The sequence below is a fragment of the Roseobacter sp. FCG-D35 genome, assembly GCF_033436665.1.
Taxonomy (GTDB): Bacteria; Pseudomonadota; Alphaproteobacteria; order Rhodobacterales; family Rhodobacteraceae; genus JAWQFO01.
On record NZ_JAWQFO010000002.1, the window covers coordinates 619,032 to 844,355 of the forward strand.

The 225,324-nt window shown below is 65.0% G+C and carries 218 protein-coding genes, 3 tRNA genes and 2 pseudogenes (2 of these 223 running past the window's edge); 88 read left to right on the forward strand and 135 right to left on the reverse strand.

Annotation, left to right across the window (positions count from 1 at the left end; all coding sequences use genetic code 11):
* The 4 genes from gluQRS to R5H30_RS07165 form a co-directional block, all read right to left on the reverse strand.
* A protein-coding gene (gene gluQRS / locus R5H30_RS07150; protein ID WP_318327417.1) for a tRNA glutamyl-Q(34) synthetase GluQRS crosses the window boundary here: on the reverse strand, positions 1–399 show its 5' portion. Its footprint begins 474 nt before the window's first position; the window shows 399 of its 873 coding nt (coding positions 1–399); its start codon is at positions 397–399; its stop codon lies beyond the left edge, outside the window.
* Positions 396–1,010 (reverse strand): class I SAM-dependent DNA methyltransferase, encoded by a 615-nt coding sequence (locus R5H30_RS07155; protein WP_318327418.1) that lies wholly within the window; start codon positions 1,008–1,010, stop codon positions 396–398. Before R5H30_RS07155 ends, gluQRS begins: the two co-directional genes overlap by 4 nt.
* A gap of 39 nt (positions 1,011–1,049) precedes the next feature.
* Positions 1,050–2,411, reverse strand: coding sequence for a methylenetetrahydrofolate--tRNA-(uracil(54)-C(5))-methyltransferase (FADH(2)-oxidizing) TrmFO (gene trmFO, locus R5H30_RS07160; protein ID WP_318327419.1), 1,362 nt, complete (start codon positions 2,409–2,411; stop codon positions 1,050–1,052).
* A gap of 248 nt (positions 2,412–2,659) precedes the next feature.
* On the reverse strand, positions 2,660–3,445 hold the full coding sequence (locus R5H30_RS07165) for an enoyl-CoA hydratase (RefSeq protein WP_318327421.1): 786 nt from the start codon (positions 3,443–3,445) through the stop codon (positions 2,660–2,662).
* A 58-nt stretch (positions 3,446–3,503) separates the two neighbouring features.
* Between R5H30_RS07165 and R5H30_RS07170 the strand changes: the two genes are divergently transcribed.
* Positions 3,504–3,932 carry a PaaI family thioesterase gene (locus R5H30_RS07170; RefSeq protein ID WP_318327422.1) on the forward strand — a complete coding sequence of 143 codons (429 nt, stop codon included), beginning with the start codon at positions 3,504–3,506 and terminating at the stop codon, positions 3,930–3,932.
* Between the two features lie 55 nt (positions 3,933–3,987).
* Here R5H30_RS07170 and R5H30_RS07175 read toward each other — a convergent pair whose 3' ends face one another.
* A complete protein-coding gene (locus tag R5H30_RS07175) occupies positions 3,988–4,221 on the reverse strand; it encodes a DUF1127 domain-containing protein (RefSeq protein ID WP_318327423.1) in 234 nt (77 codons plus the stop codon).
* 93 nt (positions 4,222–4,314) lie between these two features.
* Between R5H30_RS07175 and R5H30_RS07180 the strand changes: the two genes are divergently transcribed.
* From R5H30_RS07180 to R5H30_RS07195, 4 genes are all read left to right on the forward strand, one after another.
* Positions 4,315–5,709, forward strand: a complete 1,395-nt coding sequence (locus R5H30_RS07180) for an aminotransferase-like domain-containing protein (RefSeq protein ID WP_318327424.1) — start codon at positions 4,315–4,317, stop codon at positions 5,707–5,709.
* Between the two features lie 161 nt (positions 5,710–5,870).
* Positions 5,871–6,332: a 50S ribosomal protein L13 gene (rplM, locus tag R5H30_RS07185; protein WP_318327425.1), complete on the forward strand. Its 462-nt coding sequence runs from the start codon at positions 5,871–5,873 to the stop codon at positions 6,330–6,332.
* Positions 6,333–6,334: 2 nt separating this feature from the next.
* On the forward strand, positions 6,335–6,829 hold the full coding sequence (gene rpsI, locus R5H30_RS07190; RefSeq protein WP_318327426.1) for a 30S ribosomal protein S9: 495 nt from the start codon (positions 6,335–6,337) through the stop codon (positions 6,827–6,829).
* Between the two features lie 130 nt (positions 6,830–6,959).
* Positions 6,960–8,306 carry an MBL fold metallo-hydrolase gene (locus R5H30_RS07195; RefSeq protein WP_318327427.1) on the forward strand — a complete coding sequence of 449 codons (1,347 nt, stop codon included), beginning with the start codon at positions 6,960–6,962 and terminating at the stop codon, positions 8,304–8,306.
* Positions 8,307–8,346: 40 nt separating this feature from the next.
* On the opposite strand, the gene R5H30_RS07200 is transcribed toward R5H30_RS07195, so the two are convergent.
* Genes R5H30_RS07200 through metA form a run of 4 tightly spaced genes read right to left on the reverse strand, consistent with a single transcriptional unit; the run spans position 8,347 to position 11,758 of the window.
* Entirely contained in the window at positions 8,347–8,964 is a 618-nt protein-coding gene (locus tag R5H30_RS07200) for a TetR/AcrR family transcriptional regulator (protein WP_318327428.1), read from the reverse strand.
* Complete coding sequence (ppk2, locus tag R5H30_RS07205; RefSeq protein WP_318327430.1) at positions 8,957–9,826, reverse strand: polyphosphate kinase 2; 870 nt, start codon at positions 9,824–9,826, stop codon at positions 8,957–8,959. The genes R5H30_RS07200 and ppk2 (R5H30_RS07205) overlap by 8 nt, the downstream gene beginning before the upstream one ends.
* A gap of 51 nt (positions 9,827–9,877) precedes the next feature.
* Complete coding sequence (locus R5H30_RS07210; protein WP_318327432.1) at positions 9,878–10,834, reverse strand: alpha/beta fold hydrolase; 957 nt, start codon at positions 10,832–10,834, stop codon at positions 9,878–9,880.
* A gap of 6 nt (positions 10,835–10,840) precedes the next feature.
* The gene (gene metA, locus R5H30_RS07215; protein WP_318327433.1) at positions 10,841–11,758 is read right to left on the reverse strand and encodes a homoserine O-acetyltransferase MetA; all 918 of its coding nucleotides are present in this window, start codon (positions 11,756–11,758) and stop codon (positions 10,841–10,843) included.
* A gap of 151 nt (positions 11,759–11,909) precedes the next feature.
* Here metA and R5H30_RS07220 point away from each other — a divergent pair, with 151 nt between their 5' ends.
* Entirely contained in the window at positions 11,910–12,563 is a 654-nt protein-coding gene (locus R5H30_RS07220) for a hypothetical protein (protein ID WP_318327436.1), read from the forward strand.
* A 2-nt stretch (positions 12,564–12,565) separates the two neighbouring features.
* Here R5H30_RS07220 and R5H30_RS07225 read toward each other — a convergent pair whose 3' ends face one another.
* The 5 genes from R5H30_RS07225 to guaA form a co-directional block, all read right to left on the reverse strand.
* Entirely contained in the window at positions 12,566–13,414 is an 849-nt protein-coding gene (locus R5H30_RS07225; RefSeq protein WP_318327437.1) for an ATPase, read from the reverse strand.
* Between the two features lie 40 nt (positions 13,415–13,454).
* The gene (locus tag R5H30_RS07230) at positions 13,455–14,390 is read right to left on the reverse strand and encodes a DMT family transporter (RefSeq protein WP_318327438.1); all 936 of its coding nucleotides are present in this window, start codon (positions 14,388–14,390) and stop codon (positions 13,455–13,457) included.
* A 142-nt stretch (positions 14,391–14,532) separates the two neighbouring features.
* The gene (locus R5H30_RS07235) at positions 14,533–15,633 is read right to left on the reverse strand and encodes an OmpP1/FadL family transporter (protein ID WP_318327439.1); all 1,101 of its coding nucleotides are present in this window, start codon (positions 15,631–15,633) and stop codon (positions 14,533–14,535) included.
* A gap of 139 nt (positions 15,634–15,772) precedes the next feature.
* The gene (locus tag R5H30_RS07240) at positions 15,773–16,717 is read right to left on the reverse strand and encodes a DMT family transporter (RefSeq protein ID WP_318327440.1); all 945 of its coding nucleotides are present in this window, start codon (positions 16,715–16,717) and stop codon (positions 15,773–15,775) included.
* A 40-nt stretch (positions 16,718–16,757) separates the two neighbouring features.
* The gene (guaA, locus tag R5H30_RS07245) at positions 16,758–18,320 is read right to left on the reverse strand and encodes a glutamine-hydrolyzing GMP synthase (protein ID WP_318327441.1); all 1,563 of its coding nucleotides are present in this window, start codon (positions 18,318–18,320) and stop codon (positions 16,758–16,760) included.
* A gap of 167 nt (positions 18,321–18,487) precedes the next feature.
* Between guaA and R5H30_RS07250 the strand changes: the two genes are divergently transcribed.
* Complete coding sequence (locus tag R5H30_RS07250; RefSeq protein ID WP_318327442.1) at positions 18,488–20,026, forward strand: trimethylamine methyltransferase family protein; 1,539 nt, start codon at positions 18,488–18,490, stop codon at positions 20,024–20,026.
* Between the two features lie 10 nt (positions 20,027–20,036).
* On the opposite strand, the gene R5H30_RS07255 is transcribed toward R5H30_RS07250, so the two are convergent.
* Positions 20,037–20,327 (reverse strand): DUF6477 family protein, encoded by a 291-nt coding sequence (locus R5H30_RS07255; protein WP_318327444.1) that lies wholly within the window; start codon positions 20,325–20,327, stop codon positions 20,037–20,039.
* Positions 20,328–20,566: 239 nt separating this feature from the next.
* Here R5H30_RS07255 and R5H30_RS07260 point away from each other — a divergent pair, with 239 nt between their 5' ends.
* Positions 20,567–21,721, forward strand: coding sequence for a DUF6456 domain-containing protein (locus R5H30_RS07260; protein WP_318327445.1), 1,155 nt, complete (start codon positions 20,567–20,569; stop codon positions 21,719–21,721).
* A 7-nt stretch (positions 21,722–21,728) separates the two neighbouring features.
* Here the strand turns inward: R5H30_RS07260 and R5H30_RS07265 are convergent, their stop codons facing one another.
* Together R5H30_RS07265 and R5H30_RS07270 are read right to left on the reverse strand one after the other, a co-directional pair.
* Positions 21,729–23,960: a xanthine dehydrogenase family protein molybdopterin-binding subunit gene (locus R5H30_RS07265; RefSeq protein ID WP_318327446.1), complete on the reverse strand. Its 2,232-nt coding sequence runs from the start codon at positions 23,958–23,960 to the stop codon at positions 21,729–21,731.
* Position 23,961: 1 nt separating this feature from the next.
* On the reverse strand, positions 23,962–24,423 hold the full coding sequence (locus R5H30_RS07270; protein ID WP_318327447.1) for a (2Fe-2S)-binding protein: 462 nt from the start codon (positions 24,421–24,423) through the stop codon (positions 23,962–23,964).
* 216 nt (positions 24,424–24,639) lie between these two features.
* Between R5H30_RS07270 and R5H30_RS07275 the strand changes: the two genes are divergently transcribed.
* Together R5H30_RS07275 and lipA are read left to right on the forward strand one after the other, a co-directional pair.
* Complete coding sequence (locus R5H30_RS07275) at positions 24,640–25,131, forward strand: fasciclin domain-containing protein (protein WP_318327449.1); 492 nt, start codon at positions 24,640–24,642, stop codon at positions 25,129–25,131.
* A gap of 304 nt (positions 25,132–25,435) precedes the next feature.
* Positions 25,436–26,386: a lipoyl synthase gene (gene lipA, locus R5H30_RS07280; RefSeq protein WP_318327450.1), complete on the forward strand. Its 951-nt coding sequence runs from the start codon at positions 25,436–25,438 to the stop codon at positions 26,384–26,386.
* On the opposite strand, the gene R5H30_RS07285 is transcribed toward lipA, so the two are convergent.
* From R5H30_RS07285 to hpt, 3 genes are all read right to left on the reverse strand, one after another.
* Complete coding sequence (locus R5H30_RS07285; RefSeq protein WP_318327735.1) at positions 26,387–27,292, reverse strand: c-type cytochrome; 906 nt, start codon at positions 27,290–27,292, stop codon at positions 26,387–26,389.
* Between the two features lie 12 nt (positions 27,293–27,304).
* Entirely contained in the window at positions 27,305–27,781 is a 477-nt protein-coding gene (locus tag R5H30_RS07290) for a c-type cytochrome (protein WP_318327451.1), read from the reverse strand.
* Between the two features lie 106 nt (positions 27,782–27,887).
* Positions 27,888–28,424, reverse strand: a complete 537-nt coding sequence (gene hpt, locus R5H30_RS07295; RefSeq protein ID WP_318327452.1) for a hypoxanthine phosphoribosyltransferase — start codon at positions 28,422–28,424, stop codon at positions 27,888–27,890.
* A gap of 68 nt (positions 28,425–28,492) precedes the next feature.
* Here hpt and R5H30_RS07300 point away from each other — a divergent pair, with 68 nt between their 5' ends.
* Positions 28,493–28,948 (forward strand): type II toxin-antitoxin system RatA family toxin, encoded by a 456-nt coding sequence (locus tag R5H30_RS07300; protein ID WP_318327453.1) that lies wholly within the window; start codon positions 28,493–28,495, stop codon positions 28,946–28,948.
* A gap of 44 nt (positions 28,949–28,992) precedes the next feature.
* Here R5H30_RS07300 and R5H30_RS07305 read toward each other — a convergent pair whose 3' ends face one another.
* The 3 genes from R5H30_RS07305 to R5H30_RS07315 are packed head-to-tail and all read right to left on the reverse strand — an operon-like array spanning position 28,993 to position 31,095.
* Positions 28,993–29,469: a CinA family protein gene (locus R5H30_RS07305; RefSeq protein ID WP_318327454.1), complete on the reverse strand. Its 477-nt coding sequence runs from the start codon at positions 29,467–29,469 to the stop codon at positions 28,993–28,995.
* 1 nt (position 29,470) lies between these two features.
* Positions 29,471–29,962, reverse strand: a complete 492-nt coding sequence (locus R5H30_RS07310) for a phosphatidylglycerophosphatase A family protein (protein WP_318327455.1) — start codon at positions 29,960–29,962, stop codon at positions 29,471–29,473.
* Positions 29,959–31,095, reverse strand: a complete 1,137-nt coding sequence (locus R5H30_RS07315; RefSeq protein WP_318327456.1) for a bifunctional 2-C-methyl-D-erythritol 4-phosphate cytidylyltransferase/2-C-methyl-D-erythritol 2,4-cyclodiphosphate synthase — start codon at positions 31,093–31,095, stop codon at positions 29,959–29,961. Before R5H30_RS07315 ends, R5H30_RS07310 begins: the two co-directional genes overlap by 4 nt.
* Before the next feature lie 180 nt (positions 31,096–31,275).
* Here R5H30_RS07315 and dusB point away from each other — a divergent pair, with 180 nt between their 5' ends.
* From dusB to ntrX, 5 genes are all read left to right on the forward strand, one after another.
* Positions 31,276–32,259 carry a tRNA dihydrouridine synthase DusB gene (gene dusB / locus R5H30_RS07320; protein WP_412105110.1) on the forward strand — a complete coding sequence of 328 codons (984 nt, stop codon included), beginning with the start codon at positions 31,276–31,278 and terminating at the stop codon, positions 32,257–32,259.
* Entirely contained in the window at positions 32,256–33,347 is a 1,092-nt protein-coding gene (locus R5H30_RS07325) for a two-component system sensor histidine kinase NtrB (RefSeq protein ID WP_318327460.1), read from the forward strand. The genes dusB and R5H30_RS07325 overlap by 4 nt, the downstream gene beginning before the upstream one ends.
* Before the next feature lie 2 nt (positions 33,348–33,349).
* The gene (locus tag R5H30_RS07330; RefSeq protein ID WP_318327461.1) at positions 33,350–34,714 is read left to right on the forward strand and encodes a response regulator; all 1,365 of its coding nucleotides are present in this window, start codon (positions 33,350–33,352) and stop codon (positions 34,712–34,714) included.
* 123 nt (positions 34,715–34,837) lie between these two features.
* The gene (locus tag R5H30_RS07335) at positions 34,838–37,069 is read left to right on the forward strand and encodes a sensor histidine kinase NtrY-like (RefSeq protein ID WP_318327737.1); all 2,232 of its coding nucleotides are present in this window, start codon (positions 34,838–34,840) and stop codon (positions 37,067–37,069) included.
* Entirely contained in the window at positions 37,066–38,481 is a 1,416-nt protein-coding gene (gene ntrX, locus R5H30_RS07340) for a nitrogen assimilation response regulator NtrX (protein ID WP_318327462.1), read from the forward strand. The genes R5H30_RS07335 and ntrX overlap by 4 nt, the downstream gene beginning before the upstream one ends.
* 12 nt (positions 38,482–38,493) lie before the next feature.
* Here ntrX and R5H30_RS07345 read toward each other — a convergent pair whose 3' ends face one another.
* Complete coding sequence (locus R5H30_RS07345) at positions 38,494–38,973, reverse strand: hypothetical protein (protein ID WP_318327463.1); 480 nt, start codon at positions 38,971–38,973, stop codon at positions 38,494–38,496.
* A 102-nt stretch (positions 38,974–39,075) separates the two neighbouring features.
* Between R5H30_RS07345 and trkA the strand changes: the two genes are divergently transcribed.
* From trkA to R5H30_RS07370, 5 genes are all read left to right on the forward strand, one after another.
* Positions 39,076–40,452, forward strand: coding sequence for a Trk system potassium transporter TrkA (gene trkA, locus R5H30_RS07350; protein ID WP_318327464.1), 1,377 nt, complete (start codon positions 39,076–39,078; stop codon positions 40,450–40,452).
* A 4-nt stretch (positions 40,453–40,456) separates the two neighbouring features.
* On the forward strand, positions 40,457–42,013 hold the full coding sequence (locus R5H30_RS07355) for a TrkH family potassium uptake protein (protein ID WP_318327465.1): 1,557 nt from the start codon (positions 40,457–40,459) through the stop codon (positions 42,011–42,013).
* Positions 42,014–42,141: 128 nt separating this feature from the next.
* The gene (hfq, locus tag R5H30_RS07360; protein ID WP_318327466.1) at positions 42,142–42,381 is read left to right on the forward strand and encodes an RNA chaperone Hfq; all 240 of its coding nucleotides are present in this window, start codon (positions 42,142–42,144) and stop codon (positions 42,379–42,381) included.
* A complete protein-coding gene (gene hflX / locus R5H30_RS07365; RefSeq protein ID WP_318327467.1) occupies positions 42,378–43,676 on the forward strand; it encodes a GTPase HflX in 1,299 nt (432 codons plus the stop codon). Before hfq ends, hflX begins: the two co-directional genes overlap by 4 nt.
* A gap of 63 nt (positions 43,677–43,739) precedes the next feature.
* Positions 43,740–44,141, forward strand: coding sequence for a DUF2177 family protein (locus R5H30_RS07370; RefSeq protein ID WP_318327468.1), 402 nt, complete (start codon positions 43,740–43,742; stop codon positions 44,139–44,141).
* A gap of 4 nt (positions 44,142–44,145) precedes the next feature.
* On the opposite strand, the gene R5H30_RS07375 is transcribed toward R5H30_RS07370, so the two are convergent.
* From R5H30_RS07375 to hemB, 4 genes are all read right to left on the reverse strand, one after another.
* Positions 44,146–44,709 (reverse strand): pseudouridine synthase, encoded by a 564-nt coding sequence (locus R5H30_RS07375; protein ID WP_318327469.1) that lies wholly within the window; start codon positions 44,707–44,709, stop codon positions 44,146–44,148.
* Positions 44,710–44,713: 4 nt separating this feature from the next.
* Positions 44,714–47,182: a penicillin acylase family protein gene (locus tag R5H30_RS07380; RefSeq protein ID WP_318327470.1), complete on the reverse strand. Its 2,469-nt coding sequence runs from the start codon at positions 47,180–47,182 to the stop codon at positions 44,714–44,716.
* Positions 47,183–47,386: 204 nt separating this feature from the next.
* Entirely contained in the window at positions 47,387–47,953 is a 567-nt protein-coding gene (locus R5H30_RS07385; protein ID WP_318327471.1) for a lipid-binding SYLF domain-containing protein, read from the reverse strand.
* 107 nt (positions 47,954–48,060) lie between these two features.
* On the reverse strand, positions 48,061–49,065 hold the full coding sequence (gene hemB / locus R5H30_RS07390) for a porphobilinogen synthase (RefSeq protein ID WP_318327472.1): 1,005 nt from the start codon (positions 49,063–49,065) through the stop codon (positions 48,061–48,063).
* Positions 49,066–49,184: 119 nt separating this feature from the next.
* Here hemB and R5H30_RS07395 point away from each other — a divergent pair, with 119 nt between their 5' ends.
* Together R5H30_RS07395 and mfd are read left to right on the forward strand one after the other, a co-directional pair.
* Positions 49,185–49,712 carry a component of SufBCD complex gene (locus R5H30_RS07395; protein ID WP_318327473.1) on the forward strand — a complete coding sequence of 176 codons (528 nt, stop codon included), beginning with the start codon at positions 49,185–49,187 and terminating at the stop codon, positions 49,710–49,712.
* Between the two features lie 33 nt (positions 49,713–49,745).
* Positions 49,746–53,207 carry a transcription-repair coupling factor gene (mfd, locus tag R5H30_RS07400; RefSeq protein ID WP_318327474.1) on the forward strand — a complete coding sequence of 1,154 codons (3,462 nt, stop codon included), beginning with the start codon at positions 49,746–49,748 and terminating at the stop codon, positions 53,205–53,207.
* Between the two features lie 3 nt (positions 53,208–53,210).
* Here the strand turns inward: mfd and R5H30_RS07405 are convergent, their stop codons facing one another.
* From R5H30_RS07405 to R5H30_RS07420, 4 genes are all read right to left on the reverse strand, one after another.
* On the reverse strand, positions 53,211–54,404 hold the full coding sequence (locus R5H30_RS07405; RefSeq protein ID WP_318327477.1) for a multidrug effflux MFS transporter: 1,194 nt from the start codon (positions 54,402–54,404) through the stop codon (positions 53,211–53,213).
* A gap of 148 nt (positions 54,405–54,552) precedes the next feature.
* Positions 54,553–54,984 carry a nucleotidyl transferase family protein gene (locus tag R5H30_RS07410; protein ID WP_318327479.1) on the reverse strand — a complete coding sequence of 144 codons (432 nt, stop codon included), beginning with the start codon at positions 54,982–54,984 and terminating at the stop codon, positions 54,553–54,555.
* 178 nt (positions 54,985–55,162) lie between these two features.
* Positions 55,163–55,813 (reverse strand): DsbA family oxidoreductase, encoded by a 651-nt coding sequence (locus tag R5H30_RS07415; RefSeq protein WP_318327482.1) that lies wholly within the window; start codon positions 55,811–55,813, stop codon positions 55,163–55,165.
* Entirely contained in the window at positions 55,810–57,324 is a 1,515-nt protein-coding gene (locus R5H30_RS07420) for a class I adenylate-forming enzyme family protein (RefSeq protein WP_318327485.1), read from the reverse strand. The genes R5H30_RS07415 and R5H30_RS07420 overlap by 4 nt, the downstream gene beginning before the upstream one ends.
* 66 nt (positions 57,325–57,390) lie before the next feature.
* On the opposite strand from R5H30_RS07420, the gene R5H30_RS07425 reads away from it, so the two are divergent.
* Entirely contained in the window at positions 57,391–58,014 is a 624-nt protein-coding gene (locus R5H30_RS07425) for a helix-turn-helix domain-containing protein (protein ID WP_318327486.1), read from the forward strand.
* A gap of 20 nt (positions 58,015–58,034) precedes the next feature.
* Here the strand turns inward: R5H30_RS07425 and R5H30_RS07430 are convergent, their stop codons facing one another.
* From R5H30_RS07430 to R5H30_RS07445, 4 genes are all read right to left on the reverse strand, one after another.
* Positions 58,035–59,315, reverse strand: coding sequence for a TRAP transporter large permease (locus R5H30_RS07430; RefSeq protein WP_318327487.1), 1,281 nt, complete (start codon positions 59,313–59,315; stop codon positions 58,035–58,037).
* Positions 59,316–59,317: 2 nt separating this feature from the next.
* Complete coding sequence (locus R5H30_RS07435; protein ID WP_318327488.1) at positions 59,318–59,848, reverse strand: TRAP transporter small permease; 531 nt, start codon at positions 59,846–59,848, stop codon at positions 59,318–59,320.
* Between the two features lie 66 nt (positions 59,849–59,914).
* Positions 59,915–60,901: a TRAP transporter substrate-binding protein gene (locus R5H30_RS07440; protein ID WP_318327489.1), complete on the reverse strand. Its 987-nt coding sequence runs from the start codon at positions 60,899–60,901 to the stop codon at positions 59,915–59,917.
* 121 nt (positions 60,902–61,022) lie between these two features.
* Positions 61,023–61,715 carry a GntR family transcriptional regulator gene (locus R5H30_RS07445; RefSeq protein WP_318327490.1) on the reverse strand — a complete coding sequence of 231 codons (693 nt, stop codon included), beginning with the start codon at positions 61,713–61,715 and terminating at the stop codon, positions 61,023–61,025.
* Positions 61,716–61,885: 170 nt separating this feature from the next.
* Here R5H30_RS07445 and R5H30_RS07450 point away from each other — a divergent pair, with 170 nt between their 5' ends.
* Positions 61,886–62,629 carry an SDR family NAD(P)-dependent oxidoreductase gene (locus R5H30_RS07450; RefSeq protein ID WP_318327491.1) on the forward strand — a complete coding sequence of 248 codons (744 nt, stop codon included), beginning with the start codon at positions 61,886–61,888 and terminating at the stop codon, positions 62,627–62,629.
* 84 nt (positions 62,630–62,713) lie between these two features.
* Here R5H30_RS07450 and R5H30_RS07455 read toward each other — a convergent pair whose 3' ends face one another.
* The gene (locus R5H30_RS07455; protein ID WP_412105111.1) at positions 62,714–64,531 is read right to left on the reverse strand and encodes an extracellular solute-binding protein; all 1,818 of its coding nucleotides are present in this window, start codon (positions 64,529–64,531) and stop codon (positions 62,714–62,716) included.
* Between the two features lie 281 nt (positions 64,532–64,812).
* On the opposite strand from R5H30_RS07455, the gene R5H30_RS07460 reads away from it, so the two are divergent.
* Both R5H30_RS07460 and R5H30_RS07465 read left to right on the forward strand, forming a co-directional pair.
* Entirely contained in the window at positions 64,813–65,586 is a 774-nt protein-coding gene (locus R5H30_RS07460) for a 3-hydroxybutyrate dehydrogenase (RefSeq protein ID WP_318327740.1), read from the forward strand.
* Positions 65,583–66,620, forward strand: a complete 1,038-nt coding sequence (locus R5H30_RS07465) for a patatin-like phospholipase family protein (RefSeq protein ID WP_318327492.1) — start codon at positions 65,583–65,585, stop codon at positions 66,618–66,620. The genes R5H30_RS07460 and R5H30_RS07465 overlap by 4 nt, the downstream gene beginning before the upstream one ends.
* Position 66,621: 1 nt before the next feature.
* On the opposite strand, the gene R5H30_RS07470 is transcribed toward R5H30_RS07465, so the two are convergent.
* The 4 genes from R5H30_RS07470 to R5H30_RS07485 form a co-directional block, all read right to left on the reverse strand.
* The gene (locus tag R5H30_RS07470) at positions 66,622–67,401 is read right to left on the reverse strand and encodes a DUF502 domain-containing protein (protein WP_318327493.1); all 780 of its coding nucleotides are present in this window, start codon (positions 67,399–67,401) and stop codon (positions 66,622–66,624) included.
* 89 nt (positions 67,402–67,490) lie between these two features.
* Complete coding sequence (locus tag R5H30_RS07475) at positions 67,491–68,408, reverse strand: pseudouridine-5'-phosphate glycosidase (RefSeq protein ID WP_318327494.1); 918 nt, start codon at positions 68,406–68,408, stop codon at positions 67,491–67,493.
* Complete coding sequence (locus tag R5H30_RS07480) at positions 68,405–69,298, reverse strand: PfkB family carbohydrate kinase (protein ID WP_318327495.1); 894 nt, start codon at positions 69,296–69,298, stop codon at positions 68,405–68,407. The genes R5H30_RS07475 and R5H30_RS07480 overlap by 4 nt, the downstream gene beginning before the upstream one ends.
* Before the next feature lie 61 nt (positions 69,299–69,359).
* Entirely contained in the window at positions 69,360–69,980 is a 621-nt protein-coding gene (locus R5H30_RS07485) for a thiamine phosphate synthase (RefSeq protein ID WP_318327496.1), read from the reverse strand.
* Between the two features lie 122 nt (positions 69,981–70,102).
* Between R5H30_RS07485 and R5H30_RS07490 the strand changes: the two genes are divergently transcribed.
* From R5H30_RS07490 to R5H30_RS07500, 3 genes are all read left to right on the forward strand, one after another.
* Positions 70,103–70,852 (forward strand): RNA methyltransferase, encoded by a 750-nt coding sequence (locus R5H30_RS07490; protein ID WP_318327497.1) that lies wholly within the window; start codon positions 70,103–70,105, stop codon positions 70,850–70,852.
* Between the two features lie 69 nt (positions 70,853–70,921).
* Positions 70,922–72,070, forward strand: coding sequence for a heme A synthase (gene ctaA / locus R5H30_RS07495; RefSeq protein WP_318327498.1), 1,149 nt, complete (start codon positions 70,922–70,924; stop codon positions 72,068–72,070).
* A gap of 4 nt (positions 72,071–72,074) precedes the next feature.
* Positions 72,075–73,550, forward strand: coding sequence for a carboxypeptidase M32 (locus R5H30_RS07500; RefSeq protein WP_318327499.1), 1,476 nt, complete (start codon positions 72,075–72,077; stop codon positions 73,548–73,550).
* A gap of 90 nt (positions 73,551–73,640) precedes the next feature.
* Here the strand turns inward: R5H30_RS07500 and gyrA are convergent, their stop codons facing one another.
* Entirely contained in the window at positions 73,641–76,451 is a 2,811-nt protein-coding gene (gene gyrA / locus R5H30_RS07505; RefSeq protein ID WP_318327501.1) for a DNA gyrase subunit A, read from the reverse strand.
* A gap of 192 nt (positions 76,452–76,643) precedes the next feature.
* Between gyrA and R5H30_RS07510 the strand changes: the two genes are divergently transcribed.
* Positions 76,644–76,913 carry an usg protein gene (locus R5H30_RS07510; RefSeq protein ID WP_318327502.1) on the forward strand — a complete coding sequence of 90 codons (270 nt, stop codon included), beginning with the start codon at positions 76,644–76,646 and terminating at the stop codon, positions 76,911–76,913.
* Positions 76,914–77,005: 92 nt separating this feature from the next.
* Here R5H30_RS07510 and R5H30_RS07515 read toward each other — a convergent pair whose 3' ends face one another.
* Complete coding sequence (locus R5H30_RS07515) at positions 77,006–77,971, reverse strand: radical SAM protein (RefSeq protein ID WP_318327504.1); 966 nt, start codon at positions 77,969–77,971, stop codon at positions 77,006–77,008.
* Positions 77,972–78,170: 199 nt separating this feature from the next.
* On the opposite strand from R5H30_RS07515, the gene zwf reads away from it, so the two are divergent.
* The 3 genes from zwf to pgi are packed head-to-tail and all read left to right on the forward strand — an operon-like array spanning position 78,171 to position 81,900.
* Positions 78,171–79,643 carry a glucose-6-phosphate dehydrogenase gene (gene zwf, locus R5H30_RS07520; protein WP_318327506.1) on the forward strand — a complete coding sequence of 491 codons (1,473 nt, stop codon included), beginning with the start codon at positions 78,171–78,173 and terminating at the stop codon, positions 79,641–79,643.
* Positions 79,640–80,311, forward strand: a complete 672-nt coding sequence (gene pgl, locus R5H30_RS07525) for a 6-phosphogluconolactonase (RefSeq protein WP_318327518.1) — start codon at positions 79,640–79,642, stop codon at positions 80,309–80,311. The genes zwf and pgl overlap by 4 nt, the downstream gene beginning before the upstream one ends.
* Complete coding sequence (gene pgi / locus R5H30_RS07530; protein ID WP_318327741.1) at positions 80,308–81,900, forward strand: glucose-6-phosphate isomerase; 1,593 nt, start codon at positions 80,308–80,310, stop codon at positions 81,898–81,900. The genes pgl and pgi overlap by 4 nt, the downstream gene beginning before the upstream one ends.
* 12 nt (positions 81,901–81,912) lie before the next feature.
* Here pgi and R5H30_RS07535 read toward each other — a convergent pair whose 3' ends face one another.
* Entirely contained in the window at positions 81,913–82,395 is a 483-nt protein-coding gene (locus tag R5H30_RS07535) for an acyl-CoA thioesterase (RefSeq protein ID WP_318327520.1), read from the reverse strand.
* Between the two features lie 134 nt (positions 82,396–82,529).
* Between R5H30_RS07535 and R5H30_RS07540 the strand changes: the two genes are divergently transcribed.
* Complete coding sequence (locus R5H30_RS07540; RefSeq protein WP_318327523.1) at positions 82,530–84,152, forward strand: long-chain fatty acid--CoA ligase; 1,623 nt, start codon at positions 82,530–82,532, stop codon at positions 84,150–84,152.
* A 30-nt stretch (positions 84,153–84,182) separates the two neighbouring features.
* On the opposite strand, the gene R5H30_RS07545 is transcribed toward R5H30_RS07540, so the two are convergent.
* The 4 genes from R5H30_RS07545 to R5H30_RS07560 form a co-directional block, all read right to left on the reverse strand.
* A tRNA-Gly gene (locus R5H30_RS07545) sits at positions 84,183–84,256 on the reverse strand.
* 77 nt (positions 84,257–84,333) lie between these two features.
* Complete coding sequence (locus R5H30_RS07550; protein WP_318327525.1) at positions 84,334–85,605, reverse strand: glycerate kinase type-2 family protein; 1,272 nt, start codon at positions 85,603–85,605, stop codon at positions 84,334–84,336.
* Between the two features lie 90 nt (positions 85,606–85,695).
* Positions 85,696–86,547, reverse strand: coding sequence for a class I SAM-dependent methyltransferase (locus R5H30_RS07555; RefSeq protein ID WP_318327527.1), 852 nt, complete (start codon positions 86,545–86,547; stop codon positions 85,696–85,698).
* Between the two features lie 75 nt (positions 86,548–86,622).
* Positions 86,623–88,656 (reverse strand): ASKHA domain-containing protein, encoded by a 2,034-nt coding sequence (locus R5H30_RS07560; RefSeq protein ID WP_318327529.1) that lies wholly within the window; start codon positions 88,654–88,656, stop codon positions 86,623–86,625.
* A gap of 296 nt (positions 88,657–88,952) precedes the next feature.
* Between R5H30_RS07560 and guaB the strand changes: the two genes are divergently transcribed.
* The 7 genes from guaB to R5H30_RS07595 all read left to right on the forward strand — a co-directional run bounded on the left by guaB (position 88,953) and on the right by R5H30_RS07595 (position 99,497).
* Positions 88,953–90,401: an IMP dehydrogenase gene (gene guaB / locus R5H30_RS07565; RefSeq protein ID WP_318327742.1), complete on the forward strand. Its 1,449-nt coding sequence runs from the start codon at positions 88,953–88,955 to the stop codon at positions 90,399–90,401.
* A gap of 37 nt (positions 90,402–90,438) precedes the next feature.
* Entirely contained in the window at positions 90,439–91,596 is a 1,158-nt protein-coding gene (locus R5H30_RS07570) for an RsmB/NOP family class I SAM-dependent RNA methyltransferase (protein WP_318327531.1), read from the forward strand.
* A 120-nt stretch (positions 91,597–91,716) separates the two neighbouring features.
* On the forward strand, positions 91,717–94,002 hold the full coding sequence (locus tag R5H30_RS07575; RefSeq protein WP_318327533.1) for a hybrid sensor histidine kinase/response regulator: 2,286 nt from the start codon (positions 91,717–91,719) through the stop codon (positions 94,000–94,002).
* A 693-nt stretch (positions 94,003–94,695) separates the two neighbouring features.
* On the forward strand, positions 94,696–95,772 hold the full coding sequence (gene recA / locus R5H30_RS07580; protein ID WP_318327535.1) for a recombinase RecA: 1,077 nt from the start codon (positions 94,696–94,698) through the stop codon (positions 95,770–95,772).
* 186 nt (positions 95,773–95,958) lie between these two features.
* The gene (gene alaS, locus R5H30_RS07585) at positions 95,959–98,613 is read left to right on the forward strand and encodes an alanine--tRNA ligase (RefSeq protein ID WP_318327536.1); all 2,655 of its coding nucleotides are present in this window, start codon (positions 95,959–95,961) and stop codon (positions 98,611–98,613) included.
* Between the two features lie 3 nt (positions 98,614–98,616).
* Positions 98,617–98,904 (forward strand): DUF1330 domain-containing protein, encoded by a 288-nt coding sequence (locus R5H30_RS07590; protein ID WP_318327537.1) that lies wholly within the window; start codon positions 98,617–98,619, stop codon positions 98,902–98,904.
* 44 nt (positions 98,905–98,948) lie between these two features.
* The gene (locus tag R5H30_RS07595) at positions 98,949–99,497 is read left to right on the forward strand and encodes a histidine phosphatase family protein (protein WP_318327539.1); all 549 of its coding nucleotides are present in this window, start codon (positions 98,949–98,951) and stop codon (positions 99,495–99,497) included.
* 3 nt (positions 99,498–99,500) lie between these two features.
* On the opposite strand, the gene typA is transcribed toward R5H30_RS07595, so the two are convergent.
* The 3 genes from typA to R5H30_RS07610 form a co-directional block, all read right to left on the reverse strand.
* Entirely contained in the window at positions 99,501–101,318 is a 1,818-nt protein-coding gene (gene typA, locus R5H30_RS07600; protein WP_318327541.1) for a translational GTPase TypA, read from the reverse strand.
* 97 nt (positions 101,319–101,415) lie between these two features.
* Positions 101,416–101,745: an SMR family transporter gene (locus tag R5H30_RS07605; RefSeq protein WP_318327543.1), complete on the reverse strand. Its 330-nt coding sequence runs from the start codon at positions 101,743–101,745 to the stop codon at positions 101,416–101,418.
* A gap of 12 nt (positions 101,746–101,757) precedes the next feature.
* Entirely contained in the window at positions 101,758–102,216 is a 459-nt protein-coding gene (locus R5H30_RS07610; protein WP_318327545.1) for an Lrp/AsnC family transcriptional regulator, read from the reverse strand.
* Between the two features lie 118 nt (positions 102,217–102,334).
* On the opposite strand from R5H30_RS07610, the gene R5H30_RS07615 reads away from it, so the two are divergent.
* On the forward strand, positions 102,335–102,538 hold the full coding sequence (locus tag R5H30_RS07615) for a DUF6356 family protein (RefSeq protein ID WP_318327548.1): 204 nt from the start codon (positions 102,335–102,337) through the stop codon (positions 102,536–102,538).
* Positions 102,539–102,610: 72 nt separating this feature from the next.
* Here the strand turns inward: R5H30_RS07615 and R5H30_RS07620 are convergent, their stop codons facing one another.
* A complete protein-coding gene (locus R5H30_RS07620; RefSeq protein ID WP_318327550.1) occupies positions 102,611–103,825 on the reverse strand; it encodes an NADP-dependent isocitrate dehydrogenase in 1,215 nt (404 codons plus the stop codon).
* A 184-nt stretch (positions 103,826–104,009) separates the two neighbouring features.
* Between R5H30_RS07620 and R5H30_RS07625 the strand changes: the two genes are divergently transcribed.
* Positions 104,010–104,735 (forward strand): alpha/beta fold hydrolase, encoded by a 726-nt coding sequence (locus R5H30_RS07625; RefSeq protein WP_318327551.1) that lies wholly within the window; start codon positions 104,010–104,012, stop codon positions 104,733–104,735.
* 3 nt (positions 104,736–104,738) lie between these two features.
* On the opposite strand, the gene R5H30_RS07630 is transcribed toward R5H30_RS07625, so the two are convergent.
* Genes R5H30_RS07630 through R5H30_RS07640 form a run of 3 tightly spaced genes read right to left on the reverse strand, consistent with a single transcriptional unit; the run spans position 104,739 to position 106,205 of the window.
* The gene (locus tag R5H30_RS07630) at positions 104,739–105,326 is read right to left on the reverse strand and encodes an HD domain-containing protein (protein WP_318327552.1); all 588 of its coding nucleotides are present in this window, start codon (positions 105,324–105,326) and stop codon (positions 104,739–104,741) included.
* Positions 105,323–105,550: a hypothetical protein gene (locus tag R5H30_RS07635; RefSeq protein ID WP_318327554.1), complete on the reverse strand. Its 228-nt coding sequence runs from the start codon at positions 105,548–105,550 to the stop codon at positions 105,323–105,325. The genes R5H30_RS07630 and R5H30_RS07635 overlap by 4 nt, the downstream gene beginning before the upstream one ends.
* Before the next feature lie 4 nt (positions 105,551–105,554).
* Entirely contained in the window at positions 105,555–106,205 is a 651-nt protein-coding gene (locus tag R5H30_RS07640; RefSeq protein ID WP_318327556.1) for an alpha/beta hydrolase, read from the reverse strand.
* Between the two features lie 178 nt (positions 106,206–106,383).
* Here R5H30_RS07640 and iscR point away from each other — a divergent pair, with 178 nt between their 5' ends.
* From iscR to R5H30_RS07690, 10 genes are all read left to right on the forward strand, one after another.
* Positions 106,384–106,845, forward strand: a complete 462-nt coding sequence (iscR, locus tag R5H30_RS07645; RefSeq protein WP_318327558.1) for a Fe-S cluster assembly transcriptional regulator IscR — start codon at positions 106,384–106,386, stop codon at positions 106,843–106,845.
* Positions 106,846–106,847: 2 nt separating this feature from the next.
* On the forward strand, positions 106,848–107,891 hold the full coding sequence (locus R5H30_RS07650) for a cysteine desulfurase family protein (protein ID WP_318327560.1): 1,044 nt from the start codon (positions 106,848–106,850) through the stop codon (positions 107,889–107,891).
* 15 nt (positions 107,892–107,906) lie between these two features.
* Entirely contained in the window at positions 107,907–109,445 is a 1,539-nt protein-coding gene (gene sufB / locus R5H30_RS07655) for a Fe-S cluster assembly protein SufB (RefSeq protein WP_318327561.1), read from the forward strand.
* A 70-nt stretch (positions 109,446–109,515) separates the two neighbouring features.
* Positions 109,516–109,836: a heavy metal-binding domain-containing protein gene (locus R5H30_RS07660; protein WP_318327562.1), complete on the forward strand. Its 321-nt coding sequence runs from the start codon at positions 109,516–109,518 to the stop codon at positions 109,834–109,836.
* A gap of 76 nt (positions 109,837–109,912) precedes the next feature.
* Positions 109,913–110,668, forward strand: a complete 756-nt coding sequence (sufC, locus tag R5H30_RS07665; protein WP_318327563.1) for a Fe-S cluster assembly ATPase SufC — start codon at positions 109,913–109,915, stop codon at positions 110,666–110,668.
* Positions 110,668–111,948: a Fe-S cluster assembly protein SufD gene (gene sufD, locus R5H30_RS07670; protein ID WP_318327564.1), complete on the forward strand. Its 1,281-nt coding sequence runs from the start codon at positions 110,668–110,670 to the stop codon at positions 111,946–111,948. The genes sufC and sufD overlap by 1 nt, the downstream gene beginning before the upstream one ends.
* A complete protein-coding gene (locus R5H30_RS07675) occupies positions 111,948–112,436 on the forward strand; it encodes a YIP1 family protein (RefSeq protein ID WP_318327565.1) in 489 nt (162 codons plus the stop codon). Before sufD ends, R5H30_RS07675 begins: the two co-directional genes overlap by 1 nt.
* A complete protein-coding gene (locus tag R5H30_RS07680) occupies positions 112,433–113,029 on the forward strand; it encodes a YIP1 family protein (RefSeq protein ID WP_318327566.1) in 597 nt (198 codons plus the stop codon). Before R5H30_RS07675 ends, R5H30_RS07680 begins: the two co-directional genes overlap by 4 nt.
* Positions 113,022–114,242 (forward strand): cysteine desulfurase, encoded by a 1,221-nt coding sequence (locus tag R5H30_RS07685; protein ID WP_318327567.1) that lies wholly within the window; start codon positions 113,022–113,024, stop codon positions 114,240–114,242. The genes R5H30_RS07680 and R5H30_RS07685 overlap by 8 nt, the downstream gene beginning before the upstream one ends.
* A 600-nt stretch (positions 114,243–114,842) precedes the next feature.
* Positions 114,843–114,919 (forward strand) — tRNA-Arg (locus tag R5H30_RS07690).
* 315 nt (positions 114,920–115,234) lie between these two features.
* Here R5H30_RS07690 and R5H30_RS07695 read toward each other — a convergent pair.
* Positions 115,235–115,945: an IS6 family transposase gene (locus R5H30_RS07695; protein ID WP_318327568.1), complete on the reverse strand. Its 711-nt coding sequence runs from the start codon at positions 115,943–115,945 to the stop codon at positions 115,235–115,237.
* Between the two features lie 127 nt (positions 115,946–116,072).
* Between R5H30_RS07695 and R5H30_RS21760 the strand changes: the two genes are divergently transcribed.
* Positions 116,073–116,150 carry a hypothetical protein gene (locus tag R5H30_RS21760; RefSeq protein ID WP_412105115.1) on the forward strand — a complete coding sequence of 26 codons (78 nt, stop codon included), beginning with the start codon at positions 116,073–116,075 and terminating at the stop codon, positions 116,148–116,150.
* Here the strand turns inward: R5H30_RS21760 and R5H30_RS07700 are convergent.
* The 3 genes and pseudogenes from R5H30_RS07700 to R5H30_RS07705 all read right to left on the reverse strand — a co-directional run.
* Positions 116,148–116,456, reverse strand: a pseudogene (locus tag R5H30_RS07700) (DDE-type integrase/transposase/recombinase); the annotation flags it as partial. The gene R5H30_RS21760 and the pseudogene R5H30_RS07700 sit on opposite strands and share 3 nt — an antisense overlap.
* Before the next feature lie 310 nt (positions 116,457–116,766).
* Positions 116,767–117,618, reverse strand: coding sequence for a helix-turn-helix domain-containing protein (locus tag R5H30_RS21765; protein WP_412105116.1), 852 nt, complete (start codon positions 117,616–117,618; stop codon positions 116,767–116,769).
* 259 nt (positions 117,619–117,877) lie between these two features.
* A complete protein-coding gene (locus R5H30_RS07705) occupies positions 117,878–118,096 on the reverse strand; it encodes a hypothetical protein (RefSeq protein WP_318327569.1) in 219 nt (72 codons plus the stop codon).
* Between R5H30_RS07705 and R5H30_RS21770 the strand changes: the two genes are divergently transcribed.
* Positions 118,070–118,618, forward strand: a complete 549-nt coding sequence (locus R5H30_RS21770; protein WP_412105117.1) for a sensor histidine kinase — start codon at positions 118,070–118,072, stop codon at positions 118,616–118,618. The genes R5H30_RS07705 and R5H30_RS21770 overlap by 27 nt on opposite strands.
* Before the next feature lie 112 nt (positions 118,619–118,730).
* Here R5H30_RS21770 and R5H30_RS07715 read toward each other — a convergent pair whose 3' ends face one another.
* The gene (locus R5H30_RS07715) at positions 118,731–119,078 is read right to left on the reverse strand and encodes a hypothetical protein (RefSeq protein ID WP_318327571.1); all 348 of its coding nucleotides are present in this window, start codon (positions 119,076–119,078) and stop codon (positions 118,731–118,733) included.
* On the opposite strand from R5H30_RS07715, the gene R5H30_RS21775 reads away from it, so the two are divergent.
* From R5H30_RS21775 to R5H30_RS07750, 8 genes are all read left to right on the forward strand, one after another.
* A complete protein-coding gene (locus R5H30_RS21775; protein ID WP_412105118.1) occupies positions 118,962–119,507 on the forward strand; it encodes an ATP-binding protein in 546 nt (181 codons plus the stop codon). The two genes, R5H30_RS07715 and R5H30_RS21775, sit on opposite strands and share 117 nt — an antisense overlap.
* Positions 119,504–119,953, forward strand: a complete 450-nt coding sequence (locus R5H30_RS07720; RefSeq protein ID WP_318327572.1) for a ferritin-like domain-containing protein — start codon at positions 119,504–119,506, stop codon at positions 119,951–119,953. Before R5H30_RS21775 ends, R5H30_RS07720 begins: the two co-directional genes overlap by 4 nt.
* Before the next feature lie 152 nt (positions 119,954–120,105).
* A complete protein-coding gene (locus R5H30_RS07725) occupies positions 120,106–121,020 on the forward strand; it encodes a helix-turn-helix domain-containing protein (protein WP_318327573.1) in 915 nt (304 codons plus the stop codon).
* A complete protein-coding gene (locus R5H30_RS07730; protein ID WP_318327574.1) occupies positions 121,017–121,937 on the forward strand; it encodes an AraC family transcriptional regulator in 921 nt (306 codons plus the stop codon). Before R5H30_RS07725 ends, R5H30_RS07730 begins: the two co-directional genes overlap by 4 nt.
* On the forward strand, positions 121,937–122,854 hold the full coding sequence (locus R5H30_RS07735; RefSeq protein ID WP_318327575.1) for a helix-turn-helix domain-containing protein: 918 nt from the start codon (positions 121,937–121,939) through the stop codon (positions 122,852–122,854). Before R5H30_RS07730 ends, R5H30_RS07735 begins: the two co-directional genes overlap by 1 nt.
* Complete coding sequence (locus tag R5H30_RS07740; RefSeq protein WP_318327576.1) at positions 122,854–123,771, forward strand: helix-turn-helix domain-containing protein; 918 nt, start codon at positions 122,854–122,856, stop codon at positions 123,769–123,771. Before R5H30_RS07735 ends, R5H30_RS07740 begins: the two co-directional genes overlap by 1 nt.
* Complete coding sequence (locus tag R5H30_RS07745; protein ID WP_318327577.1) at positions 123,747–124,673, forward strand: helix-turn-helix domain-containing protein; 927 nt, start codon at positions 123,747–123,749, stop codon at positions 124,671–124,673. The genes R5H30_RS07740 and R5H30_RS07745 overlap by 25 nt, the downstream gene beginning before the upstream one ends.
* Positions 124,670–124,843 (forward strand): hypothetical protein, encoded by a 174-nt coding sequence (locus R5H30_RS07750; RefSeq protein WP_318327748.1) that lies wholly within the window; start codon positions 124,670–124,672, stop codon positions 124,841–124,843. Before R5H30_RS07745 ends, R5H30_RS07750 begins: the two co-directional genes overlap by 4 nt.
* 414 nt (positions 124,844–125,257) lie before the next feature.
* On the opposite strand, the gene R5H30_RS07755 is transcribed toward R5H30_RS07750, so the two are convergent.
* The 11 genes from R5H30_RS07755 to R5H30_RS07805 form a co-directional block, all read right to left on the reverse strand.
* Positions 125,258–126,422, reverse strand: a protein-coding gene (locus tag R5H30_RS07755; RefSeq protein WP_412105112.1) for an IS3 family transposase whose coding sequence is annotated in 2 segments (ribosomal slippage) — positions 125,258–126,170 and positions 126,169–126,422 — 1,167 coding nt in all. Because the reading frame shifts where the segments join, the coding sequence is not laid out codon by codon here.
* Positions 126,423–126,593: 171 nt separating this feature from the next.
* Positions 126,594–127,478: a glycine betaine ABC transporter substrate-binding protein gene (locus R5H30_RS07760; protein ID WP_318327580.1), complete on the reverse strand. Its 885-nt coding sequence runs from the start codon at positions 127,476–127,478 to the stop codon at positions 126,594–126,596.
* A 46-nt stretch (positions 127,479–127,524) separates the two neighbouring features.
* Positions 127,525–128,139 carry a cytochrome b gene (locus R5H30_RS07765; protein WP_318327581.1) on the reverse strand — a complete coding sequence of 205 codons (615 nt, stop codon included), beginning with the start codon at positions 128,137–128,139 and terminating at the stop codon, positions 127,525–127,527.
* 18 nt (positions 128,140–128,157) lie between these two features.
* Positions 128,158–129,546, reverse strand: coding sequence for an alginate export family protein (locus R5H30_RS07770; protein ID WP_318327582.1), 1,389 nt, complete (start codon positions 129,544–129,546; stop codon positions 128,158–128,160).
* A gap of 13 nt (positions 129,547–129,559) precedes the next feature.
* Positions 129,560–129,973 (reverse strand): DoxX family protein, encoded by a 414-nt coding sequence (locus R5H30_RS07775; RefSeq protein WP_318327584.1) that lies wholly within the window; start codon positions 129,971–129,973, stop codon positions 129,560–129,562.
* On the reverse strand, positions 129,973–130,143 hold the full coding sequence (locus tag R5H30_RS07780; RefSeq protein WP_318327585.1) for a DUF1427 family protein: 171 nt from the start codon (positions 130,141–130,143) through the stop codon (positions 129,973–129,975). The genes R5H30_RS07775 and R5H30_RS07780 overlap by 1 nt, the downstream gene beginning before the upstream one ends.
* Complete coding sequence (locus R5H30_RS07785; RefSeq protein ID WP_318327587.1) at positions 130,140–130,352, reverse strand: DUF1427 family protein; 213 nt, start codon at positions 130,350–130,352, stop codon at positions 130,140–130,142. The genes R5H30_RS07780 and R5H30_RS07785 overlap by 4 nt, the downstream gene beginning before the upstream one ends.
* The gene (locus R5H30_RS07790) at positions 130,349–131,974 is read right to left on the reverse strand and encodes an MFS transporter (protein ID WP_318327589.1); all 1,626 of its coding nucleotides are present in this window, start codon (positions 131,972–131,974) and stop codon (positions 130,349–130,351) included. The genes R5H30_RS07785 and R5H30_RS07790 overlap by 4 nt, the downstream gene beginning before the upstream one ends.
* 33 nt (positions 131,975–132,007) lie before the next feature.
* Positions 132,008–132,307, reverse strand: coding sequence for a GNAT family N-acetyltransferase (locus R5H30_RS07795; protein ID WP_318327592.1), 300 nt, complete (start codon positions 132,305–132,307; stop codon positions 132,008–132,010).
* Between the two features lie 2 nt (positions 132,308–132,309).
* A complete protein-coding gene (locus R5H30_RS07800) occupies positions 132,310–134,187 on the reverse strand; it encodes an amidohydrolase (protein ID WP_318327594.1) in 1,878 nt (625 codons plus the stop codon).
* Positions 134,188–134,349: 162 nt separating this feature from the next.
* Positions 134,350–135,048, reverse strand: a complete 699-nt coding sequence (locus R5H30_RS07805) for a hydrolase (protein WP_318327596.1) — start codon at positions 135,046–135,048, stop codon at positions 134,350–134,352.
* Between the two features lie 220 nt (positions 135,049–135,268).
* Between R5H30_RS07805 and R5H30_RS07810 the strand changes: the two genes are divergently transcribed.
* Positions 135,269–135,544, forward strand: coding sequence for a hypothetical protein (locus R5H30_RS07810; protein ID WP_318327598.1), 276 nt, complete (start codon positions 135,269–135,271; stop codon positions 135,542–135,544).
* Between the two features lie 409 nt (positions 135,545–135,953).
* Here R5H30_RS07810 and R5H30_RS07815 read toward each other — a convergent pair whose 3' ends face one another.
* The 6 genes from R5H30_RS07815 to R5H30_RS07840 form a co-directional block, all read right to left on the reverse strand.
* On the reverse strand, positions 135,954–136,592 hold the full coding sequence (locus tag R5H30_RS07815; RefSeq protein WP_318327600.1) for an isochorismatase family protein: 639 nt from the start codon (positions 136,590–136,592) through the stop codon (positions 135,954–135,956).
* A 77-nt stretch (positions 136,593–136,669) separates the two neighbouring features.
* Positions 136,670–137,266 (reverse strand): isochorismatase family protein, encoded by a 597-nt coding sequence (locus R5H30_RS07820; protein ID WP_318327601.1) that lies wholly within the window; start codon positions 137,264–137,266, stop codon positions 136,670–136,672.
* A gap of 13 nt (positions 137,267–137,279) precedes the next feature.
* On the reverse strand, positions 137,280–138,224 hold the full coding sequence (locus R5H30_RS07825) for a flavodoxin family protein (RefSeq protein WP_318327602.1): 945 nt from the start codon (positions 138,222–138,224) through the stop codon (positions 137,280–137,282).
* A gap of 120 nt (positions 138,225–138,344) precedes the next feature.
* A complete protein-coding gene (locus R5H30_RS07830; RefSeq protein WP_318327604.1) occupies positions 138,345–138,662 on the reverse strand; it encodes an antibiotic biosynthesis monooxygenase family protein in 318 nt (105 codons plus the stop codon).
* Complete coding sequence (locus R5H30_RS07835; protein WP_318327606.1) at positions 138,659–139,621, reverse strand: helix-turn-helix transcriptional regulator; 963 nt, start codon at positions 139,619–139,621, stop codon at positions 138,659–138,661. Before R5H30_RS07835 ends, R5H30_RS07830 begins: the two co-directional genes overlap by 4 nt.
* Before the next feature lie 84 nt (positions 139,622–139,705).
* A complete protein-coding gene (locus tag R5H30_RS07840; RefSeq protein WP_318327607.1) occupies positions 139,706–140,794 on the reverse strand; it encodes an NAD-dependent epimerase/dehydratase family protein in 1,089 nt (362 codons plus the stop codon).
* A gap of 302 nt (positions 140,795–141,096) precedes the next feature.
* Here R5H30_RS07840 and R5H30_RS07845 point away from each other — a divergent pair, with 302 nt between their 5' ends.
* The gene (locus R5H30_RS07845; protein WP_318327608.1) at positions 141,097–142,008 is read left to right on the forward strand and encodes a LysR family transcriptional regulator; all 912 of its coding nucleotides are present in this window, start codon (positions 141,097–141,099) and stop codon (positions 142,006–142,008) included.
* Here R5H30_RS07845 and R5H30_RS07850 read toward each other — a convergent pair.
* The 13 genes from R5H30_RS07850 to R5H30_RS07910 form a co-directional block, all read right to left on the reverse strand.
* Positions 141,962–142,207 (reverse strand): DUF2274 domain-containing protein, encoded by a 246-nt coding sequence (locus R5H30_RS07850; RefSeq protein ID WP_318327609.1) that lies wholly within the window; start codon positions 142,205–142,207, stop codon positions 141,962–141,964. The genes R5H30_RS07845 and R5H30_RS07850 overlap by 47 nt on opposite strands.
* Positions 142,204–143,442, reverse strand: coding sequence for a TrbI/VirB10 family protein (locus R5H30_RS07855; RefSeq protein ID WP_507028650.1), 1,239 nt, complete (start codon positions 143,440–143,442; stop codon positions 142,204–142,206). Before R5H30_RS07855 ends, R5H30_RS07850 begins: the two co-directional genes overlap by 4 nt.
* A 5-nt stretch (positions 143,443–143,447) precedes the next feature.
* Positions 143,448–144,476 carry a P-type conjugative transfer protein TrbG gene (gene trbG, locus R5H30_RS07860; protein WP_318327611.1) on the reverse strand — a complete coding sequence of 343 codons (1,029 nt, stop codon included), beginning with the start codon at positions 144,474–144,476 and terminating at the stop codon, positions 143,448–143,450.
* Positions 144,477–144,484: 8 nt separating this feature from the next.
* Complete coding sequence (gene trbF / locus R5H30_RS07865) at positions 144,485–145,174, reverse strand: conjugal transfer protein TrbF (RefSeq protein ID WP_318327613.1); 690 nt, start codon at positions 145,172–145,174, stop codon at positions 144,485–144,487.
* On the reverse strand, positions 145,171–146,460 hold the full coding sequence (gene trbL / locus R5H30_RS07870; RefSeq protein ID WP_318327614.1) for a P-type conjugative transfer protein TrbL: 1,290 nt from the start codon (positions 146,458–146,460) through the stop codon (positions 145,171–145,173). The genes trbF and trbL overlap by 4 nt, the downstream gene beginning before the upstream one ends.
* Positions 146,461–146,463: 3 nt before the next feature.
* Positions 146,464–146,718, reverse strand: coding sequence for a putative entry exclusion protein TrbK-alt (gene trbK-alt, locus R5H30_RS07875; protein WP_318327616.1), 255 nt, complete (start codon positions 146,716–146,718; stop codon positions 146,464–146,466).
* A gap of 25 nt (positions 146,719–146,743) precedes the next feature.
* Entirely contained in the window at positions 146,744–147,517 is a 774-nt protein-coding gene (gene trbJ / locus R5H30_RS07880) for a P-type conjugative transfer protein TrbJ (RefSeq protein ID WP_318327617.1), read from the reverse strand.
* A complete protein-coding gene (gene trbE / locus R5H30_RS07885; RefSeq protein WP_318327618.1) occupies positions 147,501–150,002 on the reverse strand; it encodes a conjugal transfer protein TrbE in 2,502 nt (833 codons plus the stop codon). Before trbE ends, trbJ begins: the two co-directional genes overlap by 17 nt.
* Before the next feature lie 4 nt (positions 150,003–150,006).
* Complete coding sequence (locus R5H30_RS07890) at positions 150,007–150,273, reverse strand: VirB3 family type IV secretion system protein (protein WP_318327619.1); 267 nt, start codon at positions 150,271–150,273, stop codon at positions 150,007–150,009.
* A complete protein-coding gene (locus R5H30_RS07895) occupies positions 150,273–150,563 on the reverse strand; it encodes a TrbC/VirB2 family type IV secretion system protein (protein ID WP_412105119.1) in 291 nt (96 codons plus the stop codon). The genes R5H30_RS07890 and R5H30_RS07895 overlap by 1 nt, the downstream gene beginning before the upstream one ends.
* A gap of 38 nt (positions 150,564–150,601) precedes the next feature.
* The gene (gene trbB, locus R5H30_RS07900; protein ID WP_318327744.1) at positions 150,602–151,537 is read right to left on the reverse strand and encodes a P-type conjugative transfer ATPase TrbB; all 936 of its coding nucleotides are present in this window, start codon (positions 151,535–151,537) and stop codon (positions 150,602–150,604) included.
* A 318-nt stretch (positions 151,538–151,855) separates the two neighbouring features.
* On the reverse strand, positions 151,856–152,653 hold the full coding sequence (locus R5H30_RS07905) for an alpha/beta fold hydrolase (RefSeq protein WP_318327621.1): 798 nt from the start codon (positions 152,651–152,653) through the stop codon (positions 151,856–151,858).
* A 9-nt stretch (positions 152,654–152,662) separates the two neighbouring features.
* Positions 152,663–153,535 (reverse strand): NADP-dependent oxidoreductase, encoded by an 873-nt coding sequence (locus R5H30_RS07910; RefSeq protein WP_318327623.1) that lies wholly within the window; start codon positions 153,533–153,535, stop codon positions 152,663–152,665.
* A gap of 113 nt (positions 153,536–153,648) precedes the next feature.
* Here R5H30_RS07910 and R5H30_RS07915 point away from each other — a divergent pair, with 113 nt between their 5' ends.
* Entirely contained in the window at positions 153,649–154,044 is a 396-nt protein-coding gene (locus tag R5H30_RS07915) for a winged helix-turn-helix transcriptional regulator (RefSeq protein ID WP_318327624.1), read from the forward strand.
* A gap of 3 nt (positions 154,045–154,047) precedes the next feature.
* On the opposite strand, the gene R5H30_RS07920 is transcribed toward R5H30_RS07915, so the two are convergent.
* From R5H30_RS07920 to R5H30_RS07955, 8 genes are all read right to left on the reverse strand, one after another.
* Positions 154,048–154,455 (reverse strand): ribbon-helix-helix domain-containing protein, encoded by a 408-nt coding sequence (locus R5H30_RS07920; protein ID WP_318327625.1) that lies wholly within the window; start codon positions 154,453–154,455, stop codon positions 154,048–154,050.
* A 40-nt stretch (positions 154,456–154,495) separates the two neighbouring features.
* Complete coding sequence (locus R5H30_RS07925; RefSeq protein ID WP_318327626.1) at positions 154,496–156,502, reverse strand: conjugal transfer protein TraG; 2,007 nt, start codon at positions 156,500–156,502, stop codon at positions 154,496–154,498.
* 13 nt (positions 156,503–156,515) lie between these two features.
* A complete protein-coding gene (locus R5H30_RS07930) occupies positions 156,516–158,267 on the reverse strand; it encodes a relaxase/mobilization nuclease domain-containing protein (protein WP_318327627.1) in 1,752 nt (583 codons plus the stop codon).
* Between the two features lie 241 nt (positions 158,268–158,508).
* Positions 158,509–159,258 carry a lytic transglycosylase domain-containing protein gene (locus tag R5H30_RS07935; protein ID WP_318327628.1) on the reverse strand — a complete coding sequence of 250 codons (750 nt, stop codon included), beginning with the start codon at positions 159,256–159,258 and terminating at the stop codon, positions 158,509–158,511.
* Between the two features lie 3 nt (positions 159,259–159,261).
* Entirely contained in the window at positions 159,262–159,774 is a 513-nt protein-coding gene (locus tag R5H30_RS07940; protein ID WP_318327629.1) for a S26 family signal peptidase, read from the reverse strand.
* Positions 159,771–160,235 carry a DUF2840 domain-containing protein gene (locus R5H30_RS07945; protein WP_318327630.1) on the reverse strand — a complete coding sequence of 155 codons (465 nt, stop codon included), beginning with the start codon at positions 160,233–160,235 and terminating at the stop codon, positions 159,771–159,773. Before R5H30_RS07945 ends, R5H30_RS07940 begins: the two co-directional genes overlap by 4 nt.
* A complete protein-coding gene (locus R5H30_RS07950; RefSeq protein ID WP_318327631.1) occupies positions 160,232–160,516 on the reverse strand; it encodes a helix-turn-helix transcriptional regulator in 285 nt (94 codons plus the stop codon). Before R5H30_RS07950 ends, R5H30_RS07945 begins: the two co-directional genes overlap by 4 nt.
* A 268-nt stretch (positions 160,517–160,784) precedes the next feature.
* Positions 160,785–161,693: a LysR family transcriptional regulator gene (locus tag R5H30_RS07955; RefSeq protein ID WP_318327632.1), complete on the reverse strand. Its 909-nt coding sequence runs from the start codon at positions 161,691–161,693 to the stop codon at positions 160,785–160,787.
* Between the two features lie 115 nt (positions 161,694–161,808).
* Here R5H30_RS07955 and R5H30_RS07960 point away from each other — a divergent pair, with 115 nt between their 5' ends.
* Positions 161,809–162,762 carry an SDR family oxidoreductase gene (locus R5H30_RS07960; RefSeq protein ID WP_318327633.1) on the forward strand — a complete coding sequence of 318 codons (954 nt, stop codon included), beginning with the start codon at positions 161,809–161,811 and terminating at the stop codon, positions 162,760–162,762.
* A gap of 194 nt (positions 162,763–162,956) precedes the next feature.
* Here the strand turns inward: R5H30_RS07960 and R5H30_RS07965 are convergent, their stop codons facing one another.
* The 3 genes and pseudogenes from R5H30_RS07965 to R5H30_RS07970 all read right to left on the reverse strand — a co-directional run bounded on the left by R5H30_RS07965 (position 162,957) and on the right by R5H30_RS07970 (position 164,090).
* Positions 162,957–163,511, reverse strand: a complete 555-nt coding sequence (locus tag R5H30_RS07965; RefSeq protein WP_318327634.1) for a DUF2285 domain-containing protein — start codon at positions 163,509–163,511, stop codon at positions 162,957–162,959.
* Positions 163,512–163,524: 13 nt separating this feature from the next.
* Positions 163,525–163,794: pseudogene (locus R5H30_RS21780) on the reverse strand (transcriptional regulator domain-containing protein); the annotation flags it as partial.
* 20 nt (positions 163,795–163,814) lie between these two features.
* On the reverse strand, positions 163,815–164,090 hold the full coding sequence (locus R5H30_RS07970) for a DNA -binding domain-containing protein (protein ID WP_318327635.1): 276 nt from the start codon (positions 164,088–164,090) through the stop codon (positions 163,815–163,817).
* A gap of 148 nt (positions 164,091–164,238) precedes the next feature.
* On the opposite strand from R5H30_RS07970, the gene R5H30_RS07975 reads away from it, so the two are divergent.
* Positions 164,239–164,457 carry a helix-turn-helix domain-containing protein gene (locus R5H30_RS07975; RefSeq protein ID WP_318327636.1) on the forward strand — a complete coding sequence of 73 codons (219 nt, stop codon included), beginning with the start codon at positions 164,239–164,241 and terminating at the stop codon, positions 164,455–164,457.
* Between the two features lie 54 nt (positions 164,458–164,511).
* On the opposite strand, the gene R5H30_RS07980 is transcribed toward R5H30_RS07975, so the two are convergent.
* The 8 genes from R5H30_RS07980 to R5H30_RS08015 all read right to left on the reverse strand — a co-directional run bounded on the left by R5H30_RS07980 (position 164,512) and on the right by R5H30_RS08015 (position 172,912).
* Complete coding sequence (locus tag R5H30_RS07980) at positions 164,512–164,841, reverse strand: DUF736 domain-containing protein (RefSeq protein ID WP_318327637.1); 330 nt, start codon at positions 164,839–164,841, stop codon at positions 164,512–164,514.
* Between the two features lie 567 nt (positions 164,842–165,408).
* The gene (locus R5H30_RS07985; protein ID WP_318327638.1) at positions 165,409–165,876 is read right to left on the reverse strand and encodes a hypothetical protein; all 468 of its coding nucleotides are present in this window, start codon (positions 165,874–165,876) and stop codon (positions 165,409–165,411) included.
* Positions 165,877–166,000: 124 nt separating this feature from the next.
* Positions 166,001–166,930: a DUF2493 domain-containing protein gene (locus tag R5H30_RS07990; protein ID WP_318327639.1), complete on the reverse strand. Its 930-nt coding sequence runs from the start codon at positions 166,928–166,930 to the stop codon at positions 166,001–166,003.
* 373 nt (positions 166,931–167,303) lie between these two features.
* A complete protein-coding gene (locus tag R5H30_RS07995) occupies positions 167,304–168,350 on the reverse strand; it encodes a DUF7146 domain-containing protein (RefSeq protein WP_318327640.1) in 1,047 nt (348 codons plus the stop codon).
* Positions 168,351–168,550: 200 nt separating this feature from the next.
* A complete protein-coding gene (locus R5H30_RS08000; protein ID WP_318327641.1) occupies positions 168,551–170,605 on the reverse strand; it encodes a ParB/RepB/Spo0J family partition protein in 2,055 nt (684 codons plus the stop codon).
* Between the two features lie 173 nt (positions 170,606–170,778).
* Positions 170,779–171,246 (reverse strand): GNAT family N-acetyltransferase, encoded by a 468-nt coding sequence (locus R5H30_RS08005; protein ID WP_318327642.1) that lies wholly within the window; start codon positions 171,244–171,246, stop codon positions 170,779–170,781.
* Between the two features lie 13 nt (positions 171,247–171,259).
* Positions 171,260–171,517 carry a YjhX family toxin gene (locus R5H30_RS08010; RefSeq protein WP_318327643.1) on the reverse strand — a complete coding sequence of 86 codons (258 nt, stop codon included), beginning with the start codon at positions 171,515–171,517 and terminating at the stop codon, positions 171,260–171,262.
* Between the two features lie 201 nt (positions 171,518–171,718).
* Positions 171,719–172,912 (reverse strand): DUF932 domain-containing protein, encoded by a 1,194-nt coding sequence (locus R5H30_RS08015; protein ID WP_318327644.1) that lies wholly within the window; start codon positions 172,910–172,912, stop codon positions 171,719–171,721.
* A gap of 799 nt (positions 172,913–173,711) precedes the next feature.
* Between R5H30_RS08015 and R5H30_RS08020 the strand changes: the two genes are divergently transcribed.
* From R5H30_RS08020 to R5H30_RS08060, 9 genes are all read left to right on the forward strand, one after another.
* The gene (locus R5H30_RS08020; protein WP_318327645.1) at positions 173,712–174,329 is read left to right on the forward strand and encodes a type IV toxin-antitoxin system AbiEi family antitoxin domain-containing protein; all 618 of its coding nucleotides are present in this window, start codon (positions 173,712–173,714) and stop codon (positions 174,327–174,329) included.
* Between the two features lie 75 nt (positions 174,330–174,404).
* A complete protein-coding gene (locus tag R5H30_RS08025; RefSeq protein ID WP_318327646.1) occupies positions 174,405–176,228 on the forward strand; it encodes an ATP-dependent nuclease in 1,824 nt (607 codons plus the stop codon).
* The gene (locus R5H30_RS08030; RefSeq protein ID WP_318327648.1) at positions 176,225–177,964 is read left to right on the forward strand and encodes a UvrD-helicase domain-containing protein; all 1,740 of its coding nucleotides are present in this window, start codon (positions 176,225–176,227) and stop codon (positions 177,962–177,964) included. The genes R5H30_RS08025 and R5H30_RS08030 overlap by 4 nt, the downstream gene beginning before the upstream one ends.
* Before the next feature lie 316 nt (positions 177,965–178,280).
* Positions 178,281–178,739, forward strand: a complete 459-nt coding sequence (locus tag R5H30_RS08035) for a helix-turn-helix domain-containing protein (protein WP_318327649.1) — start codon at positions 178,281–178,283, stop codon at positions 178,737–178,739.
* Between the two features lie 3 nt (positions 178,740–178,742).
* Positions 178,743–179,312 (forward strand): VapC50 family PIN domain-containing toxin, encoded by a 570-nt coding sequence (locus R5H30_RS08040; protein ID WP_318327650.1) that lies wholly within the window; start codon positions 178,743–178,745, stop codon positions 179,310–179,312.
* A gap of 126 nt (positions 179,313–179,438) precedes the next feature.
* Entirely contained in the window at positions 179,439–180,773 is a 1,335-nt protein-coding gene (locus R5H30_RS08045; protein ID WP_318327651.1) for an ImmA/IrrE family metallo-endopeptidase, read from the forward strand.
* Complete coding sequence (locus R5H30_RS08050; protein WP_318327652.1) at positions 180,774–182,405, forward strand: adenylosuccinate synthetase; 1,632 nt, start codon at positions 180,774–180,776, stop codon at positions 182,403–182,405.
* Positions 182,402–183,070 (forward strand): DUF7002 family protein, encoded by a 669-nt coding sequence (locus tag R5H30_RS08055; RefSeq protein WP_318327653.1) that lies wholly within the window; start codon positions 182,402–182,404, stop codon positions 183,068–183,070. Before R5H30_RS08050 ends, R5H30_RS08055 begins: the two co-directional genes overlap by 4 nt.
* Positions 183,071–183,108: 38 nt before the next feature.
* Entirely contained in the window at positions 183,109–184,233 is a 1,125-nt protein-coding gene (locus R5H30_RS08060; RefSeq protein ID WP_318327654.1) for a M48 family metalloprotease, read from the forward strand.
* A gap of 215 nt (positions 184,234–184,448) precedes the next feature.
* Here the strand turns inward: R5H30_RS08060 and R5H30_RS08065 are convergent, their stop codons facing one another.
* The 10 genes from R5H30_RS08065 to R5H30_RS08110 all read right to left on the reverse strand — a co-directional run bounded on the left by R5H30_RS08065 (position 184,449) and on the right by R5H30_RS08110 (position 197,832).
* A complete protein-coding gene (locus R5H30_RS08065) occupies positions 184,449–185,771 on the reverse strand; it encodes a tyrosine-type recombinase/integrase (protein WP_318327656.1) in 1,323 nt (440 codons plus the stop codon).
* Between the two features lie 405 nt (positions 185,772–186,176).
* Complete coding sequence (locus R5H30_RS08070) at positions 186,177–187,220, reverse strand: glycosyltransferase family 4 protein (protein ID WP_318327657.1); 1,044 nt, start codon at positions 187,218–187,220, stop codon at positions 186,177–186,179.
* Positions 187,217–188,821 carry an ABC transporter permease gene (locus tag R5H30_RS08075; RefSeq protein ID WP_318327658.1) on the reverse strand — a complete coding sequence of 535 codons (1,605 nt, stop codon included), beginning with the start codon at positions 188,819–188,821 and terminating at the stop codon, positions 187,217–187,219. Before R5H30_RS08075 ends, R5H30_RS08070 begins: the two co-directional genes overlap by 4 nt.
* Positions 188,818–189,615, reverse strand: coding sequence for an ABC transporter ATP-binding protein (locus tag R5H30_RS08080; protein WP_318327659.1), 798 nt, complete (start codon positions 189,613–189,615; stop codon positions 188,818–188,820). The genes R5H30_RS08075 and R5H30_RS08080 overlap by 4 nt, the downstream gene beginning before the upstream one ends.
* A complete protein-coding gene (locus R5H30_RS08085; protein ID WP_318327660.1) occupies positions 189,605–190,594 on the reverse strand; it encodes an ABC transporter substrate-binding protein in 990 nt (329 codons plus the stop codon). Before R5H30_RS08085 ends, R5H30_RS08080 begins: the two co-directional genes overlap by 11 nt.
* Positions 190,595–190,682: 88 nt before the next feature.
* A complete protein-coding gene (locus R5H30_RS08090) occupies positions 190,683–191,270 on the reverse strand; it encodes a YceI family protein (protein WP_318327662.1) in 588 nt (195 codons plus the stop codon).
* 11 nt (positions 191,271–191,281) lie between these two features.
* Positions 191,282–193,036, reverse strand: a complete 1,755-nt coding sequence (gene mdoH, locus R5H30_RS08095; RefSeq protein WP_318327745.1) for a glucans biosynthesis glucosyltransferase MdoH — start codon at positions 193,034–193,036, stop codon at positions 191,282–191,284.
* Positions 193,037–193,253: 217 nt separating this feature from the next.
* Entirely contained in the window at positions 193,254–193,415 is a 162-nt protein-coding gene (locus tag R5H30_RS08100) for a hypothetical protein (protein WP_318327663.1), read from the reverse strand.
* Positions 193,416–193,553: 138 nt separating this feature from the next.
* Complete coding sequence (locus R5H30_RS08105; RefSeq protein ID WP_318327664.1) at positions 193,554–194,609, reverse strand: YeeE/YedE family protein; 1,056 nt, start codon at positions 194,607–194,609, stop codon at positions 193,554–193,556.
* A 124-nt stretch (positions 194,610–194,733) separates the two neighbouring features.
* Complete coding sequence (locus tag R5H30_RS08110) at positions 194,734–197,832, reverse strand: transporter substrate-binding domain-containing protein (RefSeq protein WP_318327665.1); 3,099 nt, start codon at positions 197,830–197,832, stop codon at positions 194,734–194,736.
* 371 nt (positions 197,833–198,203) lie between these two features.
* On the opposite strand from R5H30_RS08110, the gene ppk2 (R5H30_RS08115) reads away from it, so the two are divergent.
* The 3 genes from ppk2 (R5H30_RS08115) to R5H30_RS08125 all read left to right on the forward strand — a co-directional run bounded on the left by ppk2 (R5H30_RS08115) (position 198,204) and on the right by R5H30_RS08125 (position 201,062).
* The gene (gene ppk2, locus R5H30_RS08115; protein ID WP_318327666.1) at positions 198,204–199,127 is read left to right on the forward strand and encodes a polyphosphate kinase 2; all 924 of its coding nucleotides are present in this window, start codon (positions 198,204–198,206) and stop codon (positions 199,125–199,127) included.
* Between the two features lie 178 nt (positions 199,128–199,305).
* Positions 199,306–200,103, forward strand: coding sequence for a hypothetical protein (locus tag R5H30_RS08120; protein ID WP_318327667.1), 798 nt, complete (start codon positions 199,306–199,308; stop codon positions 200,101–200,103).
* 68 nt (positions 200,104–200,171) lie between these two features.
* On the forward strand, positions 200,172–201,062 hold the full coding sequence (locus R5H30_RS08125; protein WP_318327668.1) for a substrate-binding domain-containing protein: 891 nt from the start codon (positions 200,172–200,174) through the stop codon (positions 201,060–201,062).
* Positions 201,063–201,070: 8 nt separating this feature from the next.
* On the opposite strand, the gene R5H30_RS08130 is transcribed toward R5H30_RS08125, so the two are convergent.
* The 3 genes from R5H30_RS08130 to R5H30_RS08140 are packed head-to-tail and all read right to left on the reverse strand — an operon-like array spanning position 201,071 to position 203,395.
* The gene (locus R5H30_RS08130) at positions 201,071–201,892 is read right to left on the reverse strand and encodes an ABC transporter substrate-binding protein (protein WP_412105121.1); all 822 of its coding nucleotides are present in this window, start codon (positions 201,890–201,892) and stop codon (positions 201,071–201,073) included.
* 32 nt (positions 201,893–201,924) lie between these two features.
* Complete coding sequence (locus tag R5H30_RS08135) at positions 201,925–202,692, reverse strand: ATP-binding cassette domain-containing protein (RefSeq protein ID WP_318327670.1); 768 nt, start codon at positions 202,690–202,692, stop codon at positions 201,925–201,927.
* Positions 202,685–203,395: an ABC transporter permease gene (locus tag R5H30_RS08140; protein ID WP_318327671.1), complete on the reverse strand. Its 711-nt coding sequence runs from the start codon at positions 203,393–203,395 to the stop codon at positions 202,685–202,687. Before R5H30_RS08140 ends, R5H30_RS08135 begins: the two co-directional genes overlap by 8 nt.
* A gap of 148 nt (positions 203,396–203,543) precedes the next feature.
* On the opposite strand from R5H30_RS08140, the gene tsaA reads away from it, so the two are divergent.
* The gene (gene tsaA / locus R5H30_RS08145; RefSeq protein ID WP_318327673.1) at positions 203,544–204,026 is read left to right on the forward strand and encodes a tRNA (N6-threonylcarbamoyladenosine(37)-N6)-methyltransferase TrmO; all 483 of its coding nucleotides are present in this window, start codon (positions 203,544–203,546) and stop codon (positions 204,024–204,026) included.
* Between the two features lie 9 nt (positions 204,027–204,035).
* Here tsaA and R5H30_RS08150 read toward each other — a convergent pair whose 3' ends face one another.
* The gene (locus R5H30_RS08150) at positions 204,036–204,383 is read right to left on the reverse strand and encodes a response regulator (RefSeq protein WP_318327674.1); all 348 of its coding nucleotides are present in this window, start codon (positions 204,381–204,383) and stop codon (positions 204,036–204,038) included.
* Between the two features lie 188 nt (positions 204,384–204,571).
* Positions 204,572–205,498 (reverse strand): LysR substrate-binding domain-containing protein, encoded by a 927-nt coding sequence (locus tag R5H30_RS08155; protein ID WP_318327675.1) that lies wholly within the window; start codon positions 205,496–205,498, stop codon positions 204,572–204,574.
* A gap of 256 nt (positions 205,499–205,754) precedes the next feature.
* Between R5H30_RS08155 and katG the strand changes: the two genes are divergently transcribed.
* Positions 205,755–207,950, forward strand: a complete 2,196-nt coding sequence (gene katG / locus R5H30_RS08160) for a catalase/peroxidase HPI (RefSeq protein ID WP_318327676.1) — start codon at positions 205,755–205,757, stop codon at positions 207,948–207,950.
* 135 nt (positions 207,951–208,085) lie between these two features.
* On the opposite strand, the gene R5H30_RS08165 is transcribed toward katG, so the two are convergent.
* From R5H30_RS08165 to R5H30_RS08185, 5 genes are all read right to left on the reverse strand, one after another.
* On the reverse strand, positions 208,086–210,062 hold the full coding sequence (locus tag R5H30_RS08165) for a multiheme c-type cytochrome (protein ID WP_318327678.1): 1,977 nt from the start codon (positions 210,060–210,062) through the stop codon (positions 208,086–208,088).
* Positions 210,063–210,244: 182 nt separating this feature from the next.
* Positions 210,245–211,270, reverse strand: coding sequence for an extracellular solute-binding protein (locus R5H30_RS08170; protein WP_318327679.1), 1,026 nt, complete (start codon positions 211,268–211,270; stop codon positions 210,245–210,247).
* Between the two features lie 31 nt (positions 211,271–211,301).
* Positions 211,302–212,105 (reverse strand): ABC transporter permease, encoded by an 804-nt coding sequence (locus R5H30_RS08175; protein WP_318327680.1) that lies wholly within the window; start codon positions 212,103–212,105, stop codon positions 211,302–211,304.
* Positions 212,098–213,018: an ABC transporter permease gene (locus R5H30_RS08180; protein ID WP_318327682.1), complete on the reverse strand. Its 921-nt coding sequence runs from the start codon at positions 213,016–213,018 to the stop codon at positions 212,098–212,100. The genes R5H30_RS08175 and R5H30_RS08180 overlap by 8 nt, the downstream gene beginning before the upstream one ends.
* The gene (locus tag R5H30_RS08185) at positions 213,015–214,082 is read right to left on the reverse strand and encodes an ABC transporter ATP-binding protein (RefSeq protein ID WP_318327683.1); all 1,068 of its coding nucleotides are present in this window, start codon (positions 214,080–214,082) and stop codon (positions 213,015–213,017) included. The genes R5H30_RS08180 and R5H30_RS08185 overlap by 4 nt, the downstream gene beginning before the upstream one ends.
* 178 nt (positions 214,083–214,260) lie before the next feature.
* Here R5H30_RS08185 and R5H30_RS08190 point away from each other — a divergent pair, with 178 nt between their 5' ends.
* Positions 214,261–215,043 carry a carbon-nitrogen hydrolase family protein gene (locus tag R5H30_RS08190; RefSeq protein ID WP_318327684.1) on the forward strand — a complete coding sequence of 261 codons (783 nt, stop codon included), beginning with the start codon at positions 214,261–214,263 and terminating at the stop codon, positions 215,041–215,043.
* Between the two features lie 426 nt (positions 215,044–215,469).
* Here the strand turns inward: R5H30_RS08190 and R5H30_RS08195 are convergent, their stop codons facing one another.
* The 6 genes from R5H30_RS08195 to urtA form a co-directional block, all read right to left on the reverse strand.
* Positions 215,470–216,165 (reverse strand): DUF1045 domain-containing protein, encoded by a 696-nt coding sequence (locus tag R5H30_RS08195; RefSeq protein WP_318327685.1) that lies wholly within the window; start codon positions 216,163–216,165, stop codon positions 215,470–215,472.
* 80 nt (positions 216,166–216,245) lie between these two features.
* Positions 216,246–216,941 (reverse strand): urea ABC transporter ATP-binding subunit UrtE, encoded by a 696-nt coding sequence (gene urtE, locus R5H30_RS08200; protein ID WP_318327686.1) that lies wholly within the window; start codon positions 216,939–216,941, stop codon positions 216,246–216,248.
* A gap of 1 nt (position 216,942) precedes the next feature.
* Positions 216,943–217,680: an urea ABC transporter ATP-binding protein UrtD gene (gene urtD / locus R5H30_RS08205; RefSeq protein WP_318327687.1), complete on the reverse strand. Its 738-nt coding sequence runs from the start codon at positions 217,678–217,680 to the stop codon at positions 216,943–216,945.
* On the reverse strand, positions 217,677–218,909 hold the full coding sequence (gene urtC, locus R5H30_RS08210) for an urea ABC transporter permease subunit UrtC (protein ID WP_318327688.1): 1,233 nt from the start codon (positions 218,907–218,909) through the stop codon (positions 217,677–217,679). Before urtC ends, urtD begins: the two co-directional genes overlap by 4 nt.
* 83 nt (positions 218,910–218,992) lie before the next feature.
* Positions 218,993–220,933 (reverse strand): urea ABC transporter permease subunit UrtB, encoded by a 1,941-nt coding sequence (gene urtB / locus R5H30_RS08215; RefSeq protein WP_318327689.1) that lies wholly within the window; start codon positions 220,931–220,933, stop codon positions 218,993–218,995.
* Between the two features lie 73 nt (positions 220,934–221,006).
* Positions 221,007–222,284: an urea ABC transporter substrate-binding protein gene (gene urtA / locus R5H30_RS08220; protein ID WP_318327746.1), complete on the reverse strand. Its 1,278-nt coding sequence runs from the start codon at positions 222,282–222,284 to the stop codon at positions 221,007–221,009.
* A gap of 469 nt (positions 222,285–222,753) precedes the next feature.
* On the opposite strand from urtA, the gene cheB reads away from it, so the two are divergent.
* The 4 genes from cheB to R5H30_RS08240 all read left to right on the forward strand — a co-directional run.
* Positions 222,754–223,875: a chemotaxis-specific protein-glutamate methyltransferase CheB gene (cheB, locus tag R5H30_RS08225; protein ID WP_318327690.1), complete on the forward strand. Its 1,122-nt coding sequence runs from the start codon at positions 222,754–222,756 to the stop codon at positions 223,873–223,875.
* Entirely contained in the window at positions 223,872–224,390 is a 519-nt protein-coding gene (locus R5H30_RS08230) for a chemotaxis protein CheD (protein WP_318327691.1), read from the forward strand. Before cheB ends, R5H30_RS08230 begins: the two co-directional genes overlap by 4 nt.
* Before the next feature lie 98 nt (positions 224,391–224,488).
* A tRNA-Thr gene (locus R5H30_RS08235) sits at positions 224,489–224,564 on the forward strand.
* Positions 224,565–225,039: 475 nt separating this feature from the next.
* Positions 225,040–225,324: the start of a choice-of-anchor D domain-containing protein gene (locus R5H30_RS08240; RefSeq protein ID WP_318327692.1), read on the forward strand. The gene runs 1,122 nt beyond the window's last position; the window shows 285 of its 1,407 coding nt (coding positions 1–285); the start codon lies at positions 225,040–225,042; its stop codon lies off the right edge, out of view.

The following is a 225,324-nucleotide window of genomic DNA, read 5'->3' on the forward strand; positions in this document are numbered from 1 at the left end:
GTCGCGGCAGGTGCCGGGATAGACGATCCCGTCCGGCCCGGTCACCGGATCGCCGCCCTCCTGCGGGGCAGAGGCCGCGGCCCGCACGTCGCGCCGCGAACAGCTGCAGGCAAAGAGCAGCCCCTGCTGCCAGAGCGGCTCGAGCGCCGCGCGGTACTGGTCCAGCCGTTCGGACTGGCGCATCACCGGCTCGGGCCAGTCGAGGCCGAGCCAGCGCAGGTCGTCGAAGATCTGCGCTTCCCATTCGGTCCGGGCGCGGCCTTTGTCTATATCCTCGATCCGAAGCAAGAACCTGCCGCCCTGCGCCCGAGCAAGATCGAAGGCCAGCAGCGCCGAATAGGCATGCCCGAGGTGCAGCGGGCCGGTCGGGGACGGGGCGAAACGGGTGGTGAAGGTCAACTCTTGCGCAGCACGTAGACCGTGGATTTCAGGTCGATCCCAGGCAGGTGGGCGCCATGTTCGCTGAACAGGCAGCGCGCCGCACCGCAGTCGAGCCATTCGTTCATACGTCCCGTGATGGACCGGTCGGCAAGCGCGTGATCGTTGAAGGACAGGACGAACAACCCGCCGCGCGGCAATCCATGCATAATTTCGTCGAAGACCGTTGGCGGGGCCGCGCCGGCACCGATCACGCCGATGGCGGCCACGGCGGAATAGTTCGCGGCCTTCGCGGCTAGCCCGCCATCACCTTCGATGACCGAAAGGTCGCGGTAGACGCCCTTGGCGCGGGCCTGTGCGATCATGTCCTCGGAGATGTCGACACCGTCGATGGTGCGGAACCCTTCGCGGGCAAGCGCCTCGCCCGAAAGCCCCGTCCCGCATCCGAAGTCGAGGACCGGAAGCGTCAGGTCGTCCGAGAACTGCCCGAGCGCCGACGCGCAGCGCGCCGGGGTGGCGTAGCCCTGCTCGACAACCTCGTCCTCGTAGGTTTCCGACCACGCGTCGTAAAGATCGCGGGTCTCGTCCTGCGTGCGGGCTTGGTAGGCTTTCGCGAGAAACCCTGGCGACATGCTCCTCCCTCCTATGGCGATGGAGGGGCAGGATAGCCTCTAGGCTCGGGCGGCGTCCAGTGCCGCGCCCGCAAGCCAGCCGGTCCAGTCGGCTTTGGCCCGGTCAGTGTAGGCCTTGTAGCGGTCCTTGCGCCCGCGACGTCCGCCCTTGAGCCCGGCGACGGGCGGGAAGAGCCCGAAGTTCACGTTCATCGGCTGGAAGGTCTTGGCCTCGGCGCCTCCGGTGATGTGTGTGACAAGCGCGCCGGTGGCCGTGGTGGGCGGCGGCGCATCCAGCGGTCGCCCGGTCAATTCCGCAGCGGCCATCCGCCCGGCGAGCAGTCCCATCGCCGCTGATTCCACATAGCCCTCGACCCCGGTGATCTGGCCGGCAAAGCGGATATGCGGCGCCGACCGCAGTCGCAGTTGCGCGTCGATCAGGGTCGGAGAGTTCAGAAAGGTGTTGCGGTGGATCCCGCCGAGGCGCGCGAAACCGGCGTTTTCGAGGCCGGGAATGCGTCTGAAAACATCCGTTTGCGCGCCGTACTTCATCTTCGTCTGGAAGCCCACGATATTGTAGAGCGTTCCCAGCGCGTTGTCGCGGCGCAACTGCACAACGGCATGGGGCTTGACTTCCGGCTGGTGCGGATTGGTCAGTCCGATCGGTTTCATCGGCCCGAAACGCAGCGTCTCGCGGCCGCGCTCGGCCATGACCTCAATCGGCAGGCAGCCATCGAAGTAGCCGGCGGTCTCGCCTTGGTGGAACTCGGTCTTGTCGGCGGCAAGCAGCGCGTCGATGAAGGCTTCGTACTGGTCGCGGTCCATCGGACAGTTGAGATAGGCGGTGCGTTCCTCCTCGGTCTCGCCCTTGTCGTAGCGTGACTGCATCCAGGCCTTCGACATGTCGATGCTGTCGAAATAGACGATCGGCGCAATGGCGTCGAAAAAGGCCAGCGCGTCGGCGCCGGTCTCGGCGGCGATGGCCTGGCCGAGCGCGGAAGAGGTCAGCGGACCGGTGGCGATGATCCAGTGTCCGTCGCGGGGCAGTCCGGTGATCTCGCCCGCCTCGACGCGCACGTTGGGATGCGCGCGCAACCTGTCGGTGACGGTCTGGGCGAAGGGGTCGCGGTCCACCGCCAGCGCGCCGCCCGCAGGCAGGCGGTGACGGTCGGCACAGTCCATGATCAGCCCGCCGGCCTGGCGCATCTCCCAGTGCAGAAGGCCCACGGCATTCTGCTCGTTGTCGTCGGACCGGAAGGAGTTCGAGCACACCATCTCGCCCAACAGGCCTGTCTGGTGCGCGAAGGTGCCGACGCCGGGGCGCATCTCGTGCAGCACGACGCGGAGGCCCGCGTTCGCGGCCTGCCAGGCGGCCTCGGACCCGGCCATGCCGCCGCCGACGATGTGAAGTTCGGGTGTCATGAGCGGCATGTAGGGCAGGGCGCGTCATGGCGCAACTGCAACTGACTTTCGGGGCGCCGCGGCAGGCAGTGCGGGCCGGTGAGAGAGAACCTTCCCTGGAGGGACCTTCCGCCGCCGACGCCCCGAAGTCCTGGGTCATTCGTCTGCCCTAAAACTGCCATGTTTCGGCCAGATTTGGTAGATGCTCCGCACGAAACGGTGGGGGTGCGTATTGGAAACAATGGGAGCCCCGATCGCGCGCGGGCTTGTCACTGACGCCAGGTCGGGTCGCGTTTTTCGAGAAAGGCGGCGATGCCCTCTTCCGTGTCGCGATCGAGCATGTTCTCGACCATGACGCGGCCGGTGTAAGCGTACGCATCTTCGATGCTCATCTGCGCCTGCCCGTAGAAGGCGCGCTTGCCGGTGCGCACCGCGCTGCCGAGTTTGCCGGCGATGGTTTCGGCGAGTCCGCGAACCTCGGTTTCCAGCGCATCCACGGGGCAGGACCGGTTGATCAGGCCAAGTGCCGTGGCTTCGGACGTTTCAACGAAGCGGCCCGTGGTCAGCATCTCGAAGGCCGCCTTGCGCGGCACATTGCGGGTCAGCGCCACCATCGGAGTCGAACAGAAGAGGCCGATGTTGACCCCGTTCACGCCGAACCGCGTGCCTTCAGCGGCCAGCGCGAGATCGCAAGTCGCGACAAGCTGGCAACCCGCGGCGGTGGCGATTCCATGCACCTGCGCGATCACCGGCTGCGGTATCGACTGGATCGTCTGCATCACCCGCGCGCATCGGTCGAAGAGATCCTTGAAGGCCGCTGCGCCGCCATCCTCGGCCTGGCGCGCCGCGGTCATTTCCTTCAGGTCGTGCCCTGCGCAGAAGGCCTTGCCCGCTCCCGACAGGATCACCACGCGGATGTCTGGCGTGGCGGCAATCTCATCGAGCGATGTCTGCAAGGCGTCCAGCATCGCGTCCGACAGCGCGTTCAGCCGCTCCGGCGCGTTCATCCGCAGGTGCGCGACCGGGCCGCTGTCGTGACGTTCCAGAATTGCCATCTTGCCCTCCACCGCCAGTCGAGGCCAACACTAGGCCGGAAGCCGAGCGAGGAAAAGCATGGGTCTGCAGATGGACGTGGCGGCGCTGACCGCCTTCATGAAAGAGGCCTTCGAGCAGGTGGCCGAGGATTTTGTCGTCGAACGTGTCGCCGAGGGCGAGATCGCGGTGCGCCTGAAGACCGGTTACAGGCACCTGCGTCCCGGAGGGACGGTGTCCGGCCCGTCGATGTTCGCACTGGCGGACGTGTCGGCCTATCTGGTGACGCTGGCGATGATCGGTCCGAAGGCCCTGGCCGTGACGACCAACTGCTCGATCGACTTCATGCGCAAGCCCGCCGCAGGCGTGGACCTCGTGGCCGAGGCGCGGCTTTTGAAACTGGGCAAGCAGCTGTCTGTGACCGACGTGCTGATCCATTCCGAAGGTGGCGACAAACCTGTGGCGCGGGCGAGCCTGACCTACGCCCTGCCGCCGGCGCACGTGCGCTGAAAAAAGTGGCCGGGACGAAGCCCGGCCAACAGGATGCGCGTCGCCACGGGGATGGTCAGACGCGCCAGAACGATTTTGCCGCCTCGTCGCGGGCCTGATCCGGGGTCAGTCCGACATCGCGCAACTGCCAGGCGGTCAACTGTGCCAGCGCCTGGCGCGACCGGCGCCGGGTTTCCCATTTCGACAGGACGACCGCGAGCTTGATCGCGACCACCGCAACGACGGGCATCGTGCGCGTCTGCGAAAGGTAGGTCAGCGTCTCGGGGGCAAGGGTCATGGCCTGTGTCATCGGAAATCTCCTCAATGTATTGACACGAAGTTCAGGTGACGGTACGGAATAACGATACAAAGTTGATGTCGGAATGGCTACGGAAACATTGTTATGGATACAATCTTCCCCGATAACCTCGGTGACGCCCGCGGACCGAAGTACCGGACCGTCGCGTCCTGCATCCGCACCGCTATTGCCGACGGGACCCTGCAGGCCGGGGACCGGCTTCCCCCGGTCAGGGATCTGGCCTGGCGGTTGAAGATCACGCCGGGCACCGTGGCCCGGGCCTACACCGTTTTGACCGACGAGGGGTTGTTGAATGCCGAGGTCGGGCGCGGAACCTATGTCGCCGAGCCGAAGACCGACCGCGATGACGACGTCTGGGGCCGGCTGACCGAGCCGCAGGACGCCGAAATGGTCAGCCTGTTCAGCCCGCGGCTTCCCGACATGGGGCAGGTGGCCTTGATGCGCCGGGCGCTGGCCGGCGTGGCCGAAAGCCCGCCGCTCGATTTTCTCAACTACCCGACGCGCGATGCCTACCGCCCCGTGCGGCAGGCCGTCGTCGACTGGCTGGCAGTCCGTCCGCTTGGACCCGTCAGCGAGGACGAGATCGTTCTGTCCCACGGGGGTCAGAATGCGATTTCGCTGGTTCTGCAAGCCGTCCTGCGCGGCCCGCGGCCGATGGTGCTGGTCGAGGACCTGACCTATGCCGGTTTTCGGCGCGCAGCCGAGACCCTGCGCGCCGACGTGCAGGGCGTCGCGATGGACGAGGCGGGCGTTCTGCCGGAGGCGCTCGACGCCGCGATCCGCGCGTCCGAAGCGCAGGTCTTCTGCACCTCGCCCGACGTGCACAACCCGACCGGCCTTTGCACGCCGATCGAGCGCCGCAAGGAACTGGCCGAGGTTTGCCGCAGGCATGGCGTGCAGATCCTCGAGGACGATTGCTATTGCGTGGGCCAAGCCCGCGCTCCGCACTACCGCATGCTGCTGCCGGGGCAGTCCTGGTATGTCTCCTCGCTGTCGAAAAGCCTGACCCCGGCGCTGCGCTTCGGTTATGCCATCGCGCCTGCCGAACGGGCCGCCGACCTGCGCCGTGTCTCCGAACACGGGTTCTTCGGTCTCGCCCGGCCGCTGGCCGACATCGCGCATCGGCTGCTCGCCGATCCCGAAAGTCGCGCCATCTGCGACCGCGTTCGCGAGCGCATCGGCGAATATGTCGAGGTGGCGGTCAACGTCCTTGGCGGTTTCGACCTGACCTGGAGCCGGGATGTGTCGTTCCTGTGGCTGCGTCTGCCCTCGGGCTGGCGCGCGGCGGCCTTCTGCCGGGCTGCTGAGGGGCAGGGGGTGCAGATCCGCTCGGCGGATGAATTCGCCCTGCGCGACGGGCGCGCACCGCACGCGGTGCGCATCGCGATAAACGGCCAGGTCTCGCTGCGCTCCTTCGAGGCGGCGATGCAGCGCCTGCGGTCCCTGCTGGACAACCCACCCGAACAAATTATGGTCTGAAGGATTGGGGTAAAATGATACCTATTTATCAACTATATGATTTCGCTATGAAAATACGGACAAGTCGCGCTTGACCCGGCCGTCGGGTTCTTTATAACCCGCGCATCGCATTCGAGGTCTCCGCCCGCGGACGGCCTGCAACACCAAACGGGGAACCGTCCATGAAAACCTATTCTGCAACTCCCGCAGATATCGACAAGAAGTGGATCCTGATCGACGCCGAGGGTGTCGTTCTGGGTCGCCTCGCGTCGATCGTCGCCATGCGTCTGCGTGGCAAGCACAAGGCCACCTTCACGCCGCATATGGACATGGGTGACAACGTGATCGTCATCAATGCCGACAAGATCCAGCTGACCGGCAAGAAGCGCCAAGAGAACCACTACTGGCACACCGGGCATCCGGGCGGCATCAAGTCGCGCACCAAGGAGCAGATCCTCGAGGGCGCGCATCCCGAGCGCGTGGTGACGCTGGCCGTCAAGCGCATGCTGCCGGGCAACCGCCTCAGCCGCCAGGTGATGACCAACCTGCGCGTCTACGCAGGCGCCGACCATCCCCACGAGGCGCAGAGCCCCGAAGTTCTGGACGTCAAGTCCATGAACGCCAAGAACACCCGGAGTGCATGAGCATGGCTGATCAGATCAACACCCTCGAAGACCTCGACCAGGTCACCGCAGGTACCGAAGCCGAAGTCGTCGTCGAAGAAGCGATCTCGCGCGAGCCCGTCCGCGACGAACTGGGCCGCTCCTACGCCACGGGCAAGCGCAAGGACGCCGTCGCCCGCGTCTGGATCAAGCCGGGCTCCGGCAAGGTCACCGTGAACGGCAAGGCGATGAACGAGTACTTCGCCCGTCCCGTGCTGCAGATGATCCTGCGCCAGCCCTTCACCGTGTCGGGCACCGAGGACCAGTTCGACGTGGTCGCGACCGTCAAGGGCGGCGGCCTGTCGGGCCAGGCCGGCGCGGTCAAGCACGGCGTCTCGAAGGCGCTGCAGCTTTACGATCCCTCGCTGCGTGCGGCGCTGAAGGCGGCAGGCTTCCTGACCCGCGACAGCCGCGTCGTCGAGCGCAAGAAGTACGGCAAGGCCAAGGCGCGCAAGAGCTTCCAGTTCTCCAAGCGCTGACGCCTGTCGCAAGATTTCGGAAGGGCCGGGGATTTCCCCGGCCCTTTTTCGTTGGGACATCTGCGTCAGGGCGGCCTTGAGGCCCGGCGCGCGCCATGGGACAAGGCGGGCGGGCAAGGAAAGGTGTGCCATGCAGGGCCTCGAGACCGAAATCGAATTCGTCAATCACGCCTCGGTGCTGGTCTCGGGGCAGGGCGTCGGTCTGCTGTGCGACCCATGGTATTCGGGAGACGCCTTTCACAAGGGCTGGAATCTCTTGTGGGAGAACGACCCCGCTGACATCGAGGCCCTGCTCGAGCGCACCACCCACCTGTGGCTGTCGCATGAGCACCCCGATCATTTTTCCGTCGCTTTTTTCAAGCGTTACGGTGAACTCCTCAAGCGGCGCGGCATTCGCCTCCTGTTCCAGACCACCGACGACAAGCGGGTAAAGAGCTTTCTCGACAAGTCCGGCTTCGAGGTGAAGGAACTGCCCTTCGACCGCGAGGTCGAGGTGGCGCCGGGCTTCGGCGTGACCTGCCTCAAGGACGGGTTCTACGACAGCGGGCTGCTGATCCGGTCGGGCGAGGATAAGATCCTGAACCTCAACGACTGCGAGGTGACGACCGCGCCGCGGGCGCGCGAGGTGCACCGCGTGACCGGCGATGTCGACGTGCTTCTGACGCAGTTCAGCTTCGCGGCCTGGAAAGGCGGCGAGGAGAACCGGGGCTGGCGCGAGGAGGCGGCGCGCGAGAAGCTGCAGACGATGAAAATGCAGATCGAAACCTTTCATCCGCGTCTCGTGGTGCCCTTCGCGAGTTTTGTCTACTTCTCAAACCGGCGGAACGTCTATCTCAACGACGCGGTGAACACGCCCGCGGGGGTGCTCGAGGAGATGACCGGAGAGGATGCGCAGATCGTCGTGATGCAGCCTTACGACCGGCTTGGCGGCCCGAGCGAGCGCCTCGACGAGGCGGCGGCTCTGGCGTTCTGGGGCGAACGCTATGCAACCCTGTCCGAGGCGCCGCTGAATGATTTCGCGGGCACCGATATGGCGGCGTTGCAGGCGGGTTTTGAGACGTACAAGGCGCGGGTCATGCGCAACAACAGCCCCGGGCTGATGCGCGCGGTGCGCAAGCTGAGCCCCGTCAAGGCGTTCCAGCCCGTGGTCGTCGAACTCGACGACCTCGCAGAGCGCGTGGTCGTGGATCTTTTCGAGGACAACCTCGCGACGACATCGGAGACGCCACACCTGCGGATGAACTCCGAGTCGCTGCTTTTCATCTTCAACAACACCTTCGGCTACGACACGCTGACGGTTAACGGCTGCTTCGAAGAAGCTCAGCCGGGCGGATTTGTTCACGCCACCAAGACGCTGGCCATCGAGAACCTTAACAACCTCGGCATTCATTTCACGCCGGCAACGCTGTTCAACGCGCGGATCATCAAGCTGTGCGCAACCCGGCTGATCCGCGTCGCGCGCAAGCTGGAAGCCTGACTCAGCTAACGTTTACGGGCCTTTGCGAGGCGCAGTGCGGCTACTTGTCGGCGCCGATCAGACCCAGCCCGCGCAGGTAGATACCGATCCCGGTTTCCAGCAACTCGTCCGCCGGGAAGGGTGAGGCGCGTCCGGGCGAGTTGCGCGCGAAAAGCTCCACCACGCCGTGGCTGAGCGCCCAGATATGGGCCGAGAACATCGCAGCCGGCGGCCGCTTGCCCTCGGGAATGTGCTGGGACAGATCGCGCGCGGCCTTCTCCAGCACCGCGTTGGCCCGCCCCGCCACAGCTGCCAGTTCCGGCGTGCGGTTCACCGAGATGCCGCTTTCGAACATGGCGATGTAATGGCCCGGATGCTCGCGCGCGAAGGCGAGGTAGGCGCGGCCCGTGGCCTCGAAAGCCGACAGCGCCGAGGGCTGGCCGGACTGGTAGGCGTAATCCATCAGGTCGGCGAAGATCTCGTAGCCCTGCAGGGCGATCTCGGCGATCAGGTCCTCGCGCCCCTCGAAATGCCGGTAGACCGCCGCCGGGGTCACGCCGGCCTGCTTTGCAGCCTCCGACAGCGTAAAACCGGTGGGGCCCTTGGTCTCGATCAGTTCCAATGCGGCGTCGACGAGCGCCTGGCGCAGGTTGCCGTGATGGTACCCGCGTTTAGGCATTCCAGATGTCCGGCCCGCCACAGATCTCGGGATCGATCTTGCCGATCGCCTTCTTGTCGCGCCCGTCATAGTCGATGCCCAGAAGCACGCTGCGGATCGCGTTGAGCCGCGCGCGTTTCTTGTCGTCCGAACGCACCACCGTCCAGGGCGCCATCGCCGAGTGACTGCGGGTCAGCGTGTCCTCGATCGCGGCGGTGTAGTCGTCCCATTTCGACAGCCCCTTCACGTCGATCTCGCTGAGCTTCCACTGCTTCAGCGGATCGCTTTCGCGCGCCAGCATCCGGCGCAGCTGCTCACCGCGCCCGACATTGAGCCAGAACTTGAAGAGATGGATGCCGTCGGAGACCAGCATCTGCTCGAACGGGATCACCTGGCGGAAGAAATGCTCGCGCTGTTCGTCGGTGCAGAAGCCGAACACCGGCTCGACCACACCGCGATTGTACCAACTGCGATCGAAAAACACGATCTCGCCGCCCGAGGGCAGGTGTTCGACGTAGCGCTGGAAATACCATTGCGAGGCTTCGGTGTCCGAGGGTTTGGACAGCGCCACGATCCGCGCGCCGCGCGGGTTCAGGTTCTCGGTAAAGCGTTCGATGGTGCCGCCCTTGCCTGCGGTATCGCGGCCCTCGAAGATGCAGGCGATCCGCGCGCCGGTCTTTCGGGCCCAGTTCTGCAGTTTCCCGAGTTCGATCTGGAGCGGATAAAGCTCCTTTTCGTAGGCCTTGCCCTTCATCTCCTCGTCGTAGGGGTAGCTGTTGGGCAGGATATCGTCCTTGTCGGCACGCTTGATCGCCTGCCGGATGTCCTTGGGCGCGTCGTTCTCGAAAAATGCGCTGATCGCGCCGTCGAAAGGCAGATCCATCGGAGCCTCCGCTTGCGGCTGTTTCGCTTGCAATATGGGATGTTAACCCGATTAACGCAAACCGGATCGGCGGGCCGCGCGGTCTACGGCGTCCACGACCGGCTGCGGGGCAACATGGTGCGGCATGTGGCCGATGCCCTGAAGCCGGGTCAGCCGGGCTCCGGGGATCTCGGTTACCAGGCGTTCGGAGTGGATCCGCGCCGGAACCACTTCATCCGCGGTCCCGTGCACGATCTCGACCGGCAGGTTGAGACCGGGATAGCGCGCCGACATCTCGACGATGTAGGGGCGCAGGTTGCCGACCTGCTGCGCGTTTGCGCGCATCGACGCGCGCCGGAGACTCATGTCCGGTCCGACATGCGCGAGGTATCCCGCGGGCACCGCTTGCGGTTCGAAGATGCCGGCGGTGACGTCTTCGATCACCGATTGCGGGGCGGTCGCGGTGAGAACAGGGATCACCACCGCGCCGCCGACAGCGGTCTTGTTCACCTCGTAAAGCGTGCCCAACCCGCCGGGCCAGGGTTCGGAGACGGCCGAGACCAGCACCAACGCCGCGGCATTGTCAGGATGATCGAGCGCCCAGGCAAGCGCCACGGCACCGCCGTAGGAATGGCCGAGCACGATCGGCTTCTCGGCGCCCAACTGTGCGGCGGCGGCCTGCAGCAGGCGCGCCTGCACCGCGGGCGATTCCGCGCGGGTGTTGAAGGCACCTCCGTAGCCGTCGGGCCGGTCGCTCCAGCCCATGCCGGGCCTGTCCAGAAGGATCACCCGGTAGCGGTCGGTCAGGCGCTGGGCGAAGGAAAAGCTCATGTCCCGCAGCGAGCCCGAGGCCCCGTGGATCAGCACCAGGTCCGGCCCCTGACCCATCACCCGGGCATGGATGCGCGTACCGTCGACCTCGACGAACTGGCCCGAGGGCGGGTAGGCGGCCTCGGCCCGGTCCTCCCGCACCTGTGCGCAGCCCTGAAGAAGGGCGATGGCGGCGGCGAAGAGGAGGGCGACCCACATCATTGCCTAGGTTCCGATCGTGTCGAGATCGAAGGGCGTGGTCTGGTAGATCTGGTTGATCCAGTTGCCGTAGAGCAGATGCGCATGGCTGCGCCAGCGGTTGAGCGGCATCCGCGCGGGGTCGTTCTCCGGATAGTAGTTGTGCGGCACTTCGATCGGCGAGCCCGAGGCGACGTCGCGGTCATACTCCTGCTTCAGCGTGTCGCTGTCGTATTCGAAGTGGTTGAAAATGTAGAGCGCCCGGTGCGCGGCATCCTCGACCAGGCAGGGCCCGACCTCGTCGCTGCCGAGCAGGGTGGTGAGTGCGGACACGTTGTCGATCTCGTCCTGGCGCATCTCAGTCCAGCGCGACACCGGGATCACGCAATCGTCGGAGAAGCCGCGGAGGTACGGCGAGGCCGGTTGCAGGTTGGCGTGCCGGAAGCAGCCGAAGGCCTTTTCCGTCAGCATGTGTTTCTTCACCCCGTGAAAATGGCTGATCATCGCCATGCCGCCCCAGCAGACACCGAAGGTCGAATGCACGTTGCTCTGGGTCCAGTCGATCACCTGCACAAGCTCGTCCCAGTAGGTGACGTCGTGGAATTCGAGATGTTCGATCGGTGCGCCGGTGATGATGAGCCCGTCGAACTTCTCGTCGCGCACCTCTTCGAAGGGGCGGTAGAAGCTTTCCATGTGCTCGGCGGCCGTATTCTTGGTCTGATGCTCGGACATGCGGATCAGGCTCAGCTCGATCTGCAACGGGGTCGCCCCGATCAAGCGCGCGAACTGGTTCTCGGTCTGGATCTTCTTCGGCATCAGGTTGAGTAGTCCGATGCGCAGCGGACGGATGTCCTGCCGCGCGGCCGCGTCTTCGTCCATGACCATGACGCCTTCGTGCCGGAGCACGTCGTAGGCGGGCAGTTGGGCGGGGATCTTGATGGGCATGGGACGGTCCGTCGAAGTTGCGAACCGACTAGATAGACCCTGCCTTGCCCTCTGCCAAGGGCAGGCGGTGGCCCGGGTGTGCGCGGCCCGGTTTGATTTCGCGCCGAAGCGTGAGATGCTGGTGCGGTCACAAGGACTCGAGGAGGCCGCGATGCGCTGGTTGATTGTCGCGCTGGTGATGCTGGCAGGCGCTGCCCGGGCGCAGGACGACCCGATGGCACAGCAGCGCTGCGTCTGGAGGTGCCTCGCGGCGTCGCCCGGCAACGAAAGCCCCGAATATCATCAGTGCGTCGCGCGCGAGTGTTCCGTGCCGCCACAGGGGGATGGCGGTGCGCAGGCGCAGACGGCGTCGCCCGCAGCCCCCGCGGGCGATGCGATCGCTCAAGCCAACCAGAAGAAAGTGCGCAAGGGAAAGAAGGGTAAGCGGCTCGAGGACTGGACCCATGCGCTGGCCACGGACGGAGAACGCTACTTCGCGGGCGCCGAGGCCAAACAGCCCGGGCGCAGCTTCTATTACATCTGCACCGAGACGGGTCAGAGCTATTACGCGATCTTCGGCCTGACCATCGCCGGCGCAGAGCTGAGCCTGATGATCGATACGGTCGAATACGTCATCCCTTTCGACTGGGTCGATGGCGAATACCGGGTGTCACTGCCGCCCGGCGACACGTTCATGCAGGCGCTGCGCGCCGAGGCGCGCAAGAGGCTGCGAATCCGGGACGCCGCGGGCGAAAACCTCGTGACGGTAACGCTGCGCGGGTCGACCGAGGCCATCGACGCCGCGGTCGCGGCCTGCGCGGGCTGAACTCAGAGCTTATCGGCGACCAGATCGACGAAGTCCCGCGGCGTGTCGAGGGCCGCAACCTCGTCGGCTGTGACGGTGATGCCCCAGCGGGCCATCGCCTCGTAGCGCGGCTGACGGTGCGCCAGCGCCCGGGCATAGGTGAAGCGGATGAACTGGTCCGGATCGACCTTGTCCGGGGCAACCGCGTGTTCGCGCAGGAATTCGTCCCAGACCTGCGAGAGAAACTCCGGCTGGTAGGCCATCGGTTTCGGCGCGCGGTCGAAGCGGCGGATCAGCTCTTCGGTATGGTCGGCATCGCCCTTGATCCAGATCGGCAGGGCGGAGTCGGAGAGCGCGCGCAACAGCGGGTCGTCGTCATCGTCGGGGGTGACCCATTCGCAGATCGAGCCGCCGGTGTCGCAGATGAAATGCGGATAGCCGTAAAGCCGCTGGGCGCGGGCCGCGAAATGGGCGGTGTCGCGCAGCGCGGCGACCTCGGCGGCGCGGAACTGCTCTTGCCGCGCGCGGTATTCGTCGATCGGCAAGCCGCCCTTCGCGGGATCGCCCGGCTTGCCGAGCCAGGTCGCGACGGGCGCAAGGTTGGCGAAGGTGATGTTTGAGCCGATGTAGATGCTGTCGGACAGCAACAGGTCGCGCAGGAAGGGCACCTTCATCGCCTCGGCCTTGGCATTGTCGGTGATCGCCTCGCCGAGGTAGCGCGTGCCGATGCGGTAATCGATGGAATAGTGGAACCAGTCGCCACCCCCGCGCAGCAGGTTCGACAGGTGGGTCTTGCCGAGTCCCGACATGCCATAGACCAGCACGGACTTGTGCGGCGCGTCGCGCCACGCGCTGGCGGATGGATAGAGCATGCGCTGTCGGTCCCGGACCTGCCTCGTCGTTCGACCTGTCCTAGCCGCGCGGCGGAACCCGGTCAATCGCCGCGCTGCGGCGGCGCCCGAGGATGCGTCCGTCGAGCACCGCCAGGCCCGCACCCAGAAGCGCGAAGCCGGCATAGGCGCGCGGGTGCAGTGTCTCGCCGAGCACAAGCGCACCGAGCAGGATCGCGAAAGGGGCGATCAGCAGGGTGACGAGCAACAGGTTGCCGCTGCCGGCCATCGCCAGCACGCGATAATAGAGCATATAGGCGCCGGCGGTTGCGATCAGCGCGTAATAGGCGATGGCGGTCAGCGTCGCGGGGGCGAGCGACAAGCTCAGCGGACCCTCCAGTCCCCAGGCCAACGGCACGCTCAAGGCCGCCGAACAGGTCAGCATCCCGGTCGAGGCGGCCAGCGGCGAGAGGCCCGACAGGCGGCGGCGCGCCCAGACACCGGCCAGCGCGTAGGACACGGTGCCGGCCAGCACGGCAAGCTGCGCGGTGCTGCGCAGATTCAGGTCCGCGAGGTTCGCAAGGCCGATCACGGTGACCACGCCGGCAAAGCCCAGTCCCACGCCGGCGCCCTTGCGCAGAGTGAGGCGCTCGTCGGCCAGAAAGATCGCGGCGGCGACGACCCCGAAGATCGCCGTAGCGGCGTTCAGGATCGAGGTGAGGCCGGTCTCGATGTATTGCTGTCCCCAAGCCATCAGGGTGAAGGGAATGGCGTTGTTGAGCAGCCCCATGACGGCAAGTGCGGCCCATGTCTCCGGATCGCGCGGCATTGCGGTGCGTGTGACAAGAACCACGCCCCAGAGCAACAGCATCGCCCAGAACGTGCGATGTGCGACAACGCTGAGAGGGCCGATCTCGTTCAGGGCGACGCGGATCGCCAGAAACGACGCGCCCCAGATCATCGCAAGCAGCGTGATTTCGGCCCAGGCCCGGGGCGATATGGATTTCTGCGGCGCCATCCGGGCGGTTCTATCCCGGCTTCGGGGGCGAGGCGACCCGGATGTTGCGCATATGGGTGGGGTCGGATCGGGACCCAACGCTGACGAAAAAGGGCCGGCGCATCGGCGCCGGCCCTTTCTGCATTTGACAGACGTGCGTGCGTCAGAAGGTGTAGCCGACCTTCACGCCGAAGCCGATGGCATCGTTACCGTCGAAGGTGCCAGCCGGTTCGACAGCGCCTGCGCGTGTCTCCGTATCGCCGATCCAGCTGTAGCGGACACCGGAGGTGATCTTCATGTTGCCTTCGGTATAGACCGCCGAGAGGCCGACGCTCGTCATCCCGTCGGTGGGCCCGAGGTTGGTGAAGAAGCCGCCGTTCTGCTCTTCATACCCCACGGACGCCGCGACCGACCAGTTGTCGTTGATGCGGCGCCCGACGCCCAGCGACCACGTGTAGACGTCGTCGTTGTAGCTGACCAGCGATCCACCCGTCAGGGTCTGGTAGTCGGCCGGCGTGATGTCGAAATCCGACCAGTCGGCCCAGCGGACGCCGCCGAACAGCAGCGTGTCCTCGGCGATGCCGGTCTGGAACTCGAGGTTCACCGATTGCGGCGTGTCGACCTCGGTGACCGAGGTGTTCGGCCCGCCGAGCACCAGCGAGCTTTCGGTGGTGTCGAGCTTGTGAGTGATCTCGGAATTGTAGGTCAGCGAGATGCGCAGCGCGATATCGGGCCGCTCGTAGGCGACACCGGCAAGATAGCCGACGCCCCAGTCGCGGTCGCCTTCGCCGGTGTAGCCCGCGACGAACGGGATGTTCGACTTGGCTTCCAGCGACTGCGCGCGGATACCGCCGTAGAAGCTGACGTTCGATGGCATCTTGTAGCGCAGGATCCCGGTGAGGGCGTGGCTGTCCAGCTCGGCGGTCGAGCCCTGGGCGAAGTAGCCCGTGCCGCCCGGATAGTCGACGTCGGCGCCGAAGGGCTGGTCGTAGATCAGCGCGTAGGACCACTGGTCATTGATGTCGGCCTTGTAAGCCGCGCCGAACTGCAGGTAGGACGGCGCCATGTCGCCGGACTCGCCGCCGCCCAGCAGCACCGATCCGGTGCCCGAGACGTCGGGGTTGATGCTGCCGAGGCTGAATTCGACATAGCGCCCTTCCTCGAACAGGACGGCCACGGATTGACCGGACCGGTCGATGGCGCCGGCATGGGCCGCGGTCGCTCCGAACGCGAGTGCGGCTGCGCTGGTGTACAAGGATTTCATCGATAGTGCCTCCCAAAAAACGCGGTACGATCCCGCTTCTCACGGCCGGATCGGCTGGGCGATAAAGCGGAAGCGGTCCGGTGGCGTCAACGTGTGACGCCACGGCACGAATTCTAAGTGACCCAACGGCGCAATGCCGTCAACGGGCGCGCGTCTCGCGCCAGATATTGAGATAGTTCCCGCCGAAGATGATCGCGGCCCCCAGGAAAACCAGCGGGTCGAGCGGTTCGGCGTAAAGCAGCATTGCGATGATCGCGATGGCAGGAAGTCGGATGAAATCCATCGGCATGACGACCGTGGCCGGCGCGATCGACAGCGCCGTGGTCAGGCAGTAATGCGCGACGAGCCCGGCGACGGCGATGATGATGACCCAGGGCAGGGCAGAAGTTCCGGGCAGCGCGATGTTTCCGTCATACCCCGACGCGATCAGTCCGAAGACAAGCTGCGTCGCGGTGAGGTACACCATGATGCAGGTGATCGACTGGGTCCGGGTCAAGCGTTTCGTCAGGATCGCGGTGGTGGCGAAGAAGATCGCGCAAGAGGCCGCCGCCGCGATCCCGAGGTTGAGCCCGGCGGGATCGGGCCGGGCGACGATCAGGATGCCGACGAATCCCATCACGGCGGCAAAGGCGCGGGTCCGGGTCAGCCGTTCGCCGAGAAAGATCGGTGACAGCACGATGACCCAGAGCGGCGAGGTGAACTCGAGCGCGAAGACCTGCGCCAGCGGGATGACGGTCACCGCGTAGAACCACAGGTTCTGCCCGGTGAAATGCGCGATGTTCCGGGCAATCTGCGTGCCGAACGAGCGAGTGTTGACCTGGTGCAGCGTCCCGGCGACCCCGGCGACGACCAGCACGATGAAAAGGCCGATCAGGCTGCGGTAGGTCATGATCTCGAAAGTGTCGAGTTCGCCCGCGAGCTCGCGACCCGCCACCGCCATCGAGCTGAACGAGGCGATCGAGCCGAGCATCCAGAGCGCGGCGCGCAGCGTTTGTGCAGGCGTCGCTTCCTGCGGAACGTCAGGGGCCGCCGCCGTGCGCAGCGTCGCGGTTCCGGCGGTCCGCTCCGGCGTGGTCCCGGTCATCGCCAATGCCCGACGCGGCGGTGGTGCGTCAGGGCACGACTCACTCCCATTCGATCGTGCCCGGCGGCTTCGAGGTGATGTCGTAGGTCACGCGGTTGATTCCAGGTACCTCGTTGATGATCCGCGTCGCCGTTTCGCCGAGAAACTCGTGGCTGAACGGGTAGTAATCCGCGGTCATGCCGTCCACGGAGGTCACCGCGCGCAAGGCGCAGGCGTAATCGTAGGTCCGGTGATCGCCCATCACGCCCACCGTGCGCACCGGCAGGATCGCCGCGAAGGCCTGCCAGATCTCGTCGTAGAGACCGTGGCGGCGAATCTGGTCGATGTAGACGGCATCCGCCTCGCGCAGGATGTCGAGCTTTTCGCGGGTGATCTCTCCGGGGCAGCGGATGGCAAGGCCCGGACCGGGGAAGGGGTGGCGCCCGATGAAGCTGGGCGGCAGACCCAGCTCGCGCCCCAAGGCGCGGACCTCGTCCTTGAAGAGCTCGCGCAGCGGTTCAACGAGGCTGAGGCCCATCTTCTCTGGCAGGCCGCCGACGTTGTGATGCGACTTGATGGTGACCGAAGGGCCGCCCGAAAAGCTGACGCTTTCGATCACGTCGGGGTAGAGCGTGCCCTGGGCGAGGAACTTGACCCCGTCGATCTCGTCGGCGTGCTTCTGGAACACGTCGATGAAGAGCCGGCCGATGATCTTGCGCTTGGTCTCGGGGTCCGAGACGCCTTCGAGTTCGCCGAGGAACAGATCGGCCTCGTCGGCGTGGATCAATGGCAGGTTGTAGTGCTCGCGGAACATGGTCACGACCTCGTCGGCCTCGTTCTTCCGCAGCAGCCCATGATCGACGAAGACGCAGGTGAGCTGGTCGCCGATCGCCTCGTGCAGAAGGATCGCCGCGACCGAGCTGTCGACGCCGCCCGACAGAGCGCAGATCACCTTTTCCGAGCCGACCTGCTCGCGGATGCGCGCGATGGCCTCCTCGCGGTAGGCGCCCATCGTCCAGTCGCCCTTGAAGCCCGCGATCCGCACGAAATTCTCGTAGAGCCGGGCGCCGTTCGGCGTGTGATGCACCTCGGGGTGGAACTGGACGGCATAGAAATGCCGGTTCACGTCGGCGGTGACGGCAAAAGGCGCGTTGGGCGAGGTGCCGTAGACCTCGAACCCCGGCGCGATCTTGGAAACGTGGTCGCCGTGGCTCATCCAGACCTGTTCGCGGTCGGTCTCGAACCACCCTTCCAGCAGATCGAGTTTCGTGCCGCCCGGGGTCACGTAGGCGCGTCCGAACTCGGCGGTGCCCTTGCCGCGTTCGACATGGCCGCCGAGGCAATGCATCATCACTTGCTGGCCGTAACAGATGCCCAGGATCGGCACGCCCAGCTCGAAGACCGAAGCGGGCGGCATCGGCGCACCTTCGGCGAAGACCGAGGCCGGCCCGCCGGAGAAGATCACCGCCTTGGGCGCGAAGGCCTTCAGGAAGTCGTCGGTGACGGCGTTGAACGGGTGGATCTCGCAATAGACGTTGAGCTCGCGCAGGCGCCGCGCGATGAGCTGCGTCACCTGGCTGCCGAAATCGAGGATCAGAAGGCGGTCGTGATCAGACGTGTCCATGCAGGCTGATTAGGCAAGCGCGCAGCGGGTGGCAAGTGGTGTTGCCGCATGGCCGGCAAGGGCGTCGCGGAGGCATGTCGCTTTTTTCCCTGCATCGCCGCAATAGACGAGAAGCGGGTGCGACGAATGGAGTAGGCAGCACGAAACATTCGACATCGGGGACACACATGGCGGAAGCGGCAAGACGGACACGGGGCGGCGGCGGTGCCGCGCGCAGGGCCGAGCGCAGCGCGGTGTCCTTCGAGACCGCGAAATTCATCGAGCGGCGAATCCCCGACTTCGAAGTCCTGTCCGAAGAGGCGCTGGAGATCATCGAGGCCAATGCCGAACTGGTGCTCGAGGAGATCGGCGTCAATTTCCCGGAGAACCCGAAGGCTCTGGAGCGCTGGCGCGAGGCCGGGGCGGATGTGCAGGGCGACCGGGTGCGCATTCCGCGCGGTCTGGCCCGCAAGCTCTGCGCAACCGCGCCCTCCTCCTACACCCAACACGCGCGCAACCCCGAGCGCAACGTCGTCGTCGGCGGCCGAAACCTCGTCCTCGCCCCGGTCTATGGTCCGCCCTTCGTGCGCGATGCCGACGGCGGGCGACGCTACGCGACGATGGAGGATTTCCGGAATTTCGTGAAGCTCGGCTACATGTCGAAATGGCTGCACCACTCCGGCGGCACGGTCTGCGAGCCGACGGACGTGCCGGTGAACAAGCGCCACCTTGACATGCTGCACGCGCACATGACGCTCAGCGACAAGCCGTTCATGGGCTCGGTCACCGAACCCAGCCGGGCACAGGATTCGGTGGACATGTGCAAGGTACTTTTCGGCGCGGAGTTCGTTGCCGAGAACACGGTGATGACCTCGCTGATCAACATCAATTCGCCGATGACCTTCGACGACGTGATGATGGGCGCGCTCGAGGTTTATGCCGCGAACAATCAGGCCTGCATCATCTCGCCCTTCATCGTCGGCGGCGCGATGGCCCCGGTGTCGGTCGCCGGCACGCTGACCCAGGTTCTGGCTGAAGTGCTCGCAGGTATCGCCTATTCGCAGCTGATCCGCAAAGGCGCGCCGGTGATCTTCGGCGCTTTCGTCACCTCGATCGACATGAACTCCGGTGCGCCGACCTTCGGCACGCCCGAGGCGTCGCACATCACCTACGGCGCAGGTCAGCTCGCGCGGCGCATGGGCCTGCCGTTCCGCTCGGCTGGGTCGTTCTGCGGCTCGAAGCTGCCGGACGCGCAGGCCGCCTACGAGACCTCGAACAGCCTCAACATGGGGCTGCTGTCGGGCGTGAACTTCATGCTGCACGCCTGCGGTTGGCTCGAGGGCGGGCTGGTGTCTTCTTACGAAAAATTCGTGATGGATGCCGACCAGCTCGGCACGCTGCATCACCTCGCAAAGGGTATCGAGATCGACGAGACCGCGCAGGCGCTGGACGCGATCCGCGAGGTCGGGCCGGGCGGGCATTACCTCGGCTGCGCGCACACCCAGGCGAACTTCAAGAGCGCGTTCTGGAAAAGTGACCTGCTCGACTACAAGCCGTTCGAGACCTGGCAGGACGAGGGTGCGCGCGACACGCAGGCGCTGGCCAGCCTTCGGGTCGCCAAGCTGCTGGCCGACTACCGCCAGCCGGCGCTCGATCCCGCGGTTGGCGAGGCGCTTGACGCCTTCGTCGCCAAGCGCAAGTCCGATATGCCCGACGCCTTCGCCTGACCGAGAGGTGTCAGGCGGCCTGCGACGCCCGCAGGATGCGCGCCTCGGCCACCATTGCGATCAGCACGTCGACGTGGCGCACGAGGCTGTAGCCGGTGTCGCCGGACAGGCGCTGGGCGTTCAGTTCGGCTTCCAGTTCCATCAGCTTCAGCAGTGCCGACCCGTGCCGGGGCAGCTGCCCGTATCCGATCAGGCGCGGCAGATGGACTGACCGCCGGTAATCCTCGGCGCCGATCCGGGCGGCCCGCATCAGCAGCGGCGGGCGACGGAGGGCGTGCAGCATCGAGAGCAGGTCTTGCATGTCGTGTCCTTGTCCAGTCAGGCGCAGCCGGCAGCCGCGTCGGGTGACACAATATGGACCAGGCAAGGATGGTGTTGCGCGTCGCGGGTATCCCGAGACCGCAGGTTTAAACTCTATTTATCCTTTTAAACCAATGATTGCATTTGTCGAAAATCTTAATCATCGGGTAACCAGTGCATCTTTAGGTTGTGTGGATAATCACGGGGATAAGCCCTGCCGACTGACGAGTGCCGGGACGGATGACACATTCATTTACACAGGCTGGTCCGCGCGAAGCGCGCAGTGCCAACGGATTGCCGGACTGGGTTCCGGCGGCGGCGCGGATATACCTCGCGCACACCGAGGCAGGCCTGTCGATCCGGGCATTGGCGCGCAGCGCGGGGTGCCACGCCTCGACCGTGCTTCGCCAGATCCGAAGGGTCGAGACCCGGCGCGACGATCCGCTTGTGGACGCGGCGCTGCGCACTCTGGGCGCGCACATCGACAGGCCAGGGACAAGACGCCAAGCTGAGAAGGACGCAACACGCATGAGTATGGAACCGCGCCCGACACCGAAGGCCCCTGGTGGGGATGTTTCCGAAGCCACACTGCTGGCCGAGGCGGGCCGGGTGCTGCGGCGCCTGTGCGAAACCGGGGCGGTGCTTGCCGTTGCTGCCGACATGGAAAAGGCGGTCATCGTGCGCGAGGGACCCGGCGGAACCACGCGTACCGGTGTGGTCGAGCGTGCGACGGCCGAGGCGCTTGCGCTCAAGGACTGGATCACCGCGCAGACCGCTGGCCGGATTACGCGCTACACCGTCACCCCTGCGGGGCGCGCAGCCCTCGAGGACATGCTGGCCGAGGAGTCCGGAACTGCCGTGCCCGGTTTTGCCGACGCCCAGGCGACCTTCGTCGACCGCAATGCATGGGCTGATCGCGGAAACGGCGACGAGGGTCGAACGCGCCGCGCCCGCTACAACCTTTCGGAAAGCCCGCTGACGGCCCTGGCAAGACGCCGCGACAAGGACGGCGCGCCGTTTCTCGACGACGCCTTCGTGCGCGCGGGCGAACGGCTGCGCGAGGATTTCGAGCTGGCGCAGATGGGCCCGCGGGTGGCGCAGAATTGGGAGAGCTTTCTCACCGGTGGCGTCCGTCCGACGCAGCCCGGCGCCGCCGGTGGCGGGCGTGGGCCCGAGGCGGCGGCGGCCCGTGTCGCGGCTGCGCTCGACGATCTCGGTCCGGGTCTTGCGGACGTCGCGCTGCGCTGCTGCTGCTATCTCGAAGGTCTCGAGACGGCGGAAAAACGCATGGGCTGGTCGGCTCGGTCGGGCAAGATCGTGCTGCGCATCGCGCTGATGCGGCTCAAGCGGCATTATGACGAGACCCTCGGCCCCGGCGGACCGCTGATCGGCTGACCGCAACCTAAACGAATTCAACGAACTTTCCGAAGGGCATCTCGCGCAGGCGCCTGCCCGTGGCGGCAAAGATCGCATTGGCCAGTGCCGGCGGGGCGGGGGGCACCGGTGGCTCGCCGATCCCACGCACATTCGGATTGTTCGACAGCGTCCGAACATGGACGCGTGGCGCCTGGTGCATCCGCATGCCCGCGCCGTCGTGATAGTTCGTCTGCTGTGGAATCCCGTCAGTATAGGTGATCTCGGAATTGATCGCGTGACCGAGCCCCCAGATCACGCCGCCCTGGATCTGGTTTTCGATGTTGACCGGATCGACAATTGTTCCGGGATCGACCGCGACCCAGACATCGTCGATCCGGACCCCGGCGTCGGTTACCGTCACGTCCACGATCTCGGCCACCGGCACGCCGAAGCTTTCCACAAGCGCGACGCCCCGCCCGCGCCCTTCACCGATCGAAGGACCGTCCCAGCCGGCATCGGCGGCGACCGCTTCCAGAACCCCGCGCGCCACCGGGTCGGTCACGAAGCGCAGACGTTCCTCTACCGGATCGGCCCCGGCGGCGTGAATGAGCTCGTCGACCAGGCTTTCGAGGAAGAACCCGCCGAAGGACGCTCCGACCGAGCGCCACGAGGAGACCGGCGCAAGACCCGGCACCGCGTAGCCGCGCACCCGGAAATTCTCGATGCCGTAGGGCGCATTGAAGATCCCCGCGACGATCTGCGAATCGGGTCCCGAAGGCGGCAGGCCGGCGCGCGCGCCCTGCGAGGCCATGACCGGGGCCGCCGCGACGTCGATGTCGACCGAGGTGATGCGACCATCGGCAACGACACCGCGTCCGCGCGCCAGAGCGATGTGGCGTGGAAAGTCCTGCGCGAAATCCTCCTCGCGCGTGTAGGTCAGCTTGACCGGCGTGCCGCGCATCCCGTTCGCGATTTCGGCGCAGAGCCGGACGTTCTCGAACTCGAGCCGATGCCCGAAGCTGCCGCCCGACGTCTGGTTGTGCAGGATCACGTCCTCTGCGTCATGGCCGGTGATCCCGGCGACGATGCTTTGCAGAAAGCGTGGCATCTGGCTGCCGGTCCAGACCTCGACGCCGTCATCGGTAACGCGCATGATTGCGTTGAGCGGTTCGAGCGGTTGGTGCGCGACATAGGGCGCGCGATACTCGGCGGTCAGCGTGTCCCCCGCGGCGGCGACATCGCCATCCTCGCGCCAGACGGCATCGAGCAGGTCGGGCTCGAACCCCGCCTCGAGCGCCGCCCAATGCTGCGCCTGTTCAGCCGGATAGGGCGACGGACCCCAGTCGCAGTCGATGGCAGCGATGGCCCGGAACGCGTGCCAGGTGCCTGTTGCGGTCACGGCGACACCGTTGGTGACCTCGTGAACGCCAAGAACCCCGGGCAGGTCACGCGCGGCGCTGGCATCGAAGCCTTTCAGCGGCCCGCGGCGCGGGTTCACGCGCACCGCGGCATGGACCATGCCGTCGATCTCGAGGTCGATGCCGTAAGTCTGGGTGCCGGTCGACTTTGCCATGACGTCGGCGCGCAAGGTCGGTTTTCCGACCATGCGCCATTCGGACGGGTCGCGCAGGGTGACGTCTGTCACCGGGTCGATCCGGGCCGCGCGTGCGGCGAGGCTGGTGTAGGGCAGCGCGCTACCGTCGGGCAGCAGGACCCGGCCCGCCGACGTCCGCAGGTCGGCGACCGGCACGCCGGTCTCGGCACTTGCCGCCGCCTTCAGCGTCTCGCGGGCGACGGCGCCGGCTTTGCGCAGCTTGTCGAAACTGTCGGCGGTCGAGGTCGAGCCGCCGGTGCCCTGCACGCCCATGAGTTTGATCGCGGCCGACAGCGCCGTGGTCAGCGCGGCGGCGGGCAACGGCGTGACCGCGGCCAGAGCGTCGGCGCCCTCGGCGGCGAAGGCGGTGTTGTAATAGGCCGGGGCAGGCGGTCCGTAGGCGGTGTCGAACTGGCCGGGTTCGAGGTCCATCTCCTCGGCAATCAGCAAGGCCTGCATGTGGGTGACACCCTGTCCGATGTCGTGGTGCGGGGTGATGAGGGTAATACCCTCACTGTCGATCCGGACCCAGGGGTTGAAGCTCGCCGCACCCTCGCGGAGCCCTTGGGTCAGCGGATTCTCGTGCGGACGCGCGACGTGGTAGGCGCCGAAGGCGACGCCGCCGGCCACGGCGGCCGAGCCGATCAGGAAGGCGCGGCGGGCGATGGTGCGGGCGCGTCCCATCTCAGGTCTCCCCAATCGTTCTTGCCGCGGCGTGGATCGCCGCACGGATGCGGGGGTAGGTGCCACAGCGACAGAGGTTGCCCGACATGGCCGCGTCGATCTGTGCATCGTTGGGCGCCGGCAGGGTGTCGAGCAGGTGCGCCGCTTGCATGATCTGGCCTGACTGGCAGTAGCCGCATTGCGCGACCTGATGGTCGATCCAGGCGCATTGCACCGGATGCGGCGCATCGGGCGACCCGAGACCCTCGATGGTGACGACCATGCTGCCATCCGCGGCGCCGGCGGGGGTCACGCAGGACCGCACCGCCCGTCCGTCGAGATGCACCGTGCAGGCGCCGCACTGGGCGACGCCGCAACCGTATTTCGTGCCCTTGAGCCCGAGCACGTCGCGCAGCACCCACAAGAGCGGCATGTCGTCCTCGACCTCGATGTCCCTTGGCGTGCCGTTCACCGTCAGTTTCATGCTGCGTCCCCGTCGCTGCGCCCCGAAAAGTCTGGCTGTCGCCTTGTACCACACGCGCGGCGACAATCGCGCTCCGATTCGCGCCGCCGGGACCGCTGCCGTGGCGTCAGATCGCCCGGCGCGCAGGGTGCCGCCGCCGGCTCGCGCGAAACGAAAGTGATCCGGGCGCCAGCTGTCGGCGTAGTTGACCTGCACAATGACTGGAAAGGAAGTCCCATGAACCGCAGATCGCTCTTTCGCTCCGCCGCCGCTGCCGGCGCCCTCGCCCTTGTCGCGGGCTGCTCCGCAGGTGTGACGGGAGGCGGGGATATCGTCGACGTCGCGTCCTCCAACGACGATTTCTCGACCCTCGTCGCCGCGGTGAGCGCCGCCGACCTCGCCGAGACGCTGCAGGGCGACGGTCCGTTCACGGTTTTCGCCCCGACGAACGAGGCCTTTGCGGCGCTGCCGGCCGGAACGGTCGATTCCCTTCTGCTGCCGGAGAACAAGGCGCAGCTGGTCGAGGTCCTGACCTACCACGTGGCCCCGGGATACTACCCGGCAAGCGCGCTCGCCGGCGCGCAGGGCGGCGTGCCGACGGTGCAGGGCGGGACGCTGCGCGTCGACGGCACCAATGGCGTGAAGGTCGGCAACGCCAATGTCATTACGCCCGACGTGGCGGCCTCGAACGGCGTGATCCACGCCATCGACCGGGTGCTGCTGCCCTGATCGGGACTGTTTTCCCCAGCGATGGTCGCGTCCGAGCGGCCATCGCCAGCGGTCGGGCGGAAGCGTCCGGCCGTTTTTTTGTCATCCGGACGCCGCGAGTGCGCGCTGATGCAGTTGCTTCGGGACCGGCACCGAGTGGGGGGCGCTGCCCCCGTCGCGGCGCTGCCGCGACTCCCCCGGGATATTTCTCAACCAGAGAGGCGGCAGGGTCGCGCCCGGAACAGGTCGGCCTTGCGCCGGTGCGGCTTCAATCCCGGTGCGCATGTGCTAGAAGGGGGCGCGAGCAATTCCGGAAGGCCCCGACATGCGTGATCTGAAAATTCCCGCCCAACGACATCCGGAAAAGGCCCGGCGGCCGGACAACGTCCAGCCGAAGAAGCCGGACTGGATCCGGGTCAAGGCGCCGGGCGGCAAGGGCTATGCCGACACCGCGCGGATCATGCGCGAGAACCGCTTGGTCACGGTCTGCGAGGAAGCCGGCTGCCCCAACGTCGGCGAGTGCTGGAGCCAGGGACACGCCACGATGATGATCATGGGCGAGATCTGCACCCGGGGCTGCACCTTCTGCAACGTGGCCACCGGACGGCCCGATGCGCTCGACGTCTTCGAACCGGGGCGCGTGGCGGACGCGGTTCAGAAGCTGGGGCTCAATCACGTGGTGATCACCTCGGTCGATCGCGATGACGTCGACGACGGGGGCGCGGACCATTTCGCGCAGACCATCCGCGCCGTCCGGCATCGCTCACCCGCTACGACGATCGAGATCCTGACGCCGGATTTCATCAAGTGCGCACCCGAGGCGCTGGAGACGGTGGTCGCGGCCAAGCCGGACGTTTTCAACCACAATCTCGAGACCGTGCCGGGGCTTTACCCGGAAGTGCGCCCGGGCGCGCGCTATTTCCATTCCCTGCGGCTCCTGCAACGGGTCAAGGAACTCGACCCGTCGATGTTTACCAAGTCGGGGATCATGGTGGGTCTCGGCGAGGACCGTCAGTCGGTGACGCAGGTCATGGACGACATGCGCGCGGCGGATGTCGATTTCCTGACCATCGGGCAGTACCTGCAGCCGACGCCCAAGCATCACCGGGTCGATCGGTTCGTGCATCCCGACGAATTCGCGTCCTACGAAAAGGCGGCCTATGGCAAGGGGTTCCTGATGGTCTCGGCCACGCCGCTGACGCGGTCCTCCTACCACGCGGGTGACGACTTCGCGCGCCTGCGCTCGGCACGGCAGCGCCGGTTGGGGCTGGCCTGATCAGTCCGCGCTGTCGGGCGAGACGGCCGGCAGCTTGAGGACGTAGGCCGCAAGCGCCTGCCGGTCGCTTTCGGGCAGTTGCGCGAGATTGCGGACCACGGCGGCCATCTCGCCGCCGGCGGTGTCGTACTCCGGGGTGAAGCCGCTTGTGAAGTAGTAGACGAGATCGCTTTCGGACCAGTCGAGCGCGCCGGGCGTGATGTTGGGGATCCGACCCTTGCCGGACGGGTTGGGTGCGCCGCCGAGCCAGCGCGTACGATCAAGACCGCCCAGTGCGTTGCGAGGCGTGTGACATTCGCCGCAATGGGCCAAAGCCTCGGCGATGTAGCGCCCGCGCTCTTCGGCCTCGGTGAGGTCGCCGGCGAGAACGTAGTCGTCGTCCATGTAGAGCGTCTTCCAGAGTCCGAGGCCGCGCCGGATCGAGAACGGAAAGCCCACGTCATGCGATTTGCTGGCCGTGTCCGAGGCGGGCAGGGTCTGCAGGTAGGCCCAGAGATCGGCCACGTCTTCAGGCGCGGCATGGGCGTAGGCGGTGTAGGGGAAGGCCGGGTAGTAATGCGCGCCTTGCGGAGAGACGCCGCGGGTTAGGGCGCGCGCGAAGTCCTCGAAGGACCAAGCGCCGATCCCGGCCACCGCGTCGGGCGAGATGTTCGGGGCATAGAAAGTGCCGAAATCGCTCGGAAAGGCCAGACCGCCGGCGAGCACGACTTCGGCGTCCTCCTCCGCATCCGGGGCGGCGTGGCAGGACGCGCACCCGCCGGCCGCGAAGATCTGCGCGCCGTTTTCGGGATCGGGCGCGTGGCCGGCGGCATAACCCTCAGGCAGTGACGCCGGCCAGGTGAGCACCCACCCGACGCCCGCCGCGACAAGGGCCGCGGCGAGGATGAGCCCTCCGATAGTCTTCAGCACGGGGTGCGCTTACTTGTCCTTCGGACCGCGATAGGTTTCATGACAATCCCCGCAGGACTTGCCGACGGGCCCCATGGCGCCGCGCAGGGTTTCGAGATCGGTGCCGGCAGCTTCGACGAGGGTCGCAGTCGCCTCGCGCATGCTGTCGAATCCGGCCTTGAAGCCGTCCATGTCGGACCAGATCTCGGCCTTGGACCGGCTGGTCTTGGCCGCGCCCTGTTCGGTGCCCTCTGGCCAGAGCGCCACCACGTCAAGCATGGCCATTGCGTGCATGTTCTGCGCCGCAGACGCCGCGAGCGCGGCATCGTATTCGACCTCGCCCTTGGCCATGCCGCCGAGGATTCCCATGGCGAACCCGTTGACGTGCATCAGGTGGTTGCGCGCCTTCACCGACGGCGGCGCCTTGTCCTGGGCCGAGGCGATGCCGGCGGCGCCAATGGCTGCGGCGATCAAGGCTGCGGTTGCAAGCGCGGGGGTTCTTGGCATGGATGGCTCCTGTCGGTCGATGATAAGGGTGACGTCAGGGTAACCGATGCCGCGCGCAGTGGGAATAAACTTGGCGTGTTCACCGAAACGGTGCTCGGTCGCCCGATCAGGGAAAGCGGACCTTGCCGATGAACGGCAGGTTCCGGTTGCGCTGGGCATAATCGATCCCGTAGCCGACGACGAATTCGTCCGGGATCTCGAAGCCGGTCCAGTCGGCGCGGAAATCGACCTCACGGCGGCTCGGCTTGTCGAGCAGGGCGATGGATTTCAGGCGTTTCGGTGCCCGGCTCTGCAGCAGGCGGGTGACATGCGCGAGCGTGTGGCCGGTATCGACGATGTCCTCGACCACCAGTACGTCGCGGCCTTCGATGGCGCCGCGCAGGTCCTTGAGGATGCGCACCTCGCGGCTGCTTTCCATCGCGTCGCCATAGCTCGAGGCCTCGAGAAAGTCGACCTCGATCGGCAGGTCGAGTTCGCGCACCAGATCGGCGATGAAGACGAAGCTGCCGCGCAGGAGCCCTACCACGACCAGCTTGTCGGTGTCGGCGAACTCGGTCGCGATCTCGCGGCAGAGCGCCTCGATGCGCGCGGCGATCGCCTTGGCCGAGATCATTTCGTCGATGGCATAGGGTTTTTCGGCCATGGGTTTCGCCTTGCACTCCGGGGTCTGGTGTTGAACATGAGGGCTAACCAGACGGACATGACAAATCAATGCCAACCCATTCCGAGACCCGGACACTCCCTTACACCGCCGAACAGATGTATGACCTCGTGGCCGACGTCGAGTCCTACCCGGAGTTCCTTCCGTGGTGTGCGGCGGCGCGCATCGTGTCGCGTGAAAGCGAGGCGGACAAGGAGGTGCTGAAGGCGGATCTGGTGATCAGTTTCAAGGTCTTCCGTGAGAAGTTCACCAGCCGCGTGGAACTGGACGAGGCCCACCGGCGCATCGATACCGAATATCTCGACGGGCCGTTCCGCTACATGCGCTCGAACTGGGAATTCGCCGATACCGAGGCGGGCTGCGAGGTAAAATTCTTCGTCGATTTCGCCTTCCGCAACCTGATCCTGCAGCGGCTGATCGGCGTGGTCTTCAACGAGGCGATGCAGCGCATCGTGCGGGCCTTCGAAGCACGCGCCGCGGCGCTTTACGGCACCGGCGCGGCCTGAACTTTCTTGCCTCCGGCGGGGATATTTCCGAACCAGAGAGGGCGTCAGGTCTCGTCACGCAAGGCGTCGAAGAGAAGCTGCAAGGCGTGATCGCGGGCGGCGACGCGGACGCCCGCGCGCCCGAGCGGCCCGAAGTCGACGGTTTCCGTCCGCACGGGGCCTGCGCCGGCGAGGCCGAAGCAGACGCGGCCCTCCGGCTTGTGCTCCGACCCGCCGGGCCCCGCGATGCCGGTGATGGAAACGGCGAGCCGCGCGTGGGACCAATCGAGCGCACCCTGCGCCATCTCGGCGGCGACCTCTTCGGACACTGCGCCGACGGCATCTAGCGTGTCCTGCCGCACGCCGAGCATGTCGGTCTTGGCCGCGTTGGAATAGGTTACGAAGCCACGCTCGACGACCTGCGAGGCGCCGGCGATGTCGGTCAGTGCGGCGGCCACCATGCCTCCGGTGCAGCTTTCCGCCGTGGCGATCGTGACGCCCTGTTTCGTCGCTTTTTCAATGACCTGGGTGGCGAGGCTCATGTCATCCGACCCCGTGGTAGAGACCGGCGAGAATGACAACGAAGAGCGCCGCGATGACGCCGGCGAAGACATCGTCGAGCATGGTTCCCAACGCATCGCCGCGCCGGTCGGCCCATCCGACCGGGCCGGGTTTCCAGATGTCGAAGAGCCGGAATAGCACGAAGGCGGCGATCCAGCCTGGCCACATGACGAGGATGTCGAGGGCCATGGTCCAGGCGGCCCAGGAGAGCGGCAGCAGCGCGATCCACTGGCCGATCACTTCGTCGACGACGATCTCCGAGGGATCGTGATCGACGCTGCCTGCAGTCATCTTGGCGGTGGCCCACCAGCCCTTGAAAAAACCGATGACGATGCCCGCGAGCAGCAGCGGGAAGCCGCCGAGTACATGCAGCAGCCAGGCCCAGGGCAAGGCGACAAGCGAGCCCCATGTGCCGGGGGCAGGGCGCACGTATCCGACGCCGAGCACGGTGCCGATCAGGGTCGCGATCCTCATGCCCGCACCAGCGTCGCTGTGGCGATGCAGGCGATGCCTTCGCCGCGTCCGGTGAAGCCGAGCCGTTCGGACGTGGTCGCCTTTACCGAGATGCGATCCTCGTCGACACCGGCGATACGCGCCAGTTCCGCGCGCATCGCCGGGGCGTGGGGGCCGATCTTGGGCTGCTCGCAGATCAGGGTGCAGTCGATGTTGGCGATCGCGAACCCGTCGCTGCGCGCCATGTCGGCGGCATGGCGCAGGAAGTGCGCGCTGGCGGCGCCTTTCCATTGTGGGTCGGAGGGCGGGAAGTGCTGGCCGATGTCGCCCTTGGCCTGCGCGCCGTAAAGCGCGTCGGTCACCGCATGCATGCCGACATCGGCATCCGAATGGCCGACGAGACCCCTGTCATGGGTGACGCGGATGCCGCAGAGGGTAACGTGATCGCCCGGTCCGAAGGCATGCACGTCGAAGCCGTTGCCGAGTCTCACGTCCATGCCTGTCTCCAGAATGCGGGCCGCGCGGGCAAAATCGGCGGCGGTGGTGATCTTGAGATTGTCGGGATGCCCCTCGACGATGGCGACCTCGAGCCCCGCGGCGCGCGCCACGGCGACGTCGTCCGCTGCCGGCGCGTCGAAAGCAGCATGGGCCGCGACGATGGCCTCGAAGTGAAATCCCTGCGGGGTTTGCGCCCGGAACAGGCCGGTGCGATCCTTGGTTCCGGTCACCCGGCCCTCGGCGCCGGTCCAGAGCGCATCGCTGACCACGATCGCGGGGGCGGCGCCGGGCGCGGTGTCGAGCGCGGCGATCACCCGGTCGATGGTAGCTGCGTCGATGCAGGGCCGCGCGACGTCGTGGATCAGGACGCGCGAGGTGTCCGACCCCTGCAGTGCGTCAAGGCCCGCGCGGACCGAAGCGGCGCGGTCGGCGCCGCCCGCGACGACGTCGATGCCCTGAGCGGCAAAGGGTTCGGCCCGGTCCCGGTCCTCGGGATGCACGACGAGCACGACACGCGCGACTGCCGGATGGTCCCGGAAGGCAGCGACGCTGCGGGCGGCGACGCTGCGCCCGGCAAGCATGCGCCACTGCTTCGGCAGGCCGGCACCGGCCCGGGTGCCCCGCCCGGCGGCGACGATCACGGCGGCGATGCTCATGTTTGTCCTCTCGACTGGTCGGGCCTTATCTATGGCGTCGCGCGCGGGGAGGCAATCACCCGGTACTTCTGCCTGTTTTTTCAGCAACGCGCCTGGGTCTTGGGGCCGTGACAGCCTTGCGACATTGAGGTAATCCCCGCAGCGAATTACACGAAGATGGTCTGCACAAGGATTAGGCACGTGATCGGCACAGCGCCGTCCCTCGACATCGATACACCCGTACTGCTCGCGCCGATGGCCGGAATCACCGATCTGCCGTTTCGCGCACTGGTTGCGCGCTTTGGCGCGGGACTTGTGATCTCGGAGATGGTGGCGAGCCAGGACATGCTCAATGCGCGCCCCGGCACGCGCGAAAAGGCCGAGCTGGGTCTCGGTGTCGCGGGTACGGCGGTGCAACTTGCCGGGCGGGAGGCGCGGCCGATGGCCGAGGCGGCGCGGATGGTCGCGGACATGGGTGCGCGTGTCATCGACATCAACATGGGCTGCCCGGCGAAAAAGGTGACCCAGGGCTATTCCGGATCCGCACTGATGCGCGACCCCGACCATGCGCTGCGCCTGATCGAGGCGGTGGTCGGCGCGGTCGAGGTGCCGGTGACGCTGAAGACCCGGCTGGGCTGGGACGACACGTGTTTGAACGCCGCCGAGATCGCGCGCCGCGCCGAGGCCGCCGGCATCGCGATGGTGACGATCCACGGGCGCACGCGCTGCCAGTTCTACAAGGGACAGGCGGACTGGGCGGCGATCCGGACGGTGCGCGAAGCGGTGTCTATCCCGGTCATCGCCAACGGGGACATCCGTGACCCCGCAAGTGCCGGCCGGGCGCTGGCGCTCTCCGGCGCACATGGCGTCATGGTCGGGCGCGGCGCGCAGGGCCGACCCTGGCTTCTGGCCGAGATCGCGCATGCGCTGCACGGCACGCCCGCACCCGAGGTCCCGCAGGGCGCGGGTTTCGCCGATATGGTGCTGGAGCACTACGAGGCCATCCTGGGCTTTTACGGCACCGAACTGGGCCTGCGCACTGCGCGCAAGCATCTTGGCTGGTACATGGACACGGCCGGCACCCCGGGTGATCTGCGCCGCGCGGTGCTGACCGCCGGAACGCCGCGAGAGGTGTCGGCCCTTATCCGCCATGCGTGCGCGGCACCCACGCGGGCGGCGGCATGAGCGTTGCGGACCGGGATCTTTGGTCGAGCCTGCCGGTCCCGGCGGTGATCATCGCGCCGGACGACGGCATCGTCGACATCAACTCCGCTGCGGAAGGCTTCCTGAACGCGTCAGCCCGCAGCGTGAAAGGCGTGCCCGTCTGGGACCTGATCGCCGTCAACGATCCGCTCGAGCGCGCTTTCGAGCGCGCCCGCGAGACCGGCACGCCGCTTTTCGTCAATGATGTCGATATCGGCAGCGGTCAGCGTGCACCGATGCAGTCGGATCTTCAGGTCGCCCCGCTTGTCGGGCGCGAGGGCCATATGATCCTGATGATCTCGCCGCGCGAGCTGGCCGGGCGGATGACCCAGAACAACTCGGTCAAGGCGGCGGCCAAATCGGCGATCGGCATGGCCGAGATGCTGGCGCATGAAATCAAGAACCCTCTGGCGGGAATCACCGGGGCGGCGCAACTTCTGAGCATGAACCTCGATGCCGCCGACCTCGAGCTCACCGATCTGATCGTCGCCGAGAGCCGGCGCATCGTCAAACTGCTCGAGCAGGTCGAGCAGTTCGGCAACCTCACGCTGCCGGATTTCCGGCCCGTCAACATTCACGACGTGCTCGACCGGGCCCGGCGCTCGGCCCTGCTGGGTTTTGGAGCGCACATGAAGATCGTCGAGGATTACGACCCCTCGCTGCCGCTGGCGCATGGCGATCCCGACCAGTTGCTGCAGGTGGTGCTGAACTTGCTCAAAAATGCCTCGGAGGCGGCCGGGCAGACCCAGGGAACGATCCGGCTGCACACCTACTACGAACACTCGTTCCGGCTGCGCCGCGCGGACGGGTCGGGCCAGTCCCTGCCGCTTCAGATCGAGATCATCGACGACGGCCCGGGCCTGCCCGAGAGCATCCGCAGCGACGTCTTCGAGCCCTTCGTTTCGGGCCGCGAGAACGGCACCGGGCTTGGCCTCGCACTGGTCAGCAAGATCATCTCGGATCACGGCGGCTGGATCTCGGTCAGTTCCGTGCCCGGTCGCACCATTTTCAAGATTTCACTGGCGCGCGCCCCGAAAGACGCGACGCTTCACCTGGCAGAGGAGAGCTGAGCATGGATGGAACGGTATTGGTCGCGGACGATGATCGCACCATACGCACGGTCCTGACCCAGGCCCTGACCCGCGCCGGCTGCAAGGTCCATGCAACCTCGAGCCTGACGACGCTGATGCGATGGGTGGCCGAGGGCAAGGGCGACGTGGTGATCTCGGACGTGGTGATGCCGGACGGGAACGGGCTCGAGATGTTGCCCAAGATCAGCCAGGACCGGCCCGGCCTGCCGGTGATCGTGATCTCGGCCCAGAACACCATCATGACCGCCATCCAGGCCGCCGAGGCGGAGGCCTACGACTACCTGCCGAAACCCTTCGACCTGCCGGACCTGATGAAGCGCACGGCGCGCGCGCTGGAACAGCGCCAGACCATGCGCAAGTCGGCCCCGGTCGAGGAGGAACGCCCCGACGATCTGCCGCTGGTCGGGCGGACGCCGGTCATGCAGTCGCTCTACCGGGTGGTGGCGCGGGTGATGAATACGGACCTGCCGGTGCTGATCTGGGGCGAATCCGGCACCGGAAAGTCGCTGATCGCGCGCGCCCTGCACGATTTTTCCGACCGGCGCACGCTGCCCTTCATCACCGCCACCAGCGGTGACCTGCAGGAGCTGGAAGGGCCGGCGCGGCTGTTGGCGCGGGTCAAGGGCGGCACGCTGCTGATCGACGAGATCGCCGATGTTCCGGCCGATTTGCAGGCCCGCATCGTGCGCATGATGGACACGCCGGGCGAATACACGCCGCGGTTTCTGGCCACCAGCCAGTCCGACCTTACCGCCGCGATGAAGTCGGGCAAGATGCGCAAGGATCTCTACTACCGGCTCAGTGGCGCGACGTTGACCGTGCCGGCTCTGCGCGAGCGCGTCGACGACATCCCGCTGCTGGCCGAACATTTCCTGGCGCGGGCCGAGGCGGCGGGCGGGTCCCAGCGTCGCCTGTCGAAGGAAGCGGCGGAGATCTTCCGCACCTACAGCTGGCCCGGCAACGTCCGCCAGCTTGAAAACGCGATCCGCCGGCTCGGGCTGACCAGCCGCGCGCCCGAGATCACCGGCTCGGAGGTCGAGCAGGTGCTGGGCGCCCAGCCCGATCTCGAACCGATGCGTGCCGCCGGCGACACCGAGAAGCTCGGCGCAAGCGTCGAACGGCACCTGCGGCGTTATTTCGACCTGCACGGCAACATGCTGCCACCCGCCGGGCTTTACGCGCGCATCCTGCGCGAAGTCGAGGCACCGCTGATCGAGATCGCACTCGAGGCCACGGGCGGAAACCAGGCGAAATGCGCCGATCTTCTGGGAATCAACCGCAATACGCTCAGAAAGAAGATCACCGACCTCGATATAGAGGTGACACGGCGCCGCAAGTTGATGTAAAACCGCAACATAACCGTGGCCATCGGGGGACACCCCGTTGAGGACCACACCATAAGGCGGTTGGCGCCGCACGGCGCCACATCAGGATGAGGTAGACGGGTGGTCACCCGGACACGCAGTTCGCTGGCGTCCAAGCTGGGCTATTTGCATCGCATCAAGCGTGTCCGCAAGACGGCCTCGCTTGGGCTGGTCGTGCTCGGCCCGGTTCTGGCGCTGCTCACCTACACGATCCTCGGACCGCTGGGGCAGGTCGCCAACACGCTCAGCCTGCGCCTCATCCTGCTGGCCGACCTGGTCTACATCCTTGTGGTGGCGGCGCTGGTGCTGGTTCAGGTCGGACGCCTGATCGCCGCGCGACGTGCCAAATCTGCGGGATCGCGGCTGCACCTGCGCCTGACGGTCGTGTTCGCACTTCTGGCGCTGATCCCCACGGTTACGGTCGCGGTCTTTGCCGGTCTTACGGTGAACGTCGGGCTCGAAGGCTGGTTCTCGGACCGGGTGCGCAGCGTGGTGGGCTCGTCTCTGGCCGCCGCCGAGGCCTACGAGGCCGAAGAGCGCAGCGCGCTGGCGCAGGACACGATGACGCTCGCGCGCAGCATCGACCAGGCGCGGCGTGGCGGGATCAGTGCGCCGGACACCGAGGTGCTGGGCGAGGGGCAGCGCCAGATCCAGCGCGGGTTGCGCGAGGCCTACCTGATCGACGGGACCGGACAGATCCGGGCACGCGGCGACCGGTCCTACCTGTTCGATTTCGAGGAGCCGACGCGCGAGCAGATTTCCATGGCGGACGCCGAAGAGGTCGTCGTCATCGAGGACTGGCCGAACAACGAGTACCGCGCGCTGACCCGGCTCCGCTCTTATCCCGACCGATTGCTTTACGTCAGCCGCGAGGTGGACGGCGAAATCCTGTCGCTTCTCGACGAGACCCAGGAAACGGTCCGGCTCTACCAGCAACTCGAAAGCGAGCGCGGTCGTCTGCTGTTCGAATTCGGACTGCTCTACATCGGCTTCGCGCTGATCCTGATCCTCGCGGCGATCTGGCTGGGGCTTTGGTTTGCCGAACGCCTGTCGGGTCCGGTGGGCCGTCTGACCGGGGCGGCGCAACGAGTCGGTGCGGGCGATCTCGACGTGCAGGTGCGCGAGGAGGACGGCGACGACGAGATCGCGATGCTGGGGCGCTACTTCAACCAGATGACACGGCAGCTCAAGGGCCAGCGCGAGACCCTGATGGACAACACGCGGCAGATCGAGCGCCGCCGCCGGCTGTTCGATTCCGTGCTGAGCTCGGTGACCTCGGGTGTCGTTGGGCTCGACCCCGAGGGCCGCGTGACCTTCGTGAACCGCTCGGCCGAACGGCTGCTGGACTGGACCGATGATCAGCAATCGCTGGCGCTGGCGCATGCGGTGCCGGAATTCGGCCCGCTCTTCGAGACGCTGGTCGCAGGACAGAACGAGGTCGCGCAGGGCGAGATCAAGGTGTCGCGTCAGCGCCGGCTCGAACATCTGCTGGTGCGCATGGCGACCCGGCGCAGCGAGGACGGGCGGCTCGAAGGCTACGTGGTCGCCTTCGACGACGTGACCGATCTGGTCTCGGCGCAGCGCATGGCCGCCTGGGGCGACGTGGCGCGGCGGATCGCGCACGAGATCAAGAACCCGCTGACGCCGATCCAGCTGTCGGCCGAACGCATCAAGCGCAAGTTCGCGCCGCGGCTCGAGGGTGAGGATGCCGCGTCGCTGGAGCAGATGACTGGCGTGATCGTGCGCCAGACCGGAGATTTGCGCCGCATCGTCGACGAGTTCTCGAAATTCGCCCGGATGCCGGAACCCGAACGCAAGGCGGTGGACCTTGCAGAACTGGTCGCAGAAGCGGTCCTGATGCAGCAGTCCGGCCAGCCCGGCGTGAAAATCGGAGCCAGTCTGCCCGAGGGGCCGGTGCTGGCCGAGCTCGACGCGACGATGATCCACCAGGCGTTGACGAACCTGATAAAGAACGCCGGGGAAGCCATTGAAACGTTGTTTAAAAAAAGCGCTCCGGATGGGCATGAGCCGGAAATCCGCGTGGCGATGACTGTCGACGAGGACAGGGCCCGCATCGCAGTTTCGGACAATGGCATCGGCCTGCCCGAAGACCGCGCGCGGCTTTTCGAGCCTTACGTGACCACCCGCAGCGAAGGGACCGGCCTCGGCCTGCCCATCGTCAAGAAGATTATCGAGGAACACGGCGGCAGCCTGACCCTCGAAGACGCCGAACCGTTCGGGACGGCGTCGCATTTCGGGGCAATGGCAGTCATCGTGCTGCCGACGAGCAGCGCCCCCACAGAAACCACTCCGGAACTGGAAGGGACAACATCATGAGTGACATTCTGATCGTCGACGACGAGCGGGACATCCGCGAACTGATTTCCGACATTCTGCAGGACGAGGGCTTCGCCACCCGGCTCGCCGGCAACTCGGACGAGGCGATGGCAGCGATCAACGGCGAGGCGCCGGCGCTGATCATCCTCGACATCTGGCTCAAGGACAGCCGGATGGACGGGATCGACATCCTCAAGACGGTCAAGCGCGACAACCCGGACGTGCCGGTGGTGATCATCTCGGGCCACGGCAACATCGAGATCGCGGTCGCGGCGATCAAGCAGGGTGCCTACGACTTCATCGAGAAGCCTTTCAACATCGACCAGCTTCTCGTGGTCATCCGGCGCGCCATGGAAACCGCGCGCCTGCGCCGCGAGAACACCAGCCTGCGCCGCAAGGACAGCTCGCCCAGCGAGATGATCGGCGCCTCACCGACCTTCCGCGCCCTGATCGGCCAGCTCGAAAAGGTCACAAAATCGAACGGTCGGGTGATGCTGACGGGGCCCGCAGGGGCCGGCAAGGAGGTGGCCGCGCGCTACATCCATGCGCATTCCAACCGCGCCAACGCGCCGTTCGTCACGGTGAACTGCGCCGGCGTGGCCCCGGACAGCATGGAAGAGGTGCTCTTCGGGCGCGAGACCCCGGCGCGCGGAGTCGAACCCGGCCTTCTGGAACAGGCGCACGGCGGGGTGATCTACTTCGACGAAGTGGCCGACATGCCGATCGGGACGCAAAGCAAGATCCTGCGCGTGCTCGTCGATCAGCAGTTCACGCGCGTCGGCGGGACAGACAAGGTGCGGGTCGACCTGCGGGTGATCTCAAGCACCAACCGCGACCTCGAGGAGGCGATCCGCGCCGAGACCTTCCGACAGGAGCTGTATCACCGCCTCAACGTGGTGCCGATCGCCGTGCCCTCGCTGGCCGACCGGCGCGAGGACATCCCGCTGCTGGCCCAACACTTCATCACGGAGATGAACGCAGCACAGGGCCTGCCGATGCGCGAGCTCTCCGAGGACGCGGTGGCGCTGCTTCAGACGATGGTCTGGCCGGGCAACGTGCGCCAGTTGAAGAACCTCGTCGAGCGCGTGCTGATCCTCGGTGACGGCACCGGCCCGATCGAAGCGCGCGAACTGCCCGGCGACGAGGACGGCGGCGGCGAACAGGGCCGGGTGGTGCTGTCGGGCACGCTGGCCGCGCTACCGCTGCGCGAGGCGCGCGAAGCCTTCGAGCGCGAGTACCTGCTGACCCAGATCAACCGGTTCGGAGGCAACATCTCGCGCACCGCGAACTTCGTCGGCATGGAGCGTTCGGCGCTGCATCGCAAGCTCAAGTCGCTTGGCGTCGTCACCTCGGCCAAGTCGGGGACGCGGGTCGCCCATGTCGACCAGGAAGAAAGCGAAGCCGTCGGCTGACCCGCGCAGCGGTCAGGCGCCGGGGGTGACGATCTGCCAGCGCCCGCCGCCGCGCCGGATCGCACAGCTGCCCTGGCGCAGCGGCGGCAGGCGCGTAGTGCTGGCGGGCGCCACCGATTGTGCCACGCCGGGCGCGCAGTCGGGCAGGGTGACGCGGGAATAGCCCTGCTCGGCCATGCAGAGCGTCTCGGCCCGTTCGCGCAGCCCGCGGTTGACATCGACGGTGTAGACGTCGCCCGGGATCCAGTAGCCGCCGTAGACCCGGCAATCGCCGCGGTCGTTGCAGGACCGGCGCCCGGGCACATAGTAGGGGGCTTCGCGGCGGATCTGGTTGGAGGGCGGAACCTGTTGCAATGCCTTGATTTCACAGTTCGTCTGGTCGGTGGCGAGACGCGAGACCTCGACGCCCTCGCGGTAGTATGTCGTGAGCGGAGCGCAGGCGGTCAGCAGCGCGACAAGGGCGGGTACGGCAACGACGAACACAGGTCTCATGGGCTGTAAACTAGCCAAAAATCGCGTCCGGACAATTGAATTGACCGCCTCTGGGCCTTCTGCCATTCAAGGCCAACCAGGGGACGGCACGGGAACTTCTTCATGAAGGTCATCATTTGCGGCGCGGGTCAGGTGGGATGGCAGATCGCCCGCCACCTGTCAGGCGAACGCAACGACGTGACCGTGGTGGACAGCAACCCCGACCTCGTGCGTCGCGCCACCGACTCGCTCGACGTGCAGGGGATCGCGGGGTTTGCGAGCTACCCGGACGTGCTGCAACGCGCCGGCGCGCGCGATGCCGACATGATCATCGCAGCGACCCATTCCGACGAGGTCAACATGGTGACCTGCCAGGTCGCGCATTCGGTCTTCGGGATCAGCCGCAAGATTGCGCGGCTGCGCAGCCAGTCCTACCTCGACGCGATTTATTCCGACCTCTACCGGCGCGATCACATGCCGATCGACGTGGTGATCAGCCCCGAGCGCGAGGTGGCGGCGGCCGCTCTGCAACGGCTTGCGGCCCCGGCGGCGTTCGACACCGAGGTCTTCATGGACGGGCAGTCGCACCTGCTGGGCATCTCCATCGCCGAGGACTGCCCGATCGTTAACACGCCGCTGCGCCAGCTCACGGACCTGTTCTCGACCCTGCGCGCGACGGTTGTCGGTGTGCGCCGCGAGGGGACGCTGTTTGCGCCCGAGGCCGAGGACCAGCTTTTCGTCGGCGATGACTGCTATGTCTTCAGCCATGTCGAGGACATCAACCGCACGCTCGAGATCTTCGGCAAGAAGATCTCGAAACAGGAGCGCGTGGTGCTGGTGGGCGGCGGCAATGTCGGGCTTGCGGTCGCGCATTCGCTGGAAGGCCGGGCGCAGCGGGTGCGCACCAAGGTGATCGAACGCAGCCGCGAATGTGCCGAACGCGCCGCCGAGTCGCTGGAGCGCACCATCGTGCTCCACGGCGACGGTCTGGATGCCGCTCTGCTGGCCGAGGCGGGCATCTCACGGGCGGACGCCATGCTGTCGGTGACCGACGACGACAAGGTCAACATGCTGGCCTGCGTGCGCGCCAAGGCCGAAGGGTGTCCCTATGTCGTGGCACTGATCAACGACCCGACGCTGGTACCGCTGATGACGCCGCTGGGCATCGACGCCTATATCAACCCGCGCGCGACCACAGTCAGTTCGATCCTGCGCCACATCCGGCACGGGCGCGTGCGCGCGGTCTATTCGATCGGCGACGCGGAGGCCGAGGTGATCGAGGCCGAGGTGCTGTCGACTTCGCCGATGGCCGGCAAGCGGATTTCCGAGATCGACTTCCCGGAAGGCGTGCTGGTCGGCGCCGTGCGCAAGGGCGACAAGGTGGTGCGCCCCCTGGGCAAGATGCGGATCGACGAGGGCGACGTGATCGCGCTTTTCGCGCTGGCCGAGGACGTACCGGAGGTGGAGCGCCTGATGCAGGTCTCCATCGACTTCTTCTGACGCGATGGCGCGGCGCGGACACACGCTGACCCGGCCGGCAGGCTTCGCCCAGAGCTTGCGGGACCTGCCGCTCTTTCTGCTGATCCTCGGGATCGCCTCGGCCTCGATGCTGGTGCCGGCGGTCTACGGCGGCGTGGCGCGCGATCTCGAGGCGGCGCGGGCGTTCTTCTATACCGGCCTCCTGGGCTTGGTGGTCTTCCTGCTGGTGGCCATTGCCTATTCCGGCCGCCGCCCACGCCACGGTGCGTTGGGACCGGTCGTCTCGCTAAGCGCGACCTTCGTCGTTCTGCCGGTCGTGCTGGCCATGCCGTTCCACGAGGGCGCGCAGACGACCACCTTTCTCAACGCCTATCTCGAGATGGTCTCGGCCCTGACCACGACCGGGGCGACGGTTTTCGACGACCCCGGGCGTCTGCCGAACACGCTGCACCTCTGGCGCGCCCTTGTCGGATGGATGGGCGGCCTGCTGATGTGGATTGCGGCCTCGGCGATCCTTGCGCCGCTGAACCTCGGCGGGTTCGAGGTCACCGCGCAGGCCGAACCGGGCAGCAAGGAGACGCTGTTCCACTTCGTCGAACGCGCCGACCCGCGCGCGCGGCTGCTGCGGTCGGTCGGTGCGCTGCTGCCGATCTACCTCGTCCTGACGGTCATCCTGTGGGTGCTGCTCTACATCGGCGGCGACCGGTCCTTCGTGGCGCTTTGCCACGCGATGTCGGTGATGGCGACGTCGGGCATTTCGCCGGTCGGCGGCATGACCGGCAGCACCTCGGGCATCCCGGGCGAGATGGTGATGTTCCTCTTCATGCTTTTTGCCCTGTCGCGCCTGACCTTCTCGAGCGACACGGTCACGGCGACCCAAGGGGGGCTCGGCACTGATCCCGAGTTCCGCATCGGTCTGCTGATCGTCTTCGGCGTGCCGCTGGTGCTTTTCCTGCGCCACTTCATCGGCGCTTTCGAGGTCTCGACCGAAGAGAACCTCGGCCAGGCGTTGCAGGCGCTCTGGGGCTCGGTCTTCACGGTGATGTCCTTCCTGACCACGACCGGGTTCGCCAGCGAGCACTGGGTGCAGTCGCAAAGCTGGTCGGGGCTTGCCACGCCGGGGTTGATCCTGCTCGGGCTGTCGGTGATCGGCGGCGGGGTCGCGACGACGGCGGGCGGCGTCAAGCTCTTGCGGGTCTTCGCGCTTTATCTCAATGGCCGGCGCGAGATGGAGCGCCTGATCCATCCCAACTCGGTCAGCGGGGCCGGGATCGTCGAGCGTCGCGTGCAGCGCGATGGCGCCTTCATTGCCTGGATCTTCTTCATGCTCTTCGCGCTGACGCTGACGCTGATCACGGTGACGCTGGCGATCCTCGGCGTGTCTTTCGAAAACGCTCTGGTGATGAGCATCGCGGGGCTGTCCACGACCGGTCCGCTGATCGAGATGGCGGCGGATGCACCGATCCGCCTGGGCGAGCTGTCGGCATCGGCCAAGATCGTGTTCTGCGCCGCGATGGTGCTGGGCCGTCTCGAAACGCTTGCGGTGATCGCCCTGCTGACGCCGAACCTGTGGCGCAACTAGTGGCTTGTGCGCCATAAGTCCGATGCGGACGGTTTTTTGGGGTGGAATCTCCGTCGGGCCGTCTACATAATCGGGTCCGAGGGAGAGGTCCGGTCCGCGGATACCTGAAATTAAAGGCAACAAGAACAATGGCGTCTGACAGACAGAACCTTCAGGATGCGTTCCTGAATCACGTTCGAAAGACAAAAGTTCCGGTCACGATATTTCTGATCAACGGCGTGAAGCTTCAGGGCGTGATCACCTGGTTCGACAACTTCTGCGTGCTGCTGCGCAGGGACGGGCAGTCGCAGCTCGTCTACAAGCACGCGATCTCGACGATCATGCCCAGCCAGCCGATCAGTCTCTACGAGGGCGAAGACACTACTTGAGCCGTCAGCCCTTCCAGATCGACGAGACGGACGGACCCCGGACGACTCGTGCCTGGGTCTTGCATCCGGACATCAAATCTGGCCCCGCCGATCGCCATGCCGGTCTGGCGCTGGAAGAGGCCGTGGCGCTTGCCCGTGCGCTACCCGAGATCGAGGTCGTCGGGGCCGATACCGTTTCGCTCAAGACCGTGCGTGCCGGAATGCTGTTTGGCTCGGGCAAGATAGACGAACTCGGTCGCGTTTTCGAAGACAATGAGATCGAGCTGGTGCTGGTCGACGGGCCGGTCAGCCCGGTCCAGCAGCGCAACCTCGAGAAAGCCTGGAAGGTGAAGCTGCTCGACCGCACCGGTCTGATCCTCGAGATCTTTTCGGACCGCGCCGCGACCCGCGAGGGCGTGCTGCAGGTCGAGATGGCGGCGTTGTCCTACCAACGCACGCGGCTGGTGCGGGCCTGGACCCACCTTGAACGGCAGCGCGGCGGGCTCGGCTTCGTCGGCGGCCCCGGCGAAACCCAGATCGAGGCAGACCGCCGGGCCATCGACGAACAGCTTGTCCGGCTGCGCCGCCAGCTCGACAAGGTGGTCAAGACGCGCAGCCTGCACCGGGCGGCGCGGGCAAAGGTGCCATACCCGATCGTGGCGCTGGTGGGCTACACCAACGCCGGAAAGTCGACGCTTTTCAACCGGCTGACCGGGGCCGAGGTGATGGCCAAGGACATGCTTTTCGCCACGCTCGACCCGACGATGCGGCGTCTCGAGCTGCCCGAGGGGCCGGAGGTGATCCTGTCCGATACCGTGGGTTTCATCTCGGACCTGCCGACCGAACTGGTCGCGGCCTTCCGCGCAACGCTCGAAGAGGTCCTGGCGGCCGACATCGTCTGCCATGTCCGCGACATCTCGCACCCCGAGACCGAGGAGCAGGCGGGCGACGTCCGCGAAATCCTCGCCTCGCTCGGGGTGGAAGATGAGCGGCCGACCTTCGAGGTCTGGAACAAGGTCGACCTCGTGGGGCCGGACGCGGCCGAGGCGCTGCGGGCCCGGGCTGCCCGTGACGGCGACATCTTCACCATCTCTGCGATCACCGGGGAAGGGGTCGACGATCTGCTGGCGGCCGTCACCGACCGCCTGCAGGGCGTGCGCCACCGGGCCGAGCTGCGCCTCGGATTCGCCGACGGCAAGAAACGCGCCTGGCTCTTCGATCGCGATGTTGTGGAGGAGGAGCGCCAGACCGAGGACGGGTTCGACATCAGGGTGCGCTGGACGGTGCAGCAGGCGGAACAGTTCGCACGTCTTTGAACCGATCCGGGCCAAAAGGCGTATCTCTCTGAAAGCCCGGCCGGCGACATCTGGAGAGACCCCATGACCCTCATTCTGCTATATGCCCTGACGCTGGCGCTGTTTCTCGGCCTCGACGTGCTCGGCCTGACCTATGTCGTCAAGCCGATCTTCGAGCGTGATATCGGTGACATGCTTCTTGACAGCCCGCGCTACGGACCGGCGCTGATCTTCTATGCCTTCTACGTCGCGGCGCTGCTGGTCTTCGTTTCCTGGCCGGCGATCCAGGGCGACTGGCCGCTGGGACGGGTGTTCTGGATGGCCGGACTGATCGGCGCGATGGCCTACGGCACCTACGAGTTCACCAACCTCGCGACCTTGAAGGGCTGGTCCTGGCGCATGGTCCTGACCGACCTGACCTGGGGATCGCTGTTGACGGCAACCTCGGCCACGCTGGGCGTCTGGTTGACCCGCGTGACGCTCTGACGGCTCAGGGGCCCGTCACCGCGGCGAAGCGCCAGCTACCAGGGGTCAGGCGGTTCAGTTTCCAGTCGCCGATTTGCACGCGGATCAGGCGCAGGCAAGGCAGGCCGACATGGGCTGTCATGCGCCGGACCTGCCGGTTGCGGCCCTCGCGGATGGTGATCTGCAGCCAGGCATCGGGCACGGTCTTGCGGTACCGCACCGGTGGGTCGCGCGGCCAGAGCCAGTCGGGTGCGGGGATCGCCTCGATCTGCGCCGGTCGGGTCGGCCCGTCCTTCAGCGTCACGCCCCGGCGCAGGGCGGCGAGCGCGGCGTCATCCGGCGTGCCTTCGACCTGCACGACATAGGTCTTGGCGCGCTTGTGACGCGGGTCGGCGATCTGCGCCTGAAGCCGTCCGTCATCGGTCAGCACCATCAGGCCCTCGCTGTCGCGGTCGAGCCGTCCCGCGGGATAAAACCCTTTTTCGTCGATGAACCCCGACAAGGTCGGGCGCGGCGAGCCCTCGGTGCCTTTGTCGGTGAACTGCGACAGAACCCCGAAAGGCTTGTTGAAGAGGATCACGCGGGCCACGCGCTCAGCCCTCCGGCGGGCGGATCACCGTGACGCCGACGGCGGCGGCGCGCGCGAGCCCCTCGTCGAGCGACATCGGGATGTACTCGCCCCGCCGCCACAGCTGGGCGAGGTCGTCATAGTGCCGGGACAGCGGGTGGCCGGACTGGCCAGTCGAGGTGACAAAAACCGAGCTGTTGGGATCGGCAAAGTCGTAGACGCCGCGATAGCCCGCGCCGTGCACGTTGTGGAACGGGTCGGGCAGGCTGCCCTTTGTGAGACCGCGCTGCAGGGTGAAGTCACCGCCGCTGGTCGATTGCTGGATGTTGACGAAATAGCGCAGGACCGGCACCTCGCCGAGGACCGGATGATTGTGCGTGGCCTGGTGCGCGTCGCCCCAGCGCAGCCCTTCGAGGTTGTCGCCCCAAGTCTCGCCGATCCAGATCAGCGCGTCGTCCAATGCCAGGCGCGCAAGCTCTGCGCAGGTTTCGACCGGGGCCGATTGCAGCACGTCGCACCAGACCGAGGCGCCGTCCACGTCACGGAAAGCGCGTTCGATGAACAGAGGCTCGACGTGGGTGAACTCGGTAGCGAGCAGCCCCAGTTCGTCCTGCATCATGCGCGCCTGAAGGCTGCGCAGCCAGGCGGCATAGATCAGCGGCTCCGGCAAATGCTCGTTCATCTCGCCCGACCAGCTTGCAAGAAGGGTCAGCGCACGCTGGCGCTGGCGTTCGGGCGTGCCTTCGGGTGCCGCCTCGCCGGTGAACCACAGCTCCTTGCCGATGAGCGGCAGCAGCGAGCGCGCAGCGAAGCTGACGGTGTCCAGCTGGGCCTCGATGAAGCTGTCGCGGGTGTGAACCTGACGCGACTGCATCAGGCGCTGCCAGCGCTGGATGCGCTCGGTGTCGCCCCAGAGGAAAGACACGTGGTCGGGGAACGGCCGATCCACGGTCTTGTTGTTGGTGTTGCCGACGATGCCACCCGCGGGCGAGACAAACTCGGGATTGGTGTCATAGGGCATTCGGCCCTGCCAGCGGTTGGCTGCGATCCAGCCCGGGGTGGGCATGCGCCCCTCGCTCTGGTGGCGGGCGTCGCGGCGCGGGATCACGCCGATGGTCTTCATCGCGATCGTCTCGCGGTCGACCAGCATCAGGTTCTGCGCCGGGGCGATGAAGGTCTCGCCCGCCACGATGGCCTCTTCGACGGACCGCGCTTCCATCAGCTGCAGCGCGGACTGCATCGACGTGTCCTTGGCGCTCAGCACGGTCCAGGACAGGGCGGCGACATGGCCCGGCGGGGTGATCGCGCCGATGTTGTAATGGGTGCCGGGCAGCACGGGGCCGTTGTCGGTCCAGCGCAGCGTGACCGTCACCGGCGTTTCGTCCTTGATGTGGATGATCGAGCCGCGGGTGCGGAACGGCTTGAAGCCCGTAGGGGTGCGGTATTCCTCGGGGTTGTCGGGGTTCAGCTCCTCGATGCGCAGGTCCTGGTCGTCGACATAAGCCGAGGTCAGTCCCCAGCCGAGACGCGCGCTGCGGCCCGTCAGCACCAGCGGCATGCCCGGGATGGTACCGCCGATCACGCCGCCCGATTGCAACTGAAGCCGGGCGAGATACCAGATCGCAGGAGCGGTGAAGCCCAGATGCGGATCGTTGGCGAGCAACGTGCCGCCAGCGGCCGAGCGCGAGGGCGCAGCGGCCCAGGCGTTGGAGGCGTTGGAAAAGGCGGCGGGACGGAACGGCGACAGCGGGTGCGCGTCGAGCGGGATCGACGCGGCGTGGCGCGGCGCCTGCGGGAAAAGCGCTGCATACTCCGGCAGGGCCGCGACACCGGTGCCGGGGGCGTCAGGCAGGATGTCGACGATGCGCTCGGGGTCGGGCAGGGCGAGCGACACACGCGCGCGGCGAACCTCGGCGTCGAGATGGGCCGAAAGCTGCAGCCCCATGACCTTGACGATGGCCAGCGAATCCGCCGGGCGCCAGGGCGCCACCGGGTTGTCGAAGATGAACATCTCGGGCGCGCCACGCCCAAGCGCCTCGGTGTTGATCTGCTCGAGACGCGCGTTCACCCCGGCGGCATAAGCCTCGAGCACGGCGATGGTGCGCGCATCCTGCGCGTCGACCGAGGCCACGGCGAGGTTGTAGACGTCGAGCCGGCGCAGCAGCTTGTCGAGGTTGAGCGTGCGGGGCCCGAAGACCTCCGACAGCCGGCCCTGCGCCGTGCGCCGCAACATGGTCATCTGCCAGAGCCGGTCCTGTGCATGCGCAAAGCCGAGGGCGAAGAAAACGTCGGCGTCATTGTCGCCGAAGATGTGCGGCACGTTGGCGTTGTCGCGAACGATCTCGACCGGCGCCGATACATGCGGGACGATCAGCGTGGCGTCGTAATCGGGCAGGGAGCGCGAGGCGAGGTAATAGACAGCGACGACGCCGGCGACGATCAGAAGGACCATCAGGCCCGCGAAGCGCAGCAGCCATTTGAACACCAGACCCAAACCGGTCTCCTCAGCAGATCGCGCCCTCCCGAGGGGCTTCCGGGCCTCGACTGTTAGGCAGAGGATCGGGGCATTGCAAGGTCAAGCGCAGCGTCCGGCAGATGTCACGACGCACGTCAAGGTTCGCAACCGGACCACGCCTGCGAGCGCCGCACGAGTTCGAGGGAACCGGCCCCGCGCGGCACTCCATCCCCAGGGGTCGTGTCAGGGGATGATCCGGGTGTATTTGGTGCCCTGCAGCGTCGCCCCGGCCTTGATCCCGGCACGCCCGAAGACCGCGGCGAGCACGGGGGCAAGTGCAGTGGTGGTGTCGGCGCTGAGCCCGTCGCCCTTGTCCGAGATCACGTACTCGAGATCGCCGCCGGCCGCCCATCCCGGCGAGCGCCGGAAGTCGGTCAGTGCGTCTTCGGTCATGAAGAACAGCACATGCGCATATTGCTGCGCGCCGATCTGCAGGCCGCCACTGACCTGCGTGGCCGAATAGTAGTCCACCGTCACCCCGCCGACCCTCAGGGCGCCGCGCCCGTAGGCGCCGCCGAGGCCGAAGCCCGCCTCGGTGACCAGCGGCATGACCAGCATGCCGTTGGCCTTGTCGGCAAGGCTCTGGGTATTGGGATAGCGCCGGTACATCTCGGCCAGCGCGGAATCCACGCGCGCGTCGATCATCGCCGCGCCGCTGCCGCCGACCCCGTTGCCGCAGGCGGCGGTCACGCTCACACCTGCCAGAGCGCCGAAGGTGAAGAAGCGCCTTGAAACGAACGTCTTGTCCATAATTCTGCCTGTCTGTAATTGCTCGAATGCCGGTTTGTCCCGACTTGGGCGCGACAATACGCCCATTGTGTGCCGCTGTCACCCTCAAGCGCTGCCTTCCGCGGGGTTCAGGCGGGTTTCGACAGAAGCCGGGCGGCCGCGGGGGCGAAATAGGTCAGGATGCCGTCGCAGCCGGACCGCTTGAAGGCCATCAGGCTTTCCATCATCACCCGGTCGCCGTCGATCCAGCCGTTCTGCGCCGCGGCCTGGATCATCGCGTATTCGCCCGAGACCTGGTAGGCAAAGGTCGGCGCGCCGAAGCTCTCCTTCACGCGCCGGCAGATGTCGAGGTAGGCTAAGCCGGGCTTGATCATGACCATGTCGGCCCCCTCGCGCAGGTCGCGCGCGATCAGGCGCAGCGCCTCGTCCGAGTTTCCGGGATCCATCTGGTAGGTCTTCTTGTCGCCCGTGAGCGCCGCTGAGGCGCCCACCGCGTCGCGGAATGGGCCATAGAAGGCCGAGGCATACTTGGCGGCGTAGCTCAGGATCATCACGTTGTGGTGCCCGGCGTTTTCGAGCGCCGCGCGCATCGCACCAATGCGCCCGTCCATCATGTCCGACGGCCCGATGATGTCGGCCCCGGCTTCGGCCTGGGCCAGCGTCATCCTGACCAGCGCCTCGACCGTGCGGTCGTTGACGATCTCGCCATCCTCGACGAACCCGTCATGGCCGTTGATGTTGTATGTGTCGAGCGCCACGTCGGTCATCACCGCGATCTCCGGCACCGCCGCCTTGATCGCCCGGATCGCCCGGTTGGCGTGGTTCTCCGGATCCCAGGCTCCGGCGCAATCCTCGGTCCGTTCCTCGAGCGCGGTATAGGGAAAGATGCAGATCGCGCGGATACCGAGATCGGCCGCCTCGCGCGCCGCCTCGACGACCCGGTCGACCGAGCGCCGCATCACGCCCGGCATCGACGGCACCGGCTCTTCGATCCCCGCGCCGGAGCGCACGAAGACCGGCCAGATGAAGTCGTCGACGCTCAGCGTGCTTTCGCGGACAAGCGCGCGGATCGCCGGGCTCTGGCGCGCGCGCCGGAAGCGGGTGAGGGGAAAGTCGGCCTGGCTGGGAAGCATCGTTTCGGTCCGTCGATGGTAAGGCTTCTGATTGCCACGTAACTTTCCGCAAGCCAAGGGTAGGAATTGGCGAAAGCCGAGGCTATGAGAAGGACAAGAACAACGCAAAAGCGCGATCCTTGGACTGGCACCAGACTCTCTTCGAACTGATCGACATGCGCTCGTTCTCGAACCTGTGGTTCTGGATCGCGCTGGCGGTGATGTGGTCGACGGCCAGCCATTGGGTGCTCGGCGTGCCCTTCGACATGATCCAGCGTGCCGGACGCAAAGGCGGTCAGGCCGAGGCCGACCTCGAGGATCTCGTGCGGATCAACACCAACCGGATGCTCTACATCGGCGAGGTTTCGGGGCTGTGGCTGCTCGGTCTTGGGTCGTTCCTGCTGACCATGCTCGCCGTGCTCGGGTTCTTCTATGACGTCGAGATCGCGCAGGCGGTGTTCCTGCTGTTCCTGCCGATGTCGCTGGTCGGGCTCATGTCGATGCGCACCGCGAGGCTGTTGCGCGCCGAGGACGCGCACGGCGCGCAACTGCGCCGCCGCCTCGTGCGGCATCGTTTTTTCGTTCAGGTCATCGGCATGATCTCGATCTTCGTGACCGCAATGTGGGGCATGCTGCAGAATCTTAGCATCGGCGCCCTGCACGGTTGACACCGCGGTCGCGAAGGCCAAATGAAGCGGCCCATGGCTGATCCTGCACATATCACGCTTTCGGGCGCGCCCGAGGGGTTCGATGCGCGCCTGCTGATCGAGGAGCTGGAGAAATCCAGCGCCCCGGTGCTGCATGTCGCAAGGGACGACAAGCGGCTGGCGGCGATGCGCGCGGCGTTGCGCCATTACGCCCCGGAACTGCCGGTCGTGGTCTTCCCGGCCTGGGATTGCCTGCCCTATGACCGCGTGTCGCCCAATGCCGACATTTCGGCGCAGCGCATGGCGACGTTGGCCGGGCTGGTGCACGGGATGCCCGAGCGCTTCGCGCTGCTGACCACGCTCAATGCCGCGACCCAGCGCGTGCCAGCCCGGGCGGTACTGCGCGACGCGGCCTTCTCGGCGCGGGTCGGCGCGCGGATTGACGAAGGCGGGTTGCGCGACTTCCTTGTGAGGATGGGCTTCGTGCAGAGCCCGACGGTGACCGAGCCGGGCGATTACGCCGTGCGCGGCGGGATCATCGACATCTACCCGCCGGGCGACCTCGGTCCGGTTCGGCTCGATCTGTTCGGTGACGTGCTCGACGGCGCGCGCCGTTTCGATCCGGCGACGCAGCGCACCACCGAGAAGCTCGACGTGGTCGAGCTTGCCCCGGTCTCGGAGGTGATCCTCGACGAGGCGGCGATCACCCGGTTCCGGCAGAATTACCGGATCGAGTTCGGGGCCGCCGGCACCGACGATCCGCTCTACGAAGCGATCAGCGCTGGGCGCAAGCACCAGGGCGCCGAGCACTGGCTGCCGTTCTTCCACGCAGAACTCGAGACCCTGTTCGACTACATGCCAAAAGCCACGGTCATGCTGGACGACCAGCTGACGCCGACGCGGCTGGCGCGCTGGGACAGCATTGCAGACCAGTACGAGACCCGGCGCCTGGCGATGGCGGACCGGTCGCGCATGGACAGCGTCTACAAGCCCTGTCCGCCGACACCCTTCTACCTCGACGACGACGCCTGGAAGGCCGAGACGGCCAAACGGCGCGTCATCCAGTTCGCTGCCCTGCCGCAGCCGACCGGACCCGGCGTGCTGGACGCGGGCGGGCGCATCGGTCGCAACTTCGCGCCCGAGCGTCAGCAGGAATCGCTGAGCCTCTTCGGGGCGCTCGCCGAGCACATCGGCAAGCGGCTGGAACGCGGGCCGGTGGTCATCGCCTCCTACTCGGAAGGCGCGCGCGAGCGCCTGACCGGGCTGATCGAGGACGAGAGCCGGTTCGAGGCGATCCCGATCCCGGATGCGCGCAGCGTCGGCAAGCGTGGGCTGCACCTGGCCGTCTGGGCCCTGGAACACGGGTTCGAGGCGCCGGGGCTCACGGTCATCTCCGAACAGGACGTGCTGGGCGACCGGTTGATCCGCGCGCCCAAGCGCAAGCGCCGGGCCGAGAACTTCCTGACGGAAACCCAGTCGCTCAGCCCTGGCGATCTGATCGTGCACGTCGATCACGGTATCGGGCGCTACCAGGGCATGGAGGTGATCACCGCCGCAGGGGCCGCGCACGAGTGCCTGTCGCTGGAATATGCCGAGGGCGCAAAGCTCTACCTGCCGGTCGAGAACATCGAGCTGCTGTCGAAATACGGGCACGAGGAGGGCCTGCTCGACCGTCTCGGCGGCGGGGCGTGGCAGGCCAAGAAGGCCAAGCTCAAGGAGCGCATCCGCGAGATGGCCGAACGGCTGATCCGCGTCGCCGCAGAACGCGCGTTGCGCAAGGCGCCGGTGCTCGAGCCGCCGCCGGGCATGTGGGACGCCTTCTCCGCGCGTTTTCCCTATCAGGAGACCGACGATCAGCTGAGCGCGATCTCGGACGTGATCGAGGACATGACCTCGGGCCAGCCGATGGACCGGCTGATCTGCGGCGACGTGGGTTTCGGCAAGACCGAGGTCGCGATGCGCGCCGCCTTCGTGGCGGCGATGTCCGGCGTGCAGGTTGCCGTGATCGCGCCAACCACGCTGCTGGCGCGCCAGCACTACAAAAGCTTTGCCGAACGCTTCCGCGGTTTCCCCATCGAGGTGCGTCCGCTCAGCCGCTTCGTTTCGGCCCGTGACGCCAACATCACCCGCGACATGATGGCCAAGGGGACGGTGGACATCGTGATCGGCACCCATGCGCTGCTGGCGAAAGGCGTGCGGTTCAAGAACCTCGGATTGCTGGTGATCGACGAGGAGCAGCATTTCGGTGTCGCCCACAAGGAGCGGCTCAAGCAGCTGCGCTCGGACGTGCATGTGCTGACGCTGACCGCCACGCCGATCCCGCGCACGCTGCAGTTGTCGCTGACCGGCGTGCGCGACCTCAGCATCATCGGCACGCCGCCTGTCGACCGTCTGGCGATCCGCACCTATGTGAGCGAATTCGACAGCGTGACGCTGCGCGAGGCACTGCTGCGCGAGCATTACCGCGGCGGGCAGAGCTTCTTTGTCGTGCCGCGCATATCCGACCTGCCGGAGATCGAGGAGTTCCTGAAGGCGCAACTGCCCGAGCTCAGCTATGTCGTGGCGCACGGGCAGATGGCGGCGGGCGAGCTCGACGGGCGGATGAACGCCTTCTACGACGGCAAGTTCGACGTTCTGCTGGCTACCACCATCGTCGAATCCGGTCTCGACATTCCGACCGCGAACACGATGGTCGTGCATCGCGCCGACATGTTCGGTCTGGCCCAACTCTACCAGATCCGCGGCCGGGTGGGACGCTCGAAAACCCGCGCCTACGCCTACCTGACCACCAAGCCGCGCGCCCGGCTCACGCCCGCCGCCGAGAAGCGCCTGCGGGTGCTGTCGAGCCTCGACGCGTTGGGCGCAGGCTTCACGCTGGCCAGCCAGGACCTCGACATCCGGGGGGCCGGTAACCTGCTGGGCGAGGAACAGTCCGGCCAGATGCGGGACGTGGGTTTTGAACTCTACCAGTCGATGCTGGAAGAGGCGATCGCCAAGATCCGGGCGGGCGAGATGGAGGGGCTTTCGGAGGCCGACGACCAGTGGGCGCCGCAGATCAACCTCGGCGTGCCGGTGCTGATCCCCGAAGACTACGTGCCCGATCTCGACGTGCGTCTGGGTCTCTACCGGCGCCTCAGCAGCCTGACCACCAAGGTCGAGCTCGAGGGTTTCGCCGCCGAGCTGATCGACCGTTTCGGCAAGCTGCCGCGCGAGGTCAATACGCTGATGCTGGTGGTGCGGATCAAGGCGATGTGCAAGCGCGCCGGCATCGCAAAGCTCGACGGCGGGCCTAAGGGCGCCACGATCCAGTTTCACAACGACAAGTTCGCCTCGCCCGAGGGGCTTGTCGAGTTCATCCAGGACCAGCGCGGGCTGGCCAAGGTCAAGGACAACAAGATCGTCGTGCGGCGCGACTGGAAGAACGACGCCGACAAGATCAAGGGCGCCTTCGCCATCGCCCGCGATCTCGCCGAGAAGGTCGCGGCAAGCCGCAAGGCCAAGAAGAAGGCGGTCTAGGGCCTACTCGGCGGGCGCGCGCCGTTCGACCTTGCCCATCCAGAGCATCAGCGTGAAACCGGCGATCGCCATGATGAAGACCGACACGATCAGCGGCCGGATCGTCCCGTCGAAAAGCAGCCCGATCGGCGAGGCGAGCATCGCGGCACCGACGGTCGAAACGGCTCCGATGACGCTGGCCGCCATGCCCGCGATATGGCCCATCGGCTCCATCGCGATGGCATTGAGGTTGCCGACCGTCAGGCCGGCCTGGAAGAACAGCAGGAACTGCCATAGGGCGAACATCGCGAAAGCGTAGGGTCCGGAATAGCCGAAGGACAGGATCATCATCAGCGAGCATGCGATCTGCAGGCCAAGGGCGAAGGTCACCAGCCGCCGCATCCCGAAGCGCACGACGAGAAAGGCGTTGAGCATGCTCGACAGGCCCGAGGCCATGGCAATTCCGCCGAACCAGTAGGGGAAGGTGTCAGCCTTGCCGAAGACGGTCTCGTAGATCGGCTGCACGAACATCAGCAGCGAGAACAGCATCGACATCGCGAGGGTCTGGACCATGATCGATATCCGAACCGTGGGATGCGCGAACATCTGGCCAACCGCGTCGAACATCAAGGGCAGGCGCAGCGGGCGGCGGTCCTCTTCGGCAAGTGTTTCGGGCAGACGCACGGCCAGCCAGAGCGCCGAAATCATCGAAAAGACAATGAAGGCGGCGAAGATCGCGCGCCAGCCCGACAGGGTGATGATCGCGAGGCCAAGCGCGGGCGCGAAGGCCGGAAAGAGGGTGAAAATGATCATCACGATGGACAGGATTCGGGCCATCTCGCGCCCGGCGAAGAGGTCACGCATGATCGCGACCGACACGATCCGCGGACCCGAGGCGCCAAGCCCCTGGACGAGGCGCGCGGCCAGGATCAACTCAAGCGACTGGCTGGCCCAGGCGACGGCGGCCGAGACGATGTAGAGTGCCGCCCCCGAGAACATGACCGTGCGTCGCCCGTAGGCATCGGACAGCGGCCCCGTGAAGAAGGTTCCGATCCCCATGCCCAGAACGAAGGAGGTGATGATCAGCGCCGCGCGCTGCGGGTCGTCCGGGGTGAGCTCGTCGGCGATTTCGGGCAAGGCGGGTAGCATCGCGTCGATGGAAAACGCGATCGTCGCGAACATCATCGCCATGAGCGCCACGAATTCGATCCGGGCCATCGGCAGGGCAACAGGCGGTCGACTCAAACGCGGAACTCCGTACATCGGCGGCGTGCTCGTCGCACACCCAGATCAGGCTTTAACCCAGAGTTGCATGGAGTACAATTGTAGGGAAGTGCTCGCGGCGAGAGATGACGTGTGGTAATCTTCAGTTGAAAGTTCCGTGCCTGTACTCACCCATTGGTTGCATGGCTGGGTCGGAGCTTCCAAGCGGTACATAAAGCACGTCGACAATGTCCTGCAGATCGTCGAAGGCGCCGCGCCAGTCCTCGGTCATGGCGAAGATCGAGACGTTGTAATTCACGATATCGGTGCGTTTCTGCTCCCAGCAGGTCTCGGGGATGACGCGGCTCACGTAGCGGCAGGCCTCGAGCGTTTCGCGGCGCCGGCGAAACCCGTCGCGGCAGGGCGCGCCGTTGGCATCGGCGAATTCATCCGTCGAACAGCCCACGATAAGATCGGCGCCCATGCAGCACAGGCGTTTGAGCAGGGCGGCTTCTGCGGCTCCGAAGCCGTCGAACCGGCCATACGTCAGGATCGTGCGACGCGGAATGATGGGTCTCGCGGCGAAGGCGGTCATTTGCGCCTCCCGTGTCCGATGGTCACCAAAGCCAGAGAAATCGCGCCGGTCCGCACCGGCCATGCCTGTCCACGCATCCTGTCACCTGCTCGTTTTTTTGTTCTGCGCCGGGGCCTTGCACCCTCTGGACACGGATTCTACGCCATCGGGCGGCGGCTGGCAAAGGATTTGCGCGGCCTCAATCGGCCTCGGCCCCGGCGGCCAGTTCGGCGATGACCCGATCCCAGAGCTCGGGCGGCTGCGCACCGGGTACGGCATGCCGGCCGGCGACGATGAAAGTCGGCACCGATGTCACGCCCATCTGCCGGCTGTGCGCGTCGCGCTTGCGGATGTCCTCGGCGTCGGCGTCCGACTGCAAAAGGCGCGTCACGACAGAGGCATCCATCTCGAGCCCGTCGGCGATATCGGCCAGCACCTCGGGGTCGCCGATGTCGCGGGTCTCGACGAAATAGGCCTTGAACAGCGCCGACACGGCCGCGGTCTGGCGGCCTTCGATGCCCGCCCAGTGGATCAGGCGGTGCGCATCTAGCGTGTTGGGCGTCTTTTCGATTCCGGCGAAGTCGATCTTCAGCCCGGCCTTCTCGGCATGCTCGACCACGGGCGCATAGGCCTTGAGCGCGCCTTGCTTGCCGCCGAACTTTCCTTCGAGATAGGCGCGCCGGTCCATGCCGCCAGCCGGCATGTCGGGGTTGAGCTGGAACGGATGCCATTCGATCTCGAACGGGTGCTCGGGGTGTCGCTCGAGCGCCCGGTCGAGATGGGTCTTGCCGATGTAGCACCACGGGCAGATCGGGTCGGACATGATGTCGAGCTTGACGGTTCCGGTCATTCTTTCGCCTCGAAGCTCTCGCGCAGTCGGCGGCGCAGAAGCTTTCCGTTGGCGCCGAAGGGAAGCTCCGGCAGGTGAACAAAGAGGCGCGGCTGTTTGTAGCGCGCCAGGCGTTCCCTCGCATACCGGCGCAGGGCGTCCTCGTCCAGAGGGCCGGCGGCGCTGTAGAAGGCGGCGATGACCCGGGTGTCCCGCTTGATCTCGACATCCGCCGCGCCGACGCCGGTGAGGCCGGGAAATCCGGCCAGGGCCTGTTCGACCTCGATCGGCGAGACGCGGTAGCCGCCGGCGTTCATCATGTCGTCGCCGCGACCCAAGTAGGTGATGCTGTCGTCGTCGTGCATCGCCCCCTGGTCGCCGGTCAGGAACCATGGCCCGCGCATCCGCGCGCAGGTTTCTTCGGGTGCGCCCAGATAGCCCAGCATCAGGCCCGGGTCGTCGCGGTGGACGGCGATGGTGCCTTCGGCACCGCGCGGAACCGGCCCGTCGGGCCCGAGGATCGCGACCCGGCGTCCCGGCTGTGGCCTGCCGATGCAATCCGAGGGCACCGGACCGCCCGGGCCGGCGGAGATGAAGGTCGAGCATTCCGACATGCCGTAAGCCTCGTAGACCGGTTTTCCGCTCGCCGCCGTCCAGTCCGCGGCGAGACGCGGGGCGAGCTTTTCGCCGGCGCTGAGGCCGTGGCGCAGATGCGGCAGGTCCAGCCTGTCGCGGTCGCTCAGGATTTGCCGGTAGACGCCGGGAGCGGCGGCGAAGATCGTCGCGCGATGTGCAGCCAGCAGGTCGGGCAGCAGCGCCGAAGGGCTTCCGGGGGCGGGAATCAGCGCGGTGGCACCGCGGGTCCAGGGGTCCATCAGCCCGGTGCCGAGCGTGTAGGTCCAGTTGAAGGCGCCGGCGTGCATCAGGCGGTCGTCGGTGCGCAGGCCGTGCCAGCCGTCGAACATCATGCGTCGCGCCCAGATCGCCCGGTGCGCGTGACCGACGGCGCGCGGGACGCCGGACGTGCCGGAGGTGTAGATCACGTAAGCCAGCCGGTCGGGATCGCCCAGATGAAACGCTGCAGGCGGCAACTCGCGCATGGCCTGCAGCGCCCCGAGCGCGATCTCGGTATCGTGCGGGGCGCTTGCGACCGCGGGGTCGCGCAACACCGCCTTGGGTTTCAGGCCTTCGAGGATCGCCGCGACCTCGCGCGGCGTCAGCGCGGCGGAGGTCGGGCAGGGCACCAGCCCGGCGGCGATGGCCCCGAGGTAGGCGAGGGGAAAGTCGACGGTATTGCCAAGCCGCATCAGCACCACGTCGCCGGGCGCCAGCCCTTGGGCCAGAAGCCCCGTCGCGGTCCCCAGCACGGCGGCACGCAGCCGCGCGAAACTCCAGTCCTCGGATCCGGTCGCGCCCAGTACCATCAGCGCTGTCTTCTCCGGCGTGGCCGCGCCCGCGGCAAGCACATGCGCGGCCATGTTGAAGGGGCGCGGGCAGGGCGGTGGCGGGCCATGATCGAAGATCGAGAGCATCGCCGCCCAGCTAGCCGCTGCCCGCGCGCGTTGCAAGCGTCCGCGCCTGCGCCTATAGCACTGCACATGGCCGGACAGGATCCCAGAACGCTGATCTCGATCGCGCGCGAAAGCGGCGACACCGAACCGGGTGCGCCGCTCGACCTCGGGGCGCGGGTGCGCGAGCTGCGCAAGGCGCACGACTGGACGCTGGAGCAGGCCGCGAACCAGGCCGGTCTGGCCCGCTCGACCCTGTCGAAGATCGAGAACGGGCAGATGTCGCCGACGTATGATGCGCTGAAGAAGCTGGCGGTCGGGTTACGGATCTCGGTGCCGCAGCTTTTCACGCCGCCGCGCCGCGAGCAGGTCAACGGGCGCATGTCGCTGACCAAGGCCGGGCAGGGCAACGCCCATGCCACGGCGACCTACGAGCACGAACTTCTGGCCGAGACCCTGACCAAGAAGCAGATGCTGCCCTATCGCGCGCGGGTGCGGGCCCGTGCGATGGAAGAGTTCGACGGCTGGGTGCGGCACGACGGCGAGGAATTTCTCTACGTCCTGACCGGCGTGATCCGCTTGTTCACCGAGTTCTACGAACCGGTCGAGATGCGCCGCGGCGACAGTGCCTATTACGACGCAACGATGGGCCACAACGTCATCTCGCTCAGCGACGAGGATGCGACGATCCTCTGGGTGACCTCGCTGACCTGACCGGCCTCGCGTCTATCGGCCTACCGCAGCATCGACGGTAGCCAGAGCGAGACCGCCGGCACATAGGTGACCAGCATCAGCGCCACGAAGATCGCGATGTAGAAAGGCCAGATCGAGCGCAGCGCGTCCTCGATGCGGATGCGCCCCACGGCGCACCCCACGAAAAGACACGTCCCGACCGGGGGCGTGCAGAGGCCGATGCCGAGATTGATCAGCAGCATGATGCCGAACTGGGTCGGGTCCATGCCGAGCCCCTTCGCGATCGGCAGGAAGATCGGCGTGCAGATCAGGATCAGCGCCGCCATGTCCATGATCATGCCCAGCATCAGCAGGATGACGTTGATCATCAGCAGGATGATTATCGGGTTCTCCGAGATCGAGACCAGCAGGGTCGAGAGCCGCTCGGGCACCTGGTAGAGTGCCAGGAGGTAGGCAAAAGAGCTGGCGAAGGCGATCAGGATCATGACCATCGCGGTGGTGCGAACGGCGCCGACCACGGAGGTCCGGAAGGCCTCCCAGCTCAGCGAGCGGTAGTAGAACGCGGTTAGCAGCAGCGCGTAGATCGCACCGAAAGCGCCGGACTCCGTGACCGTGAAGACACCCGAGAGCGTGCCGCCGACGATGATCACCGCCGTCATGAAGCCCGGGATCGCGTCGCGCGCGGTGGCGCCCACGACGGACCAGCCGGGGAAGGGCTCGGACGGGTAGTTATGCTTGACCGACAGGATGTAGGCGGCGACCGCGAGGCTCAGGCACATCAGGATGCCGGGGATCACGCCGGCGAGAAAAAGCCCCGAGACCGAAATGCCGCCGCCCGCCGCGACGGCGAAGATGATCATGTTGTGGCTCGGCGGGATCACGATCCCGGCGATGGACGAGGTCACCGTCACGTTGACCGCAAAGTCGGGCCGGTAGCCGCGTTCCTTCATCACCGGGACCAGCAGCGAGCCGAGCGCCGAGATGTCGGCCACGGCCGAGCCCGAGATCCCGCCGAACAGCATCGACGAGAAGATGTTGACCATCGCGAGGCCGCCCTTCAGGTGCCCGACCAGCGCCGAGGCGAGCCGCACGAGGCGCTTGGCGATCCCGCCGTGCAGCATGATCTCGCCAGCGAAGATGAAGAACGGGATCGCCAGAAGCGAGAACACCGACACGCCGGCGGTGGCGCGCTGGAAGGTGATGAGCGGCGGAAAGCCCTCGAACCAGAACGCGGCGGCCGAGGCGATGCCCATGGCAAAGGCGACAGGAGCGCCGATGATGACGCCGATGGCGAACACGCCAAGCAGGATAAGCAGGCCCAAGGTCAGACGTCCTCGAAATGGTCAGCCGGTGTCCAGGACCGGAAATGGAGAATTCGTTGCAGGGCGCGGATGCCGGCAAACAGAAACATCAGCGCGCCCAGCGAGGTGATCGCGGCGGTGCGCACGCTTTCGGGCAGGTTCAGCATCGGCAGCATCGTGTCCCAGCCGAAGCGCATCAGGGTGATCCCGGCGGCCAGCATCGCGGCGCCGAAGGCGGCGAGGGCGAGATCGGTGAAGATCATCACGATCTTGCGCAGCTTCTCGGGCATCATGTCCCGGAAGAGGGCGACGCCGATATGGGTGTCCTCGTGGACCCCGGCGGCGGCCCCCAGAAATGCGATGTAGCAGATCAGCAAAAGCGCCAGCTGCTCGACCCAGGTCGGCGTCGCGTTCAGCACGTAGCGCCCGAACACCAGCCAGCCGAACGAGACGACCAGAACGACGAGGCACAAGGAGGCGACGAGAAGGCAAAGCGAACGCACCAGCCCGAGGGCCTGGTCGACGCGGCGCGACAGGGGGCTGTCCGGGGTCATGGGAAGCTTTCGGAAACGGAAGGGTCGGGCCGGCGCTGGGCCGGCCCGCGCCCCGGTTCGGGTGGATCAGTCCGCGTTGCGGATAAGGTTGACGAGGTCCGTCAGGCCCGGGTTCTGCTCGAGGAAGGCGTCATAGACCGGGGACATGGCCTCCTGGAAGGGCGCCTTGTCGTCGATCGTGTTGATCTCGGTGCCGCCGGCCTTGACGGTCTCGAGGCTCGCCGCCTCACGCTCGGCCCAGAGCTCGCGCTGGTACTCGGCGCTGGCGCGGGCGGCATCCATCACGATCTGCTGCTGCTCGGGGGTGAGCTTTTCCCAGCTGGTCAGGCTCATGCACAGGCATTCGGGGATGATCAGGTGCTCGGAAAGCGAGTAGTACTTGGCGACCTCGTAGTGGTTGGTCGACTCGTAGGACGGCGGGTTGTTCTCGGCCCCGTCGACGACGCCGGTTTTCAGCGACTGGTAGACCTCGGCGAAGGCCATCGGGGTGGCGTTGCCGTCCATCGCCTCGATCATCTGCACGAAGAGGTCGTTGGACATCACCCGGACCTTCAGGCCTTCGACATCCGCCGGCGTGTTGATCGGTTTCACCGAGTTGTAGAACGACCGCGCGCCTGCGGCATACCAGCCGAGTGCCACGATGCCCTTGGCCTTCATGCCCTCGCCGATGGCGTCGCCGACCTCACCGTCCATCAGCCGGTACATGTCCGGCACGCTGGAGAAGATGAAGGGCAGCGAGACGACATTGGTTTCCGGCACCGCCTGGCCCATCGGCCCGAGGCTGAAGACCGCAAAGTCGATCGCGCCGAGGCGCACCTGCTCGATCGCGTCGGGCTGCGAGCCGAGAACGCCGTTGTGGTAGACTTTGCCGGTGACCTCGCCGCCGGTCTTCTCGCTGACTTCCTCGAGAAACGATTCCATCCCGATGGAGACCGGGTAATCCTCGACGTGGATGTTCCAGCCGCGCATCTCCAGCGCCTGCGCGCTGGTCGCGATGCCGACCGTGAATGTGAACGCAGCGCCCAGGGCTGCGAGTGTTCGTGTGGTGGCCATGCCAATCCTCCCTTTTGTCCACCGGAGCGCTGTTCGGGCGAATCCGGTCCGTGGCGCAACTGTGCTTGTATTCCATCTAGCATACAAGAAGAAAATCAGTTCGGCGCGCCCGGCGTGGAGGCTAGGTCGGGTCGTCCTCGAAATAGGCGGCGCTCGACTTGCGGATGGCGGCGATGGTCTCGTCGAGGCGCGACAGGTGCAGCGCGCCCGCCGCGGCCGCCGCTTCCGCGTCGCCGCTGCGGATCGCGTCTGCGATCCGGGCGTGGTCCTCGATCAGTTGCGGCATCCGGTCCTCTTTCGAGATCTGCAACATGCAGAGCCGGTCGACCTTCTCCTTCTCGGCGCGAATGATGTCGAAGGCATAAGGCACGCCTGCGATGTCGCAGATCGTGCGATGGAAGTCGTAGTCGAGTTCTGCGAAGGCGTCGCTCGATTTCTCGGCCTGCGCCTTGCGCTGCAACGCAAGCTGGGCGTCGAGCGCGTAACCGTCTGCTTCTGAGCAATTTTCTGCTGCCTTTCGCAGCGCCGCGGATTCGATTGCGCTGCGCACGAAGCGGCTTTTCTCGATCGAGAGGGTGGAGAACCTGCGCACCTCGGTGGCTTTCTTCGGCCGGACCAGGATCAGGTCCATGGCGGCGAGACGGCTGAACGCCTCGCGCACGGGCTGGCGCGAGACCCCGAACTGAGCGGCGACGTCGGTCTCGGAAATCCGTGTGCCCGGCAAAAGCCGCATCGCGGTGATCTCGCGGTAGAGAAAGTCAACGATCCTTTCGACGCTGCGCGGACGCGCCTGCGATGCTGCGGAATCGTTCAAGCTGCCGTCTCCTCGGTCATCTCATGCGGTGGGCATAATCCTAAGCGCGCCCAAATCGCACGCCCGGACCCATTTTCTGCCGCCGGGTTTCAATGCCGGCGAATCTAGCATACAAGTTTTGTCGACGCGAGTCGCGGATGCAAGAAGTCGCAACAGAGGACACGGGATACATGAGATTTTCAGGACAGAGCGCAATCGTCACCGGCGGCGGGCGCGACATCGGAGCGGCCTGCGCGCTGCGGCTGGCCCGCGAAGGCGCCAGCGTGGCGATCAGCTATCATTCCAGCAATGCGGGCGCCGACGCCGTGGTGGCGGAGATCGAGAAATCCGGGGGCAGGGCGATGGCGCTGCAGGGCGATCTGTGCAAGGAAGCCGACGTCGACGCGCTTGTCAGTGCGACGGTCGAGGCCTTCGGGGGTGTGGACGTGCTGGTCAACAACGCCGGCGGGCTGGTGGGGCGCAAGACCGTCGCCGAGATGCCGACCGAGCATTGGCACAAGGTGATGGACCTCAACCTCACGAGCACGTTCCTGATGATCCGGGCCTGCCTGCCGCACATGAAAAAGGGTGCCATCGTCAATATCGCGAGCCAGGCCGGTCGCGACGGCGGCGGACCGGGTGCGGTGGCCTATGCCACCTCGAAGGGGGCCGTGATGACGATGACCCGCGGGCTGGCGAAGGAACTCGGCCCGGATATCCGGGTGAACGCGCTCTGCCCCGGCATGATCGACACCGATTTCCACAACGTCTTCACCAAGGACGAGGTGCGCCGCAAGGTCGAGGCGGCAACGCCGCTGAAGCGTCAGGGCGCGCCGGAGGATGTGGCCGACCTCGTGGCCTATCTCGCCAGCAGCGAGGCGGCCTTCGTCACCGGGGCCAATATCGACATCAACGGCGGCACTGTGTTCAGCTGACGCCGGGCAGGGCGGGGGCTCTGCCCCCGTCGCGCGGTGCGCGACTCCCCCGGGATATTTATAAACCAGAGAGGGGCGGGCGGCTCAGTCTACTTCGTACCACCAGAGCTCGGGCATGTAGGTGTTGCCGTCGCCAAGCGCCGGGAAAGGCTGCGGGTACTTCATCTCGTGGACATGGGCGATCCGGCTGGTGGAGAACTGCCAGAACGGGATCACGTAGCGTCCGGCGGTAAGCAGCCGGTCGAGCGCGCGCGTGGCGGCGACGAAATCCTCCTTTTCGGTGACCGAGAGCATGGTGTCGATCATCGCGTCGATCGCCGGGGATCGTGCGCCCATCAGGTTGCGCGAGCCTTCCTGGTCCGCGGCCTCCGAGCCCCAGTAATAGCGCTGCTCGTTTCCGGGCGAGAGCGACAGCGCGCGGCGGTAGTAGGTCATGTCGAAGTCGAAGCTGTTGGTGCGCGCGACGTATTGCGCATCGTCGATGACCGCCACCGTGACGCCGATGCCGAGCCGTTCGAGCGCGCGGGCATAAAGCTCGGCCACGGCGATATTCTCGCTGCTGCCCTGCTGCACCAGGATGGTGAAGGCCATCGCGGCGCCAGTGGCATCGCGCAGGCTGCCGTCCGAGGCGGTCCAGCCGGCCTCGGCCAGCAGATCGAGCGCGCGCGCGATGCCCTTGCGATTGCGCGCCGAGCCGTCGGACACGGGCAGTTCGTAGCCTTCAAGCGTGCCGGGTGGCAGGTCGCCGGCGAAAGGCGCGAGCAGGTCGGCGACCTTGCCGGTGGCAGGTCCGGGCCGCATCGCAAGCTCGGAACCCGAGAAATAGGAGGTGATGCGGGGCTGCGCGCCGCCGGTCATGGTGTCGTTGATGAACTCGAAGTTGAAGGCGTGAATCAGCGCCTCGCGCACGCGCCAGTCATCGAACGGCGCACGGCGGGTGTTCATCACGAAACCAGTGATTCCGGAGGGAAGGGCATTCGGGATCTCGGTTTTCACCACAACGCCGCGCGTGACGGCGGGGAAATCGTATTCGGTGGCCCAGGCCTCGGCGTTGAATTCGCGCAGGGCGCTGATCTCGCCGGCCTTGAAGGCCTCGAAGAGAACCGAGGCGTCGCCGTAGAAATCGAGCGTCACGGTGTCGAAGTTGTGCGTGCCGCGCCGCACGGGCAGGTCCATGCCCCAGTAGTCGGAGTCGCGCTCCAGCGTGACGTAGCGCCCGGCCTCGTAGCCCGAGATGACATAAGGGCCGCTGCCCAGCGGAATTTCGGCAATCGGGGCGTTGGCGAAGTCCTCGCCCTCCCACTGCGCCTTGCTGAGCACCGGGCGCATGCCGGCCAGCAGCGCAAGTTCGCGGTTGTCGGTGTTGAAGGTGATCCGCAGGCTGCGCGGACCGGTCTGCTCGAGGCTCTCGATCTGGCTGGCGAGGCTGTGGTACTTCGGATGCCCTTCGCTGCCGAGCAATTCGTAGGAAAAGATCACGTCCTCGATCGTGACCGGCGTTCCGTCCGAGAATCGCGCCTCGGCGCGCAGGGTGAATTCGACCCAGGACCGGTCATCGGGCACCTCGACCGATTCGGCCAGAAGGCCGTAAAGCGTGAACGGTTCGTCGAGCGAACGCGCCATCAGGCTCTCGTGGGTAAACGTCGAGAGCTGCCAGGGAACCGTGCCCTTGCGGATGTAGGGGTTCAGACTGTCGAAGCCGCCGGTGTTGCCCAGGGTGATGGCGCCGCCCTTGGGCGCATCGGCGCGAACGTAAGGCAGCGACACAAAATCCGGTGGCAGGGCAGGGTCGCCGTACATAGATAGCCCGTGCTGCGGTTCTGCCTGCGCGAAACCCGCGCAGAGAATCAGCAGAGAGGCGCCCAGACGGCGCCCCGTGTTATGGAAAATCTCCATTGCCATTGTCGCGACAATCCCGCCCTGCTCTTTTGTTGTTGGGCGTTAACCTACCGGTGAATTTACGTCTTATCAAACTTTTAGCTTGGACTGCGGCGTCCGATTGCTTATACAGGAGTCACTGCTCGATAGGTTTCTTGCCTGTATGAAACCTGCCTCAATAACTGAACGCCTGCCTCGTGCAGGCGTTTTTTTTCGGCCTCACGGGGCAGGCCGCTGGCCTTCGCGGCTGCAGCACGTATCTTCTGCACAAGCAACATCGCAGGAGAGTTTCCATGGCATCCACGATCGACCTGTCCGGCAAGACGGCGGTGATCACAGGCTCGACCTCGGGCATCGGGCTTGGCATCGCGCAGGGCCTGGCAGAGGCCGGGGCCGACGTCGTGCTCAACAGCTTCACCGACCGGGACGAAGATCACGCGCTGGCCGAGGAGATCGCCAAGGCGCATGGCGTGACGGCACGCTACATCAAAGCCGACATGTCGAAGGGCGCGGAGTGCCGTTTGTTGATCGAGCAGTCGGGCGCCTGCGACATCCTGGTCAACAACGCCGGCATCCAGCACGTCGCGCCGATCGACAAGTTTCCGACCGAGAAATGGGACGCGATCATCGCGATCAACCTCAGTTCGGCCTTCCACACCACCGCTGCAGCACTGCCGCTGATGCGCACGGCCGGCTGGGGACGGGTCATCAACGTGGCCTCTGCCCACGGGCTGCGGGCCTCGCCCTACAAGTCGGCCTATATCTCGGCCAAGCACGGCATCCTCGGCATGACCAAGACCGTCGGGCTGGAAACGGCGCGGGAGAACATCACCGCCAACGCGATCTGCCCGGGCTACGTGCTGACCCCGCTGGTGGAGGCGCAGATTCCCGACACGGCCAAGGAATACGACATGTCCGAGGATGAGGTGATCGAGAAGGTGATCCTCGAAAAGCAACCCTCGAAGGAGTTCGTGACCGTCGAGCAGCTTGCCGGTATCGCAGTGTTCCTGTGTTCGGAGATGGCGGCACAGGTCACGGGCACCTCGATCAGCGCCGACGGCGGCTGGACCTCGGCTTGAGTGTCAAGCGCATCAACCTTGCGCTCCAGGGTGGCGGCGCGCATGGCGCCTTCACCTGGGGCGTTCTCGACCGGCTGCTCTGCGAGGAGGATATCGAGATTGCGGCGATCTCGGGCTGCAGCGCAGGCGCGCTCAACGGAGCGGCGCTCAAGGCGGGATATGTCGAAGGCAAGAATGCCGGCGCGCGCGCGCGGCTCGACTGGCTCTGGGGCGAGGTCGGATCGCGGCCGGAGCTGAAACTGCAGGAATGGATGACGCCGTTTTCCTTGTCGGACGTGTCGCGGGCGATCGAGTATTCCTGGCCGGTGCTGGCGGCGGATGCCTGGACGCGGGCGGTTTCGCCCTATTCCTGGGGACCGCTCTACGTCAATCCGCTCGAACCGATCGTGCGCGGTCTCGATTTCGACCGGGTCTGCGCCGAGACGGTCGGGGCGCCCAGCCTGTTCGTCTGCGCGACGCGGGTGAAAAGCGGCAAGGTCAAGGTGTTCCGCGATGCCGAGATCAGCGCCGAAGCGATCCTAGCGTCGGCCTGTCTACCGACGGTTTTCCAGGCCGTGGACGTATGCGACGAGGCGACCGGCGAGGTCGAGGCGTTCTGGGATGGCGGCTATACCGGCAACCCGGCGCTCTTCCCGCTGTTCGACGGCGCGTTTCCTAGTGACATCGTGGTCATCAACATCAACCCCCTAGAGCGCACCGATCTTCCGCGCACCGCCCAGCAGATCCAGAACCGGATCAACGAGATCAGCTTCAACTCTTCGCTGCTGCGCGAATTGCGGGCGATCGAGTTCGTGCAGCGCCTGCTGGACCAGGGCAAGCTGAAACAGGACGAGAAGGCGCGGGTTCTGATCCACATGATCGCCGACGATGCGCTGATGAACGAGCTGTCGGTGGCGACCAAGCTCTATCCCACACCCTACACGCTAGCCAAGCTGAAGAGCGCGGGCCAGAGTGCTGCGGAAAATTTCCTGAGCGCGCACAAGGCGGATCTGAACGAGCGCGGGACGGTCGATCTGGTCGAGATGTTCGCCTGACCTAGCGTTCCTGCGCGGGATCCTTCGGCGCTTCGGCGGGTGCGTCAGCGCCCTGCCACCAGCGCATCACCGTCTGTTCTTGCTCGGCCTCCTTGGGATTCGGATAGACGAGGCCTGCCGAGATCACCAGCTTGGCCGCATCCTCGACGGACATGTCGAGCGGGATGACGTCTTTTTCGGGCACGAAGAGCAGAAAGCCTGAGGTCGGGTTCGGCGTCGTCGGCAAGAACACCGAAACCATCGGTTCGCCGTTGTTGGCGCGCCGGGCCAGCTCTCCCTTGGTGCTGGTCGAAACGAACCCCAGCGCCCAGATCCCCTTGCGCGGATATTCCAGGAGGCAGGCGGTCTCGAAGGAGCGGTCGGACTGGGCAAAGACGGTCTCGGAAATCTGCTTGATGCCGGAATAGATCGAGCGCACCACCGGCGTGCGTTCCACGAGGCTTTCGGCAAAGCGGATCAAAGAGCGCCCAATGATGCCCTTGGCGGCCCAGCCGACGATGGTGGTGAAGATCAGGAAGATCACCACGCCGATACCACGGATGTTGATCTGCACCGACGGGTCGAGCCCGAGGTAATCCTGGATCAGGCGGTCGGGCTTGTACTGCTCCGGCACGAAGGGCAGGACGAACCCGTCGATCCAGCCGATCACTGACCAGATCAGCCAGATCGTCAGCCCGACGGGTGCGATCACGACGATCCCGGTCAGGAACGAGGCCCGGAGCCGCGCGAAGAGGCTGGAGCGGGGTTTCGGCAGGGGATCGGGATCGAAGGGCGTGTTCATCTAGGGTCCGACAGGAAGTGCAGAAAATAACTAAGCATCTTCTTCAGGATCAACAATCCCTGGACAGATGCGGTTGCGCCCATTCCCGTTCAGCGTGTCAGGCTGCCCAGTTCCTGTGCGATGGCTGCGGCGAGCCGCGCGTTGTTGCGGACGAGCGCGATGTTGGCCGTCAGAGATCTTCCCTCGGTCAGCTCGAAGATGCGCTGCAGCAGGTAGGGCGTCACCGCCTTACCGCGGATGCCGTGGCGGGTCGCGTCCTTCTGTGCCTGCGTGATCACCGGCCCCATCTCGTCCGCGGCGATCTCGTCTTCGCGCGGGATCGGGTTGGCGACCAATTGACCGCCCGGCAGACCGAGCTGGCCGCGCAGCCGGTGGGCGCGGGCGATCTCGGCGGCGTCGTCCATGCGCAGCGGGGCCTTGAGCGGCGAGGAAGCCGACCAGAAGGCGGGAAAGCTGTCCTGCCCGAAGGCGATCACCGGCACGCCTTGCGTTTCGAGCACCTCGAGCGTCTTGTCGACGTCGAGGATCGCCTTGGCGCCCGCGGCGACGACCGTGACCGGGGTCTGGGCCAGTTCCATCAGGTCGGCGGAAATGTCGAAGCTGCTTTCGGCGCCCTTGTGCACGCCGCCGATCCCGCCCGTGGCGAAAACCTCGATCCCGGCCAGCCGCGCGGCGATCATCGTCGCCGCGACCGTGGTGGCACCCGTGCCGCCGGTGGCAAGGCAGGCGGCCATGTCGGCCCGCGACAGTTTTGCGACGCCGCGAGCCTGCGCCAGCGTGGTCAGCTGGTCCGGCTCAAGCCCGACATGCAGGGTGCCGTCGATCACGGCGATGGTCGCGGGCACCGCGCCGGCGCCACGGATGTCGTCCTCGACCTGGCGCGCGACCTCGAGGTTCTGCGGATAGGGCATCCCGTGGGTGATGATCGTGCTTTCCAGCGCCACCAAGGGCTTGCCGGCCTTTTCCGCGGCGGCGGATTCGGAGGATCGGATCATGGGAACGGTCATAGGGCGGTCTCTCCGGATACGTAGGTGGCGGCGGCCTGCAGCGCGCGCTCCAGTGCCGCCTCGGGCGATGCGCCTTCGGTCTCGGCGGCAATATGGGCAGCCATGAAGGTGTCGCCCGCGCCGGTCACGCGGGTGACGAGGACCTTGGGAGGGGTGCGGGTCAGGATGCCGTCGGAGCGGCCTTCGCTGGCGTCTTCGCCGCCGTCGGTGACGAGCACACGCGCGGCACCGCGCCCGAGCAGTGCCTCGGCCGCCGCGCGCGAATTGTCGAAGCGCGCCTGGCAGAGCAGCCCGGCCTCTTCGAGATTGACGTAGAGCGTGCCGCGCCCCTTCTGCACGAAGGGTCCTAGGCGTTCGGCCTTGCCCGGCGAGGCCGGGGCGACGCGCAGGTCGGCATGGGCCAGAAGCGGGCTCGACGCGATGTCGCTGAGCAGATCGAGCGTCAGATTGCCGTCAAGTGCCACCGGGCCGCGATAGGGCGCGTCGGCGCTGGCGAGGCTGCCGTCAGACAAGGGCGCGAGGATCTTGGCACCGGCGGCCTCGAGCGAATGCGCGTCGGCGATCGCGGCGATAAGCCCGTTGGCGCCCTCGACGGCCATGTAGCGGTCGGTCGGAAGGTCGTCCGAGCGGTAGATCGTGCGGGTGATCAGACCGCGGGCGGCGCAGGCCGCGACCAGCTCGTCGCCTTCGGCATCGCGCCCGATGGCGGTCAAAAGGGCGGGCGTCAGGCCGAAACGGGCAAGCGTCATCGCGATGTTCATCGCCACACCGCCGGGCAGGCGGGTGATCCGGCCCGGCACGTCCGAGCCCTGCCGCATGACGCTGGCGGAGCGCCCGATCACGTCCCAGAGAACGGACCCGATGCACAGGATGTCCGGATGGTCCTTCATGGGCGTCTTGTGCCGGGAACCGGGCAGGGGATCAAGCGCGTTCCGGGCCGGGTTGTCGGGCTCAGCTCATCGCCTGCACAATCGCGTCGAGCGCCGAGGCGGGATCGTCGGCCTCCCAGATCTCGGTTCCGATGCCGAAGAAATCGGTGCTGGGCGCAAGGCTGCGCACGGTTTCGGCATCAAGCCCGCCTTCGGCCACGACCGGGATCTCGATCATCTCCGACCACCACTGGAAGAGATCGGGCTCGGCGTAAGAGCCGTCGTCCAGCGCCGAGGGCCGCACCGGCCCGAAACTGACGTAATCCGCGCCTGCCTCGCCAGCCGAAAGGCCATCGTGGCGCGAGGTGCCGCAGAAGCTGCCGACAATGGCATCCTCGCCAAGCGCCTTTCGCGCCTGCCGGACCGACCGCGCGGCGTCGCCGAGATGCACACCATCGAGCCCGAGTCGTTCGGCCAGCAGCGTGTGATCCGAGATCACGAGGGCCACATCGCGGGCGTGCGTCACCTCGCGCAACGCATCGGCCGCGCGCGACAGCGTGTCCTCGTCCCGCGTCGAGAGCGCCAGCCGCACGCAGGCCACCGATTGTGCGTCAAGCACCCGCGCCAGCCGGTCGGGAAAGCTCGACAGTTCGAACTGCGGCGGCGTGATCAGGTAGATCTGCGGGGTCTCGGGGGCGTCCATACTGCTCTCTCCGGTGGCGTTCGCGCAGACCTATCGCAAGTCTCGGGAAATGCAAACGTTCCGCTGGGCGGACAGGGTGCCGGCTTTCTTGCGGGTCGCCCTGAGCAGGGGTAAGAGGCGGCATGCCCGAACCCGTCACGCCCGCCGCCATTCCCGCAATCGTTCTCGTGCGCCCGCAAATGGGCGAAAACATCGGCGCCGCCGCGCGCGCGATGTGGAACTTCGGGCTCGACCGGATGCGCGTCGTGGCTCCGCGCGACGGCTGGCCCAGCCAGGCCGCGGTGGCGATGGCCAGTGGCGCGGGACGTCTGCTCGACGAGGCGCAACTCAGCGATGACCTCGCCGGCGCGGTGGCCGATTGCGACTACGTCTTCGCCACCACCGCCCGGTCGCGCGACCTGACCAAGCCGGTCTACAGCCCCGAGGGCGCGATGGCGCTGGCGGCCGAGAAGATCGTGCAGGGCCAGCGCGTCGCGGTTCTGTTCGGGCCCGAGCGTGCGGGGCTCGAAAACGAGGACATCGCGCGGGCCAACGCGCTCATTTCGGTGCCGGTGAACCCCGCCTTCGCCTCGCTGAATCTCGCGCAATGCGTTCTGCTGGTGGGTTACGAATGGATGCGCCAGCAGGCCGAGATCACCCACAAGCGGGTCGAGATGGCCGGCAGCCCCTGGGCCAACGCGGGCGAGGTCGAGGCGCTGGCGCAGCATTACGAGACCCAACTCGAGGAGGCCGGGTTCTTTTTCCCCGAGCACAAGGTGCAGTCGATGAAGACCAACCTGCGCAACATGTGGAGCCGGATGCCGCTGACGCGAGCCGACGTGCAGATGCTGCACGGGATGATGCGGCAGATCGTCCGCTGGGCCGGGCGCTGAACCCGGCGGCGCTGGACGAACCCCGCGCCACGGCTTAGGACTCTGCGGCGACAAGGAGGTCGGTAGGCCATGGCAGGCAAACGCAAGCTTTTCGAGGAGGTCGGCAGCGCCGAGGCAACGCGCCCGGCGGCCCAGCCCGGCCTGATCGATGCCGGACGGGGCAATGCGCGCGGCGCGATCCGCGTCTGGCTCATGGTGCTGTTCGCGCTTGTCGTGCTGATCATCGCGGTGGGCGGGTTGACCCGGCTCACAGACAGCGGCCTCAGCATCACCGAGTGGAAGCCGATCACCGGGGCGCTGCCGCCGATGAGCGCCGAGGACTGGGACTCGGAATTCGCCAAGTACCAGGAGATCGACGAGTTCCGCATCCAGAACCAGTGGATGGAGCTCGAAGACTTCAAGTTCATCTACTGGTGGGAATGGGGACATCGCCAGCTGGGCCGCCTCGTCGGGCTGGTCTGGGCGGCCGGTTTCGCCTGGTTCGGGCTGCGCCGGCAGATCCCGGCGGGCTGGACGCCGAAGTTGCTGCTGCTGGGCGGGCTTGGCGCGGCACAGGGTGCGATCGGCTGGTGGATGGTGTCCTCGGGCGTCACCCAGGGCGAAGGTATGACGGACGTGGCGAGCTATCGTCTGGCCACGCATCTCGGGCTCGCCTTCGCGATCCTGGGCACCATCGCCTGGTTCATTTTCGAGCTTGGGCGCGCGCCGCGCGACCTGATGCAGGCGCGTCGCGCACGCGAGGCGAAACCGTGGAGCATGGCGACAGGGCTCATGCATTTCGCTTTCCTCCAGATCCTGATCGGCGCGATGGTTGCCGGCATCGACGCCGGCCGCAGCTATACCGACTGGCCACTGATGGGCGGAGCGTTCTTCCCGGACACCGGCTTCGCGCTCGAACCGGCCTGGCGGAACTTCTTCGAAAACCCCGGTCTGGTGCAGTTCATCCACCGCATGGTGGGCTACGCGCTTTTCGCCTTCACGATCTTCGCCTGGACTCGCGGTCGTAGGTCGAGCCACCCGCGCACGCGCTTTGCCTTCAATGCTGTCCTCGCGGCCATGTCGCTGCAAATCCTGCTTGGCATCGTCACCGTGCTTTACGGCGCGCCGGTTCAGATCGCGATCCTGCACCAGCTTCTGGCGGTCGTCGTCTGGGTCCTGATCCTCCGCGCGCGCTTCCTGAGCGGCTATCCCATCGCAACGTCCCTGAGAGGAACCTGACCACGTGAGTGCATTTGACGAGTTGATGGCGCATGCGCGCGAAACCCAGGCGCTGGCGCAGGTCGCGGGCCGGCTGGGCTGGGACCAGGAAACCATGATGCCGCGCGGCGCGGCCCCGCAGCGCGGAGAGGAGATGGCGGCGATGGAGGGTGTTCTGCACGCGCGCCGCATCGACCCGCGCGTCGCCGAATGGCTGCTGGCGGTGGAAAGCGAGACGCTCGATTCCGCCGGCACCGCGCAGGTGCGCCACATCCGCCGCAGCTTCGAACGTGCCACCAAGGTTCCGGCCAGGCTGGCGGCCCGCATCGCCCGCGTTACCTCGGAAGCGCAGGGTAAATGGGCGGACGCCCGCGCGCAGGACGATTTCGCGACCTTCGCGCCTGTGCTCGAGGAGGTGATCGCGCTGAAGCGCGAGGAGGGCCAGGCACTGGCAGCCGGCGGCGATGTCTACGACGCGATGCTCGAGGATTACGAGCCGGGCATCACCGGTGCCGAGTTGCAGTCGATGTTCGACGCCATGCGGCCTGAGATCGCCGACCTGCGCGCCGCCGTGCGCAACGTGCGCCCGCCCGCGACGGTGTCGGGCTCGTTCGACGAGCTGATCCAGCTTCAGCTGTCGCGCCGGCTGGCCGGTGTTTTCGGTTACGACATGCAGCACGGGCGCGTCGACAAGGCGGTGCATCCGTTCTCGTCCGGCTCGGGGCTCGACGTGCGCATCACCACCCGCACCAACCTCGACGACCCGTTCAACTGCTTCTATTCGACAATCCACGAGGTCGGCCATGCCGCCTACGAGCAGGGCATCGACCGCGCCTACCTGCTGACGCCGGTGGGGCAGGGCGTTTCGATGGGCGTGCACGAAAGCCAGAGCCGGATTTACGAAAACCAGATCGGGCGCAGCCGCGCCTTCACCGGCTGGCTTTACGGCCAGATGCGCGACGCCTTCGGCGATTTCGGCATCGACGACGCCGAGACGTTCTATGCCGCCGTGAATCGTGTCGCCGACGGCTTCATCCGGACCGAGGCGGACGAGTTGCAGTACAACCTGCACATCATGCTGCGCTTCGACCTGGAACGCGCGCTGATGTCGGGCGATCTGCTGGTGCAGGATCTCGAGGCCGCCTGGAACGACCGCTTCGCCGCCGATTTCGGCTTCCCGGTCGACAAACCCTCCAACGGCGTTTTGCAGGACGTGCACTGGTCGGTCGGGCTGTTCGGATACTTCCCGACCTACAGTCTCGGCAACGTCTATGCGGGTTGCCTGCACGAGGCGATGCGCGCGGCCTTGCCCGACCTCGATACGCAACTGGCCGAAGGGGACACCTCCGGAGCGACGAGCTGGCTGCGCGAGAATGTCCAGCGCCACGGCGGGCTTTTCGAGCCGCGCGAGGTGATCGAGCGTGCCTGCGGCTTCGCGCCTTCGGAAAAGCCGCTGCTGGCTTATCTCAAGACCAAGTTTTCGGGTATCTACGGCCTCTGAGCGGATTGCGGTTCGCAAGGCCGGTAGCGCAAGCGGGCGACCCCTATCAGGACCGCCCGCATTTTTCCTTAGAAACCAACAGGTCCGGCGTCAGTCCTTGCTGCTTTCGGGCGCCTCCGGGGCTTCGGGCGTCTCGGCCTCGACCTCTTCGGTCTGCTCGGCGATCCGCGCGACGCTGACCACTTCTTCGCCGGCACCGGTGTTGAACACCTTCACGCCGCCGGCTGTCCGCGAGCGGAACGAGATCCCCTCCACCGGGACCCGGATCGACTGTCCACGCGAGGTGGCGAGCATGATCTGATCGTCGAGATCGACCGGGAACGAGGCGACCAGCAGCCCGCCGCGCATCGCCTTGTCCATCGCCATGACACCTTGGCCGCCGCGCCCGCGCACCGGGTAGTCGTGCGAGGACGACAGCTTGCCCGAACCATTGGCGGTGATCGTCAGAATGGTGTCCTCGGCGGCCGACATGCGCGCGTAATCCTCGCGCGTGAAGTCCAGCGCCTCCTGCGCCCCGTCTTCGTCGTCCTCGCCTTCGGCATCTTCCGTCAGGCCGGCCATGGCCCGGCGCATCTTGAGGTAGGCCACGCGCTCCTCCGGCGTCGCCTCGAAGTGCCGGATCACCGACATCGACACCACCCGGTCGCCGGGCTGCAGGCGGATGCCGCGGACCCCTGTCGAATTCCGGCTGTTGAAGACCCGCATGATCGCGTTGCCCTGCGCATCGGTGCCGCCGATGTGGAAACGCAGCGCGCGCCCCTTGGCGGTCACCAGCATCATGTCGTCGTCTTCCGAGCAGATCCGCGCGTTCACAAGGCTGACCGATCCATCCTCGGGCAGCTTCATCGCGATCTTGCCGTTGCGCATGACGTTGGTGAAATCCGACAGGCGGTTTCGCCGCACGTCGCCCGCCGAGGTCGCGAAGACGATGTTGAGATCTTCCCAGTCGCTCTCGTCACGATCCACAGGCATGATCGCCGCGATCGAGATGCCGGACGGGATCGGCAGGATGTTGACGATCGCCTTGCCCTTGGCGGTCCGGCCGCCCAGCGGCAGGCGCCAGGTCTTGAGCTTGTAGACCATCCCGTCGGTGGTGAAAAACAGCAGCTGCGTGTGGGTGTTGGCCACGAAAAGCGTTGTGACGACGTCCTCGTCCTTGGTCGCCATGCCCGACAGGCCCTTGCCGCCGCGACGCTGGCTGCGGAACTCGCCCAGCGGTGTACGTTTGATGTACCCCGACTGGGTCACGGTCACGACCATGTCCTCGCGCGCGATGAGGTCCTCGTCCTCCATGTCGCCCGACCAGTCGGCGATTTCGGTGCGCCGCGGCACGGCGAACAGCTCGCGCACCTCGCGCAGTTCGTCGGCGATGATCCCCATGATGCGCTCGCGCGAGCCGAGGATTTCGAGGTATTCCTTGATCTTGCCGGCCAGCTCCTCGAGCTCGTCGGTGACCTCCTTGACCCCGATCTGTGTCAGGCGCTGCAGCCGCAGATCGAGGATCGCCCGCGCCTGCGTTTCGGAGAGGTTATAGGTGCCGTCCTCGTTCGCGGTATGGGTCGGATCGTCGATCAGCGCGATGTAGGGCAGGATGTCCTGCGCCGGCCAGCGCCGGGTCATCAGCCGTTCGCGCGCCTCCGCCGCATCCGCCGAGGCCCGGATCGTGCCGACCACCTCGTCGATGTTGGTCACCGCCACGGCGAGACCGCACAGGATGTGGCTGCGCTCGCGCGCCTTGCGCAGCAGGTAGGCGGTGCGCCGCGCCACGACATCCTCGCGGAAGTCGATGAAATAGGTCAGGAAGTTGCGCAGCGTCAGCTGCTCCGGCCGGCCGCCGTTCAGCGCCAACATGTTGCAGCCGAACGAGGTCTGCATCGGCGTGAAGCGGTAGAGCTGGTTCAGCACCACGTCCGCCACCGCCTCGCGCTTGAGCTCGACCACCACCCGCACGCCGTTGCGGTCGGATTCGTCCTGGACATGCGCGATGCCCTCGATCTTCTTCTCCCGCACCTGCTCGGCGATGCGCTCGATCATCGTCGCCTTGTTGACCTGGTAGGGGATCTCGTCGATCACGATCGCCCAGCGGTCCTTGCGGATTTCCTCGACCCGGGTCTTGGCCCGGATGATCACCGAGCCGCGCCCTTCGAGGTAGGCTTTCCGCGCGCCGGACCGGCCCAGCATGATCCCGCCCGTCGGGAAGTCGGGGCCGGGGATGTACTCGATCAGCTGCTCCGAGCTGAGATCCGGATCCTCGATCAGCGCCAGGGTCGCGTCGACCACTTCGCCAAGGTTGTGCGGCGGAATATTCGTGGCCATCCCGACAGCGATGCCGCCGGCCCCGTTGACCAGCATGTTCGGAAACCGCGCCGGCAGCACCGTCGGTTCCTGCTGCTTGCCGTCATAGTTGTCCTGGAAGTCGACGGTTTCCTTGTCGATGTCGGCCAGCAGGTAGGCCGCGGGCTTATCCATGCGGACTTCGGTGTAACGCATGGCCGCCGGGTTGTCCCCGTCCATCGAGCCGAAATTGCCCTGGCCGTCGAGCAGCGGCAGCGACATCGAGAAGTCCTGCGCCATGCGCACCAGCGCGTCGTAGATCGCGCTGTCGCCATGCGGGTGGTACTGGCCCATCACGTCGCCCACCGGGCGCGCCGACTTGCGGTAGGGCTTGTCATGGGTGTTGCCGGTCTCGTGCATCGCGAAGAGAATGCGCCGGTGCACCGGTTTTAGGCCGTCGCGCAGGTCGGGGATCGCCCGGCTGACGATGACCGACATCGCGTAGTCGAGATACGACGTGCGCATCTCGTGTTCGATCGAGACGCTGGGCCCGTCGAAGGCCGGCCTTCCCGGACCCTCGCCACCGGTTTCGTCATCGTTCTCAGGGGGTTCCGGTGTATCGTTCACGTGCACTGCCCGATTTTTTAGCGCTGACTATATCTTGTGGGCAAACCCTATCAGACCGCGCATATCGGGTGCAATCCCTGCTGGACACGCCGTCTGGCAGCCACGGCGCTGGATTGCCAACACACTGTTTTCGTTGATTATTAATCCGACCGTGGCAAACTCTTGATGCAAGAGCAGCTTACGAGGTGCCGCATGTCGCGAAAAGAAACCGAATTGATGCTGAAGGGCTACGGGCTGACCACTGCGGAATTCTTCTACCGAATTCCCGATTTCAGGAACGTTCTCAACACGTTCGTCTGGCAGGATTACGACATCGCCCCGGACCATCCGCGGCTCTTCAAGTTCGTCGAGTTCTGGCAGAAGGAGATCGAGGGGCCGTTGCACTCGGTGCGCTTCATCCACCGAAAGCTGGTGGCGCCCGGCGAGTGGCGCAACGTCACCGGCGAATTCACCCTGCACTAGGGCGCGCTGCCCCTCTCTGGTTGCCAAATATCCTCGGGGGAGCGCGAGGGGGCAGACAGCCCCCCTCGTTCCGCCAATGCGAAGTCAGCGCCTCAGGCCGAGCAGGACGCCCCGCCCAGCACGCAGAACTTGGCGCAATGCGGATGGTTCAGCGGCACGTCGCGCTCCGCATCCGCCAGGGTCTCGCCAAGCTCGAACCGCGCATCGTATGGCAGTAGCGTGCAGGCCAGCACCGCCGGGCGCTCGGCCCCCTTGCGTTTGACCACCATGCGCGAGGACGAACACATCACCGCCTCGGGCGACTTGCCGAGGATACCCCAGCAGGCGGTGGTGATCTCCGGTACCTCGACCGCCGCATCCATCTCTGGAAACAGTACCGTCATCGCCGGATCATAGGCATCGACGTCAAAGCCGTGCCGTTCGAAGAAAGCGGCGTATCCGGCCCGGCTTTCCTCTTCCGAAGCCGCCATCTCCAGCCGCCCGGCCACCGCCATCCGGATGCCCGCGTCGCGGATCCAGCACATGCCTTCGACGGTCTTGTCGTAGGTGCCTGCGCCGCGTTCGGCGTCATGGACCTCGGCGCGGTGATGATCCAGCGACACGCGCAGCGTCAGCTTGCCGGGAAACGCGGCGTCGAGCCCCGCCAAACCTTTCCGCACGCCGGCGCGCATCATCGGGCGCATGGCGTTGGTCAGGACCAGCACTTCGAAGCCGCGCTCCAGCGCCGCGCGGGCCATGTCGTTCATCTGCGGGTTCATGAAAGGCTCGCCGCCGGTGAACGCAATCTCGCGCACCGGCCAGCCGCGCTCGGCGATCTGGTCGAGGTAGTCGCGCACCTCGTCGGCGGTGATGTAGACCAGCCGGTCGTTCGACGGGCTGCTTTCGATGTAGCATCCGGCGCATTCGATGTTGCACAGCGTCCCGGTGTTGAACCACAGCGTCTTGGGCTCGCGCAGCGCAACCCGCGCGCGCGCCTCGCCTTTTGCCGTCCGGTCGGGGTCGTCGAATTTGCCTGCGTTGGCCTCGCTCCGCGCAGAATCGCCGGGCAGATCTTTCATGTCGCGTCCTGTCTCGTGCCTTCCTATGCCGTGAAACTGTGCTAGGCTTGCCGCAAAAGCAATGAAACCCCGGCGCCCGGGCCTGCACGCTCTTGTGATGAGGGCGGCCTTGGGGCATGTTTGCGCTAACAGCTGGCCCGGCAAAGGGTTGGCCCGTTGCAGACAGCGGCCGGACGGCCGAATACAGGGTGTCCCTCTCATGGTTTCTCGCGTCATTCCGGTCGAACCCTTCGACCTTGTCATTTTCGGCGGCACCGGGGATCTGTCGCGCCGCAAGATCCTGCCCGGTCTCTTCAAGCGGTTCCTCGCCGGCCAGATGCCGCCCGAGGCCCGTGTCATCGGGGCAGCGCGCAGCGAGATGCCGAGAGAGGAGTTCCAAGACCTCGCAGCCGAGGCGATCCGCGAGTTCGCCGAAGAAGCGATCGGCGACGGCGACGGCGACGGGCTCGCGGCGTTTCTTGACCGTATTCACTACATCTCGATCGACGCGCGGGGCGAGAAAGGCTGGAACGAGCTTCAGGACATGATGTCCGACAAGAGCCGGATCGAGGCCTATTATTTCTCCGTCGCGCCCTCTCTTTTCGGCGATCTTGCGGAAAAGCTGCAAAGCTACGGGATGGCCGATGACGAGTCGCGCATCGTCGTGGAAAAGCCCTTCGGCCGCGATCTCGAAAGCGCCAGGGAGCTGAATGCGACACTCGCGCGCTATTTCGACGAGCGCCAGATCTACCGGATCGATCACTACCTCGGCAAGGAAACCGTCCAGAACCTGATGGCGGTGCGGTTCGGCAACATGCTGTTCGAGCCGCTCTGGAACAGCCAGTACGTCGATCACATCCAGATCACGGTGGCCGAAACGGTGGGTGTCGGCGGGCGTGGCGAATATTACGACAAGTCGGGCGCGATGCGCGACATGGTCCAGAACCACCTCATGCAGCTTTTGTGCCTGATCGCGATGGAGCCGCCCGCGCGATTCTCGCCCGATGCCGTGCGCGACGAAAAACTCAAGGTGATCCGCGCGCTCGACCCGGTCCCGCCGCACCACATCGCGCGCGGCCAGTACGGAGAGGGTCAGAACGGTGACGATCACCCCGACTACCGGACCGCGGTGGGTGATCCGCGGTCAAAGACCGAGAGCTTCATCGCGATCCGCACGATGGTCTCGAACTGGCGCTGGGCCGGGACGCCCTTTTACCTGCGCACCGGCAAGCGGATGGGCGCGCGGTCAAGCGAGATCACCGTGGTCTTCAAGGACACGCCGCACTCGATCTTCGGCGAGGATGCGGGATCGCACCGCAATGTGCTGTCGATCCGGCTGCAGCCCAACGAAGGGATCACGCTGGGCGTGACGATCAAGGAACCCGGACCGGGCGGCATGCGTCTTGTCGATGTGCCGCTCGACATGACCTTCGCAGACGCGCTGGGGCCGGACGGCGGAGAACAGGTCGAGGCGTATGAAAGGCTCATCATGGACGTCATCCGCGGCAACCAGACCCTCTTCATGCGCGGTGACGAGGTCGAGGCGGCCTGGGCCTGGACCGATCCGATCATCGAAGGCTGGATCAAGCGCGGCGACGTGCCGAAACCCTACGAGAGCGGCAGCACGGGACCCACGGATTCGGACCAGCTGCTGAAACGCGAAGGCCGGGAGTGGCGAAAGATAGCACCATGAACATCGAGGAATACGCCGACCGCGAGATGCTGGTCATCAACCTGGCCAACAAGATCGCCGGAGAGATCAGGAATTGCCTGTTGCACCATGAGTTCGCGAGCTTTGCCGTGCCGGGCGGGACGACGCCGGGGCCGATTTTCGACGCACTTTGCTCGGTCGATCTGGACTGGTCGCGGGTGCATGTCCTGCTGACCGACGAACGCTGGGTGCCCGAAGAAAATGCCCGGTCCAACACCGCGCTGGTGCGCGAGCGTCTGCTGACCGAGCGCGCTGCCGCGGCGACCTTCGTTCCGTTCTATCGCGACGGGCTTTCGGCGGCCGAGGCCGCTCCGGAGATTGCCGAAGCACTGGCCCCGGAACTGCCCGTGTCAGTGCTGCTGCTCGGCATGGGCGAGGACATGCACACCGCTTCGCTTTTCCCCGGCGCGCCGGGTCTGTCCCAAGCGCTCGATCCGGACGCCCCGGCGGTGGTCGCGGTGTCGCCCGACAGTCAGCCGGAAGAACGGATTTCGCTCAGCGGACCGGTGCTTGACGGAGCGATGTCGAAACATCTGGTGATCTTCGGGCAGGCCAAGCGCGACGCACTCGAACGTGCCGCCACGCTGTCCGGAGAAGACGCGCCCATCGGGGCGGTGATCGGGGGAGGGACGGTGCATTGGGCCGCTTGAGCAAGGAATGGTCGGCGCTGACAAGACGCCGCGGCGAAACGGCGGACCGCAAGATCCTGTCGCTGTTCGATGACGCCGATCGCGCGGAGGCGTTCAGCGTCCGGCTCGGTGACATGCTTTTTGACTACTCGAAGACCAACATCGACGCCGGGACGCGCGATGCGCTGATCGCACTTGTCGAAGCGTCTGACGTTGCGGGCAAGCGCGATGCCATGTTTTCGGGTGCGCCGATCAACGACACCGAGGGCCGGGCCGTGCTGCACACCGCCTTGCGCAACCTCGACGGAGGCCCCGTGACCGTGGCCGGCGCCGATGTGATGCCCGGGGTTCTCGACACCCTTGAGCGGATGCGCGCGTTCGCCGAGGACGTGCGCGAGGGGCTTTACACCGATGTGGTCAACATTGGCATCGGCGGGTCTGATCTTGGCCCAGCGATGGCGGTACAAGCGCTGTCGCCCTATCACGACGGGCCGCGTTGCCATTTCGTGTCGAACGTCGACGGGGCGCATATCTCGGACACGCTGCGCGGGCTCGACGCCAAAACGACGCTGGTGATCGTCGCCTCGAAGACCTTCACCACCATCGAGACCATGACCAATGCCCGCACCGCCAAGGCCTGGATGGTCGAGAACGGCGGCGATCCGGCGAACCAGTTCGCGGCGCTCAGTACGGCCGATGACAAGACCGCGGATTTCGGAATCCCTGCCGAACGCGTCTTCGGCTTCGAGGACTGGGTGGGCGGACGGTATTCGATGTGGGGCCCGATCGGGCTGTCGCTGATGATCGCCATCGGCGCCAAGGCTTTCGATGCCTTCCTGCGCGGCGGGCAGGAGATGGACCGTCATTTCCGCGCCGCCGACTGGCGCGAGAACATGCCGGTGATGCTGGCGCTGACGGGTGTCTGGCACAACCAGGTCTGCGGCCACGCGACCCGGGCGGTGCTGCCTTATGACCAGCGACTCGGACAGTTGCCGGACTATCTCCAGCAGCTCGAAATGGAATCGAACGGCAAGGGGGTGACGATGGACGGCACCCCCCTCGAGGTGCCGTCAGGCCCGGTGGTCTGGGGCGCTGCTGGCACGAACGGGCAGCATGCCTTCTACCAGCTCATCCACCAGGGCACGCGGGTCGTGCCGTGCGAATTCATGGTCGCGGCCGAAGGTCACGAGACTGACCTCGCGCATCATCACCAGCTGCTGGTCGCCAACTGTCTGGCGCAGTCCGAGGCTCTGATGCGCGGGCGCGCGGTCGAGGTGGCGCGCGAGATGATGCAGATGAAGGGGTACGAGGGCGAAGAGCTGGAACGGCAGGCGCGGCACCGGGTCTTTCCGGGGAACCGGCCATCCACGACCCTGGCCTACCCCAAGCTCGACCCGTTCACGCTCGGCCAGATCGTGGCGCTCTACGAGCACCGGGTGTTTGTCGAGGGTGTGATCCTGGGGATCAATTCCTTCGACCAGTGGGGCGTGGAACTGGGCAAGGAGCTTGCGACCTCGTTGCAACCGCTCGTCGAAGGCAAGGAGCCGCCGGACGGCAAGGACGGATCGACCGCCGCGCTGGTCGAGTTCATTCTGCGCAACCGCGCATAACGCAAAGCCGGGTCAGGTCTCGGGCCGGGCCCCGTCGATCTCGCGGAACCGGGTCTTGAGCGCCTCGGGCAGGGCGAAACGCGCCGAGCCGTCGTGTTCGAGCAGCACGATCACGCAGTCGAAGGTTGCCCGCAGGGTGCCGCCCGACCACAGGCGCTGGGCCAGCGTGAAGGACGTGTTGCGGAACGCCGCACAGGCGCAGGTCACCACGTAGGTTTCGTCCATCAGCATTTCCTGCCGGTAATGGATCGTGCCCGAGCGGATCACGATGCGGGGGTCCGATCCGTCGTCGCGGTAGCGCGACAACCCGCACTCCTGCACGTATCGCACCCTCAGACGCTCGAACCACTCCATGTAGACCGCATTGTTGACATGTTGCAGGGCGTCGAGTTCGGAAAACCGCACCTGGTCGGCCATGGCGAGCGGGGCCACGGGGTCGATGCCGAGCGCGCGCTGATCTTCGGGTGAAAGCGGGGTGTGGTAACGCAGGTCCATGTCTTTCGCATAGCCCCCGCGTCAAGCGATGCCAAGTCTTGCAAGGCGCCGGGCAGCGGGGCAGGCTGCCGCGACGGGGCGGCACCGGCGGGGAGGCCGGGCAGGGCCTCTTTGCATACCACCGGAGGACCGCCATGCTTGGCCAGATGATGCCCACCCAGCTGCTGATCTCGACCCTGATCGACCACGCGGCGCGCTATCACGGCGATGCGGAGATCTATTCGGTGAACACCGGCGGCGGAGTCGAGACGACCTGCTGGCGCGAGATCGGCCGCAACGCGCGCCGACTCGGCTCGGCGCTGACGGCGCTTGGCCTCGACCCGCAGGCGCGCTGCGCCACGATCGCCTGGAACAACCGTCGCCACCTCGAGATCTACTTCGGCGTATCCGGGGCGGGCTTTGTCTGCCACACGATCAATCCGCGGCTGTTCCCCGAGCAGCTTGTCTACATCATCAACCATGCCGAGGACCAGGTTATGTTCCTCGACCGGACCTTCGTGCCGCTGGTCGCCGCGATCCGGGACAAGATTGGCTGTGTGAAGCACTTCGTCCTGCTGGAGTCGGAGGTCGATGCAGAAGCCGCCGAGGCGCTGCCGGGACTGCGCGCCTACGACGACCTCATCGCCGACGGAGACGCCGATTTCACCTGGCCAGATATGGATGAGAACACCGCCTCAAGCCTCTGTTATACCTCGGGAACCACCGGAAACCCGAAAGGCGTGCTCTACTCGCACCGCTCGACCGTGCTGCACTGTCTGGGAAGCAACACGCGCGACGTGATCGGCTTTTCGGCGCTCGACACCGCCATGCCGGTGGTGCCGATGTTCCACGTCAACGCCTGGGGCTCGCCCTACGCCTGCGCCATGTCGGGCTCGCGGATGGTTCTGCCGGGGCCGGGTCTCGACGGGCCGTCACTGGTCCGGCTGATCGACACCTACGGCGTGACGGTCTCTCTTGGCGTTCCGACGATCTGGCTCGGACTGCTGCACGAGGCGGAAAAGGCGGGCAGCACGCTTGAAAGCCTAGAGCGCACCGTGGTCGGCGGCTCCGCCTGTCCACCGTCGATGATCACCGCCTTCCGCGAAAAATACGGGGTCGAGACAATCCATGCCTGGGGCATGACCGAGATGTCGCCGCTGGGTTCGCTGAACCGGCCCCTGGCCAAGCACCTCGACCTGCCCGAGGAAGAGCAGCACAGGCTGCGCGAAAGCCAGGGACGCCCGTGCTGGGGGATCGAGCTCGAGATCCGGGACGATCACGGGCAGGCGCTGCCGCATGACGGCAAGACGCAGGGCGATCTCGTCGTCCGCGGTCCGTGGATTCTCGAGTCGTACTTCCGTGCAACGGTCGAGGATACGCTTGAGGACGGCTGGTTCAACACCGGCGACGTGGCATCGCTCGACCCGGACGGCTACCTCGTGATCAAGGACCGCTCGAAGGACATCATCAAGTCGGGCGGCGAATGGATCAGCTCGGTCGAGCTGGAGAACATCGCCATCGCCCATCCGATGCTCAAGGATGCGGCGGTGATCGGAGCGCGCCATCCGAAATGGGACGAACGTCCGGTGCTGGTCGCGGTCAAGGCCGACGACGCGGACCCGACGCCGGAGGAGGTTCTGACCGTCTTCGACGGCAAGATTGCCAAGTGGCAGCTGCCCGACGCGGTGGTGTTCGTCGACGTGTTGCCGCGCAACGCCACCGGCAAGGTGCTCAAGCGCGACCTGCGCGACGAATTCGGCGGCGTTCTGGAGAACTAGGGGCGTCGCGCACATGGAGAGGGCGAAGGATGGAGCGGGTAACGGGAATCGAACCCGTAACTGAAGCTTGGGAAGCTTTCGTGATACCTTTTCACCATACCCGCGAGATTTGCGCTGATTACCACCCGCTGCGTTGGGGGATCAAGTAGAATCGGTGATCGGGGCAGGGGCGTGGCCTGCGTCAGCCTGCCTCCGGCCAGCCGATCAGGATAGCGCGGAAGTCGTTGACATTGGTCAGGGTCGGGCCGGTGACGATCTGCGCGTCGATGCCGGCAAAGAAGCTGTGCGCGTCATTGGCCTCGAGCATCTTTTCGGCATCAAGCCCGGCTTCGGCGCCCCGCGCCAGCGTGTCGGGTCCGACATGCGCCCCGGCGACTTCCGCCGCCCCGTCCACACCGTCGGTGTCGCAGGCGATGGCGTGAATGCCGGGCGTGCCGTCAAGCGCGCGGGCGAGGGCGAGGCAATACTCGGCATTCGGTCCGCCGATGCCGTCTCCACGCCGGGTCACGGTCAACTCGCCGCCCGACAGCAGCAGAACGGGCGCATCGCCCGGTACGCGCCGCGCGGCGATGTCCAGTGCCAGCGTCGCGTGCGCTTGAGCGACCTCGCGCGCCTCGCCCTCGAGGTCGCAGCCAAGATCGCGGACCTCGCACCCGGTGGCGCGCGCGGCTTCGGTCGCGGCCGCCAGCGACTGCGACGGGGCCGCGTAGATCACGTTCTCGACCCGCGACAGCCGCGGATCGCCGGGCGCGACCACGCCGCTTTCGCCCTCGAGAACAGCCCGGACGCTCGCCGGCACGTCGATGTTCCAGCGCTCGAGGATCGCGCGGGCGTCGGCGGGGGTCGACGGGTCTCCCACCGTCGGCCCCGAACCGATGAAGGCGGGGTCGTCCCTCGGCACGTCCGAGATCATCAGCGCCAGCATCCGCGCCGGATGGGCAGCGGCGGCAAGCTGGCCGCCCTTGACCCGGCTCAGATGCTTGCGAACGGTGTTCATCCGGTCGATCGGCGCACCCGAGGCCAGAAGTGCGGCGTTCACCGCCTGCTTCTCGGCCAGGCTGATCGCGCCCGCCGGGGCCACCAGCAGCGCCGATGCGCCGCCCGAAATGAGAGCCAGCACGAAATCGGCCTCCCCGAGGCCCGACAACAGCTCGAGCATCCGCCCGGTTGCCTCCGCCCCGGCTTCGTCCGGAACCGGATGGGCCGCCTCGACGATCTCGATCCCCTTGCACGGCCGTCCGTAGCCGTAGCGCGTGATGACAAGACCTTCGCAAGGCCCCCAGGCCGCCTCGACCGCTTCCGCCATCCGCGCCGAGGCCTTGCCCGCGCCGATCACGACAATGCGGCCCGCGGGTTTTTCGGGCAGATGACGGGCCAGCGACTGCATCGGGTCGGCGACCTCGACGGCCCGGTCGAAAAGCCTGCGCAGGAGGTCGCGCGCGGTGTGGGTCATGGCGATCTTTCTTGAGGTTGGGGTCCGCTACGGGTTTCCGGTGCAACTCCCGATCTGCAACCTGCCCAAGGCAAAACGGCTGATGACATGTCAGTCCGGCGCTTTCGCGCGGCAGAAATTGATCTGCGCCGGAACCCGCAGACCATCGGGCGTCACGAAACGGGTGAAAAGCTTCTCGATACCGCGCCGGACCGCCAGTCTGGCGTCCTCGTCGGCCTGAAAGTGCGTGATCGTGCGGCCGGCGGGTCCGATGACCGAATTGAACGCGGCGGTCTCTTCGAGACTTCCCTCGGGCGTCAGCGTATGATGTTCCACCGCGATCTCGATATCCGTGAACCCGGCGTCGTTCAGGATACGACGGACCCGGTCGGGATCCCGGAAGGCAAAGGGGCCCGGCTCGTCCGGATCGACGGGCGGTGGCGCGCCGAGCACGGCTTTCGCGGCCTGCGCCGGCAGCACGAACCAAGGGTTCTCCTCGATCGCGCCCCAGGCCGCGAAGGTGACCGCCGCGCCGGGCTTCAGGGATCGGCCGATGTTGGCAAAGGCCGCCGCCGGATCGGTGAAGAACATGACCCCGAAGCGCGACACCGCGCCGTCGAAGCTAGATCCCGAGAATTCGTAGGTCGCGGCATCGGCCCGCGCGACGCGCACCTGCGACAGTGTCTGAACACGCACCTCGGCGCTCGCCAGCATCGTGGTGGAGATGTCGACGCCCAGCACGCGCCCCTCCGGGCCGACCGCCTCGGCGAGACGCTGCAGACTCGCCCCGGTGCCACAACCGATATCGAGGATGTGCGCCCCGGTCGCTATCTCGGCCAGCTCCACCACCCTTTCGAGCACCGGGCGAAGCGTCCGGTCCATGCCGTCGGCATGACGGACCCAAAGCGGGCCGGCCTCATCGGACCAGAAGGTTTCCTGTTCGCTGTTCGCGCTCTGCGCCATCCCCTCACTCCCCATGATCCGCGGCAATCCTAGGCCGCAGCCGCGATACGCGTCTAGCGTTCCGGCCGGACGTCCTCAGCCGCGCCGCCTGCGCCGCCCGCCCCCGTCTCCGCCGCCGGTGTTGAAAATGACCGCGGGCAGGGTGACGATGGATTTCAGGATCGGGAACGGGTCGACGGCATTGGGCATTGCCGACGCGTTCACGAAATGCTCCTGAAACCGCGGCTCGATGGCGGTCTCGACCTTGTGGATCGCCTTCACGGTCGCCTCGATCTCGGCCCTTGCCCCGGTGTTGAGCAGCGCGATCCGCGCGCCGGTGCCGGCGGCGTTGCCGGCCGAGGTCACCTTGTCGAGCGGGGCGTCCGGGATCATGCCCAGGATCATTGCGTGTTTCGGGCTGATATGCGCCCCGAAGGCGCCCGCCAGAACGATGCGGTCGACGGTGTCGACGCCGAACTTGTCCATCAGCAGGCGCGCGCCGGAGTAAAGCGCCGCCTTGGCCATCTGGATCTCGCGGATGTCGCGGTTGGTCACGGTGATGCGCGGACCGCCCGATTGAGTGGAGTCATGCACCAGGTAGCTGAAGGTGCGCCCGTCGGCAAAGCACAGGTCGGTCCCGGTCTGGTCCGGCCCGCCGATCAGCCCGGCGGCATCGACGATGCCGTTGAGCCGCATCTCGGCCACCATCTCGATTATGCCGGAGCCGCAGATTCCGGTGATCCCGGTCGCGGCCGTGGCCTCGGCAAAGCCCCCCTCGTCCGACCACAGATCGCAGCCGATGACGCGAAAGCGCGGCACCTTGGTCACAGGATCGATCTCGACCCGCTCGATGGCCCCCGGGGCGGCGCGCTGGCCCGAGCTGATCTGCGCGCCTTCGAAGGCGGGACCAGTGGGCGAGGAACAGGCCAGCACTTTCTCGCGGTTGCCGAGCAGGATTTCGGCGTTGGTTCCAACGTCGACGACCAGTACGAGGTCCTCGGATTTCTCCGGCGCTTCGGACAGCGCGACGGCGGCCGCATCGGCACCGACATGCCCGGCGATGCAGGGCAGCACGTAAACCCGCGCCGAAGGATGGATGTTGAGCTCCACGTCATCGGCGCGCAGGCGCAGGGCCGAGTTCGTGGCCAGCGCGAAAGGCGCTTGGCCAAGCTCGTAAGGGTCGATGCCGAGAAAGAGGTGATGCATTACCGGGTTGCACACGAACACCGCGTCCACGACGAGTTGCCGGTCGACGCCCGCCTCCTCGCAGATCTGGGCAAAGAGGGCGCGCATGCCCGCGCGCACGGCGCGGGTCATCTCCGCCGCCCCTCCTGGGTTCATCATCGAATAGCTGACCCGGCTCATCAGGTCCTCGCCGAACCGGATCTGCGGATTCATCACGCCAGACGAGGCCAGAACCTCCCCGGTCGAGAGGTCGCACAGGTGCGCGGCGATGGTGGTCGAGCCGAGATCGACCGCCAGCCCATAGACGTGACCCTCGTGGTAACCGGGCCAGATATGCATGATCCGCGGCGGGTTCTCCTGGTCGCCGAGATGGATCGCGACGGTGACCTTCCACTGACCCTTGCGCAGCACTGGCTGCATCTCGTGCAGGATATGCAGGTCGGCGACCACCTTCTCCAGGCCCCACTGTTCCTGCAACGCGTCGCGCAGGCGCTCCATGTCGCCGGTGGGGTCGTGCATGTCCGGCTCGGCCACCTCGACGTAGTAGAGCTTGGTCGAGGGATCGAGCACGATCTGGCGCGCTTCGGCGCGCTTGCGCACGACCTGCTTGTGGACCTGGCTCTCGGGCGGTACGTCGATTACCACGTCGCCCTGCACCGTGGCCTGGCAGCCCAGCCGCCGGCCGTCCAGCATCCCGCGCTTGTCCTTGTAACGCTGCTCGACGGCGTTCCAGGGCGACAGCGCGTTCTCGGCCACGGTGATTCCATGTTTCGAAAAGGTGCCGTAGCCGGGGCTCACCTGGCACTTCGAACAGATGCCGCGCCCGCCGCAGACCGAGTCGAGATCGACACCGAGCTGGCGCGCCGCGGTCAGGACCGGGGTACCGACAGGAAACCGTCCGCGCTTGCCGGAGGGGGTGAAGAGGACGAGAGGATCGGTGCTCATGGATACCGTGCGGGCAGGGTCTTCGGCTGGTTCCCTGCACCATAACGCCCCGGAAGCCAAGCGAAAGTCGCTTCCCGCCGCTCTCGCGCGGATCCGCGACTACGTCCCGGCCGGGCGTGCCTCTCTGGTTGGCAAATATCCCGGGGGAGGCGCGCCACGCGCGCCGGGGGCAGCGCCCCCGACCCGGGACGTTGCCGCGCGCCAACGCCCAAGCACCGCGCCCGGCTTGCCCCTTTCCATTTCCGCGCGCCCGTGAGATAGGAAACCGCCAAATGAATGTCCCCAGCGAGGTACCGATGGAGATTCGTGAGGCCCTTACTTTCGACGACGTGCTCTTGGTTCCTGCGGCCTCCGCGGTCCTGCCCTCGACGGCGGACACGCGCACCCGCGTGACCCGCGCCATCGCGCTCAACATCCCGCTGCTCAGCTCCGCCATGGACACGGTCACCGAAAGCCGCATGGCCATCGCCATGGCTCAGGCCGGTGGCATGGGCGTGGTGCATCGCAACCTCGGCATTGCCGAACAGGCCGAGCAGATCCGCCGCGTCAAGCGCTTCGAAAGCGGTATCGTCTACAATCCGGTCACCCTGCGGCCCGACCAGACGCTGGCCGATGCCAAGGCGCTGCAGGAACGCTACAACGTCACCGGTTTTCCGGTGGTCGACGCGGTGGGCCGGGTGGTCGGCATCGTGACCAACCGCGACATGCGCTTTGCCAGCGACGACAAGACGCCGGTCTCGGTGATGATGACCTCGGACCGGCTCGCCATCCTGCACGAACCCGCCGACCGCGAGGAGGCGATCAGCCTGATGAAGGCGCGCCGGATCGAGAAGCTGCTTGTCACGGACGCAGAGGGAAAGCTCACCGGACTTCTGACGCTCAAGGACACCGAGCAGGCCGTGCTCAACCCGACCGCCTGCAAGGACCGGCTCGGCCGGCTGCGCGTGGCTGCCGCCACGACGGTGGGCGACGCGGGCTTCGAGCGTTCCGAGGCGCTGGTCGATGCCGGCGTCGACATGATCGTGATCGACACCGCCCATGGCCATTCCGAAGGCGTGGCCGCTGCCGTGCGCCGCGCCAAGTCGCTCTCGAACGAAGTCCAGATCGTCGCCGGCAACGTCGCCACGGGTGCTGCCACGCAGGCGCTGATCGACGCCGGCGCGGATGCCGTCAAGGTCGGCATCGGCCCGGGCTCGATCTGCACCACGCGCATGGTCGCCGGTGTCGGCATGCCGCAACTCACCGCGATCATGGATTGCGCCGCCGCCGCCGGCGACGTGCCGGTGATCGCCGATGGCGGCATCAAGTTTTCCGGCGACTTCGCCAAAGCGATCGCCGCCGGGGCTTCCTGCGCGATGGTCGGCTCGATGATCGCCGGGACCGACGAAAGCCCGGGCGAGGTCATCCTCTACCAGGGCCGCAGCTTCAAATCCTACCGCGGAATGGGCAGCCTCGGTGCCATGGCGCGCGGCTCGGCCGACCGCTACTTCCAGAAGGACGCGGCCTCGGACAAGCTGGTGCCGGAAGGGATCGAGGGGCAGGTGCCCTACAAGGGCTCGGCGGGCGCGGTGATCCACCAGCTGGTCGGCGGCCTGCGCGCGGCGATGGGCTATACCGGCTGCGCCACCGTCGACGAGATGCGCACGCGCTGCCAGTTCGTGAAGATCACGGGTGCGGGACTCAAGGAAAGCCACGTGCACGACGTTCAGATCACCCGCGAAAGCCCGAACTACCGGGTCGGCTGATGGTGCGGACAGGCGCATTCTGCCGGCTGCCCGGCACGTGACCCCGGCGGCGCGGGTCCAGGCCGCGATCGAGGTGCTGGACGACATGCGCACAGGTGTCGCCGCCGAGCAGGCGCTGACGCGCTGGGCGCGGCGCAGCCGCTTCGCCGGATCCAAGGATCGCGCCGCGGTGCGGGACCATGTCTTCGACGTGCTGCGCCGCAGACGCGCGGCGGCGGCTTACGGGGGTGACGACACCGGGCGCGCCCTGATGCTGGGCCTGTTGCGGCTCGATGACGTCGCCCTTTCCGAGGTGTTCACGGGGCAAGGCCATGCGCCGGCGGCGCTCGCGGCCGGCGAGCTCCCACCCGATCCCGAGTTGTCGCAAGGCGCGGCGTGGAACCTGCCGGACTGGCTGATGCCGGAGTTCGCCCGTGCGCTGGGACCGGATGCCGAAGACGTCGTGCTCGCTTTGCAGTCGCGCGCCCCGGTCAGCCTGCGGGTCAACACGCGCAGGATCGCGCGAGATGCCGCGCGCGACCTGCTTGCCGGCGAAGAGATCGACACCCGGCCCAACCCGCTTGCCTCGGCCGCGCTCACGGTGATGTCGGGGGCTCGAAAGCTGCGCAATTCGCACGTCTACACCGATGGCCTCGTCGAGTTGCAGGATGCCGCGTCGCAGGCTGTCGTGGCCGATCTGCCGCCCGGCGGTCGCGTTCTCGACTATTGCGCCGGGGGCGGCGGCAAGTCGCTTGCCCTCGCAATGGACGCCACGCGCGAGGTCTTCGCCCATGACGCCGATCCCGGCCGCATGAAGGATCTCGCACCGCGGGCCGTCCGTGCCCGGACGCCGGTGCGTGAAGTCACGGGCGGCGATCTCGACGGGCTTGCCCCGTTCGACCTCGTGCTGTGCGACGCGCCCTGTTCGGGCAGCGGGTCCTGGCGTCGCGCGCCGGAGGGCAAGTGGACGCTCACTCCGGAGCGACTGGCCGAGCTCAACGCGGTCCAGGACGAGATCCTGCGCCGCGCGGCAACGCTCGTCGGGCCCGCGGGCCGGCTGGTCTATGTCACCTGCTCGGTTCTGGCCTGCGAGAATGACGACCGGATCGCGGCCTTCCTGACGGATCATCCGGAGTGGCGTCTGACCCATAGGCGGCGTTTCCTGCCCGATACGCACGGCGACGGCTTTTTCGCGGCTCACTTGACGCAAGAGTAACCTCCGCCATACTCAACCGGAAGCAGTGTCCGAAGCTGGTTAAACCCGGTTTAACCCGACCCGCATGTAAATGGAGCGTGATTCGAACAAGCAGGGAGCGTGAATGTGCCGCGTGGCGCCATGACATCGCCTGGACTGATCCGATTTGCCGAGACCGTTGAAGCACGCATCGGCACGCTCCTGATTGTTGCCGGCGCCATCGCCGGTGCCGGTCTTGTAGCCCCCGTGGCGATTGCGGAGCGTGGGCTGTTTGCCGCCGCCGTGGCGGTCGCTCTCTTCGCCGCCCTGATGTCGGGCCTGGCGCTACTAAGCCGTAGGCGACGGGGCAAGACCCTGCGATCGGTCTCCGGGCTCATCGCGAACGACGGCGCGCCAACCATCCTCGCAGGTGCCGACGGCGCGGTGCAGGCGGTCAACGCCGCTGCAAGGACGCGTTTCGGCGACGAGCTCTGCGAGACTCTGTCCGGCGCGCTCGGCAAGAGCCTGGCCAACCCGGGCGGTACCGTCTTTCGCATGCAGACCCTGGCCGACAAGGACGGCTTTGCGCACGAGGACATGATCACCCGGCGCGGCCAGGTGCGCCTTTCGGTGAACCGTGTGGCCTCCGACGCCTATCTCTGGCGCGTCGAGGAGATGGGCGGGGCTGCGCAACCCTCTGACGGGCCCGCTTTGCCGATGCTGATGACCGGCCGCACAGGGGCGGTGCTCTACATGAACGAAGCCGCCCGGCAACTGGCCGGCGGCCGGGTCAAATCGCTGGACCGCCTGTTCGTCGAGCCGGAGATATCGGGCGGTATGGTCTGCGATCTGTCAGGACCCGAGGGCAAGTCGCGGGTGCTGATCGCCGAAGTCGATGCCGGCGCCGGGCGCCGGGCCTTGTACCTGTTGCCGCCGCCCGAGGGCGAAAGCGTCTCGCGGGAGGGCTGGAACGTCTTCATGCACCTTCCCGTTCCGCTTCTGAAGGTCGGCACGGACGGAGAGGTGCAGGCCTTCAACCGGATGGCCGAGACCCTGATCGGCACATCGCTGTCCGACGGTGTCCCGTTGTCGGAGCTGATGGAGGGGCTGGGCCGGTCGATGACAGACTGGCTGGGTGAGGCGATCTCGGGGCGTCTGGTGCAGCACTCGGAATTCCTGCGACTCAAGCGCGCGGACCGGGAGGTTTTCGTCAAGGTGACGCTGAACCGCGTCAGCGACGAGGGCGCGCCGGCGCTGATCGTCGTGTTGCACGACGCGACCGCGCTCAAAACGCTCGAGGCGCAGTTCGTGCAAAGCCAGAAGATGCAGGCCATCGGCCAGCTTGCGGGCGGCGTCGCGCATGATTTCAACAACCTGCTGACCGCGATTTCGGGGCATTGCGACCTGCTGCTGCTGCGCCACGACCAGGGCGATCCCGACTACAGCGACCTCGTGCAGATCAACCAGAACGCCAATCGCGCCGCGGCCCTCGTCGGCCAGTTGCTGGCCTTCTCGCGCAAGCAGACTCTGCGGCCCGAGACGCTGGACATGCGCGACACGCTGTCGGACCTGACCCACCTGCTGAACCGGCTCGTGGGCGAGAAGATCACGCTCACGCTCAGCCATGAACCGGTGCTCCCGTCGATCCGGGCTGACAAGCGGCAGCTCGAACAGGTCATGATGAACCTCGTCGTGAACGCGCGCGACGCCATGCAGCAGGGCGGGGAGATCCGCATCGTGACCGAGGCGGCGACACTGACCGAGCCGCTGGAGCGCGACCGCGCCAGCGTCCCGCCGGGGCGCTACGTGACGGTGACGGTCTCGGACGAGGGCGTCGGCATCGCGCAGGACAAGCTGCAGAAGGTGTTCGAGCCGTTCTTCACCACCAAGCGCACGGGCGAGGGCACCGGGCTGGGGCTTTCCACCGCCTACGGCATCGTCAAGCAGACCGGCGGCTACATCTTCGTGGACAGCACCGTCGGCAGCGGAACTTGCTTCACGCTCTACTTCCCGGTGCTCGAGGAAACCGAGACCGAGCGGTCCGCGCCGCCGGCCGCCCTGCCGAAACCGGGACCGAAACACCGCGACGGGGTGATCCTGCTGGTCGAGGACGAAGCCCCGGTCCGCGCCTTCGCCAGCCGCGCGCTGCGCCTGCGCGGCTACACGGTGCTTGAGGCCGATTCCGCCGAAGCCGCGCTCAAGACGCTCGAGGACCGCTCGCTCAGCATCGACGTCTTCGTGACGGATGTGGTGATGCCGGGGATGGACGGGCCGAGCTGGGTCCGCGAGGCGCTCAAGGACCGCCCCGGCGTGCGGGTCGTCTTCGTCTCGGGTTATGCCGAGGACAGTTTTGGCGAGACGCAAGTGAAGATCCCGAACTCGGTTTTCCTGCCGAAACCGTTCTCGTTGAATGATCTCACCGAAACGGTGCACCGCCAGCTGCACTGACGTCGACGCGGCGTGCAACGGGCAAGCGCCGCCATCTCCCGTGCTTGCGCCTCGGACGTTTCGGCTGAGCGGCTACCCCGCGCTTCGCGAAAGTCACCGCCCGACAACCTGCGATGCCTATCCGCGCGCCCAGATGCACGGCGATGTTCGTGGCATCCGGCGGCGGGACGAGGATTTCGCGGACAGATCCAACTGGCGCGGGACGCATCTCGCCGTGGTTTTTGTCGGGCAGCAAGGTTCATTCGGGCTATTCGTGACCCGCGCGGATGCAGGGCGGACTTCGACAAAGTTCGCATCCGAAAGAACGCGCTTGAAAGCAGCCTGCGGCGGTCCGCCCCGCAGCCATGCGCGCGGTGTATCCACCGCCACACCGAAGCCGGAGGGTCGCCAACGCTTCGCGAAACGGTTCGCGCGGCTCCGGGCTGCGGCCATTTGCAATTGCTCACGCGCAACCGCCAAACGCTCCGAAGCGCATCGGCACGCGATTCCGCAGGTCTGGCGATCCAGCGGGCGAAGCGAAATCCGCTGCGCGTCAACCAGACCTTAACTCACCTTGCGCCAGTCTGGCTTTGCGAGAATTCGATTGAAATGTTCTCCATTTGATCTCATAAGGAACACAATGAGAACATCCTGCGTCACGGGTGCCGGTTCGATTGCCGCCACCCCCCGAATATGACAGTAAGAGGAAACGGCATGGCAACGGCAGATCTTTTGAGCATGAACAACAAGAAATCAGCGGACCGGCAGAAGGCGCTTGACTCGGCGCTGGCGCAGATCGAGCGTCAGTTCGGCAAGGGTTCGATCATGAAACTCGGCGCCGAGGGCGCCGTTCAGGACATCAAGGCAAGCTCGACCGGTTCGCTCGGCCTCGACATCGCGCTGGGCATCGGCGGGCTGCCGATGGGCCGCATCGTCGAGATCTACGGGCCGGAAAGCTCGGGCAAGACCACGCTGACTCTGCATTGCGTGGCCGAGCAGCAGAAGGCGGGCGGCGTCTGCGCCTTCGTCGACGCCGAACACGCGCTCGATCCGAGCTACGCGCGCAAGCTGGGCGTCGATATCGACGAACTGCTGATTTCGCAACCCGACACCGGCGAACAGGCCCTCGAGATTACCGACACGCTGGTGCGCTCGGGTGCCGTGAACATGGTCGTGGTCGATTCGGTCGCTGCCCTGACCCCGAAGTCCGAACTCGAAGGCGATATGGGCGACAGCTCGGTCGGCGTGCAGGCCCGCCTGATGAGCCAGGCGATGCGCAAGCTGACCGGCTCGATCAGCCGCTCGAATTGCATGGTGATCTTCATCAACCAGATCCGCATGAAGATCGGCGTGATGTTCGGCTCCCCAGAAACCACCACGGGCGGCAACGCGCTCAAGTTCTACTCGTCCGTGCGGCTCGACATTCGCCGCATCGGTTCGATCAAGGACCGCGACGAAGTGGTGGGCAACCAGACCCGCGTGAAGATCGTAAAGAACAAGGTCGCGGCCCCGTTCAAGCAGGTCGAGTTCGACATCATGTACGGCGAAGGCATCTCGAAGACCGGCGAGCTTCTGGATCTCGGCGTGCTGGCCGGCGTGGTCGAGAAATCCGGCGCCTGGTACTCCTACGGCGACGAGCGCATCGGCCAGGGACGCGAGAACGCCAAGCAGTTCCTGCGCGACAATGCCAAGATCGCCTATGACATTGAGGACAAGATCCGCGCCGCCCACGGGCTCGACTTCCACGCCCCCTTCGAGGAGGCGGAAAGCGACGACATCCTGGAGGCCTGACCGGGCCGGTCGTCCGCGGGCCGGGCGAATGATCCAAACACGGGGCGTGCCGGCAGGGCGCGCCCCGTTTTCGTTTGCGCCGTCGCGCCATCTTCGCATGCCACGGGGCCAAGGCGCTGTGGACAGCCGAACCGCTGGGGGCTATTCCACCTCAGACCCAAACCCCACGCCCGAAGGCCCCGCGCAATGAAAACGCTCAACGACATCCGCTCCACCTTCCTGTCCTATTTCGAGCGGCAGGGACATGCGGTGGTGCCGTCGAGCCCGCTGGTCCCGCGGAACGACCCGACACTGATGTTCACCAACTCGGGCATGGTGCAGTTCAAGAACCTGTTCACCGGGGTCGAGACCCGCGACTACAGCCGTGCGACCACGGCACAGAAATGCGTCCGGGCCGGGGGCAAGCACAACGATCTGGACAACGTCGGCTACACCGCGCGGCATCACACCTTTTTCGAGATGCTGGGCAATTTCAGCTTCGGCGACTATTTCAAGGACGACGCGATCCGCTTTGCCTGGGAGCTGATCACCCGCGATCTGGGGATCGACAAGGACCGGCTCTGCGTGACGGTCTACCACACCGACGACGAGGCGGCAGAAATCTGGAAGAAGGTCGCGGGGCTGTCCGACGACAAGATCATCCGCATCGCGACGGCCGACAACTTCTGGATGATGGGCCCGACCGGTCCCTGCGGCCCCTGTACCGAGATCTTCTACGATCACGGCGACCACATCTGGGGCGGCCCGCCGGGCAGCCCGGAGGAGGACGGCGACCGCTTCGTCGAGATCTGGAACCTCGTCTTCATGCAATACGAGCAGTTCGAGGACGGCACGCGCCGTGATCTCGACGCCCAGTCGATCGATACCGGCATGGGGATCGAGCGTGTCGCGGCGCTGCTGCAGGGCACCAACGACAACTACGCCACCGATCTGATGCGCAGTCTGATCGAGGCCTCGGCAGATGCGACCAGCACGGACCCCGACGGACCGGGCAAGACGCACCATCGCGTGATCGCGGATCACCTGCGCTCGACCTCTTTCCTGATCGCCGACGGGGTGACGCCTTCGAACGACGGGCGCGGCTATGTCCTGCGCCGGATCATGCGGCGCGCGATGCGCCATGCGCACCTGCTGGGTGCGAAAGAGCCGCTGATGTATCGCCTGGTCCCGGCGCTGGTCCGCCAGATGGGCGCGGCCTACCCGGAACTGGGGCAGGGCGAGGCGATGATCCGCGAGACCCTGCTGCAGGAAGAAACCCGGTTCCGCCAGACGCTGGACCGGGGCCTTAAGCTGCTCGACGACGAACTCGCCGGATTGCCGGAGGGCGCCGACCTGCCGGGTGCCTCCGCCTTCAAGCTCTACGACACCTACGGATTCCCGCTCGATCTCACCCAGGACGCGCTGCGGGAAAAAGGCCGGGCTGTCGAAACCGAGGGCTTCGATGCGGCTATGGCCGAGCAAAAAGCCAAGGCGCGCGCGGCCTGGGCGGGCTCTGGCGAAGCGGCGGACTCCACCGTCTGGTTCGACGTCGCGGACAAGCACGGTGCGACCGATTTTCTCGGCTACGACACAGAAGAAGCCGAAGGGCAGATCGCGGCCATCGTGAAGGACGGTGCGCTGGTGGAACAGGCCGGGGCCGGAGAGACGGTGCAGATCGCGCTGAACCAGACACCGTTCTACGCCGAGGCCGGCGGCCAGGTCGGCGACACCGGCACCATCCGCACGCCGAACGGCCTTGCCGAGATCACCGACTGCCGCAAGACGGCGGGCGTCTTCATCCATTTCGCAACCGTGACCGATGGCGAGATCGCAACCGGCGAGGCGGCTCAGCTGGTCGTGGACCATGGCCGTCGCACGGCGATCCGTGCCAATCACTCGGCCACGCACCTCTTGCACGAGGCCCTGCGTGCGGCGCTCGGGGACCACGTGGCGCAGCGCGGCTCGCTCAACGCGCCGGACAGGCTGCGCTTTGACTTCAGTCACAACCAGGCGGTTACGCGCGAACAGCTGAACGGGATCGAGGCCGAGGTGAACGGTTTCATCCGCCAGAATGCTGCCGTCGAGACGCGCATCATGACGCCCGACGATGCCCGTGCGCTCGGGGCGCAGGCGCTTTTCGGCGAGAAATACGGCGACGAGGTCCGTGTGGTCTCGATGGGACACAAGGACCGCTCGGGCAAGGGGGCGGACAAGTCGACCTACTCGATCGAGCTCTGCGGGGGAACGCACGTGCGTCGGACGGGAGACATCGGAGCTTTCGTGCTGCTTGGCGACAGCGCCAGCAGCGCCGGGGTGCGGCGAATCGAGGCGCTGACCGGAACGCCGGCGCTGGCGCACCTGCGGGCGCAGGAGCGGGTTCTGCAAGACACCGCCGAGGCGCTCAAGACCTCAGGGGCGGACGTTCCTGAGCGCGTGCGCGCGCTGCTCGACGAACGGCGCAGCCTGGCCAACGAGGTCGCGCAGCTGCGCCGCGAACTGGCGATGTCGGGCGGCACCAAGGGCCCCGAGGCCCGGCAGGTGAACGGCACGGCATTCATGGCGCAGGTGTTGTCGGGTGTTTCGGGCAAGGATCTGCCGGCGCTGGTGGACGAGTACAAGTCCCGTCTCGGCAGTGGTGCGGTGCTGCTGATCGCGGATGCCGACGGCAAGGCGGCGGTGGCCGCCGGGGTGACGCCGGACCTTACGGGAAGCCTGTCGGCGATCGACATCGTGCGCGCGGCGGTCGAGAAGCTGGGCGGAAAGGGTGGCGGCGGCCGGGCGGACATGGCCCAGGGCGGCGCCAAGGACGCAGCGAACGCCGACGCGGCCATCGCGGCCGCCGAAGCGGTACTGGGAGGATAGAGGATGGGCGCACTCTGGATCGCGCATGTGACGGTCACGGACGAAGAGGCCTATGGCAAGTACGCCAAGCTCGCCACGCAGGCCATTGCCGAGCACGGCGGTGAATTCATCGCGCGTGGCGGTCGGTACGTGCAGCTGGAAGGCAAAGAACGGCCCCGCAATGTCGTGGCCCGGTTCCCGGACGTCGAATCCGCTGAAAGGTGTTACAATTCAGATGTCTATCAGTCGGCCTTGAACCATGCGCGCGGCGCGTCCGAGCGCGAGTTGCTGATCGTCGAGACCAGCGAGTAATCTGTCGACTGGACGCCGGTGCGCGGGCGGCTACGTGCTGCTGCATGCCGGCGCGATTGCTCTTTTGCCTGATCCTGCTTGTGGCCCCGATTGGCGTCGTGGCGCAGGATCTGGCTGTCCTGCTGAAACCCGGAACGATTGTCGTGATGCGCCATGCGCTCGCGCCGGGGACCGGTGATCCCAAGACCTTTCGGATCGATGATTGCAGCACACAGCGCAACCTCGACGCGGAAGGCCGGGCGCAGGCCAGCAAGATCGGCAAGCGTTTTCGGGCGGCAGGGGTCAGGTTCGACCATGTCTGGAATAGCCGGTGGTGCCGCGCGCGCGACACCGCAAAGCTCCTCGACGTCGGCCCGCCGCAGGACCGCAAGGCGCTCGATTCGTTCTTCGCGCACCGTGACCAGGGGGCGGCGCAGACCGCGCAGACGCTCGAGCTGATCCGTGCCCTGCCGCACAGCGACACCGCGATCCTCGTCACCCACCAGGTCAATATCACGGCGCTGACTGGACGCAGGTTGCGCTCGGGCGAGATCGTGGTGATCGAGCGGTCCGGCGACGGCACCCTGTCCGTCACCGACGAGATCAGTTTCTGACCGTCAGGAGGCTTTCGCCATCCTTTTGCGCTCGTGCGGGTCGAGGTAGCGCTTGCGCAGCCGGATCGCGTTCGGTGTGACCTCGACGAGTTCGTCGTCGTCGATATAGGCGATCGCCTGTTCCAGCGTCAGCGTCACGGGCGGCGTCAGGCGCACAGCCTCGTCGGTGCCCGAGGCCCGCACGTTGGTCAGCTTCTTGCCCTTGAGCGGGTTGACCTCGAGATCGTTGTCCCGGCTGTGCTCGCCGATGATCATGCCCTCGTAGACCTGTTCCTGCGCGCCGATGAACATCTTGCCGCGCTCTTCGAGGTTCCACAGCGCATAAGCGACCGAAACTCCGTTCTCCATCGAGATCAGCGCACCCTGCCGGCGGCCTTCGATGGGTCCCTTGTGCGGGGTCCAGCCGTGGAATACCCGGTTCAGCACGCCGGTGCCGCGCGTATCGGTCAGGAACTCGCCGTGATAACCGATCAGCCCGCGCGACGGCACATGTGCGACGATGCGGGTCTTGCCGGCGCCGGCGGGTTTCATTTCGACCAGTTCGCCCTTGCGCGGCCCGGTGATCTTTTCGATCACGACACCGGAATAGTCGTCGTCGACGTCGATGGTGGCCTCTTCGACCGGCTCCAGCGTCTGGCCGTCCTCGTCGCGGAAGATCACGCGGGGGCGCGAGATCGACAGCTCGAACCCCTCGCGGCGCATGTTCTCGATGAGCACGCCCATCTGCAACTCGCCCCGGCCCGAGACCACGAAGGCCTCGCCTCCTGGCGTGTCCTCGATGCGGATGGCGACGTTCGATTCCGCCTCCTTCATCAGCCGGTCGCGGATCACGCGCGACTGCACCTTCTTGCCGTCGCGTCCGGCAAGCGGGCTGTCGTTGATGCCGAAGGTGACCGAGATGGTCGGCGGGTCGATCGGCTGGGCGGGCAGGGGTTCGTTCACCGACGGCGCCACGATGCTGTCGGCGACGGTCGCCTTCGACATGCCGGCAAGCGTGACGATGTCGCCCGCCTCGGCGAGGTCGATGGGCTGCTGCGTCAGGCCGCGGAAGGCGAGGATCTTGGTCACGCGGAAATTCTCGAGCGCCTCGCCCTTGCGCGACAGGGCCTTGACCGTCTCGCCCACTTTCAGCGTGCCGGATTCGACGCGGCCGGTGAGGATGCGACCCATGAAGGGATCGGCGCCGAGCGTCGTGGCAAGCATCCGGAACGGCGCGTCGCGCTGTGCGACCTGCGTGGGGGCCGGGACGTGATCGACGATCAGGTCGAAGAGCGCCGACAGGTCCTTCCGCGGCCCGTCGAGCTCGGCATCTGCCCAGCCGCTGCGTCCCGAGGCGTACATGTGCGGAAAATCGAGTTGATCATCTTTGGCGCCCAGGTTGGCAAAAAGATCGAAGCATTCGTCGAGCGCCCGGTCGGGTTCGGCGTCGGGCTTGTCCACCTTGTTCAGGACGACGATGGGGCGCAGGCCAAGGGCAAGCGCCTTGGATGTCACGAACTTGGTCTGCGGCATCGGTCCTTCGGCGGCGTCGACCAGCAACACGACCCCGTCGACCATGCTGAGGATGCGCTCGACCTCGCCGCCGAAATCGGCGTGGCCGGGCGTGTCGACGATGTTGATGCGCGTGCCTTTCCACTCGACCGAGGTCGCCTTGGCGAGGATGGTGATGCCACGCTCGCGCTCGAGGTCGTTGCTGTCCATGGCGCGCTCGGCTGTCGCCTGGTTCTCGCGGAAGGTGCCGGACTGCTTGAGCAGTTCGTCCACGAGCGTTGTCTTGCCGTGGTCCACGTGTGCGATGATCGCGATATTGCGAAGGTCCATGATGCCAGCCTTTCGGGAAGTTGCCCGCGCCATAGCGCGCTGCGGTGCAGAAAGCCAGAGGGAAAAGGCGGTACGGACGGCGCGACGTGACGGCGCGTCAGTGGGTGGTGCTGTCCGAGAAGACGTGGATGACGAGGATCCCGGTGACGATCAGGCATAGGCCAATCACTGCGGCCAGGTCGAGCTTCTGCCCGAAATAGACCCAGCCGATGGCGGCGATGAAGACGATCCCGAGCCCCGACCAGATCGCGTAGACGATGCCGACGGGCATGGCGATCAGAGCGTGGCTCAGCAGGTAGAAGGCGGCGGCATAGGAGGTGACGACCAGCAGCGACGGCCAGAACCGTGTGAACTGCTGGCTCGACTGCAGCGCCGAGGTGCCGACGGTCTCGGCCAGGATCGCGAAGAACAGGTAAAGGTAGTGCATGGCAGGTCCCGGTCAGAGCGGCAGTTCGTGGGTGTCCTTGATCTCTTCCATCACGAAGCTGGCCGAGACGTCCGAAAGCGGCACCTTGCGGATGAGCGCCTGATAGAGCCGGTCGTAGTCGGCCATGTCCGCGACTCGCGCCTTGATGAGATAGTCGAGTTCTCCGGTCATGCGGTAGACACCGAGGATCTGCGGCATCGCACGCGTCGCGGCACTGAACCGGTCGAGCCAGTCCGGCGCATGGGCGTTGGTGCGCACCTGGATGAAGACGGTCAGGCCCAGACCCAGCTTCTCGGCATCGAGCAGCAGCGCACGGCCGCGGATCACCCCGGCCTCTTCCAGTGCCCGGATCCGGCGCCAGCAGGCATTGCGGCTGAGGTTCACGGCCTCGCCGAGCGATTCCAGCGATTGGCCGGCATCGCGTTGCAATGCGGTCAGGATTCGGCGGTCTGCATCATCGATTGTTGCCATGATGCGAGGCTTACGTGGAAATTTTCCCATGAGCAATGCGAGAAATTCGGCGATTGGGAAATCCTCCACGCCGTCCTGGGCTAGCTTGCCCGAAACGCGACCGAAGGAGCCTCCCGACATGTTTCAGCGCATTTTTCTCGATCACCCGGCGACGGTCGACGAGAGCTATTTCCAGCACATGGCCTTTGCCGCGAGGTTTGCCCTGTCGCTCTTCGCTGCCGCCGGTGCGGCGCTGGTCCATGCGGTGATCCCGTGCCTTTTCGAAAAGACCGCCAGCGGCATCATCAACCGGCTGCATCACCGGATGCACAACCGGCATTGATCGGTTTGCTTTACGGAGACGAAAAAGGGGCTGCTAAGGCAGCCCCTTTTCTTTGATAAAGGCGGGCTTTGATCAGCCGGCCAGAGCCTTGTTGAGGTTCTCGTCGACCTTCTCGAGGAAGCCCATCGTGGTCAGCCACTTCTGGTCCGGACCCACGAGCAGAGCGAGGTCCTTGGTCATGAAGCCGCTCTCGACGGTTTCGACGATGACCTTCTCGAGCGTGCTGGCGAAGTTGGCCAGTGCCTCGTTGCCGTCGAGCTTGGCGCGGTGCTTGAGGCCACCGGTCCAGGCGTAGATCGAGGCGATCGAGTTGGTCGAGGTCTGCTCGCCCTTCTGGTGCTGGCGGTAGTGGCGCGTGACGGTGCCGTGCGCGGCCTCGGCCTCGACGATCTTTCCATCCGGCGTCATCAGCTGCGAGGTCATCAGGCCAAGTGAGCCGAAGCCTTGGGCCACGGTGTCGGACTGCACGTCGCCGTCGTAGTTCTTGCAGGCCCAGACATAGCCGCCCGACCACTTCATCGAGGCCGCGACCATGTCGTCGATCAGGCGGTGTTCGTACCAGATCTTTGCGGCCTTGAACTTCTCTTCGAATTCTTCCTCGTAGACCTTCTGGAAGATGTCCTTGAAACGCCCGTCATAGGCCTTGAGGATGGTGTTCTTGGTCGAGAGGTACACCGGGTAGTTGCGGTTCAGGCCGTAGTTCAGCGAGGCGCGCGCGAAGTCGTAGATCGAGGCATCGAGGTTGTACATCGACATCGCGACGCCCGAACCCGGTGCGTCGAAGACCTCCTTCTCGATGACCTTTCCGTCCTCGCCTTCGAACTTGATCGTCAGCTTGCCCTTGCCGGGGAACAGGAAGTCGGTGGCGCGGTACTGGTCGCCGAAGGCATGGCGGCCGACGACGATGGGCTGGGTCCAGCCCGGCACGAGGCGCGGCACGTTCTTGCAGATGATCGGCTCGCGGAAGATGACGCCGCCGAGGATGTTGCGGATCGTGCCATTGGGCGAGCGGTACATGCGCTTGAGGCCGAATTCCTCGACCCGCGCCTCGTCCGGCGTGATCGTCGCGCATTTCACGCCGACGCCGACTTCCTTGATCTTGTTGGCGGCGTCTATGGTGATCTGGTCGTCGGTCTCGTCGCGCGCCTCAATGCCGAGGTCATAGTAGAGCAGGTCGATGTCGAGATAGGGAAGGATCAGCTTCTTCTTGATGAAGTCCCAGATGATCCGGGTCATCTCATCGCCGTCGAGTTCGACGACCGGGTTCTCAACCTTGATCTTGGTCATGCAGGTGCGCTCCTGTTGATTTGGGTGACGAGTCACAGTTGCGCGGGGTGTAGCGCAGAATGTCGCGGCTTGGAAGGTCGTATACGAAGGTATACCGGCACAATCTCAACCGTTGGTTTACCGAACCGTGCCGGTCGTGCTTTGATGACGCCTGCCGCCGGGCGGTACCAATGGGAGGATCAAGATGACGAAATACGTTCTGGTGCACGGCGCCTGGCACAGCGGAGAGCTTCTGAGCCCGGTGGCGGAGTACGTGCGCGCGGCGCGCAAAGAGACCCATGTGCCGACGCTGGCCGGCAACCGTGCGGGCGAGACCAAGGACGTCGGTCTGGAGGACGCCATCACCTCGGTCACCGACTACCTCGAGGAAAACGACCTGACGGGCGTCGTGCTCGCCGGACACAGCTACGGCGGCATGGTCATCACCGGGGTGGCCGATCGCGTGCCCGAGCGGATCCGGCGCCTTGTCTACTGGAACGCCTTCGTGCCGAATGCGGGCGAAAGCCTGATCGACATGGTGCCCGAGGTCTTCGGCGGCATGTTCGCGCAGCTCGCCGAGGGGTCCGGCGACAACACCATCACGTTGCCCTTCCCGATCTGGCGCGAGGTGTTTTTCAACGAGGGCGATCTGCCGGCGGCGCAGGCGGCCTACGAGCGGCTCAACCCGCAGCCTTACCGGACCTTCGCCGACAAGATCGAACTGTCGAAGAACCCGGCCGAGATGGAGATCCCGAAAAGCTACATCAACGGGCTCAACGACGCGGCCCTGCCGCACTCTCTGGGCTGGCATCCGCGGCTGTCGGAAAAGCTCGGACTGTTCCGGCTGGTGCAGATGATGGGCGGGCACGAGACCTGTTTCACCGATCCGAAAGGCACCGCCGAGGCGATCCTGATGGCCGGTCGGGACTGACGCTCAGCCGCGGTTGTTGCGGGTGAACCAGTCCACGATGAGACCGCGCGCGTAGTCCCAGAGTGCCGGGGCGCCGATGGCGATCTTGGCGCCGACCTTTTGTTCCACGTCCTGGAAACGGACGTCGTAATCCACCCAGCTGCCGCCGCCGGACCTGAGGTTCTGCATCGGCGGCTGAAAGCGGTCGAGCGACTTGGCAAATTGCGCGGCGGGTGTCTCGGCGGCCTCGAACTCTTCCCAGATTCCGCGCAGGTCGCGGGCGATGTCGTCGGGCAAAAGGCCAAAGATCCGGTCGGCGGCCTTCTGTTCGCGCGCCGCGACGTCCGCCGCATCGTAGGTGGCGAAGATCGGCGTGTCGCCCGCGTCGATCTCGACCAGATCGTGCAGGATCAGCATGCGGATCACGCGGTCGATATCGACCTCCGGTCCGGCCTGGTCCGCCAGCACGAGGGCGTAGAGCGACAGATGCCAGCTGTGCTCTGCGCTGTTCTCGCGCCGCGAGGCGTCACAAAGCGTCGTGCCACGTACCACCGATTTCAGCCGGTCCGCTTCGTTGAGGAAGGCGATCTGCGCGTCGAGCCGTTCGGTCATGCGCCGGACGCGTCAGGCGCTTTTCCGTGCTGGGACAGAAGCTCGCGCGCGCGCTTTTCGGCGCGGCGCACGCGCACGGCCGTCAGATAGGCCTCTTCCATCGTCTGGGAGGAGCCGCCGATGGTGTCGGCCACCTGCTTGACGATGGCGTCGTCGCCCGTCGCCTCGATGATCTTCAGCGTCTCGCGCGCCAGGTCGTCTGCGATGTCCTCGGTCACACCCATGAGGTTACCGCGTGGTCTCGGTCAAGCGGCGCTTCACGTAGTCGGTGGTGGAATCGATCAGCGTGTCGAGATGGTTCTCGAAGAAATGCCCGGCACCATCGACCTGCTGGTGGGTGATGGTGATGCCCTTCTGCTCGTGCAGCTTGCCCACCAGCGCCTCGGTGTCGGCGGGCGGCGCCACGCGGTCGGCGGTCCCGTTGATGATCAGCCCGGATGCCGGGCAGGGGGCAAGGAAGGAAAAGTCGTACATGTTGGCCGGGGGCGCGACCGAGATGAAGCCGGTGATCTCGGGCCGGCGCATCAGAAGCTGCATTCCGATCCAGGCGCCGAAGGAAAAGCCCGCGACCCAGCAATGCTTGGAGTTGTTGTTCATCGACTGCAGGTAGTCGAGCGCCGAGGCGGCGTCACTGAGCTCTCCGATACCCTGGTCGTATTCGCCCTGGCTGCGTCCGACCCCGCGAAAATTAAAGCGCAGAACGGTGAAGCCCATGTTGTAGAAGGCATAGTGAAGCTTGTGCACCACGACATTGTTCATCGTGCCGCCGAACTGCGGATGCGGATGCAGGACGATGGCGATGGGGGCGTCACGTTCCTTTTGCGGGTGGTAGCGGCCTTCAAGGCGGCCTTCGGGTCCGGGAAAGATGACCTCGGGCATGAGCGTCCCTGTAACAAGTCTGCAGCGCCCGGAATTCTTGACGACTTCTCTCAGGCACCTTAGAACGGTTCTAATAAGGTGACCCCCGCGGGAGCGGCGGTGAAACACGGACTTAGGCACTTCGGCGGCATACGTCAATCATCTGGCGGCGGGGCGCGCCGATTCGGAGAAGCAGGCGATGAAGCTGTCGACCAAGGGGCGTTACGCGATGGTGGCATTGGCCGATATCGCCCTGCAACCCGACGAAAAGTTGGTCTCGCTCGGCGACATTTCCGAGCGCCAGGCGATTTCGCTGCCCTACCTCGAACAGCTTTTCGTCAAACTGCGCCGCGCGGACCTGGTGGTTTCGGTACGTGGCCCGGGCGGGGGCTACAGGCTGGCGCGTCCCGCCTCGGACATCCGAGTGGTCGATGTGCTCTCTGCCGTCGACGAGACCGTTAACGCGATGCACAAGGGCGCCGGGGCCTCGGGCGGCGCGTCGGGCAGCAAGGCGCAATCGCTGACCAACCGGCTCTGGGAAGGTCTGAGCGCGCATGTCTACGTGTTTTTGCACCAGACGCGCCTGTCGGACGTGATCGAGAACGATCTCGCGCCCTGTCCGGCGGTGCCGAACCTCTTCGCCGTCGTGGACGAGGTGTGAGCGTGGCGCGCGTCTACCTCGATCACAACGCGACCGCGCCGCTGCGCCCGGAAGCGCGGCAGGCGATGCTCGAGGCGATGGATCTAGTCGGGAATCCGTCCTCGGTCCACGCCGAGGGGCGCGCCGCCAAGGCGCTGCTCGAACACGCCCGGTCCCGGATCGCGACGGCGCTTGGTGCCGAGGGTGCGGATATCGTCTTTACCTCCGGCGCTACCGAGGCCGCGGCGCTGGCCTGCGCCGGGCGCGGGTTGCACGGGGGCGCGGTTGAACATGACGCGGTCGGCTCTTGGGTCGACGATACGCTAACCGTGGACGGCGATGGCGGCGTGACCGTGGCCGAACCGGGCATGTCGGTGTTGCAGGCCGCAAACTCGGAAACAGGCGTCTTGCAGGACCTCCCCGAGGAGCTTGCGGTCAGCGACATGACCCAGGCCTTCGGCAAGGTGCCTGTCGATTTCGATGCCTCCGGGGTGCGTATGGTGCTGATCTCGGCGCACAAGCTTGGCGGGCCGAAAGGCGTTGGTGCGCTGGTGCTGCGGCGCGGGCAGGAAGTCCCGGCCCGGATCCGCGGTGGCGGGCAGGAGATGGGACGCCGGTCAGGCACCGAGAATCTTGTCGGCATCGCGGGTTTCGCCGCCGCCGCCGAGGCTGCGGCCGGCGATGTGGCGTCGGGCCGGTGGGAGCGTATCGAGCAACTTAGAAATATTCTAGAAAAGGCTCTTGAGGCTGCCGCCAAGACGACTATTTTTGTCGGGAAAGGTCGGCCCCGCCTTCCCAACACGTCATGCTTCACGACACCGGGATGGAAGGGTGAGAGCCAGGTCATTCAGATGGACCTCGCCGGATACGCGATCAGCGCAGGCTCGGCCTGTTCGAGCGGCAAGGTGCGCGCCAGCCGCGTGCTGAGTGCCATGGGGTTCGATGGGGATGCGGCGGCCAGCGCGGTGCGCGTGTCGCTGGGGCTTGAGACGACCGAGAACGACGTGCTGCGCTTTGCTGAAAGCTGGCTCGCCAAGGAACACAAACATCGCGCCCGCGCGGCGTGAGGAATGGAGACTGACATGGCTGCACTCGATCACCCGGTGATGGACGCAACACAGGTCAAGGAAGGCGTGGACCAGGAAACGGTCGACGCGGTGCGCGAGGTCGGCGGCAAGTACAAGTACGGCTGGTCGACCGATGTCGAGATGGAATACGCGCCGAAAGGCCTGACCCCAGAGATCGTGCGCCTGATCAGCGAAAAGAACGAGGAGCCCGAGTGGATGACCGAATGGCGGCTCGGCGCCTACGAGCGCTGGCTGACCAAGACCGAACCGGACTGGGCCATGGTCGACTATCCCGAGATCGACTTCCAGGACCAGTACTATTACGCCCGGCCGAAGTCGATGGAGGTGAAGCCGAAGTCACTCGACGAGGTCGATCCGAAGCTGCTCGAGACCTACGACAAGCTCGGCATCCCGCTGAAAGAGCAGATGATCCTCGCCGGTGTCGAAGGCGCCGAGGATGCGCCCGCCGAAGCGCGCAAGGTCGCCGTCGACGCGGTGTTCGATTCGGTCTCGGTCGGCACGACCTTCCAGAAAGAGCTGCGGGACGCGGGCGTGATCTTCTGCTCGATCTCCGAGGCGGTCCGCGAGCATCCCGAACTGGTTAAAAAGTACCTCGGCTCCGTCGTACCCGTCAGCGACAACTTCTACGCCACGCTAAACTCGGCTGTGTTTTCGGACGGCTCGTTCGTCTACGTGCCGCCGGGCGTGCGCTGCCCGATGGAGCTGTCGACCTACTTCCGGATCAACGCCGAGAACACCGGCCAGTTCGAGCGCACGTTGATCATCGCCGACAAGGGATCCTACGTGAGCTACCTCGAAGGCTGCACGGCGCCGCAGCGCGACACCTCGCAGTTGCACGCCGCCGTGGTCGAGATCATCGTCGAGGAAGATGCCGAGGTGAAATACTCCACCGTGCAGAACTGGTACCCCGGCGACGAGGACGGCAAGGGTGGCATCTACAACTTCGTCACCAAGCGCGCCGATTGCCGCGGCGACCGGGCCAAGGTGATGTGGACCCAGGTCGAGACGGGCTCGGCCGTGACCTGGAAGTACCCGTCCTGCATCCTGCGCGGCGACGACAGCCAGGGCGAATTCTACTCGATCGCCATCACCAACAATCACCAGCAGGCCGATACCGGCACCAAGATGGTGCACCTGGGCAAGCGCACCAAGTCGCGCATCGTCTCCAAGGGCATCTCGGCGGGCAAGGCGCAGAACACCTATCGCGGGCTGGTCTCGATGCACCCGAAGGCCAAGGAGTCGCGCAACTATACGCAATGCGACAGCCTTCTGATCGGCTCGGACTGCGGAGCGCACACGGTGCCCTACATCGAGGTCAAGAACAACTCGAGCCGGGTCGAGCACGAGGCGACGACCTCGAAGGTCGATGACGATCAGCTCTTCTATTGCCGTTCGCGCGGCATGGATGAGGAAGAGGCGGTGGCGCTCGTGGTCAACGGCTTCTGCAAGGACGTGCTGCAAGCGCTGCCCATGGAGTTCGCGATGGAAGCCCAGCAGCTGGTCGCCATCTCGCTCGAAGGGTCGGTCGGCTGACCGGAATTTTGCAAAATTCCGGGCCGGTTTCTTGCAAGAAACCGGAGCCGGGCGAAACGGGACCGCGCGGATGATCGTCACCACGACCCACACTGTCGAAGGCCATGCCATCACCGCCTATAAGGGTATCGTGGTGGGCGAGGCGATCATGGGCGCGAACGTCTTCCGCGATTTCTTCGCCCAGATCACCGACGTGGTCGGCGGGCGCTCGGGCGCCTACGAGAGCAAGCTGCAGGACGCGCGCGAAACCGCGCTGGGCGAGCTCGAAGCGCGCGCCCGCACGCTCGGGGCCAATGCGGTCGTCGGCGTCGATCTAGACTACGAGGTTGTTGGGGACTCGATGCTGATGGTCTCGGCTTCAGGGACCGGCGTGGTGATCCAGGAAACATGAGCTTTGGCCCGCAAGGGCCTGTGATAGAAAAGATTTTATCCGCCAGCGCGGCGGGTGCCGAGAAGAGGACGAAAAAATGCTGAGCATCCGGAACCTGCAGGTCAAACTCGAAGAAGAGGACAAGCAGATCCTGAAGGGCGTCGATCTCGACGTCGAACCGGGCAAGGTCCATGCGATCATGGGGCCGAACGGGTCGGGCAAGTCGACGTTGTCTTACGTGCTGTCCGGCAAGGACGGCTACGAGGTCACGGGCGGCACCGCGACGCTCGACGCGGCGGATCTGCTCGAGATGGAACCCGAGGAACGCGCCGCGGCAGGCCTGTTCCTGGCGTTTCAGTACCCGGTGGAAATTCCCGGCGTCGGCAACATGACCTTCATGCGCACAGCCGTGAACGCACAGCGCAAGGCGCGCGGGCAGGAGGAGATGTCGGCAGCCGAGTTTCTCAAGGCTGTGCGCGCCCGCGCCAAGGATCTCAAGATCGACGCCGAGATGCTCAAGCGTCCGGTGAACGTCGGCTTCTCCGGCGGCGAAAAAAAGCGGAACGAGATCCTACAGATGGCGATGCTCGAGCCCAAGATGTGCATCCTCGACGAAACGGACTCGGGACTCGACGTCGACGCGATGAAGCTGGTGGCGGACGGTGTGAACGCGCTGCGGTCCGAGGGACGCGGCTTTCTGGTGATCACGCACTATCAGCGCCTGCTCGACCATATCAAACCGGACGTGGTGCATATCATGGCCGACGGCCGCATCGTGAAAAGCGGCGGGCCGGAACTGGCGCTCGAGGTCGAGAACAACGGCTACGCCGACATCCTCGCCGAGGTGGCGTGATGGCCGAGGCGGCACGCAACCAGGACCCGACCGAGGCACGGATTGCCGCGCTCGACCTGCCGCGCGGCGGCTGGAGTGCCGCGGCGCGCGACGAGGCGCTCGCGCGGGTGCGCGCGTCCGGCCTACCGCAGCGGCGCGACGAGTACTGGAAATACACCCGGCCCGACACGTTGGTTCAGCCCGAGGCACCGGCCGCATCGCTGTTCGAGGCCGACGAGGCGCCGCTGTTCGGTGAGATCGACCGCCTGAAGATCGTCTTCGTCGACGGCGTGTTCGACGCCGAAGCTTCGGACGATCTGGCGGGCGAGAACATCCGCATCGAACGTCTGGCCGAGGCCACCGCAGACATCCACTGGGCGCGTGATCTCTATGGCGTGCTCGAGGCGCGCGGGCAGAACCCGGTGGCGCGGCCGCTCGCGGCGCTCAACACCGCCTTTGCGCAGGACGGGTTGCTCATGCACGTCACAGGCAAGGTTTCTCGCCCGGTCAGCGTGCAGTATCACCACCGCTCCGAGACTTCCGACGCGATGCTGCACCACGTCGTGCGGCTCGATCAAGGTGCCGAGCTGACGCTGCTCGAGAACGGCCCGGCGGCGGCCCGGTTCAACAAGGTGCTCGAGGTCGACGTGGCCGACGGCGCGACCTTCCACCACGTGCGCGCTCAGGGCCGCGACCACGAACGCCGGGCGGCCACGCATATTTTTGCCCGGCTCGGGACCGAGTCGGTGTTCAAGTCCTTCACCCTGACGGCCAACGGCGTGCTGACCCGCAACGACTGCGTGATCGAACTGACCGGCGACGACGCGGTGGCGCATGTCGCGGGTGCCTGTGTCGGGGACGGCGATTTCCACCACGACGATACGGTGTTCATCACCCATGATGCCGAGCGCTGCGAAAGCCGGCAGGTGTTCAAGAAGGTCCTGCGCAACGGTGCCACGGGTGTCTTCCAGGGCAAGATCCTCGTGAAACCGGGCGCGCAGAAGACCGATGGCTACCAGATCAGCCAGTCATTGCTGCTCGACGACGACAGCCAGTTCCTGGCGAAGCCCGAACTCGAGATCTATGCCGACGACGTGGCCTGCTCGCACGGTTCGACCTCGGGGGCGATCGACGAGACGGCGCTGTTCTACCTGCGCTCGCGCGGTGTGCCGCATGTGCAGGCGGTGAACCTGCTGACGCTCGCCTTTCTGGCCGAGGCGGTGGAGGAGATTGACGACGAGACTCTGCGGGACGAGATCGTCGGACGCCTCGAAGGCTGGCTGGACCGGCACATCGGCTGATGGCGGTCACGCAGGATATCTGGCAGACCTACCGCGGCCCGTCCCGCGTGGTCGGGCGTCTGTTGCAGGACGGCCGGCAGGAGGTGCGCGCGCTGCTTTTCGCGCTGATCGCCTGCGCGCTCGTCTTCGTGGCCCTTGCGCCCTACCAGGCGCGCGAGGCGGCGCTGAACCCCGAAGGACCGCTGTCGGTTCGACTCTACTGGAGCGCCTTCCTGTGGATTTTCGTCATGCCGCTCCTGCTTTATGTGGTCTCGACCGCGATCTGGCTGATATTCAGGCTTTTTGGTTCGCGCAGAACCGCTTACGAGGTGCGGCTCACGCTGTTCTGGGCGCTGCTTGCGGCGTCTCCCGTGCTGCTTCTGCTGGGTCTTGTGCTGGGTCTGATCGGGCCCGGACTACAGGCGCAGATCGTCGGCGTGGTATGGGCTGCGGTGGTGCTCTGGTTCTGGATCGGCGGACTTTTCGGCGCGGGGCGGGCGACGGCATGAGCACGCGGATCGACTGGGGCGGGCTTGCCCTGCTGACCCTGCGCGCGCCCTCCGAGGCGGCGCACATCGTGACTGGCTTGAACCTACCGCGCGACGTGCTCTGGAGCGCGCTGGCGCTGGTCGCCATTTTCAACACGGTGCTCTTCTCGGTCTCCGAGATGATCTCTCCGGTTTCGACACCGATCCCGGACACCTTCGCCAACCCATTCGTGTTCTTTGTGATCGTGGCCGGCGGTCTCCTGGTCAGCGTCGCCGCCTTCTACTGGACCGGCCGGGTGCTCGGGTCTTCGGCGTCCTCCATCGACGACCTTCTGGCGCTGATGGTCTGGCTGCAGGCGTTGCGCGCCGCGGCGCAGGCGGTGGTCATCGTGCTGATGGTTGTCTCGCCGGTACTCGGCTCGCTGCTGGTCTTCGCGGCCAGTATTTTCGCGGTCTGGATCCTGCTGCATTTTCTCAGCGTCGGGCTGAAGCTCGATTCGCTCTGGCGCGCCTTCGGCGTTCTCGTCGCCGGTTCGCTCGCGCTGATCCTGGGGCTTTCCGTGATCCTCTCCTTCACCGGCATCGGAGCTATGGGGCTGAACTCGAATGTATGATGTGAACGCGATCCGTGCCGATTTCCCGATCCTGTCGCGCGAGGTGAACGGCAAGCCCTTGGTCTACCTCGACAACGGCGCCTCGGCACAGAAGCCGCAGGTGGTGATCGACGCCGTGACCACCGCCTATGCGCAGGAATATTCCAACGTCCATCGCGGGCTGCACTTCCTGTCCAACCTCGCAACCGAGAAATACGAGGCCGTGCGCGGCACCGTGGCCCGCTTTCTCAATGCCGGGTCCGAGCGCGAGATCGTTCTGAACTCGGGCACCACCGAAGGCATCAACATGGTCGCCTACGGCTGGGCGATGCCGCGGATGCAGGCCGGCGACGAGATCGTTCTGTCGGTGATGGAGCATCACGCCAACATCGTGCCCTGGCACTTCCTGCGCGAGCGGCAGGGCGTCGTGCTGAAATGGGTCGACACGGACGCCACGGGGGCGCTCGATCCGCAGGCGGTGATCGACGCCATCGGGCCGAAAACCCGGCTGGTGTCGGTAACGCACCTGTCGAACGTTCTCGGAACCCGGGTCGACGTGAAGGCGATCACGCAAGCGGCGCACGAGAAGGGCGTGCCGGTGCTGGTCGATGGCTCGCAGGGTGCCGTACACCAGCCGGTCGACGTGCAGGACATCGGCTGCGATTTCTACGCCATCACCGGTCACAAGCTCTACGGTCCGTCGGGTTCCGGTGCGATCTACGTTCGCAAGGAGCGCCTCGACGAGATGCGCCCCTTCATGGGCGGGGGCGACATGATCCGCGAGGTCAGTAAGGATACCGTGACCTACGCCGATCCGCCGATGAAGTTCGAGGCCGGCACGCCGGGCATCGTTCAGACCATCGGTCTTGGCGCGGCTTTGGAATACCTGATGGCGCTCGGCATGGACCACGTGGCCACGCACGAGAACCGGCTGCGCGACTACGCGCTAGAGCGGCTTGGCGGGCTGAACTGGCTGCAGATGCAGGGCACGACGCCCGACAAGGGCGCGATCTTCAGCTTCACGCTCGACGGCGCCGCTCACGCCCATGACATCTCGACCATTCTCGACAAGAAGGGCGTCGCGGTCCGAGCAGGGCATCACTGCGCCGGGCCGCTGATGGATCACCTCGGCCTGACCGCGACCTGCCGCGCCTCCTTCGGGCTCTACAATACCACCGGTGAGGTCGACGTGCTGGTCGACGCGCTCCAACTGGCGCACGAGCTCTTCCAGTAGCCTGCGGTCTTTCGGATTTTGCGATTGCGGGCACGCGGCGCCGTCGGTATACGAGCCTCGTGCGGACCCATAGCTCAGCTGGATAGAGCGCTGCCCTCCGAAGGCGGATGTCAAGTCTGGCGATGACGAAAGGTGCCGGAAGAAAGAAGTGACTAAACAACGGCTTGAGCGGATATCGGGTTCGCTCTTCAAGGAGCCGAAAATCTCGCGTAAGCATGGCGTAAGCATCTCGCGAACGGTATGCACCCGTAGCTCAGCTGGATAGAGCGCTGCCCTCCGAAGGCGGATGTCAAGTCTGGCGATGACGAAAGGTGCCGGAAGAAAGAAGTGACTAAACAACGGCTTGAGCGGATATCGGGTTCGCTCTTCAAGGAGCCGAAAATCTCGCGTAAGCATGGCGTAAGCATCTCGCGAACGGTATGCACCCGTAGCTCAGCTGGATAGAGCGCTGCCCTCCGAAGGCGGATGTCAAGTCTGGCGATGACGAAAGGTGCCGGAAGAAAGAAGTGACTAAACAACGGCTTGAGCGGATATCGGGTTCGCTCTTCAAGGAGCCGAAAATCTCGCGTAAGCATGGCGTAAGCATCTCGCGAACGGTATGCACCCGTAGCTCAGCTGGATAGAGCGCTGCCCTCCGAAGGCAGAGGCCAGAGGTTCGAATCCTCTCGGGTGCGCCAATTAACTCAACAAAATCAGAATGATACGGCTTATGTCCGAAATGGATCGGTGGGCGTGCAAAAGTCTGACGTAAGCATTACGCGTCGGTCGCTTCGAGATATTCCAGGATTTTCAATACGATGACCGGTTCGTCACGTAAGCACGCCATTTCCCGAGGCGGTGCGACAACTTTCCTCATAAAAACAGCCTTTAGAATTTCCTGCTCATCGCGAACCAGTGCTTACGCGGCCATTCCGCGGAAGTAAGCAGCTCACTCGGGCGAGCTCTGTTGCGTTAGTGCGCAGCCCGTCAAGTGGCCCTTCTGCTCATTGGGACTACGCAGCAGCCTTGAACAGGTTTGCAACGAATGCCGCTTCGTTCAAGACACCGGGCTCGTTGTTCGCGAAATGGCCCTTCTTGATGGCCTGGTGGGTTTCGATGCCTTTCAGAGTGTTCGTGGCTGAGGTCATCTTTCGGAAGTCCCGTTTTGGACGAAGGAGCTGTTTCAAAGCGGCGTGGTCGGCTTCGATCTTGTTGTTAAGATGTTTGCGGTCGACATGTCGGTTGCGATCGTCGGGACCATTCCCAAAATTCATCTCTTCGATCACTTTCGCATAGCTATGTGCCTTATCTGTTATGATGGTCATCGGGTGGTAAAATCGGACTGTTTCGCTAGCTTGGCGCATGAACGCCCTTGCAGCGCTGGCGTTTCGGCGTGCCGTTAGCCGGAAATCGATGAGCTGTCCGCGCTGATCCACGGCTCGCCACAGGTAACACCACCGACCGTTCACTCGAACATAGGTTTCATCCACATGCCATTGGAGCCCACGCCAAGATCGATGTCGGCCATGTGCGCGCTTACGGATCTCTGGTCCAAACTTTTGGACCCACCGGTAAATCGTCGCCGCGTCGACTGTTATTCCTTGTTCGGCCAAAAGATCGCGCACATCACGGTAGGACAGAGGGTACCGACAATACCAACGAACCGCCATGAGGATCACATCCTTCGGAATTCGGTGCTGATTGAACGGATTTCGACGCGGCATGCGCACCTCCTGAATGCTTGGACCAAGCCTGCCTTGCCAACTAGGCTAACGCAACAGAACCCGCTCACCAGACTCAGGACTTGAAAGGGCAAGAAAGATGAAGATCGGAATCATTGGAGCACGAAATATGGGGCGCGCTATCGGCGTGCGTCTCTCCCACGCCGGACATGAAGTTGCCTTTGGATCGCGACGGGCAGCGCAGTGACAGCATGCCATTGTTCGTGTGTTTGCGCCTCGGGTTGTAGAACAGCTCAATGTATTCGAAGACGTCCTGCCTTGAGTCGCCGCGGGTCGGATATGTCCTGCGCTTGATCCTCTCGCGCTTCAGCAGCTGGAAGAAACTTTCGGCGACCGCGTTGTCGTGGCAATTGCCTCGTCTGCTCACGCTGGGTTCCAAGTTGTGCTGGCGCAGGAACGTCTGCCATTCCCGGCTGGTGAACTGAGAGCCCTGATCGGAATGTACTGTGACCTAGTCAGTTGGCTTGCGCCGCCAGACGGCCATCAACAGGGCCTATATGCAAGAGCGGCGCTGCGTCCGCGCAAAGGAGTTGCAGGTTGGCACACGCCTGCCGTTGATCGAAGTTGCGTTACGCTACGGTTTCTCCAGCGGGGCCCACTTAATCGTGCGATCTGCAAGAGATACAAAATTTCGGTAACGTCCATTTCTGAAAATTTTTTTGCAGTGAATCGAACACGTCGCAACTTTCCCACCTATTGTAATTCTTCACTCCACTTTTGAGGTTCAAGCAATTACGGAACTCGGCCCCTTTCTGCATATTGCCGGTCTGTTGAATCGTGTTGGTTGTCAACAATACCTGACATCATGGAGCATTTCTTCTCACCTGACCGGGCGTTGCGCCAAGGACCTTCGTGAAGACTTCCGTCATGTGGCTTTGCGATGCGAAGCCGCAATCGTAAGCAATCTCTACGATCGGGTCGTCCGATTGCCTCAATCGGCGCTTCGCGTGCGCCAACCTGCGTTCAACGACGTATCGGTGAGGACTCCTGCCGGTCGCTTCGCGAAACATCCGTGCGAAATGGTACGTGCTCACGCCGGCGACCGCGGCGAGACTCTTGAGCGTGTGGTTCGCCTGAAGGTCCTGCTCGATGTGATCAAGGACGCTCTGGACTCGTCTGGAGACTGCAGACGGGCTGGGCTCAGGGTGTTTTGGCGCTCCAAGGTTCTTCGAGACGCGCATCAGGAGCAATGTCGCGACCGCGTCCACCTGTTCTAGAGTAGGCCGTTCAGACTGTGACTGCCAACAGCTTGAAAGTTGTCTTGCAATCACGACCAACGCCTCGTCCCTTTCGTGAAGGCATGGCCCCAGTTTGACTGCATCGGGGACGTTTCCACCATTCGAACCATTGCATGGCTTTGCATGAAGCAGGCTCGGTTCAAACGACATCTGGATACTCCACCCGGACCGGGAGGCGGTTATTTCGCGTTCTTCCGCGCCTGGCAGGAATACAAATGTCGAAGGCGGCGCCGGGCCGGTCGCCGTGGCTATTCCGGAAATCTCGTACGCGGCTTCGGATTTGCCTAGGTGGATGTCCAGAAAATGCCGGCCGGCAGGAACTGTAATTCGACATGCTCCGGGCGGCCGCACCACCAATGTGTAATCAGGCTGCTCGAAGAAGTGAAAACCCGCGGAAGAGTGATCACGCCTATGCATCGCTATATGGTCCCGAATGACGGCATGCTCGGTAATATGCGAGCTGAGCGCACCCAACTCTTCTGGCCCTCGCTACTTTTCGAAATCTTGCTCCACGCGGCGCGCCGAGGTGCTCGACACCTCGCGACAACAGGATTCAGCAAACCTGCGAAAGACCGGTGTGGCTCGCGCGATCTAGGTTCGTTGAACGACGGTTGAGATCGGGACCAAATGGCCCGGTCGGCGGGATTGGGAGGTGAGCGTGCAACACGACAATCATCTAAAGCTTCGCGGTGTCGCGCACGACATCAATGGACTGATGGCGCGGGCAGGCCTTGCAGCCGAACTGCTCTGTGACCATTCCGATCTTGCAGTGAAGAAGCATGCCGATCGAATCAGGCGATCGATTGACCTCGTGGCAGAGATTTGCTCGCAGATACGGAACGATCTGTCGCATCGATCCGAGCGCCCCATGACGACGCAGTGCATTGAGCTTCAAGTCCTACAGGTCGTGCGTCTCGTCGAAGTCGAAGCGCTTGCGAGGAGGTGGGACATCGATTTCAGAACACAAATCGATCCGAGCCTCTCCCTCACCTGCGATCCAACGTCCTTGTTTCGAATCCTTTTCAATCTGACAGTAAACGCGGCAGCAGCGGTCGCCGCTCACGGGGGGTCCTTCGTCTCGGTTGGTGTCACGTGCTACAAATCCGAAGTCCGTTTCGAAATCCGGGATGACGGGCCCGGATTGCCCGACCATGTCGTTGGCTTCCTTCTGCCCCGTGCCGACGGCATAGTCCCATCCGGTGGAAGACTGGGGTCGGGCTTGATCACCTGCTGTGCCCTCGCCCGAGATATGGCGGGCGAACTGCGCCTTCTTGACACCTCCCCAACTGGCACCGCGTTCCGGCTTGTCCTTCCAAGAGGATCGACGTCCGGTGACCCCTCGTTGTTCACGAAAAGACGCTGCCCATGTTCGGGTGATGTAGCAGATCATCCAGCGTGCGAACATGTCGGATACTGAAGAGCTCCCTGTGACTGCCCGCAGCGCCGGAACAGCCCCTGTTCCGACCTTTCTCCCCATACTCCCGCGGGCAGACCTGAGGCGGGCGGCGCTGCCGTCCGCCTCCTTTTCTTCAAAGATTGGCAAGCCAGCCGACGCCGGATGCGACTGCGCGCGCCCCGATTATGGCGTAAAAGATGATGTCAATCGACGGATGGAGACAATCTTGAACGCAACCAGACTCAACTCCCGTAACGACCCACGTCTTCTCGCCGAGCAAGGTCTCATCGCGGAGGCCGCCAAGAAGATCGTCCAGACCCGCCCCACTGGAGCACGGGACGTCGACGACGTCGCCTGGTTCGACTTGGACGGACTCTGCGGCCTTCTGGTCGAGATCGATGGTGCCGTTGCAAACGGTCGGACGTCTGCGACTGAACCCTACGCGCTGAACCTTCAATCCGAGGGTCAAATTGAGTTCCAATGCAGCGCTTCGACCCTCGTCGGGATCGCCTTCAATCTCATGGCGAACGCGTCTGCAGCCCTCGAAGGACGGGACGGTGGCCGACTAGACATATTTGTCTGTCAGCATGACGGACGAGTGTTTCTGCAGGTCGCCGACAATGGACCCGGCATGCCCGTTCAAGTGTGCGAATGGTTCGTTGCGGTGCGACGCGCTCCGTCCGAAGCGATCGGAAGCGTGGGAACCGGTCTCCAAACGGTCCGGTCACTTGTCAGCGAGGCTGGCGGCACCTTCAATCTGCTCCATACTGGCGGGGAAGGAACCCGTCTCGGGATCGACATGCCGGCTGCGGGTGCCCCCCGCCCCGATGGTCCTGTTTCGGGCGGACGGGTCGCCGGCATAACAGATGTCGCCGCTCTTGCCTCGCGAGCCGTGAGAGGTGCGCGATGAACGGCCAGACCGACCTATGTGACGCGCTCTGCCATGTATTGGGCAACACCTGCCGGATCGGCCGAACCACCAAGAGCTATGAATGGAATGTCCAGGGCAAGGGCGCTCTTATGGCCGAGGCGTGCTTTCGGGAGCAAGCCTCTGAACTGGAGGTCGCGATCGAGCACCTCGCGAGGCACATCGTTGGTCTCGGCGGCCGAGCCATTCTCGACTATTCCGATGCGGTTGTGGAGGTGAATCCTCCAACGACTTCCGACGTCCCGGACCTCGCCACAATGGTCCGCAACCTGAAAGAAGGCCACACGCAGGCAGGCTTATCGGTGAACGCGGCCAACGATCTGGCCAGAGAGGCCGATGAGGTTGCATCCGTCAAGCTGCTGGCTGACCGCCTCGAGGCACACCGCGGGCATGGCAGACGGCTGTTCTTGCTCGCAGCCGACGTGTGAACCCTGGCTTCGCAAGAATTTGAAAAACTAGATTCTCAGAAATGATATTCTTTCCGGAAGCGTAATTGAGACACGAACAGGAAAGAGAAGTCGCGAACCGCCGAAAGGCGACGCTTCTGTGCTATATCGCACCGGAGGAGACGCGCGAACACATGGATGTCACCGAGAAGCCGAGACTGAGCGATCGCGCCTTTGCCGCGTTCCTGAGCGCCGAGACGCGTTCAAAGGTCGGGCTGACGACAATCGGGTCGGATTGGTCGAGACTTCAGGTCTTGCTGGTTGAACAGGGCGACGATGTCTTCCACGCGCCGCCGCTCGACAGTCATTTTCTCGCGCTCTGTGTCGACGGACTTGCTGTCGCCGACGTTTCGTTCGCGTCACTGATTGGCTGCGGACGGACGATCTTTCAGCCGGACACCATCTGCTTCATGCCGGCCGGTGACGCATCGGATGTCGCCGCCGAGGGCCGGATCCAGATGATCCACGTTCTTCTCCGTCCGACATTGGTGCGCGACCTCATCGCCGACAAGACAAGGGGCGATCCGGACAGGGTAGCACTGCCCGGTTTTGTCGGTGGACGCAACGACTTCATACGGTCCATCTGTCTTGACATCCTGAAAGAGGCCGGTGGCGCGGCCGACGCTTTGGCGGCGGATCGCCTTGCGCTGAAGGTTGCATCGCATCTCGTCGGGCATGTCTGTGATTTGGCGCCCGCCGACAGTGCAAAGCGCGATCTCACCCCGATGCAGTTTTCGAGGGCGATTGATTACATCGAGGCGAATATCACCACTGACTTCGGTTTGGGCGAGATCGCCGCCTATGTAGGCGTCGATGCCGACCGTATGGCGGAGGGTTTCGAGCGCGCGGTCGGCTACGGCCTCGATCTTTTCCGTACGGAGCGGCGAATCAGCATCGCGCAGGACCTCGCGTCGGCGTGCCTCGGCAAAGCCTCGTCCCAAGATATCGCGGTGCGATCAGGCTTCGGGGATGTGAGCGGACTGGATGCAGCGTTTCGCGCCCATGTCGGCGTCTCGTTCGAGAACTATCGCGCGGGAAGGCTGATATGACGGACGGCCGAACAGCAGTCGCATGTCAGAAGGTCTCGGGTCGTGACATCGTCGATGTCGCGGGAAAATTGGTTCAAAAAGATAATGCTTCCCTTCTTGAAAAGTCCCAAACCTCGGCAGGAATCGAAGCGGCACGCGCAAGTTTAGGAAATCACGAGTCAGAGATCCGGCCCGCCTTACGATCGAAATTGATTGTATCGCAAAGGGCCAACGGGGTTCTCAACGCAACAATCGGTGACGCTCCGTTCTCCGCCAAGGTTCGCACCGGCATGCTGACATTTGCACCCGCCGGCACGGAACAGCTGTATGAGTTTGACGGAAAGGTCAATAACACCTTCCTGATGATCGACGACGCGCTGCTCCGCCGAGCCTCCGACAGCGATCGAAAGCTGGGCGCGGTAGGCGCACTGGAACCGCGTGCGAATATCTATTGGCCGCGGCTGGAACGCGCAGCGCTCGACTATGCTGATTGTGTTTTTTCTGGCGAAGTCGGTTGGCGGATACTCACCGAATCTCTCACCCTTCGGATCGCCTGTGAAATCCTGGTTGGTCTTGGTCATGGAGCGTACGAGACCGGAAGCGTGGCGCCGCTTTCGTTCGATGAAGTAATGCGCCTGATCGACTTCATCGACGCCGAACTTGAATCCAATTTCGGCTTACCAGATCTGGCGAGAGTGCTTGATCGCGACCCGTTCGGGTTTTCGCGCTCGTTCAAGGCTGCAACCGGCGAGAGCCCGCATCAATACGTTATCCAGCGCCGCCTGATGAAGGTGAAGGAACTGCTCCAGCACACCGACGACCGCCTCGTCGACATCACCTACGCCACCGGCTTCTCCAACCAGGCGCACATGACCACGACCTTCTCCAAGCACTTTGGCATACCGGCGGAGGCGTGGCGCAGAATGGTGAGGGCGTGATGGCTATTTCGCAGCGCATGGCGGAGCGTAAGCGCGCGGAGACGTTTCTCTCGGGGCAAGGCTGGATTGATGCCGCGCGGAAGATCGATCGAGCCGCAGTTGTGGTTCGACCTGAAGTCGAGATCGAATGCGCGCGATTTACGATTGCCGATCACTCATCCGAGATCAATCCCTCGGAGGTTGCGACTCTTGCATTATCGACGTCCTCCGACGGCCAACTACGTACTGAGATTTCGGGTGTCGCTGAAGATTCCAGAATAAGGCCCGGGACGTTGACCTTTGTCCCTCCCGGCAATTCTCAGACATTCGACTTCACTGGCAAGACGACGAATACCCTCCTCAGCATCAGAAGCAGCATTCTTGAGAAGGTCGCTAGTGTCGGCCCTGGATTGGGCACGATTGGTGGATTGGAGCCGCGCCCCGCCTTCAACCGTCCAGCGCTGCATCGCCTGGTTGAAGAGCAGTACGCGGTCATGTCGGCGGGAGATAACGGCTGGCGCGTTCTGTCGGAATCGATCGCCCTGCGCATCGCCTGCGAACTGCTGACGATCTTCAATGGCGAGCCGGCGAAGAAGCCCGACGCGCCCCCCATCTCGGCCGCCGAAATCGAGCGCCTTATCGACTTCATCGACGCCGAACTTGAATCCAATTTCGGCTTATCAGATCTGGCGCGAGTGATTGATCGCGACCCGTTCGGGTTTTCCCGCTCGTTCAAGGCTGCAACCGGCGAGAGTCCACATCAATATGTCATCCAGCGGCGCCTCATGAAGGTGAAGGAACTGCTGCAGCACACCGACAACCGACTCGTCGACATCACCTACGCGACCGGCTTCTCCAACCAGGCGCACATGACCACGACCTTCTCGAAGCATTTCGGCATGCCACCGGGGGCGTGGCGCAGGATGGTACGACAGTAATGAACACGCCAGCGGAAACTGCTGCCATCAGGGCTACCGAGAGCATCCTATCCGGCAGGGACTGGCTCGAATTCGCCGACAAGCTCGAACCGAAACCGGTTGTTCTGCGACCGGAGGCCGACATCGGCTGCGCGTGTTTCACGGTTGGAACGCACGTTTCGGAAATCGCTGAGTCCGACGTCGCAGCGCTGGTCCTGTCAACGGCCGCTGCTGGGGATCTGCATGCCGACGTCGACGGTGCTGGAATGGATACCGCAATCAGATCCGGCGGCGTGACATTCATTCCGCCTGGATACGCTCAGAAATTTGACTTCCGAGGCCAGACGACGAACACGGTGCTCAGCATCAAGGGACCTCTTTTCGAACGGGTCACACGGATGAGCCCTCAACTGGGTGGCCCCGGAAATCTGGAGCCGCGACTGGGATTCGTGCACCCGGCGCTGCACCGTCTGATCGAAGAGTACTACGCGGTCATGGCGGCCGGCGACAGCGGCTGGCGCGTTCTGTCGGAATCGCTGGCACTGCGCATCGCCTATGAACTGTTGACGCTGTTCCACGGTGAAGCCTCGCGCAAACTGGAGGCGACACCCATCTCGGCCACCGAAATCGATTGCCTGATCGGGTTCATCGACGCGGAACTGGAAAACAACTTCGATTTGTCCGATCTCGCACCCGTTCTCGATCGTGACCCGTTCGGGTTTTCGCGCTCGTTCAAGGCTGCAACCGGCGAGAGCCCGCATCAATACGTTATCCAGCGCCGCTTGATGAAGGTGAAGGAACTGCTCCAGCATACCGATGACCGCCTCGTCGACATCACCTACGCCACCGGATTCGCCAATCAAGCGCACATGACCACGACGTTTTCGAAGCATTTCGGCATGCCGCCGGGCGCATGGCGCAGGACGGCGAAATCATGAGTGGGCAGCTCATCACCCGGCAGGCGATGGTCGATGCAATGTCGACCCAATACAATGCTGAGCTGCATGAGATTCTCGGCGCTAACTGGAGACGCGTGAACACCAGCGTGCTGTCGCAGACGGACAATGAAATCCATGGCGACTTCATCGATTTTCATCTTATCGAGTTATGTATGGGAGGCTCCCACTTCCTGAGGATGGAGAGCGATCTTGAAGCCGGAAGCCATTTTTCTACCAAGCTGTTGCCGACCGCCATGGGGTATGTGCAGCCGCATGCGCCTGTGCAACAGACAGTCGAAGGCAAGGCTAAACTTCAACAGATCTACATTGACGACGTCATTTTCCGCGATGTGGCAACCGCGCTTGCCAAGGGCGATCCCGATAATCTGAAATCGCTGGGGTTTCAGGGCGTTTTCGATCCGCAGCTCAAACGGCTCGCCGATCTCATCATGGACGAAGCGCGCAAGGGAGCGCCGGGCGGTGAGCTCTACGCCGATCTTCTTGCGCAACAGATCGCGCTTATCATTCTGCGACGGCGGCTTGGAGACGATGAGAAGAAAGTACGCATCAGTCCGCTTTCCGATGCCGAGGTTGCGCGGGTGATGGAATTTCTCGAAGAGAACCTCGAAGAAACCGGCGGCCTCGAAACCCTTGCGCGGTTGATTGACATGGACGTGTTCAGCTTCACCCGTGCCTTCAAGGCGAAAACGGGCGAAGCGCCGCACCAATATGTCATCCAGCGCCGCCTGATGAAGGTGAAGGAGCTGCTCCAGCACACCGACGACCGCCTCGTCGACATCACTTACGCGACCGGCTTCTCGAACCAGGCGCACATGACCACAACCTTCTCCAAGCATTTTGGGATACCGCCGGGGGCGTGGCGCAGGATGGTAAGGTCATGAGCCCGACCAGGAACATCGCAGCCGACAAGGCGGAAGCCGACATGCTGTCGGCCGAATACACCTTCGACGGATGTACCGGCTTCGGCCTGCTGCAACGCGAACGCGATCTGCTGCTCGGTGATCTTCGATTTCTTCATCGGCTACGGCCCCTCCTCGATGGCCTATCGTAGCCGGAAATCTCTCATTCAGACCGGTCCAAGTTTCCGGGGGAGACCACTCAACCGCGGATTCCGGTGACCCCTGGATGAACAATCGGGGTCACGTCATGACGAGCCGGCCGTCCGCCAAGACTTCTCCACCGCTGGCCCAGCCCGAAGGAGCGTGGACGGATCGGACTTCGCCATTCTCATCGATCCCCAAGATCCGGTTTGCGAAAATATCCGAAAACGACCATCGACCCTCGTGCCATACAGGACCTTCGGCGAAGCCGAACCCCGTTGCGATCGGCGACACTCCCGCCAGCACATCTGAAGAAAATGGACAGTCGGCGGCAGGGACAGGGACTGCGTACATGCCACCGACCATAACTGCCGCCAAGATGCGAATTCCCGGGAACAGCAAATCAATTTGACCTTCTCCCTTGATCAGGGCCGCGCTGAACTGGAATTCTCCGGTTGGTGGTTTGCGGTGAGCGCCCGCGCGGAGCCCGCAAGAGGCTCAAGCGACGGCGCGGTGGTGAGACTGAGAAACTCCTTCGGTGACAGGTAGCCGAGCGCTGAATGCGGGCGCACGGCGTTGTAGTGGCTTCGCCACGCAGCGATTTCCTTGCGGGCGTGGCGGAGCGAGCGGAACCAGTGCAGGTTCAGGCACTCATCTCGGAGCTTCCCGTTCAGGCTCTCGACGAAGGCGTTCTGGATTGGCTTGCCCGGCTCGATGAAGCGCAGGCGCACGCCGGCGCGCTCCGACCACTCGAACATGGCTCGGCTCGTGCCTTCGGGCCCGTTGTCGAGGACGATCTCCTCGGGCAGGCCATAAACCTCACCGAGCTCGTCCAGATACCGCGCCACCCTGGCGCCGGAGATCGAGAGGTCCACGATCTGGCCCGGGCAGAACCGACTGTGGTCGTCAACGATGTTGAGCACGCGGAACCGGCGATAGTCGGCGAGCTGGTCGCTCATGAAGTCGAGAGACCAACGCTGCATCGGCCGCTCCGGCACCTGCGGCGCGATCCGGTCCCGGCGTGGCAGCTTGCGCCGCTTCTTCGTGCGAACCTGCAGACCCTCTGCGGTGTAGAGCCGCCAGGTGCGCTTGCGGTTCACGACCAAACCCTCGCGCCTGAGCATGGCGTGGAGCCGGAGATAGCCGTAGCGGCGGTTCTCCGACGCCAGCGCGCGCATCCTCTCCAGCATGGCCGCGTCGTTGCGCTCGGCCGGCCGATACTGCTGCACCGATCGCGCGAGACCGACAATCCGGCAACTACGCCGCTCGCTCAAGCCGAGTTCGGTCATCAGGAAGCCCACGGCTTTGCGCTTCGCCATGGGCCTACCAATGTTTTTGCAGCAGTTCCTTCATCGCCGTCATGTCGAGCATCTGATCGGCGACGATGCGCTTCAGCCGCGCGTTCTCGGCCTCGAGATCGCGGAGCTTCTTTGCATCCGACGCCTCCATGCCGCCGAACTTCTTCCGCCAGGCGTAAAACGTCGCGCTCGACATCCCGTGCCGGCGGCACAGTTCGTCGACCTTCGCTCCTGCCTCGTTCTCCTTCAGGACCGCGATGATCTGCTCATCGCTGAACCGGCTGCGCTTCATGGGACATCCTCCTTCGTCCATTCAAAGGTGGAAAATCCCAGCCCGCAACGGCCCGGATAGCGGGGAGAAGGTCAAATTCTCATTTTTTCCTCCTAATCAATGATTTGGCGAGAGGTCGACGTCGGTCATCCTGCCGTCGCCGACTGATCGCTGTTTCTTCGTCGAAATCGATCACCGCGCTGCGGCGAGCCAATCCTCGACTGTCGCCGAATTATCCGCCATCCAGCTTTCCGCAGCCTCGCGTGGCGTCGCACCGTCCTCGTTCACGCGGCGGTCCATTTCAGTGACGTCATCGACGGACAGCCGGATCGCCGAAAGCACCGTCATCGTCCCTTCGTCGACGATGCCTCGCAGGGTTTCGTGACCCAGGAGCCACGCCTTGTCGGGTGCGCCGTAGGAGCCGAGCGGATCATCAAGGACACGTACGTCGTGGGCCGCGTTGACCCATTGCGGCGCCCAGAGCGGGAAAACGACCCAGTCCTCATTCGCGATGGCTGCCTGAAACGCGCCGATCCATTCGGCAGGCGGCGCGGCGTCCAGCGTATAGCCCGCGTCGCCGAGGCCGTAGTCGCGCATGATCTCGCGGCCGACGGCGGTCAATCCTGTCGCCTCCGGCAGACTGACGATCCGCTGCGGCATCCGGTCGCGCACGTGAGTCTTCGTCAGATCAGACAGGCTCTGGACGTCGGCCACGGGCACGTAGTCCGGCACGACCCAGAAGAACGACGCGTCGTCGTAGAGCGGCGCGATCTGGAAGGTGACCGGCTCTGCGGGAGCATAGAGCGCCGCGTGCCCCGCCGGAAGCCAGGCCGCAGCGAAGATGTCGACCTCTCCCGCCGCAAGCTTCGGGAAGATTTCGGCATGAGAGCCTTCGACAACGTCGACCTCATATCCGCGGCGCTCGAGGATCTCCTGAACGACCCCGCCGACGACGGCATAGAAGCTGAGATTGACTTGCCCAAGCGTGATATTCCTGTCTGCGTTCTGAGCTCCGGAGTGCGTCGGCAGCAGTGTCAGCAGCGCAACCGCAGCAAGGCCAATGAGAGCGTATTTCATAGAAAGTTCCTCCGAATTGGGGTGAGATTTGAGTAGTGTCTGAAGCTCATGATTTGAGCGTCGTTGTTCTGCCGAGCTCGTGTGCCTGTCGCCTCGAACCTTCGGTTTCAGTCCGCGGCGTTCCCCACATCCGCGCGAACACCCCATCCCGTTTCACCAGGAGGTGTTTGAGCGCCCCGCCTACGTGAAGAGCGAGCACGACGTAGAGCGCGATTGCGCCAGTCTCGTGGATCCATCTTAAAAGCGCTGCTGCATCGGGCGCCCTGATCGAGGCTTCCGGGACCGAGAACAGCATGAAGACAGCGATCGCCTCTCCTTCCAACGTGTACATGGCGATCCCAGTCACCGGCTGGATCACCACCAGCGCAAGCAGGGCGGCGTGGACGATGTTCGACAGGCGACGCTCCAAGCGCGAAAGATTGCCTGCGGGATCGGGAAGCGTGTCGATCGCGCGCCAGACCAGGCGTGCTGCGAAGACCGGGATCGCCAGGACGCCCAATCCGCGGTGAATGTCGTAAAGCTGTGCCCGCAAGGCTCCTCGCGGGAGGACGTCGGCAAAAAGGCCCGTCAGCAGAAGAAAGATCACGATGAAGGCGACGACGCAGTGCAATAATCTTTCGATTGGCCCGTATCGATCTGAACTGCTCTTGAGGCGGAGCATTCCGGCGACCTCCCGAAACTAGAAGCGAAACGAGAACGTCAGTTCGACGAAGTCGATGTCTTCCGAGTTCGCCGTCGCGTCGATCACGTCACCCGCAAACACGCGAGTGTAGATCCCGGCGAGGGCGACCCGCTCCGTCAGCGCGTATTCGGCTGTGAAGGACAGAGCCGAGGCAACGAACCTGTCTTCTCCCCCTGAAGGGACAATCAGGTTCCCTGCCGGAGAATACACGCCGTCTTCCTCTTCGAGCCGCCAGAACATATTGTAGTCGGTCTGAAGCGTCAGCCGGTCAGTCGGTGTGACCGTCAGGAAAGCGTGCAGGTTGTAGAAATTCCGGGGGCCGAGGACGGCGGCCTCGGAAAAGTAGTTCCCGCGCGGAAAGATGGGATTGAAGGTGCCGAGATCGTTGTCGCCGGAGTCGCTGTCGCCGCTGGCGATATTGGCGCCCAACCCGAGCCGCGGTCTCCACGCGGCCTGTTCGAACGTGTAACCGGTGTCGGTCGCGAGCGTCCAGGCGTTGATATCGCCGTCACCAAAGGAGCCGAACTGATAGGCCGCTTCCCAGTTCCAGTCCCAGGGACCCGACGTCCCGGCGTGCCGTATCCCGAGCGTATGCCTTTCTTCGTCCGCAGTGCCCTGCGCGAATGAGGCTCCGTCGTTTCGAAATCCCAGATAGTAGAGATCGAGGGTCCCATCCGCGACGAATGCGTTGTCTTTGGTGGCATAAAGCGCCCACAACTCCTGATCGTCGTTCTGCCTGTCGTCAAAGATCCCCGGTTCCGTAATTCGGGGGCGGGCCCAAAGTCCGTCTATTCTCCAGTCGTCGACTTGGAATGAAGGGCGAACGGCGTCGAACGTCCGTCGGACATTGGGTCCTTCGCGGACATCTATGAAACGGCCCGAACCGAACTGAAGCTCCTGGCGCCCGAACCGGAGATTGGCGTGTCCGCCAGCGATGGGCCCGCGAACATCGACGAATGCGTTCTGGACGGTCAGGTCATTCCGATCGACAGGGCTTGCCCCTCCGGCCCGGCCTTCCTCGAACGCGCTGAAAAGCTGGCCAAAGAGACGGATGTGCTCACCGACTTTTAGGTCGCCGTGAAGTGTGAACCGCTGAAGCCAAACTCCGTTCTCGTCCTGCGGGTCAGCGCTGAACGCTGGGTTTCGCGTGTACTCGTAACGTTCGCGCAACTCGCCGCCGATACTCAGGACAACATCCGGCGCGATCTCGATGTCCTTTAAAGCGTCAAAGCCAGTGAGATCCTCCTGGGTTCTGAAGCAATCGGTGTCGTCGTCGAAACGCAGCTTCTCGAACCCGAGTGCGCAGCCCTCCTGGGCGGTCGCCAGCGACGGCGCCAGGGCAGACGCGAGGAGAGATGCAGAGAAAAGGAAGCGGTGCAAATCCATGTGTGGCTACCATTCAGGTCCGTACCTGACGTCGACGTGCGGTGTGGTCATAGGCAAGCAGGACGAGACCGCCCATGATGGCGACGTGCTCGAGCGTGGTGGTGAGCTGGCGGGTGAATTCCGGGCCGTCAAATGTCCAGAATGGATGCCCGATCAGGGTGGCCGCGAACGTGAACACCGCGAGCGCGATAGCGGCCGGAAAGACAAACAAGCCGGCTGCGACCGCCAGACCGCCGACGAGTTGCACAATTATCGTCCCCGCGGCGGCAAGAGACGGAAATGGCAGTCCCAGACCCGCCATTTCCGTGACGGCTGCGTCGAATCCGATCAACTTCGTGGCGGCGCTGTAGAGAAACACAGCCGAAAAGCTCAGTCGGATCGCGACCGGAACGGCGTGCGGACTTTGGCTCAGGCCCCGGAGTTGCATCACGATGCCATCCCGATCAGGACGTAGTCCGTGCCGATGAAACCGAGCGTCATGAAGACGACCAGAAGGGCACCCACGATCTTTGGTGGTGCCGGAAGTGGCAGATCGAACCATCGGCAGCCGGCGCCAATGAGGAAGCCGAGAACGATGCCTATGAGTGCGGAGGTCATTGCGATGTCTCCCCGGTCGGGCCGCCGCAAAGCGGCTTCGTGGTGGCCTTCCTGTGGCTCGCGAACCGGTCGGTCAGTGTGTAGCCGAGCGTCATTGCCAGAACGAGGAGAGCGCCGATCAGGACGGGTGGCGCCGGTAAGGGAATCACAGCGAGACGGCAGGCAATGCCGATGACGAGCGCGAGGGCGAGGCCGAGTATGGTTTTCATGTGTCAGCTTCCTTCTTCGAAGGTTGGAGGAAATGCCTGGCGCGAGGTGTCTCGGACCCGCGATGCAGGGCGTGCACTTCGTCCTGGATGGCGCGGTCCTCTTCCGAGACGCGCTCGTGATGGCGGAGGTGATCGGTCCACGAGGCTTCGAACCAGGTCTCGACAAAGCGGCGTGGCTCCTCCGTGTCCTGCAGGATCGTCCAGCCATAGCCGCCGTTGCGCTTGCGCGCGTGCGCGAGCCGGTCCATCGCTGCCTGAAAGGCGGCCTCGTCTTCCGCCGCGATTTCGTAGGCGATCTGCAGCATCACCGGGCCACGATCGGTAGGCGCGTCTATGTTAACGATCGGGGCGGACCAGTGCCCGGACGGGGTCAAGTCGAGTGACTCTCCCTGGCTGAGCTTGGCGCGGCAGCTGAGAGGGATCATGATGATGATACCCGTCGCGGCGATCAGCAAAGCGGTCGGGATGCCGGCAATGCTCGCGACTTGACCCCAGATCAATGCGCCGATGGACATCGAGCCGAAGAAAACGGTCAGGAAAACCGAGAGCCCCCGCGCGCGGACCCAGTCCGGTAGTGCCGTCTGCGCCGAGACGTTCATGCTTGAAAGGACCGCGATCCAGCTGAAACCCGCAACGGCGGAGGCGATGGCAGCGACGGCCTGATCCGGGACCAGGGCGAAGGCCACCAGGACAAGAGCGGTCCCGATCGTGCCTGCCGCCACCGTCCGGTTGGGACCCAGTTTCTTTCTTATCTTCGGCAGGACAATGGCCCCGCCGACAGCACCGGCTCCGACCGAGGCCAGCAGCACGCCGTAGAGAGACGGGCCGCCCTGGAGCACATCCTTCGCGATGAGCGGGAGCATCGCCCAATACGCGCTGGCGAAGAGGAAAAAGGCGCCCGCCCGGATCAGCGTCGCTTTCAGGGGCGCGCTGTTGATCGCGTAGCGCAGACCCGCGCGAATGGCGCCGGTCACATGTTCCGGCGGCAGTCGGCGTTCGCCGTCACCTGGAGGACGCCACCAGAGCAGCGCCGCGATGATCACAAGGATGCTGGCCGCGTTGAGCGCGAAGGGTGACCATATGCCCAAGCCGACGATCAGGAATCCGGCGAGCGCCGGGCCGATGGCGCGACTGATGTTCACGCCGAGCGAGTTCAGCGCGATGGCGGATGGCAGTTCGGGGCGCGGCACGAGCTTTGGCACGACCGCCTGCCAGGCCGGCGCCATGAACGCCGCACCGGTGCCGAAAAGGAAGGTGAAGACAAGCAGAAGCGCGGGCGTTATCGCACCGATGGCAACCACGAAGGAGACGCCGGTCGCAAGTATGCACAGCATGACGTTCACCACCAGGAGCATCCGGCGACGGTCGACGATGTCCGCGATCGCGCCCGCCAGCAGCGCGAACAGAAAGATCGGCAGCGTCGTGGCCGCCTGAACGGCGGCGACGATGAAGGGGGAAGGAGACAGTTCGGTCATTAGCCAGCCTGCGCCGACGTCGTTCATCCAGGTGCCCACGTTGGAGATGACCGTCGCGATCCAGAGGACGGAAAACGGCGCATGGCGAAATGGCGACCAGGGTCCTGGTGCGGTCGTCGTCTCCGGTGGAGTTGTTGTCGTGCTCATGGCGCTATGCTCGATCTCTTTCGCCTGATCTCGTCATTGCGCCAGGCGGTCGGCCCACTCGGGATGACGGCCCGCCTGCGCTCTGAAGAACGGACACAAAGGCACGATCTTAAAGTCGTTCTCTCTGGCGTCGGCTACGACACGGGCCGCGAGCGCGGCGCCGACGCCCATGCCCCGCAGGCTGTCGGGCACTTTGGTATGATCCACGATGACGAGCCGGTCCGACGCACGGGAGAAGGTCAGTTCGGCGACACCGGATGTTCCTTCGACGCGCGCGACATAGCGACCTTTGCTGTCCGACTCTTCGAGGCTGATTTCGACATCAATCGACATCTTCAGACCGCGAAGCAGGAGCAGCCCAACGCCCCCCAGAACGACTTCAGATCCGATACCGGCAGTGGGTTCTTCCAGGCAATCCCGTGGTCATGCCCGTGCAGGCCGCAGGCGTTTGCGCACCCGTCATGGCAGGACTGCGCGAACGTCGGCGCTCCATGTGTTTCGGTCATCGCTGCCTGACGTTGTGCCGGGCTCGGTTCGGTCAGGATCGGGCTCCAGTCCGGGCGCGCCGGAGGAAGCGGCGGCGACATCGAACCGTAGGGTCCCTCCGCGTACACGATCTTTCCATCGACAACCGTCATGAGCGCATTGATCTGCCTGATCTCGGGCGCCGGCACGGCCATGTAGTCGGCCGACAGCACGGCGAGATCCGCGTACATGCCGGGCGCGAGCGTTCCCTTGACGGACTGTTCCCCCGAGAACCAGGCGGAGCCCTGCGTCCATATTCTCAGCCCGTCCTCGCGGGAGAGCACGTTCTCTTCGTCGTAGAGCGCGAGCCCGCCGATCGTCTGGCCCGTGGTGAGCCAGTGCAACCCGACCCACGGATCGTAGGAGGCGACGCGGGTCGCATCCGTGCCGCCGCCGACGGGAACGCCCATGTCGAGCATGGTCGCGATCGGGGGCGTCGCCTTGGCCGCGTCCGCGCCGTACCGATCAACGAAGTATTCACCCTGGAACGCCATGCGATGCTGCGTCGCGATCCCGCCACCCAGAGCGCCGATCCTTTCGATGTTCCGTGGCGTGATGGTCTCCGCATGATCGATGATGAAGCGGGTCCTGAAAGGCGACTTGCCATTGACCCGCTCGAAGACCGAGAGGAAGCGGCCGATGCTCTCGTCATAGGTCGCGTGGATGCGAAACGGCCATTCGTTCTGCGCCAGGAGTTCGACGATCGGCTCGAGCTCTTCTTCCATCGTGGGAGCAAGGTCCGGCCGTGGCTCCAGGAAGTTCTCGAAGTCAGCCGCGGACCAGGTGAGGTTCTCACCCGCGCCGTTCATGCGCAGCATGTTCGAGCCGGCCCCGGGCTCGGTCATCGCGATCCAGCGCTCGTAATCGGAAAGTTCGGCGCCCGCCGACTGGGCGAAAAGATTGTAGGCGACGCGAACGGTCATGTGACCGTCGTCATGCAGCCGCTGGATGACATCGTAGTCCTCGGGGTAGTTCTGCCCTCCGCCGCCGGCGTCTATGACAGAGGTGATACCGAGGCGGTTCATCTCGCGCATGTAGTGGCGCGTTGAATTGATCTGATCCTCGACGGGCAGCGTGGGACCCTTGGCGAGGGTGGAATAGAGGATCGCCGCCGACGGCTTCGCGATGAGCATGCCTGTGGGTTGCCCCTTGGCGTCCTTCTCGATGACGCCGCCCGGCGGGTTGGGCGTATCTTTGGTGATGCCAAGAACCTTGAGCGCTGCCCCGTTCAGCAATGCGCGGGCATAGAGATGCAACACGAACACCGGGGTGTCCGGTGCCGCCTGATTGATTTCCTCGAGCGTCGGCATGCGCCGTTCGGCAAATTGGAATTCGGACCAACCGCCGACCACGCGAACCCACTGCGGCGCCGGTGTCCGGTCCGCCTGGTCCTTCAGCATGCGAAGCGCGTCGGCGACGGAGGGCACGTTCTCCCACCGAAGCTCCATGTTGTAGTTGAGGCCACCCCGGATCAAATGCGTGTGGCTGTCGTTGAGGCCGGGAATGACGCGACGGCCGTCGAGATCCACAAGCCGTGTGCGCGACCCGGCGAGCGGCATGATTTCCGCGTCGGCCCCTGCCTCGACGATGCGCCCGGCTGAGATGGCGATGGCCTGGGCTTCGGGGTTCTCGGGGTCGAGGGTCGTGATCTTGCCGCCGTGCAAGATCAGTTCTGGCGTATCGCTCATGGTCTTGCTCCAGGCGCTGCGAGGGTGGAGACCGAGCACCGCCGCTCCTGCAGCGAGCCCCTTCAAGGTGGTTCGGCGGGACGTCGGCATGATCCGTCTCCTGGTCGATGGTGATGGACGAAATCGGCCCGACCCCTCAGGGCCGGGCCAGGGAGGGGGTGGCTATTCGGCCGCGGCGGCCGCAACTGCGGGGACAGGGTCAAGCCGCTTGCCGCCAGCCACCCGGGGGGGAGCCTTGTGGACCAATGTATAGGCATAATCGACGCCCATACCGTAGGCACCGCCGTGCTCCTTCACGACGTCCATGATGGCGTCATAGGTGTCACGATTGGCCCAATCCCGCTGGAGTTCGAGAAAGGTCTGAACGGTGGTCATGGGTCGTACGCCGGCCTGGATCATCCGCTCCATGGCGCGTTCGTGGGCCTCAAGCGAGGTGCCCCCCGAGGCGTCGGCCACCATGTAGATCTCGTAGCCTTCGTCCTCCATCGCGGAAAGCGCGAACATGGTGTTGCAGACTTCCGTCCAGAGGCCCGAGACGATGATCTTGCGCCGACCGCTGGCCTTCAGAGCATCGCGGACTTTCTGGTCGTCCCAGGAATTCATGGAGGTCCGCTCGAGGATGTCGAGATCGGGAAAAACGGCCAGTAGCTCAGGATAGGTATTGCCGGAGAAGGCATCGGTCTCGACCGTCGTGATCGTCGTCGGCAAGCCGTAGATCTTCGCGGCCTTGGCGAGCATGACTGTATTGTTCTTGAGCGTCTGGCGATCGATCGACTGCACACCGAAGGCCATCTGCGGCTGATGATCGATGAAGATGATCTGGCAGTTGTCTTTCGTGAGGATCTCGGAGGTTTTTGTCATATTGGATGTTCCCTGGGTTAGAATGGCAAAGCACGTTGCAGAAACACAAAGGGCACTTTGCAGTCGATTATCGGAGGCCCTTGTCGAGCACTATCATGTGCCGGATGGCCAGTATTCTGTACCATCCCGCGGATTCCGAAAAAATTGTGAAGGGTGTCAACCTGAACCTGGCAGCAGCTGCATCGCGGTTCTTACATTTTGAAGTCGTTTACCTTTGTCGATGGAACCACGGCCGCACAGCCGTCGTCCAGATCTGCGGCAGATTGCTTTCAATCTGAGGCAGGCTGAAGATGTGCATGGTGTTGAGCGTGTGTGCCAGAAGGCAGGCAGTCCTCAGCAGATCTATTTCAGCTGGCGCAAAAAACATGGGGGACTGACGCCGTCAAAGGTGTGGCGGCTGAAGCTGCTCGAAAATCTCTACCGATTGGAGGCGTCTTCTGATTTGCTCAGCCGAATTAATAACGCTGTGCTGGACGAGATCGAGATATGGCGTTAACGGGCGCGCGACATGTGCGGCAAGCGCGGGCAAGCTGCTTCGACCTTTGTGCGATCAGCAGTAAGCCGAAAATGGCCTTAGCGGTGAAAACTGATGAAATGAAGGCACGTCGCAGAGAAGAGTTTTAACTTCATCGCGCCGCCAATGTCAGCCGCTTTATTTCTTCATCCGTTTAGTTGAGAAGACCCGCCGGGGAGGTTCGGGCCAAGGGGCATGGCGCCGCAACGGGCCTTCTCGCGCGCATCGATGCAGAGTTGGGGGAACCCGGCATCGCGGCTTACCCCTCTGCGAGGGGTTTTCAGCATATCGCCCTACGTGATGCCACCGATGGCCAGCCTTGCCCGGTCAGCGGGGAGAACCGGTCCGGTGCCTGTCGTCGCTCCATCCAGGTCATCAGTGGTCGGAGGCGTCATGCGGTCTTGCGCGCCATGCCCGATGCATCCTCGGCTCCGTAGCCGAAGAGATGCTCGTTGAAGACGCTCTGGATCGGCTCCTTGTTCGGACCGTTGTGATCGAGGAGCAGCTCCGCACCGACTGACACCCAGGTGGTCATCACGCAGCCGGCATTGTTCATCCGCATGACGCACGCATCCTCGGCCCGTTTCGACCAGGCGCCCGACGCATCGAGCACGCAGTAGACCTCGAATCCTTCCTTAGCGGCCTGCACCGCGGGGAAGACCAGGCAGACGTCGGTCGTCAGCGCCGACATGATGAGCTTCTTGCGCCCCGTCGCCTTGACGGCGGCGACATAGGTCGGGTCTTCCCAGCAATTGACGAGGTGGCGGTTGATGATCGGCAGGTCGGGGAACTCGGCGACCACTTCAGGCAGGATCTCGCCGTTGATGCCTTGGGCGAAACTCGATGTGAGGACCGTGGGCATTTTTGTCCGCGAGGCGATCTTGGCGAGCGCGATGATATTGTTGCGCAGCTCGTCGCTGTCGATGGACTTGATGCCGGGTAGGAAGCCCTCCTGATGGTCGATCAGCAACATCGCTGCGTTCTCGACCCGAAGGGGCTCGTGGAAGGGGTCCAATCGCTTATCGGTCATTGTCAGTCTCCGTTTGAGGAAGGTTGGGGGGTGTGTGCCCAGAGGGTGCCAAGGGCCGCTGGGAGCCGGCCGTCCGCTCACCCCTCGACGAGGGGCTTCAGGATTTCCTCGTACATGATGCCCTGGATGGCCTGTCCGGTCGGGCTCGCCCAGTCGGTCGCAAGTTCGGCCATCACCTGATTGGTGGAGGTGATCGTCACCCCGGCGCTGCGCATCCGCTCGACCGAGATGTCGTCGGCTGCCTGTGTCGGCGAGCCGCCGCCATCGACAACCACCTGAACATCGTATCCGTCCTCCAGCGCGCTGATCGCCGGATACACGGTGCAGACATCGTTGGTCAGTCCGGCCATGATCAGCTTCTTGCGCCCTGTCGCCTCGACAGCCGACTTGAAAGGCCCATAGGTCCAGGCGTCCACGACGCCGGGCCGCTTGATCCGGGCCTCGTGGGCCTCTGGCGCGATCTCGGCGAGGTCGTCGTAGAGCGGACCCTGGAAGTGGTCTTCCTGCGACGTGGTCAGCACAAGCGGCATGCCGGACGCAACGGCGGTGCGCGCCAGCGCGCGGACGTTGGCCAGAAGGTGTGCGGGGTCGATGTTCCGGGCGAGCTTGGACGTGCCGACCTGATGGTCGATCAGCAGCATGGCGGCGTTTTCGGGGGTAAAAAGATTCTTCATGGAGGTGCTTTCCCTATTGTTCGGACTTGAGCCTGAAGCCGTCGCCAGACGGGAAATCTGCGTCGGTCTCGCGGCGATAGGCGGGGTTGGCGTCAGGAGCCGGCACGCTCTCGGCCGTCTCCATTGTGCTGGCACCGGACCGGAAAGCAGCGAGCAATTCAGGGCTTGGCGAAACGTTGCCGGACGCGAAGAGCGGCGCGTCGGCCGCCTTGATCGCGGCTGTGACGCGCGCGACGTTGGCGCCGTGGTGATAGGCGCAGTCGAGCGCCGAAGCGGTGGGCCAGATCGCCTCCATCTTCGGCCCGCCCGTGCGCACGGCCGGGCCCCAATGCAGGCAGGCATGATCGCCGCCGGGCGTCGATTTCGGGAGGGTGACGAGGATCATTCCATTGGCTGCCATCGCAGCCGACATGGAAAGCTGGCAGAGTTCCGCGCCCGCACCGGCATCGCCATGCCCGCCGCCAACCGAAAATGTACCGCCGACCATGCCGACCATGGCGTCGTCGAGCCAGAGCTGCTCGAGCACGTCCTCCACGAAGACCTTGACGCGGTGGTGCATGGTGCGATGACGTACGGGCGTGCCCATGATGAGGCCGTCACAGGCGAGCATGTCCTCGCGGCTGACCTCCCGGCCCGTCACCAGCAGACGCGGATCGGCAATGCCGACCGAATTCACGCCGGCGATGACCCGCTCCGCGACGCGGCGGGTGGTGTTCGTGTCGGTCGTGTAGACGACCATGATCCGCGGCTTCGAAGGACCGGCTGATGCGTTTTGCGCGGCGGCCGGGCGCGCCCCAGCCAGGCCAGCCATGCCGGCAGCACCCAGAGCGGCCGCCCCAAGGAACCGGCGGCGGGTTCGATCAACAAGCTCACGCTTGGCGTCGTCATCGCCCGCGGCGATCACTTCCTGCTCAAGGATTTCGATCATCCGCTCGGGCGAGAGATCGTGATCCTTCATCAACCGTCCGGACATCCGGCACCTCGCAAATCGCCAAGTCTATCGAAACCCTAACGATTGGTCCGGGTGCGGTATTCCAGGCGCCATTTCCGTTCGGAATTCTTGCGCGGCGGAGAGGTTTCAGAGAGGCGGTTGATCCCGCACGATCTCGTAGAGCGCGGGATCGAAGGTGCAGACCTTGGCGTAGGCGCCCGCCAGCCTGCGGAGGTCCGGGTTCGCGAGCGCCTCGGCGTAGAGTTCGGCGCTTTCCCATTCGGCGACGTTGATGTGTGTGAATGGCGCGGTCTGGCCGGAAGGCTGCTCCTGCGATGCCTTGCAGAGCCGCGCGGAGATATAGCCCTCGGAACGGCGGAAGATGTTGCCGGTTTGGTCCCAGAGATCGAGGAACTCGGTCTCCTTGCCCTTGAAGACCCGGAACGGGTTGATGAGCAGGATCACGCTTTGATCTGGGCCCTGAACTTGCCGGGCGTCGTTCCGACCTTCTCGCGGAAAACGTCGGTCATGTGGCTCTGGGATGAGAACCCGGCAGCGATGGCGACTTCGGCGAGCGGCATCGCCTTGTCCCTCAGCAGGTCCTTCGCCCGGATGATCCGTCGGCGCAGAACATATTGATGGGGGCTGAGGCCGGTTGACTGCTTGAAGGCACGCGCGAAATGCCAGTCTGAGAGCGAAGTGGCCCGCGCCAGATCGGCGATGTTGAGATTGTCTTCGAGACGTTCATCGATGATGCGCGCAACCTTGGCGATGTCCTGGTCCGACAGCGGATGCGGGGCCTCACCATCGGGGACCATCATGCCGCTGCGGCAAAGCAGGCTCGTGAGGATTGTGTTCGTCGCCTGGTCGAGGAACAGGTCGGACACGGGATGATCCATCATCGCCTGTTCTAGCATGCGCAGCATCAAGGTTTCCACGATCGGGTCGTGAAAGGTTTGCTCGTGCAGCCTGCCGAAATCGCTGGGCAACTCGANATCGTGAAATTTCTGCTCGTGAAGTCTGCCGAAGTCGCTTGGTAACTTAAACTCCGCCTGGTCGCGAAAGCGATCCGTAGCTTTTTGGTTGACTGCCAAGGCGAGAACCCTGTGTGGACCGTCAATCTCATACTGGCAGGACGCATCGGCTGGCGCGAGATAAATCCCACCCGGCGAGAGGTTCGTGTCGAAAGGCGAACCTCCCAGTTCCATCCGTGCCGAGGCATCGCCCCTGACGACGAGCTGGATCTGGAATTCCGGCATGGGCGGATCGGGGAATGCGCCTGCAGGCTGTTCGAAGACTGCGAGGGTGTGGGGACTGTTCTTGCCCGGATGCAGCGTTTCCACGAACGGCGCCCATTCGCCGTCCGCCCAGAACTCGGCAAAGGAGGAAAACTGTCTGTCAGCATTCTGATCCAGGCTCGTCATTAATCTTCCTCCTTTCTCCTTGATCCATTAGTAGTTGTTCCAACAATTGACCAATGGTGAGACGTCCGTCGCGTGAGCGACTTTCTATAACATAGTGCGTGACGCCTGCCGGGTAAGTCCCCGTACAATCGCAGCACCATCGTCGGATATCTCGGGACACCACCGAAACCGTTCCCGGGCGGTTTCCGAGGAGAAGTGCTGATTGATCGTCAGCGCACCTGCGAACGGTCCGAACAGCCGCGCTTCCGCCTCCGAACAGACCGGCCGCGACGGCACGCCGAGCACCTGTCCCAGGATATCGGCCACAGGTTTCATCTGGATGGCCCGGCCCGCGGCGAAGAGGCAGACGTTCTCGCGCATCTCATGCTCGACAGCGTCCACCAGAAGCGCTCCGAAATCGGAGACATGGGCGCTCGACCAGACCTGATCGCCGCGCCCGAAAAAGAGGGCGGCTTCGCGCTCCATTGCGGCGTGGATGATTGCCGCGGGTATTGCGGCACCTTCGCCGCCATAGATGAACGAGCCGTAGACGATGCGGGTCGAGATGTCGGCGCGGGCGGCGTTCAGGATCTCGCGCTCGAATTCGGCCCGGTCCTCCAGCAGTTCTGGCGGACGGAACTGCGGGGACGCCAAAGGTTCATAGCCGGTGTCACCGAAGACCATGCTGCCGCCCTGCATCGCGAACCGGCCACCCTTGGGCAGACCTCGGATCAGGGCCTCGCTTGCCGCTTTCGACAGCGCAAGGAAGGCAGGATTTTCACTCGCGGCACAGTGGATGACCGTGTCAACCTCGCGGGCGATTTCGGAAAGGAGATCGGTATCGGCCAGATCGGCGGTTACGTCCGCAGGTCCATGATGCGGCGAGCCCGGACGAAGGATGCGGACCAGTGCGTGGCCGCGTTCCACGGCACAGCGCGCAGCGGCAGCACCGACGAATCCGGTTGCACCGGTGATAGCGATCCTCATGCGTTCTCCTTGCACGCCTCCAGTGTCAGGCGCCGCGGTGGAGTGGCGGCAGCGCCGAAAGCCACAGAAAAGGGAACCCGCTGTTCCAGTCTTCCATGGGCGCTTCGGGATTCTGGATTTCCGGGCCGCGCGCAAAAAATCCGGAATCGTACCTTCGACCCGGAAGATTTCCGGGATTCTGTCATGCAATTCATGACGGGCGGACACAGGTGGATGCGTCCCCAGAACGGAGAAGACGCGTCACGCCGGGGGTTCCCATGGCCGTCATCGGTCCACCCATTTCTCGCGGTTTCTGAACGCGAGCCAGGCGAATTCGGTGGCATGCTGGGTATCCCACCGGCGACCTTGTGCATGACTTGGATCATTCGCTGCGTTCGTTTCTTGCGCACGAAGCGTCTGCACATGGCGGCGAGTATCGAACCTGGGATGACTGGCGCCGCGACCCTGTAAGCGGGATTCTTTGAAGTAGAGCAATAGAAAACGAGGTCCGATCGAGAAGGAGAAGTACCGTGGTCCCGGAAATTGAAACGCGCCAACTTGCGAACTTTCTCGCAGTTGCCGAGACCGGTAGTTTCCGCGGTGCTGCTACGGCTTTATCCGTAGGGCAATCCAGCGTTAGCCGTCAGATACAAAGGCTGGAAGACGTCGTCGGTGTTTCGCTATTTGAACGAAAAGCGGACGGGGCCCGCCTGACTACCGCGGGTCGGTGCTTCGCAACAAGGGCGAGGCGAATTGTCGATGACTTGAAAACCGCTCACGAGAGCGCTCTCTCCGCGGGATTGGGACGGACCGGTTATCTCACAGTCGGTCTTATTGCTTCTCTGTCGCGCGGTCCCTTGCGAGAGATAGTCTCCGCCTTCAGAGGCGAACAACCTGAAGTGGAGCTTCTCCTCATCGAGTCGAATCGAAGCGACCTGCTCTCGCAACTCAGTCATCGGCAAGTCGACATCATCGCAGCCGCGGGTCAGCCTCATTCCAACGTGGGAGATGGCCTTGTCATATCCCACGACGGCGTTTTTCTCGCGGTCGCTTCCGACATGGCTTTAGCTTCGAAGTCGCGTCTGTCGTGGCAGGATATCAAAGATGCGAGTTTCGTCGTGAGCTCATGCGAACCCGGACCCGAGATCTACGATTACATCGTTCGCAAAATCGGGCGTGTCGGCCGTAGCATTGCAGTTCGCAGGCACCTGATGGGACGGGAGGGCATCATGACGCTGGTAGGGCTAGGAATGGGGGTCAGTCTTGTCGCCGAGAGTTGGAGGGGCGTCCGGTATCCGAACGTCTCGTTTGTGCCTATTGGTGATGAAGGGGACAGAGTTCCCTTCTCCGTCACCTGGCTTCCAGAGAACGACAATCCCGCCCTCCGGCGCTTCATCAGCCTGGCGCGGATCGAGGCGAAGAGGAAGGGCGCTCTTTCCTGAGCTTCGCAAACCCGCGATCGGTGGCCATGAACCGCGCGAGCATCGGGGCGATGAGCCTCGCAGGCTCATGGTTATTACCGGTCTCGCGCGCCAAAACCTCTGCATAGGCGGCGAGGTCGCGGTGTACATCGGCGGGCAAATCGACCGTTAGTTTGACAGGCTTGTCGTCGGGGATCGCACCGAGCTTGAGTTTCGTCATCGTCTTTCTCCTATCGGCTCGAGGATCAAATCCCGTGTGACCATCACCCGCACAGGGAAGCCCGGACGGATCGTAAGTGTTGGAGGGATCTGGAGCTGCCGTCGGACGATCTCCTCGCCGGTGCGGCCGATCGTGTCCTGAGTGCCTTCACGGATGGCACGGGCGATGTCGCTGTCATCGTCGCGCCCGGTTTCGAGGCCGATGTTAAGCACCGTCGCCAAGCCGGCGGCAAGGAACACCCGGCCCCAATGGTTTTCGACGCGGTCCTGGAGGCCCGCATAGCCCGCCTCGTCGGTGCCGGGCTGGCGATCGAGCATGATCGACCGGCCGTCGGGCAGGATAAGCCGCGTCCAAGCCAGCAGCAGCCGGGACTGGCCGGTGGCAATGCGGCTGTCATATTCGCCGAGGAGGCGCGCGCCCTGCGGGATCAGCAGGAAGCGACCCGTCGGGCTGTCATAGACATTGGCGGTTACCTGAGCGCTGATCTGGCCGGGCAGGTCGGAGCGCAGGCCGGTGAGTAGCGCTGCCTCGATCACCGAACCCGCCTGCAGCACGTAGGGGCTCGGCGGCGGCTGCAGCCTGTCGACGGCGGTGGTGCGGCGATCGACCTCTCGGTTCAGGAAGTCTTCTCTGCGGTCCGTCTCATCGGGCTGCGTCGCCTGCTGCGCCGTGGCCGGGAACAGCGCGCCAAATTCTCCTGCCGTAGGCGCGACCATACTCCTTGGAGGCGCGGCCGCGTTCACGGCGGTGTTGGCCTCGGCGAACAGGCGGCTCAGTCGGGCAGCTTCCTCCTCCTGAAGGCGGAGTTGCTCCGCAGGATCGACCGCCGGCGCGGCGGGCGTGAGCACCGGTGGGACCGGATCGCCACGCCGCTGCGCCGAGAGGACCGGACGGCCGAGCTCTCCCGGGAGCGGCGGGCCGAGCTGCGGGACACCGCCATAGTCGCGCGGGAGGCCGAACAGACCCTCGGCCTGTTGGACGCGCTCGGTCGAGAAGAGCTCCGCCGGGCCGTCGATGGAACTGCGATCCTGGAGTGCGACGATCAGGATTGCGGCGAGGCCGAGCCCGCCCGCGCCCGCGAGCACCGCCATGGCCTTGCGCGAAAGCCGCATGACCCGCGGCGGATCGGGCCGCAGGCGAAGCTCGGCGGCGATGTCCTTTTCGGAGCGCGGCGCATTGCGGACGGTTTCGTCCGAAGTGCCCATCCCCTCCCGGTCATTGCCCTGATCGCTCATGGCGTTCACCGGTCGCCGTCCGGCCGCCAGGCCGAGACGACTGTCTCGTCGCGTTGCGAAGCGCGCCGGACCCCATCGGTGCGCACGATGCGTACGACGCGCTGGCGGTCGCCGAGACGCAGCTCGGCGGCGGCGAAGAGCCGATCGACGACCATGTAGTTGCGGCGGATTCGGTAGTTGACGAGTTGGCCCTCGCCCTCGGGTCCGATCACGAAGAGCGGCGGCATCTCGCCCTGACCGATCCCGCGCGGGAACTCGATGAAGACCTGTCGACCGTCGTCGAAGGCGCGGCGCGGGCGCCAGGGCGGCCGGTCGCCATCGATCCGGTAGCGGAAGTTGAGGTTTTCGATCGCGACCTCGCGCGAGATCGGCAGCGCCGCTTCCGCCTCTGCGTTCCGTCTGCGCAGCGCGATCAGCGCGTCCTCGGCATAGGTCCAGGAGACCGACGCCATATAGGCCGACGGCGTGGCGCGCAGTTCGAGGTGATAGGTTCGCCGGTCGGTGTTTATGACGAGGTTCGTCGTGAGATCGGGCCGGGTCGGCTTGACGAGGATGTGGATGCGGCGGGTGTCGCCGGAGCCGCTCTCCGTGTCTCCGATGATCCAACGGGCAGTGTCACCGGCCGCGATGGGGCCTGAGCCGACTAGGCTTTCGCCAGGCTGCAGGGCGATGTCGGTGATCTGCCCGGGCGATGTATAGACCTGATAGAGCGCGCCCGCCGAGTAAGGATAAAGCTGGACGGCGTTGATGAACCCGTCGCGCACCGGTTCGATGCGCGCGGAAGCATTGGCCTGGTCGATCCGCTCGGCAGGTTCCGCGGTTTCGGGCGGGCGATCGTCGGCATCCACGCGCATGAGTTGGCCGGGAAGCGGTAGCGGTTCGGGGCGCTCGACGATCTCAATTGGGTGAGGAGGATCGGCGATCAGCGTCGCGGCGACCGGATCGTCATAGGCAAATTCGGGCGGGCGGTTTGTGGCGCAACCGGCAAGTGCCGTCGCAGCGACAAAGGCGCACGCGGTTAGTTTGGCTGACATGCAGTGTTTCATTGCGCGTTCTCCCGAGACCAGTTTATGGCGTGCACGAAGACGCCGAGTGGGTTCTTGCGCAGCGCTTCCGCGGTGCGGGGCGGCTGCAGGACGACGGTGAGTATTGCGGTCCAGCGCTCGGTGCGGGCGAGTTGACCGTTGAGGTATCTCCGCTCTGTCCAAGCGACGCGGAAACTCGAGTCCGAGGCGCGGATGACCGACGAGATCTCGACCGCGACCTGCTCGTCGCCGACGCGGGCGAAGGGGTCGTTGACGCGGGCATAGTCGTTGAGCGCGACCGAGCCGCGATCGGTGGTGAAGTCATAGGCGCGCAGCCAGTTCTGCCGCAGCACGATCGGGTCTGCGGGAACCTGCCGGACATTCTCGACGAAGCGCGCGAGGTGGAAGGCGATCTGCGGATCGGTTGGACTGTAGTCTGCGGTGGCGGGCGCGACAGACTGCGCCGCACCGAGCCGGTCGACTTCGACCACGTAGGGAACCACGGTGCTGCGAGTCGATTGCCAGACCAGCGCGGCGGAGGTGCCGGTGGTGAGGATCAGACACCCCATCGCCATGAGCCGCCAGTTGCGCGCCTGGACGCGGGCGGACCCGATCCGGTCGTCCCAGACCTGGGCGGCCTTCTGATAGGGCGTGAGCGGTTCGGGGGTCTTGGAATATCTGACGCTGGGGCGTTTGAAGAGGCTCATGGTTTCTCCGAGAGGCTGACGGACGTCCCGCCGCCGCCATGGTCGCCCGAGCGGACGACATGGGCGGCGGTGGCGAACCCGTGATGGAGGGATTGCTGGCGTTTCATCCGTCGCGCCCAGGCGGGCGGGCCGTCATTCGCTGGCGCTGGCATGGCGGACAGGCTGTTCGAGAATTGGCCTCCCGTCGCGGTGAAGGCGGCGCGTGAGCCGGAGCGGTAACTCGCGCCGAGGCTCTTCTTCAGCGGGCTGATCGCGGCGTTCATGCCCGCCTGGCCGACGGCGGTCATGCCGCCGGCAACCTTGCCGGCGGTGGTCGATCCCGAGGCCGCGCCGATCCGGTAGGCGGTCGAGGCGCCACCCGCGACCGAGGCGCCGCCCCTGGCGGCGGCCCCCGCGGCGGCTAGGCCCATCCTGGCGCCAGCGGCGCCGGCAACCAGCGTCCCGCCCGCCGCGAGGGCTGTGCCAACCGGCGCCCCGGCGCCGAGCTGCGGGCCGCCCGAGACGATGCCGTTGGCGATGCCGGGGCCGAAGATGCCGAGGGCGAGCAGCGACAACGCGCCAAGCACCACGGCCATCGCGTCCTCGATGGTCGGCTCGGCCGCGAAACCGGCGGTGAACTCACCGAAGATGGTCGAACCGATGCCGACGATCACCGCGAGCACCAGCACCTTGACGCCCGAGGAGATGACGAGCCCGAGCACGCGCTCGGCCATGAAGGCGGTCTTGTTGAAGAGACCGAAGGGCACGAGGATGAAGCCCGCGAGCGTCGCGAGCTTGAACTCGATCAGCGTCACGAAGAGCTGGATCGCGAGGATGAAGAAGGCGAGCACGACCACGGTCCAGGCGAACATCAGGATCGCGATCTGGATGAAGTTCTCGAAGAAGGAGACGAAGCCCATGAGGTCGGCGATCGAGGCGAGGATCGGTTGGCCCGCCTCGAGCCCGACCTCGGCGATGCGGCCGGGTTGCAGGAGTTCCGCGGCGCTGATGCTGCCGCCGGTGGCGACAAGCCCGAGTCCGGCGAAGCTCTCGAAGACGATGCGCGCGAGCGCGTTCCAGTTGCCGATGATGTAGGCGAAGATGCCGACAAAGAGCGTCTTCTTGACGAGCCGGCCGATGATGTCGTCATCCGCGCCCCAGGCCCAGAAGAGCGCGGCGAGCGTCACGTCTATGACGATGAGCGTGGTCGCAAGGAAGGCAACATCGCCCGCGAGCAGGCCGAAGCCTGAATCGATGTAGGAGGCGAAGACCTCCAGGAACCGATCGATGACGCCGACGCCGCCCATGTCCTATTCGTCCAGGCCGCGCGGCACCGCGCCGTCGAAGAAGCGACGGCGGTTCTCGGCCCAGGCTTCGCGGCAGGCGACGTCGGTCACGAGCTCGTCCGGTGTCAGCGCCCGGCAGCGGGTGAGCTCGGCGCGCAGCGGATCGCTGGCGGGGACCGATACCTCGGTGCCCCGCTCCTTCTTCACGGCGTCCTGAAGTTCCATCGCCGCCAAGAGGACGACGAGGCCGCCCATGGCGATGGCGATGAGCTCCAGCACCTTCTCGGGACCGTTCCGCATCAGCTCAGCCGCCGAACATGCGCACGGTGGTCGGCTCGTAGCCGGACCCGTAGTCGAGGAAGCGCGCGAGGTTCTCGCGCCCTTGCGCCTCGGCCGAAACGCGCCGCGCGGTCTCCAGCGCCTGGGCGCGGTTCTGCGCGGCGATCGCGGCGGTTAGGTCGGCGATCTGGCCCGATTGCAGCGCGAGGAGCTGGTTGCCCGCCTGCGCCGCCTGCAGCGCGCCGGTGGCCGCCTGGCTCTCGGCGACGAGCGCGCCCATCTCGGCCCGCGCGGTCTCGATATTGCCGACGACGCCGGCCTGGACCTTGAGCGAGTCCTCGAGCCCCGCGACCGAGGTCTGCCAGCGGGCTTGCGCACCCGCGATCATCTGGTCGAAATCGCCGCGCGCAGCGGCGGCCCCGTAGTCCCCCGTGAAGGCGCGGTCGATCTCGGCGACGTCGTGGGCGATGCGCTGCGCCTCGCCGAGCAGTCGCTGCGTCTCCTGGACCGAGGACTGGAGCCGCGACAGCGAGGAATATGGCAGGCTTGCGAGGTTGCGCGCCTGGTTCACCAGCATCTGCGCCTCGTTCTGGAGCTGGGCGATCTGGTTGTTGATCTGCTCCAGCGTCCGTGCGGCGGTTAGCAGGTTCTCGGCGTGGTTGGTCGGATCGTAGACGATGCCGCCGAACCCGCCGAAGAGCGCGTGGGCGGGCGGCGCGGTGGCCGGCGAGAGCGCGATGGCGCTCGACAGGAGCAACGCCGCGGCGGCGCGGCCGGCGAGCTTACGGGTTCTGGTCATGGGAAGTCTCCTTGTCTTGGTTTGCTTCAGGGGTGGTGGGTGACTGCGACCGCGTGGCTTTGATCACGGCGTCCGAGGGGCCGAGCAGTTCGACGGCCCAGCCGAGACCGCGGCGTTTGAGCCAGGCGGCGGCGAAGCCGTCGCGGCCGTGCTCGGCGAGGGTCTCGTCGATGGCAGCGTGGTCGGATTTGGACGAGGCTGCGGTGAAGGCGAGCGCTACCTCGCCAAGGCCGAGTGCGAAGAGCCGGTTGCCGCGCCGCGACTGGCAGTAATAGTCGCGCTTCGGCAGGCTCCGCGCGACGATCTCGATCTGCCGGTCGTTCAATCCGAACCGGCGATAGATCTCGGCGATCTGCGGCTCGAAGGCGCGCTCGTTGGGCAGGAAGATCCGCGTCGGGCAACTCTCGACTATGGCCGGCGCAATGGCGGAGCCGTCGATGTCGGCAAGCGATTGGGTGGCGAAGACGACAGACGCGTTCTTCTTGCGCAGCGTCTTCAGCCATTCGCGCAGCTGCCCGCCGAAGGTTATGTCGTCGAGCGCGAGCCAGCCTTCGTCGACGAGGATGAGTGTGGGCCGTCCGGTCAGCCGCGCCTCGATCCTGTGGAAGAGATAGGCGAGCACCGCGGGCGCTGCGGCGGAACCGATCAGTCCCTCGGTCTCGAAGGCCTGGACGTCCGCGATTCCGAGCGCTTCGCCCTCGGCGTCGAGCAGCCGCCCGAACGGCCCGCCGAGGCAGAACGGGGCGAGCGCGCGTTTGAGTTCGGTCGATTGCAGCAGCACCGACAGGCCGGTGAGCGTGCGCTCTTCGGCGGGCGCCGAGGCGAGCGACGTGAGCGCCGACCAGAGATGGTCGCGCGCGACCGGATCGACGCTTACCCCTTCCCGGGCGAGCAGTCCGGCGAGCCAATCCTGCGCCCAGGCGCGCTCGGCGGCATTGTCGATCTTGCGGAGCGGCTGCAACTGTACTGCCGCTCCGTCTTCCGACAGTGCGGTGCCGAGATCCTCCCAGTCGCCGCCCATCGCCAGCGTCGCGCAGCGGATCGAGCCGCCGAAGTCGAAGGCGAAGCACTGGGCGTCTTCATAGCGACGGAACTGCAGCGCCATCAGTGCGAGCAGAACCGACTTGCCCGCGCCGGTCGGGCCGACAACGAGCGTGTGGGCGACATCACCGACATGGGTGGAGAAGCGGAACGGGGTCGAACCGTCGGTCTCGGCGTAGAAGAGCGGCGGGCCGCCCAGATGATCGTTGCGCGCCGGTCCGGCCCAGACCGCCGAGATCGGGATCATATGCGCGAGGTTGAGCGTCGAGACCGGCGGCTGGCGCACATTGGCGTAAAGGTGGCCGGGGAGCGAACCGAGCCAGGCCTCGAGCGCGTTCAGGGCCTCGGGGATGCAGGTGAAGTCGCGGCCCTGGACGACCTTCTCGGCGGCCTTGAGCTTCGCGTCGGCGGTGCGTTCGTCCGCATCCCACACGGTGATGGTCGCGGTGACGTAGGCCGCGCCGACCAGATCGGAGCCGAGCTCCTGCAGCGCCTCGTCGGCATCCAGCGCCTTGTTGGCGGCGTCGCTGTCGAGGAGTGTCGAGGCCTCGTTGGTCATCACCTCCTTGAGGATCGCGGCGACCGACTTGCGCTTGGCGAACCACTGACGGCGGATGCGGCCGAAGAGCTTTGTCGCGTCGGTCTTGTCGAGGCAGATCGCGCGGGTCGCCCAGCGATACTCGAAGGCCAGTCCGTTGAGCTCGTCGAGCAGCCCCGGCCAGGTGGCGGTTGGAAAACCGATGATCGACAGCGTCCGCAGATGCGCGGCCCCGAGGCGTGGTGCCAGCCCGCCGACCAGCGGCTCGTCGGCCAGGAGCGCGTCGAGATACATCGGCGTTTCGGGGACGCGCACGCGCTGCGCTCGCGTCGAAACCGTCGAATGCAGATAGGACAACATGTCCTCGTCCGAGAGCCACTCGGCCTCGGGCATGAACCCTTCAAGAAGATCGAACAGCCGCTCGCTGCGCGACGCGAAGCTCGCGAGGTGCTCGCGCGGATTGGCCCCCTTCGCAGGCGCGTCCTCGTAGAGCCATTTGCCCGCGCGGCTCGCCTCGTCGGCGGGGGGCATCCAGACGAGGGTCAGGTAGTAGTGGCTCTCGAAGTGGCTCGAAGCTTCCTCGAACTGTGCGCGGCGTTCGGCGTCGACCAGCGCCGAGGCAGGATCGGGAAAAGTGGAGAGCGGATAATCCCGCGCCGGGACGCGCCGCGCCTCGACGAACACCGCCCAGCCCGAGCCGAGCCGCCGGAGCGCGCCGTTGAGCCGTCCAGCGGTCGCGACCAGTTCGGCGGGTGTCGAGGAGTCGAGATCGGGGCCGCGAAACCGCGTGGTGCGTTGGAGGCTGCCATCCTTGTTGAGAACCACGCCCTCGGCGATCAGTGCTGCCCAGGGCAGGAAGTCGGCTAGGAGCGAAGCCTTGGAGCGGTATTCTGCGAGGCGCAACATATAGCTATACTCCGAACCAGGTCGGGAAGCGCAGATGCCGCCGCGCGACATCGACGATCTGCGCGTCGCGCTTGGCCGCCCAGACCGCGAGCAGATGGCCGACCAGCCAAACAACGAGCCCGACCGCCCAAAGCCTGAGGCCGAGGCCGACCGCAGCGGCGAGCGTCCCGTTGGCGATCGCCCAGGTGCGCGGCGCGCCCCCGAGAAGGATCGGCTCGGTCAGCGCCCGGTGGACCGGTGCGGTGAAGCCGGGGATGTCGGCGCCGTCCATCAGACCAGCGCCCCGCCGCCGAACGAGAAGAAGGACAGGAAGAAGCTGGAGGCCGCGAAGGCGATCGAGAGGCCGAAGACGATCTGGACCAGGCGGCGGAAGCCGCCCGACGTATCGCCGAAGGCGAGTGTGAGGCCGGTGACGATGATGATGATCACAGCAACGATCTTGGCGACCGGCCCTTCGATGGATTCGAGGATCGACTGCAGCGGCGCTTCCCACGGCATGCCGGAACCCGCGGCGTGAGCCGGATCGGCGGCGAGCAGGAGGCCGAGCGCCAGTGCGCTCACATAGTGGGGCCAGCGCGGATAGAGGGTCGTGGTTCGGGTCACTTGGTGGATCCTTTCGGTTGTCTGAGGAGAGGTTCGAGGGCGTAGTCGCCGGCGCCATCGAGGCCGGTGACTCTGGCGAGCTCTGCGAGGCGGCGATCGGTGCCTCGGCCCGCGAGTACCGCGACCATGTCGATGGTCTCGGCGATGAGCGCGCGCGGGACGGTGACCACGGCTTCTTGGATGAGTTGTTCGAGACGGCGGAGCGCGCCGAGAGCCGAGCCGGCATGGATCGTGCCGATCCCGCCGGGATGCCCGGTGCCCCAGGCCTTGAGGAGATCGAGGGCCTCCGCGCCCCGTACCTCGCCGATCGGGATGCGGTCGGGGCGGAGGCGCAGCGAGGAGCGCACGAGATCAGAAAGCGTCGCGACACCGTCCTTGGTTCGCAGCGCCACGAGGTTGGGCGTCAGGCACTGCAGCTCGCGCGTGTCCTCGATCAGGACGACGCGGTCGGTCGTCTTCGCGACTTCGGCGAGCAGTGCGTTGGTGAGCGTGGTCTTGCCGGTCGAGGTGCCGCCGGCGACGAGGATGTTAGCGCGGGACTCAACGGCTTTTCTCAACGTCTCCGCTGAGGCCTCGTCCATGATGCCGGCGGCGACATAGTCTGCGAGCGTGAATACCGCGACGGCGGGCTTGCGGATCGCGAAGGCGGGTGCGGCGACGACAGGTGGCAAGAGGCCTTCGAAGCGCTCCCCCGTTCCTGGCAGTTCGGCCGAGACGCGCGGAGCGCCGGCATGAACCTCGGCCCCGACATGGTGCGCGACAAGCCGGACGATGCGTTCGCCGTCATCCGCCGAGAGCCGCCCGCCCGTATCCGAGAGCCCGTCACCGAGCCGGTCGACCCAGAGCCGACCGTCTGGGTTAAGCATCACCTCGACGACCGCCGGGTCTGCGAGCCAGGCGGCGACATCCGGCCCGAGCGCCGTCCGGAGCATGCGGGAGCCGCGCTCGATCGCTTCTGATTTGAAAGTGTGGACGGTCACTGGCGGCCCCGCATCTGGTTACGGGGTCGATCAAGAAGACCGTTAAATGGTCAACGTAAACAGTGTTGAGGGCGTAGTAGTGGTGCGGCGCGTGAAGGCAGGTAAGGAGTTCGGGGGAAACTTGGCGAGCGCAGCCAAGTGTCGGTGGCAATCGACCAAGCTGCCATTCGCAATCGACTCGCAAATGTTTGCGAAGCGATCGGCGGGTAATCTGGAAGAATAGATTGGATCGCGGCGAAGAGGCGGCGGCGCTGCCTCTTCGCGTAGTCCCTAGTCTAACACCGCAGCTACAAACCGCTCCGGCGCTTCGATCATCGGGCAGTGCCCGGTCTTTTCGATCTGGACCAGTTCGGCCCTATCAACCGTATTTACGATTGCGGCAGAGTGCGCCTCTGAGAAGAACTTGTCCTCGGAGGACCAGATGACCCTCGTGGGCACGGCGATGGTGCCGAGCCGGTCAAGTGTGCTAGTGGCGAGCAGGACGTCGATTTGTCGCTTGAGCGCGCCGGGTTTCTGCACCGGGCCGCCTTCCAGAACCTGGTTTGCGACGGCCGAGAGTGGCATATGCTCCAGCGTCGACCGGCCAAGGCCGTAGAAATAGAGCGCGCGCAGGAAGGTCAGGTCGTCGGCGACGGCATCGCGCAGATCGCCGATCAGGGCGAAGTGTTCGCGCGTGCCGTGGTCGTTCGCCGCGAAGGTGTTTGCGAGCGTCAGGCGGGACACCCGATCCGGCGCGAGAATTGCCAGTTCCTGCGCGATGACCCCGCCAAGGGAATGGCCAAGGACATGTGCACGCTCGACGCCGGCCGAATCCAGAACGGCCAGTGCGTCACGCGCGAGGTTGGTTGCCGTATAGGAGGTCGTCGCGCAGTCGCTGGCGCCCGCGTCTCGATTGTCGAGCGCAATGGTGCGAAACCGTTCCGCGAGGTCGTAGCGGACAAGGGACCAAAGGCTGCGGTCGGCGGACATGCCGGCAATCAGCAGAATCGGATCGCCTTGCCCCTGCACGTCGTAGGCGATCGAAAGACCATCGGGCGTGGTGGCTTTGGCCTGAGTGATATCGAGCATCGGTTTCCCTCACACGTGGCTCAGCAGGAGTTTGTGGGTGAGGCCGGGCGCCGCGAGCATGGCATGCGCCTTGGCGCCCTCTGCCAGTGGCAGGACGGCCTCGATCTTCGGATCGAGCGATCCGTCTGCCAGCCACGCGACGATCCGTTCCAGATCCGTCTCGGTGGGGCTGTTTTCGATCGTGATCGGGGTGATGCCGCGCGCGGTTTGATACTGCCCGCCCGGTTTCCACCACTCCGGGATCGTGGTCGCGTAGGCCCCGCTATTCTTGACGGTTGCGAAGGCCGCCAACGCCTTTTCTTCGCCCCATACGTCGATGGCCCCGTCCATTGATGCGGGCGCGGGATCGTCAACAACCTTCAAGCCGAGAGCCCGCGCAATCTGCGCGGCCGCGCGTCCGACCGCACCTTCCACGTTGTTGATGTGGATCGTTTGCCCCGGCCGCAAACCCAAGGCCTCGACGCTGTTGAGCGCCGTGATCGATGCGAGCGGCGCAGCGGCCGCCTGCTCGAAAGTGACACTGTCCGGTAGTTTGACTACCTGAGCCTTTGGGAGCGCCACCACGTCCTGATGGGTACCGATACCCGAAGACGGCTGCTTGGTCAGAACCATGACCCGGTCTCCGACCGACAGCCCTGCGACACCGCTGCCGACCGCATCGACGATCCCTGCGCCGTCCCAGCCGAGCACCATCGGAAAGCGTTCCGGTTCGTCGGGAAGAACCCCGCCGGCGCGCACACCGATGTCGATGGGATTCACGCCAGAGATATGGATCGTGACGGTGACAAGATCACCATCGCCACCGCTCGTTTGCGGCTCTGGAAGATCGGCCAGGTTCAGGACGTCCGGGTCACCGTACCGGTTTAGGATGAGGGCTTTCATAAGGTCGTCTCCAGTTTTTGCGACTCGGCGCGCGAGTCGGGGTTGCAAAGAGACCTCCCATTAGTCACACATGGATCGATCCGAAAAGTAGGTACCTTAAAGTAACCAATACTATGACTGTGGACGAACCATCAGCCGATCGCCGCAGGGCCGTGACTGAACCGGGATTTGAATGCTGGGGTGTCTACAGCCGCGATTGCGCCACGCGCCGCACGCTTGCTCGGATCGCGGACAAATGGACGATCCTGATCGTAGGCCGACTTTCGCAACGGGCCTGCCGCTTTGGCGAGTTGCGCCGATCAATCGAGGGCATCTCATCGAAGGTGCTGACCGAGCATCTGCGCGACCTCGAAGCCGATGGACTCATTTTCCGTACCGTGGAGCCGACGTCACCGCCGTCGGTAACATACGAATTGACCGACCTTGGCGTCAGCCTTGGCCGGTTGGCGATCAGCGTGAAGGATTGGGCGGAAGAGCATGCCGACGCGATTCACCGGCGACCGACGTAGGTCTCATGCCTTGTGTTCTTCCGATACCTCCTTCGCCAGAGTCCCGCCCTTCGCCAGCCGACGCGCGAGTGTTTCGACGAACCCCTCGTAGCGCTCGCGCCCGCTCGCCTGCGCCGCCTCGCGCATCGTGTCGGGCAGCGGCGGTGTGGTGCTCAGCCAGAACTTTACGAACAGCGCGACCGCCTCGTTGCCGATGGTGACATCACGTTCGAGCCGCTCGATCGAGCGGGTCAAACGATCTAACCGGCGGACGATCGCCGCCTCGCGCTGATCGGCGCCGTCAGGCGAAAGGAACGCGGCGAGCGCGGCCTCGACGATCTGTGACTTCGAGACCTTGCGTCGTGCGGCAAGGGCGTCAAGCTCAGCCGACAGCGCGGCGTCAAAATAGACGTTCAGTCGTTCTTTTCTCATTTGGTCTTTCTCACCATTCCTTCCTCCTTCCGGCCATCGCTCAGAGCTCGATCCCGTCATCGGGATCGAGCGAAGCCTGGCGCGCGACGCCGCGGAACCGGTCCTGCATTGCCCGCGCGCGCTGCGCGTCGTCGTCGGGCTCGTCGTCGAGGCCCGCGAACTCCTCCCTCACGGGCGCGGTCTCGGGCGCGATTGCCTCGTGCTCGGGCAACGCGGGCTCGCGGCGCACGCCGCCATCGCTGTCTTCGTCGCCGCCCACGCGTTTCTTCTTCGCTGGCGGCGGCGCGGCGATCGGCGGGCAGCCGCTCCAATCGTCGGTGGACTGAGCGGTGGAGCCTGGTGTCTCAGAGGAAGGTGATGGCGGCGGCGCGATAATCCGCGCCTTGAACTGTCGGTCCTCATAGTAGCGCGCCTTCTTCGCGCGGACGGGCGGCGCGCCGGAGACCAGCACGATCTCGTCGGACGACGGCAACTGCATCATCTCGCCGGGGGTGAGCAGCGGGCGCGCGGTCTCCTGCCGGGAAACCATCAAATGGCCGAGCCAAGGGCTAAGCCTGTGCCCGGCATAGTTCTTCATCGCGCGCATCTCGGTCGCCGTTCCGAGCGCGTCGGACACCCGTTTCGCGGTGCGCTCGTCATTGGTCGCGAAGGCGACGCGGACGTGGCAGTTGTCGAGGATGGCGTTGTTCTGCCCGTAGGCCTTCTCGATCTGGTTCAGCGACTGCGCGATCAGGAATGCCTTGAGGCCGTAGCCCGCCATGAACGCGAGCTGGCTCTCGAAGAAATCGAGCCGACCGAGCGCGGGGAACTCATCGAGCATGAGCAGGAGGCGGTGACGTCGGCCATTCGCTTCCAGCTCTTCGGTCAGCCTGCGGCCGATCTGATTGAGCACGAGCCTTACGAGCGGCTTGGTCCGCGAAATGTCCGAGGGCGGCACCACGAGGTAGAGCGTGACGGGTCGATCGCTCGAGACGAGATCGTCGATCCGCCAGTCACAGCGGCTCGTGACCTTCGCGACGACGGGGTCGCGGTAGAGTCCGAGGAAACTCATCGCGGTCGAGAGCACGCCGGAGCGTTCATTCTCCGACTTGTTGAGCAGCTCGCGCGCCGCCTGGGCGACCACCGGGTGCGGGCGGTCGCCCAGATGCGGCGTGCGCATCATGGCCGCGAGGGTCGCCTCGATCGGGCGTTTCGGATCGGAGAGGAAGGCCGCGACCCCGGCGAGCGTCTTGTCCGCCTCGGCGTAGAGCACGTGCAGGATCGCGCCGACGAGCAGCGAGTGGCTGGTCTTCTCCCAATGGTTTCGGCGTTCGAGCTGGCCTTCCGGATCGACCAGGATGTCGGCGACGTTCTGGACGTCGCGCACCTCGCCGTCGCCGCGGCGGACTGTCAGGAGCGGATTGTAGGCCGCGCTCGCCGGATCGGTCGGGTCGAACAGGAGGACGCGGCTGAACCGCGAGCGCCAGCCGGCGGTGAGCTGCCAGTTCTCGCCCTTGATGTCGTGGACAATGGCCGAGCCCGGCCAGGTCAGGAGCGAGGGTACGACCAGCCCGACGCCCTTGCCCGAACGCGTCGGCGCGAAGCAGAGCACGTGCTCGGGTCCGTCGTGGCGGAGATAGCGGGTCTCATATCGGCCGAGCACGACGCCGTCGTCGTCAAGCAGCCCCGCCGCCTCCACGTCCTTGCGGCTTGCCCAGCGGGCCGAGCCGTAGGTGGTCACGTCGCTCGCCTCGCGCGCGCGCAGGACAGAGAGGAAGATCGCGACGCCGATCGCGGCGATGCCGCCCGCGCCGGCGACAATCGCGCCCTCCATGAAGACGCGGGGCGCGTAGGCGTCATACCAGTACCACCAGACGAAGACGTTCCACGGGGCGTAGACCGGCAGACCGAACACTTCCGCCATCGGCTCTCCGAGCTGCGGCTGAAAACCGAGCCGGAACGCGACCCATTGCGTCGCCGCCCAGACGAAGGACAGCGCGACGCTCGTGACGATGACGACCTGGCCCCAGAGGATTTTCGTGGCGGGCGAGGTGTGGCTCTTGCTCATGGGCGGCGCTCCATCAGATGCCGAGTCCGCGCTTGCGGCCGAGCGTCCAGGCGATCCCGCCGCCGGGTGTGATGGTGCTGGAGCCGGTTTGGCCGAGATGCTTCTCGAGCTGCGGCTTCCAGGGGACGAGTTCGAAGCCCATGCCGTCGTCCAGCATGGCGAAGCGGCCCGAGGCGAGGTCGAGGCGCTGGCGGTAGATGCCCGCAACGCTTTCGCCTTCCAAGGGTTTGCGGAACGGCAGGCCGGTCTCGGCCTCGAGTTTCGCCGCGGCTTTATCGATCTCGCGGTTGCGCAGGGTCGCGATTAGGTCGCGGGCAAAGGTGACGCGCTTGCCCCGCCGGGTGGCAAGACCCTCGGCGACGAGATGGTCGGCGCGGCATTCGAGCGCGCTCCGGACCTCGGCCCCGAACCCGCCGTTCGACAGAGGCGACCGTTCCTTGGCGAGCGCCAGCCGGTCGAGCCAGGTCGCGCCGTCCGCGCCCACCTGTGCGTCGAGCGCGAAGTCGGACCGTCCGACCAGAGCGAGCCGCTGGCGACCGCCCTCCTTGGGCGACCAGCTCCGTGTCTCGACGATGCCGCCCCCCGGCGTGTCTCCCGTCGCATCGAGGTCGGCGAAGCGCACGTGATGAACGCGTCCGTCGACGCCGTCGATCACGGCGTAGGCCTCGCCCTTGAGCTCATCCTGCAGGCCGCGCTCGACGAGGCGTCCGAGGATCGGCTCGCTTGGTGCCGTCTGAATAGCGAAGTCGGAAGCCGCGCGGGTCCGGCCTCCCATCGCGCGGTGCATGGTCTTGATGATGTCGTTGCGGATGGCGAGGTCGCGCAGCGTCTCCTCCATCCCGGGCCTGAGCTGCCAGACCGACGCCGCGAGCTTTTCAGCAAGGCCGAGGCGTTCGAGCGTCTGGGCGCGCCCGATCATGCGGTTCTTGAAGTCGCGATCTTCGAGGCCGGGCGCGCCGGGACGCAGGTCGGCGACGCCGAGCGCGTCGTCCGCATAGGCGCGCAAGGCGCGGTCAAGCCCGGTCCAGCGCTCGGCCTTCACCTCCAGGTCGAGTCCTGCCGCGATCTCCTTCTCGCTGCGCGGCCCGAGTTCGAGACCGACCAGCTCTTCCGCGCGTCCGCGCACACCGCGGGAGATATAATCGCGCGAGATGACGAGGTCCTTGCCGTCGTCCGCCTTGCCGTGGACGAGGATGTGGACATGCGGGTTGTCGGTGTTCCAGTGATCGACGCCGATCCAGTCGAGCTTCGTGCCGAGGTCGCGCTCGGCCTGGACCATGAGATCGCGGGTGAAGGCGCGCAGATCCTCCATCTGCCCGGCGTCCTCGGGCGAGACAATGAACCGGAAATGGTGCCGGTCGTCCTCGCAGGAGGTGGCGAAGTCGCGCTCGTCGACCGCGTCCCGGTCGGCGGTGAACATCGCTGCGTCGCGTCCATCGCGACTGACGCCCTCGCGCTTCAGGTAGGCGATGTGCTTGGCGAGCGGCGCTGACCGGAAACGCTGACCGCGATGCCGGACGATGCGCGCCTTGACGACGACCCGTCGCCGGAGGCTCGACAGGCCGCGGGCTGTTTCGGCGAAGCGACCCCGTCCGAAGGTCGAGCGGCCAGCGCGGGACGATCCGCCGAACCTGTAGCCGGTGTGCCCCGCCTTGCGGGCAGCGCGCATGACCTGGCCGACGAAGCTCTGCGCATTGCGGCCCGAAGGCCCGCGATCGCGAACGCGGCCGGGGCGGATGCGGATGTCGTCGTCGCGCCCGCTCATAAGCTTGCCCCGGACGCCGCGGCACGGTGGAATCCACGCGAAATCAACGTATTGAAGGAAGGCACGGCACTGCGGACCATGCCGAAGTGCGTAAAATGCTGCAGTAAAACAACCACATAGCGCGCATACGTGCCGCGCCTTTTATCTCGCCCTCTCTCCGTTGTTCCACTGTCCGTCCCCCGCACTCCTTCCGAAACTGCGAGGGGGCACGCCAGCACGCGCCAGACTGCGATTGCGGTGTTCATCGCTCTGGCCTCCGTTGGACGGAGACGAAAAGAGTGTTGGCGGGAAGATTGTCTGCACCCTGAATGTCGGTCGCTTGGGTGACTGATTGCGCATCGGGTGCAGCTTCTCGGTCGATAGGAACACGCTCGGCACGAGTCGCGAAGAGCGGCGCCTCCCACCAATCGGACGGGACCGAAGCGCGCGCGGTCTGCACGTTCGCTGTAGTGGGCGCACCAATGCGTGGCGCGAGTTGAGCGACATAGGCGCGGGTTTCGCGCGCCAGCGGACGACCTGTCCGAAGGTGTTCGGCGTAGCGTCCGGGACCTGCATTGTAGGCCGCGAGGAAGCCCGGTGCGCCGAACCGGTCGTACATCGCGCGCAGGTACATCGCGCCCGCAAGGACGTTGTCGCGCACGTCGAACGGGTCGTCTCCAAGCGAGTATTGCGCGCGAAGCTCGGCCCAGGTGCCGGGCATGATCTGCATCAGGCCCATTGCGCCCTTGGAACTCACCGCGCGCCGGTTGCCCGCACTTTCTGCCCGCATGACCGCACGGATCCAGTTCTCGGGGAGACCGGATCGACGCGAGGCTGCGGCGACTGCGGCGTCGATGTCGTCCGCTCCGATTGTTCTCTCGGCGGAGAATTGGTGCTGCTCGGGCGCGACGTCCTGCGCCTTCGCGGACGGCGAACCGGCGCAGCCGGAAAGCGCGTGGAGCGCGATGACTACGGTAAAAAGGAGACGGCCGGAAGGAGCAACGAGGAGCATGGCTCAGTCCTCCCGCGTCCAGATAGGGGTCGCTTGTCCGATGATCGTGTCGACGTCGAGCGGCCCGAAATACCGCCCGTCGAGGCTCGACGAATGCTCGGCGTTGAGGAAAAAAATCTCGCCATTGCGCAACGTCCGGCAGCCCCGCCAGACGGGCAGCGGTCGGTCGAGCCGGTCGCGCTCGCGCGCCTCGGCGACGACAATGCCGTCGATCAGGATGGTGGTTCCGTGGCGGCAGACCTCGCTTTCCGGAAGCGCCGCAATGCGTTTCAGGAGCGGCGTGTCGCGGCCGAGATAGCCGCTCTCGGACAGCCAGTCGGCCAGCGGGTCGGGCGGGTGCGCGGCAACGAGATCACCGACCGTCGGATGCGCGATCGGCGTGATCGCGTAGAAGCCGATTGGCACGCTTGCCGACGCGTTCCAGATGACCAGCGGATCGCTGCGAACGGCGGCGGAGGCGCCGATCAGCGCCAGCGCTGCACCGGTCGCGACGAGCGTTTTGCGCGCGCGGATCATGCGGTCACTGCGCGGCGCTTGAGCCATGCGTCATGCCGCAGCTCGGTATAGGCGCGCGGGTCGAGACCGGTGGTCAGCCGGTTGTGGACGTGCCGCCAATGATCGGGACAGACACCCTCCGGCGCGAGCCCGAGCGCCTCGATCTGGTCGATAGCGAGGAGCGCGGCTTCGACCTTCGGCCAGCCCGAGAGGCGGAGCAGCATCTCGCCGCCGGGGGTAATATGGGGGACGGTCGAGCAGCGCTCGCCGGGAAGAACGGCGCGCAGGATGTCGATCCTGCTTTCGACTGTTCCGTAGTCGTTCGAGGCCCAGCGGACGAAGGCGAAGATCGCGCCCGGATCGAAGCCGACGGTGCTTTCGCTGCGGCTATGCAGCGTCTCCTGGACGATGCGGCCGAAGCGGATCCAGCGCTCGGTACGGCCTTCGATCCACTTGAGATCGACTGTTGTGCGGCCGCTCATGCTCCGCTCTTCTTCGCGTAGGCCGGCGAGATCGCCGCGTGCCGTTTGGCGGGAAGCACGGTGTCGCCGGTGTCGTCGGAGGTTGACGACTTCTCGCCCCGGCCGACCCAGGCCTGAAGGTCGTCGACCGCATAGACGACGCGCCCGCCGATTTTTGAATACTTCGGGCCGGTGCCGTAGGTGCGGTGTTTTTCGAGCGTTCGGCCGGACAGGCCGAGAAAGCGTGCGGCTTCGGGCGTTCTGAGGTAGCGCGGCGGAAGGCCGGCGTTGGGGTCTGGCATGGGTAGCGCCTCCGGTGTCTGCGCCGCGCCGCGGGAGGCGGCGGGCTGTCGGAGGTCACTGAAGCGGAGAAGGTGGCCCGGGAGGGATGACGATCAGCGCGGGCCAAAAACGTCACCCCATTGTTCATGCTTGAGATCGTGATGTGAAAGCTTTTTAAGTGCAGTGGAGGGCCATCAGTTGTTGATTGCAGACGCTAAGGATTGCTGCAGCGAGCCCTTCTTTCAGCTTTTCTGCACAGCGGCGAAGGATGGCTATCGGGATTCTCTGCTAGATCGTTGACCTACGCAGTTCGGCGACCGCGAAGTCGATGAACACGCGCAGTTTGAGCATGATCTGCGTGCGCCCCGGATAGTAGATGTGGAAGCCCGGTATGTCGGGCAGGTGGTCTTTCAGAACCGCTACCAACTCACCTCGGTCAAGATACGGCTGAACAATCGGACCAACCTCGTAGGCAAGTCCAAGCCCTGCGCGGGCCGCATGCATCTTGGCATTTGGATCGTTCACGGTAACACTGCCCGTCACCGGCACGTGTCGATCCACACCTGCTTCCAAAAAGCGCCAATGATAGATTGTTTTTTGAGTCGGGCGGCGAAAGTTGATGCACCGATGCTGGGCAAGGTCATCCGGTGTTCGCGGTGTACCATGTACGGCCAAGTATTCAGGAGAAGCGCAGACCACCATCCGGGAAGGCGGTGTCAGCGCACGGGCGATCATGTCGGGCGCTACCAACTGACCCAGCCTGATCCCCGCGTCGAACCCGTCGCGTACGATGTCGGCAAGCCCATCGTCCAGAAAGACCTCAACCTCCACGTCCGGAAACGCCTCAAGAAAAGCTGGCAGGATCGGCTCAAAAATGACCGGGTAGGCGATGCGCGGGGCGTTGATACGCAAAAGCCCCGAGGGCCGCTCTCCGAACTCCCGGATTGAGGCGAGCGTATCGCTGACCTCGGCCATTGCCGGCCGAACGCGTTCGACAAAGATCTGACCGGCTTGTGTCAGCCCCACACTGCGTGTCGTGCGTGTCAGAAGCGGGACGCCGATACGCTCCTCAAGTAGTTTGACGGATTGGCTGATCGCAGACGGCGTGACGCCAAGCGCACTGGCTGCCGCACGAAAGCTGCCCTGCTCGATCACCGCCAAAAGCGGGAGCACACCATCCAGATCGGTTCGTTTCATTCATTAGCTCTACTTAATAGGTTATCAAACAGATAGCGGATTATCGAACAAAGACAACGGCTCCATATTCAGATCAGACGCAACGGGCAGACGCCCAAACCCAAGGAGAGACACCATGACTGATCAAATTGACACCACCCGCCGCAGTTTTCTGACCTCCGGCATCGCAGGGGCCGCTGCCGCAGGCGCAGGGCTTGCCGCAGCTACGGGCGCTTTCGCCCAGAGCGCCCCGACCGGATCGCTTAACGGCAAGGTTGCCCTGGTGACCGGCGCCGCCCGTGGCATCGGACGCAGCATCGCGGAAGAATACGCCCGCCATGGTGCATCCGTCGTGATGCTGGACATCGCCGACCCGTCTGCCGTGCCACCGGTCGAAGGCTTCCGCATCGCTAACAGCGCCGAGTTCGATGAAGCCTTTGAAGCGGTGCGTGCAATCAACCCCAACACGGCACAAGTTCGAGGCGACGTGCGCAGCGAGGACGACATGGACGGAGCAGTTGCGCAAGCAATCTCGCAGTTCGGTGGTCTCGATATCGCCGTGGCCAACGCTGGATACGTCCGCTGGCACGCTTTTGCAGACGGGCGGGAACTGGACTGGAAAAGTGTGCTTGACGTCAATGTTTGGGGCGTTGCCAACACCTTCCGCTCGGCAACCCCGGCCCTGCGCCAGCGGGGTGGCGGACGACTGATCTCGATCAGCTCCATCGGGGGCCGGCAAGGCGTTCCGGGCAATGGGGCCTATACTTCCAGCAAGTGGGCCGTGATCGGCTTGACCAAGCAGGCCGCCATCGAGCTTGGGCCGGACAACATCACCGCGAACGCGATTGCGCCGGGTCCGGTAGACACACCGATGTATCGTTCGGAAGGCCAGATCGCGTCCATGGGCCTCAGTACGGCAGCCGAGCAGGATGCGGCGCTCAACCCGATGCTGCCTGTAGGCGACCGGCCCGCACTCGCCCCGGTCGACATCGCGAATGCGGCGGTGTTCCTTGCGGGCGATGCCGGGGCGTCGATCTCTGGAGTGTCGCTGGACGTGGCACTTGGCTACAACGCCTTTTACACATCTTAACCGCGCGCCAATGGAACGATAAGAGCCGACCCTGGAAACAGGGTCGGCTAACTCGCACCCAGTCACGCCAGAAGCTCGTCCTAAGAAGCAGACGTCTGTGCGCGAATGCCGAAATTCCGGAAAGTCCCGCAAAGCCGACTCGGCGTGGGCAGATGTCCAAGTCTGCTTTCGGTTTCTGTGGAGCGGTCCCATGTCTATCGCACCTGACCGCGCAGTAGCCGGCGATAACCGCGATCGACCAACATTCGGCCATGGACGGTCAGTCGCGCGACCTGAGCCTTGAGCGAACTCGTCTTCCATGGCTCGTCTGCGACGCGGCGAGCGCCAAACAGCACGGTCGCCATCGCACGATAGGAGGCGCCGCTTTCGCGAGCATCGACGCAGCGCAAGGCGCGTTTCAGCCGTTCACGCCTCTGGCGGGTAAGCGGCGGATCGGCCGTACGCTCGATCAGCTCGGATCGAAGTCGCTCGGCAGCCGCGATACGGATCGGCCAGTCGTCATCGAACGGGATGAGGACGCCGATCTGGGTAGCGCTTGCGTCATCAAGTTGGCCTACAAGCGCGGAGCCGCTGCGCAGGCGGAGCCGGCTCAGTCCGTTGTCTTCGGCTTCCCCGTCCGGCTCGAATTGCGCCACTGTCGTTGAACCGATGCCGAGCGGCGGGAGCGGAGCTATCAGGCTGACGACGGCGGGGGCGTCGGCGGCGTTCCAGAAAACCGGGGCTTCGGGCGCCGCGAGATCTGGGTCCACCGCGAAATCGCAACCCCCAGTCTGCGGCCCCGCCGCCTTCGGCTTGCATTCGTCGGTAGGCCGAGCGGTAGCCGATGTTGCGCCTCAAGCATTCCCATGCCAGCCCGGATAGCCCGAGGGTGTCGAAGTGGTCGTAGGCTCGATCATCACGCCAATTGCCTGGCATGGCCGATCTCCTCGCATCTGAGTGATCAACTCCAAATGCCCCCGCTTGTTGAGTTTTCGGCCTGAGGTTGTCCTTGCCTAGTGCCCGGCGGGGCATAAGGCGATGCGCGGCGCGCATCACGGCGTCGGCGTGAAGAGTTAAGACAGACCTCTCACGAGCATGTCCCGGTAACCGTGCTCGGTCATCCAGCGGGCGCGTTCGAGGTGGCTGGCATGCACGCGCCGCGCGCGCTCCGGCTCGCTAACGGCATCAATTCCCAACAGGATTCTGGCAACTTCGACGAGCGGCGCGTTCTCCCGGTCTGCATCGAGAAGGCGGGCATAGAGCTTCAGATGTGCGTGGTCGTAGTCTGTCACGGACTGTTCGGACGGCGCTTCATCGGCTTCAGGCATGGTCGCAAATCTATTCTTCATGCCCCCTCCCGTCGGCGCGAATCCGCCGCTTGAATAGAGCCCAGAAACCGGATTTCCGATAGTCCCATTGGGTCTGGCTTAGTCGAGCTGCTCATGCGCGTATCATAATGCGTCGCACCAAAATACGCGATAGGCGATTTGCTGACGGATGGATATCCGTCACACGTTTGGCAGCAATCTCAAGCACTACCGGATGAAAGCGGGCCTCAGTCAGGCCGCGCTCGCTGCTCAGATGGGTGTGGACCGGGCGCATGTCAGCGCAATGGAAAGGGGCCAACAGAACGTCACGATCGTGACGCTCTGGCACGTCGCGGTGGCGCTAGACATCAAGCCTGCGGCGATGCTTGAGGAAAGGGCCTCGGAATGAGAAACGCAAGAACGCCCCGCCCGGGTGTCCGGGCGGGGCGCTTCGCTGGCGAGCTCAGTCGCCGTTCTGGCGGCGGGCGCGCGACCAGATGAGGCTGTAGCTCTCTTCGCCCTCGACGACGGTGTCGTCGAAGAGGTTGGCGTAGATCGGCTGGGTGAAGCTCGGGTCGTCGAGCTTGAGGCTCAGATAGTCGCGGCCCTCGTTCGAGGTCTTTGACCAGGCGGCGCCGATCTCGGCGCGGCCGACGAAGACGCGGTGGCTCGGGGCGTTGGCGTTGCCGCCCTCCTCGGGGACGATGCGGACGTTCTTCGCCTGCACGCTCAGGGTGACGATCTCGCCGACGAATTCGTTGCCGGTCTTCTTGAAGGTTCCGATGGTGGCCATGTCAGTTCTCCTTAGGGTTCTCGATCCCGCGCCCATCGCGGCCTCGATGGCGATCGCAGAGGTCGGGGGCGATCCGCCGACGCAGCCATTCATGGCCCGCAGCGCAGCGGAGGACGGCGGGGATGGTCTTTCTTGCCTCGCGAGGAATGGCCCTCGGCCAGGGGAAGAAAGTCCAGACCCGCCGTTGCGGCCAAGGCGGTCGAGGCGTGAGCCGGCCCCGGCCAGATCAGCCCATTGAGAGGCCGTGTGGGATGCGGGTGACGGGCACATGGGAGAAGACCTGAGCCCCACCGATGGATACCGGCAAGATCCCGGCAGCACGCGTCGCGCGAAGACAGGCCCCGGCGTGCAGACGGGCGAAGACGTATCGGCGCGTCAGGAGGGCGTCATACAGAAATGGCTGCCCTGACCGGTGGTACTTCGTGCCGCTTCAACGGAGTCGGCTTTTCAGCGTCCTTCCTCGAACGGCTATCCGTGGCGTAGACGCAAGCGCCGTTCCGGCCTTTCCTCCCGGCCAGATTCAATGTGGATCACGATTGAAATACGACCAGAGGGTTTGAGATGCTCTCATCCGTCGTTTGCTGCGCGCCCAATTCTGAATGCCTGCGATGTCGCCGGCGCGTCCTCGTCCGGCCCGGCGAGGGATGCGATGCGCGCCCAGGCCGTGGCGCCGACGACTAAGGCGCCGATCCAGGCGAAGATCAGCGTCAAGGTCTCGTCGGCGCCGCCGATCTCGGAGAGGCCCTTGATGGCGTGGTAGCCGGCGATGCCCGCAGGCGCGGCGAAGAGCGCGCCGATGGCGAGCCTGGCGGGAACGGACTTTATCGTCGCGAACGCGACCTGGCCTGCGACGAGCGTCGCGCCGCCTGCGAGGAAGGCGGAGACGAATGCGGCAATCAGCCCCGCTTCGCTGTCGTAGACATGCATGCCGACGGTGATGGCGACGAAGAACGGGAGCGCGTAGACGGCGAGCGCGAAGAGCACATAGACCATGAAGCCGAGGCCGAGGACGCTCAAGATGGCGGATACGAACATGGGCGGTCTCCTTCAGAGAGGTGCGCCTCCACCACCGCCACGGCGCGAATGAAGTATAGCGCAAGTGATCGCGCGCCGGAATGTTCCGGCGCGCGCACGGGTGATGCGCAAGAGGCATCACGGATCACGGTTTGCCCGCCTTCCCGGTTCGGAAGTCGTAGAGCGGCACGCCCATCCGCTTCGCCTTGTCGGCGAGATTGTCGGTGATGCCCGAACCGGGGAAGACAATGAGGCCGATCGGCAGGGTGTCGAGCAGCTGGTCGTTGCGCTTGAACGGGGCGGCCTTGCCGTGGCGCGTCCAGTCGGGCTTGAAGACGATCTGCGGGCATTTGCGATTATCGGCCCAGCAGGCGGCGATCTTCTCGGCGCCCTTGGGCGATCCGCCATGCAGCAGCACCATGTCGGCGTGCTTGGCATGCACCTTGTCGAGCGCGGCCCAGACGGCTTTGTGGTCGGCGAAGTCGGTGCCGCCGGTTAGCGCGATCTTGGTGCCGGTCGGCAAGAGCGGTTCGAGCTCGGTCTTGCGCTTGGCGGCGACGAAGTCGCGGCTGTCGATCAGCGAAGCGGTCATGTTGCGCCGGTTCGTGTGCGAGCCGGAATGTGGATGCCAGGCGTTGCCCAGGTGCGCCTCGAAGAGGTCGGCGGCAAGATCACGCATGCCCTCGTAAGCGTTGCGCCGTTCGATCAGTGTGATCCCTTGCGCAGTCAGTTCCTCGAGTTCGACCGAGCGGACCTCGGAGCCGTCCTGCTCGCGCTGCGAGCGCTTCTGCGCCTGCTCGTTGGTGTCGAGTTCACGGTCTACGCGTGCCGCCATGCGGTGGAAGACGTTGGTGGTCGACCAGAGCAGGTCTTCGAGATCGGGTTCGAGCCGCGTGTCGCTCAGGCTGGCGATCAGCGCGTCGAAGATGTCGGCGATTGCGCCCTGCAGGGCGTCGGCCTCAGGCAGCGGTCGCGGGTCCGGCTCGCCGGCGAACGGGCGGTAGCCGTAGAGCTGTAGCTCGTCGAGGACGATGGCGGTCGAGGAGCGGTGCGTGGTGTCGGCGTGTTCGGTCATGGCAGGTCGTCTCCGGCTCAAGGGACCCGCGCCTCTCGCGGGCCTTCCCGGGCGATGGGAAAGCGGGGGCCGTCCGGGCCTGCATTCTCAGGGGTCCCCATCGTGCTCGCGCGATGGGGTGGAACCGGAGCGCAGCGGAGGACGGCGGAGGCGGCGCCGTTTTGCCTCGCGATGCAAAGCCGGTCGCAATCCATGGCTCTTGGTCCTGCGCGGAACGCGCGGGTGGCCCGGCGGCGGAAAACGGTGTCGCCGTAGCCGTTGCCGGACCGGGCGGTCTCCGCTCCGTCTCGCCCCTCTCGGAAGGCCCTGAGGCGCGGCTCTGATGTCCGGAGACGTGCCCGTGTCGGATACGCCGGCGCCATCCGTGCTTCGATCAGGCGGCGGAGGATGCCAACAGGCGTTCCACGTCCTGAGGCGCGAGCTGGGGCCTCAGATGCGCCCGGAGATCGTGGAGGCCGAAGGCGCGCAGATCCGCGTTGGCGTCCTCGAGCCGGAACGCAAGCGGCACGGTCTCGATGCCACTGGAGCGCGCGCGGTCGGCGAGCGTGTCTGCCGCGAAGCGGCCCGCTTTGTCGGAGTCGACGGCGATGTAGAGGCGTTCAATGCCGTCCGGCAGGTCGAGTGCGGCGAGGTGGTTGGCGGACAGCGCGGCGATCACTGGCAGGTCTGGCAGCGCCATCCGCAGCGACAGCATCGTCTCCAGACCTTCGCCGGCTGCGACCAGATCGGTCGCCTTACCGATGCGAACGCCGTGGCCGAGCAGGTTGCCCATCGCCTTGCGGTTGGGGTCGAGCGGCGCCTTGCCTGCGGTCGTGGGGTCGAGCCAGGTCCGGTGCAATCCGGTCAGGTTGCCGCCCGTGTCGGTGACCTTCGCGAGCAGCGCGGGCCATGCCTCTGGCTGCGTGTCGTCAGGCTCGTGCTCGCGCCAGTAATAGCAGTGCGGATGGAAGCGCAGCGCGCTGGTATTCCGCATGCCGACGATGCCACGGCTAGCGAGATAGCCTTCCGCGAGCGTGCCCGCGATCGGCTGGGCCATCGCCCACAGTCGGCGCGCAGCTTCCGGCGAGCCAGTCGGCGCATTGGGCTGCGGTGCGCGCGGCGGCGGGTCAGGTCGCGGCAGGCTGAGAAAGCGTCGGGCCTCGTCCAGCGCCTCCCCGAGCGAGGAGAGCCGCAGGTTCGCCGAGATGAGATCGAGCAGGTCGCCATGCTCGCCGGTGGCGGCGTCGGTCCATTTGCCCGCCGCGCCCTTTCCGGAAATGGGGCCGGTGAGCAGCACATAGAGGCTGCGCCCGGGCGAGTTCTCGGCATTGCCGACGATCCAGTAGCGGCCCTGCTTCCGCCCGTTCGAAAGGTAATGGCGGCAGATTGCCTCGGCCTCGTGGGACAGGCGCTGTGCGATCTCCGATGCTGTGCTTTCCATGATGAACTCCGTTCTGCATGCAGCAAAAAAGGGCCTGCCGCGTCCGACAGGCCCCAGGTCGAGGGAGTGGGGGGGGGAAGTCTCCCTCGGTTGGTGGTCGCTTGCCCGTGGGTGGCGAAGGCGGCGACGGTCGGATCATCGCATCCATGATGCTGGATCGACCATCGACCATGCGCCGCCCTTGGCCTGCCTCTGCGCGATCACTCCGCGGCTTCGAGAACCTCGGGATCGTCTTCGCGTTCCTCGACGGGTTCCGGATCGCCGTCGCCCTCGTCGACGATCTCGAACTCCGGCTCGTCGACCGGTTTGGTCAAAGGCGGCGTGCGCAATGGTACCGGCAGCCAGTCAGAGCCCGCGAGCACTTCCTCCGCGGCCTCGACCATCTCGGGCTTCTTGAGCCCGGCGATGCGGTCGGCGTCCTTGGCCCCCTTGGCCTCGCGCACGGCGGTGAGGATCTGCGCCTTGGTCACGCGGCCGAGATAGCTGGCCGCCGTCGGCGCCCAACCCGCCTTCGCCATATCGAGGCCGAGCGTCGCTGCCAGGATGTCCGCATGGGCGATCTGGCGCGGCTTGCGGTAGTGCGGCTCCTGCACCGCGTTGACCGTCATCGCGACGCAATGGGCGAAGAGCGCGTCGCGACTGTCGCCGTCCCACTCGGTCAGGGCGTCCCAGAGCGCTTCCGGGTCCTTTGGCAGGTTCGCGGCCCAGGTCTCGTGGCGCTGGTCGATCGCCTGGGCATAGGCGGTGTCGCCAAGCCCTTCCGCCTGCGCGCCGAAATGCGTGACCTTCGGCGTGATCTCGACGCAGCTGTCCTGGCCGTAATGGTAGAAGAGCGACAGGACCATCGCGTGGAGACAGGCCAGTCTCGCCAGTTCGGGATCGCCCGCCAGCGCGTTGCGCAGGGCCATCGTGCGGTGGACGGTCAGGTCGCAGACGAGCCTGTCGGAGAGCGGCTTGGTGCCGTCATCGTCATCATCCGCGTCCGGATCGATACCCTGCGTCACGTCCACATCGGTTTGCGTGTCGTCCGCATCCGGGTCGGTGGCGATGGCGTCCACGGCGTCGTCCGTCTCCGCGACCGGTTCGTCCTCGGGCCGGACATAGCCGCGTTCGACTCGCAGGCCGCCGGAGCCATCGATGCTGACGAACGCGCCCGCGATGGCGTAGTCCTCCGCCTCGAACCGGATCGGCCGGTCCTGCAGCGCTTCCATCGCCGTCTCGATCTCACCCAGCCGGGCATCGACCTCCTCTGGAAGCTCGTCCACCTCGGCATAATCATCCTCAAGCGACTCGTACTCGGCCTTGAGTGCGGTGTAGGTCGCATCCTCTTCGTCGCTCATCGGCTCGGCCTCGCCGCGGATGCGCCGGAGGTCGTAGGTGTGACCGTAGGGGAAGTCGGTGCCGACCTCGATCCACTTCCAACCCTCGGCGCGGATGGCCTCGGCTTCCTCGTTGAGCTTCTCGGTGACCATGGTCTCGAGCAGGGCCGCGTCCTGCAGCCAGCCGCCATCGTCGGTCTGGAACAGGTCGCGCAGCACCTCGCCGCCCGCCTCCACATAGTTGTCGAGACCCACGAACTGCGCCCGCCGGTCGGAGGCGCGCACGGCGCCTTCGGTCAGCATGCGGCGGATTTCGTAGGGCTGCTTCGAATAGTGGCGCTTGAGCGCCTCCCAGACCTGTTCCTGGCGTTCGTGGTCGGGATTGACGGTGAACGCCATGAGCTGGTCGAGGGTCATCTCTTCCTCGGCGTAGGCGTCGAGCAGCGAGGGCGCGACCGCGGCGAGCTTCAGGCGCTGCTTGACGACGCTGGCCGAGACGAAGAACGCCGCGGCGATCTCCTCCTCCGACTTGCCCTTCTCGCGCATCGCCTGGAAGGCGCGGAACTGATCGAGCGGATGCAGCGGCGCGCGCTGGACGTTCTCCGCAAGGCTGTCCTCCTCGGCCAGCCCCTCGGTGCGCACGATGCAGGGCACCGGCGCGGTCTTGTTCAACCGCCGCTGCTTCACGAGGAGTTCGAGGGCGCGGTAGCGGCGCCCGCCCGCCGGGATCTCGAACATGCCGGTCTCCGCGCCATTCTCGTCGACCACGGGCCGGACGGTGAGGCTCGCGAGCAGCGTGCGCCGGGCGATGTCCTCGGCGAGCTCCTCAATCGAGACACCGGCCTTGATCTGCCGGACGTTCGACTGACTGAGCACCAGCTGGTTGAAGGGGATGTCGCGCGAGGCGCTGAGGGTGATCTTCTGTGACTTCGTCATCGGACTTCTCCGCGACGGGCGGCCAAGAGACACTCTCTCGGGCCTCCAAACCCGTCACGAAAAACCCGGCCCACCTCTTCCTCTCGAAAGAGATGGACCGACGTTTCCGGCAGTGAACCGGGATGCAGGAAACTGCCGGCCCGGTGCGGGACCGGGCCGGCAGCTTTGTCGCGTCAGGCAAGCGCTTTCCGGAACACGACCTTGTCGTCTCCGGCATCCCAGAAGTCACGGATACGCGCTTCCTTTTCATAGCCGCACCTCACATAGAACTGGCGCGTGAGAGCGAAGGCTTCGGTTCCCGAAGTGTCGGCGATCAGCACGCGAACGCCTTGGGACCGGAGATCGTCTTCCAGGCTCTTCACGAGCGCGCCGCCAACGCCGTCACCCTGATGTTCGGGCAGCACAGCAAGCGCCAGCATGTTCCAGGTGCCATTCGTCAGCGCTTCGGGCACGGCGAAGCAGAGCCCGACGGCCTTGTCGTCAAGGAGGGCGGTGAGCCAAACGGCCTCCCCATCGCCGCCAAGAAACGGAGACAGCATCTCCGGCAGCATGTCGCCGGGGAAGAGCTCGGTTTCGTTGACGACGGCCCTGAGCGCCGGAATGTCGTCCGAGGTGGTCGGTTTGATTAGAATGTCTTTCATCGGTTCGATGTCCTTATCGATTATCGAGTTGAGCGCGAACGCAAAGGAGGCCGGACCGCGTGACGCGGTAGGGCTGGCCGTTCTTTGAGTGGATGAAACGCCGTTTCTTGAGGCGCTCGAAAACCTGCATCGTGCAGTCGGACAGCACGTGGCCGTCGCTCGTGAAGCAGGTGATGTCGCGAATCTTGCCGTTCTCCGCGCGTTGGTAGGCGATGCCGCCACCTTGCGAGAGGACATGCAAGACACGCTGTTCGTGTCTTGAAATGTTCATTGGTTAGTCTACGAGATTTGTAGTCAGCACAAAGAGTTGCCCGGCATCACGCGCGGACAAGCCCAGGGTTCAGACGTTCCAATCGAGTGGAACTAGCGGTTTCCCGCAATCGTAGACATCAAATCTCCATCGGTGAGCAGACGCGCTCTCCGTGTGATCCGAATACTGTCGATTGCGGGAAACGGCAAGTCCGGGGGCTGCTTACGCAGCAAGCTCCAGCAGCTTCTTGGCACGGGTCTCCATGGTGAGCCGCGCATCCTGCTGCGGCTTGGACCGGGCGAACGCGGTGATGCCCTGCACGAAGTCGAAGACGCTCTCGGGCGGGCGGCCTTCTTCGGCCAGAACCGTCTCGACGATCTTGCCGGTCTCCGCCTTCGAGAAACTGTGCTTGCGCAGAAAATCGGCGCGGTCGTCATCACTGCGCGCGACGATCCGTTCGCGTGCGGAGCGGATGCCCTGGATGAAGGGCTGCGGCGAGGAGTCGGCGAAGTTGGCCAGCGCCGGTGCCGCCTCGTGGGCGAAGCGGTTGGCCGCGTATTTGGAATGCCGGATCGTGATCTCCTGGAAGTCCTCGACGCCCCACAGATTACGATTCTGACAGACGGCGCGGAGATAGAAACTCGCGATGCCGAGCGTTTTGGCGCCGACCTCCGAGTTCCAACAGTAGAACCCCCGGAAGAAAAGGTCTGGCGATCCGTCAGGCAGCGTGCCCGCCTCGATCGGGTTCCTGTCGTCGACCAGGAAGAGGAAGACGTCGCGGTCGGACGCGTAGAGCGTGGTCGTGTCCTTGGTGACATCGACCATCGGGTTGTAGATGCCCGTCGACCAGTCGAGCACACCAGGCACCTTCCAGCGCGTGTCGCCGACGCCATCACCCGCGATGCGTTGGACGGCGGAGACGAGTTCATGGTCGTAGATGCGGCCGTAATCCGGGCCGGTCACGGCGCGCAGTTCGGTCCGGCCGTTGGCGACCTCCATTGTCTTCACCTGCTCGGCGCGGTGGTTGGTGAGACCGTATTGCAAATTGATACCCGCTAGCGGCGCCGGGAGCTGGCGCAGATAGGCGGCAGGCGCGCCGACGAGGCTCGCGAGCTGGCCGAAGCTCCAATGGGTCGGGGCGACTGGCGCCTCGGCATCCGGCAGGATGAGCGCCAGCCTCTCGGGATCGTCGCGATGGGCTTCGACGCGGATCGCTGCGCTCTCGACTGTCCGCGTCTTGCTCCGCTGCGCGCGGCCCTTCACCGAGGCGTAGAGGTCCGAGAGGGAGAGATACCTCTCGTCGTCGGGCCGGGAAAACCATTCGGACGACACGCGCCCGTCATGCCCGCCGCGGGACACATCCACCTTGTAGCCGCCGCTCTCGGGGCGGCCGTTCATGATCTCGATTGCAGTCATGGCTGATCTCCAGATCGGGCGGTCCGAGAGCCTCTCTCTCGACCTCCAAACCCGTCACGGCGACAGCCGCGGGCCTCTCACTCTAAAGGGGTGCGTTGCGAGGTCTCCCCGCAGAAGGGGTCGGGCGAGACTACAGGCTCGACCGCAGGGGAAGGCTTTCCCCTCATGGATTCTTTTGAATGATTGGGAAGGTCTCGCGCTTTGTGGGCGATGTTCTCTTGGTTATCTGAACCCGAGTCGCTATTTTCATTCACAGAACTAGGAGCTTGGCCCGCAAGGGACTGGCTTTGATGGGAGCACTTGCAGCTGTTGCGTGCGCCACGACCTTTCCGGGTCTCGCGGACCTTGTTTTCGCAATCGGATTGGAGGTGCTTATGAGCGTAGCTTTGAAGTGCGTGCGTGAGCGAGTGACTCTGCGGGTCCCCTAATGGGGTCGTGAGCGCATGTATGCAGCTGAGGTTTCCTGGCACGGCCAGTTTGGATCAAGAGCGTCACAGGGGGGCTTATCACCCCCCGCCCGCACCGTTGCTTTGTTGGAGGATGTCTTGCCGATACCGAAGTATGCTGAGGGCATTCCGCGTCCCAGGTTGGTCCAAATTCTTTGCAAGGGCCGCTGCGGTCGGACACGTTATGCAGAAGTTTCCAAGGTGCCTTGGTCCCGAGATGCTCCATTTTCCAGCCAACGACGTGATCTCCTTTGCAGTTCAGCGGCATGTGCGTCGGAACCGGCTTTACCCGATATCGACGCAATGATACAAAACCTCAGAACTTAGGTCTAGAACTTGGTGGTTTAATATCAATGCTGAAGGGCAAGACACAACGCGATAGCGCACTTGAGATGCTTCGGGATCGGGGGATCGTGCGGCTGTCCGAATTCAAAGCGGCCGGCATCACGGCGGCGACCATCAGCAGAATGCGCCAGGATGGGAACGTGATCCGCCTTGGACGTGGTCTCTACCAACTGCCAGACGCGCCCCTAGACTCGAACCATAGACTTGCGGAAGCGGCGAAGCGGGTCCCGAAGGGAGTTGTCTGCCTTACTTCGGCGCTGGCATTTCACGAGCTGACAGATCAACTGCCCCGATCGGTCTGGCTCGCCATCGGGAAAAATGACTGGTCACCAACAACGGATGAGACAAGCCTGCGGATAGTTCGGTTTACAGACAAGCTCCTGAAGGAAGATGTCGAGATGACATCAATCGAAGGGGTGCCAGTGAAAGTCTTCGGCGTCGCGAAGACAATTGCGGACTGCTTCCGGCATCGACGCTCCGTCGGTCAGTCGATCGCGCTCGAAGGGCTTCAAGAGGCGCTCCGACAGCGCAAAGCCACACCGGCAGAAATCGCGGAGTCGGCGGCCCATGGCGGCGTTGCGACAGTTGTTCGCCCGTATCTCGAAGCGCTGACAGCGAATGGCTAAAATCATCACATTCGTCGACACCTCGGCGGGCGCGAGATTGCTCAACGTCACCGTGGACTGCAAGGGAGCAGGATTGTGAGAATTCGACGCCTAACGATGTCTCATTTCCGGAGTGTCGCAGAGGGTGAGATCATCTTCCCAGACCACACAGTCATCATCGGCGGTAACAGCGTTGGCAAATCGACGATGTGTGAAGCGCTGGACCTACTGTTGGGGCCGGATAGACTCGCAAGGTCGTCGCCGGTCGATGAACATGATTTTCATGAACGCCGATATTTGGACGATGATGGGAATCCGATTCCAATCCAACTAGAGGTCGTTCTCACAGGGCTGACAGACGATGTGTCGACGCAGTTTCGCGCCCATCGAGAATACTGGAACACGACCGAAAATGTGCTGCTCGATGAGACAGCTTCCCCCGAAGATCTGGAGGCAGACGATGTTGTGCCGGCACTTCGGATCAGGTTCGAGGGGCTCTACGATATCGAAGAAGATGAGTTCGGCGCGGAGACATATTTTGCCAGTCCGCCTGCGGATGATGGCGAGCGGAGGGCGCGTGTCTCGCGATCGGCAAAAAGACAGTTCGGCTTCATTTATCTCAGAGCGCTAAGGACGGGATCACGTGCGCTCAGCCTTGAGCGTGGCTCTTTGCTCGACATCATTCTCAAACTCAAAGATGATGATCGCTCGGCCATGTGGGAGCAGACGCTCCAGTCGATGGAGGACCTTGATCCCGCGATCGACGCAATTCCGCAGCTGAGATCGGTACTCGATGAAATCGATGCCCGTGTGCGAAGATTTGTCGGGTTGTCCGACGACGACAGGACATTTCGGCTCTATCCGTCGTCATTGACGAGAGAGAGCTTGCGCCGCTCAATTACGCTGTTTGGCTCGTCAGAGCGATCAAATACGCCGGTGCCATATTGGCGGCTGGGCTCTGGCGTCATCAACTCGATGGTGTTCTCTCTGCTCACCTTCATTGCTGAGCTGAAAAGCAACGTCATTTTCGCAATGGAAGAGCCGGAGATTGCGATCCCGCCGCATACTCAGCGCCGGATCGTCCAGTTCCTTCACAAGCATATGGATCAGTCGATCCTGACCACGCATTCTCCGTTTGTCCTTGAGCAATACGCGCCAGAGAATGTCGTGCTCTTGGAGCGGAAAGATGCAGGTGCGGTGTCAGGACGAACCGTCGAGGTAATGGGTCTTAAGGCGAAAGCATACAAAGGAAACCTCCGGCGTGTCCTCGCCGAGGCGATGCTTGGCAATGGTGTTCTTTGCGTTGAAGGCGTTTCTGATGCGGAAGCTTTGTATTCGGCCTCTGCCGTGCTTGAAGGGCAAAGCGAGGAAGGAACCTACACGCCGCTGGATCTGTCAGGCGTAACGATCGTGCAATGTGACGGTGACGGCGGCCTCCTGCGCTACGGAGAATTCTTTTCTGGCCTCGGCCTCAAAACTTATGCGTTCTACGACCGCCAGAAGAACGATGCCGTGAGTGACGATATCGAGGCGCTCTTTGATGCGGCTTGGGAACTGGAGCAGACGGGTATTGAGTATCTTCTTGCAGAAGAGATCTCGATCGGCGTTGTTCGCGATTTTCTCGAGGAGGCAGAAGCCTGGGATGATTATCCGCACAACGCCCAGAAGCCGAAACTTTTCGGATACGATGAAGAGGCGGATGACGATGATGTTCGCAAGCTATGCAAGCGCGTCCTAAAGGCCCGTAAGGGGTCGGGCTATGCCCAGCACTTGGTTGAGATGTGCGACGAAGATGATCTTCCGAGCATCGTTGTCGAAGCTCTTGGCGCGATCAGTGATGCGTTGCCGAACCGTCTCGTCGGCGACGATGATGATGAAGACGGCAACATTGGCCATGAGGCGGTTGCCGAAGATCCATGACGAACCCGGAAGAGGCATTCGACATCTGTGCAAAGCGTCGGGCCATTCTGGAAGGTCCCGGGCACATGCTTGTTTTGGGCGGTCCTGGATCGGGTAAGACGACGATTGCCCTCTTGAAGGCGCGAAGGTCAGTTCTGGAACGGCTGCAACCCGAGCAGTCAGTGCTGTTTCTTAGCTTCTCAAATGCTGCGATCCGGCGAATTCTTGAAAGCGCTGGCAAGGTCCTGACACCCGCGGTCGCGCGCCAAATCGACATCAAGACTTACCATTCTTTCGCATGGGACATTCTGAAGTCGCACGGATACCTTCTGGCAAAAAAGCGTCGGCTTGAAATCATCGCAGCCCAAGATGCGGCGATCATTCAAGCTGGAATGACTGATGATGCGTGGTCGGAAGAAGAAACGCGCCTGTTCGAACAGGAAGGGCGAGCTACCTACGATCAATTCGCGCCGCGTGCTGCAGAACTGCTCGAACGATCTTCTGTCGCGAGACGATGTTTCAGCGCCGCGCACCCACTCATCCTTGTCGATGAGTTTCAGGACACTGATGAAGATCAGTGGCGTCTTGTTAAGGCGCTATCTGAGGACTCAGATGTCATCGCGTTGGGTGACACCGAGCAGCGAATTTACGCATGGCGCAAAGGTGTGAGCGCCACCCGATTGAACGACTTCGCAGCCGGGCTTAAGGCGGAGACCTACGACTTTCAGAATGAGAACAATCGAAGTCCGGCGACCGGTATTGCTGGATATGCCCGTAGCTTGTTGTCGCCCGATACGGAGCTTGAACTGCCCGATGACATAGTTTTCAAGCGGTTTCGCCTGGGACAATTCAATGTTGGTGTGCGTGTTGCCCTGATCAAAACATGGAACGAGACGGTCAAGCGAGCCGGGCATCGAGATTTGAATATCGCCGTAGCGGCTCGGAGTCGGACAATGGTTCGACTGATTTCGGACGTTCTGTCTCAGCGCATCACGTTGGGCGCCAAGGAGCACAAACCAGTTCGACACGATGTTATGTTCGATCAGTTACAGATCACACTCGCGGCAAGAGTGGTCGCCCATTTGCTGGCATCTCAGAACGATGCACGGAATGAACGATTAGCGGGCTGTCTCGAACGGGTTGGGGACGTTTTCCGGTCATCGGGTAAAGTGACTGCAATCAAAACATCGGATCGGCTTGGCGTTTGGGCCGGAAAGTGTCGCGATGGGAGTCCACCCGGAACGAAGTGTGTGAAGGCCTTGATCGGCGTCCTGGACGGTTTGGATGCGTCGGGGTTTTCTGGTTCACCGACGGAGGACTGGCTCATCGCTCGCAGGGCTCTCGAACAAGCCGATGCGGACGAACTGAAACGTACTGGCGGTCATGCACGTTATCTACGCCTGTTGAGGCGTGGGTCCGCTATCGAGGAGCAACTGGCCGCACTTTGGCGCGAACAAGGCACCTATCAAGGTGCTGAGGCGGCGCTTGATGAGGCTATTCTTCAGGAGCAGCTGACCGACAGCCACCGCGAGGCGTCGAGCATTAGCGTGATGACCATGCATCAGCTCAAAGGGCACGAATATGATGCAGTCTTGCTGGTTGAGGATCAGCATCGGACTTTCAGGGGACGTGACCAGGAAGCGCCTTACATGGAGACCCGCAGGTTGCTGCAGGTGTCGCTCACGAGGGCACGTCATTTCGCGTACATCTTATCGGGAACGAAGAATGCAACTCTCGACGTGATCTTTGGAGACTGATCATCAGACTTTTTATCGTACCATTTCGTCGATCCCCATTCGCGTCTTTGACTGAGTGTCAGAGCGGTGATGCCTGCGCTCGCTGAGCCAAGATGTGCTGCTCTCGGGCAAGCCTTGGATTTGCAACCGCTGCAGGTGATCGCAGTCGCGGTCGACTTCCGTGACGGGCAAGCCGCGGACCTTTCTCGCGCGACGAATCCTCTGAAGATACTGGGTTCTCGTTCCTTCTCGCGAAGGAGGAATCACTTTCGTTTGTGTTGTTTGTTGCGTTTGTGTCGTTTAAGAGCTATATGGCGTTGGTGAAAGGAGATCAGCCATGAACCTCGCGGTCTTGAAGGAAGCCGAACTGGTCATGCCGACCGATAAGGAATCGGCACTTGCGGCGGAGACGGGTCGTCAAATTGCGTCCATCATCAACGGCGCAGAGACCGTGCGTGCGCATTTTGGCTCAAAGGGGGCCGCAACCGTCGACTTGCCGGTTGCAGCAGTGCGGCTGCTCCTCGACATCCTTGAGCAGATGGCGCGCGGCAACGCAGTAACGCTTATGCCCGTTCATGCGGAGTTGACGACGCAGCAAGCGGCCGATTTGCTCAATGTTTCGCGGACCCATCTCGTGCAGCTTCTCGATGAAGAAAAGATCCCACACCGGAAGGTTGGCACGCACCGACGGGTCCGGGCGGAAGATGTTCTTACCTTCCGCCGCGAGACAGAACGGGCACGTCGCAAGGCGCTCGACGAGTTGACCGATCTCGATGAAGAGCTTGGCCTCCAATAGCGCATGGACCGGTTCACTGCGTTACTGGACGCCAACGTCATCTATCCGGCCGGCCTGCGCGATTTGCTCTTACGCCTCGCCGATCGCAATCTCTACCGCGTTCGCTGGAGTGAAAATATCCACGACGAGTGGATGAGAAACGTGCTGAAGGACCGGCCTGATCTAACCGTCGATCAACTTCAGCGAACCAGGGAGACCATGGATCGGCATTTTCCCGATGCGGTAGTTGTGGGATTCGAGCCGCTGATTGATGGCTTGACGCTTCCTGATGCCGATGATCGGCACGTTCTTGCAGCAGCGATTAGGGGCCGAGCTGATGTCATCGTCACACAGAATTTGAAGGACTTCCCGCAGGAAGAGCTCGACCCCTATGAGATTGAAGCTCAGCATCCAGATGATTTCGCTTTCAGCTTGTTCGATCTTTACCCGGGCGCTGTTCTCGGAGCGGTTCGAGACCACAGGGCTGCACTAAAGCGGCAACCGCGAAGCTCGGAGGAGCATATCGAAGCTTATGAAGGAATGGGCATGACCAAATTCGCTTCCGCAATCCAGGATTATTCGGATGTCTTGTAGGAATATTGGTTTTGCGAGGGCTGGTTTTCGCCTGTCGAAGATCGACATGCTTTGCTTGCGTTTTGCGTTTGCCGCTTCGCAAAGAAGAAACACTTCTCATGACTCTAGCTCCGACATTTCGACACGATGACGAACGCTCCATCAATCAATTGGACCAATGCCTCGGTAAGGGCTTTTGCGAAGAACGCAGACCCATTGACCGCAATAGAAGAGGCAGCACGCGCTCTTGTTTTGAAAGCCCGTGAGAAAGGTTGGGAAGGGCCACCTTACAATCCTCTGCACATCGCTGAGATGCTGGAGGTACAGATCGAGGCGAATTCGAGCGTTGCCGACGCTCGACTGGTTGCAACCGAAAGCGGTCCAAAGGTCGAGTTCAATCCCCAGCAGCCGCGGGAGCGGGTGCGGTTTTCAATTGCGCATGAGATCGCCCACCTTCTCTTCCCTGACTGGTCGGAGCAGATCCGCAACCGAGGTGGCGATAAGACTCCGGACGATTGGCAGTTGGAAATGCTGTGCAATTTGGCCGCTTCGGAATTCGTGCTTCCAATCGGAAGTCTGTCGGCTGCAACAGACATTCCTCCAATAGAGGACTTGATGCGTCAGCGTCGAGACTATGACGTCTCGGCTGAAGCCTTTCTCATCCGATTGGCCAAGATATCCAGCCAGCCCATCGGGATCTTTGTTTCGTCGCCCACGGTCTCGGAGTCTGGGACGCGCCATTACAAGATCGACTACTTCATCGGCTCGCCAACGGCGCCGAAGATGCGTTTGTCCGGGATGGCCATTCCTAACGAGAGCATTGTGCATCGCTGTACAGCGATAGGTCATACAGACCGTTCAGTTGAAAGCTGGGTGACGGATAAGCCGACCCAGATCGAGTGTGTGGGTCTGACGGCCTATCCGGGGAGCCTTTACCCCCGAGTGGCTGGTCTGGTCAGGTTTGATCAAGCCCAAGAAAACCATCGTCCGATACGCTTGCTCCACGGGGATGTCCTTGCGCCTCGCAACGGCGGCAAAAAAATCATCTGTCAGCTGGTTAACGACAAGGCGATCAAATGGGGCGGAGGAGTCGCGCGCAAGATCGCGAAACGCTTTCCTGATGCGGAAAAGGCCTTTTCGGAGAAAATCATGCAAATCCCCCAAAGCGATCGTTTGGGCCGCGTGATTTTTTCGGAGGCCAGCGATGATCTGATCATCGCAAGTCTGATCGGACAGGAAGGTTTCGGTCCCTCACTTTTTCCCCGCATTAGGTATGCAGAACTACAAACTTGCCTTGAACAAGTTGCCGATCATGCCTCATCCATTGGGGCGAGTATTCACATGCCAAAGATCGGTACAGGATCTGCGGGAGGTGATTGGTCAACGATAGAAGAGATGCTTGATGATGTGATGGTGCGTGCCGGCTTGTTTGTCACTGTCTACGATATCCCGCCGAAGCGGGCGCAGCTCGAGTTGTTCTAATTGGCGGGCGCGAGCGCAAATCTTCGTGTCGTTCTGCTTTCCGGACCCATTTGCTCCGGCAAGTCGGCTCTGGTGCGGCTGCTCAAGGAAAGACATGGCGCGAAGATCATCAAGACACGCGAACTTATTCTAAAGAAGGCGCCCAAGACCAAGTCGGAACGTAAAGCGTTGCAGCTGGCGGGACAAAGGCTCGACAAGAAGGACGGCGGCGCATGGGTCGGCGAAGCACTGCAGCGTTCGATCGACACGTATGCGACGGGGCAAACCCCGAAAGGCCTCTACGTCGTCGATTCTGTCCGTATCCCAGGCCAGATTGAGGCGATCCGGCGGGCGTACGGTGCAGAGGTCCATCACATCCATCTGACCGCCACGGATGAAGAACTGCGAAAACGCTACGAAGGGCGCAGCAGAGAGGACGACGAAGCGGTCGCATACGATGACCTGAAGCGCAACCGTACCGAGCGGGAGATAGAGAAGCTCGCGGACATCGCCGATATTGTTGTCTCGACCGACCGTTGCAACGAGGAAGCAGTTCTCGTTCGGGCTACCGCTCTCCTCAATCTTTACCCCCGTTCGAACGACGCCGTGGTCGATGTCCTCATCGGCGGCCAGTATGGAAGTGAAGGCAAGGGGAACATCGTTGGTCATATCGCGCCGGAGTATGACCTACTGGTGCGTGTTGGCGGACCAAACGCGGGCCACCAAGTTTATGCAGAGCCCAAGCCGGAGAAATACTACCACCTTCCTTCGGGCACCCAGCGCGCCCCGAATGCGAAGTTACTCCTTGGTCCAGGTGCGGTGATCTATCCCAAGAAGCTGCTCGAAGAGATCGCCGAGCACAAGATTGATGCTGCCAGACTCACCATCGACCCTCGCGCGATGATCATCACCGATGAGGATCGCAAAGAAGAAGAAATGCGGTTCGGTAGCATCAGCTCGACGGCGCAAGGCGTTGGCGTTGCTTCTGCTCGCAAAATGACTGGTCGGTCGGATTATAAAGACGAGAAGGCAGCGTTCCTTGCCCGCGACTGCGAGGTCCTTCAACCTTATCTGGGGAGCGCTCGTCAGATCTTGGCAGACGCGATGGTGGCGGGTCAGCGCATCCTCTTGGAGGGCACCCAGGGCACTGGACTAAGCCTTCACCATGGCGACTATCCCCATGTCACGACTAGAGATACAACCGTGTCGGGTTGTCTCGCCGATGCTGGCATCGCGCCTTCAAACGTCCGCAAGGTCATCATGGTTTGCCGTACTTATCCGATCCGGGTCGGCGGACCCTCCGGTCCGATGGCGCACGAGGTCGATATGGCGGAAATCCATCGACGCAGTGGTATTCCGCTGGAGGAGCTAGAGAGGACCGAGCGAACGACCACCACCGACAGGCCGCGACGGATCGCGGAGTTCGACTGGCTGCAGTTTCGCGACTCCGTTCAGCTCAATGGGCCAACGGATATCGCCCTAACATTTGTCGATTACTTCGACGTAAATAACCGAAAGGCATTTCGCTTTGAGCAGCTTTCTGACGACACAATCAGTTTCGTCGAAGAGATCGAGAGAATATCGGGTCGGCCGGTTTCGCTGCTGTCGACAGATTTCAACTGGCGCAACGTCATTGATCGGAGAGCGTGGTGAACGAAGCGGAACTTGAAGAATTGATCGCGAACTGCCCGACGCTTTATCACATGGCAGAACGAGGCTCATGGGGGTCGATCAAGCAATTTGGTCTGCTGAGTACGAGCGCGCTTTTGGACCACTACTCGGTCGAACCTCCAAAACGGACGGAGATCGAAAGCCAGCATCGTCCCAAGAGCGTCGAAGTGACGGGCAATGGTCTTCCCCGAGCCGTTGTGCGGGACCAAATTCCGATGAGCGATGCGGGGCTCAGGCGGGCGTTGCCAAACCGCCTTTCCCCAGCAGATTGGTATGAATTGTTGAACGCCAAAGCCTTCTTTTGGCTTTCCGAGGACCGCCTCCACAAGCTGACAAATGCGAAGGCTTACCGGGACCAGGAGCACGATGTTCTTGAAGTTGATACACGATCGCTGATCGAGGCGCATAAGGATGCTATTTGGCTTTGTCCTATCAACAGCGGTTGTACCAAGCCCATGCCGCATCCACGCGATGAAACGATATTCGCGCGCATTTCAGATTATCCCTATGCTCACTGGCGGGAACGCAGAGGTCGCAAAGAGCGCGTGGTGGAATTGGCCGTGGATCACTCGGTTGAAGACATCCGCGACCACGTAAAGCGCGTGGTTGTCAAGCGAGGCACCGAAGTCGTCAGTGTGCTCGAGTGAAGCCAGGAAACGACGCGGCTCGTGATCTATGGGCGCAGATGTTCGAACGGGCGGCTGGGGACGCAAATGCGACGATGCACGAGCCCGACGAAGAAGGTAAAGCCGCACAGCGAGAATTGACCAATCAAGCTTTGAGGGAGGCCGGCTGGTCGGAGACGCAAATCGAACGGCGCAATGATGCCGAACGTCTTCACGGGGAGTTGGAGACTCCCAACAGCCCCGGAGTTGGGCCTGGCCTAGAATACAGATTGAAGCACCTGTCGGACCGCGTTCGAAGGGCGATTTCTGAGACAGGAGACATATCTCACGAAAAGGTTGAGATTGCGATTGATCCGGTGGCAGGTGTTTCCGCGTCACTCACCAATGTGATCATGACGGACGAGGGCATTCTCTCGGTCAGTTCGTTCCTCTTCAGATGGTGCGGACTTGTAGCAAGGGCCTACACTCGAACACTTTGCGCCGACATGGCACATTGGATCTCTCCAGGTTCGAGCCCGAAAGACGATCGCGAGCTGCTACTGAAGAACCCAACCCTTGTTCTCTACTGGTTCCGGATCTTCGTGTCCTTCTCAGGGACTGGTACGCACGTTCTCGTACCCTTTCGCCCGTCATCACCGACGGAGTTTCACTTATTTGAGCAGGTCGCTTGGGCAATAGAGTATTTCACCGTTGCTCACGAGTTTGGTCACCATGTCTTGAGCCATCGCAGTGTCGATGAAGACCCCAAGATGCAGGAGTTCCAGGCTGATACATTTGCCGTAAAGGTCTGCGAGCGGCTTGAGTTCGAGCCGTTTCCGCTCCTTTCAAACCCATACACCAGAACCGGAGCAGGTGCGTCTCTGATGTTGCTTGCACTTGAGATCCTGCGGGCGTTTGAAAGTCAGGACGGAAATGGTTTAACCGTCGCGGAGACCCACCCAACCGCAAAGGAACGTATCGCCAAGATATCCGCGCGCAATCTTATCCAACCGAAACAGTTGGCGATGGATCAAGAATTCAACGGTACCGTTTCGCGGATCATGAGTGCGGTTGCCTGCATCATGCACGAAGCGCGAGAAACAGGTGGAAATGCACTGGTCTCGAACATCAAGCAACAACTGCATGATACAGAGATGGAGATGAGAAACTCGGAGAGCTCACAGCCCGACGAAAACTCCGCTTGAGAGGCGCAATCTTCGTTGTGTTGAAGCGATGGCGATGACTTGAATGCGCCATGGCAATGGTCTTTTAAGCGAACTCATTGCCAAATAGTCTACTCGGCGCATGGTCGCTAAAGGCGCCAAACTAAGCACTGACTGTCAGATATGACGCCTATCGGTAGTTTAGCCATCAAATATGACGGTTAGTGAGCTATCAATGTTGGCATCGAGAACGCTTATTAGGTGCATGGACGCGCCTCGATGAGCATGTCGTTGATTGCGGTCCGCCGTGTCTGCCGGTCGAGCGTGTAGGTGTTCCGCCTGAACTCGATTCCTTCGAGGAGGGCCTTCACGTACCCCGACACGGTGTCGGCGGCCATGATCAAGGTCGAGTCCAGTGTGTGGACGTACTTGCTCGTGACCGAGCCTTTGGCGTGCCCGATGAGCGCGGCAATGGTGATTTCGGTGAAGCCAAGATCGTTGGCGATGCTGGCGAAGCTGTGGCGCAGTACATGGGGCGTCACATCCCAAAGCGGAGTGTCCGAAAACAGCTTCTTCCAGCTTTGGGGAAAGTTTCCGACGGCGTTGTCTGCGCCCTGGCCGGGAAAGACGAACGTCCCATCCCGTTTAAGGCGGGAGGCTTCGAGATAATCGATCACCGGAAGACCGACAGGGCGGACAGATGCGCCTTCCTTGCTGTCCTTCAATCGAAGGCAGCTGCCCTCGATATCGACTTCACTCCAGCGAAGACCGATGATCTCGCCACGCCGGCAACCGGTCAGGGCGATGAGGCGGAGGATCTCTGCGTGGATGCCATAGTGACTGTCGTTCTGGACGTCCTTTAGGATGCCGCCCAGCGTCCGATACTCGGCTTCGCTCAGACGCCTGTCGCGCACCTTGTATCTCGGCTTCTTGAGGCCGTGCGTCGGGTTCTGATCGATGATCCCCGCCTCGATCGCGTAGGTGAAGATGCCGCCAAGGAGGCCCATGGTGCGGATAGCGGTTCCGCGCCCGCCGCGTACGATCGCTTTACCGCGCAACTTCTCTGTCTTCATCACCACGCGCGTCTTCCCGGCGATGATGTCTTTCATCAGGTTGTTCATGTCCGGTTTGGTGATGTCCTTGATCCTCCGCGTACCGAGCAAAGGGATGATGTGCCGGCGGATACGGCCGACATCGGTCGCGACTGTGGTGGCCTTCTTGGGACGACCGCCTTTGCCAAGAACAAGACCGGCCTCCATGTCGGCGATATACTGCTCGCACAGTTCCCGAACCGTGACCGCTCGACGCTCTTCCTCCCGCTCGGCTGCGGGATCATCGCCCTGGGCGACGTCACCCAAACGAACCTTCGCCTCGCGGCGGGCAGTTTCCGGGGTCCACACTCCGTGCAATCCGATCGCATAGCGGCGCGACCGTCCGCGTGCGCGATACTGAATGACGTAGCTGCGCTTGCCGGACGGAAAGACCCGCAACCCAAAGCCCGGAAGTTCATCGTCCCAAATGATGTAGTCCTTGGTCTGCGGCTCGGCGCCGTCTACGGTTCGCTTCGTGATCTTCGCCATCGTCTCGGTCCCTGTCGGACCCGGATTTCGCGTAAGCACCACGTAAGCACTTGGGAGCAAATTCCGGGGTTGTCGCGGGATAGAGTTTTCGGAGCGTCGATTCATAAAGTCTATGTGAAACAGTGCTTTATCGTGCTCTGGCGTGCTCTGTCGCGCAATTCGGAAAGGCCATTAGGCCAGCTCCGAAGGCAGAGGCCAGAGGTTCGAATCCTCTTGGGTCCGCCAGATTTACCAAATTTTCGGTAAAAGGGACGGTAGGCGCCCGTCAGGTCCCGGCGCAGATCCGATCGGCCGGCTGACGGCAATTCAAGCGTTGGATTTCGGTATCGCCGCTATGCGTGGTCTGTCTTCGAGAACCGAGCGCGGCCGCCCGAGAGACATCTCGCCGTGTCCCGGCTTGCCGCGTCAGAGACGGTCCAGCACCGCGCTGACGATCCGGCCGGTCTCTGGCCAGCCGGGCAGGCTGCGGCCCGCGCGCGTCGCATTGGCGGCACAGGTTTGACGCAAGGTGTTGTCGGTCAGCAGCCTGTCGAGCGCTGCGGCAAAGGCCTTCGCATCCTCGCCTTGAACCAGCAGCCCGGCGTTGGCGGGCACCGTGTCCGGGACCGCGCCGACCCGGCAGGACACGATCGGCAGCCCGTAGGACAGCGCCTCGTCGAAGACCATGCCGTAGCCTTCGTAGCGCGTGGCGAGCGCAAAGAGCGTCGCCTCGCGAAACAGCCGGTCGAGTTCTGTGTCACCGATCTTGCCGGCCAGCCGAACCCGACCCCCAAGATTCAGATCGTCGCGCAGGCGCTCGAGACGCTGCATCTCTCCGGGCGCGTGTTCCTTTCCGACGATGACCGCCTGCCAATCCAGGCCGGTAAGGTCGGCAAGCGCGCGCAGCAGAATGTCGTGACCCTTGCGCGGATGCAGGATGCCGACGGACAGAATCAGCGGCGGCGCGGCGGGGCTCCGCCTGGCCGAAGGTGGCCGATCCGTGCCGGGCGGGGCGATGGTGATCGCTTCGGGCGGGGCCCCGTAGCGCTCGACGAGGATGCGTTTGGTATGCGGGCTCGGGACGACGACATGGGACGCGAGACGCAGGTTGTCGCGCTCGGTGCGGAAGAGTTGCTCCGCACGCGCCGGCGCGAGACCGCTTTCAAGCGCCAGAGGGTGATGGATCATCGCCACGACGGGCGCGCGGACCTGCGCGAAGCCCGCGGTTTCCAGAGCGCCGAAGACCAGCCCGTCGACGATGACCGGGATATCCGGCGACAGCGCTGACATCTGTGCCACCGCGTCATCCGTTTCGGCGGCGTCTGGATCGGGAAAGCCGGCGCCGAGCCGAAGATGCTGCATCGGATGCCCCAGCTCTGACAGGGCGCCGAGCAGGCGGCGCTCGTAGATGTAGCCGCCGGTGACGGTCGCGATATCGCCGGGGATCGCGAAGGCGGCTGGGCGTTTCATCGCGCGAGCTGCTCGCTGGCGAAGCGCGCGGCGACGGCGCGTTCGAGGCGGGCCACAAGCCCATGCAGCAGGACAGTCAGCAGCGCCACCACGACGACGCAGGACCACAGCATGTCATAGTCCGACAGCGAGGCCGAAAGCGCCATCAGGCTGCCGATCCCGCGGCCGGTGGCAAGCCATTCGACAACCGTCGTGGCAAGGATCGAGGCCGGAACCGCCATCCGCGCGGCGGCGAAAAACGCAGGCAGCATTGCCGGCACGCGGGCATGCAGCAATTGCCTACCGCGCCCCGCGCCGTAGCTGCGCATGACGTCGAGGATCTGTCCCGGGGCCTGTTTCAGCCCGTAAAGGCAGGCCACAAGCGTCGGAAAGAACACCATCAGCGCGACGAGAGCGATCGTGCCGGCGGCGCCGCGCCCGAGCAGGACGATGACCAAGGGCGCCGTGGTCACGATGGGCACGGAGCGCAGCGTGATCGCCAGCGGCATCGTCACCAGTGCGGCAAGCCGGTTTAGCGAGACGGCGATCGCAAGGCCGGCACCGGCGGCGAGCCCGGCGAGATAGCCGGGCAGCACGAAGACCAGCGTTTCGCCAAGGGCGGTCGTCAGCGTCTGCCGGGTCCCGGCTGCGTCGGTATCGAGAAAGAGCGCTCCGAAAACGTCACCCGGGCGCTTCGCGAAAAAGGGACTGAGATCGAACGCTGTCATCAGCCCCCACCAGGCCGCAAGCACGGTAACAGCCACGACGGACCAGCGCAGCACCGCTCCTGCGATCCGCCCGGAGGTGCCGGTTGGCGGTGCGGATCGCGGCGGGGTGAGGATCACAGGCGGCGGGGCGCGTGTCACGGCCTCGGCCAGCCAGCCGATGGCGAGATAGGCGAGGATCGCGGCGGCCGCCGACAGGGTCGCGATGGCCCAGATCGCGTCGACGTCGAGCGCGCGCATGGCACGGATCGTGAGCACGCCGAGGCCGCGCTCGGCGCCGGTGAACTCTCCCACCATCGCGCCGAGAAAGGCCGCTGGGGCGGCGATCTGCAGTCCGGCGAAGAAGTAGGGCAGGGCGGCGCGGGCGCGCACGTGGACAAGCGCGCTCAGGCGTCCGCCGCCGTATGTCCGCACCAGATCGAACCAGGTCGCCGGTGCAGCCCGCACCCCGACCATCAGGGGCACGAAGGTCGTGTAGTAGACGGCAAGGCCCGCGAGCGTGATCTGTGGCCCCGTGCCCGGACCGAAGAGCACGCGCAGGATGGGGCCGGTCGCAACCAGCGGCAGGCAAAAGACCAGAAGGGCGAGCGCGGACACGAGAGTTTCGCTCCGCGGCACAAGAATGGCGGTTGCGGCCAGCAAAAGTGCCGCGAGATTGCCGATCACGAAGCCCCAGGCGGCGCTTTGCGCTGTCGCGGACAGGGCTCGCATCATCAGGCCCGCGTTTTGCGACAGGTAGGTTGCGACCTCCACAGGCCCCACGATCACGAATGCCGCGCCGAGCGTGCGGGCGGAAAGCTCCCAGCCTGCAACGAGCGCCAGCACGGCAATGGTGACCAGCGGCGGTGATCTGCGGCCCGGCGCCGTTGCGGGACGCGGGGCGTCGAGCGCCGTCATTGCGCGGCAAGTTGCGTCGAGGGACGGTCCATGCCGCGGGCGAGGGCTGCGTTGACCTCTTCGGCGAGTGCGCGGAAGCCGGGATCGTTTGCCAACCCGGCCCGGCGCGGACGGTCCAGCGGAACGGCGATGTCGGCGACGACCTGGGCGGGCCGCGGCGACAGGACGATGATCCGGTCCGACAGCATGACCGCCTCGCTGACCGAATGGGTGACCAGCAGCGTCGTGGCGCGGCGCGCCTCCCAGATCGGCGGAAGATCCTCGGCCAGCGCGCGACGGGTCAACTCGTCCACCGCACCGAAAGGTTCGTCGAGCAGCAGCACGTCCGGCGCGGTCACCATGGCCCGGGCAATCGCGGCGCGTTGGCGCATGCCGCCCGAAAGCGCGGCGGGCCGCGTGTCGCCGAAACCGTCAAGCCCGACAAGCTCGATCAACCGGTCGATGCCCTCGCGGTCGGCGGGCCTCCGCGCCAGTTTCAACGCCAGCGCGATGTTCCCGCGCACGGTCTTCCACGGCAGCAGCGACGGGTCCTGAAAGGCGATGGCAATCCGCCCGCGCGCAGCCAGCGCATGGGGCGGATCGCCACCGATGGTCACCGTTCCCGTGCTCGGCTCTTCCAGCCCGGCGACAAGTCTCAGCAGCGTAGACTTGCCGCAGCCCGAGGGGCCAACAAGTGCCGTGGTCTCGCCCGCGGCAAAGGTCAGATCGACCGGAGACAGTGCCGCCATGTCTCCGAACCGCTTGGCAAGGCCGGTACAGACGATGCCGTTCGTGAGGGCTGTTTCAGCCGCCATGTATCTCTTCGAGAATCGAGCGGTCCCAGAGATCGGGCGTCACGTCGCGACCCAGGAGCGCCAGCGTCTCGATGTTGGCGGCGACGGTCTCTTCGGTCCACCAGCCGAAGCCGTTTTCGTCGGTCAGGTCCGAGAACATCAGCGGCACCTGCCGTTCGGCCTGGAGCTTCTGGGTGTCGAGGTCGAGACCGGCATCGGGGAAGCGCCGAACCGTGAGGTCCGCGGCTGCGTCGGTGTCCGCGCGGTAGGCATCCCAGCCCGCGACCTCACCCGCCATCAGCTTGACGATGTCGGCGCGGCGGTTGGCGAGGCTGTCCTCGGTGGCGATATAGGTCTGCGAATGCACCGCGTAGCCGTGATCGGCCAGCAGCATGGTGCGGCTCTCGACGCCGTTCACGGCCATCGCGACCGGCAGGTCGGTCTCCCAGCAGAGCAGGCAGTCGACCTCGCCGGCGAGCAGCGGCTGGGCGGAGTACTGCGTCGGCACGACCTCGACCGCCGCGGCGTCGACCCCGTTGAGCGTGCAGACCGCTTCGAGCACGGGCGTGTTGGCCAGCGCCATGCCGATGCGCCGTCCGGGCAGGTCTGCGGGTGTCTCGACCGGGTTGCCGGGCAGCGAGGCGATGACGAAGGGGTTCTTCTGCATGGCGACGGCGATGATCTTGAACGGCGCGCCTTCGGCCACGGCGGCGGCGGTGTAATCCGCCGCCGAAATCCCGACGAGAGCCGCGCCGGAGATGACCTGCGGTTCCACGGGCGCATTGGGTCCGCCCTGCATCAGCGTGACCTCGAGCCCGGCATCGCGCCAGAGCCCGCGCTCCTGCGCGATGTAGCTGCCGGCGAATTGCACCGAATGGAGCCAGGACAATTGCAGGCCGGTGGCGGTCTGCGCGCGCAACCTCGGCGCGGTCAGGCCGAGGGCGGCCGCGCCGAGACCGAGAGACAACGCGCTGCGCCGGGAATAGACTTGTCGTGTCATGAAATCACCTCTTGCCGATGCTGTCGGGCCGCATTTGCGGCGATTGGTCGGGGTCGCCCCGTCTTGTCATGAAGGGAACACGCCAGCGTCACTCCTGCCGGATTGCCTCGAATTCGATGATGATGTCGACCGCGTCCCCGACAAAGACCGGCAGCGCATAGGTGCTGCCGAAGTCGCTGCGCAGAACGCTTGCGGTCGCCGAGATCCCGATCGTCTCCTTGCCGTGGCAGCAGGGATAGTCGGCCACCTGGTTGAGCGTGACGTCGAGTGTGACCGGTTGCGTGACACCGCGGATGGTCAGGTCACCCGTGACGGTGCCGGTGGTGTCGGACGCCGGGGTCCCGCCTTCTGCGACGAATGTGATGTCAGGGTTGGCTTCGGCATCGAGAAAGTCGCCTGATCGCACATGGACATCGCGTTCCTCGTGATCGGTGTCGACGCTGGCGGCGCCGATGCGCACCTCGACAGCGCCCAGTTCGCGCGTTTCGGGGTCGTAGGTAAAACTGCCCTCGAGATCGGAAAAGCGCCCCAGCACCTTGGCATACCCGGCGTGCATCACCGTGAAGGCGATCACCGCGTGATCGCGGTCGATCGCCCATGTCGCGGGCTCGGCGCGCAACGCGCTCGTGCCGGCGGCAAGGGCGAGGCTGGCGGCAATCAGGGCGTGTCGCGTCATGTCGGGTCTCCTCAGGTCACGGTGGCGGGGCGCGTGGTGATCGGCGCATCGTCCGGCGCCGCGCGATCCTCGGGGATGTCGAAAAGCCCGCGCGCCCGGCTCCAGCGCCCGAGCGCGGGCGCCGTGGTCAGCGTGGCCAGCGGGATCGCTCCGGCAAGCGCAAGAACGATCGGGGCGGCAAAGGGCAGGGTCCACGGGGCGGCGAGCCCGAGCCAGGCCGCCATCGCGATCCCGGCCAGTGTGTGCGGCCAGAGCGCGCGCGCCGCCTCGGACCATTCCAGCCGGGCGCGGCTGCGTTGCTGCGGTCGCCAGCCCGGGCTGCGCCCGAGAAGAAGCCGCAGGCCGAACAGGGTCAGCGAGAAGGCGACGACGGGGGCCACCAGCATCATCAGCGCGGCTTCGGCGAAAAAGCCGCGCAGCACGCGCCCGCGGCCACCGTAGGCCTCGGCGCTTCGACGTCGTGTCAGCACCTGCGCTACCCCCATGATCTTCGGCATCAGGCTGATCGTCATCAGGATAGCGAAGAAACCCAGACCCATCCAGACCGGCAGGCTGCGCATCTGGTCGGTGGTCGTGGCGACCAGCGTGCCGAGCAGGATGAAGGCCATCCACGCCGGCGCCCCGATGTACATCTGGATCGCGAGCAACAGTTGCATGCGGCTCACCGGCAGCAGCCCGGGCATGCCGAGCAGACGCAGATACTGCATGTTGCCGTTCATCCAGCGCAGCTCGCGCCCGATGAAGTCGACAAGGCTCGGCGGGTTTTCCTCGCGGCTCTCGGACTCCTCGGCCATGACCCGGACCTCGAAGCCCGCGCGGCGCATCAGCACCGCTTCCACCTGGTCGTGACTGAGGATGTGACCGGCCAGCGGGCCGCGTCCCGGCAGCACCGGCAGGCGGCAGTGACGCCGAAACGCCTCGGTCCGGATGATCAGGTTGTGACCCCAGTTCGGCCCGCAATCGGCCTGCCACCAGGCCGCGCCGAGCGTGTATGAGCGCATGCCGTGGCGCATGCCGAACTGGAAAGCGCGGGTGAAGAAGGTCTTGGAGGGCATCCCGGTCACGAGGCTTTGCAGCATTCCGATCTCGGGGCTTTCCTGCATCACCCGGACCATGCGAAACAGCGTTTCGGCGCCCATTTCGCTGTCGGCATCCAGCGGCAGGAAATAGTTGTAGGCGTCACCATCGCTGTCCAGGAAATCGAAGATATTGCCGGCTTTGTAGCCGGTGTTCTCCATGCGTCGGCGATAGTGGATGCGGGCGCCCGGCGCCGCCTTGCGCCAGCGCGCGATCACCTCCGCCTCGGCGGCGGCGACGGCGGCATCGCGGGTGTCGCTCAGGACGTGAAAGGCGAAGTTCGAGGCCCAGGGGCTACGCGCGATCGCGCTTTCGAGACGCTGCAGCCGCGCCCGCCAGGCCTGCGGGTCCTCGTCGCGCACCGGCATCACGATGGCGACCCGCGACGTCAGCGGGGCATCGTCATCGGCAAGCGCGAGGGCAGAGGCGACATACCTGGCTGCCGCGGGGCCATACGCGCGGTCGATCAGCAGGCCGAGAAGGCTGTTCCAGAACCCGACGCAGAGCCAGGGCACGGTCAGGGCGAAACTCGCGAGCATGAGCACTTCGCCCCAGATCAGCCCGCCGCGCATCAGCAGACCCAGCATAAGGGCGTTCAGAACAAGGAAGGACACGAGATTGAGTGCGAGGAAAAGTCGGCGCCTGGACCTCACCGGTGACGCCGTCCAGCCTGGTGCATGCGCCTGCACCTCCGATCGGGGCGCCTCGCTCTCATGCGCGAAACTTTCGTTAAACTGCAATGCGATGCCCCTCGTTCACACGGTATGTCATGGCCCGGAACAACGTTACGGCCAATAACAACTTCGTGCAGACCATCGGGGGAATACGCAACGCGCGGCGTCCGGAACGGCAAACAGCGGGCGAAGAGGGCGGGGCCGAAGCCTTGGCGTGGTCCGTCGCGCAGGTTCAGATGCCGAACTTTTCCCAGCGCTCCTGCGCCTTGACGCGCATGACGCGCCGGGTTGCGTGTTCGATGTTCTCGGCCTCGGGCGGGACTTTCAGGGGAGGCGTTTCCGCGCGCACAGGGTCCTCTTTCGCGGCGGGTTCGGTCTTCGCTTTGTCGTCCATCGTGGTCACTCCGGCACGGGTCACGCAGGCAGCGCCCGGACCGGCGTATCGCGCCTTGGCCGGATGCATCCCGCAAAGTCTAGCCCAGCTTCGTCGGACCACCTAGCGATTCGCGCGAGCGCGGCACGACGCGCCGTCTCACGCGGCGCGGGCGAAGCCCACCAACAACTGCCGCAGCCCGATGACGGCGCCCAGCACGATCGCGGCCAGCGTCAGCGGGGCGCTGAAGGCGAGCACGGAAAACCCTGACAGGCCCTGGCCGACGCTGCAGCCCACCGCGATGACCGCCCCGGCGCCCATCAGAGCCGCGCCCAGCATCTGCCGGCCAAGCTCGCGCGGGTCCTCGCAGGCTTCCCAGCGAAAGTGACCCTTGATGACGCTGCCGGCGAAGGCGCCGACGATCACGCCGGCGACCGATCCGGTGCCGAAACCGACCGAATTGCCATAGGCGGTCATGAAGTAGATCAGGCTCTCGCCGATCGGGGCGGAAAAGCTGTGCGACACGATCCGGGTCGCGGCAAAGCCGTTCTCCGCGACCCAGAACGTCCCGGCCCAGCCCGAGGCGATGGCCAGCCCCACCGCAACCGCCCAGAGGATCGAGCCGGGTTCCCTGCGCAGCGGACCGCTGGCAAGGGCGGCTGCGACGAAGGCGAGGCCGATGGCGAGGCCTGCGATCTCGACGGAAAGACCGGATACACCCGCGACGGCGTGGGCGAAACCCGGTGCATGCGCCGGTGCCGGGTCGACGGGAAACAACGCCATCCGCAGCGCGGCGAACGGGCCTCCGAGCACCGCATAGGCGGAGATGCCCATCACCAGGACGATGACGAAGGCGCGCAGATCGCCGCCGCCGAGGCGGGCCAGCGCGCCGTAGCCACAGTTGCCGGAAAGCGCCATGCCATAGCCGAAGGCGAGCCCGCCGAGACAGCAGGCCAGCGGATTCCATCCGCGTGCAAGATAGAGCGTGTCCTCGAGGCGAAGGTATCCGAGAGCCGACAGAGTGAAGGTGCCAAAGACTGCAATGCCGATGGCGAGGACCCACATCAGGGCGCGACGGCTGCTACCACCGAAAAAGTGGTCTTCGATCGCGCCGAGCGTGCAAAAGCGGCCAAGCCGTGCCGCGAGCCCCAGTAGGATCCCGCCGAATGCGCCGACGCCGGCGACCAGAACCGGTTCGGAAACCATGTCGAGCATGTTTGTTCGTCCTCCGATCGGCTGCGCAAACGTGCAGCCACGCACCGGTCCTCCCCGCGGAACAGGTCCGCGCGTTCGAGTATTCGGTGCCGTTTCGCGTGGGTCAAGCCAAGCGGCCGCGCGGTCAGGCGACCTGGGCCGGCTGCAGCGCCTGCCGGATCGAGGCGGCGAGATCCTCGATCGCGCAGGGCTTGCCGAGGACCGGGGCCGCCACCGCCATGTCCTCGCGCCGGAAGCCCGCGTAGCCCGAGCGGTAGAGCACCGGCATCTGCGGGTGACGATCACGTACCAGCCGCGCAAGATCGTAGCCACCGACACCCCCGGGCATGACGATATCGGTCAGAAGCAGATCAAACCCATCGCCCGCCGCGACCCGGTCGGCGGCTTCGCGTCCCGAACCGGCGCGGATCACGACATAGCCAAGCTGCTCCAGGATATCGCCGGTCAGGCGGAGCAACTCGGGATTGTCCTCGACCAGCAGGATGACCTCGCCCTTGCCCGTCATCGGCGCGGATTGCGGCGCTGGCATCTCGCGGTCCGCGTCGGCGCGGCCGCGCGGCAGGTAAAGCCGCACGGTGCTGCCGATGTCGGGTTCGCTGTAAAGCCGCAGGGCTCCGCCCGACTGCTGCACGAACCCGTAGACCATTGCGAGGCCCAGCCCGGTCCCGAGCGCGGCATCCTTGGTGGTGAAGAACGGATCTGTGGCGCGCCGGCGTACCTCGTCGCTCATCCCGGGGCCGTTGTCGGAAACCGCGAACTCGACGAGCCCTTCTGCCCGGCATGGGTGGTCCTCGACAGCGGCAACACGCGGTGACACCTTGGGGCCGTCCTCGGTGTCGATGCCGCTTTCCAGAGCGGCCACGGCGCGCACCGCGAGCGTGATGCGGTCCCCGGTGCCTGACTGCTTGATCGCGTCGCGGCTGTTCAGGACGAGGTTCAGCAGCGCGTTTTCAAGCTGGTGGATGTCGCAGCAGACATGCGGGGGGTCCGCGCCGATGTCGAAGTCGAACGCGATATCCTCTTCGATCAGCGGTTCGGACAGTTTCCGGAACTCGGCCACGACCTCCTCGACCGACACCGAGCGCACGTCGCCCGGCGACGACCGGGCGAAGGTCAGCAAGCGCTCGGTCAGCGCAGAGCCGCGCCGGACCGAGTGCGCCGCCGTTTCGAGGTAGTCCGCAGCGCGGCGATCCACGCCGGGCCGGACCAGCTGCAGGGCATTGTCGACGGTTGCGAGGATGTTGTTGAAATCATGCGCGACCCCACCGGTCAGCTGTCCCAGCGCATCGAGCCGCGCGGACCGTTCGATCTGCTGGCGGTGTCGCTCCTGTTCGGTAACGTCGTCGACGATCATGACCGCGGCCACGTCGCTATCGTTCGAATCCGGCACCGGCGCGCTCGAGATGCGGACGTAAAGCGGACCTTCGTCCGAGGTGCGCCGCATCAGCGCGATGCGCCCGCGCAACGCCGTGCCCGAGAGCGTCTGCAGCACGGGGTCCGAGGCTGCATCGAAAGGTTGCAAGCCCTCGGGGTCGGCGAAAAAGACGTCCGCCGGCCACTCCACCGGCCCGGTGCCTCCGGCAAGGCCCAGCATCTCGCGCGCCTCGGGGTTGGCGACGCTAATCAGCCCGTCCCGAGTGAGACCGACGACACCGCTGCGGGTGGCGTCCAGCACTGCGCCAAGGCGGTTTCCGACCCGACGGGTCTCGGCGGCGAGACGCTCGGCCCGGCGCCGCGCGCGTACGGTCTGCACCACGAAAGCCGTCGCGATGAGCGCCGCCAGCGCGGCTGTGGCAATCCTGGCCTGACGCACCCGTGCGTCCGTCCAGAAGGACGCGGGGCTAAGCCAGTCGTTGCGCAGATCCGCGTACTGCTCGGAACTGAGATAACCGGGGATCACGGCGTTGAGACGTTCGCGGACGCCGGCAAGTCCGGGCCGAAGGGCGATGGCGCGTTCGCTGACGTGAACCGGCGGCGTAACTTCGTGAAGCTCATCGGCGATCCCTGCCGCCTCGGCCAGCCCCTGGGTGGTCAGGCTGGAATAGATGATCGCGTCGACCTGTCCCGCCCGCAGGGCATCGATGAGTTCGGCGGCACCTTCCAGCACGACGGTGTCGACGCCCGCGCGTGCCTCCATCATCGCAAGGGCAATGTTGTTCTGCGCGACCCCGACACGGCGTCCGTCGAGATCGTCGAGTCCGAAGATCGATTGGCCGTTGCCGGCGCGCGTGAAGATCGAATAGGGCGAGCGCTGGATCGGGCGGGTGAAATCCATGCGCTCACGCCGGGCCGGCGTCACGCTGAGCGGCGGCAGCATGTCGTAGCGGTCGCGGCCCGGACCGAGACCCCAGGCCTCGGACGTGATCGGCACGAAGTTCAACTCGAGTCCGGCCCGCACGGCCAGTTCGCGCAGGGCTTCGACGCCAAAGCCGGTCAGTTCGCCAGCCTCGGTGACCACCTGGTAGGGCGGGAAATGCGCCACTCCGACTGAAAGGACCTGCGGCTCGGGCGCGGGCGGCGAGATCGACCATGTTTCGTACAACTGGTCCAGTTCGCCGCTTTGCCGCAATTGCGCGATCGCCGCGTTCATCGGCTCCAGCAGATCGCGGCGGCTGTCGTGCAGATAGACCACCAGGCTGCCGACCTCGGCCGGTGCACCGGCCAGCACGACCCGCGAGTCGAGGGCGAGATCGCGCAGCGTCGCTTCCATCATCGGAACGGAAAAAAGCACGGCATCGACCTCACCGGCGAGCAGACGGAACAAGGTGTCCCGGATGTTGCTGACCGGTACGAGATCGTTGGCCTCTGCCAGTCCCGGGAAATACGTGTCGAGGCCACGACGTTGGATATAGGCGATGCGTTCTCCGTCGCGCCGTGCCCCGGCGGTCTCGAGGTTTTCACGCAGAACGTAGAATCCGGCACTTTCGTCGGCGACCTTCAGGGTTGCCACGTTGGTCGCCTGAAGCGGCCGCGTGGCCTTGCCCGCGACGGTGATCTGCAGTCTGCCTTCCGATTGTGCGGCGATCAGGTCCGGCCGCGGCAGGGTGCGCAGTCGGATCTCGACACCGGTAATCTCAGACAGGTGGCGGTAAAGATCGGGAACGAATCCCCGAAGCTCGCCTTCGCGGGTTTCGAAGCAGTAGGGCGCGACATTGGCGCAGCCCGCGTCGAGCGAATCTTTGGCCTGTTGCGCGCGCGCGTTTGGCGCGAGGGACGCTGCCAAGAGGATGCATGCCGCATGGACCGCGATACGCCGGATCGGGTTTGACGGCCGAGCGGGACCAGGACCCACGCCGGACACAGTTGAAGACCTGACACAGACAGCCAATCGCCGGGCCAGCCGAGCGCAATACGCGGGGCGAAGCTGATCGGCAATACGACGGATCATGCGGCGCGACCTTTTCTGCTTGGGGACCGCGTGTAGTCCCGCAAACCTTGTCTCTTCATCGCACAGCTCTCCTGAAAATTGTATAACCAAAATCCGAGGGGTTTTCGACACGTCATCGCGGCGTCATTCGGGCGTGACAGCGTCGGCGCGGATGCTCATTGTCGGGATGACCGATCGGGCGTGGCCGGAGGCGCAAGGAGCACAGGATGGCAAAAGACGATCCGGAGGACCTGAACGCGGCCGAATGGCTCGAGGAGGAACTGCACGAGTCGCTCGACGAGGATCACGAGCTTGATCTGGAGGACGTGGCGCTCAGCCAGGAGGTGCGGCGCATCTATCGCAAGGCGCATCCGCGCTCGCTCGACCGGCGCGATTACCTGCCCGAGTTACTGCGCCTGCAGGCCGAACTGATCAAGCTTCAGGACTGGGTGGTCCATCACAACGAGAAGATCGTGGTGATCTTCGAAGGCCGCGACAGCGCCGGCAAGGGCGGGGTGATCAAGCGCATCACGCAACGCCTCAATCCGCGGGTCTGCCGGGTGGTCGCCTTGCCCGCGCCGAGCGACCGCGAGAAAAGCCAGTGGTATTTCCAGCGCTACGTGCCGCATCTGCCCGCCGGCGGCGAGATCGTGCTCTTCGACCGGTCCTGGTACAACCGCTCCGGGGTCGAACGGGTCATGGGGTTCGCGAGCGACGACGAGGTCGCGCAGTTCTTCAACGACGTCCCCGAGTTCGAGCGCATGCTCGTCCGCTCCGGCGTGCGGCTCATCAAATACTGGTTCTCGATCACCGACGAGGAACAGCAGTTGCGCTTCATGCTGCGCATCCACGATCCGCTGAAACAGTGGAAGCTGTCGCCGATGGACCTGCAGTCGCGGGTGCGCTGGGAAGATTACACCAAGGCCAAGGAAGAGACCTTCGCACGCACGAACATTTCCGAAGCGCCGTGGTACATCGTTCCCGGCAACGACAAGAAACGCGCGCGGCTGAACTGTATCGACCACTTCCTGTCGCTCGTGCCCTACGAGGCCGTCCCGCACGACGAGGTGACGCTGCCCGACCGGGTGTACAATTCCGAATACGAGCGCGCCGTGCTGCCCGCCGAACTCTACGTGCCTTCGAAATACTGACGACCGGCCCGGAGACGCCGTTTCGCGCACAACGTGGGATTCTTTCGCGCAGGGGGCGATAACTACCCCCGAAACGCGAATTGGCACCAGTTTGACACAATTCGACCGCATGCTTTCCGCATTTCGTTTGCAACCTGTGATTAGGGGCATCCGTCCCGGACAATCGAGGATGTGCAGAATGCTCGTTCAGGATATGACATTGATCGCCGGATTGCTGAGTGACGGCGAACCGGTCGACCTCGAAACCAGCCGGCGCCATGCAATTGCATATCTCGCCGAATGCGGAGCACCCGTAACCAGAATCGAACGACGTGAAGCGCATGTCGTGCGCTTGTGCTGCGACAGGCTGGACGTCGATCTGGCGAAGGTCGCCTCCGACGGGCTGGACGAACTTGCGATCACGGTGATCTTTCCCGCCTCAGAAGAGGTGACGCGGCCCGAGCGCGTTCTGGCCGGGCTGGCCGCCACGCTGGCCGTGCGCGGCGGTTTTGCGGCCGTGCGATGGCTCGAACCCGAAACTGTGTTCCCGGCGACCGACTTTGCCGAACTTCTGGGTTTCGCGGAAGTCGCCGCGCCGGTCTGTGCGCGTCACCCTCAGCCTGCGCCCCGCGCGAAAACGCATCGCCCGTGTACTACGGCGGCCCCGGTCCGTACCGAAAGCGCGATACCGGGCGCCCCCGTGACGCTTCGGCGGCCGAGCCTTGATGGCGCGGCGCGCACGCGCCGTCCCGAGCCGCGCCTTGCCGCCGCGGCGTCGACGCTGACGGGCGGACAGGACAGACCTGGGCGCCCGCCCGAGACCGCACCGACACGGCGCGCCGAAATGCGCCTGCGCGGCGCCTTCCGCAGAGAACCGGCGCAGCCCAGGGACGTCTCCGTGGCGACCCGGCGCCTGGCTGCCGTGTTCGCGGTCGCAATGGCCTGGCCCGCGACCTCCATGCTCGTGCTGCTGCATCGCCTCGGCACCGGCGCCTGAGGCGCGGGTGCCCTGCGGCCGGAGCGAATTTCCATCGCGCTCGCCCGAGGCTGTGCTAAGGCAGGGCCATGACGCAGGACGCCCCGGACACGACCGCACAGCCGCCCGCCTACCTGACTACACGCGAAGTGGCGGACCTGATCCGCGTCAAGGAACGCAAGGTCTACGACCTCGCGACGGCCGGCGAGATCCCGCACCGCCGGGTCACCGGAAAGCTGCTGTTCCCCGCCGCCGAGATCGCGCGCTGGATCGAGGGCGGCGACGCCACCTCCGACGCGCCGCGCCCGCCGGTTCTGGCGGGGTCGCACGATCCACTGCTGGACTGGGCGGTACGCGAATCCGCCTCGGGCCTCGCGACGCTCTTCGACGGCAGCACCAGCGGTCTAGACGCGTTTGTCGAAGGCCGGGCCGCGCTTTGCGGCCTGCACCTGCCGGATGACGCGGGCTGGAACGTGGGGCCGGTTTCGCGCCGCAACCTGCGCGATTGCGTGCTGCTGGGCTGGGCCGTGCGTGCGCGCGGCCTGCTGCTGCGCCCCGGCCTAGCCGATGCGGTCAGGTCGTTCGCGGATCTCGCCGGCCGCACCGTGGTCATGCGCCAGCCCGGGTCAGGCGCCGAGGCTCTGTTCCGGCATCTTCTGACGCGCGAGAGCTTCGGCCCGGACGCGATCCGACAGGCCGCCGGAGTGGCCCGAACCGAAAGCGACGCGGCTGCAGCGGTGGCGGCGGGCGAGGGCGATGCCGCGATCGGCCTGGAGGCCATGGCCCGGCAGTTCGGCCTCGCCTTCCTGCCGCTGGTGTCCGAGCGCTTTGACCTGCTGGTCGATCGCCACGCCTATTTCACCGAGCCGGTCCAGGCGCTGGTGCGCTTCTCGCGCTCCGAGATCGTTGCCGAGAAGGCGCAGGCGCTGGGCGGTTATGACCTTTCCGAGATGGGTGCCGTGCGCTGGAACGCCGGCTGACCGCCGGGTCAGGGATCAGCGTTCGGAAAGAACAGCTGCTGCCCGTCCACGCGGTAGGCGGCGATGGCCTGCTGACCCTCCGGCGCCAGTATCCAGTCGACGAAGGTCCAAGCCAGGTCCGCCTTCACCGAGGGATGGGTGTCGGGGTTCACCGCGATGATGCCGTACTGGTTAAAAAGCCTTTCGTCCCCTTGTACCGCGATCGCGTAGTCACCCTTGTTGCCGAAGGCGATCCAGGTCGCCCGGTCCGTCATCACATAGGCGCCCAGACCGATCCCGGTGTTGAGCGTGGCCCCCATGCCGGACCCGGTTTCGCGGTACCAGTCGCCGGACGCTGACGTCGGGTCCGTGCCGGCCGCTGCCCAGAGCGCAAGCTCGGCCTTGTGCGTGCCGCTGTCGTCGCCGCGCGACGCGAAAAGCGCACCGGCCGTGGCGATGCGGCGCAAGGCGTCCACGGCATCCTGCGTGCCGGCGATGCCGGCCGGATCGTCCGGCGGTCCGACGATGACGAAATCGTTGTACATCACGTCATGGCGCGCGAGCCCATGACCCTCTGACACGAAGCGTTTCTCCGCCGCAGTCGCATGCACGAAAAGCACGTCGCCGTCGCCGTTGGCCGCGTTCCGGATCGCCTGTCCGGTCCCGACGGCGACGACGCGCACCTCGATGCCGCTGGTTTTGCGGAACAATGGCAGCAGGTGGTCGAAAAGTCCGGAGTTCTGCGTCGAGGTGGTCGATTGCACGACGATGAAACGCTCCTCGGCCGAGGTCGTTCCGGCGGAAAACGTTGCGATAAGCAGGGCAAGAGAAAAGGTCGCGAGGGCGCGCATCATCACGGGAGTGGTCCTTATCTGTCCGAGTCTTATGGGGTGTCGTTGATGTAGATCCTGCCCTCCACCCAGGCCCGTGCGGCCTCGGATCGCGGATGGTCGAGCACTTGCTGCGCCGGTCCGCTTTCGGCCACGCGCCCGGCGTGCAGGAAGACGATGTCCTGTCCCAGGCGACGCGCCTGGCCGATGTCGTGGCTGACCATGACGATCGTCACGCCCTCGGCGCTGGCCTGACGGATCAGGGTTTCGATGGCCTGGGTCGAGGCCGGATCGAGGCTGGCCGTCGGCTCGTCGAGAAAGAGCAGCTCGGGACCGCAGGCAAGGGCGCGGGCCAGCGCGAGGCGCTGCTGCTCTCCGCCCGACAGCACCCGCGCGGGCGCCCGGGCCAGGTCGCGCAACTGGGCGCGGTCGAGCGCGATCTCCGCGCGCCGGGTGCATTCCGCACCGCGGATGCCGCGGGCGGCAAGCGCGAAACGCAAATTGCCGATGATCGACCGGCGCAGCATCACCGGACGCTGGAACACCATGGCTTGCGCGTGCCGCGCGCGCCGGTCCAGCGGTCGGCCCTGCCACAGGACCGCACCGCCACTGGGCCGGATCAATCCGTGCAGCAACCTCAAGGTCAAACTCTTGCCCGCGCCATTGGCGCCCATGAGCATGGTGCGCCGGCCGCGCCGGATCTCGATGTCGAGCCTATCGATAAGGCGGCGTCCGCCGGCCCCGTACCAGAGGCCACGCGCCTCCAGCATGACCTCGCCGGTGCCATGTGCGGCGTCGAAATCGAAGGGCAGGTCACGCATAGGCGGTCCTCGCCGTTGTCGCGCGCACGGCCATGACCAGCGCGTTGACGGTGAAGGCGATGCCCAGAAGCACGATGCCGAGCGCAAGTGCCAGTTCGAGGTTCCCGCGCGAGGTCTCGAGCGCGATCGTCGTGGTCATGACCCGGGTCACGTGGTTGATGTTGCCGCCGACGATGATCACGGCGCCGACCTCGGCCACGGCGCGCCCGAAGCCCGCGAGGGCCACGGTCAGCAAGCTGTAACGCGCGTCCCAGAGCAGGGCGCCGAGCCGTTGGATGGGGCCGACGCCCAGCGATGCGAACTGCTCGGCGTATTCACGGTGCAGGTCCTCGACCACTTGCCGCGTCAGCGCGGCGACGATCGGCGTAACGAGGATCGTCTGCGCGATGATCATTGCCGTGGGCGTGTAGAGCAGCCCTAGGATGCCCAGCGGGCCGGAGGCCGACAGCAGCATGTAAACCAACAGGCCGACTACGACCGGAGGCAGGCCCATCAGGGCATTGAGCAGAACGGACAGCAGCGTGCGACCCGGAAACCGGAACGCGCCGACGGCGGCCCCAAGCGGCAGGCCCATCAGGCAGGCCAGAAACACGGCCGTCAGGGTCACGCGCAGCGACAGCGCGATGATCTCGGCAAGGTCCGGGTCGCCGGACAGGATCAGCGTCGCGGATGCGCCGAGCGTCGACCAGACACCGTCATTCACTGCATGCGTTCCTCCTGTCGGGAAAAATTGCACCAAAACGCGTAAGAATCCACATCAATCTGAAATAAGCGGTAACCGTCAGGCCGCCGGGCTTGCAGCGGCGATCCGGCCCTTGCATCACTCAGGCGAATAGACGGGGAGATCGAAGATGCCAACAGACCGCGACCGCGACGCGCTCCGCCCGGGCGAGGTGGCGGTCGATGCCGGTGCGCCCGGCGATGCACGGCTGCGGTTCATCGGGCGCATCCACACGCCGTGGGCCACGCGCGACGACTGCCCGCGGCAGGGCCGGATGGACGGCCCCGAATGCCGGGTGGAGGTTTTTGCACCGTGGGACGCGGCGCTCAAAGGGCTGGAGGCCTACGAGACCGTCGAACTGCTTTACTGGCTCGATCGCGGACGGCGCGATCTTGTGCTGCAAAGCCCCAAAAGCGACGGTGTCACGACAGGTACCTTCGCCCTGCGCTCGCCGGTGCGGCCGAACCCGATCGGAACCTCGCTGGTGCGGCTCGTGAAGGTTTCGGGGTCGAACCTGATCGTCCGCGGGCTCGACTGCCTGGACGGTACGCCTCTGGTCGACATCAAGCCCGACCGCTGCGAGTTTACCCCAAAGGCCCCGCCCAAGGGGTGACCGGGCACCTCAGGACAGCAGCTCTCCAAGCTTGTGCAGCAACTGTCGTTCGCGGAAGGGCTTGCGGATCATTTCGCGATGCGCGTGGCTCGGCGGCAGGTGCTCGGCGCTGTAGCCGGTCAGAAAGAAGAACGGAACCGACAGTTCGCTGAGTCTGTCTGCAATGTCGTCGCTGCGCTCCTGCGCGAGATTGAGATCCAAGATCGCCGCGTCGATCGAACCGCCGTCGATCAGTTTCATCGCCGATGCCACGTTTGCCGCGGGGCCGACGACTTCATATCCGGCCTGTTCGAGAATGGCTTCTATGTCCAGAGCGAGCAACGCCTCGTCATCAACAACCAGTACCTTCGACGCCATGCGTGCCCCTGTATCTTCTTTTCTGCCACGGGGCTTCGCGCCGGTACCGCAGGCTTCGGACTTGCGACATCTGTAAAGACCCCTTGGGCGGAACGACGCATGTCGACATCCGGTTCCCCCGCGCGTTGGAATTTTTCTTGGGTTGCCGTGAGTCCGCCCGGAGTCATGCAGCATCGAGCAGGACCAGGTCAGGGGTCCGGAGGGGCGTCTGCCGGCATCTGCGCCCGGACCGCTTCGGCGGAGGTCCGAACGCAGTCCGCGATCTGGCGCAGGCGCGCGGCCAGCGGGCTTTGCGTGCGCCAGACCATCCCGATGGTGCGCGCGGGCTTGGGCGCGCGGAACCGGGCCACCGACACGTCAGCCGATTTCAGCTCGACCCCAAGCGCCATCTCGGGAATCAGAGTGACGCCGATCCCGGCACCGACCATCTGCACCAGCGTCGACAGCGAGCTGCCGTCCATGAGTTCGCGCGATGTCGATTGCAGGTTGCAGAACGCCAGCGCCTGGTCGCGGAAGCAATGCCCCTCCTCGAGCAGCAGCAGACGCATCTCGCGCAGGCGCTCGCGATCCGGGACCGGCTTGCCCGCATCCTCTCCGGGGCGCACGAGGACGAATTCCTCCGAGAACAGCGCGACCTCGGTAAAGGCCGGCTCGGACAGGGGCAGGGCGACGATCGCGGTGTCGAGCCGGCCTTCTTCAAGCTCTTGCATCAGCTTCGGCGTGACGGTCTCGCGGACGTGCACATCGAGGCCCGGGTAAAGACGTGCCAGATCGCCGACGATACGGGGCAGCAGGTAGGGCGCGACCGTCGGAATGATGCCGATTCGCAGCGGGCCGGCCAGACCGTCCCGAGCGGCGCGTGCGAGATCGCCGAGATCGTCGACCGAACGCAGGATGTCGCGCACACGCCCGGACAGCATCTCGCCGAAGCTGGTCAGCCGGACCTGCCGCGCCGAACGTTCGAAAAGCCGGGTGCCGAGCACCTCCTCGAGATCGCGGATCTGCACCGACAGCGCCGGTTGCGAAATCGCGCAGGTCTCCGCCGCCCGCCCGAAATGCCCATATCGCGCCAGCGCCTGAAAGTATCGAAGCTGTTTCAGGGTGATGTTTGCCATAGGCTCAGATTATGGCCTTCATCAGAAAATCCAACTTATATTAATCGCCAGACCTTGCTAGAACATCTGCGGTGACCCGCGGCGGCCACCGGACGGGTGCGCTTGACAACGCGCCCGGGCAGACCGCCGGCACCATTTACGATCGGGAGTTGCGAGTCTCGGGGCAGGACACTGCGCCGGGCTCGCCGTCCCGGCCAATCCTTGACGGCCCCGTCCCGGGGCCGCTGTCCACCCAGAAGCCAGATCGGAGAGCAACATGGACGGAGCCGAACTCAGAGACATCAGCAAGTGCCCGGTGATGCACACGTTCGGTGTGCGGTCGAACCGGGACTGGTGGCCGAACCAGCTCAATCTCAGCATCCTGCATCAGAACACGGCGCTGTCGAGCCCGATGCCGGGGTCCTTCGACTACGCCAAGGCCTTCGAGGCGCTCGACCTCGACGCGCTCAAGGCAGACCTGACCGCGCTTATGACCGACAGCCAGGAGTGGTGGCCTGCGGACTTCGGCCATTACGGCCCGCTCTTCATCCGAATGGCCTGGCATTCGGCCGGCACCTACCGCACCGGCGACGGGCGTGGCGGGGCCTCCTCGGGTACCCAGCGTTTCGCGCCGCTCAATTCGTGGCCGGACAATGCCAACCTCGACAAGGCCCGGCGCCTGTTGTGGCCGATTAAGAAGAAATACGGCAACGCGATCTCCTGGGCCGATCTGATGATCCTCGCCGGCAACGTCGCGCTGGAATCGATGGGCTTCAAGACCTTCGGCTTCGGCGGCGGACGCGAGGATGTCTTCGAGCCCGAACAGGACATCTACTGGGGCAAGGAAGACGAGTGGCTGGCCCAGAGCGACAACCCCAAGAGCCGCTATTCCGGGGATCGCGACCTCGAAAACCCGCTTGCGGCCGTGCAGATGGGCCTGATCTACGTCAATCCCGAGGGTCCGGACGGCAATCCCGATCCGCTGGCCGCGGCCAGGGACATCCGCGAGACCTTCGGGCGCATGGCGATGAACGACGAGGAAACCGTCGCCCTGATCGCCGGTGGACATACCTTCGGAAAGACCCACGGCGCGGGTGACGCGGCACTTGTGGGCGTCGAGCCGGAAGCGGCCGGAATGGCCGAGCAGGGTTTCGGCTGGATCGGCGGGCATGGCACCGGCTGTGCCGCGGACACGATCACCTCGGGATTGGAGGTCACCTGGACCGAGACCCCGACGCAGTGGTCGATGAACTTCTTCGACAACCTCTTCGGCTACGAGTGGGAACTGACCAAGAGCCCCGCGGGCGCGCACCAGTGGCAACCCAAAGGCGGCGCGGGCGAGGGCAAGGCGCCTGCGGCCCATGGCAGCGGCAAGGTGCCGGTCAACATGCTGACCACCGACCTGTCGCTGCGTATGGACCCCGAGTACGAGCGGATCTCGCGGCGTTTCCACGAGAACCCCGACGAGTTCGCCGACGCTTTCGCACGGGCGTGGTTCAAGCTGACGCACCGCGACATGGGACCGAAGGTGCGCTATCTCGGAAGCGAGGTGCCGGCGGAAGACCTGATCTGGCAGGACCCGGTTCCTGCGCCCGAGGGCGCGATACTGAGCGACGCCGACATCGCAGCGCTGAAGGAGAAGATCCTCGGTTCGGGCCTGTCGGTGGGCGAGCTTGTCTCGACCGCCTGGGCCTCGGCCTCGACGTTCCGCAACTCCGACAAGCGAGGCGGCGCCAACGGTGCGCGGATTCGGCTTGCGCCGCAGAAGGACTGGGAAGTCAACGAGCCAGCCAAACTCGCCAAGGTGCTCGAGGTACTCGAAGGCATCAAGTCGGACTTCGACGGCGCGGGCAAGTCGGTGTCGATGGCCGACCTGATCGTGCTGGGCGGCACTGTGGCGGTCGAGAAGGCGGCCAAGGACGCCGGTCACGACATCTCGGTCGACTTCGCCCCCGGTCGCGGCGACGCCACGCAGGAGCAGACCGATGTCGAGTCCTTCGCGCCGCTGGAGCCTGTCGTCGACGGCTTCCGGAATTACGAGAAGCAGCAGTATTCGGCCCCAGCCGAGGAATTCCTCGTCGACCGGGCGCAACTGCTGGGCCTCTCGGCGCCGGAGATGACGGTTCTGGTGGGCGGTCTGCGCGTGCTCGGCGCCAACCACGGCGGGTCGCAGGACGGTGTCTTCACCGACCGGCCGGGTCAGCTGACCAACGATTTCTTCGTCACCCTGCTCGACATGGGCGTGAAGTGGACGGCGAAGTCCGAGGACGAGACCGCCTTCGAAGCCAAGGACCGCACGACGGGTGAGGTGGCCTACACCGGCACCCGCGCCGACCTGATTTTCGGGTCGAACTCGCAGCTGCGGGCTATTTCGGAGGTCTATGGTCAGGACGATGCCGGCGCGGCCTTCGTGCGCGACTTCGCGGCGGCCTGGACCAAGGTGATGAACGCGGACCGGTTCGACCTCGTCTGACCTCGGCGCAATCCGATAGCGGCGCGGCCGGTTCCCGGCCGCGCCATTTTCTTTGTCGGGTGGGGGCGCTGCCCCCGGTCGCCCGTGCGGGCGACGCTCCCCCGGGATATTTCCGGAACCAGAGAGGGGCCTGGATCAGTCCGATGCCGGGGGCGGGGTCAGGTCCATGGGCTGGCCGGTGAGGTCCGAGAGGGCACGCAGCAGCGATTCTGCCCCGGGATTGGCCGCCAGCGCCTCCTCGATGAGGGCGGTCGCGGCATCGCGCCGTCCTTCGGCATCCGCGATGCGCGCAAGCATCATCCAGGCCGGAACCTGCTGGGGATCCAGCGTGACCGCTTCGCGGAAGGCGGCGCTGGCCATGGGCAGGTTGCGCATGGTCAGCGCAAGCCCGGCGAGGCGCATCTGGATCTCGGGGAAATCGGCCTGGTTGGCGAGGCTTTCGCGCCATTCGGCCATTGCGGCGTCGAGATCACGCTGCATGGCGTCGGGCAGGTAGGCGACCGGCGCGCCGAGCATCTGGCGCGCGGCGGTCATCCGTACGGCGCGGCTGGGATCGTCGAGCATCGGCACCACCCGGGTCACGCGCTGCTGCGCGCCGGCAATGCGCTGCAGGCTCGCGGCGGCGTCGCGGACCAGCGGATCCTCGTCCGACAGCAGCACCTCGGCCGCGTCGGCCGCCGCGGCGTCGCCGCCCTGCTCCAGCAGCCAGAGTGCGGTAGCGCGCACGATGCCCGGCGCATCGGTGTCGGCAGAAAGTGCGGCCAGGTCGGTTCCGGCGGCGTCGGGATTGATCCGGCCATGGGCCAGCGTTTCGCCGTAATGCGACGTGCGTTTGGCGGCGTCGGGATACCAGTCGGCGATGCGCGCGGCAGCCCAGGCTGGGTCGCGGTCCTCGTGGCAGTCGGTGCAGGCATCGGGCGCCCCGGTCTGCAGCGCGAGGTCGGGACGCGGGATGCGGAAGCTGTGATCGCGCCGGCCGTCGATGCCCATGTAGACACGCTCGATCATGTGGCAGCTCTTGCATTCTGCGCCGGGCGTGCCTTCGGGGTGGTGGTGGTGCGCGGGCGTGTCGTATTGGGCCATCGGCAGGCTCGGGAAGTCTGGGTTGCCGGCCGGCGAATGGCATTGGGTGCAGACCGCGTTCCCTTCGGCCACGAGCCGGGTGGAATGCGCGTCGTGGCAGTTGGTGCAACCGACACCCATCGCGTACATCTTCGATTGCAGGAACGAGCCGTAGACGTAGACTTCTTCGAGGATCTGACCGTCGGAGTGATAGAGACCGGGTCGCAGCAGCGAAAGGCCGTAGGCGTCGTGGTAGGGCGTGCCGGGCAGCGGGTTGCCGTTCCCGAAGGCCTCGCGGCGCGAATGGCAGCCGGCGCATTGCTGGATCGTGCTCTCGGTGCTGTCGAAATCGGCGCTGAACCCGTAGCTGTCGAGGCCTGCGCCCGAGACCGGAGCGCGCGTTTCGGCCCAGTCGAGATGCGCCTGCCCGGGACCGTGGCAGGATTCGCAGCCGACGCCGATCTCGGCCTGGGTCGAGCTGTAGCTGCGCGTGGTGGCGTCGTAGTTCTTCTCGAAACCGGTGGCGTGGCATTCGGCGCAGCGCGCGTTCCAGTTCTTGTAGGGTCCGGTCCAGTGCAGCCCGTCGGAGGGCGGCAGGGGCGTGTCGGGGTAGAGGTGGTACCATTCGCGCCGCCCGACATCCCAGACCACGTCGAAGCTTTGCAGGCGGCCGTCACCCGTCTCGAGCAGGTACTGCTGAAGCGGTCGGATGCCGGCGACCGAATGTACGCGGTATTCCTGCCGGCTGCCGTCGGCCTCGGTCACGTCGACGAAGTAGTCGCCATCGCGGATGCTGAAATCGACGATAATGCCGGTGCCCTCGAAGCGTGTGCCGTCGAAATCGGCAACAACCGTGTCGGGTCCGGGCAGCGTCCAGGCAAGGTGATGGTCAGAGCCGCGCCAGGCTTCCGCGGCGCTTTCGTGGCAGTCGATGCAGGTCTCGGATCCGACATAGGCCGGGTGATCCGACGGGGTCTGGGCAACGGCGGAGTATGCCAGCCAGACAAGCGCCAGACACGTTTGCAGAGCCCTCGATCTCTTCGTTCTCACCCAACGTCCTCCCGGCCTCTGCACCGGTTCAGAGAGGATCATTTGGCGCGGGAGTTCAAGTCACGTTCGGGACAGATCGGGAGGCGTGCGCGAACCCGCACGAAGTCCGCCGGTCAACGTATTGAAAGGCATGAAAAAGCCGGGGAGACGGACCTCCCCGGCGGCACTGCGTCGCAGCGCGGTTACTTCTGGAGTTCGGTCCAGATCGCCGCGTAGTATTCCTGCGCCTTGGGCGAGCAGGTCGGCAGGAAGTGGCCCGCGCTCTTGAGGTCTTCCGGCACCACGATCTCGGGCGCATCCTTCATGTCCTCGGGCATGAAGGCATCCGAGCCGCTGATGCCGTTGGCGTAACGCGCGAAGGCCGAGACGAGGGCCGCGTTCTCGGGCTCCATGATGAAGTTCATGAACTGGTAGGCCTCGTCGACGTTCTGCGCGTCCGAGAGCAGCGCGACCGAGTCCATCCAGAAGACGAAGCCTTCCTTCGGATACCCGTACTTCACTTTCTCGTTCTGCAGCCGGGCGCGGAAGATCGCGCCGTTCCAGTAGACCGAGGCCATGACGTCGTTGGCGGCCATCTTCTCGGTCATGCCGTAGTCCATCGACAGCCACTTGGGCTTGGCCTCCAGCAGCTTGTCGCGGGCTTTCTTGAGGACCTCGGTGTCCTCGGTGCAGGGCTCGCCGCCGACATACATCAGCGTCAGTGAGATCACGTCATTCATCTCGGGCGTCACGTTGACCTTGCCGACGAGTTCCTCGGGCGGATCGAGGAAGATGGCCGAAGTGTTGATGTCGCCGTCATAGGCGTCGACGTTCACCGCCACGCCGGTCGAACCCCACTGCCACGGCACGGTATGGGAGCGGCCCGGATCCCACGGCACGTCGCGCCATTCGGGGGCGATGTTGGCGTGGTTGGGCAGCTTCGACAGGTCGAGCTCCTGGATCAGGCCTTTCTCGCGCCAGATCGGCACGTAGTTGGCCGAAGGCACAACGAGGTCGAAGCCCGCGCCGCCGGCCTCGACCTTCGCCAGTGCCGTGTCGTTGGAATCGTAGTCCGTGATGGTGACCTTGATCCCGGTCTCTTCCTCGAATTTCGCGATCAGTTCGGGGTTGGTGTAGTCACCCCAGTTGAAGAGCTGCAATTCGCCCTCTGCGCTGGCGAGGCTGGTGCCCGCCATCAGCAGGGCGACAGCCGATACGATGTTTCTCATGGTACTCTCCTTGTTGGTCTTCGGTTTGTTATCAGGTGCGTTTGCGCGTCAGCAGGAAGAACCCGGTCAACAGCGCGACGGTGAGCAGCAGCAGCAGGGTCGAGATTGCGTTGACCTCGGCCGAGACCGATCGGCGGATCTGCGCGAGCATGTAGGTGGGCAGCGTATCCTGCCCGGCGGATTTGACAAAGAGCGTGATGATGACGTCATCGAGCGAGGTCACGAAGGCGAGCATGAAGCCGGCCAGCGCCCCGGGCATCAACAGGGGCAGGGTGATGTGCCGGAAGGTCTGCCAGGGCGAGGCGTAAAGGTCCGAGGCAGCGGTCTCGAGCGTGAGATCCATGCCTTCGAGCCGCGCGCGGATCGGCAGGTAGGCAAAGGGGACGCAGAAGGCGGCGTGGGCGGCGATCAGGTAGCCAAGACCCTGGTAGCCGGTGGCGACCTTGATCGAGGCGAAGAAGATCAGCAAGGCGACAGCGGTGACGATCTCGGGCACCATGAGCGGCTGGTTGATCATCAGGTAGACGAAGGTCTGGCCCTTGCTGCGCTTGCGCCGGGTGGTGCCGAGTGCTGCGAGCACCGCGACGCTGGTCGCGATGGTGGCCGCAGCGGTGGCGACGGTCAGCGACCGCATGGTGACTTCCTTGACCTGCTCGTTGTTCCAGGCCTTCGGGTACCATTGGAAGGAAAACCCTTCCCAGACCGCGATAGAAGTTCCGGAGTTGAACGAGAAGACCACCAGCATCGCGATCGGCAGGTAGAGCAGCACGAACACGATCACGGCGATCGTGGCGAAGCCGGGGATGCGCGAGACGGCGAAGCTGCGATCAGCCATGGGTGTTCGTCTCCCGGTTGGCGACGCGGACATAGAAGACGAGTGCGATGGCGACGATCACCAGAAGCGTGACCGAGAGCGCGGCGCCCAGCGGCCAGTTGCGGCCCTGACCGAACTGCAGCTCGATGAAGTTGCCGATCATCATGTTACGCCCGCCGCCCAGGATGCGCGGGGTCACGTAGGCCCCAAGCGAGGGAATGAAGACCAGGATCGAGCCCGCGATGATGCCGGGCTTGACCACCGGCACGACGATGCGCCGCAGCACCTGCCAGCGCGAGGCGTAAAGGTCGTATCCTGCCTCGAGCAGCTTCATGTCGAAGCGGTCGATGGCGGCAAAGAGCGGCAGCACCATCAGGGGCAGGTAGACGTAGGTCATGCCGATGAAGACGGCGAGGTCCGAGTAGATGATCAGGAGCGGCGTGTCGATCACGCCGAGCCAGAGCAGGAAGGTGTTGAGGATGCCTTCGTTGCGGATGATCTGGTTGATCGCGAAGGTCCGGATCAGCAGATTGGTCCAGAACGGGATGGTGATCAGGAAGAGCCACGCGGCGCGTGCGCGGGGCGGGCGGGTCGCGATGAACCAGGCCGTCGGGAAACCCACGATGAAGGTGAAGAGCGTGGTCAGCAGCGACAGCTTCACCGAGCGCCAAAAGATCGACAGGTGCGCGTCGGCCAGCTGATAGGTTCCGTCGAAGATGTCGCGCGAATAGAGCGTGCCGATCCAGGCGTCGAGCGAGAATTCCCAGATCACGTTGCCGTACTGGCCCGGGGTCAGGAACGAGTAGACCACGATGATCAGCAGCGGGCCCGAGGCGGCCACGATCAACAGGATCAGGGCCGGCAGCGACAAGAGCCAGGCATTTCGGCGGTCGCGCCGTGCGGCCGCGGCCTCGTTGGTGCCCGCGACGCTCATTCGCGCAGGACCTGCACCGCGCCGGGCTCGAAGCGCAGGCCGATCTCGGAGCCCGCACTCAGGCCCACGTCGCCCGAGGGTGGGCTTTGCAGGCGCGCGACGACCTCGGTGCCATCCTTGAGGCGGGCATGGCAATGGGTGTCGGTGCCGAAATAGACCGTGTCCGAGATCGTCGCGGGCAGGCTGCCGGTCTCGCCGGCCGGGCTCAGCCGCACCTGTTCGGGACGCACGGCCAGCGTGACCTTGCCGGTCATGTCGCCGACCTCCGCCGGGACGGTATCGCCCGAGGACAGCCGCACCGCGCCGCCCGTGACCGCGCCGTCGAGGAAATTAGTTTCGCCGATGAAGTCGGCCACGAAGCGGTTGACGGGGTGGTTGTAGATCTCGCGCGGGGCGCCGACCTGCAGGATGTTGCCTGCCGACATCACCGCGATCCGGTCCGACATGGTCAACGCCTCTTCCTGGTCGTGGGTGACGAAGATGAAGGTGATGCCGGTCTCGGTCTGCAGGCGCTTGAGTTCACGCTGCATTTCCTTGCGCAGCTTCAGGTCCAGAGCGGACAGCGGCTCGTCGAGCAGCAGCACCTGCGGCTCGGGCGCCAGCGCCCGGGCCAGTGCCACGCGCTGCTGCTGGCCGCCGGACAGCTGGGTCGGCTTGCGGTCCGAGAAGCGTTCGAGCTGCACCAGCGCCAGCATCTTCTCGACCGCCTGCGCGACGTCCTTGCGCGACCGGCCCAGCATCTGGAGCCCGAAGGCGATGTTGTCGGCCACCGACATGTGCGGGAAAAGCGCGTAGCTCTGGAAGACGGTGTTCACGGGCCGCTTGTTCGGTGGATCGAAGGTGATGTCGCGCCCGTCGAGCAGGATGCGTCCGTCGGTCGGCGTCTCGAAGCCCGCGACAATGCGCAAGAGTGTGGTCTTGCCGCAGCCCGACGGGCCCAGCAGCGTGAAGAACTCGCCTTTGTTGATCTTGACCGAGACGTCGTCGAGGGCGCGGACGGCCTGCGCTCCGACGCCATAATCCTTGCGGGCCGACTGTGCTTCCACCGCTGCGGTCGTGGACAATGTGCGAACTCCCCCGTGTCTTTTTTTTCCTAGACACAAGCCGATTGATCCGGCTCTGGCAAGGGTGCGCGAAGATTTCTTTGCGCGATCTCTCGACGCGTGTGTCGATGGATGAAATTGTGTCCCGAAAGGTGCCGCAGCGTCATGCTTCGCGGCCGCGACCAAGGGGAACGTGTGGATGGCCGCATCGCTGCATCTCGGGCTCTGGCAATCCGCCGGAACACCGGGCGACATAACCGCGAACTTGGCCGAGGTGCGGCGCGCGGCAGACGAGGCGGCGTCGGCGGGGGTCGAGCTTCTGGTGCTGCCGGAGTGCTTTCTGACGGGATACTTCACCGACGGAGATGTTGCGGAAACAGCGCAACGGGTCGGGCGGCAGGTTCACGAGGATCTGGCGTCCGTCGCGGCCTCCACCGGGGTCGCGCTGGTCGTCGGAAGCTACGAAAGCGACGGCGCGCACGTGTACAACAGCGCGTTCGTGATCTTGCCGGACACCGGTCTGGCCGGAACCTACCGCAAGCGTGCGCTCTTCGGCACCTGGGAGCGCGCGGTCTTTACGCCGGGCCGCGCGCCGTTCCTGTTCGACTACAAGGGCGTCCGGATCGGCCTGAACATCTGCTACGACATCGAGTTTCCCGAGCGCGTCCGCGAACTGGCGCTTGGCGGCGCGGATGTGGTGCTGTGTCCGACGGCGGTGATGGCGCCCTACGACATGGTGCCACGGCACATCGTGCCGGCGCGCGCCTTCGAGAACCATCTTTTCGTAGCCTATGCGAACCGGATCGGGGTTGAAGGCCCTTATGCATTCATTGGCCAGAGCCGGATCGCCGACCCGCTCGGTCGGGTGTCCGCCGCCGCTGGCGCAGAGCCGGCGCTGGTGCACGCGGTGCTCGACATGGCGCTGAGAGATACAGCGCGCGCGGACTACGACTACTTATCCGACCTCGCGCATCAGGAATGACGGCGTCGGACTGTCGTAGGGCAGGTCACGACGGGGCGCGGATCAGGTCTGCGACTGCGCCGTGCGCTTCTTGAGCTTGCCGGAGGACTTCCGCGGGAGGGTGAAATCGAGGCGTCCGGTGCGACCGGGTTTTCTTCGATCATGAAATGCGAGGCCAATCAGCCCGCCGACGAATAGCAGAAAGACAATGTATTCCATTATGAAACTTCTTTTCCTTGAAAGAAAACCAGACCATGAAAAATGGCTACTCGAAACAAGGTTAAGGCTAGGTTAACTGCCGCCTGGGGTCAATTTACGAAATCCGTATCTTCATGTTTCCGTTCGGGAAACCACGCGAATTGCCAGAAATGAGAATTCGACCTCTGCGGGATGAATCCCGGAAAACGACTGCAATGCAGGCAAACCGCGCCCCGGCGGCCCTAAACTTCAAGTAGTGACTTCGCCCAGCGGGAACCTGCCAATCTCGAGGAATTTTCCATTCGGCGCCTCGCCAAGCAGGCTCAAGGCATCGACCGCAAGCGGTTTGTAGAGCGAATCCGGCATGAGATCGCGCAACGCGGTTAGGATGTTTTCGGCGGTCGCGGAATCGATTCGCCCACTCAGGGTCAGGTGGAACGCGAAGTCGTCGAGCACGAAGGGATACCCCCAGTCCGACAGGAATTGCCGTTGTCGCGGGGACAGTCGCCCGGTTTGCCTGCGCGCGAGATCTTCCGCGTCCAGCGGCGCGCGCAACGGGTCAAGATCGCACACGACCCGCGCGGCGAGTTGGCCCAGCGGCGTGTCGGGGGCCGATCCGCCCGCCGGGCGCAGGGCCAAGAACCCGTGCCGGTAGGTTGGCGCGACATCCTCCAGAAGGACCGGAGCCAGCTCTCCCGCGAGATGCTGCACGGCCCGGCAGAGGTCGATCTCGGACACGCCTTCGGAGGGTCGGAACGGCGCCTTGAGCGTGGCGTGGAACCCGTATCTGCGCGGGGTGTGGGTCAGTTCTTCCAGGTCCAGACCCGGATAGGCGGGGTGCCGGGCGGGGCAGGCGTGGCGGGCATCCCATCCCAACCATGCCGCGCCGAAATCGGCGAGCGGGCCGGGCGGTGGCGTGAAGAAGACGGCATAACGCTGGTACATGGGCGGCCCCGAATGCGGAAACTCGGCCCCCCACTAGTCCCGGCGTGCGCGCTAAACAAGCACCGAAGGGGCGCCCGCGCTCAGACCGAAACGCGCGAGAGCAGGTCGGCCTTGGCGACCGACTCCTTGCCTTGCGTGAAGGCGACCGCGCCGCGGTTCAGGACATAGAAGTGATCGGCGAGGTCGTAGGCGAAGTCGAAATACTGCTCGACCAGCACGATCGCCATGTCGCCACGCTCGCGCAGCCGCGCGATGACCCGCCCGATCTGCTGGATCACGTTGGGCTGGATGCCCTCGGTCGGCTCGTCGAGCAGCAGCACGCGCGGGCCGGTGACCAGCGCGCGGCCGATGGCCAGCTGCTGCTGCTGGCCGCCCGAAAGATCGCCGCCGCGCCGGTGGCGCATCTCGGCAAGCACAGGGAAGAGTCCGAAGATCTCGTCGGGAACCGTGCGCCGATCGCCATCGAGGCAGGCGAACCCGGTTTCGAGATTCTCCATCACGGTGAGCATCGGAAAGATCTCGCGGCCCTGCGGCACGTAGGCGATGCCGGCGCGGGCGGCGGCGAAGGCCGAGGGGTGGCCAAGATCGCGACCATCGAGGCTGATCCTGCCCTCGGCGAAGGGGTGACGCCCGGCAATGGCCCGCATCAGGCTGGTCTTGCCGACACCGTTGGTGCCCATGACGGCGGTGATACGTCCGGTCGCGGCGACAAGGTCGATGCCGTTCAGGATCTGGCTCTGGCCGTATTTCAGGGTCAGCCCTTGGGTCTTCAGCATGTCAGCGTCCCAGGTAGACGTCGATGACGTCGCGGTTCTTGGTCACGTGGTCGAGGCTGCCCTCGGCCAGCACCGACCCTTCGTGCAGCACGGTGACCTTGCAATCGAGCCGGCGCACGAACTCCATGTCATGCTCGACCACCACGACGGCACGGGTTTTCGCGGCGCGGCGCAACAGGTCGGTCGTGTGCTCACGTTCAACCGGGGTCATGCCGGCGGCGGGTTCATCGACCAGCAGCAGGCGCGGTTCCTGTGCCAGCAGCATGCCGATCTCAAGCCATTGCTTCTGGCCGTGGCTGAGCTCTCCCGACGGCCGGTCGAGCTGGTCGTCCAGACCGATCTCCTCGGCGATCTCGATCATGCGCCCGCGGGCATCGTTGCCGCGTCGGAACAGGACGGCGAAGGGGGTACGGGGATTGCGCAGCGCCATGGTCAGGTTCTCGGCCACGGTCTGGGCCTCGAAGACCGTGGGTTTCTGGAACTTGCGGCCGATGCCGGCCTGCGCGATGGCGCTCTCGCTCATGCCCAGCAGCGAGACGGATTTTTCGCCCCACAGCACGTGGCCGCTGTCGGGACGCGTCTTGCCGGTCACGATATCCATGAAGGTGGTCTTTCCGGCCCCGTTCGGGCCGATCACCGCGCGCAGCTCGGGATCGGCGATCTGGAAGGACAGGTTGTTGATGGCGCGGAAGCCGTCGAAGCTGACCGAGACGCCCGAGACCTCGAGAAGCGTGCTCATGTCGGTTTGCCCTCTTCCTGGCGCCAGCTTCCCTTGTCTGGGCCGTAGTCTCCCTGCCGCGCGTCATAGCCGCGGCGCGGGATCAGGTCGAAGAGGCCGCCGATCCCCTTGGGGAAAAAGAGGGTGACGGCGACGAAGGTGAGGCCCAGCAGGACCAGCCACCAGTCGGTCCAGCGGATCGTGTAGAAGCCGAGGTCGATATCGGGCGCGGCACCGCCGGTGAACCATGACGACAGCAGCGACACCAGCGCCGCGCCGATCACGGCGCCATAAAGCCGTCCGCGGCCGCCGATGGCGACCCAGACCGCGAGGTAGATTGAGGCGATGGGCGCGATCTCGGCCGGATTGATGATGCCGGCCTGCGGGTAATAGAGCGCGCCCGCGATGCCGGCGACCACGGCTGTGATTGTGAAGACGAAGAGCTTGTAGTGCTCGACGTGGTAGCCGAGGAAACGCACGCGCGCCTCGTTGTCGCGGATCGCGCGGATCACCGAACCCATCTTGCCCGAGACGATCCAGGCGAAAAAGACGTAGCCCGCGCCGAGCGCCAGCGCCGAAGCCCAGAAGAACCACAGCGACAGTGTCGCCTGACCGACGTGGTCGAGGCCGGGAATGTTCTGCAGCCCTGAGAGGCCGTTGTTGCCGCGTAGCCCGCTGTCGTTCTGGAAGAGATAGAGCGAAAGCGCGAGCGTCATCGCCTGGGTCAGGATCGACAGGTAGACCCCCGTGACCCGGCTGCGGAAGGCCAGCCAGCCAAAGACGAAGGCGAGCAGGCCAGGGACCAGAACAGCCGCGAGAAGTTGCAGGGCGAGGCTGTCGGCGACAGCCCAGAGCGCGGGAAACTCGGACGATCCCACGACGCCGAAGATTTGCGTGCCGATGGCGGCCTCGATCTCTTGCGGCGTCGCGGGCAGAGGCTGGGCGGCGAGCGAGGTGGCGACGATCTGCTCGGTTCGCGCGTACATCAGCCACATGCCGATGGCGTAGCCGCCAATGCCGAAGAAGGCGAAGTGCCCCAGGCTCAGGATGCCGCAGTAGCCCCAGACGACGTCCATCGCCACGGCAACAAGGCAAAGGCAGAGCGTTTTGCCGAGGGTCTTGAGGAACGAGGTCGAGACCAGTCCGAGCCCAAGGCTCTGGCTCAGCACGGTCACGGTGAGGGTGAAGAGCGCCAGCGCAAGCAGGAACCACAGGACGGATGGATTGCGCGCGATGAAACTGCCGGTCACGTCGGTGTCTCCCCGGACCCGGAATTTTCGAAGATTCCGGGCCGCATTTTTGCAAAAATGCGGGTCTGGTTGCGAGGCATGCGTCAGTCCCCCGCCGCGCGACCCTTGAGGGCGACGATGCCCTTGGGCCGGAACTGGATGAAGAGGATCACGAAGAGGATCATGTAGGTCTGCGCCGCCAGCGTGTTGGACGGGTTGAACCACTCGATGCCCTTCTGGGTAAAGCCGATCAGCGACGCGCCTGCGAGCGTGCCCCAGACGTTGCCGACGCCGCCCACGACCACGGTCATGAAGCTTTGCACGATATAATCGCCGCCCATCTCGGAGGTGACCTTGGCGTAAAGCCCGATGGCCACGCCGGCGATGCCCGCGATGCCCGAGCCGAGCCCGAAGGTCAGCATGTTGATCCGGTCGGGATTGATGCCCATCGAGGCCGCCATGCCGGGGTTCTGGGTCACGGCGCGGACCTCGAGACCAAGCCTTGTGCGGCGCAGGATGAACAGGATCAGCCCCAGGAAGATCAGCGCCAGGAAAAAGATCGCGATACGAATGTAGCTGATCGAGACCACATCGTTGAGCACCCAGGCGCCGTCGAGCCAGCCGGGTGATGTCAGAGGCCGCGCCTGGGTTCCGAAGACGTTCTTGGCCAGCTGCTGCAGGGCGATCGAGATACCGAAGGTCGCAAGCAGTGTTTCGAGCGGGCGATGGTAGAGCCAGCGGATCACCAGCCGTTCCAGGGCCACGCCGGCCCCGAAGGTCACCGCGAAGGCGACCGGCAGGGCGACGATGATCGAGATGGTGTAGTCCGGGATGATCTGCTGGATCACGTAACCGGTGTAAGCACCCATCATGATGAACTCGCCGTGGGCCATATTGATCACCCCCATGACACCGAAGGTGATGGCAAGACCGATTGCGGCGAGAAAGTAGATCGACGCCAGCGACAGCGCGTCGAGCGAGATGTCGGCGAACTGGTTGAAGGCGAGGCGGGTCGAGATCTCGCGCATCGAGGCGCGCGCGGCGTCCGTCACGGCGGCGTCCGCCTCGTCGTAGGCGACGTAGAAAGTGTGTGCCTCGGCGGCGGCCGCGCGGTCCTCTTCGGGCACGAAGGGATCGGCATTGCCGGCCTCCGCCAGGCGCGCGTAGGCCCCGGCGCGCCCCTCTTCGGTATCGAGCGTGGCGACGTCGATCCCCGCGATCCGACCTGCGTCGATGTTGGCGACCAGCGCTGCGTCGCGCGCGTCACGGGTAATCGTGGTTGGTGCAAGATCGGCGTCGACGAGGCGCTGGTAGGCGTCTTCGACGCTGATGTCGGTGCCGGGGTCGAGCGTGCTGGCGAGGTTGGTGTCGGCGGGAACCTCGCGAGCCACCGCTTCGCGGGTGCTCAGGATCTGGTTCAGCACCGCGCGGGCCTCGACGCTGAGATTGCCCGACAGGCTTTCGATCGCCGCGATGCGCGCCTGCGGGTCGGGATCGAAGCGCGCGGTAAGCTGGCGTTCGAGGTCGGTCTTGCGCGCCAGCAACGCCGGGTCGCTTTCCACCGTGATCGAGGCGCGCAACGGTTCAAGCTGGTCGGGTTCGGGGCGGCGGGCCAGCGACTCGACCGCATCGCGACGTCGCGCGGTGTCGGGATCGGAAAGCAGGAACTGGACGAGCGCCGTGCCGATCACGCGCCGCACGCCCGCGTTGGGCCGGATTTCGGTATAGCCGGCCTTGGGTTCCGAGCCGAGGTCGTCGCCGGTGTCGACATCGCGCAGAGCGACGTCGTCGCCCGACGCGGCGGCGTAGAAGAACAGCCCGTCCGCATCGCGCTGCCAGACGCCCTTGTCGCGCCAGGCCACGAGGAAATCGGGTACGCCAGGCAGGCCAGATGCGGCGAGATCCGCAATCACCGCGTCGACCGTGCTGCGCGAGGGCTTGGCAATAGCGGCGGCATTGTCCTGCAGTACGTCCTGCAGGCTTTGAGCGGCGGCCCCGAAGGCAAGCCAGCAGGCCGCCAGGGTCGTCAGGACGGTTCGCAACATCCGGGTCAGGTCTTTCTCTGGGGCCGGGAGAGAAGGGGGCGCGGACGCCCCCTTCGTGCCGGGATGGGCCCGGTCAGTAGTTCGAGGTCAGCTGCACACAGACCTTGGTGTCCATGTTGTACATCCCGCAGCCGAGATCCTTCCAATCGGAGGTCAGAACCTTGCTTTCCGGCAGGAAGTCGGTCCAGGCATCGCCCGGCACCGGGTCGGTCTGGCTGATGATGTCGAACTGGCCATCGGCCTGGATCTCGCCGATCAGCACCGGCTTGGACAGGTGATGGTTCGGCAGCATCTCCGCCGTGCCGCCCGTCAGGTTCGGGAAGGTCTGGCCGTACATGGCGTCACGCACCGCGTCGACCTCGGTGGTTCCGGCCTGCTCGACGGCCTGTGCCCACATGTTGAAGCCGATGTAATGGGCTTCCATCGGGTCGTTGGTCACCCGCGCCTCGTCGCCGATGAAGGCGTGCCACTTCTCGATGAAAGCGGCGTTTTCCGGCGTGTCGGCGGACATGAAGTAGTTCCAGGCCGCGAGATGGCCGACGAGGTTCGATGTGTCGAGGCCCGAAAGCTCTTCTTCCCCGACCGAAAATGCCACGACCGGCAGATCCTCGGCATTCACGCCCGCGGCGGCGAGTTCCTTGTAAAAGCCGATGTTGGCATCGCCATTGATCGTCGAGATCACGCCCACCGGTTTGCCGTCCGCGCCGAGACCCACGACGTCCGAGACGATCGTGGCCCAGTCGGAATGTCCGAAGGGCGTGTAGTTGACGAAGATGTCCTCTTTCGCGATGCCCTTTTCCTGCAGGTAGGATTCAAGGATGTTGTTGGTCGTGCGCGGATAGACGTAATCGGTGCCGAGCAGCGCGAATTTCTCGATGCCCAGTTCCTCGAGGAAATAGTCCACTGCCGGGATCGCCTGCTGGTTCGGCGCGGCTCCGGTATAGAACACGTTCTTCGAGCTTTCCTCGCCCTCGTATTGCACGGGGTAGAACAGCAGCCCGTTCAGTTCCTCGATCACCGGCAGCACCGACTTGCGGCTGACGCTCGTCCAGTTGCCGAAGATCACGTCGACGTTCTGCACGGTCAGCAGTTCGCGCGCCTTCTCGGCGAAGAGCGGCCAGTCCGAGGCCGGGTCGACCACGACGGCTTCGAGTTCGCAGCCGAGCAGCCCGCCCTTGGCGTTCTGGTCCTCCACCAGCATCAGCATGGTGTCCTTCAGCGTCGTCTCGGAAATGGCCATCGTGCCGGACAGCGAGTGCAGGACACCGACCTTGATCGGGCAATCCTGCGCGGCAGCGGCGCCGGCAGACAGAAGCAGGCCGAGCGCGGTGGCTCCGGCGAGGCGATTGATGTTGGATTTCACGTTTCGGTCCCCAATGTTGGACTGCCGGCGGCCGGGCGGGCGGGGTTTCGAGTGTCCCCGGCCTGTGATAGCCTGATCGCCGCAACAGCAATGTTGCCGCCGCGCGGGGTGTGTCATCCGCCAAGATTTCCGCCCCGCGTGGCATCCCTTGCGTCTTTCGGTGCCGTGTGGCCCCGCGACGCAGCGCCACCATCCAACCGCTTCGCCAGACTGGGAACGAATTGCACTTCGTGATGCGTTGGACCGGCGGTAATCGCCCAAAAGTTGTGCGACACTTGTCGTCTTGCATGATTTTTGGGCTTGTTCCGCATGGTACTGCGCTCCGCTTCCGGGCCACCGACATGCCTGCGGGATGCGGTCCGGCAAGCATTAAGCGGGAATTCACCTCTGCGGGTCATATCGTGGGGACCGGCGGCAGCGACACCCGCGCGGCACGCATTCGATCCTGGACCCCAACTTGGCACACAGCCGCGAAACTAATGCATCCCCGCGACTGCCGCACCGCAAGACGGTGCTGATCGTCGACGACTCCCGGACCGCACGCGCCTGGTTGCGCGGCGTTCTTTCCGGTGACGACCGGCTCGAGGTCGTGGCCGAGGCCGGCGACGCGATCGAGGCGCGCGACTTTCTGAGGCAGACGTCTGTCGATGTCCTGACGCTGGACATCGAGATGCCCGGAATGAGCGGTCTGGACTTCCTGTCCCGGCTCATGGGCGCCCGGCCGATGCCGGTCGTCATGATGTCGAGCCTGACCGCCGCCGGCAGCGAGGCGGCGATCCAGGCGCTGTCGCGCGGTGCGGTGGACTGCATGGTCAAGCCGACATCGGGCTGTCCCGAGGTGGTCGTCCGCGACATCCGTGATCGCGTCCATCAGGCGGCCTGCACCCGGCCCGAGAACCTGCGCGTTTCGTCCCAGCCCGCCCGGTCCGGCCCGGTGACGGCGCCGCGCGACCGGGCGCCGCATCCCTGCCTGCGCGGGGACATCGTGCTGATCGGTGCTTCGACCGGAGGCGTCGCGGCGCTTGAAACGGTGCTGCCCGCGCTCGATTGCGACGGCCCCCCGGTGGTCGTTGTGCAGCACATGCCCCACAATTTCCTCGTCAGTTTCTGCGACCGGCTCGACCGCTGTCTCAACCGCCCCGTCATGCTGGCCGCCGAAGGGCTGACGCTCGCGCGCGGCGATATCGTGCTGGCTCCGGGCGGTGATCGCCATACCACGCTGGTCCGGCAGGGCGGAGCCTGGCACTGCCGGCTGGTTCCGAACCTGCCACGCCATCTGCATTGCCCGGCCGTCGACGTCCTGTTCGCCTCTGCGGAATCCGAGGCGCGGCATGTTTCCGCGGCGCTTCTGACCGGTCTGGGCAAGGACGGCGCGGACGGTCTGTTGCGGCTTTCCCGGAACGGGGCCACGACCTTCGGTCAGGACGCGGCGACCTGCGTGGTTTACGGCATGCCGCGCGCCGCCGCGAAACTGGGTGCGGTCCAACATGAACTGCCGCTCGACCGGATCGGCGCGGCGCTGAACGCAAGCCGGCAGCCGCGCGAGCGTGGAGCCGGCCGCCGAATGTGCGCCCGATGACCGCGCGCCGCATCCATATCACCCAGGGCGAGCGTGCCGCCTGCGACCGCCCCGACACGGTCATCACGACGATACTCGGCTCCTGCGTCTCTTGCTGCCTGTGGGATCCCGTTGCGGGCGTCGGCGGGATGAACCACATGCTTCTGACCGTCAGCACCTCCGGCGCCGGCATGTGCAACCTCGCCGGTCTCAACGCGATGGAGTTGCTGATCAACGATATCCTCAAGCTCGGTGCGCGGCGCGAACGGTTGCACGCCAAGGCTTTCGGCGGGGCCTGCATGGTCTCGGGCCTGAGCGAGATCGGGCGCAACAACAGCGCCTTCACCCTCGATTTTCTTTCCAAGGAGGGGATCGTCTGCGACGGCCATTCGCTTGGCGGTGCGACCTCGCGCCATGTCCAGTTCTGGCCCGCCACCGGCCGGGTCAGGATGAAGGCCAGCCGCGAGGCGCCGCGGGAGGTTCCGGCCGAGATCCAGGCGCGCGCCACCGTCGGCAACGGACTGGAACTTTTCTGACTGTGAGACTGTGGAAATTCGCGATTGCCGGCTTGCCAGTCTCTCGGCACTGCTGCTATATCGCCCGGCGCCCAAGGCGCAAAGACCCGCACGGGTCCGCCCCTATAGCTCAGCTGGTAGAGCAACTGATTTGTAATCAGTAGGTCCGCGGTTCGAGTCCGTGTGGGGGCACCATTCGATCCTACAGTTGTTCCCATCGGCCCATGAACCCCGTCATCGCCTCGTGGCAGGCGAGGACCGGTTCGTGGAAACCGGCGGACCAGAGCATCCGCTCTGTATCGGATTTGTGCGTCGCGTGGTGCTGCTGTCCCGGATCTGCGTGGATCCGCTTGGTCGACCAGCGCTACGCAATTTTGGAGCACGCCACTTGGCTTCGGCGAGAAACTCAAGATCAAAACGATAATTCACATGGCAAGCCTTTCTGCGCGCGACCCATCGCAATCGACCTCGATTACCGGCTTTTTCGGTCCCGTCTTGCACCCGCATCGAACGCAGCGCGTCGCTTGCCGCCCTTCGCAAGACGCGCGGGCCAGTGCAGGGCCGTATCGACACCGCAGGTTGAATATGGTTGCGCGCGTGTTGACCCAACGTAAGTGGTGCGGCACCGTCGGCATATTTCCAGCCCGGGAGTGGGTCCATGAAGATTTTGATGACATCACTTTTCGTCGCACCTTGGGTCGCTGCGTCCGCGGCAGGTGCGTCCACCTACGTTCTGTCGGGATATTCACTGAATTTCGAGGATACCTACCAGGGCGACACCTCGGCGACGCAGGCGGTCGAGGTCACGAACGTCAGTGATCAGACCGTGACCCCGTCCTTTGCCGGCGGTGCCCCTTCGGGGGAGTTCACGGCTGTTCAGAATTGCGCCGCGGCGACACTCGCACCCGGAGCGTCCTGCCAGTTCTTCTATACCTACGTCCCGACAACGCTCGGC

Bases quoted from the DNA above. Each gene is read 5' to 3' on its own strand.
- R5H30_RS07155 (WP_318327418.1), bottom strand. From the start codon at position 1,010: ATGTCGCCAGGGTTTCTCGCGAAAGCCTACCAAGCCCGCACGCAGGAC.
- trmFO (WP_318327419.1), bottom strand. From the start codon at position 2,411: ATGACACCCGAACTTCACATCGTCGGCGGCGGCATGGCCGGGTCCGAG.
- R5H30_RS07165 (WP_318327421.1), bottom strand. From the start codon at position 3,445: ATGGCAATTCTGGAACGTCACGACAGCGGCCCGGTCGCGCACCTGCGG.
- R5H30_RS07170 (WP_318327422.1), top strand. From the start codon at position 3,504: ATGGGTCTGCAGATGGACGTGGCGGCGCTGACCGCCTTCATGAAAGAG.
- R5H30_RS07175 (WP_318327423.1), bottom strand. From the start codon at position 4,221: ATGACACAGGCCATGACCCTTGCCCCCGAGACGCTGACCTACCTTTCG.
- R5H30_RS07180 (WP_318327424.1), top strand. From the start codon at position 4,315: ATGGATACAATCTTCCCCGATAACCTCGGTGACGCCCGCGGACCGAAG.
- rplM (WP_318327425.1), top strand. From the start codon at position 5,871: ATGAAAACCTATTCTGCAACTCCCGCAGATATCGACAAGAAGTGGATC.
- rpsI (WP_318327426.1), top strand. From the start codon at position 6,335: ATGGCTGATCAGATCAACACCCTCGAAGACCTCGACCAGGTCACCGCA.
- R5H30_RS07195 (WP_318327427.1), top strand. From the start codon at position 6,960: ATGCAGGGCCTCGAGACCGAAATCGAATTCGTCAATCACGCCTCGGTG.
- R5H30_RS07200 (WP_318327428.1), bottom strand. From the start codon at position 8,964: ATGCCTAAACGCGGGTACCATCACGGCAACCTGCGCCAGGCGCTCGTC.
- ppk2 (WP_318327430.1), bottom strand. From the start codon at position 9,826: ATGGATCTGCCTTTCGACGGCGCGATCAGCGCATTTTTCGAGAACGAC.
- R5H30_RS07210 (WP_318327432.1), bottom strand. From the start codon at position 10,834: ATGTGGGTCGCCCTCCTCTTCGCCGCCGCCATCGCCCTTCTTCAGGGC.
- metA (WP_318327433.1), bottom strand. From the start codon at position 11,758: ATGCCCATCAAGATCCCCGCCCAACTGCCCGCCTACGACGTGCTCCGG.
- R5H30_RS07220 (WP_318327436.1), top strand. From the start codon at position 11,910: ATGCGCTGGTTGATTGTCGCGCTGGTGATGCTGGCAGGCGCTGCCCGG.
- R5H30_RS07225 (WP_318327437.1), bottom strand. From the start codon at position 13,414: ATGCTCTATCCATCCGCCAGCGCGTGGCGCGACGCGCCGCACAAGTCC.
- R5H30_RS07230 (WP_318327438.1), bottom strand. From the start codon at position 14,390: ATGGCGCCGCAGAAATCCATATCGCCCCGGGCCTGGGCCGAAATCACG.
- R5H30_RS07235 (WP_318327439.1), bottom strand. From the start codon at position 15,633: ATGAAATCCTTGTACACCAGCGCAGCCGCACTCGCGTTCGGAGCGACC.
- R5H30_RS07240 (WP_318327440.1), bottom strand. From the start codon at position 16,717: ATGACCGGGACCACGCCGGAGCGGACCGCCGGAACCGCGACGCTGCGC.
- guaA (WP_318327441.1), bottom strand. From the start codon at position 18,320: ATGGACACGTCTGATCACGACCGCCTTCTGATCCTCGATTTCGGCAGC.
- R5H30_RS07250 (WP_318327442.1), top strand. From the start codon at position 18,488: ATGGCGGAAGCGGCAAGACGGACACGGGGCGGCGGCGGTGCCGCGCGC.
- R5H30_RS07255 (WP_318327444.1), bottom strand. From the start codon at position 20,327: ATGCAAGACCTGCTCTCGATGCTGCACGCCCTCCGTCGCCCGCCGCTG.
- R5H30_RS07260 (WP_318327445.1), top strand. From the start codon at position 20,567: ATGACACATTCATTTACACAGGCTGGTCCGCGCGAAGCGCGCAGTGCC.
- R5H30_RS07265 (WP_318327446.1), bottom strand. From the start codon at position 23,960: ATGGGACGCGCCCGCACCATCGCCCGCCGCGCCTTCCTGATCGGCTCG.
- R5H30_RS07270 (WP_318327447.1), bottom strand. From the start codon at position 24,423: ATGAAACTGACGGTGAACGGCACGCCAAGGGACATCGAGGTCGAGGAC.
- R5H30_RS07275 (WP_318327449.1), top strand. From the start codon at position 24,640: ATGAACCGCAGATCGCTCTTTCGCTCCGCCGCCGCTGCCGGCGCCCTC.
- lipA (WP_318327450.1), top strand. From the start codon at position 25,436: ATGCGTGATCTGAAAATTCCCGCCCAACGACATCCGGAAAAGGCCCGG.
- R5H30_RS07290 (WP_318327451.1), bottom strand. From the start codon at position 27,781: ATGCCAAGAACCCCCGCGCTTGCAACCGCAGCCTTGATCGCCGCAGCC.
- hpt (WP_318327452.1), bottom strand. From the start codon at position 28,424: ATGGCCGAAAAACCCTATGCCATCGACGAAATGATCTCGGCCAAGGCG.
- R5H30_RS07300 (WP_318327453.1), top strand. From the start codon at position 28,493: ATGCCAACCCATTCCGAGACCCGGACACTCCCTTACACCGCCGAACAG.
- R5H30_RS07305 (WP_318327454.1), bottom strand. From the start codon at position 29,469: ATGAGCCTCGCCACCCAGGTCATTGAAAAAGCGACGAAACAGGGCGTC.
- R5H30_RS07310 (WP_318327455.1), bottom strand. From the start codon at position 29,962: ATGAGGATCGCGACCCTGATCGGCACCGTGCTCGGCGTCGGATACGTG.
- R5H30_RS07315 (WP_318327456.1), bottom strand. From the start codon at position 31,095: ATGAGCATCGCCGCCGTGATCGTCGCCGCCGGGCGGGGCACCCGGGCC.
- R5H30_RS07325 (WP_318327460.1), top strand. From the start codon at position 32,256: ATGAGCGTTGCGGACCGGGATCTTTGGTCGAGCCTGCCGGTCCCGGCG.
- R5H30_RS07330 (WP_318327461.1), top strand. From the start codon at position 33,350: ATGGATGGAACGGTATTGGTCGCGGACGATGATCGCACCATACGCACG.
- ntrX (WP_318327462.1), top strand. From the start codon at position 37,066: ATGAGTGACATTCTGATCGTCGACGACGAGCGGGACATCCGCGAACTG.
- R5H30_RS07345 (WP_318327463.1), bottom strand. From the start codon at position 38,973: ATGAGACCTGTGTTCGTCGTTGCCGTACCCGCCCTTGTCGCGCTGCTG.
- trkA (WP_318327464.1), top strand. From the start codon at position 39,076: ATGAAGGTCATCATTTGCGGCGCGGGTCAGGTGGGATGGCAGATCGCC.
- R5H30_RS07355 (WP_318327465.1), top strand. From the start codon at position 40,457: ATGGCGCGGCGCGGACACACGCTGACCCGGCCGGCAGGCTTCGCCCAG.
- hfq (WP_318327466.1), top strand. From the start codon at position 42,142: ATGGCGTCTGACAGACAGAACCTTCAGGATGCGTTCCTGAATCACGTT.
- R5H30_RS07370 (WP_318327468.1), top strand. From the start codon at position 43,740: ATGACCCTCATTCTGCTATATGCCCTGACGCTGGCGCTGTTTCTCGGC.
- R5H30_RS07385 (WP_318327471.1), bottom strand. From the start codon at position 47,953: ATGGACAAGACGTTCGTTTCAAGGCGCTTCTTCACCTTCGGCGCTCTG.
- hemB (WP_318327472.1), bottom strand. From the start codon at position 49,065: ATGCTTCCCAGCCAGGCCGACTTTCCCCTCACCCGCTTCCGGCGCGCG.
- mfd (WP_318327474.1), top strand. From the start codon at position 49,746: ATGGCTGATCCTGCACATATCACGCTTTCGGGCGCGCCCGAGGGGTTC.
- R5H30_RS07405 (WP_318327477.1), bottom strand. From the start codon at position 54,404: ATGGCCCGGATCGAATTCGTGGCGCTCATGGCGATGATGTTCGCGACG.
- R5H30_RS07410 (WP_318327479.1), bottom strand. From the start codon at position 54,984: ATGACCGCCTTCGCCGCGAGACCCATCATTCCGCGTCGCACGATCCTG.
- R5H30_RS07415 (WP_318327482.1), bottom strand. From the start codon at position 55,813: ATGACCGGAACCGTCAAGCTCGACATCATGTCCGACCCGATCTGCCCG.
- R5H30_RS07420 (WP_318327485.1), bottom strand. From the start codon at position 57,324: ATGCTCTCGATCTTCGATCATGGCCCGCCACCGCCCTGCCCGCGCCCC.
- R5H30_RS07425 (WP_318327486.1), top strand. From the start codon at position 57,391: ATGGCCGGACAGGATCCCAGAACGCTGATCTCGATCGCGCGCGAAAGC.
- R5H30_RS07435 (WP_318327488.1), bottom strand. From the start codon at position 59,848: ATGACCCCGGACAGCCCCCTGTCGCGCCGCGTCGACCAGGCCCTCGGG.
- R5H30_RS07440 (WP_318327489.1), bottom strand. From the start codon at position 60,901: ATGGCCACCACACGAACACTCGCAGCCCTGGGCGCTGCGTTCACATTC.
- R5H30_RS07450 (WP_318327491.1), top strand. From the start codon at position 61,886: ATGAGATTTTCAGGACAGAGCGCAATCGTCACCGGCGGCGGGCGCGAC.
- R5H30_RS07455 (WP_412105111.1), bottom strand. From the start codon at position 64,531: ATGGCAATGGAGATTTTCCATAACACGGGGCGCCGTCTGGGCGCCTCT.
- R5H30_RS07470 (WP_318327493.1), bottom strand. From the start codon at position 67,401: ATGAACACGCCCTTCGATCCCGATCCCCTGCCGAAACCCCGCTCCAGC.
- R5H30_RS07475 (WP_318327494.1), bottom strand. From the start codon at position 68,408: ATGACCGTTCCCATGATCCGATCCTCCGAATCCGCCGCCGCGGAAAAG.
- R5H30_RS07480 (WP_318327495.1), bottom strand. From the start codon at position 69,298: ATGAAGGACCATCCGGACATCCTGTGCATCGGGTCCGTTCTCTGGGAC.
- R5H30_RS07485 (WP_318327496.1), bottom strand. From the start codon at position 69,980: ATGGACGCCCCCGAGACCCCGCAGATCTACCTGATCACGCCGCCGCAG.
- R5H30_RS07490 (WP_318327497.1), top strand. From the start codon at position 70,103: ATGCCCGAACCCGTCACGCCCGCCGCCATTCCCGCAATCGTTCTCGTG.
- ctaA (WP_318327498.1), top strand. From the start codon at position 70,922: ATGGCAGGCAAACGCAAGCTTTTCGAGGAGGTCGGCAGCGCCGAGGCA.
- R5H30_RS07510 (WP_318327502.1), top strand. From the start codon at position 76,644: ATGTCGCGAAAAGAAACCGAATTGATGCTGAAGGGCTACGGGCTGACC.
- R5H30_RS07515 (WP_318327504.1), bottom strand. From the start codon at position 77,971: ATGAAAGATCTGCCCGGCGATTCTGCGCGGAGCGAGGCCAACGCAGGC.
- zwf (WP_318327506.1), top strand. From the start codon at position 78,171: ATGGTTTCTCGCGTCATTCCGGTCGAACCCTTCGACCTTGTCATTTTC.
- pgl (WP_318327518.1), top strand. From the start codon at position 79,640: ATGAACATCGAGGAATACGCCGACCGCGAGATGCTGGTCATCAACCTG.
- R5H30_RS07535 (WP_318327520.1), bottom strand. From the start codon at position 82,395: ATGGACCTGCGTTACCACACCCCGCTTTCACCCGAAGATCAGCGCGCG.
- R5H30_RS07540 (WP_318327523.1), top strand. From the start codon at position 82,530: ATGCTTGGCCAGATGATGCCCACCCAGCTGCTGATCTCGACCCTGATC.
- R5H30_RS07550 (WP_318327525.1), bottom strand. From the start codon at position 85,605: ATGACCCACACCGCGCGCGACCTCCTGCGCAGGCTTTTCGACCGGGCC.
- R5H30_RS07555 (WP_318327527.1), bottom strand. From the start codon at position 86,547: ATGGCGCAGAGCGCGAACAGCGAACAGGAAACCTTCTGGTCCGATGAG.
- R5H30_RS07560 (WP_318327529.1), bottom strand. From the start codon at position 88,656: ATGAGCACCGATCCTCTCGTCCTCTTCACCCCCTCCGGCAAGCGCGGA.
- guaB (WP_318327742.1), top strand. From the start codon at position 88,953: ATGGAGATTCGTGAGGCCCTTACTTTCGACGACGTGCTCTTGGTTCCT.
- R5H30_RS07575 (WP_318327533.1), top strand. From the start codon at position 91,717: ATGACATCGCCTGGACTGATCCGATTTGCCGAGACCGTTGAAGCACGC.
- recA (WP_318327535.1), top strand. From the start codon at position 94,696: ATGGCAACGGCAGATCTTTTGAGCATGAACAACAAGAAATCAGCGGAC.
- alaS (WP_318327536.1), top strand. From the start codon at position 95,959: ATGAAAACGCTCAACGACATCCGCTCCACCTTCCTGTCCTATTTCGAG.
- R5H30_RS07590 (WP_318327537.1), top strand. From the start codon at position 98,617: ATGGGCGCACTCTGGATCGCGCATGTGACGGTCACGGACGAAGAGGCC.
- R5H30_RS07595 (WP_318327539.1), top strand. From the start codon at position 98,949: ATGCCGGCGCGATTGCTCTTTTGCCTGATCCTGCTTGTGGCCCCGATT.
- typA (WP_318327541.1), bottom strand. From the start codon at position 101,318: ATGGACCTTCGCAATATCGCGATCATCGCACACGTGGACCACGGCAAG.
- R5H30_RS07605 (WP_318327543.1), bottom strand. From the start codon at position 101,745: ATGCACTACCTTTACCTGTTCTTCGCGATCCTGGCCGAGACCGTCGGC.
- R5H30_RS07610 (WP_318327545.1), bottom strand. From the start codon at position 102,216: ATGGCAACAATCGATGATGCAGACCGCCGAATCCTGACCGCATTGCAA.
- R5H30_RS07615 (WP_318327548.1), top strand. From the start codon at position 102,335: ATGTTTCAGCGCATTTTTCTCGATCACCCGGCGACGGTCGACGAGAGC.
- R5H30_RS07620 (WP_318327550.1), bottom strand. From the start codon at position 103,825: ATGACCAAGATCAAGGTTGAGAACCCGGTCGTCGAACTCGACGGCGAT.
- R5H30_RS07625 (WP_318327551.1), top strand. From the start codon at position 104,010: ATGACGAAATACGTTCTGGTGCACGGCGCCTGGCACAGCGGAGAGCTT.
- R5H30_RS07630 (WP_318327552.1), bottom strand. From the start codon at position 105,326: ATGACCGAACGGCTCGACGCGCAGATCGCCTTCCTCAACGAAGCGGAC.
- R5H30_RS07635 (WP_318327554.1), bottom strand. From the start codon at position 105,550: ATGGGTGTGACCGAGGACATCGCAGACGACCTGGCGCGCGAGACGCTG.
- R5H30_RS07640 (WP_318327556.1), bottom strand. From the start codon at position 106,205: ATGCCCGAGGTCATCTTTCCCGGACCCGAAGGCCGCCTTGAAGGCCGC.
- iscR (WP_318327558.1), top strand. From the start codon at position 106,384: ATGAAGCTGTCGACCAAGGGGCGTTACGCGATGGTGGCATTGGCCGAT.
- sufB (WP_318327561.1), top strand. From the start codon at position 107,907: ATGGCTGCACTCGATCACCCGGTGATGGACGCAACACAGGTCAAGGAA.
- R5H30_RS07660 (WP_318327562.1), top strand. From the start codon at position 109,516: ATGATCGTCACCACGACCCACACTGTCGAAGGCCATGCCATCACCGCC.
- sufC (WP_318327563.1), top strand. From the start codon at position 109,913: ATGCTGAGCATCCGGAACCTGCAGGTCAAACTCGAAGAAGAGGACAAG.
- sufD (WP_318327564.1), top strand. From the start codon at position 110,668: ATGGCCGAGGCGGCACGCAACCAGGACCCGACCGAGGCACGGATTGCC.
- R5H30_RS07675 (WP_318327565.1), top strand. From the start codon at position 111,948: ATGGCGGTCACGCAGGATATCTGGCAGACCTACCGCGGCCCGTCCCGC.
- R5H30_RS07680 (WP_318327566.1), top strand. From the start codon at position 112,433: ATGAGCACGCGGATCGACTGGGGCGGGCTTGCCCTGCTGACCCTGCGC.
- R5H30_RS07685 (WP_318327567.1), top strand. From the start codon at position 113,022: ATGTATGATGTGAACGCGATCCGTGCCGATTTCCCGATCCTGTCGCGC.
- R5H30_RS07695 (WP_318327568.1), bottom strand. From the start codon at position 115,945: ATGCCGCGTCGAAATCCGTTCAATCAGCACCGAATTCCGAAGGATGTG.
- R5H30_RS21760 (WP_412105115.1), top strand. From the start codon at position 116,073: ATGGGGCGCGCTATCGGCGTGCGTCTCTCCCACGCCGGACATGAAGTT.
- R5H30_RS21765 (WP_412105116.1), bottom strand. From the start codon at position 117,618: ATGCATAGGCGTGATCACTCTTCCGCGGGTTTTCACTTCTTCGAGCAG.
- R5H30_RS21770 (WP_412105117.1), top strand. From the start codon at position 118,070: ATGACGACGCAGTGCATTGAGCTTCAAGTCCTACAGGTCGTGCGTCTC.
- R5H30_RS07720 (WP_318327572.1), top strand. From the start codon at position 119,504: ATGAACGGCCAGACCGACCTATGTGACGCGCTCTGCCATGTATTGGGC.
- R5H30_RS07725 (WP_318327573.1), top strand. From the start codon at position 120,106: ATGGATGTCACCGAGAAGCCGAGACTGAGCGATCGCGCCTTTGCCGCG.
- R5H30_RS07730 (WP_318327574.1), top strand. From the start codon at position 121,017: ATGACGGACGGCCGAACAGCAGTCGCATGTCAGAAGGTCTCGGGTCGT.
- R5H30_RS07735 (WP_318327575.1), top strand. From the start codon at position 121,937: ATGGCTATTTCGCAGCGCATGGCGGAGCGTAAGCGCGCGGAGACGTTT.
- R5H30_RS07740 (WP_318327576.1), top strand. From the start codon at position 122,854: ATGAACACGCCAGCGGAAACTGCTGCCATCAGGGCTACCGAGAGCATC.
- R5H30_RS07745 (WP_318327577.1), top strand. From the start codon at position 123,747: ATGGCGCAGGACGGCGAAATCATGAGTGGGCAGCTCATCACCCGGCAG.
- R5H30_RS07750 (WP_318327748.1), top strand. From the start codon at position 124,670: ATGAGCCCGACCAGGAACATCGCAGCCGACAAGGCGGAAGCCGACATG.
- R5H30_RS07760 (WP_318327580.1), bottom strand. From the start codon at position 127,478: ATGAAATACGCTCTCATTGGCCTTGCTGCGGTTGCGCTGCTGACACTG.
- R5H30_RS07765 (WP_318327581.1), bottom strand. From the start codon at position 128,139: ATGCTCCGCCTCAAGAGCAGTTCAGATCGATACGGGCCAATCGAAAGA.
- R5H30_RS07770 (WP_318327582.1), bottom strand. From the start codon at position 129,546: ATGGATTTGCACCGCTTCCTTTTCTCTGCATCTCTCCTCGCGTCTGCC.
- R5H30_RS07775 (WP_318327584.1), bottom strand. From the start codon at position 129,973: ATGCAACTCCGGGGCCTGAGCCAAAGTCCGCACGCCGTTCCGGTCGCG.
- R5H30_RS07780 (WP_318327585.1), bottom strand. From the start codon at position 130,143: ATGACCTCCGCACTCATAGGCATCGTTCTCGGCTTCCTCATTGGCGCC.
- R5H30_RS07785 (WP_318327587.1), bottom strand. From the start codon at position 130,352: ATGAAAACCATACTCGGCCTCGCCCTCGCGCTCGTCATCGGCATTGCC.
- R5H30_RS07790 (WP_318327589.1), bottom strand. From the start codon at position 131,974: ATGAGCACGACAACAACTCCACCGGAGACGACGACCGCACCAGGACCC.
- R5H30_RS07795 (WP_318327592.1), bottom strand. From the start codon at position 132,307: ATGTCGATTGATGTCGAAATCAGCCTCGAAGAGTCGGACAGCAAAGGT.
- R5H30_RS07800 (WP_318327594.1), bottom strand. From the start codon at position 134,187: ATGAGCGATACGCCAGAACTGATCTTGCACGGCGGCAAGATCACGACC.
- R5H30_RS07805 (WP_318327596.1), bottom strand. From the start codon at position 135,048: ATGACAAAAACCTCCGAGATCCTCACGAAAGACAACTGCCAGATCATC.
- R5H30_RS07810 (WP_318327598.1), top strand. From the start codon at position 135,269: ATGGAACCACGGCCGCACAGCCGTCGTCCAGATCTGCGGCAGATTGCT.
- R5H30_RS07815 (WP_318327600.1), bottom strand. From the start codon at position 136,592: ATGACCGATAAGCGATTGGACCCCTTCCACGAGCCCCTTCGGGTCGAG.
- R5H30_RS07820 (WP_318327601.1), bottom strand. From the start codon at position 137,266: ATGAAGAATCTTTTTACCCCCGAAAACGCCGCCATGCTGCTGATCGAC.
- R5H30_RS07825 (WP_318327602.1), bottom strand. From the start codon at position 138,224: ATGAAGGATCACGATCTCTCGCCCGAGCGGATGATCGAAATCCTTGAG.
- R5H30_RS07850 (WP_318327609.1), bottom strand. From the start codon at position 142,207: ATGACGAAACTCAAGCTCGGTGCGATCCCCGACGACAAGCCTGTCAAA.
- R5H30_RS07855 (WP_507028650.1), bottom strand. From the start codon at position 143,442: ATGAGCGATCAGGGCAATGACCGGGAGGGGATGGGCACTTCGGACGAA.
- trbG (WP_318327611.1), bottom strand. From the start codon at position 144,476: ATGTCAGCCAAACTAACCGCGTGCGCCTTTGTCGCTGCGACGGCACTT.
- trbF (WP_318327613.1), bottom strand. From the start codon at position 145,174: ATGAGCCTCTTCAAACGCCCCAGCGTCAGATATTCCAAGACCCCCGAA.
- trbL (WP_318327614.1), bottom strand. From the start codon at position 146,460: ATGGGCGGCGTCGGCGTCATCGATCGGTTCCTGGAGGTCTTCGCCTCC.
- trbJ (WP_318327617.1), bottom strand. From the start codon at position 147,517: ATGACCAGAACCCGTAAGCTCGCCGGCCGCGCCGCCGCGGCGTTGCTC.
- trbE (WP_318327618.1), bottom strand. From the start codon at position 150,002: ATGTTGCGCCTCGCAGAATACCGCTCCAAGGCTTCGCTCCTAGCCGAC.
- R5H30_RS07890 (WP_318327619.1), bottom strand. From the start codon at position 150,273: ATGGACGGCGCCGACATCCCCGGCTTCACCGCACCGGTCCACCGGGCG.
- trbB (WP_318327744.1), bottom strand. From the start codon at position 151,537: ATGCTCCGGACGGCGCTCGGGCCGGATGTCGCCGCCTGGCTCGCAGAC.
- R5H30_RS07905 (WP_318327621.1), bottom strand. From the start codon at position 152,653: ATGCTCGATATCACTCAGGCCAAAGCCACCACGCCCGATGGTCTTTCG.
- R5H30_RS07910 (WP_318327623.1), bottom strand. From the start codon at position 153,535: ATGAAAGCCCTCATCCTAAACCGGTACGGTGACCCGGACGTCCTGAAC.
- R5H30_RS07915 (WP_318327624.1), top strand. From the start codon at position 153,649: ATGACTGTGGACGAACCATCAGCCGATCGCCGCAGGGCCGTGACTGAA.
- R5H30_RS07920 (WP_318327625.1), bottom strand. From the start codon at position 154,455: ATGAGAAAAGAACGACTGAACGTCTATTTTGACGCCGCGCTGTCGGCT.
- R5H30_RS07925 (WP_318327626.1), bottom strand. From the start codon at position 156,502: ATGAGCAAGAGCCACACCTCGCCCGCCACGAAAATCCTCTGGGGCCAG.
- R5H30_RS07930 (WP_318327627.1), bottom strand. From the start codon at position 158,267: ATGAGCGGGCGCGACGACGACATCCGCATCCGCCCCGGCCGCGTTCGC.
- R5H30_RS07935 (WP_318327628.1), bottom strand. From the start codon at position 159,258: ATGCTCCTCGTTGCTCCTTCCGGCCGTCTCCTTTTTACCGTAGTCATC.
- R5H30_RS07940 (WP_318327629.1), bottom strand. From the start codon at position 159,774: ATGATCCGCGCGCGCAAAACGCTCGTCGCGACCGGTGCAGCGCTGGCG.
- R5H30_RS07945 (WP_318327630.1), bottom strand. From the start codon at position 160,235: ATGAGCGGCCGCACAACAGTCGATCTCAAGTGGATCGAAGGCCGTACC.
- R5H30_RS07950 (WP_318327631.1), bottom strand. From the start codon at position 160,516: ATGCCAGACCCCAACGCCGGCCTTCCGCCGCGCTACCTCAGAACGCCC.
- R5H30_RS07955 (WP_318327632.1), bottom strand. From the start codon at position 161,693: ATGAAACGAACCGATCTGGATGGTGTGCTCCCGCTTTTGGCGGTGATC.
- R5H30_RS07960 (WP_318327633.1), top strand. From the start codon at position 161,809: ATGACTGATCAAATTGACACCACCCGCCGCAGTTTTCTGACCTCCGGC.
- R5H30_RS07970 (WP_318327635.1), bottom strand. From the start codon at position 164,090: ATGAAGAATAGATTTGCGACCATGCCTGAAGCCGATGAAGCGCCGTCC.
- R5H30_RS07975 (WP_318327636.1), top strand. From the start codon at position 164,239: ATGGATATCCGTCACACGTTTGGCAGCAATCTCAAGCACTACCGGATG.
- R5H30_RS07980 (WP_318327637.1), bottom strand. From the start codon at position 164,841: ATGGCCACCATCGGAACCTTCAAGAAGACCGGCAACGAATTCGTCGGC.
- R5H30_RS07985 (WP_318327638.1), bottom strand. From the start codon at position 165,876: ATGTTCGTATCCGCCATCTTGAGCGTCCTCGGCCTCGGCTTCATGGTC.
- R5H30_RS07990 (WP_318327639.1), bottom strand. From the start codon at position 166,930: ATGACCGAACACGCCGACACCACGCACCGCTCCTCGACCGCCATCGTC.
- R5H30_RS07995 (WP_318327640.1), bottom strand. From the start codon at position 168,350: ATGGAAAGCACAGCATCGGAGATCGCACAGCGCCTGTCCCACGAGGCC.
- R5H30_RS08000 (WP_318327641.1), bottom strand. From the start codon at position 170,605: ATGACGAAGTCACAGAAGATCACCCTCAGCGCCTCGCGCGACATCCCC.
- R5H30_RS08005 (WP_318327642.1), bottom strand. From the start codon at position 171,246: ATGAAAGACATTCTAATCAAACCGACCACCTCGGACGACATTCCGGCG.
- R5H30_RS08010 (WP_318327643.1), bottom strand. From the start codon at position 171,517: ATGAACATTTCAAGACACGAACAGCGTGTCTTGCATGTCCTCTCGCAA.
- R5H30_RS08015 (WP_318327644.1), bottom strand. From the start codon at position 172,912: ATGACTGCAATCGAGATCATGAACGGCCGCCCCGAGAGCGGCGGCTAC.
- R5H30_RS08020 (WP_318327645.1), top strand. From the start codon at position 173,712: ATGCTGAAGGGCAAGACACAACGCGATAGCGCACTTGAGATGCTTCGG.
- R5H30_RS08030 (WP_318327648.1), top strand. From the start codon at position 176,225: ATGACGAACCCGGAAGAGGCATTCGACATCTGTGCAAAGCGTCGGGCC.
- R5H30_RS08035 (WP_318327649.1), top strand. From the start codon at position 178,281: ATGAACCTCGCGGTCTTGAAGGAAGCCGAACTGGTCATGCCGACCGAT.
- R5H30_RS08040 (WP_318327650.1), top strand. From the start codon at position 178,743: ATGGACCGGTTCACTGCGTTACTGGACGCCAACGTCATCTATCCGGCC.
- R5H30_RS08045 (WP_318327651.1), top strand. From the start codon at position 179,439: ATGACGAACGCTCCATCAATCAATTGGACCAATGCCTCGGTAAGGGCT.
- R5H30_RS08060 (WP_318327654.1), top strand. From the start codon at position 183,109: ATGTTCGAACGGGCGGCTGGGGACGCAAATGCGACGATGCACGAGCCC.
- R5H30_RS08065 (WP_318327656.1), bottom strand. From the start codon at position 185,771: ATGGCGAAGATCACGAAGCGAACCGTAGACGGCGCCGAGCCGCAGACC.
- R5H30_RS08070 (WP_318327657.1), bottom strand. From the start codon at position 187,220: ATGAAACGCCCAGCCGCCTTCGCGATCCCCGGCGATATCGCGACCGTC.
- R5H30_RS08075 (WP_318327658.1), bottom strand. From the start codon at position 188,821: ATGACGGCGCTCGACGCCCCGCGTCCCGCAACGGCGCCGGGCCGCAGA.
- R5H30_RS08080 (WP_318327659.1), bottom strand. From the start codon at position 189,615: ATGGCGGCTGAAACAGCCCTCACGAACGGCATCGTCTGTACCGGCCTT.
- R5H30_RS08085 (WP_318327660.1), bottom strand. From the start codon at position 190,594: ATGACACGACAAGTCTATTCCCGGCGCAGCGCGTTGTCTCTCGGTCTC.
- R5H30_RS08090 (WP_318327662.1), bottom strand. From the start codon at position 191,270: ATGACGCGACACGCCCTGATTGCCGCCAGCCTCGCCCTTGCCGCCGGC.
- R5H30_RS08100 (WP_318327663.1), bottom strand. From the start codon at position 193,415: ATGGACGACAAAGCGAAGACCGAACCCGCCGCGAAAGAGGACCCTGTG.
- R5H30_RS08105 (WP_318327664.1), bottom strand. From the start codon at position 194,609: ATGCTCGACATGGTTTCCGAACCGGTTCTGGTCGCCGGCGTCGGCGCA.
- ppk2 (WP_318327666.1), top strand. From the start codon at position 198,204: ATGGCAAAAGACGATCCGGAGGACCTGAACGCGGCCGAATGGCTCGAG.
- R5H30_RS08120 (WP_318327667.1), top strand. From the start codon at position 199,306: ATGCTCGTTCAGGATATGACATTGATCGCCGGATTGCTGAGTGACGGC.
- R5H30_RS08125 (WP_318327668.1), top strand. From the start codon at position 200,172: ATGACGCAGGACGCCCCGGACACGACCGCACAGCCGCCCGCCTACCTG.
- R5H30_RS08130 (WP_412105121.1), bottom strand. From the start codon at position 201,892: ATGCGCGCCCTCGCGACCTTTTCTCTTGCCCTGCTTATCGCAACGTTT.
- R5H30_RS08135 (WP_318327670.1), bottom strand. From the start codon at position 202,692: ATGCGTGACCTGCCCTTCGATTTCGACGCCGCACATGGCACCGGCGAG.
- tsaA (WP_318327673.1), top strand. From the start codon at position 203,544: ATGCCAACAGACCGCGACCGCGACGCGCTCCGCCCGGGCGAGGTGGCG.
- R5H30_RS08150 (WP_318327674.1), bottom strand. From the start codon at position 204,383: ATGGCGTCGAAGGTACTGGTTGTTGATGACGAGGCGTTGCTCGCTCTG.
- R5H30_RS08155 (WP_318327675.1), bottom strand. From the start codon at position 205,498: ATGGCAAACATCACCCTGAAACAGCTTCGATACTTTCAGGCGCTGGCG.
- katG (WP_318327676.1), top strand. From the start codon at position 205,755: ATGGACGGAGCCGAACTCAGAGACATCAGCAAGTGCCCGGTGATGCAC.
- R5H30_RS08170 (WP_318327679.1), bottom strand. From the start codon at position 211,270: ATGAGAAACATCGTATCGGCTGTCGCCCTGCTGATGGCGGGCACCAGC.
- R5H30_RS08175 (WP_318327680.1), bottom strand. From the start codon at position 212,105: ATGGCTGATCGCAGCTTCGCCGTCTCGCGCATCCCCGGCTTCGCCACG.
- R5H30_RS08180 (WP_318327682.1), bottom strand. From the start codon at position 213,018: ATGAGCGTCGCGGGCACCAACGAGGCCGCGGCCGCACGGCGCGACCGC.
- R5H30_RS08190 (WP_318327684.1), top strand. From the start codon at position 214,261: ATGGCCGCATCGCTGCATCTCGGGCTCTGGCAATCCGCCGGAACACCG.
- R5H30_RS08195 (WP_318327685.1), bottom strand. From the start codon at position 216,165: ATGTACCAGCGTTATGCCGTCTTCTTCACGCCACCGCCCGGCCCGCTC.
- urtE (WP_318327686.1), bottom strand. From the start codon at position 216,941: ATGCTGAAGACCCAAGGGCTGACCCTGAAATACGGCCAGAGCCAGATC.
- urtD (WP_318327687.1), bottom strand. From the start codon at position 217,680: ATGAGCACGCTTCTCGAGGTCTCGGGCGTCTCGGTCAGCTTCGACGGC.
- urtB (WP_318327689.1), bottom strand. From the start codon at position 220,933: ATGTTGCGAACCGTCCTGACGACCCTGGCGGCCTGCTGGCTTGCCTTC.
- R5H30_RS08230 (WP_318327691.1), top strand. From the start codon at position 223,872: ATGACCGCGCGCCGCATCCATATCACCCAGGGCGAGCGTGCCGCCTGC.